214 protein-coding genes, 1 tRNA gene and 4 pseudogenes (2 of these 219 only partly in view) are annotated in these 230686 nt (G+C 58.0%); 94 read left to right on the forward strand and 125 right to left on the reverse strand.

Annotated features, from left to right (window positions below; genetic code table 11):
• Positions 1-203, reverse strand: the 5' portion of a protein-coding gene (locus tag G6L01_RS03180) for an MAPEG family protein (protein WP_070167778.1). Its footprint begins 175 nt before the window's first position; 203 of the gene's 378 nt are visible here — the first part of the coding sequence; its start codon is at positions 201-203; its stop codon lies off the left edge, out of view.
• A 371-nt stretch (positions 204-574) separates the two neighbouring features.
• On the opposite strand from G6L01_RS03180, the gene trhA reads away from it, so the two are divergent.
• On the forward strand, positions 575-1225 hold the full coding sequence (trhA, locus tag G6L01_RS03185; RefSeq protein WP_156550497.1) for a PAQR family membrane homeostasis protein TrhA: 651 nt from the start codon (positions 575-577) through the stop codon (positions 1223-1225).
• 99 nt (positions 1226-1324) lie between these two features.
• On the opposite strand, the gene G6L01_RS03190 is transcribed toward trhA, so the two are convergent.
• Positions 1325-2056, reverse strand: coding sequence for a Crp/Fnr family transcriptional regulator (locus G6L01_RS03190; RefSeq protein ID WP_070167780.1), 732 nt, complete (start codon positions 2054-2056; stop codon positions 1325-1327).
• A gap of 575 nt (positions 2057-2631) precedes the next feature.
• Here G6L01_RS03190 and G6L01_RS03195 point away from each other — a divergent pair.
• A complete protein-coding gene (locus G6L01_RS03195; RefSeq protein ID WP_070167781.1) occupies positions 2632-3138 on the forward strand; it encodes a GNAT family N-acetyltransferase in 507 nt (168 codons plus the stop codon).
• Here the strand turns inward: G6L01_RS03195 and G6L01_RS03200 are convergent, their stop codons facing one another.
• Complete coding sequence (locus tag G6L01_RS03200) at positions 3139-3876, reverse strand: hypothetical protein (RefSeq protein WP_070167782.1); 738 nt, start codon at positions 3874-3876, stop codon at positions 3139-3141.
• A 169-nt stretch (positions 3877-4045) separates the two neighbouring features.
• Between G6L01_RS03200 and G6L01_RS03205 the strand changes: the two genes are divergently transcribed.
• Complete coding sequence (locus tag G6L01_RS03205; RefSeq protein ID WP_070167907.1) at positions 4046-5116, forward strand: helix-turn-helix domain-containing protein; 1071 nt, start codon at positions 4046-4048, stop codon at positions 5114-5116.
• A 261-nt stretch (positions 5117-5377) separates the two neighbouring features.
• Here G6L01_RS03205 and G6L01_RS03210 read toward each other — a convergent pair whose 3' ends face one another.
• The 8 genes from G6L01_RS03210 to G6L01_RS03245 form a co-directional block, all read right to left on the reverse strand.
• Complete coding sequence (locus G6L01_RS03210) at positions 5378-5809, reverse strand: Ros/MucR family transcriptional regulator (protein WP_015915334.1); 432 nt, start codon at positions 5807-5809, stop codon at positions 5378-5380.
• Positions 5810-6222: 413 nt separating this feature from the next.
• Positions 6223-6588 carry a monovalent cation/H(+) antiporter subunit G gene (gene mnhG / locus G6L01_RS03215; RefSeq protein ID WP_070167783.1) on the reverse strand — a complete coding sequence of 122 codons (366 nt, stop codon included), beginning with the start codon at positions 6586-6588 and terminating at the stop codon, positions 6223-6225.
• Positions 6588-7001, reverse strand: a complete 414-nt coding sequence (locus tag G6L01_RS03220) for a cation:proton antiporter (RefSeq protein WP_070167908.1) — start codon at positions 6999-7001, stop codon at positions 6588-6590. The genes mnhG and G6L01_RS03220 overlap by 1 nt, the downstream gene beginning before the upstream one ends.
• Before the next feature lie 11 nt (positions 7002-7012).
• Positions 7013-7486 carry a Na+/H+ antiporter subunit E gene (locus tag G6L01_RS03225; protein ID WP_070167784.1) on the reverse strand — a complete coding sequence of 158 codons (474 nt, stop codon included), beginning with the start codon at positions 7484-7486 and terminating at the stop codon, positions 7013-7015.
• On the reverse strand, positions 7483-9087 hold the full coding sequence (locus G6L01_RS03230; RefSeq protein ID WP_070167785.1) for a Na+/H+ antiporter subunit D: 1605 nt from the start codon (positions 9085-9087) through the stop codon (positions 7483-7485). The genes G6L01_RS03225 and G6L01_RS03230 overlap by 4 nt, the downstream gene beginning before the upstream one ends.
• 50 nt (positions 9088-9137) lie before the next feature.
• Entirely contained in the window at positions 9138-9515 is a 378-nt protein-coding gene (locus tag G6L01_RS03235; RefSeq protein WP_070167786.1) for a Na+/H+ antiporter subunit C, read from the reverse strand.
• Positions 9515-9934, reverse strand: a complete 420-nt coding sequence (locus G6L01_RS03240) for a Na+/H+ antiporter subunit B (protein WP_070167787.1) — start codon at positions 9932-9934, stop codon at positions 9515-9517. Before G6L01_RS03240 ends, G6L01_RS03235 begins: the two co-directional genes overlap by 1 nt.
• Positions 9931-12309 (reverse strand): putative monovalent cation/H+ antiporter subunit A, encoded by a 2379-nt coding sequence (locus G6L01_RS03245; RefSeq protein WP_070167788.1) that lies wholly within the window; start codon positions 12307-12309, stop codon positions 9931-9933. The genes G6L01_RS03240 and G6L01_RS03245 overlap by 4 nt, the downstream gene beginning before the upstream one ends.
• Before the next feature lie 318 nt (positions 12310-12627).
• On the opposite strand from G6L01_RS03245, the gene msrB reads away from it, so the two are divergent.
• The 3 genes from msrB (at position 12628) to G6L01_RS03260 (ending at position 14786) form a co-directional block, all read left to right on the forward strand.
• Positions 12628-13056: a peptide-methionine (R)-S-oxide reductase MsrB gene (gene msrB / locus G6L01_RS03250; protein ID WP_070167789.1), complete on the forward strand. Its 429-nt coding sequence runs from the start codon at positions 12628-12630 to the stop codon at positions 13054-13056.
• Positions 13057-13576: 520 nt separating this feature from the next.
• Positions 13577-13942: a helix-turn-helix domain-containing protein gene (locus G6L01_RS03255; protein ID WP_070167790.1), complete on the forward strand. Its 366-nt coding sequence runs from the start codon at positions 13577-13579 to the stop codon at positions 13940-13942.
• A complete protein-coding gene (locus tag G6L01_RS03260) occupies positions 13935-14786 on the forward strand; it encodes a DUF6456 domain-containing protein (protein WP_070167909.1) in 852 nt (283 codons plus the stop codon). The genes G6L01_RS03255 and G6L01_RS03260 overlap by 8 nt, the downstream gene beginning before the upstream one ends.
• Before the next feature lie 186 nt (positions 14787-14972).
• On the opposite strand, the gene G6L01_RS03265 is transcribed toward G6L01_RS03260, so the two are convergent.
• The gene (locus tag G6L01_RS03265) at positions 14973-15635 is read right to left on the reverse strand and encodes a hypothetical protein (RefSeq protein WP_070167791.1); all 663 of its coding nucleotides are present in this window, start codon (positions 15633-15635) and stop codon (positions 14973-14975) included.
• A 309-nt stretch (positions 15636-15944) separates the two neighbouring features.
• On the reverse strand, positions 15945-16670 hold the full coding sequence (locus tag G6L01_RS03270; RefSeq protein WP_070167792.1) for a TetR/AcrR family transcriptional regulator: 726 nt from the start codon (positions 16668-16670) through the stop codon (positions 15945-15947).
• A 198-nt stretch (positions 16671-16868) separates the two neighbouring features.
• On the opposite strand from G6L01_RS03270, the gene G6L01_RS03275 reads away from it, so the two are divergent.
• Both G6L01_RS03275 and G6L01_RS03280 read left to right on the forward strand, forming a co-directional pair.
• A complete protein-coding gene (locus tag G6L01_RS03275; RefSeq protein ID WP_139190239.1) occupies positions 16869-18086 on the forward strand; it encodes an efflux RND transporter periplasmic adaptor subunit in 1218 nt (405 codons plus the stop codon).
• 3 nt (positions 18087-18089) lie between these two features.
• Complete coding sequence (locus G6L01_RS03280) at positions 18090-20033, forward strand: MacB family efflux pump subunit (protein ID WP_070167794.1); 1944 nt, start codon at positions 18090-18092, stop codon at positions 20031-20033.
• A gap of 105 nt (positions 20034-20138) precedes the next feature.
• On the opposite strand, the gene G6L01_RS03285 is transcribed toward G6L01_RS03280, so the two are convergent.
• On the reverse strand, positions 20139-21851 hold the full coding sequence (locus G6L01_RS03285) for a CocE/NonD family hydrolase (RefSeq protein ID WP_174089188.1): 1713 nt from the start codon (positions 21849-21851) through the stop codon (positions 20139-20141).
• A 263-nt stretch (positions 21852-22114) separates the two neighbouring features.
• On the opposite strand from G6L01_RS03285, the gene G6L01_RS03290 reads away from it, so the two are divergent.
• Complete coding sequence (locus tag G6L01_RS03290) at positions 22115-22816, forward strand: TetR/AcrR family transcriptional regulator (protein ID WP_174096373.1); 702 nt, start codon at positions 22115-22117, stop codon at positions 22814-22816.
• Positions 22817-22893: 77 nt separating this feature from the next.
• On the opposite strand, the gene G6L01_RS03295 is transcribed toward G6L01_RS03290, so the two are convergent.
• Positions 22894-23307 carry a SufE family protein gene (locus tag G6L01_RS03295; RefSeq protein ID WP_070167797.1) on the reverse strand — a complete coding sequence of 138 codons (414 nt, stop codon included), beginning with the start codon at positions 23305-23307 and terminating at the stop codon, positions 22894-22896.
• 124 nt (positions 23308-23431) lie between these two features.
• Entirely contained in the window at positions 23432-23896 is a 465-nt protein-coding gene (locus tag G6L01_RS03300; RefSeq protein ID WP_070167798.1) for a DUF5330 domain-containing protein, read from the reverse strand.
• Positions 23897-24366: 470 nt separating this feature from the next.
• On the opposite strand from G6L01_RS03300, the gene G6L01_RS03305 reads away from it, so the two are divergent.
• On the forward strand, positions 24367-26145 hold the full coding sequence (locus tag G6L01_RS03305; protein WP_337692728.1) for a sensor histidine kinase: 1779 nt from the start codon (positions 24367-24369) through the stop codon (positions 26143-26145).
• A gap of 37 nt (positions 26146-26182) precedes the next feature.
• On the forward strand, positions 26183-27250 hold the full coding sequence (locus tag G6L01_RS03310) for a peptidoglycan-binding domain-containing protein (protein ID WP_234891927.1): 1068 nt from the start codon (positions 26183-26185) through the stop codon (positions 27248-27250).
• A 67-nt stretch (positions 27251-27317) separates the two neighbouring features.
• Here G6L01_RS03310 and G6L01_RS03315 read toward each other — a convergent pair whose 3' ends face one another.
• From G6L01_RS03315 to G6L01_RS03330, 4 genes are read right to left on the reverse strand one after another with little or no spacing between them, the layout of a single operon-like run.
• Positions 27318-28670, reverse strand: coding sequence for an alpha/beta hydrolase (locus tag G6L01_RS03315; RefSeq protein ID WP_081344281.1), 1353 nt, complete (start codon positions 28668-28670; stop codon positions 27318-27320).
• Between the two features lies 1 nt (position 28671).
• Complete coding sequence (locus G6L01_RS03320) at positions 28672-31797, reverse strand: efflux RND transporter permease subunit (protein WP_070167801.1); 3126 nt, start codon at positions 31795-31797, stop codon at positions 28672-28674.
• On the reverse strand, positions 31794-32888 hold the full coding sequence (locus G6L01_RS03325; protein WP_070167802.1) for an efflux RND transporter periplasmic adaptor subunit: 1095 nt from the start codon (positions 32886-32888) through the stop codon (positions 31794-31796). Before G6L01_RS03325 ends, G6L01_RS03320 begins: the two co-directional genes overlap by 4 nt.
• 1 nt (position 32889) lies before the next feature.
• Positions 32890-33915, reverse strand: a complete 1026-nt coding sequence (locus G6L01_RS03330; RefSeq protein WP_070167803.1) for an efflux RND transporter periplasmic adaptor subunit — start codon at positions 33913-33915, stop codon at positions 32890-32892.
• Positions 33916-34142: 227 nt separating this feature from the next.
• On the opposite strand from G6L01_RS03330, the gene G6L01_RS03335 reads away from it, so the two are divergent.
• Positions 34143-34778: a TetR family transcriptional regulator gene (locus G6L01_RS03335; RefSeq protein ID WP_070167804.1), complete on the forward strand. Its 636-nt coding sequence runs from the start codon at positions 34143-34145 to the stop codon at positions 34776-34778.
• A gap of 58 nt (positions 34779-34836) precedes the next feature.
• Entirely contained in the window at positions 34837-35193 is a 357-nt protein-coding gene (locus tag G6L01_RS03340; protein WP_070167805.1) for a DUF1491 family protein, read from the forward strand.
• Positions 35194-35265: 72 nt separating this feature from the next.
• Here the strand turns inward: G6L01_RS03340 and G6L01_RS03345 are convergent, their stop codons facing one another.
• Entirely contained in the window at positions 35266-36312 is a 1047-nt protein-coding gene (locus tag G6L01_RS03345; protein ID WP_139190256.1) for a DUF2336 domain-containing protein, read from the reverse strand.
• 426 nt (positions 36313-36738) lie between these two features.
• On the opposite strand from G6L01_RS03345, the gene G6L01_RS03350 reads away from it, so the two are divergent.
• A complete protein-coding gene (locus tag G6L01_RS03350; protein WP_070167807.1) occupies positions 36739-36927 on the forward strand; it encodes a hypothetical protein in 189 nt (62 codons plus the stop codon).
• A 649-nt stretch (positions 36928-37576) separates the two neighbouring features.
• A complete protein-coding gene (locus G6L01_RS03355) occupies positions 37577-38002 on the forward strand; it encodes an exopolysaccharide production repressor protein (protein ID WP_139190237.1) in 426 nt (141 codons plus the stop codon).
• A gap of 135 nt (positions 38003-38137) precedes the next feature.
• Here the strand turns inward: G6L01_RS03355 and G6L01_RS03360 are convergent, their stop codons facing one another.
• From G6L01_RS03360 to G6L01_RS03380, 5 genes are all read right to left on the reverse strand, one after another.
• A complete protein-coding gene (locus tag G6L01_RS03360; protein WP_070167810.1) occupies positions 38138-39235 on the reverse strand; it encodes a helix-turn-helix transcriptional regulator in 1098 nt (365 codons plus the stop codon).
• A gap of 224 nt (positions 39236-39459) precedes the next feature.
• The gene (locus G6L01_RS03365) at positions 39460-40011 is read right to left on the reverse strand and encodes a DUF1254 domain-containing protein (RefSeq protein ID WP_070167811.1); all 552 of its coding nucleotides are present in this window, start codon (positions 40009-40011) and stop codon (positions 39460-39462) included.
• Positions 40004-40594 (reverse strand): DUF1214 domain-containing protein, encoded by a 591-nt coding sequence (locus tag G6L01_RS03370; protein ID WP_070167812.1) that lies wholly within the window; start codon positions 40592-40594, stop codon positions 40004-40006. Before G6L01_RS03370 ends, G6L01_RS03365 begins: the two co-directional genes overlap by 8 nt.
• 171 nt (positions 40595-40765) lie before the next feature.
• Positions 40766-41197, reverse strand: a complete 432-nt coding sequence (locus G6L01_RS03375; RefSeq protein WP_070167813.1) for a hypothetical protein — start codon at positions 41195-41197, stop codon at positions 40766-40768.
• Between the two features lie 17 nt (positions 41198-41214).
• Positions 41215-41442 carry an Imm32 family immunity protein gene (locus tag G6L01_RS03380; protein WP_070167814.1) on the reverse strand — a complete coding sequence of 76 codons (228 nt, stop codon included), beginning with the start codon at positions 41440-41442 and terminating at the stop codon, positions 41215-41217.
• A 257-nt stretch (positions 41443-41699) separates the two neighbouring features.
• Between G6L01_RS03380 and G6L01_RS03385 the strand changes: the two genes are divergently transcribed.
• Entirely contained in the window at positions 41700-42074 is a 375-nt protein-coding gene (locus G6L01_RS03385) for a hypothetical protein (RefSeq protein WP_139190236.1), read from the forward strand.
• Positions 42075-42907: 833 nt separating this feature from the next.
• On the opposite strand, the gene G6L01_RS03390 is transcribed toward G6L01_RS03385, so the two are convergent.
• Complete coding sequence (locus tag G6L01_RS03390) at positions 42908-45031, reverse strand: transglycosylase domain-containing protein (RefSeq protein WP_139190235.1); 2124 nt, start codon at positions 45029-45031, stop codon at positions 42908-42910.
• Positions 45032-45272: 241 nt separating this feature from the next.
• Here G6L01_RS03390 and G6L01_RS03395 point away from each other — a divergent pair, with 241 nt between their 5' ends.
• Complete coding sequence (locus G6L01_RS03395; protein ID WP_070167911.1) at positions 45273-45752, forward strand: YcgN family cysteine cluster protein; 480 nt, start codon at positions 45273-45275, stop codon at positions 45750-45752.
• A 155-nt stretch (positions 45753-45907) separates the two neighbouring features.
• Here the strand turns inward: G6L01_RS03395 and G6L01_RS03400 are convergent, their stop codons facing one another.
• Positions 45908-47005, reverse strand: a complete 1098-nt coding sequence (locus G6L01_RS03400) for a hypothetical protein (protein WP_070167819.1) — start codon at positions 47003-47005, stop codon at positions 45908-45910.
• A gap of 220 nt (positions 47006-47225) precedes the next feature.
• On the opposite strand from G6L01_RS03400, the pseudogene G6L01_RS03405 reads away from it, so the two are divergent.
• The 5 genes and pseudogenes from G6L01_RS03405 to G6L01_RS03425 form a co-directional block, all read left to right on the forward strand.
• A pseudogene (locus G6L01_RS03405) lies at positions 47226-47407 on the forward strand (CxxCxxCC domain-containing protein); the annotation flags it as partial.
• Between the two features lie 95 nt (positions 47408-47502).
• Complete coding sequence (locus G6L01_RS03410; RefSeq protein ID WP_070167820.1) at positions 47503-48555, forward strand: hypothetical protein; 1053 nt, start codon at positions 47503-47505, stop codon at positions 48553-48555.
• A gap of 417 nt (positions 48556-48972) precedes the next feature.
• Complete coding sequence (gene cueR, locus G6L01_RS03415; RefSeq protein ID WP_070167821.1) at positions 48973-49404, forward strand: Cu(I)-responsive transcriptional regulator; 432 nt, start codon at positions 48973-48975, stop codon at positions 49402-49404.
• A gap of 790 nt (positions 49405-50194) precedes the next feature.
• Complete coding sequence (locus tag G6L01_RS03420) at positions 50195-50737, forward strand: hypothetical protein (protein WP_070167822.1); 543 nt, start codon at positions 50195-50197, stop codon at positions 50735-50737.
• A 243-nt stretch (positions 50738-50980) separates the two neighbouring features.
• Entirely contained in the window at positions 50981-52228 is a 1248-nt protein-coding gene (locus tag G6L01_RS03425) for a DNA-packaging protein (RefSeq protein WP_070167912.1), read from the forward strand.
• A 6-nt stretch (positions 52229-52234) separates the two neighbouring features.
• On the opposite strand, the gene G6L01_RS03430 is transcribed toward G6L01_RS03425, so the two are convergent.
• A complete protein-coding gene (locus G6L01_RS03430) occupies positions 52235-52378 on the reverse strand; it encodes a hypothetical protein (RefSeq protein WP_174089191.1) in 144 nt (47 codons plus the stop codon).
• A 238-nt stretch (positions 52379-52616) separates the two neighbouring features.
• On the opposite strand from G6L01_RS03430, the gene G6L01_RS03435 reads away from it, so the two are divergent.
• The 9 genes from G6L01_RS03435 (at position 52617) to G6L01_RS03475 (ending at position 58648) form a co-directional block, all read left to right on the forward strand.
• Positions 52617-53234, forward strand: a complete 618-nt coding sequence (locus tag G6L01_RS03435; protein ID WP_071206226.1) for a glycoside hydrolase family 19 protein — start codon at positions 52617-52619, stop codon at positions 53232-53234.
• Between the two features lie 119 nt (positions 53235-53353).
• Positions 53354-54571, forward strand: coding sequence for a phage portal protein (locus G6L01_RS03440; protein WP_070167824.1), 1218 nt, complete (start codon positions 53354-53356; stop codon positions 54569-54571).
• A 189-nt stretch (positions 54572-54760) separates the two neighbouring features.
• Positions 54761-55078, forward strand: a complete 318-nt coding sequence (locus G6L01_RS03445) for a DUF6107 family protein (RefSeq protein ID WP_070149398.1) — start codon at positions 54761-54763, stop codon at positions 55076-55078.
• Between the two features lie 37 nt (positions 55079-55115).
• Positions 55116-55685, forward strand: a complete 570-nt coding sequence (locus G6L01_RS03450) for an HK97 family phage prohead protease (RefSeq protein WP_070167825.1) — start codon at positions 55116-55118, stop codon at positions 55683-55685.
• A gap of 11 nt (positions 55686-55696) precedes the next feature.
• Positions 55697-56959: a phage major capsid protein gene (locus G6L01_RS03455; protein WP_070167826.1), complete on the forward strand. Its 1263-nt coding sequence runs from the start codon at positions 55697-55699 to the stop codon at positions 56957-56959.
• A gap of 223 nt (positions 56960-57182) precedes the next feature.
• The gene (locus G6L01_RS03460) at positions 57183-57752 is read left to right on the forward strand and encodes a head-tail connector protein (RefSeq protein ID WP_070167827.1); all 570 of its coding nucleotides are present in this window, start codon (positions 57183-57185) and stop codon (positions 57750-57752) included.
• Positions 57752-58090, forward strand: coding sequence for a phage head closure protein (locus tag G6L01_RS03465; protein WP_234892043.1), 339 nt, complete (start codon positions 57752-57754; stop codon positions 58088-58090). The genes G6L01_RS03460 and G6L01_RS03465 overlap by 1 nt, the downstream gene beginning before the upstream one ends.
• Positions 58087-58269, forward strand: a complete 183-nt coding sequence (locus G6L01_RS03470; RefSeq protein WP_060715971.1) for a hypothetical protein — start codon at positions 58087-58089, stop codon at positions 58267-58269. The genes G6L01_RS03465 and G6L01_RS03470 overlap by 4 nt, the downstream gene beginning before the upstream one ends.
• Positions 58244-58648 carry a DUF3168 domain-containing protein gene (locus G6L01_RS03475; RefSeq protein ID WP_070167828.1) on the forward strand — a complete coding sequence of 135 codons (405 nt, stop codon included), beginning with the start codon at positions 58244-58246 and terminating at the stop codon, positions 58646-58648. The genes G6L01_RS03470 and G6L01_RS03475 overlap by 26 nt, the downstream gene beginning before the upstream one ends.
• Here G6L01_RS03475 and G6L01_RS03480 read toward each other — a convergent pair.
• The gene (locus G6L01_RS03480) at positions 58638-59882 is read right to left on the reverse strand and encodes an MFS transporter (RefSeq protein ID WP_070167829.1); all 1245 of its coding nucleotides are present in this window, start codon (positions 59880-59882) and stop codon (positions 58638-58640) included. The two genes, G6L01_RS03475 and G6L01_RS03480, sit on opposite strands and share 11 nt — an antisense overlap.
• A gap of 353 nt (positions 59883-60235) precedes the next feature.
• Between G6L01_RS03480 and G6L01_RS03485 the strand changes: the two genes are divergently transcribed.
• The 18 genes and pseudogenes from G6L01_RS03485 to G6L01_RS03570 all read left to right on the forward strand — a co-directional run bounded on the left by G6L01_RS03485 (position 60236) and on the right by G6L01_RS03570 (position 76949).
• On the forward strand, positions 60236-60646 hold the full coding sequence (locus tag G6L01_RS03485) for a phage major tail protein, TP901-1 family (protein WP_070149403.1): 411 nt from the start codon (positions 60236-60238) through the stop codon (positions 60644-60646).
• Positions 60643-61047, forward strand: coding sequence for a gene transfer agent family protein (locus tag G6L01_RS03490; protein WP_070167830.1), 405 nt, complete (start codon positions 60643-60645; stop codon positions 61045-61047). Before G6L01_RS03485 ends, G6L01_RS03490 begins: the two co-directional genes overlap by 4 nt.
• A 23-nt stretch (positions 61048-61070) precedes the next feature.
• Entirely contained in the window at positions 61071-61301 is a 231-nt protein-coding gene (locus tag G6L01_RS03495; RefSeq protein ID WP_081344283.1) for a rcc01693 family protein, read from the forward strand.
• 3 nt (positions 61302-61304) lie between these two features.
• Positions 61305-61904 carry a phage tail tape measure protein gene (locus G6L01_RS03500; protein ID WP_070167832.1) on the forward strand — a complete coding sequence of 200 codons (600 nt, stop codon included), beginning with the start codon at positions 61305-61307 and terminating at the stop codon, positions 61902-61904.
• A gap of 109 nt (positions 61905-62013) precedes the next feature.
• Positions 62014-63186: a hypothetical protein gene (locus G6L01_RS03505; protein ID WP_139190234.1), complete on the forward strand. Its 1173-nt coding sequence runs from the start codon at positions 62014-62016 to the stop codon at positions 63184-63186.
• 99 nt (positions 63187-63285) lie between these two features.
• Positions 63286-63921 carry a DUF2460 domain-containing protein gene (locus G6L01_RS03510; protein ID WP_070167834.1) on the forward strand — a complete coding sequence of 212 codons (636 nt, stop codon included), beginning with the start codon at positions 63286-63288 and terminating at the stop codon, positions 63919-63921.
• Positions 63918-64808, forward strand: coding sequence for a DUF2163 domain-containing protein (locus G6L01_RS03515; protein ID WP_070167835.1), 891 nt, complete (start codon positions 63918-63920; stop codon positions 64806-64808). The genes G6L01_RS03510 and G6L01_RS03515 overlap by 4 nt, the downstream gene beginning before the upstream one ends.
• A 10-nt stretch (positions 64809-64818) precedes the next feature.
• Positions 64819-65199: pseudogene (locus G6L01_RS03520) on the forward strand (NlpC/P60 family protein); the annotation flags it as partial.
• Between the two features lie 22 nt (positions 65200-65221).
• Positions 65222-69080, forward strand: a pseudogene (locus G6L01_RS03525) (baseplate multidomain protein megatron).
• A 42-nt stretch (positions 69081-69122) separates the two neighbouring features.
• Complete coding sequence (locus G6L01_RS03530) at positions 69123-69362, forward strand: hypothetical protein (RefSeq protein WP_070167836.1); 240 nt, start codon at positions 69123-69125, stop codon at positions 69360-69362.
• A gap of 191 nt (positions 69363-69553) precedes the next feature.
• Positions 69554-69922 (forward strand): hypothetical protein, encoded by a 369-nt coding sequence (locus G6L01_RS03535; protein ID WP_139190233.1) that lies wholly within the window; start codon positions 69554-69556, stop codon positions 69920-69922.
• A gap of 134 nt (positions 69923-70056) precedes the next feature.
• Positions 70057-70731, forward strand: coding sequence for a response regulator transcription factor (locus G6L01_RS03540; protein WP_060715959.1), 675 nt, complete (start codon positions 70057-70059; stop codon positions 70729-70731).
• Positions 70732-72147: an ATP-binding protein gene (locus G6L01_RS03545; protein ID WP_070167837.1), complete on the forward strand. Its 1416-nt coding sequence runs from the start codon at positions 70732-70734 to the stop codon at positions 72145-72147.
• Between the two features lie 185 nt (positions 72148-72332).
• Positions 72333-72752 (forward strand): hypothetical protein, encoded by a 420-nt coding sequence (locus tag G6L01_RS03550; protein ID WP_060715957.1) that lies wholly within the window; start codon positions 72333-72335, stop codon positions 72750-72752.
• Positions 72753-72896: 144 nt separating this feature from the next.
• Positions 72897-74048: a c-type cytochrome biogenesis protein CcmI gene (gene ccmI / locus G6L01_RS03555; protein ID WP_070167838.1), complete on the forward strand. Its 1152-nt coding sequence runs from the start codon at positions 72897-72899 to the stop codon at positions 74046-74048.
• On the forward strand, positions 74045-74494 hold the full coding sequence (gene ccmE / locus G6L01_RS03560; RefSeq protein WP_070167839.1) for a cytochrome c maturation protein CcmE: 450 nt from the start codon (positions 74045-74047) through the stop codon (positions 74492-74494). The genes ccmI and ccmE overlap by 4 nt, the downstream gene beginning before the upstream one ends.
• Positions 74491-76494, forward strand: a complete 2004-nt coding sequence (locus G6L01_RS03565; protein WP_070167840.1) for a heme lyase CcmF/NrfE family subunit — start codon at positions 74491-74493, stop codon at positions 76492-76494. The genes ccmE and G6L01_RS03565 overlap by 4 nt, the downstream gene beginning before the upstream one ends.
• Entirely contained in the window at positions 76491-76949 is a 459-nt protein-coding gene (locus G6L01_RS03570) for a cytochrome c-type biogenesis protein (RefSeq protein ID WP_070167841.1), read from the forward strand. Before G6L01_RS03565 ends, G6L01_RS03570 begins: the two co-directional genes overlap by 4 nt.
• Positions 76950-77007: 58 nt before the next feature.
• Here G6L01_RS03570 and G6L01_RS03575 read toward each other — a convergent pair whose 3' ends face one another.
• The gene (locus G6L01_RS03575; protein WP_071207991.1) at positions 77008-77298 is read right to left on the reverse strand and encodes a hypothetical protein; all 291 of its coding nucleotides are present in this window, start codon (positions 77296-77298) and stop codon (positions 77008-77010) included.
• Between the two features lie 238 nt (positions 77299-77536).
• Between G6L01_RS03575 and G6L01_RS03580 the strand changes: the two genes are divergently transcribed.
• The 4 genes from G6L01_RS03580 to G6L01_RS03595 all read left to right on the forward strand — a co-directional run bounded on the left by G6L01_RS03580 (position 77537) and on the right by G6L01_RS03595 (position 84421).
• Complete coding sequence (locus G6L01_RS03580; protein WP_070167842.1) at positions 77537-79087, forward strand: Do family serine endopeptidase; 1551 nt, start codon at positions 77537-77539, stop codon at positions 79085-79087.
• A gap of 114 nt (positions 79088-79201) precedes the next feature.
• Complete coding sequence (locus tag G6L01_RS03585; protein ID WP_420359851.1) at positions 79202-79936, forward strand: response regulator transcription factor; 735 nt, start codon at positions 79202-79204, stop codon at positions 79934-79936.
• A gap of 8 nt (positions 79937-79944) precedes the next feature.
• Positions 79945-81351, forward strand: coding sequence for a sensor histidine kinase (locus G6L01_RS03590; protein WP_070167843.1), 1407 nt, complete (start codon positions 79945-79947; stop codon positions 81349-81351).
• A 70-nt stretch (positions 81352-81421) separates the two neighbouring features.
• Entirely contained in the window at positions 81422-84421 is a 3000-nt protein-coding gene (locus G6L01_RS03595; RefSeq protein WP_141747331.1) for a bifunctional [glutamine synthetase] adenylyltransferase/[glutamine synthetase]-adenylyl-L-tyrosine phosphorylase, read from the forward strand.
• Here G6L01_RS03595 and G6L01_RS03600 read toward each other — a convergent pair.
• The 3 genes from G6L01_RS03600 to G6L01_RS03610 form a co-directional block, all read right to left on the reverse strand.
• Positions 84394-86766, reverse strand: a complete 2373-nt coding sequence (locus tag G6L01_RS03600; protein ID WP_070167845.1) for a PAS domain-containing sensor histidine kinase — start codon at positions 86764-86766, stop codon at positions 84394-84396. The two genes, G6L01_RS03595 and G6L01_RS03600, sit on opposite strands and share 28 nt — an antisense overlap.
• A gap of 285 nt (positions 86767-87051) precedes the next feature.
• Positions 87052-89718 carry an aminopeptidase N gene (pepN, locus tag G6L01_RS03605; protein WP_070167846.1) on the reverse strand — a complete coding sequence of 889 codons (2667 nt, stop codon included), beginning with the start codon at positions 89716-89718 and terminating at the stop codon, positions 87052-87054.
• A 323-nt stretch (positions 89719-90041) separates the two neighbouring features.
• Positions 90042-91154: a methyl-accepting chemotaxis protein gene (locus tag G6L01_RS03610; RefSeq protein WP_070167847.1), complete on the reverse strand. Its 1113-nt coding sequence runs from the start codon at positions 91152-91154 to the stop codon at positions 90042-90044.
• Positions 91155-91577: 423 nt separating this feature from the next.
• Here G6L01_RS03610 and G6L01_RS03615 point away from each other — a divergent pair, with 423 nt between their 5' ends.
• On the forward strand, positions 91578-92531 hold the full coding sequence (locus G6L01_RS03615) for a DMT family transporter (protein WP_070167848.1): 954 nt from the start codon (positions 91578-91580) through the stop codon (positions 92529-92531).
• Between the two features lie 44 nt (positions 92532-92575).
• On the opposite strand, the gene G6L01_RS03620 is transcribed toward G6L01_RS03615, so the two are convergent.
• Positions 92576-93808 (reverse strand): MFS transporter, encoded by a 1233-nt coding sequence (locus G6L01_RS03620; protein ID WP_015915408.1) that lies wholly within the window; start codon positions 93806-93808, stop codon positions 92576-92578.
• A gap of 645 nt (positions 93809-94453) precedes the next feature.
• Here G6L01_RS03620 and G6L01_RS03625 point away from each other — a divergent pair.
• Complete coding sequence (locus G6L01_RS03625; RefSeq protein WP_070167849.1) at positions 94454-95383, forward strand: hypothetical protein; 930 nt, start codon at positions 94454-94456, stop codon at positions 95381-95383.
• A gap of 157 nt (positions 95384-95540) precedes the next feature.
• Here the strand turns inward: G6L01_RS03625 and G6L01_RS03630 are convergent, their stop codons facing one another.
• The 8 genes from G6L01_RS03630 to G6L01_RS03665 all read right to left on the reverse strand — a co-directional run bounded on the left by G6L01_RS03630 (position 95541) and on the right by G6L01_RS03665 (position 104294).
• Positions 95541-95702 carry a hypothetical protein gene (locus tag G6L01_RS03630; protein ID WP_156584029.1) on the reverse strand — a complete coding sequence of 54 codons (162 nt, stop codon included), beginning with the start codon at positions 95700-95702 and terminating at the stop codon, positions 95541-95543.
• Positions 95699-95863, reverse strand: coding sequence for a hypothetical protein (locus G6L01_RS03635; protein ID WP_156535192.1), 165 nt, complete (start codon positions 95861-95863; stop codon positions 95699-95701). Before G6L01_RS03635 ends, G6L01_RS03630 begins: the two co-directional genes overlap by 4 nt.
• Positions 95864-96060: 197 nt before the next feature.
• Positions 96061-96954, reverse strand: a complete 894-nt coding sequence (locus tag G6L01_RS03640; RefSeq protein ID WP_071206216.1) for a uracil-DNA glycosylase — start codon at positions 96952-96954, stop codon at positions 96061-96063.
• Between the two features lie 91 nt (positions 96955-97045).
• Positions 97046-98338 (reverse strand): Hsp70 family protein, encoded by a 1293-nt coding sequence (locus G6L01_RS03645; RefSeq protein WP_070167851.1) that lies wholly within the window; start codon positions 98336-98338, stop codon positions 97046-97048.
• A 335-nt stretch (positions 98339-98673) separates the two neighbouring features.
• Entirely contained in the window at positions 98674-98877 is a 204-nt protein-coding gene (locus tag G6L01_RS03650) for a hypothetical protein (RefSeq protein WP_070167852.1), read from the reverse strand.
• A gap of 14 nt (positions 98878-98891) precedes the next feature.
• On the reverse strand, positions 98892-102026 hold the full coding sequence (locus G6L01_RS03655; protein ID WP_070167853.1) for an efflux RND transporter permease subunit: 3135 nt from the start codon (positions 102024-102026) through the stop codon (positions 98892-98894).
• A complete protein-coding gene (locus G6L01_RS03660) occupies positions 102023-103318 on the reverse strand; it encodes an efflux RND transporter periplasmic adaptor subunit (protein ID WP_070167854.1) in 1296 nt (431 codons plus the stop codon). Before G6L01_RS03660 ends, G6L01_RS03655 begins: the two co-directional genes overlap by 4 nt.
• Before the next feature lie 190 nt (positions 103319-103508).
• Positions 103509-104294 (reverse strand): SDR family oxidoreductase, encoded by a 786-nt coding sequence (locus G6L01_RS03665; protein WP_070167855.1) that lies wholly within the window; start codon positions 104292-104294, stop codon positions 103509-103511.
• 281 nt (positions 104295-104575) lie between these two features.
• Between G6L01_RS03665 and G6L01_RS03670 the strand changes: the two genes are divergently transcribed.
• Positions 104576-106237: an electron transfer flavoprotein-ubiquinone oxidoreductase gene (locus tag G6L01_RS03670; RefSeq protein WP_070167856.1), complete on the forward strand. Its 1662-nt coding sequence runs from the start codon at positions 104576-104578 to the stop codon at positions 106235-106237.
• Positions 106238-106562: 325 nt separating this feature from the next.
• On the forward strand, positions 106563-107666 hold the full coding sequence (locus G6L01_RS03675; protein WP_070167857.1) for a branched-chain amino acid aminotransferase: 1104 nt from the start codon (positions 106563-106565) through the stop codon (positions 107664-107666).
• A gap of 67 nt (positions 107667-107733) precedes the next feature.
• Here G6L01_RS03675 and G6L01_RS03680 read toward each other — a convergent pair whose 3' ends face one another.
• Positions 107734-109245, reverse strand: a complete 1512-nt coding sequence (locus tag G6L01_RS03680; protein WP_081344284.1) for a tyrosinase family protein — start codon at positions 109243-109245, stop codon at positions 107734-107736.
• Between the two features lie 468 nt (positions 109246-109713).
• On the opposite strand from G6L01_RS03680, the gene G6L01_RS03685 reads away from it, so the two are divergent.
• Entirely contained in the window at positions 109714-110985 is a 1272-nt protein-coding gene (locus tag G6L01_RS03685) for an SAM-dependent methyltransferase (RefSeq protein ID WP_070167859.1), read from the forward strand.
• A gap of 118 nt (positions 110986-111103) precedes the next feature.
• Here the strand turns inward: G6L01_RS03685 and G6L01_RS03690 are convergent, their stop codons facing one another.
• The 4 genes from G6L01_RS03690 to G6L01_RS03705 all read right to left on the reverse strand — a co-directional run bounded on the left by G6L01_RS03690 (position 111104) and on the right by G6L01_RS03705 (position 116398).
• Positions 111104-112024, reverse strand: a complete 921-nt coding sequence (locus tag G6L01_RS03690; protein WP_139190230.1) for a hypothetical protein — start codon at positions 112022-112024, stop codon at positions 111104-111106.
• A 262-nt stretch (positions 112025-112286) separates the two neighbouring features.
• Positions 112287-113050, reverse strand: a protein-coding gene (locus G6L01_RS03695; protein WP_139190091.1) for an IS5-like element IS869 family transposase whose coding sequence is annotated in 2 segments (ribosomal slippage) — positions 112287-112735 and positions 112735-113050 — 765 coding nt in all. Because the reading frame shifts where the segments join, the coding sequence is not laid out codon by codon here.
• 233 nt (positions 113051-113283) lie between these two features.
• Positions 113284-114660, reverse strand: coding sequence for a magnesium transporter (mgtE, locus tag G6L01_RS03700; protein WP_156584190.1), 1377 nt, complete (start codon positions 114658-114660; stop codon positions 113284-113286).
• A gap of 508 nt (positions 114661-115168) precedes the next feature.
• Positions 115169-116398, reverse strand: a complete 1230-nt coding sequence (locus G6L01_RS03705) for an MFS transporter (RefSeq protein ID WP_139190331.1) — start codon at positions 116396-116398, stop codon at positions 115169-115171.
• 390 nt (positions 116399-116788) lie between these two features.
• On the opposite strand from G6L01_RS03705, the gene G6L01_RS03710 reads away from it, so the two are divergent.
• A complete protein-coding gene (locus tag G6L01_RS03710; RefSeq protein WP_070167456.1) occupies positions 116789-117697 on the forward strand; it encodes a diacylglycerol/lipid kinase family protein in 909 nt (302 codons plus the stop codon).
• A 164-nt stretch (positions 117698-117861) separates the two neighbouring features.
• Here G6L01_RS03710 and G6L01_RS03715 read toward each other — a convergent pair whose 3' ends face one another.
• The 5 genes from G6L01_RS03715 to G6L01_RS03735 all read right to left on the reverse strand — a co-directional run bounded on the left by G6L01_RS03715 (position 117862) and on the right by G6L01_RS03735 (position 124831).
• Complete coding sequence (locus G6L01_RS03715) at positions 117862-119466, reverse strand: ABC transporter ATP-binding protein (RefSeq protein WP_070167455.1); 1605 nt, start codon at positions 119464-119466, stop codon at positions 117862-117864.
• Positions 119467-119468: 2 nt separating this feature from the next.
• Positions 119469-120590, reverse strand: coding sequence for an ABC transporter permease (locus tag G6L01_RS03720; protein WP_070167454.1), 1122 nt, complete (start codon positions 120588-120590; stop codon positions 119469-119471).
• Entirely contained in the window at positions 120583-121506 is a 924-nt protein-coding gene (gene oppB / locus G6L01_RS03725; protein ID WP_070167480.1) for an oligopeptide ABC transporter permease OppB, read from the reverse strand. The genes G6L01_RS03720 and oppB overlap by 8 nt, the downstream gene beginning before the upstream one ends.
• Positions 121507-121569: 63 nt before the next feature.
• Positions 121570-123168, reverse strand: a complete 1599-nt coding sequence (locus G6L01_RS03730; protein ID WP_070167453.1) for a peptide ABC transporter substrate-binding protein — start codon at positions 123166-123168, stop codon at positions 121570-121572.
• Positions 123169-123475: 307 nt separating this feature from the next.
• Positions 123476-124831: a glutamine synthetase family protein gene (locus G6L01_RS03735; protein ID WP_070167479.1), complete on the reverse strand. Its 1356-nt coding sequence runs from the start codon at positions 124829-124831 to the stop codon at positions 123476-123478.
• Positions 124832-124956: 125 nt separating this feature from the next.
• Between G6L01_RS03735 and G6L01_RS03740 the strand changes: the two genes are divergently transcribed.
• On the forward strand, positions 124957-126327 hold the full coding sequence (locus G6L01_RS03740) for an aspartate aminotransferase family protein (RefSeq protein ID WP_070167452.1): 1371 nt from the start codon (positions 124957-124959) through the stop codon (positions 126325-126327).
• A gap of 130 nt (positions 126328-126457) precedes the next feature.
• Here G6L01_RS03740 and G6L01_RS03745 read toward each other — a convergent pair whose 3' ends face one another.
• The 4 genes from G6L01_RS03745 to G6L01_RS03760 form a co-directional block, all read right to left on the reverse strand.
• Positions 126458-126745: a DUF2218 domain-containing protein gene (locus G6L01_RS03745; protein WP_070167451.1), complete on the reverse strand. Its 288-nt coding sequence runs from the start codon at positions 126743-126745 to the stop codon at positions 126458-126460.
• Positions 126746-126747: 2 nt separating this feature from the next.
• A complete protein-coding gene (locus G6L01_RS03750) occupies positions 126748-127380 on the reverse strand; it encodes a PadR family transcriptional regulator (protein ID WP_070167450.1) in 633 nt (210 codons plus the stop codon).
• Between the two features lie 106 nt (positions 127381-127486).
• Complete coding sequence (locus G6L01_RS03755; RefSeq protein ID WP_070167449.1) at positions 127487-129013, reverse strand: glycosyltransferase family 39 protein; 1527 nt, start codon at positions 129011-129013, stop codon at positions 127487-127489.
• Between the two features lies 1 nt (position 129014).
• Positions 129015-129950 (reverse strand): glycosyltransferase family 2 protein, encoded by a 936-nt coding sequence (locus G6L01_RS03760; RefSeq protein WP_234892011.1) that lies wholly within the window; start codon positions 129948-129950, stop codon positions 129015-129017.
• A 236-nt stretch (positions 129951-130186) separates the two neighbouring features.
• On the opposite strand from G6L01_RS03760, the gene G6L01_RS03765 reads away from it, so the two are divergent.
• Positions 130187-131098, forward strand: coding sequence for a lysylphosphatidylglycerol synthase domain-containing protein (locus G6L01_RS03765; protein WP_337796961.1), 912 nt, complete (start codon positions 130187-130189; stop codon positions 131096-131098).
• A 36-nt stretch (positions 131099-131134) separates the two neighbouring features.
• On the opposite strand, the gene G6L01_RS03770 is transcribed toward G6L01_RS03765, so the two are convergent.
• Together G6L01_RS03770 and G6L01_RS03775 are read right to left on the reverse strand one after the other, a co-directional pair.
• Positions 131135-132649, reverse strand: coding sequence for an AMP nucleosidase (locus G6L01_RS03770; protein ID WP_070167447.1), 1515 nt, complete (start codon positions 132647-132649; stop codon positions 131135-131137).
• Positions 132650-132708: 59 nt separating this feature from the next.
• Positions 132709-132903 (reverse strand): hypothetical protein, encoded by a 195-nt coding sequence (locus tag G6L01_RS03775; RefSeq protein WP_070167446.1) that lies wholly within the window; start codon positions 132901-132903, stop codon positions 132709-132711.
• A 207-nt stretch (positions 132904-133110) separates the two neighbouring features.
• Here G6L01_RS03775 and G6L01_RS03780 point away from each other — a divergent pair, with 207 nt between their 5' ends.
• Positions 133111-133803 carry a glutathione S-transferase family protein gene (locus G6L01_RS03780; RefSeq protein WP_070167445.1) on the forward strand — a complete coding sequence of 231 codons (693 nt, stop codon included), beginning with the start codon at positions 133111-133113 and terminating at the stop codon, positions 133801-133803.
• 57 nt (positions 133804-133860) lie between these two features.
• Here G6L01_RS03780 and G6L01_RS03785 read toward each other — a convergent pair whose 3' ends face one another.
• Positions 133861-134199, reverse strand: a complete 339-nt coding sequence (locus G6L01_RS03785) for a DUF2147 domain-containing protein (RefSeq protein ID WP_070167444.1) — start codon at positions 134197-134199, stop codon at positions 133861-133863.
• 530 nt (positions 134200-134729) lie between these two features.
• Here G6L01_RS03785 and G6L01_RS03790 point away from each other — a divergent pair.
• On the forward strand, positions 134730-134996 hold the full coding sequence (locus G6L01_RS03790) for an SEL1-like repeat protein (protein WP_015915438.1): 267 nt from the start codon (positions 134730-134732) through the stop codon (positions 134994-134996).
• 109 nt (positions 134997-135105) lie between these two features.
• Here the strand turns inward: G6L01_RS03790 and G6L01_RS03795 are convergent, their stop codons facing one another.
• The 3 genes from G6L01_RS03795 to G6L01_RS03805 form a co-directional block, all read right to left on the reverse strand.
• Positions 135106-136224: a pyridoxal phosphate-dependent aminotransferase gene (locus G6L01_RS03795; RefSeq protein ID WP_070167443.1), complete on the reverse strand. Its 1119-nt coding sequence runs from the start codon at positions 136222-136224 to the stop codon at positions 135106-135108.
• A gap of 159 nt (positions 136225-136383) precedes the next feature.
• Positions 136384-136797, reverse strand: a complete 414-nt coding sequence (locus tag G6L01_RS03800) for a PilZ domain-containing protein (RefSeq protein ID WP_070167442.1) — start codon at positions 136795-136797, stop codon at positions 136384-136386.
• Between the two features lie 170 nt (positions 136798-136967).
• Positions 136968-137321: a hypothetical protein gene (locus G6L01_RS03805; RefSeq protein ID WP_070167441.1), complete on the reverse strand. Its 354-nt coding sequence runs from the start codon at positions 137319-137321 to the stop codon at positions 136968-136970.
• A 288-nt stretch (positions 137322-137609) separates the two neighbouring features.
• Between G6L01_RS03805 and G6L01_RS03810 the strand changes: the two genes are divergently transcribed.
• Complete coding sequence (locus G6L01_RS03810; protein WP_070167440.1) at positions 137610-138827, forward strand: NAD(P)/FAD-dependent oxidoreductase; 1218 nt, start codon at positions 137610-137612, stop codon at positions 138825-138827.
• Positions 138828-139249: 422 nt separating this feature from the next.
• On the opposite strand, the gene G6L01_RS03815 is transcribed toward G6L01_RS03810, so the two are convergent.
• Positions 139250-140278 (reverse strand): porin, encoded by a 1029-nt coding sequence (locus G6L01_RS03815; RefSeq protein ID WP_070167439.1) that lies wholly within the window; start codon positions 140276-140278, stop codon positions 139250-139252.
• A 136-nt stretch (positions 140279-140414) separates the two neighbouring features.
• Positions 140415-141464 (reverse strand): porin, encoded by a 1050-nt coding sequence (locus tag G6L01_RS03820; RefSeq protein WP_070167438.1) that lies wholly within the window; start codon positions 141462-141464, stop codon positions 140415-140417.
• A 794-nt stretch (positions 141465-142258) separates the two neighbouring features.
• Here G6L01_RS03820 and G6L01_RS03825 point away from each other — a divergent pair.
• Positions 142259-142348, forward strand: a tRNA-Ser gene (locus tag G6L01_RS03825).
• 73 nt (positions 142349-142421) lie between these two features.
• Here G6L01_RS03825 and G6L01_RS03830 read toward each other — a convergent pair.
• Positions 142422-143309 (reverse strand): alpha/beta fold hydrolase, encoded by an 888-nt coding sequence (locus G6L01_RS03830; RefSeq protein ID WP_070167437.1) that lies wholly within the window; start codon positions 143307-143309, stop codon positions 142422-142424.
• Between the two features lie 42 nt (positions 143310-143351).
• Positions 143352-145436, reverse strand: a complete 2085-nt coding sequence (locus G6L01_RS03835; protein ID WP_070167477.1) for a lytic transglycosylase domain-containing protein — start codon at positions 145434-145436, stop codon at positions 143352-143354.
• Positions 145437-145659: 223 nt separating this feature from the next.
• Here G6L01_RS03835 and dapA point away from each other — a divergent pair, with 223 nt between their 5' ends.
• Together dapA and smpB are read left to right on the forward strand one after the other, a co-directional pair.
• A complete protein-coding gene (gene dapA / locus G6L01_RS03840) occupies positions 145660-146544 on the forward strand; it encodes a 4-hydroxy-tetrahydrodipicolinate synthase (RefSeq protein ID WP_070167436.1) in 885 nt (294 codons plus the stop codon).
• A 153-nt stretch (positions 146545-146697) separates the two neighbouring features.
• Positions 146698-147174: an SsrA-binding protein SmpB gene (gene smpB / locus G6L01_RS03845; protein ID WP_015915448.1), complete on the forward strand. Its 477-nt coding sequence runs from the start codon at positions 146698-146700 to the stop codon at positions 147172-147174.
• A 162-nt stretch (positions 147175-147336) separates the two neighbouring features.
• Here smpB and G6L01_RS03850 read toward each other — a convergent pair whose 3' ends face one another.
• The 4 genes from G6L01_RS03850 to G6L01_RS03865 form a co-directional block, all read right to left on the reverse strand.
• Entirely contained in the window at positions 147337-147615 is a 279-nt protein-coding gene (locus G6L01_RS03850; protein WP_070167435.1) for a hypothetical protein, read from the reverse strand.
• A gap of 232 nt (positions 147616-147847) precedes the next feature.
• On the reverse strand, positions 147848-148921 hold the full coding sequence (locus G6L01_RS03855) for a bifunctional transcriptional activator/DNA repair enzyme AdaA (protein WP_070167434.1): 1074 nt from the start codon (positions 148919-148921) through the stop codon (positions 147848-147850).
• Positions 148922-149027: 106 nt separating this feature from the next.
• The gene (locus tag G6L01_RS03860) at positions 149028-150542 is read right to left on the reverse strand and encodes a methyl-accepting chemotaxis protein (protein WP_070167433.1); all 1515 of its coding nucleotides are present in this window, start codon (positions 150540-150542) and stop codon (positions 149028-149030) included.
• A 652-nt stretch (positions 150543-151194) separates the two neighbouring features.
• Positions 151195-151773, reverse strand: a complete 579-nt coding sequence (locus tag G6L01_RS03865) for a LabA-like NYN domain-containing protein (protein WP_060715910.1) — start codon at positions 151771-151773, stop codon at positions 151195-151197.
• 312 nt (positions 151774-152085) lie between these two features.
• Between G6L01_RS03865 and rpoZ the strand changes: the two genes are divergently transcribed.
• The 6 genes from rpoZ (at position 152086) to era (ending at position 158353) form a co-directional block, all read left to right on the forward strand.
• On the forward strand, positions 152086-152484 hold the full coding sequence (gene rpoZ / locus G6L01_RS03870; protein WP_060715909.1) for a DNA-directed RNA polymerase subunit omega: 399 nt from the start codon (positions 152086-152088) through the stop codon (positions 152482-152484).
• Positions 152485-152642: 158 nt separating this feature from the next.
• Positions 152643-154883: a RelA/SpoT family protein gene (locus G6L01_RS03875; RefSeq protein ID WP_070167432.1), complete on the forward strand. Its 2241-nt coding sequence runs from the start codon at positions 152643-152645 to the stop codon at positions 154881-154883.
• Positions 154884-155189: 306 nt separating this feature from the next.
• On the forward strand, positions 155190-155342 hold the full coding sequence (locus G6L01_RS03880; protein ID WP_015915454.1) for a DUF3563 family protein: 153 nt from the start codon (positions 155190-155192) through the stop codon (positions 155340-155342).
• A 557-nt stretch (positions 155343-155899) separates the two neighbouring features.
• Positions 155900-156643 carry a signal peptidase I gene (lepB, locus tag G6L01_RS03885; RefSeq protein ID WP_070167476.1) on the forward strand — a complete coding sequence of 248 codons (744 nt, stop codon included), beginning with the start codon at positions 155900-155902 and terminating at the stop codon, positions 156641-156643.
• Positions 156640-157359, forward strand: coding sequence for a ribonuclease III (gene rnc / locus G6L01_RS03890; RefSeq protein WP_070167431.1), 720 nt, complete (start codon positions 156640-156642; stop codon positions 157357-157359). The genes lepB and rnc overlap by 4 nt, the downstream gene beginning before the upstream one ends.
• A 10-nt stretch (positions 157360-157369) precedes the next feature.
• Positions 157370-158353 carry a GTPase Era gene (era, locus tag G6L01_RS03895; protein WP_070167475.1) on the forward strand — a complete coding sequence of 328 codons (984 nt, stop codon included), beginning with the start codon at positions 157370-157372 and terminating at the stop codon, positions 158351-158353.
• A 12-nt stretch (positions 158354-158365) separates the two neighbouring features.
• Here era and G6L01_RS03900 read toward each other — a convergent pair whose 3' ends face one another.
• Positions 158366-159466 carry an AbrB family transcriptional regulator gene (locus G6L01_RS03900; RefSeq protein ID WP_234892008.1) on the reverse strand — a complete coding sequence of 367 codons (1101 nt, stop codon included), beginning with the start codon at positions 159464-159466 and terminating at the stop codon, positions 158366-158368.
• A gap of 233 nt (positions 159467-159699) precedes the next feature.
• Between G6L01_RS03900 and recO the strand changes: the two genes are divergently transcribed.
• Positions 159700-160494 (forward strand): DNA repair protein RecO, encoded by a 795-nt coding sequence (gene recO / locus G6L01_RS03905; RefSeq protein WP_070167429.1) that lies wholly within the window; start codon positions 159700-159702, stop codon positions 160492-160494.
• Here the strand turns inward: recO and G6L01_RS03910 are convergent.
• The 3 genes from G6L01_RS03910 to G6L01_RS03920 form a co-directional block, all read right to left on the reverse strand.
• Entirely contained in the window at positions 160413-160676 is a 264-nt protein-coding gene (locus G6L01_RS03910) for a hypothetical protein (protein ID WP_070167428.1), read from the reverse strand. The two genes, recO and G6L01_RS03910, sit on opposite strands and share 82 nt — an antisense overlap.
• A gap of 529 nt (positions 160677-161205) precedes the next feature.
• Complete coding sequence (locus tag G6L01_RS03915; protein WP_070167427.1) at positions 161206-162057, reverse strand: MOSC domain-containing protein; 852 nt, start codon at positions 162055-162057, stop codon at positions 161206-161208.
• Positions 162058-162061: 4 nt separating this feature from the next.
• Positions 162062-162706, reverse strand: a complete 645-nt coding sequence (locus tag G6L01_RS03920; RefSeq protein WP_070167474.1) for an HD domain-containing protein — start codon at positions 162704-162706, stop codon at positions 162062-162064.
• A 362-nt stretch (positions 162707-163068) separates the two neighbouring features.
• Between G6L01_RS03920 and G6L01_RS03925 the strand changes: the two genes are divergently transcribed.
• Entirely contained in the window at positions 163069-163689 is a 621-nt protein-coding gene (locus tag G6L01_RS03925; RefSeq protein ID WP_139190328.1) for an EF-hand domain-containing protein, read from the forward strand.
• A 249-nt stretch (positions 163690-163938) separates the two neighbouring features.
• Here G6L01_RS03925 and G6L01_RS03930 read toward each other — a convergent pair whose 3' ends face one another.
• The 7 genes from G6L01_RS03930 to G6L01_RS03960 all read right to left on the reverse strand — a co-directional run bounded on the left by G6L01_RS03930 (position 163939) and on the right by G6L01_RS03960 (position 168241).
• Positions 163939-164481 carry a tyrosine phosphatase family protein gene (locus tag G6L01_RS03930; protein ID WP_070167425.1) on the reverse strand — a complete coding sequence of 181 codons (543 nt, stop codon included), beginning with the start codon at positions 164479-164481 and terminating at the stop codon, positions 163939-163941.
• Entirely contained in the window at positions 164478-165125 is a 648-nt protein-coding gene (locus G6L01_RS03935; RefSeq protein ID WP_070167424.1) for a YfbR-like 5'-deoxynucleotidase, read from the reverse strand. Before G6L01_RS03935 ends, G6L01_RS03930 begins: the two co-directional genes overlap by 4 nt.
• A gap of 1 nt (position 165126) precedes the next feature.
• Positions 165127-165969 carry a CAF17-like 4Fe-4S cluster assembly/insertion protein YgfZ gene (gene ygfZ / locus G6L01_RS03940; protein ID WP_070167423.1) on the reverse strand — a complete coding sequence of 281 codons (843 nt, stop codon included), beginning with the start codon at positions 165967-165969 and terminating at the stop codon, positions 165127-165129.
• Positions 165970-166145: 176 nt separating this feature from the next.
• A complete protein-coding gene (locus G6L01_RS03945; RefSeq protein ID WP_139190326.1) occupies positions 166146-166922 on the reverse strand; it encodes a hypothetical protein in 777 nt (258 codons plus the stop codon).
• Positions 166923-166939: 17 nt separating this feature from the next.
• Complete coding sequence (locus G6L01_RS03950; RefSeq protein WP_015915468.1) at positions 166940-167197, reverse strand: hypothetical protein; 258 nt, start codon at positions 167195-167197, stop codon at positions 166940-166942.
• 99 nt (positions 167198-167296) lie between these two features.
• A complete protein-coding gene (locus tag G6L01_RS03955) occupies positions 167297-167731 on the reverse strand; it encodes a TIGR02301 family protein (protein WP_070167422.1) in 435 nt (144 codons plus the stop codon).
• A gap of 69 nt (positions 167732-167800) precedes the next feature.
• Positions 167801-168241 carry an NUDIX hydrolase gene (locus G6L01_RS03960; protein WP_070167421.1) on the reverse strand — a complete coding sequence of 147 codons (441 nt, stop codon included), beginning with the start codon at positions 168239-168241 and terminating at the stop codon, positions 167801-167803.
• Between the two features lie 90 nt (positions 168242-168331).
• Between G6L01_RS03960 and G6L01_RS03965 the strand changes: the two genes are divergently transcribed.
• Positions 168332-169087, forward strand: a complete 756-nt coding sequence (locus G6L01_RS03965) for an SOS response-associated peptidase (RefSeq protein ID WP_156584194.1) — start codon at positions 168332-168334, stop codon at positions 169085-169087.
• 23 nt (positions 169088-169110) lie between these two features.
• On the opposite strand, the gene G6L01_RS03970 is transcribed toward G6L01_RS03965, so the two are convergent.
• From G6L01_RS03970 to G6L01_RS03990, 5 genes are all read right to left on the reverse strand, one after another.
• Complete coding sequence (locus G6L01_RS03970) at positions 169111-169251, reverse strand: hypothetical protein (RefSeq protein WP_174089192.1); 141 nt, start codon at positions 169249-169251, stop codon at positions 169111-169113.
• A 257-nt stretch (positions 169252-169508) separates the two neighbouring features.
• Entirely contained in the window at positions 169509-170417 is a 909-nt protein-coding gene (locus G6L01_RS03975; RefSeq protein ID WP_070167420.1) for a CDP-alcohol phosphatidyltransferase family protein, read from the reverse strand.
• Between the two features lie 37 nt (positions 170418-170454).
• A complete protein-coding gene (locus G6L01_RS03980) occupies positions 170455-171153 on the reverse strand; it encodes a phosphatidylserine decarboxylase (protein WP_070167419.1) in 699 nt (232 codons plus the stop codon).
• A 121-nt stretch (positions 171154-171274) separates the two neighbouring features.
• Positions 171275-173161 carry an ABCB family ABC transporter ATP-binding protein/permease gene (locus G6L01_RS03985; RefSeq protein ID WP_070167418.1) on the reverse strand — a complete coding sequence of 629 codons (1887 nt, stop codon included), beginning with the start codon at positions 173159-173161 and terminating at the stop codon, positions 171275-171277.
• A 179-nt stretch (positions 173162-173340) separates the two neighbouring features.
• Complete coding sequence (locus G6L01_RS03990) at positions 173341-175332, reverse strand: Ig-like domain-containing protein (RefSeq protein WP_070167417.1); 1992 nt, start codon at positions 175330-175332, stop codon at positions 173341-173343.
• A gap of 348 nt (positions 175333-175680) precedes the next feature.
• Between G6L01_RS03990 and G6L01_RS03995 the strand changes: the two genes are divergently transcribed.
• Positions 175681-176301, forward strand: a complete 621-nt coding sequence (locus G6L01_RS03995; RefSeq protein ID WP_070167416.1) for an LOG family protein — start codon at positions 175681-175683, stop codon at positions 176299-176301.
• On the opposite strand, the gene rarD is transcribed toward G6L01_RS03995, so the two are convergent.
• The 11 genes and pseudogenes from rarD to cysS form a co-directional block, all read right to left on the reverse strand.
• Positions 176290-177213, reverse strand: coding sequence for an EamA family transporter RarD (rarD, locus tag G6L01_RS04000; protein WP_070167415.1), 924 nt, complete (start codon positions 177211-177213; stop codon positions 176290-176292). The genes G6L01_RS03995 and rarD overlap by 12 nt on opposite strands.
• Positions 177214-177459: 246 nt before the next feature.
• Positions 177460-179076: a citramalate synthase gene (gene cimA, locus G6L01_RS04005; RefSeq protein WP_070167414.1), complete on the reverse strand. Its 1617-nt coding sequence runs from the start codon at positions 179074-179076 to the stop codon at positions 177460-177462.
• Positions 179077-179099: 23 nt separating this feature from the next.
• On the reverse strand, positions 179100-180065 hold the full coding sequence (gene pip, locus G6L01_RS04010) for a prolyl aminopeptidase (protein ID WP_070167413.1): 966 nt from the start codon (positions 180063-180065) through the stop codon (positions 179100-179102).
• Positions 180058-180570, reverse strand: a complete 513-nt coding sequence (locus G6L01_RS04015) for a GFA family protein (RefSeq protein WP_070167412.1) — start codon at positions 180568-180570, stop codon at positions 180058-180060. Before G6L01_RS04015 ends, pip begins: the two co-directional genes overlap by 8 nt.
• On the reverse strand, positions 180567-181034 hold the full coding sequence (locus G6L01_RS04020; protein WP_070167411.1) for a GFA family protein: 468 nt from the start codon (positions 181032-181034) through the stop codon (positions 180567-180569). The genes G6L01_RS04015 and G6L01_RS04020 overlap by 4 nt, the downstream gene beginning before the upstream one ends.
• A complete protein-coding gene (locus G6L01_RS04025) occupies positions 181031-181519 on the reverse strand; it encodes a GFA family protein (RefSeq protein ID WP_070167410.1) in 489 nt (162 codons plus the stop codon). The genes G6L01_RS04020 and G6L01_RS04025 overlap by 4 nt, the downstream gene beginning before the upstream one ends.
• A gap of 3 nt (positions 181520-181522) precedes the next feature.
• The gene (locus G6L01_RS04030) at positions 181523-181939 is read right to left on the reverse strand and encodes a type II toxin-antitoxin system VapC family toxin (protein ID WP_081344239.1); all 417 of its coding nucleotides are present in this window, start codon (positions 181937-181939) and stop codon (positions 181523-181525) included.
• The gene (locus G6L01_RS04035) at positions 181939-182196 is read right to left on the reverse strand and encodes an antitoxin (protein ID WP_070167408.1); all 258 of its coding nucleotides are present in this window, start codon (positions 182194-182196) and stop codon (positions 181939-181941) included. Before G6L01_RS04035 ends, G6L01_RS04030 begins: the two co-directional genes overlap by 1 nt.
• Positions 182197-182277: 81 nt before the next feature.
• On the reverse strand, positions 182278-182670 hold the full coding sequence (locus tag G6L01_RS04040) for a VOC family protein (RefSeq protein ID WP_070167471.1): 393 nt from the start codon (positions 182668-182670) through the stop codon (positions 182278-182280).
• 128 nt (positions 182671-182798) lie between these two features.
• Positions 182799-182948, reverse strand: a pseudogene (locus tag G6L01_RS04045) (cysteine--tRNA ligase); the annotation flags it as partial.
• 32 nt (positions 182949-182980) lie between these two features.
• A complete protein-coding gene (gene cysS, locus G6L01_RS04050; protein ID WP_070167406.1) occupies positions 182981-184474 on the reverse strand; it encodes a cysteine--tRNA ligase in 1494 nt (497 codons plus the stop codon).
• A 345-nt stretch (positions 184475-184819) separates the two neighbouring features.
• Between cysS and G6L01_RS04055 the strand changes: the two genes are divergently transcribed.
• From G6L01_RS04055 to G6L01_RS04085, 7 genes are all read left to right on the forward strand, one after another.
• Complete coding sequence (locus G6L01_RS04055) at positions 184820-186454, forward strand: glycoside hydrolase family 28 protein (protein WP_070167470.1); 1635 nt, start codon at positions 184820-184822, stop codon at positions 186452-186454.
• 183 nt (positions 186455-186637) lie between these two features.
• Positions 186638-187201: a dTDP-4-dehydrorhamnose 3,5-epimerase gene (gene rfbC / locus G6L01_RS04060; protein ID WP_070167405.1), complete on the forward strand. Its 564-nt coding sequence runs from the start codon at positions 186638-186640 to the stop codon at positions 187199-187201.
• 69 nt (positions 187202-187270) lie between these two features.
• On the forward strand, positions 187271-188329 hold the full coding sequence (gene rfbB, locus G6L01_RS04065; protein WP_070167404.1) for a dTDP-glucose 4,6-dehydratase: 1059 nt from the start codon (positions 187271-187273) through the stop codon (positions 188327-188329).
• Entirely contained in the window at positions 188326-189231 is a 906-nt protein-coding gene (rfbD, locus tag G6L01_RS04070) for a dTDP-4-dehydrorhamnose reductase (RefSeq protein WP_070167403.1), read from the forward strand. The genes rfbB and rfbD overlap by 4 nt, the downstream gene beginning before the upstream one ends.
• Before the next feature lie 77 nt (positions 189232-189308).
• Positions 189309-190172 carry a glucose-1-phosphate thymidylyltransferase RfbA gene (gene rfbA, locus G6L01_RS04075; protein ID WP_070167402.1) on the forward strand — a complete coding sequence of 288 codons (864 nt, stop codon included), beginning with the start codon at positions 189309-189311 and terminating at the stop codon, positions 190170-190172.
• A gap of 254 nt (positions 190173-190426) precedes the next feature.
• Positions 190427-192364 (forward strand): glycosyltransferase family 2 protein, encoded by a 1938-nt coding sequence (locus G6L01_RS04080; RefSeq protein WP_070167401.1) that lies wholly within the window; start codon positions 190427-190429, stop codon positions 192362-192364.
• Positions 192361-193443, forward strand: a complete 1083-nt coding sequence (locus G6L01_RS04085) for a glycosyltransferase family protein (RefSeq protein ID WP_070167400.1) — start codon at positions 192361-192363, stop codon at positions 193441-193443. The genes G6L01_RS04080 and G6L01_RS04085 overlap by 4 nt, the downstream gene beginning before the upstream one ends.
• Before the next feature lie 60 nt (positions 193444-193503).
• Here the strand turns inward: G6L01_RS04085 and G6L01_RS04090 are convergent, their stop codons facing one another.
• From G6L01_RS04090 to alr, 9 genes are all read right to left on the reverse strand, one after another.
• A complete protein-coding gene (locus tag G6L01_RS04090; RefSeq protein WP_070167399.1) occupies positions 193504-194244 on the reverse strand; it encodes an SDR family NAD(P)-dependent oxidoreductase in 741 nt (246 codons plus the stop codon).
• Between the two features lie 46 nt (positions 194245-194290).
• A complete protein-coding gene (gene purF / locus G6L01_RS04095) occupies positions 194291-195781 on the reverse strand; it encodes an amidophosphoribosyltransferase (RefSeq protein WP_070167398.1) in 1491 nt (496 codons plus the stop codon).
• Positions 195782-195996: 215 nt separating this feature from the next.
• A complete protein-coding gene (locus tag G6L01_RS04100; protein WP_070167397.1) occupies positions 195997-196608 on the reverse strand; it encodes a CvpA family protein in 612 nt (203 codons plus the stop codon).
• Positions 196609-196797: 189 nt separating this feature from the next.
• On the reverse strand, positions 196798-198114 hold the full coding sequence (locus G6L01_RS04105; RefSeq protein ID WP_071206494.1) for a UDP-glucose dehydrogenase family protein: 1317 nt from the start codon (positions 198112-198114) through the stop codon (positions 196798-196800).
• Positions 198115-198227: 113 nt separating this feature from the next.
• Positions 198228-199202: a UDP-glucose 4-epimerase GalE gene (gene galE, locus G6L01_RS04110; RefSeq protein WP_070167395.1), complete on the reverse strand. Its 975-nt coding sequence runs from the start codon at positions 199200-199202 to the stop codon at positions 198228-198230.
• Positions 199199-200194 (reverse strand): UDP-glucuronic acid decarboxylase family protein, encoded by a 996-nt coding sequence (locus G6L01_RS04115; RefSeq protein WP_139190325.1) that lies wholly within the window; start codon positions 200192-200194, stop codon positions 199199-199201. The genes galE and G6L01_RS04115 overlap by 4 nt, the downstream gene beginning before the upstream one ends.
• Before the next feature lie 137 nt (positions 200195-200331).
• The gene (radA, locus tag G6L01_RS04120; RefSeq protein ID WP_015915501.1) at positions 200332-201732 is read right to left on the reverse strand and encodes a DNA repair protein RadA; all 1401 of its coding nucleotides are present in this window, start codon (positions 201730-201732) and stop codon (positions 200332-200334) included.
• 180 nt (positions 201733-201912) lie between these two features.
• A complete protein-coding gene (locus tag G6L01_RS04125; RefSeq protein ID WP_070167394.1) occupies positions 201913-202956 on the reverse strand; it encodes a LysM peptidoglycan-binding domain-containing protein in 1044 nt (347 codons plus the stop codon).
• Positions 202957-203027: 71 nt separating this feature from the next.
• Positions 203028-204212 carry an alanine racemase gene (alr, locus tag G6L01_RS04130; protein WP_070167393.1) on the reverse strand — a complete coding sequence of 395 codons (1185 nt, stop codon included), beginning with the start codon at positions 204210-204212 and terminating at the stop codon, positions 203028-203030.
• Between the two features lie 95 nt (positions 204213-204307).
• Between alr and G6L01_RS04135 the strand changes: the two genes are divergently transcribed.
• On the forward strand, positions 204308-205156 hold the full coding sequence (locus G6L01_RS04135) for an AraC family transcriptional regulator (protein ID WP_420359871.1): 849 nt from the start codon (positions 204308-204310) through the stop codon (positions 205154-205156).
• A gap of 9 nt (positions 205157-205165) precedes the next feature.
• On the opposite strand, the gene G6L01_RS04140 is transcribed toward G6L01_RS04135, so the two are convergent.
• The 12 genes from G6L01_RS04140 to G6L01_RS04195 all read right to left on the reverse strand — a co-directional run bounded on the left by G6L01_RS04140 (position 205166) and on the right by G6L01_RS04195 (position 215780).
• On the reverse strand, positions 205166-205825 hold the full coding sequence (locus tag G6L01_RS04140) for an amino acid ABC transporter permease (RefSeq protein ID WP_070167391.1): 660 nt from the start codon (positions 205823-205825) through the stop codon (positions 205166-205168).
• On the reverse strand, positions 205822-206493 hold the full coding sequence (locus G6L01_RS04145) for an amino acid ABC transporter permease (protein WP_070167390.1): 672 nt from the start codon (positions 206491-206493) through the stop codon (positions 205822-205824). The genes G6L01_RS04140 and G6L01_RS04145 overlap by 4 nt, the downstream gene beginning before the upstream one ends.
• A 111-nt stretch (positions 206494-206604) precedes the next feature.
• Entirely contained in the window at positions 206605-207387 is a 783-nt protein-coding gene (locus G6L01_RS04150; protein WP_071206489.1) for a transporter substrate-binding domain-containing protein, read from the reverse strand.
• A gap of 148 nt (positions 207388-207535) precedes the next feature.
• Positions 207536-209032 carry a replicative DNA helicase gene (locus G6L01_RS04155; RefSeq protein WP_060715865.1) on the reverse strand — a complete coding sequence of 499 codons (1497 nt, stop codon included), beginning with the start codon at positions 209030-209032 and terminating at the stop codon, positions 207536-207538.
• 253 nt (positions 209033-209285) lie between these two features.
• Positions 209286-209861 (reverse strand): 50S ribosomal protein L9, encoded by a 576-nt coding sequence (gene rplI / locus G6L01_RS04160; protein WP_060715864.1) that lies wholly within the window; start codon positions 209859-209861, stop codon positions 209286-209288.
• 59 nt (positions 209862-209920) lie between these two features.
• A complete protein-coding gene (locus G6L01_RS04165) occupies positions 209921-210958 on the reverse strand; it encodes a DUF2232 domain-containing protein (protein WP_070167388.1) in 1038 nt (345 codons plus the stop codon).
• A 145-nt stretch (positions 210959-211103) separates the two neighbouring features.
• The gene (gene rpsR, locus G6L01_RS04170; RefSeq protein ID WP_015915510.1) at positions 211104-211352 is read right to left on the reverse strand and encodes a 30S ribosomal protein S18; all 249 of its coding nucleotides are present in this window, start codon (positions 211350-211352) and stop codon (positions 211104-211106) included.
• Positions 211353-211364: 12 nt separating this feature from the next.
• Positions 211365-211826 (reverse strand): 30S ribosomal protein S6, encoded by a 462-nt coding sequence (rpsF, locus tag G6L01_RS04175; RefSeq protein WP_015915511.1) that lies wholly within the window; start codon positions 211824-211826, stop codon positions 211365-211367.
• A 306-nt stretch (positions 211827-212132) separates the two neighbouring features.
• On the reverse strand, positions 212133-212417 hold the full coding sequence (locus tag G6L01_RS04180) for a protealysin inhibitor emfourin (RefSeq protein ID WP_070167387.1): 285 nt from the start codon (positions 212415-212417) through the stop codon (positions 212133-212135).
• 54 nt (positions 212418-212471) lie between these two features.
• On the reverse strand, positions 212472-213530 hold the full coding sequence (locus G6L01_RS04185) for a M4 family metallopeptidase (RefSeq protein ID WP_234892009.1): 1059 nt from the start codon (positions 213528-213530) through the stop codon (positions 212472-212474).
• Positions 213531-213670: 140 nt separating this feature from the next.
• Positions 213671-214576 carry an RTX toxin gene (locus G6L01_RS04190; protein WP_071206487.1) on the reverse strand — a complete coding sequence of 302 codons (906 nt, stop codon included), beginning with the start codon at positions 214574-214576 and terminating at the stop codon, positions 213671-213673.
• Positions 214577-214736: 160 nt separating this feature from the next.
• Positions 214737-215780: an aldo/keto reductase gene (locus G6L01_RS04195; RefSeq protein WP_070167386.1), complete on the reverse strand. Its 1044-nt coding sequence runs from the start codon at positions 215778-215780 to the stop codon at positions 214737-214739.
• A gap of 207 nt (positions 215781-215987) precedes the next feature.
• Here G6L01_RS04195 and fabD point away from each other — a divergent pair, with 207 nt between their 5' ends.
• The 8 genes from fabD to G6L01_RS04235 all read left to right on the forward strand — a co-directional run bounded on the left by fabD (position 215988) and on the right by G6L01_RS04235 (position 223766).
• Positions 215988-216932, forward strand: a complete 945-nt coding sequence (gene fabD, locus G6L01_RS04200; protein ID WP_070167385.1) for an ACP S-malonyltransferase — start codon at positions 215988-215990, stop codon at positions 216930-216932.
• 119 nt (positions 216933-217051) lie between these two features.
• Positions 217052-217789 (forward strand): 3-oxoacyl-[acyl-carrier-protein] reductase, encoded by a 738-nt coding sequence (gene fabG / locus G6L01_RS04205; protein ID WP_070167467.1) that lies wholly within the window; start codon positions 217052-217054, stop codon positions 217787-217789.
• A 295-nt stretch (positions 217790-218084) separates the two neighbouring features.
• Positions 218085-218321: an acyl carrier protein gene (locus tag G6L01_RS04210; RefSeq protein WP_015915517.1), complete on the forward strand. Its 237-nt coding sequence runs from the start codon at positions 218085-218087 to the stop codon at positions 218319-218321.
• 245 nt (positions 218322-218566) lie between these two features.
• Positions 218567-219829 (forward strand): beta-ketoacyl-ACP synthase II, encoded by a 1263-nt coding sequence (gene fabF, locus G6L01_RS04215; protein ID WP_070167384.1) that lies wholly within the window; start codon positions 218567-218569, stop codon positions 219827-219829.
• Between the two features lie 334 nt (positions 219830-220163).
• Positions 220164-221405, forward strand: a complete 1242-nt coding sequence (gene mltG / locus G6L01_RS04220; RefSeq protein ID WP_070167383.1) for an endolytic transglycosylase MltG — start codon at positions 220164-220166, stop codon at positions 221403-221405.
• 55 nt (positions 221406-221460) lie between these two features.
• Positions 221461-222351, forward strand: coding sequence for a YicC/YloC family endoribonuclease (locus tag G6L01_RS04225; protein WP_070167382.1), 891 nt, complete (start codon positions 221461-221463; stop codon positions 222349-222351).
• A 3-nt stretch (positions 222352-222354) separates the two neighbouring features.
• Positions 222355-223017: a guanylate kinase gene (gene gmk, locus G6L01_RS04230; RefSeq protein ID WP_015915521.1), complete on the forward strand. Its 663-nt coding sequence runs from the start codon at positions 222355-222357 to the stop codon at positions 223015-223017.
• Positions 223018-223085: 68 nt separating this feature from the next.
• Positions 223086-223766, forward strand: a complete 681-nt coding sequence (locus tag G6L01_RS04235) for a class I SAM-dependent methyltransferase (protein ID WP_070167466.1) — start codon at positions 223086-223088, stop codon at positions 223764-223766.
• Positions 223767-223794: 28 nt separating this feature from the next.
• On the opposite strand, the gene rsmA is transcribed toward G6L01_RS04235, so the two are convergent.
• The 3 genes from rsmA to G6L01_RS04250 are packed head-to-tail and all read right to left on the reverse strand — an operon-like array spanning position 223795 to position 226618.
• Positions 223795-224622, reverse strand: a complete 828-nt coding sequence (rsmA, locus tag G6L01_RS04240) for a 16S rRNA (adenine(1518)-N(6)/adenine(1519)-N(6))-dimethyltransferase RsmA (RefSeq protein ID WP_070167381.1) — start codon at positions 224620-224622, stop codon at positions 223795-223797.
• The gene (pdxA, locus tag G6L01_RS04245) at positions 224622-225662 is read right to left on the reverse strand and encodes a 4-hydroxythreonine-4-phosphate dehydrogenase PdxA (RefSeq protein ID WP_070167380.1); all 1041 of its coding nucleotides are present in this window, start codon (positions 225660-225662) and stop codon (positions 224622-224624) included. Before pdxA ends, rsmA begins: the two co-directional genes overlap by 1 nt.
• 8 nt (positions 225663-225670) lie before the next feature.
• A complete protein-coding gene (locus G6L01_RS04250; RefSeq protein WP_070167379.1) occupies positions 225671-226618 on the reverse strand; it encodes a SurA N-terminal domain-containing protein in 948 nt (315 codons plus the stop codon).
• Between the two features lie 202 nt (positions 226619-226820).
• On the opposite strand from G6L01_RS04250, the gene G6L01_RS04255 reads away from it, so the two are divergent.
• Entirely contained in the window at positions 226821-227090 is a 270-nt protein-coding gene (locus G6L01_RS04255; protein WP_070167378.1) for a hypothetical protein, read from the forward strand.
• Positions 227091-227172: 82 nt separating this feature from the next.
• On the opposite strand, the gene G6L01_RS04260 is transcribed toward G6L01_RS04255, so the two are convergent.
• The 3 genes in view from G6L01_RS04260 to lptF are tightly spaced (each overlapping or abutting the next) and all read right to left on the reverse strand, a layout consistent with a single transcriptional unit that may run on beyond the window.
• Positions 227173-229506 carry an LPS-assembly protein LptD gene (locus tag G6L01_RS04260; protein ID WP_070167377.1) on the reverse strand — a complete coding sequence of 778 codons (2334 nt, stop codon included), beginning with the start codon at positions 229504-229506 and terminating at the stop codon, positions 227173-227175.
• Positions 229506-230594, reverse strand: coding sequence for an LPS export ABC transporter permease LptG (gene lptG, locus G6L01_RS04265; protein WP_070167376.1), 1089 nt, complete (start codon positions 230592-230594; stop codon positions 229506-229508). The genes G6L01_RS04260 and lptG overlap by 1 nt, the downstream gene beginning before the upstream one ends.
• Positions 230591-230686, reverse strand: the 3' portion of a protein-coding gene (lptF, locus tag G6L01_RS04270) for an LPS export ABC transporter permease LptF (RefSeq protein ID WP_070167375.1). The gene runs 1089 nt beyond the window's last position; only the last 96 of its 1185 coding nucleotides appear in the window; the start codon falls outside the window, past its right edge; it ends in the stop codon at positions 230591-230593. Before lptF ends, lptG begins: the two co-directional genes overlap by 4 nt.

A 230686-nucleotide genomic window follows, 5' to 3' on the forward strand; every position in this document is an offset into this window, starting at 1 on the left:
AAGCCGAAGAGCCAGAGCGATGGCAGGAAGAAAACCAGTTGCTCGGCGGTATTTTGTTGAACCCGGTAAATCCGCTCGAAATTCTCATCACCTGTCATCTTCGGTGCCTTGACCCCAAATTGCTGGCGCGCCCGGGCGACCTTGATGAAGAACCAGTTATAGGCGATCAGCGCCATGAACGTGGCAAGGACTGTAAAGCGCATGGGTGCTTCCTGACTGGGTGCGAGGACGGCAGTTTCGCGGACAGAGCCGTTAACTGTCCAACAGCTTAATCCGCAAACGGTTTAAGCCCGGTTGATGACGGCGCAAGCCTTGGCATTCGGCGCATATAGTTCAGGCCTTGAAACTGCAATGGTCGATCGAAGAACGGCAGTTGGCCGTCTTGCCAACGCGATGGAGTTGACGCATCATGGTCACCTAAGGTTGCGGTGTGTGGCCGTCATAGACATAAATTTGACCGGATCGTCGGGCTGATCAGGCTTATATGAAGACGACGAGACAGGCGACATTATCTGGCAATCATTCTCGGTTATGCTGTCGGCAGATATTTTAATTTCTTGGGTTGATCATAACGATGGAAGAATTCCGCTTCGGGCGACACTATGATTTTCACGAATTGCTGGCCGATGGCATCGTGCATGGTGTCGGCGTGGTGTTTGCGCTGGTTGGCGTAACCGCGCTGATCTTCTATGCCACGGTGTTTACCAGCTTTGGCGAGATTGCCGCCAGCTGGATCTATGGTCTTGGCTTGGTGCTCGCGCTTGGCTGTTCCTTCACTTACAATATGTGGCCGCGCTCGACCTTCAAAAGCTATTTACGACGGCTGGATCATTCGGCGATTTTCGTGCTGATCGCCGCCACCTATACGCCCTTTCTGGAACGCGGTGCCGATGAACCGGCTATTCTGTGTCTGTTGATCGGCATCTGGCTGACGGCGATAACAGGTATCTTTCTGAAATGCCGCTATCCGGGTCGCTATGACCGGTTGGCCATCCTGCTTTATCTGGCCATGGGCTGGAGCGGCGTGCTGGCGCTGGAGCCGATTTCCGAGCGGCTGCCGCCCGTCACCATGGTGCTGATCTTCATCGGCGGCATTCTTTATTCCGCCGGCGTGATCTTTCACGTCTGGCAGCGGTTGCGGTTTCAAAACGCCATCTGGCACGGTTTCGTGGTGGCTGCGGCTGCCGTGCATTATTCCGCCGTGGTTACCGCCATCGGGTCTTGAGGCGGCGCGGCTGTATAGCCGAAAAAGTCAGAGTTGGCGTATCATGTTGGCCTCTCGGAGATCAGCGCTTCAATTGCGCTCAGTAAATGGGCCAGTCCCTCAGCCTATACCTGAAAAGTCGATCAGTTTCTTCATGCTTATCTCGAGCTTCCTCGGCCCCTTTCGCTGGACAAGGCCGTTTTTTTCAAGCAGTGCAAAAGTGCGTGACACTGATTCTACCGAGGTCCCAAGATAGTCCGCAATATCGTAGCGCGACATCGGAAGCGATAAGGTCGAGCTTTCACTGTCGAAATAGCGATCATGGTCCAAGCAGTCTACCAGAAACGCAGCGAGACGTTGTGGCAGCTCCAATTGTCCGATTGTGATGGTGTGTCGTTGCGCGGTCCGAATTTCGTGGACCGCCTTGACGAAGAAACCTTGCTGAATCCTCGGATTTTCCAGAAGGAATTTCTCCAACTTACGGAACGGAAAGCGGTATACGGAGCAGGGTGTTACCGCCTCTGCCGAGTTAACGTACAGTCCGCTCTCCGCCAGACCAAAGATATCGCCTGGCCAGTAAAACGCCACGATCTGTCGCTGACCATCCTTCAGCGCGTGACTGGCCTGAACGACTCCCTCGATAAGCAAATAGAGGAAATCTGCGGGTTCGCCTTGCGACAATATCTCTAATTTCGTCGTGCGATACTCTATGATTTCTCCCATTCGCCCAAGTTCGTACTGTTCATTTGGGCTTAGGACGATATGCTCCGCTTTCTCATCTTGCTGCGGCGACAATACAGGCGTTGCTCTGATTTGGATTGGCAGTCGGCTAGCGGGCGAAGACAGGTTCATGTGTTACATTCTTGCAAGGAGGAAACTTGGAACTGATTTTTATGACGGCTTAGGAACGCCCTAACAAATAACTTTCGTTGGTACGACGCTGCGTGATGGAACGATTTATTGTGGAAGGCAACACTAACCATTTCCAAAAAAACCATTCCAAAGAGAGTAACGCGAGTAGTTTCTTGACATTTCTTTGCATTTTCGGAAGAAGAACGAAAATTTGCAAAATTCGATACCACATTGCGGAAAATCTCGACGCAAGATTGGCCTTGCGCTGTGATATCAACCTTTATCCGAGCTCAGATTCTTTACAACAGCGTTCGCCCATGTCGCAAGGATGATGTTTACTCCGCAAAAGCTACATAAAGGGTTGGGCTATTGTTTTTGGCTTAGTCAAATGACCGAAATATCCCGCAGGTTGAATTAGATCTATTCTTCCATTTCGAGTTGGCGCATTGCCAGTTGCGGTAAGACCCTTGTTGGGAGCGTCATACGTGAGGGGCATTGCAGACGACAAATCCTATTTCCGTGCACGGGTTTCTGCGATAGGACTGTCGTATCCTATGTCTGTTCCAGGGCTTCTCATGACCACACAGCACGTCATCCGCGACGGCACCGAAGCGGATCTTGCCGCTATTGTCGAGATTTACAACCATGCCGTCGAGCATACGACCGCCATCTGGAACGAGGCGTTAATCGATGTCGACAATCGCCGTGTCTGGCTGGAACTGCGCCGGGCCAAAGGCTTTCCGGTCCTTGTGGCTGAAGTGGATGGCCGTGTTGCGGGCTATGCCTCCTATGGCGATTGGCGGGCTTTCGATGGTTATCGCCATACGGTCGAGCACTCGGTCTATATCGACAAGGACCATCGCGGCGCAGGGCTTGGCAAGGCGCTGATGCAGGCGTTGATCGAGCGCGCCAAGGCCGGAAATGTGCATGTGATGATCGCCGCCATCGAGGCCGGAAACACGGCCTCAATCGCCCTGCATGAAAAACTCGGCTTCCGCCTGGTCGGCATCCACCGCGAGGTCGGCACCAAATTCGGCCGCTGGCTGGATCTGGCGGCGATGGAACTGATGATTGCGCGTTGATTACTCGATCCTGGCCCGCACCATCTCGCCGCGAATGGTGATGGCGGGGTGGGCGCCCGGCGTATTGGGCAGGGCGCTGTCGACATAGGAGGCGGTGGCCTCGACCAGATAGCTGATCGATGTGGGGGTGAGGAAGCGCAGGGTGGCGTCCATCATCCGGCCGGACAGAAGGATGGTTTCATCCTTGCTGATGGTCTTGAAAAACGCCTGCACCCGCAGCGCTGCGCCTGAAACATCCAGCGTGCTGGCATGGCCGTCCAGGGTGAAATCCCCGGCATCGGCCCGAACATTGATGGTGGAAAAATCACCGTCAAGCCCGATACGGGCGGCCTTCTGGCGGATCAGCACGGCAGATTGCGGACGCAGATTGGCCTTGAGCTTTATGGTGCAATCCGACCAGTCGAAATAGCGCGACATGTCGGCGACATCGATAACCAGAGTGTCGTTATCGATATGCATCCGGCCACTGTCAGCGCAGTCGCGGGCATACCAGCCGGACTGCCAGAGCGAGCCCCAGCCGTCGCGCTCACCTGTCAGGGTGGCGGTCAACGGCGTGTTTGGATCGGTGGTTACGGAAATCAGGCTGGCGGCGCCATCGACGCGCAGTTTTGAGATAGCCGACAGATCAAGCGGCACGCCTATCGGCACATCGTGCCGCCATAGCGCCATGGCCCGATCCATGGCGGCGATGCAAACAAGTCCTGCGGCAATGCCAAGTACGATCACACGTTTTTTCATGGGTCTTCACTCCGATGGATTGCGATGCGCCAATCTTTGCCAAGGGAGGGAATGCTGCGACCTGAAACACGTTTCGGGTCGTCGCCGATCATGATCGGGGGTATAACAGTCGCAAGAAATGCCCCATGCAATCGCTCAGAAATTCACCTCGCTCAACGATTCCCGTCCCATGATATTCTTGCCGATTTCCTTTTTCGTTGCCCTGCTGCTTTTGACCCTGTTGATCCGTATGCTGCGGCAGGACGACGCCCCGGCCTCCGCGAAGCTTTTCCTGTTGCTGTTGGCGGTGATGGCGGTGCAATCGGTTCTGGTCGGTTTGCGCTGGGGCTATGGCATGATGTTGGTCATGCCCGCCATGTCGGCTCTGGCGACGGTTATCCCTCCTTTGAGTTTTCTGGCCTTTCGCAGCCTGACATCCAGCCGTGCGGATCGGCAGGATCGTGGTTTTTCGCAGCTCGATTGGCTGTATGCCGTACCGACTGCTATCGTGCTGGTGCTGAGCATTGCGGGCGGTGGGCCGATCGATGCGATCATCATCCTCACTTTCCTGGCTTATGGACTAGCGCTGCTCTGGCTGGCGCGGCTGGGACCGGATGGGCTGACGGCCTCGCGGCTGGACGGGGCGCTTCGCTCCTACCGCGCCCTGCAATGCATGGCGGCTTCGCTGCTGGCCTCAGCGGTTACCGATGTCGTCATCAGCCTCGACTTTGCCTTTGGCGGCGGCCGTCATGCGGCAACCGTCGTCTCGGCTTTCATGACCCTGATCCTTCTGGCGCTCGGATTTGCTGCGTCGTTGGCCGAAAGCGGAGCTTCTTCCGATGAGAACGGGCGCGAAGAGCAGAAAGGCGAAAACGCTGGCGACAAGCCGGTGCCGAGATCCGCAAGCCAGGAGGACGCGCAGATTGCCAGCGCGCTGGCAGCGATGATGGTGGAAAAACAGCTCTACAAGGATGTGGACCTTAACCTTGGCCGGCTGGCACGTCGCCTCGGCCTGCCTGCGCGGTCGGTATCGAATGCCGTCAACCGTGTGCATAGCATGAGTGTTTCGCAGTATGTTAACAATCAGCGGGTGTCGGAGGCCTGCCGGCTGCTGCGAGAAAGCGATGAGCCGATTACCAGCATCGTCTTTGAGGCTGGTTTTATGACCAAGTCCAATTTCAATCGGGAATTTCTGCGGGTCACGGGACAAAGCCCCAGCGCCTGGCGGCGGCAGGAGACGATAGCACAAGCGTGTGCATAGTCGCGCTGGGCAAGCCAACCAAAGGCTATTTGCCGGGATTGGGCTGATATTGGGATCGGGCTGATATCAACAATATAACGCAAAATTCCGCGCGCCTTATGAGGCCCACGGAATTGAGGTCTGACGATCGAAAAGCATTCATACCAAGTCGAAGATGCATAAGCATCTTCGACTTGAAAAAAATCCGAATATCTCAAATGCATCGGGAGCTTGAGATATTCGAAAATAGAATACGAACGCGTGTCTTGATGACCGTTCGTCTTACTTGGCGCGTCGGCGGCGCTGTCCCAGGCCCATTTCCTTGGCGAGGCGCGAGCGGGCTTCCGCATAGGCGGGCGCAACCATCGGGTAATCGACGGGAAGGTCCCATTTCTCGCGATATTCTTCCGGGCTCAAGGTGTGATGGGTCATCAAGTGACGCTTCAGCGACTTGAACGAGCCACCACATTCCAGGCAGATGATCTGGTCGCCCTGAATCGACTTGCGAACGGCAACGGCAGGCTTCTGCTTTTCGACCACGGATACCACTGGCACCGGTGAAGATGTATTGGACAATGCGGTATGCACATCCGAAATCAGGTGGCTGATGTCCCCGATTGGTACAACATGGTTGCTGACATACGCTGCAACGATATCTGCCGTCAGTTCGACCAGAAGATCGTTTCCTGACGATCCAAATGCCGTTTCACTCATTTTTTTCTCCTGTCATATGTCTGCCTGACGGTTCGTTTGCCACCCACCGCCGACACTGAATTCAAACCAGTTTGACTGGTTTGCGTGATACCCCCACATAAAATCCACTGCCAGCCAGCCAGGATGGCAGTGTTATATTAGATATTTACGCCATTAACCCAAAACTAGTCTCCAAATTGATTGTCCGCCTCACGTCTACAACCCGGGCGGTCGCATCGGCTGAATACATGCTGCTTTTGAACTAGATCGAAATTGAAAACGGTTCAGTGATCCAAATAGTCCTTTTAATGAATTATCAACATCGGGAAAAATGTCCAGTTCCTATTTATCCTAATTTTTGTGCGTGAAAAAATGTAGATCAGGCTAAATATGAATGGCTCTCTGCTCTTATGATACTTTTAGAACGGTATTATTCATAATTTGTTAACTAAGTCCTTCTTGCCGTTGCCAATACCGTTGCTCATTTCATCGAGTACGGTTGCGTGGGCCAGGGGGTATCCGACATGCCGCGCAGCTTTTGCCAGCAGGTGGGCGGAGACCGGCGCTGTCAGTACAAAGAAGAAAAACCCGCAAAAAGCGCGTGCAAAAACCGATAAATCTCCGGAATTGACGCCAATTGCCAGTAACAGCAGGCCCGATCCCACTGTTCCGGCCTTGGAGGCCGCATGCATGCGGGTGAGAAGGTCCGGCAAGCGGTTGAGACCGATTGCAGCGATCACCGCAAAAAACGAACCGCCCAGAATCAATACAGATGTTAGAATCGCCGCCGCCATTTGCATTAATCTGTTTCCTTTTGGGACATGTGCCTATTTTTATCGTTCCGCTTGCGCCTGTGCTCCATCCGGGACTTTTCCACAGCTAATTGTTCGGCTGCCGCCCGAATTGCCGGTTCGGTTTCCGGTGTTTCGCCAATCACGCCGCGCACAAGGATGAATCGCGCAAAAGCAATGGTTGTCAGAAATCCAACCAGGCCGAGCGAAATGGCGATGTCCATGTAGAGCACATAGCCCGACTTGATCGCGAAGACGGCAATAAAGCCGATGACGATGCCGACCAGCATGTCCAGCGCAATTACCCGGTCGGGCAGGGTCGGGCCACGCATCACCCGGTAGACGGTCAGGAAGAAGGCGATGGCCAGCAACAGCAGCCCGCCATTGCAGGCATGATGGACGAGGACTTGCGCGGCTGTCATGTCGGGATGGGTCATTGGAACGCCTCGCGGATCTTGCGCTCGAATCCCTCGGCAATGTCGCGCCGGGCCGCATCCGGATCGCTGCAATCCAGTGCATGGACATAGAGGATCTTTCGGTCCTCAGACACATCCACCGATAGGGTGCCGGGCGTCAGCGTGATGAGATTGGCCAGCAGGGTGATTTCGAAATCGCGCTCGACGCTGAGCGGAAAGGCGAAAATGCCGGGCTTGATATCGAGCCCCGGCGACAGGACCATGATCGTTACTTTCCAGGCGGATTTGGCCAGCTCGCTGAGAAACAGCAGCAGCAGGGACAGGATGCGCCACGTTCTGTTGAGATAGGAAACGCCGCCGATCTGCTCGCGCAACACCCCGACCACCGCCAGCGACAGCACGAAACCAAACAGAAGATTATGCAGGCTGGCGCTGCCGGTGACCGCTACCCAGATAATGGCCATCAGCAAGTTGAGGATCAACAGCCTCATGGGCGCGCCTCCGTGGGAAAGACCGAGGTGATATAGGCCGATGGATCGACAAGCCCGACGGCGGCGTCCTGCGAGAGTGCGATGAGCTTTTCAGGAAACAGTCCGAACCAGACGATCAAGCCTGCCAGCAGCAGGATCGGCGCAAGGGATGAGCGTGTTGGTGCGGCAAGGATTTCTGGATTGGCCTGGTTGGTGTTCACGTCTGATTCGTCCCTGGCCGGTTGTTTCCGCCAGAAGGCCAGCAGGAAGACTCGGGCCAGCGCAATCGTGGTCAGGAAGCCGGACAGCAGGATTGCGCCCGCCATCCACCAGGCACCGATATCGAGTGCTGCCTTCAACAGCATGACCTTTGGCCAGAAGCCGGAAAACGGCGGCAGGCCGCTTGCGGCAAAAAACAGCGCCAGCGCCAGAAAGGAAAAACCCGGTGCTGCGCGGTAAAGACCAGACATGTCCTGTAATGCAAAACTGCCAGTCATCCGCCCGGCTTGGCCGACCACCAGATAGAGCGCTGCCATCAACAGGATCGAGTGCATGGCATAGAAGATCGTCGCGCTGATGCCCTGTACGGCGCCAATGGCGATGCCGGCCAGCATGATGCCGATGCCGGAAATGACGACAAAGCCCATCAGCCGGCGGATATCGGACTGGCCGAGAGCGCCAATCGCACCCAGAACCATGGTGGCGGCAGCAATCACCCCCAGCACCAGGCTCAGTTGCTCACGCTCAATCGGAAACAGCATCACCACGACCCGCAGCAGGCTGTAAATGCCGACCTTGGTCAGGAGGGCGGCAAACAGTGCCGACACCACGATGCGCGGCGTGTGATAGGAGGCTGGCAACCAGAAATTCAGCGGGAAGGCGGCGGCTTTCATGGCAAAGGCCAGGGCAAACAGCGTGGTCAGCGTCATCAGCGGGGCGGTATCGCGCAAACCATTGGCCTTACGGGCAATATCGGCCATGTTGAGCGTGCCGAAGCTGGCATAGAGAAAACCGATGGTGATCAGAAACAGTGTGGTGGCGATCAGGTTGAGCACCGCATATTTCAGCGCCCCATCGATCTGTTCGCGCTCGGAACCGAGGATCAACATGCCGAAAGACGAGATCAGCAGCACTTCGAACCAGACATAGAGGTTGAAGATATCGCCGGTCAGGAAGGCGCCGGACACCCCGGCCATCAGCACCAGAAGAAACGGATAGAACCCGTAGCGGCGACCGGACGTATTGATATCCGTCAACCCATAGACGCCGCAGGCCAGGGCGACGATGGCAGACGTCAGGGCAAACAACGCCCCGGTGATATCGACGGTGAAGGCGATGCCGAAGGGCGGCATCCAGCGGCCCATCATCACCGTCAGCGGGCCGTCCTGGATGACCTCGAGCAGCAGCGCGAGATCGATCAGCACCAGCAGGACCAGGGTGGGAAGGGCAATCATCGGCTGGAGGCGGGTGCGGTCACGCAGCATCAAGGCCACGGCCCCACCGGCAAGACACAGGGCCACCGGCAGGATGGGCAGCCACTGGGCAAACGTGGTTGGTGTCTGCACCGTGGCAGCGGCCAGGGCGGCATTCAGAGCCTCGGCATTGGTGGTTGAAACGGCCATGCGGTTATTTTGGTCTTTCGGTTTAAAGCGTTCGTGTTGCCGGGAAATCCTCAGTAATCAAGCGGCGGCAAGGGCGGATTTTTCGGTTCAGCCAACCGCATGTCATCGGTATCATCGGTGTCGAGGTCCTGGTAGGCGCGGTAGGACAGCACCAGCAGGAAGGCGAAGAACGAGAAGGAAATCACGATGGCCGTCAGGATCAGCGCCTGCGGCAGCGGATTGGCGGCGGCCATGCTCAGCACGTCCTCACCCTTCATCATGATTGGCGGCACTTCGCGGGTCAGCCGTCCGGCGGTGAACAGGCCGAGATTGACGGCATTGCCGAGCAATACGATGCCCAGCAGCACCCGCACGATATGGCGTGACATGATCAGGTAGAAGGCGGTCGTGGCAAACAGCCCGACCAGCAGGGAGAAAATCGCTTCCATCAGTCATTCTCCCGTTCGCCCAGCGCCAGCGCAATCGAGGTGATCGCCCCGACCACCACCAGATAGACGCCGATATCGAAGCTGGTGACGGTGGCGACCGGCACATCGACGCCGAAGATATGCGGGGTGATCCACAGCCCGGTCATGAATGGCACGCCGGCAAAAGCCGAGAGGAAGCCGGACAGGCAGGCCATCAGCAGGCCAAAGCCCGCCACCGACAGCGGATGGACGTAAAGGGCGCGGCGCACCGCCTGCACGCCGAAGGCCATGCCATAGATGGCAAAGCCGGAGGCGGCGATCAGCCCGCCGATAAAGCCGCCACCCGGCTCGTTATGACCGCGCAGCAGCACGAAAACCGAAAACAGCAGCATCAGCGCAGTAACGACCGGCGCAACGGTGCGAAAGATCAAGCTGTTCATAAGCGCTCTCCCACCTCATGGCTTTCATGCCCCACCCCGGACGGCGAAGCCGTTGGCTTGGGCGCGCGCAGCCGGATCAGCGCCAGGATGGCAAGCCCGGTGATCACCACCACGGCAATTTCGCCCATGGTATCGACGCCGCGGAAATCGACGATGATGACGTTCACCACATTGGCCCCGTGGGCGATGACTTTGGAATAGCTGTTGAAGAATTCCGTCAAGGTCGGATCGAAGGGGATTTGCGTCACCTTCAGCAGCATCAGCGTCAGGCCGGCCCCGGCGGCAAGCGCCACCGTGCCGTCCAGCAGGATCTGAGGCAGTGGCCGATGATCGGCGGGATGCAGTTTCAGCCGCGTCATCACCAGCGCCAGAATGACCACTGAAAGCGTCTCGATCATGAACTGGGTAAAGGACAGGTCCGGCGCGCCAAACAACAGGAAGATCACCGAGATCGCAAAGCCCTGGATGCCAAGCGCGACGATGGCATCCAGCCGGTTGGCGGCCCGCAGCACGCCGTAGAGACCGGCCACGGCAATCAGCAGGAAGGCGGCTTCATGCAGCTCGATCCGCTCCGGCAGCACCGGCCAGGACGGTGCCTCGCCAAACAGCATCATCGGAACCAGGAAAGCGGCGGCAATGGCAATCAAGGTCACGGTAACATAGACATCCAGCCGCCCGCCGTGCAGAACATTGGTGATGCGAAAGCAGAGCCGCACCAATCCGGCCATCAGATGATCGAAGCCCTGATCGGGGCCGGGACCGAGCGCTTCCAAGAGGTTTGCCACCAGACGGCGCAGCCTGTCGAGCAACATGAACAGCACCAGGCCGATGGCGATGGTTAACAGCGATAGAGCCAATGGCACGCCGATATGCGGGACAAGGCCGATGGCAACGGTCAACGTTCTGCCGGTGACAGCGCTAACCATCGGCGAGGAAATCGCCTGGTGAAACAGCCCGGAAAACACCGCAGCCCCCAGTCCTACCAAGGCCAGCACCAGCGGTCCCAGCCACAGCAGAGCGGGGCCGTCATGGGCGGGTTTCGGGCTGGTGACAGCGCGCCCCAGAAACGGTTTGAAGGCCAGCGCCAACCCGACGACCATCATCAGCGCATTGCCGATCACGGCGATGGCGGTAAACAGCCAGGCGCGAAGATTGCCGCCCGCCAGCGCCTCATAGATTTCTTCCTTGGCGAGAAAGCCGAATAGCGGCGGCAGTCCGGCCATGGAAAGCCCGGCCAGCAGCGCCGCCGTGAAGGTAACCGGCATGGCCCGGGCCAGCCCGCCAAGCCTGGTCAGGTCGCGGCTGCCCGCTTCATGGTCGAGAATACCGGCCACCATGAACAGTGCGCCTTTAAACAGCGAATGGGCGACCAGATAAAGCACGGCGGCTGACAGCGCATGCGGCGAGCCGAAGCCGGTCAGCATCACCATCAACCCCAGCGAGGCGACTGTGGTATAGGCCAGCATCAGCTTGAGGTCGGTCTGGCGCACGGCGATGACCGAACCGACGATCAGCGTGACGCCGCCGAAAAACGGTAGCAATATTTCCCAGGCGGGTGTGGAGCCCAGCACCGGCTGCAAGCGCATCAGCAGGTAGACCCCGGCTTTGACCATGGTGGCCGAGTGCAGATAGGCCGAAACGGGGGTAGGGGCTTCCATGGCGTTGGGCAGCCAGACATGGAAGGGAAATTGCGCTGATTTGGTAAACGCCCCGCCCAGAACCAGCAGCAGGATCGCCAGGTAGAAGGGGCTGGCAGTGACCATATTGTTGCTATGCATCAGCATCGACAATTGCGTGACGCCCGACACGTTCCACAGCAGGATCAAGCCGGCCAGCAGCAAAAGCCCGCCGCCGCCGGTGATCACCAGCGCTTGCAGAGCGGCACGGCGCGCAGCCGGGCGTTCATGGTCGAAGCCGATCAGCAGGAAGGAGGTGATCGAGGTCAGTTCCCAATAGATGAACAGCATCAGGAAACTGTCTGAAATCACCACGCCCAGCATGGCGCCCATGAACAGCAGCAGAAAGGACAGAAACCGGCCCTGCTGCGGATGGCCCTTCATATAGCCGCCCGCATAGAGCACGATCAGCGTGCCGATGCCGGTAATCAGCAGCGCGAAGGTGAGGGACAATCCATCGATAAACCAGGAAAAGCTGACATTGTAGCTCGGCACCCAGGCATAGCCTCCCGTCACTTCCTCACCATTGGAGATTTCCGGCAGGAAGCCGAGGAAATGCACGAAGGAAAGCAACGGCAGAAGCGCCAGAACCCACGCCGCCCGGCTGCCAAGGTGCCGTACCAGCCAGGGCGCCAGACAGGCGCCCAGAAATGGCAGGACCAAAGCCAGCAGCGTCATAGCGGCGGCATGAGCGATCATCTTGTCTCCTGTCGTCTGCAACACGATGGGTCGCGGTCGCACGGGCTATAAAACCTGCAAAAGGCAAGTGCGATTGCGGCTTTTCAATAATTGTATGGTGACACTGACGCCCAAACAGCAATGTTTCGACAGGTCCGCAGCAAATATAAGCATTTCGGCCGGAACGGCCACCCCCAATTCTCCATTATAACGTGCTTTAACAGATCCGTTGGTCCGTCCAGCATCGCATCCGGCTTGCAGCTAGGGGGCGAAACACTATCTATAGGCTTGAAACCCGATAAGCCAGCACCGATAAGCCAGCCAAGTGAGGACGCGACAATGAGCGAGGACAGCATCGACAGCCGTGAAAAGCCCGCAACAGCAGAGCGCAGTGAGGCCGAGTGGCGCGAACAATTGACGCCAGATCAGTATCGAATCCTGCGCGAACATGGCACGGAACGGGCCTTTACCGGACCGTACTGGGATAATTTCGAGTCGGGCCTTTACCGCTGCGCCGGTTGCGACACGCCGCTGTTTTACTCCGATACCAAATTCGATGCCGGTTGCGGCTGGCCGAGCTATTTCGAGCCGGTCACGCCTGACGCCGTCACCGAACATCGCGATACGGCTTATGGCATGGTGCGCACCGAAATCCGCTGCGCCACCTGCGGCGGCCATCTTGGCCATGTGTTTCCCGATGGTCCCAAGCCGACCGGCCTGCGCTATTGCATCAATGGTCATTCCATGGTGTTCGAGCAAAAGCCCTGACAGTCCATCCAAGAATAGCGGCTGGCCGTCTGCAAATGGCAATTTCTGCGCTTGAATGGTGCAATCGCATTTCCAAACGGAAAACCGCTTCGCACTTTTCCTGGAATGCTTGTACTCATGTACGTTAAGTACGCTCCGTTCCGGTTCTCGAAATCACCATTTTCGCCAGGCCAGCAGCAATTCTTGAACAGACTGTGACACAATTCGTTGTGAGATGAATGTCATGTCGCATAAGCGCATTGCGTTCGAGCAAAAGCGCCTATGCAAAATACCGATGTTCTAACGTGCCGCGTATCAACAGGATGCGCGGCACGTTTGTATATTGCACTTGTTTCTATAAAATCCCCCTGAATTAGCTGGGTCAAACTCGCGGCGCCGTGGAAAATAATCCTGAAACCGTCTGTGGATTTCAATAAAAATATCAATAAAAACAAAGGATATAATTTTGGCGGCGTGAAAATACGTTCACAGGGATTGTGGATGTTGATATGAATAAAATCCTATATAGGGAGACGTTATCATGTCTGCAATGCCGCTTGAACATCCTGTCCCGGTCAAGGCCTCCAGCAGGCTCCTGTGCCATTCCGTTGCCAGGGTGACGGAGGAAATATTTGTAGTTTTTCAGAGCCCGGCTCTTATGCATGCGGGGCGCCGCCGCCAGCGCTGCCAGATCCGGCAGATCGCCATGTATCTCTGCCATGTGGTGCTCAGCCTGCCGCAACACGAAATCGCCCGTGCCTTCGGCTATGACCGAAGCACAGTATCCTATGCATGCCATGTCATCGAGGACCGGCGCGAAAATGCGGCTCTCGACCAGTTTCTCAGCGTTCTGGAACGGGTCGTCGCAGTGCTGTCGACGGTGGCCAAGGATGGACGCGATGCGTAAGCCCGCAAGTCATTCGCCGCAAAACCCGGCATCAGGCAGCACCAAGCCGCTGCTGCGGTTGTTGCGGCTGGCGAGCCGGGGGGTGTTGCTGGAGCCAGCCGGTTCTGGCGAAACCGCACTGCTGCGGGCTCAGGATGGCGTGCTGCTGGGCCGCGTGCCCGACGCGCTGTTGCACAAGGCGCTGGCGGACGGTCTGGTTCGGCGGAAAGACAATAGGCTGGCCGCGACCTGCGAAGCGGAAAGCTTCCTGAAACGGGCGATGGCCGAGCGGGAGGACGAAATCTTTACGGGCCAGCATGGGGAGAGGGTGACCGAGACCCTGGTGGAGCCGGATGGCAATCGTTCTACAGTACGGCGCAATCTGGATGACCAGCCGTTTTCGACGGTGGCCCGGCTGCGGGACCGGACTGGCAAGCCCTATCTGCCACCGGAAGCGGTCGCCGCCGGGGAGCGGTTGGCGGCAGATTTCGAGCGCGGTCATTTGCAGCCACGCATCACCGCATCCTTTGAGCCGCGCCTGGCGCAAAAGCACAAAGGCGCCCGGCCATCCGGGCCGGATCTGACCGACAGCGCGCTCGCCGCGCGGCTGCGGGTTGGCGAGGCACTGACCGCTTTGGGGCCGGATCTGTCAGGCGTCGCTCTGGATATCTGCTGTTTTGCCAAGGGGTTGGAAACCGTGGAGCGGGAGCGGCAATGGCCCGCCCGCTCGGCCAAGCTGATGCTACGAACAGCCTTACTGGCGCTGGCTCGTCACTATGCGCCGCCATCGGCAAGGACAGCGTCCGGCCTTCGACATTGGGGCGATAGCGATTATCGTCCGCCGCTCTCAGGCGTTCCGGGGTGAGGCATCCGTTGACGGAGGTTGTCGGACAACCAAAACCGGATGACGTTTCCGGCTGTCTCAAGGCTTTATACGAAGAGTCATTGAAAGTGACTCTTCGTATTCCCTTTGAAAACATCTCAAGCCTCTGATGTATTTGAGATATTTTCAATTTTCAAGTCGAGAATGCCTCAACATCTTCGAGGCTTATTAAGCGGCCCCTCCGCCGGGCAGTTCGAGTTGATTGATGAACTGTTCGGCGAAGTTGCTGAGATTGCCATTATAGTTCGTCAACTGGGCCAGCAGGTCTTCATCCGACATGTCGCTGTCATCGGTGCTGTCCGTGGACGACGATGCGGTGGCGCTATCGGTATCCTCTGTCGAGGAGGTCGATGACGTGGAGGTCTCCGTTGAGCTAGCGCCCGTCGAAGCACCGGCGGACGGTACTGCGAACACTTGCGACAGAAGATCGTCTTCAACGGCGGCGGCGTCCGTACTCGATGCGCTGGCTGTGGTCGATTCAGCCTCAGTGGCTTCAGTGCTTGTCGACGAACCGGCGGTGACCTCTTCGTCTTTTTCCTCGTCTGAACTGGTGCTGCTGGCAGCTGATGCCGAGGTCAGCTGTGACAGCCAGGCCTCGAACGACGTGGACGGATCGGTCGATACGCTTTCGCTTGTATCACTCTCATCCGTCTCCTCGGTGCTATCGCTACCGAAGAGGGCGTTGAGCAGTGTATCATCGCTGCTGCTGCTGCTACCGCTGCTGCCGCCCGACAGAGAATCGAACAGACCACCGCTGCCGCTGCTGGATTTTTGCTTCGATGAACTCGATGTATAAGTAGATTGCGATGCATTGCTGCTGGAAACCTGCATGGACCTCTCTCCGTGTGTGACCGTGCCATTCTGCGTCTGTCCTGAAACCGGGTTCGATCGAAGGCCGGTTACGCAACCCCTTAAAATACGAGCGCTTCACGCCAACTGGCGATGATTGCCAGCAATGATCTCCTGGGCCGGGCGCATGATCGTTAAAGGCTGGGTACGCCTGCTGCAAAAGCCGCATCCTGGACCGGTGGCATTCCGGAATGCAGCGCAGCGGGCGTGGGCCCTGTCGCGTTCACCACGGCATCATGCCGTACAAGTGAATAGGTATGATTTATAACCTTTTGTCTTGCGCGAGGCTGATCATTCGCGCCCCCGTTGTGGAAAAAAGCTGTCCTGATCAAGGGAAGGTTTATCTGGATCTGTCAGGCTCTCCAGCATGACGCCACGGGCAAAAATGGCCAGGCAATAGCGCAGGTGGTCGGTGCGTTGACAGTCCTGCGGCATCAGCGGCGAAGGAGAAAAGGCCATGTCCATCAGCATTTGGGCCGCAGACAAAGGATTTTCGATGCGGATGCGTCCCAGCCGGTGCTGAGCGCTCAACCATTCCGCCAGATCCAGTCTTGAACGCTCGATATCCCGGTTAGCAAATGCCTCGGCAAGACCCGACGCTTGTCTGGCATCGCGGAGCAAGGCACGCATGAAAACAGTTCTTCGCTGGTCGGTCGTCTTATCCGTGCCGACATGGAAAATCTGCTCCAGCGTCTCAACGAAAGACAGGTCCTCGTCTGGCGGACGTGGCAAATCCAGCATCAACCGCCGGTGGCGATGCAGAACCTCAACAAAAAGAGCATCCTTGCTGGGAAAAAGCCGGTAGAGCGTCTGTTTGGAGATATGGCAGCGGGCCGCGACGAGACCGGTCGTGGTGGCCAGATAGCCTTGCTCGACCAGGCAGGCATAGGCCTGTTCCAGGATGGATTCGCGCCTGATCTCGTCATCCTGGCGCGGCCGTCCCTTGAGGCGAGCCGTGTCCGACTGGTTCGGGGTCGCCGTTTGTTGCCGAAGTTTAATCCTTCCGCTGATTGACACCCTTTGTCCCCTCAGATTATCGGTACTTAAGAGTACTTATAAATTTACCGTCGTCCAGAACCGTCTTTACATTTTCTAACGTTTTGGAAGTCTGGAGAAAATCAGGTCGGCGTCATCTGACCTGAGATAGAAGTTCCAGCAGTTCACACTGCTGAAGGTAGGATTCCAGCGGCTCGCACCGCTGTAGGAAGGATTACAGTGTCGCGTAAACTGTTCGCAGTCGTTGTCATCGTCGTTCTGGTACTTGCCGCCGTTGGCTTCACTCTGTTCAAGCGCTCCGAGGCCAATCCGACCGATGGGCTGCTGCTGGCGGCGGTCAAGCGGGGTGATGTGGAGGAGACGGTGCTTGCTACCGGCATCTTCAAGCCGTCCCGGCTGGTTGCTGTCGGCGCCCAGGTGTCGGGCCGTATCACGGCCCTGCACGTCAAGGTTGGCGACACCATCAAGAAGGACAGCCTGGTGGCCGAGATCGACTCGGTCACCCAGGTCAACGACCTGCGCACTTCAAAGGCCTCGCTGGCCGATATCAAGGCCCAGAAGGAAGAGGCCGAGGCGACCCTGGTCAGCGCTGAACTGGCGCTGGTGCGCCAGCAGAATCTGAGGGCCAGCAATTCCGGCACCCAGGCGGATCTCGAAAGCGCGGTCGCCACCCGCGACAAGACCAAGGCGCAGATCGACAGCCTTCAGGCCCAGATCGTCAAGGCTGAAGTCGCCGTGGAAACCTCAGAGGCTGACCTCGGCTATACCCGCATCACCGCGCCCATGGATGGCACGGTTCTGGCCGTGGTCAACCAGCAGGGCCAGACCGTCAATGCCACGCAATCGGCGCCCACCATCGTTATCCTGGGTGACCTCAACCAGATGATCGTGCGCGCTGAAATTTCCGAGGCCGATGTGGTCAATGTCAGGCCGGGGCAGGCGGTCTATTTCAACATTCTCGGACAACCTTCCGTCCGTCACGAGTCGGTGTTGAAATCCATCGAGCCCGCGCCGGAATCGATCACCAGTGACAGCAGCGTCTCGACCTCGTCCAGTTCCAGCTCGTCCAGCAGTTCCTCCAGCACATCGTCCTCGGCGATTTATTATAACGGCATCCTGGATGTCGATAATTCCGATGGCCGTTTCCGCACCTATATGACGGCGGAAGTGCATGTCGTGCTTGGCGCGGCGAAGAATGTTCTGACGGTGCCGGCCTCGGCACTTGGCGCCGGCGTCAAGACCGGCAAGGCCAGCCTGCGGGTTGTGGGGGGCGACAACGCGGTTGCCACCCGAACGGTAGAAATCGGCCTGAATGACGGGGTCAATGCCGAAGTGAAATCGGGCTTGAACGAAGGGGAGAAGATCGTCATCGGCCAGGCCGATCCATCGGCCAAAGCGGCTCCGGGGGGCTTTGGGCCACCACCCGGAGGGATGTGATCCATGGCCCTGCTCGAGCTGAAGAACCTCACCCGCATCTATCGCTCCGGGGAAGAGGATGTTGCGGTCCTTAAAGGCGTCAATCTCAGCATCAATCGCGGCGAGATGGTCTCGATCATCGGTCCATCAGGGTCGGGAAAATCGACGCTGATGAATATTCTCGGCCTGCTCGATCGGCCAAGCGGCGGTGCGTATGAGATCGATGGCAAGCGTACCGACCAGTTGGACAGCGACGCGCTGTCGGCGCTTCGGCGTGAGCATTTCGGCTTCATCTTCCAGCGCTATAACCTGCTGTCAGATCTGACAGCGCTTGGCAATGTGGAAGTGCCGGCGATCTATGCCGGGATTTCGCCGGGGGAACGCCGCAACCGGGCGACCAAAATCCTGGAACGGCTGGGCATGGGCGAACGGCTGCGCCACCGGCCTGGGCAATTGTCCGGCGGCCAGCAGCAGCGGGTGTCCATCGCCCGCGCGCTGATCAATGGCGGCGAGGTGATCCTGGCCGATGAACCAACCGGCGCGCTCGACAAGCATAGCGGCGAGGAAGTGCTTCGCATTCTCGACGAATTGCATGCCGAAGGACGCACCATCATCATCGTCACCCACGATCCGGGCGTTGCCGCGCGCGCGGAACGCGTGATTGAGATTGCCGATGGCGAGATCATTGCCGACCGCCGCCAGGACAAGCCAGTGCTGGTGCGTGAAAACACCCTGCCATCCTCGGCCCGGCCGCATCGTTTCCCCGGTCTCGACCGGTTGGGTGAAGCCTTCATGATGGCCGTGCGGGCGCTTGCCTCGCACCGGCTGCGCACCTTCCTGACCATGCTGGGCATTATCATCGGCATCGCCTCGGTGGTGTCCGTCGTGGCGCTCGGGGCTGGCACCCAGCAGAAAGTGCTTTCCAATATCAACGGGCTTGGCACCAATACGCTGGAAATTTTCCCCGGCAAGGGGTTCGGCGATACCCGTTCAGGAAAGATCACCACGCTGAAGGTCGGCGATGCCGATGCACTCGCCAGGCTCTCTTATGTCTCCGCCGTAACCCCGACCGTTTCCACCTCAGGCACGGTGCGCTACGGTGCCACCGTGGCCAATGCGCTGGTCAACGGCGTTGGCGATCAGTATTTCATCGCCAAGGGCTCCAAGCTGATGGCCGGGCGGCTGTTTGACCATGCAAGCGTTGTCGCCATGAGCCAGGAGGCGGTGATCGACCAGAATGCCGCAAAGGCGTTGTTTGGCGACGATCCGGCCATGGCGCTTGGCCATACGGTGTTCCTGACCGATGTGCCGGTGCGGATTGTCGGCGTCATCGAGGCCCAGCAGGGCGGCTTCGGTTCGAACTCTAATCTACAGGCCTATTTGCCCTATAGCAGTGTCCAGGCCCGCTTCCTTGGCGATCTGTCGCTGCGCAGCATCACCGTCAGGTTGGATGATAGCGTCGATAGTTCCGTGGCCGAAAGTGCCGTCACCACGTTTCTCACGGGCCGCCATGGTGAAAAAGACTTCTTCATCCTCAACACCGATGACATCCGCAAGACCATCGTCAGCACCGCTCAGACGCTGACACTGCTGGTGGCGGCGATCGCAGTGATTTCGCTGATCGTTGGCGGTATCGGGGTGATGAATATCATGCTGGTTTCGGTTTCCGAGAGGGTCAGCGAGATCGGCGTGCGCATGGCGGTCGGCGCGCGTCGCCAGGATATTCTCCAGCAATTCCTGATCGAGGCCGTGCTGGTCTGCCTGATCGGCGGCGGCCTCGGCCTTGGCTTTGCCCTGTCGATCGGCTTTGTCTTTAGTCTGTTGACCAAGGATTTCCAGCTGGTCTATTCCACCACGTCAATGGTTGCAGCCTTCAGCTGCTCGTGCCTGATCGGCCTCGTCTTCGGCTTCATGCCCGCCCGTAATGCCTCAAGGCTCGACCCGGTGGCGGCACTCTCAAAAGATTAAGAATGCGGGCCAAGAACTGAGAAGGCGGGGCAAAAGAAAAGCCCCGCCTTCTTGCCGGACCGGCTGGCGGGCCGTCCTGCTACTCTTCGTGCTGCTATTTTTGGTTTACACCCCGGGAATAAAGGGTACGAGCAGTTTCGAGCCGTATTCCCCACCGAAGTGGATGATATGGCGGCCCTTGTTGAGGGTGGGAATAGGCGGCAATTGCGGGAATTCCGGCCTGATCAGCAGATCGGTACCGGTAATCACCAGTTCCAGTGTTTCGCCCGGCTGCCAGCGGATGCCATAAGGCCAGAAGCCGATTTCGATGGGCACGATCTCCCCCGCCTTCAACTTGGCCGGAGTGTCATAGGGCAGGAAGGGCTCAAGTTCGGTCGAACGTTCGGGGTCCGTGGCCCTTAGCGAGACGCGCAGGCGGCCATTGGGGCCGACATGGGTGCGGTCCGTCACCACGTGGCATTCCTGCACCGTTCCGTTGCTGTCGCGCTTCCTGACAAAGGCAAACAGGTCCATGTCGTCATTGCCATCCGCTTCCACCCAGAGCTTCAGGTTGAAGGAACCGGTGAGTTCCGTCAGCTCGTTGAAGGTGATGAAGAAGGAAACACCTTCCTTGTCCGCGACATCGTAGGAAAGGCTGGCGGCCTCCGTCTGGCTTTCGTGGGACAAAACAGGTTTGCCGTCCTTCAGCCCAAGGTGAAGCGCTTTGGTGACCTGACGCTTGAGCGGGAAGGCGACCTCGCTGCGGTTGACGGTATCGCGGTTGCCCGGGTCCATCACAGACAGGCGGACGCGCGGCGTGGCCTCCCAGCCATTATCGATATCTTTCAGGAAGCGATCAAAGAAACGGCGCAGGTCATCGACATTCTCGGGGTTGAAATAATCAGTCCATTCATGGGTATTGTTGACCCGCAGCCATTTTTCCGTCGATGAAATGGATGACCAGCCGCGAAATGTGCCGCCCGTATGCAGAAGATTGGTCCAGGAGGCCACGACATAGGCGGGAACATCAATGTTTTCGAGGACAGGGACCTTGGCCTTCCAATAGTCGTCGAGGAGCGGATGGGTGGCTGACATGGCGGGAATGTCTTCCACCAGACCGTGGCCGGCGAGCCGACCGAAAATGCCCTCGGAGAAAATAATGTCCGGGATGCCGCCGCGGCAGTTGGAATCACGATAGATGTCGGCAGCCCCTTCCCAAGGGGCAATGGCTGCCAGATGCGGTGGGCGCAGCGCGGCGACAAACCATTGCGACATTGCCAGCATGGAATTGCCTGTCAGGCCGATCTTGCCGCTCGACCAGGGTTGCTGGCCAGCCCACTCGATCAGGTCGTACTCGTCTTCCGGCTCCTGGCGTCCCCAGGCGTGAATGTCGCCTTCAGAATTACCGGCACCGCGGCTGTCCGGCGCGATGATCACATAGCCATGGGCAACCCAATAGGCCGGTGTTGGGGCTTCGAACTTGTTGAGCCCATCCTCCCAGGCGACAGGCACATCCATGCGTGTCGGGTGTCCGAACAGATCGTTGTTGAGAAAGCTCCCGCGTTTGCCATAAGGGCTCCAGCCGATAATGGCTGGATACTGGCCCTCTGCGACGGGCCTATATATGTCTGCCCTGATCTTCACGCCGTCGCGCAGTGTTACGGCCACATCCCGCTCCACCAGCACATCCGATTGTAGTGGCATACCGCCTTCACGGTGGGTGCTGCCCTTTTTGAGAATGAAACTGCGCTCATCCACCCGATAATTGGTGGAGTTCTCATTGACCACAGCTTTCCTGAAAATAACGTCGATTCCGTCTAAGTTTTTGGTAATATTCATGTTTTCCTCCATATGGTGCCGGTCCTCCTGTGCCTTGGCCCAAAAAGCGCCAAGGCTTCAGGTTCCGGCCTCCTCCCAGTGACCGCCAGTTCATGTCCTGCATCGTGTGCATCTGCACACGACAGGAAACACCCGGAGGTTACGCCATTTATATAAAAATACAACGTGTGTTTAATATTTTTATAGGCTGTCGTTATTGACGCCCTGTTCGGTCACGGGGCAAAAGATCAGTCAATGGCCTCATCGATGAAGCAGACATGACCATGAGCGACGAGCAACCAGCCAAGATGAAGCCGACCCGGGTCGGCAGGCCCCGGTTGGGCGCGGAGGTTGGCCGCGAGGCAATTCTCTCGAAAGCCATTCATGCTTTTGGCCGCCAGGGCTTTGACGGGGTCAATCTGCGGGACCTGGCAAGGCAGGCCGGGGTCAATATTGCGCTGGCAAACTATCACTTCGGCTCAAAAGCCGCCCTATGGGAGGCATGTCTTGAACGCATGAACCTGCGCGCAGCACCCTGCATCAGCGCCTTGCAGGCCATTTCGGCGGCCCCTTTGGCCTATTCGCAGAGAATGGCGGATTTCTATGCCACCTTCATCCGCTTCAACGCCGACCTGCCGGATTATGGCCTGTTCATTCTCCAGGAGATGGTTCAGGAAGGCCCGCGCCAGGAACAGGTGAAAGCCTCGCTGATCGATCCTTTTCACGATGCGACGGTGCCGCTTCTCTTGGAAGGAATGGACCTGGGATTGGTCCACCGGCAGGATGCATCCCTGCTGTTTTTCACCCATTCCATCACCATTTCGCACGTTCTGGCAGGCCAGGGTACAATGGCATTCTATCTCCAGCCTGAGGGCCGCAAGGAGCAGACGATGAAGGATATTCTGGCAATGATCATCCGTTCCGCAGCAGGCCTACTGCCGGCCGAATTCGAACAGGCAATCGCATCGGCCAATCCACCGGCATAAATTTTATGATGCGGCAATAAAGATAGTGGCAAGCGGGTAGGGCGGCTTTTATGGCCTTGGCAGCACCGGCAGCGCACTCAGGCCCGCGCCACAGCCTCGCCCCTGATCCGTTCCACCATGGAGCGCAGGCCGTTGGCGCGTTGGGCGGAGAGGTGTTCGATCAGGCCGAGCTTGCCAAACAGGTCAAGGGCGTTGAAGCCTGCGACTTCTGAGGCGGTCTTGCCGGAATAGGCTGACAGCACGATGGCGACCAGGCCCTTGACGATATGGGCATCGGAATCGCCTTCGAAGGTCAGGATCGGGTCCGGACCTTCGCCCGCCTTCGTCACCAGCCAGACCTGACTGGCGCAGCCCTTGACCTTGTTGTCAGCGATACGCTGCTCTTCCGGCAGGTCAGGCAGTGCCTTGCCCAGTTCAATAACGTAGCGGTAGCGGTCTTCCCAATCGTCGAGATAGGCGAAGTCGTCGATAATCTGGTCGATGGGCGTCATGGGAGGGTCATCCAGGCGGTTTTTCGGGTGTTTTGGGTGGCTTCCGATGATGGTTTTGGAAGCCGCTCGAGGCCATATAGGCCTTTCCCATACGGAAATGAACCGGCTGCGCGGTAAAAATCACTCAACCTGCGGGTTTCGGCCTTGGTCTCGGAACGGTGATGGTCAGGGGCACGCCATTGCCAGCAGCAGAGACCGTACCGGTGACCATATGGTCTTCGCTGGCGGCGGCAGGGGTGGCGATTGTCGCTTCCTTGACGCTGCCATGGGCTGGCGCCGCATCGGCGCTGATGGCCTGATGATCCTCTCCGGTGCCAAACTGACGGTTAAGCAATTGATAAGCGACCAGCGCACCTTCACGCGCCCGGATTCCGATGGCCTGAAGCGTCTGGCCGCCCTTTACGCAGACATCGGGCTTTTCCCCGCAGAGGCCGGAAACGTAATCATAAGCGCCTGATGCGGCCGAAACGGCGTTTGCCAGCTCGAATTGCGGTGCAGATGCAGAACCATCGCGCGGCGCGCCGCCCAGATAGGACAGGGCGACCAATACCAGCGTAAACCAGAATGCTCCCTTGATCAGAAACCACATGACCGCTTATCCGTCTCGTTCTGCGACATTTTTTCGTCTGTCGCGTCGGTTGCGCCGATCGTATGGCCGGGCTGCTGCGAAACAGACTATGATTCGCGCGGAAATATCGCTTTGCAAAACATAATCGGATTTTCTGCGTATTTTCATAAAATGCGTTCTTTCCGCATTTGAACCACATTCTAGTCAAAGTTTAACGACTGAGGTTAAGCATAATTGCGGCAGAACCCTTCTGTTCCCGGGCTTTTTCATTCCACCAACCGCCACAGATATTAACGTGATGCGGAAAAACATGCAAAATCCGTTGCTTACGCCACGTTAACCATGTTTTCGAAAGCTTCTGACCCCTGTCCCTTTCCGAGACGGAAACACCGGTTTAGGCGGGTTTTGCAGCTTTCCCTTTATCTTTTCCTTAAGGCGGCGACCTCTATTGTTTGGTCAGTAAAGAGGACCGCAAGTCGCGGAAATTTGGCGTGTTGGTATTGAGTAAAATCGCTGATCGGGCAAAGACCCTTCTCGACGAAGCCGTGACCCTGGTGGTGACGCGCATCGGCGCGGAAGCCTCGCCGTCTCGCGCCGAAGTTGCGGCGGCACGTTGCGTGGTGCTGGCCTGCTTGCCTGCTCTCGTCCTCGTGCCACTCACCCTGTCCTTCTTTCAAGGTGTCGCCGTGGCCCTGCCGCTCGGCGTTGCCATTGTTGCCGGCCTGTTTCTGATAGCCGTGGTCGCCGCCTTGTGGCTGGCGCGCCTCTCGGCTCGCCAGCCGGTCATCCGCCATTCCCTGGACGCGAGCGCTTCCATCGATCTGTCGCTGTTTCCCGGCATGGTTTTCACTCTCGATGCCCAGGCGCGGGTAGAGACCGTCGGCGGGCGCGATGCCCGTGATTTCCTGCCTTTCCTGCGCAATCCGCTCGGCCGTCCTTTCATCGATCAGGTGCATGTCACCGACCGTATCGCTTTCGTGCGTGCCTTTGACGCCCTGCGCCAGGGCGAGGATATTGGCCGTGTGCAACTGCGGCTTGCCCGCCCGACCGGTCATCCTGAAGGTGTCAAGGGCGAGACCGGCGAAGGTCAGCATAGCGAAACCGCGAGCGACGAGGCTGCCGATGGCACGTTGATGGCGGTTGGCCTCGACATGGCCGTGCGCCGCGACGAGCGCGGTGGCATTGCCGGAATTTTCGTACAGATGCTGGATTGCCGTGAGCAACAGCAGATGGCGCAGCGGTTGGTCAAGCTCGATGCCGATCTACAGACGGCCAACGAAGCGAAGTCGCGCTTTCTCGCCGCCGTCAGCCATGAATTGCGCACGCCGCTGAATGCCATACTCGGCTTTTCCGATATTCTGATGGGCGATTATTTTGGCCGGATGGAAGATGAGCGTCACCGCGAATATGTGCGGTTGATCCGCCAATCCGGCGGCCATCTTCTGTCGGTGGTCAATACCATGCTCGACATGTGCCGCATCGAGGCCGGGCGCTACGAATTGCTGGTGGAGCCGTTCTGCCTTGCGCAGACCATTCACGATTGTGAAAACATGCTGGCCTTGCAGGCCCAGGAAAAAGGCGTGAAGCTCACCAGCCGTATCGGTCGCGATGTGAGCGAGCTGACCGCTGATCCGCGTGCGGTGCGCCAGATCCTGATCAATCTTGTTGGTAACGCCATTAAATTCACTGAGCCGGGTGGCGTTGTTACCGTGGATGCGGCACGTTTCGGCAAGGATCTGGTGATCTCTGTCAGCGATACGGGTATTGGTATCGCCCAGGATCGCATCCTTCTGCTCGGCCAGCCTTTTGTTCAGGTCGATAGTGATTATAACAGGAAATTCGACGGCGTTGGTTTGGGCCTGTCGCTGGTCAAGGGCCTCGTTGCCCTGCATGGCGGGACATTCCTGTTGACGAGCCGTGTGGGCGAGGGGACGGTGGTTTCCATCACCCTGCCAATCGACGGATCGGGCATTGCCCGGGTTCAATCCACAGGTGAAAGCCGTCAGATCGAATTTCCGCCACGCTTGCCCGTCAGTGAAAGGCAGCCTGCTCGCGAGAGGCTCGATGGGGCAATGAGCATGAATATGGCGGGCGACAGCGGTGTGCTTGGTGAGGGGCTTGCCCCATCGCTGCGGCATCACCAGATGGACGGCGTCTCTTTTGAAGGGAGCACAGGGCAAACGCATGAACGGCAGGGTAGCGGGCAGCCGGGCCAAAGGATGGGCCAGCAAAAGGATGTGAATGACGACGCGAAAGCGAAAATTGCCTGATAAAAGAAAACCGGCCCGCAAGGAACCGGGATTTCTGATGCTGGCCGCTCGAGCGTCCATGCGCCTCTGCGCGCGCAATCCAGCCCGGTTCACCAGCACGGTCGGCTTTGTCGTGGTCATGGGTTTCGTTGCGGCCAATGCTTTCTGGTATCAGCCGGGACGGCATCCGTCTCCCTTCCTGCGCACCCGCGATCCGCATGATTTTACCGCCATGCTGGGGCTGAACAGCAACCATTCCCTGAAACCCGACCCTGATGACGTCACCACGTTCCGTATTCAGCGCCAGACAGCGGAAAACACCCCCGCCAGCACAGCGCCCGGCAGTGGTGGTCCAGCAACAGGTGTGTTGCCGGCCACGGATATTGGTGCCGATCGGCTGACCGCCGGTATTCAGGCGCAGCTCATTCGCCTGGGGCTTTATGATGGTGTCGCCGATGGCAAACGTGGACCCCGAACCGATGCAGCGATCAGCGCCTATCAGCGACGGATCGGCATGCCGGTTACCGGTGCGCCAAGCGATGACCTGCTGGCGGCCTTGAGCGTCGATCAGAAATCACCTGCGGTTGCGGCCCCCAAGGGGAGTGCGCCGCCAGTGCGCCCTATGGAACGGCCAGTTCAGGTCACGGCGACAGCGGATGATGCCATCGATCCCGTAGCCGCAGCCATTCGCAATGCGGAAAAGACCGTCACCACAGCGCGGTCCGCGCCTGTGCAGCCCGCGCCCTCACGGTTGCCCACGGCAACACCCGTGTCGACCGCCTCGGCCTCCTCGGGCAAAACCCAGTCCGGTGCGAAAACCCAATCCGGTGAACTGGCCAAGGCCGCGACGACAGCCAATGCGCCAGTGCCGCAGGCATCGGTTGCCTCTGCCAGCCTTGTCACGACGGGTGTCAATGGGACTGGTGCAAGCGGGGAAGCAAGCCTGATCATGGATATCCAGCGCGGCCTGATCAATATCGCTTATACCGATATCAGCGTGGACGGCGTGGCTGGCGACAAGACCAAGGCTGCCATCCGCCACTTCGAGCGCCATTATCGCCTGCCGGAAACCGGTGAACCGAATATGGCGGTGCTGAAAAAACTGAAATCCATTGGCGCTTTGTAAGCGGCTTTCACCAGCATTTGCGTATGTCCTAACGCAAAACCGGTTCCCACTTTTCCCAAAGTAAACGCTAATAAGCGATTTTTCCGTCGATCAGCGGTTTCTGCCCCGACGAAAATTCCTGCTTGAGCGATTGACGTGCATCGCTGCTGATCACCGCCATGGGAGCCGTGACGACGGTGCGGGCCGCGGAACCCGCCAGATTGGCTGTGCCGATTGCCACCAGGCCGACCCGATCGCCCAAGGTGGTTTGGCCGCCTTCCATGGATTGGCCAGCGATGTTCTTGCCCAGATTGCGGATGATCTCCGGACTGTCGGCAAAGGCCGTGTGGCCGAGCGGATCGTGGCTATCGACGCTGCTGGTGTCGATGGCGGTGATGCCGAGCGCTTTCAGGTCACCAGCCAGCGGCTGCAGGTCGGCCTGGCTCATGCCGCCGACCCGGTTGACGCCGCCCGACAGCCATCGCGACACGGACAAGGCCTTGTCTTTGTTGGAGGTGAAGATGGTGAAATGCGGTCGTTTGGTCCCCATTTCGATCAACTGGCGACGAAATACATCGACATCGATATCCGGCGAGGCCAGGATGACATTGTTGACCTTGCTTGGAACTGTTCCGGTGCGCATCGCCACGCCGCGCAACGCTTCCATGGTCAACCAGGTGCCCATGGAATGGGAAATAATCGTCACATCGCCGACATTAGGATTCTTCGCGGCTTGCAGGATCAGGTCTTCCAGCGCCCGCCGGGAATAGGTGGTGCTTTCCTTGTCGTAGAGATAGTCGAACACACTGCCGCGCGACGGCCATGTGAACAGGATCGGGGATGCGTCCGTGCCGGAATCATGGATGATCTGGGCAAAGCGGAAAACCGCATCCGAATACGTATTGTTAAAGCCATGCACGAAGATCACGGCCTGGCGTTTCTTGTTACGGGTCGCGTTGAACCACCGCAGGGCCTCGGCTTCCGTCGGCACTTTATCGGCCTTCAGCACCGCGAAATCATGTTCCGGGTTGGGGGGAACACGGGACGGCCACTGCACTTCGCCTACCTTGCGGTTGCGCTCCGGAGGGATGGAAACGACTACATTGTTCACTGAGATGGCTGTGCCGCGATCACCGGAGTAGAGCAGGCCGGGATCGTCTGCCGGTTTGCGGGTGGTGAACACCAGCATGTTCACCTGGCTGGCGTCGCTGGCAACCGGCACAGGCTTCAGCACGCTTTCTGGCCTGCCCGCGCAGCCACCCAGCACGAGGACGATCACTAAGGGAATGACGGCATGTCCCGCAAAAGCAGGACTGGATCCTGCCAGCCCGCTTGCGGCCGACCCAGATGCGGAAGCGGAAGGCGTGAGGGCATATCCACGCTTCAAGAGAGAGCGGGCGTGTTCCCGCTTCCTGTTCTTGAGCCAGCCGAGAGTCGGCATCCTATTTCTCGGCTCCGATAGCATTGTTGTCTGGGCTACTGTTGTTGTGGCCATGGGTATCGGGGACGTGGCTGTCGTGCGCCTGGTTTTTCTCCGGCTTGATCCGGAACCAGGTGATGTAGAGCGCGGGCAGGAACAGCAGGGTCAGCACCGTTCCGACGACGATGCCACCCATCATGGCAAAAGCCATCGGTCCCCAGAAGATCTGCCGCGAGATCGGGATCAGCGCCAGGGTTGCTGCGGCGGCGGTTAGCATGATCGGGCGCATCCGGTGTTCGGTTGCCTCGACCACCGCCGCAAAGGCGGCGACGCCCGATTTTCGCAGGTCCTCGATCTGCACCACCAGGATGACAGAGTTTCGGATCAAGATGCCGATCAGCGCGAGCACGCCGAGCAGCGCCACGAAGCCAAGGGGCGCATTGCTGGTGAGAAGCGCGATCACCACGCCGACCAGCGCCAGCGGGGCTACGGAAAACACCAGGAACAGCCGGTGGAAGCTCTGCAACTGGATCATCAGCAGCGTTGCCATGATGAACAGCATCAGGGGTGCCACCTGGGCGATAGGCCCCTGCGACTTGCTGCTCTCCTCGACGGCGCCGCCGATATTGACGGCATAGCCTGCCGGAAGCGCCTTGGAGAATTCGGTGACTTTGCCGCTCAGCGCGTTGACGATGGTCGCGGGCTGGGTGGGGCCGTTGACCGCAGCCTCGATGGTAATCGTCGGCATACGGTCGCGCCGCCAGATGGTCGGCTGCTCCAGTTCGTAATGGAAGGTGGCGACCGACGACAGCGGGATCGACTGGCCGTTGCTGCTCGGCAATTGCAGATCGACCAGCGTTTCGACGGAACCGCGATCCTTCTTTTCGGCACGGCTGACGACATCAATCAGATAGATATCGTCCCTGACCTTGGTAACCGTCGATCCCTCGACCACTCTGTTGAGGGTCTGGGCGATGTCTTCGGAGGTGACACCCAGTTGGCGGGCCTTGTCCTGTAGCACATCCACCTTCAATACCCGGGCCGGCTCATACCAGTTGAAGGCGATATTGGTGAGTAGTGGGTGGGTGCCGACAATGGCGGCCAGCTTGCCGGCATAATCGCGCACTTTTTGGATGTCCGGGCCGGACACGCGGTATTGCACCGGCTTTCCTACGGGAGGTCCGATATCCAGAAGCTTCACATAGGCATCGGTGCCGGGGAATGTCTGGCTCAGATAGGCCTGGAACTGCTGGCGCAGCTTGTCGCGTACGTCCAGCCCCTTGGTGACGACGACCATCTGACCGAAGGTAATATCATCCGGCTGCACATCGAAAGACAGGATGAAGCGCGGCGCACCGCGGCCGACATAGGTCGACCAATGGTCGATATCCGGGTTGTTGGCCAATTGCTCCTGTTCGAACTTGGCCATCTGCCGGTTGGTTTCGTCGATGGAGCTGTTTTGCGGCAGATTCCAGTCGACGATCAGTTCCGGGCGGTCGGAGCTGGGGAAAAACTGCTGCTGCACATGGGTCATGCCATAGAGCGACAGGGCGAAGGCACCGATCGTCGCAACGATGGTCAGCCAGCGCCAACGCAGGCAAAAGTGGAGCATGCTGGCAAACAGCCTGGCAAACCAGCCTTTGTGGTCGGCATGCTTCTTCATGGTCTTCGGCAGCATGGTGACGCCCAGAAGCGGCGTGAACAGCACAGCCACCACCCAGGACACGACGAGCGACACGGCGATGACGACGAACAGCGAGAAGGTGAATTCGCCCGCATTGCTGTTGTTCAATCCGACCGGGATGAAGCTGGCGACGGTGACGAGGGTGCCCGTCAGCATCGGGAAGGCGGTCGAGGTATAGACATGGGTGGCGGCCTTGCGCAGGCTATCGCCCACTTCCAGCCGCGCCACCATCATTTCCACGGCAATCATCGCATCGTCGACCAGAAGCCCGAGCGCGATGATCAAGGCGCCGAGCGAGATGCGTTGCAACGATATGCCGGCATATTGCATGAACAGGAAGGTGATCGCCAGAACCAGCGGGATCGAGATCGCCACCACCAGTCCGGCGCGCAGGCCAAGGCTGATGAAGCTGATGGCCAGCACGATGACGATTGCCTCGAACAGCGCATGGGTGAAGCTGGAAACCGCTTCCTCTACCACCGCCGGCTGATCGGCGACCCGATCGACGGAAACGCCGACCGGCAGGTCCTGGATGACGTCGGCCATGGTCTTGTCCAGCGCCTTGCCGAAATTCACCAGATTGGCACCGGCCTTCATGCCGATGGCAAGACCGATCGCCGGCTTGCCATTGACCCGGAACATGCTGGTCGGTGGATCGGCATAGCCCCGGCTGATGGTGGCGACATCGGTCAGCGGAAAGAACCGGTCGTTGACCTTGAGATTGATCGACCGCAGGCTGTCTTCCGAAATGAAGCGCCCGCCAACCCGAAGCGCGATCCGCTCCGGCCCGGCATCGATGAAGCCCGACTGGGTAACGGCATTCTGGGCCTGAAGCGTGGTGATGATCGCCGACTGGTCGATGCCGAGGGCAGCAATCTTGCGGGTGGAAAATTCGAGATAGATCGCTTCGTCCTGCGTGCCGACAATGTCGACCTTGCCGATATTTGGAACGGTCAGAAGTTTGGTACGCGCGCTCTCGACCAGGTCGCGCAATTGCCGATGGGTCAGGCCATCGCTGGTGAAGGCGTAGATATTGCCGTAAACGTCGCCGAAACGGTCGTTATAGAACGGTCCGACGACGCCGGAGGGAAAGTCTCCCTGGACGTCCTGGACCATGTTGCGCACGCGAAGCCAGGTGGCGGGCACGTCGCGGGCCTTGGTCGTATCCAGCAGGTTGACGAAGACGATGGTCTGGCCAGCCGTGGTGATCGACTTGGTATAGTCGAGCGATTCCAGTTCCTGGAGCTTCTTCTCGATCCGGTCGGTGATCTGCTGGGTGACTTCCTGGGCGGAGGCGCCGGGCCACTGGGCCTGAACCACCATGGTCTTGATGGTGAAGGATGGGTCTTCCTCACGCCCAAGGCCGATATAAGCGAGCACGCCGGCCAGCGAAAACACCATCATGAAGTACCAGACGAGGGAGCGATGTTCGAGCGCCCAGTCCGACAGGTTAAATTTCTTCACGGGCGCGGCTCCTCATCGATCTTGATCTTTTGTCCTTCGGCAAGCTGGTTGGCGCCAGCGACGGCAACCTGCTCGCCCTCCTTCAATCCGGACAGGACCTTTACGCGGGTGCCGTCGATGGTGGCGTCGTCCAGAACGACCTTGCGCAGGGCGACCGAGGCGCTGGCCCGGTCGATCACCCAGACGCCAGTCGCGCCGTCTTTCCTGAGGATGGCGGTCAACGGCAGCAGGATGACGCCGTCTTCTTCATCACGGCTTGCAGTCGCGGTCACAACGGCGCCGAGACGAAAGACCTCGGGGGCATCGTTGATGGCAATCTTCAGCCTGTGGGTGCGGGTTTCCGCATCGGCTTCCGGGCCGATCTCGCGCAGCGTGCCGATGGCCTGTTTGGTGGGGTCGAGCTGTAGCGCTACGCTGAACTTCGTGCCTTCCTTCAGCGCGCCGATCCGTCCTTCCGGGACATCGACGATCACGTCGCGCTGGTCGAGCCGTGCGATTTTCATCACTGTCTGCCCGGCAGTCACCGTCTGGCCGACTTCGACGGAGACTGACGTGACGACGCCGTCGAATTCTGCCTGTAGCCGCGCATAACCCAATTGCTCGCGAGCCTTGTCCAGCTTGGCCTTGGCCTGATTGAGACTTCCCTCGGCCGATTTCAGGCCCTGTTCGGCCAGTTCGAAATCGGCGATGCTGCCCGCATTGGTGGTGGCGAGCGTGCGCCGGCGCTTTTCGGTGATCTGAGCATTCTCAAAGGCCGCCTGGGCATTGCGCAAGTCGGCCTCGGCGCTGTTGACGGCAAATTGCAGCGCCAGCGGATCGATTTCTGCAACCACATCGCCCTTGTGGACGAGATCGCCGACTTCTGCCTTGCGCAGGATCACCCGGCCAAGCGTGCGGAAGGCGAGATCGGTTTCGACGCGTGCCTGGACGACACCGGCAAAGCTGACACCCGACAGGCGCTCGGCCTTGATCGTCATTGAGCGGACAGGGCGTGGGCCGGTGGGCTGCTCGTCGTCCGCCTGGCTGCAACCGGCAGCAAGCGCCAGAGCAAGCAGAAAGGGAAGGGTGATGATTGGACGGTAGAGGCGCATGTCACTTTTCCTTAAAGGCGACGACCTGGCCGTCCGTCAGAAATTTACCGCCGTCGGTGACGATCATGTCTCCGGGCGCGACGCCGGATGCCACCACGAAATCGCCGACGCGGTAGCGGGCAACGTCAATCTTGTGCAGCGTCACGGAGCTGTCTGCGGTGTTGACCGCCCAGACGGCGGGCTGGCCATTGGCCGAGGCCATGGCGCTCCAGGGGAGTACGATGCCCTGTTGCGGCTGGGCGCGGAACCGTCCGACCACCGTTGTTCCGAGCGACCATTGCGTATCCGCAGGCAGCGCGACCTTGATGCGGATGGTGCCGGCGCTGGTGTCGATGGCTGGAGAGACTTCGCGGATCTTGCCGTCCTTGGACTGGGCGCGTGCACTGATCGGCGACACCTCGACGGTATCAGCCGGCGTACCTTCCAGGAAAAAGGCTTCGAACATGTCGAACACAGCATCGCGCGGACCGTCATGGGCAAGCGTCAGGGCCGCCTGCGCAGCCGAAACCACCTGTCCCACCTCGATGCTGCGCGAGGTGATGATGCCGTCGGCGTCGGCCTTCAACTGCGTATAGGTCATCGCGTCCTGGGCCGTGGCCAGATTGGCCTGCGCGGTCTGAAACGAGCCCTGGGCCGTGGTGAGATCCTCGCGGGCCTGGTCGAAGGTGGATTGTGCAATGGTGTTGGTCTGGATCAGCAACTTGTAGCGGTCGAAGGCCAATGACTTCTGGCGCATCGTCGCCTGGGCCGATTCCAGCCCGGCCTGGGCAACGGCGATATCGGCCTTCTGCTCGGTATTGTCGAGCAAGGCCAGGACGTCGCCCGCCTTGACCCGGTCGCCGACATCGACATGCCGCTCAATCACCCGGCCAGCCGTGCGGAAGGAGAGGTCAGACTGCACCCGCGCCTTTACCGATCCGGAGATTTCCACGGAGGGTTGGTATTGTGTGGTTTGGGCCTTGGTCACCTTGACGCTGCGTGGTGAAGCGTGGCTCTCGGTCTTTTCATTGCAGCCTGCCAGGCACATGGCGAGCAGGATGCAAGCCAGTCCGGATAAAATCGTTTGTAACCGCACTGTGAGGTCCCCACCATTGCATTCACGGGTCGTTTCGAGTAGTTATCAATGACTGTACAGTTAGTCAATATAGTTGCCGGTGTGACAGTTACCGGTACAGTAATGGAAAGCGTCATGCCTGTGCTCTGGCTCCGTCCCCACACGCAAGTCCGCTCGCTCAAAACTCAGGGAAAATGCTCATGGCAAAGCGATTGAAAACGATCAGCCGGGCCGAGCAGAAAGCGCGGCGTCCACAGGAAATATTGGAAGCTGCATTTGAAGAGTTTCTGGACAAGGGTTTTGCTGCGACGCGTGTGGAAGATGTAGCATTGCGACTGGGCATTACAAAAGGCACAGTTTATCTTTATTTTCCGTCAAAAGAGGTGTTGTTCGAGGAAAGTATCCGGCAGATGTCGCTGCCATTGTCTCAACTGCGTGCTTCTGCCGAAACGCTGCAGGGTACCCATGCCGAACGATTGAAGCAAATGATCGGCATGACCTATGAGATGATCAGCGGCGATTGTAAGTGTAGCGAACTCCTGCGTTTGACGGTGAGCGAGGGAACCCGCTTTCCCCATATTGTAGACAGGCATTACGACGAATTCGTTGCACCCCTCTTGAAAACCGTCTGCACGCTGGTGGAGGGGGGCGTTGCCGCAGGCGAATTTTTGCCCGGTCCGGCCGTTTCCGTTCCCGATGTGCTGATTGGCCCGGCCATCCACTTCAATCTCTGGTCAATCCTGTTTGCGCAACGCAGACCGCTTGACCAAAAGGCTTACATGCAGGCCCATATCGATATGGTGATGCGGACCCTGATGCGCGACAAGGGCGAATAATTTCGACTGCCTCGATGAATGCCTTTCTTTCCGTCAATCCTGTCTATAGACAGGCGGGATGCGCCTTCGCTCCGATATTTTTGTCGCCGCTATCATACGCCGCGTGTTTTCCGCCGGCGGCTTTGCCGCTGTTGAGCATAAGGGCATGGACCAGGCTGGCGCCATCTTCCTGCGCCAGCGGTTTCGCGATGGCCTGGAAAGTCTTTACGCTCCCGCCCCCCAAAGCCTGATTGAAGCCGACGATGCCGAAATGTCAGGCGACCGCCAGTTCGAGCGCCGCCTGGACAGGGTCGATGCCTGCGAGGTCGCAGCCCTGATGGAGCGCGAACGCCGTTTCGATCCGGATCTGTGGCTGTTGGAAATCGAGATCGACCAGTTGGATGGTCTTTTCTCGCTGGTTGGCGAGGGAGGCTGAAGGCCAGCCACGCGTATCGCTGCCCTCTGTCTTTTCAGGAAAATCGGTTTCCACTTATCCACGGATAAAGTTTCAACGGGAAGCCGACACTGCCGCTGGCTGGATGTCGCTCTGACTGCTTTGATAGGTATAGCGGTCGGCCCTGAGCCAGGCATCGATGCGCTTTTCGCAGTCCCTGCCGTCGAGGGCGGCGATCAGCCTGGCGACGCGCGGTTCGCCCTGCTGCAATTGGCTGAGATGCGGATAGAGGCGGGTCAGTATGAAAATCATGTCGGGAATGGCCATCGCAAGGCCGGTCAGCGTCGTGGCCAGCTGCTGGCCGGAGGTATCGAGCAGGATACGCTCTGCCAGCCATCGACTTGAAGACAGGGCATCGGCCAAGGCCGTGGCAAAACTGCCTGCTGCGTTTTCACGGGCAAAACGCACCAGCAGGGCTGCCTGCACGGAGCTGAGATTGCGCCGACCCAGGCGATCATGGTCCTGGCGATTAAGGTGACGATCCAGCGCCTTCAAGGTCTGGCGCAAGGTTTCCTCGCGTTGTGCCCTTGTCGGATCTTGTGCAGGATCTTGCTCCTGTTTCTCTACATGGAGTTGATCTGGTTCCTGCGTTACCCCCTGATCTTCCACGGCATCCTCAGGGTCGATAGCGGGCACGCTTTCGGGCTTGGCAACCGCGTCTGACCTCAGGCGAATGGCGCGCGGCGGCGCTTCCATCATGTCCTGGGCAATATCCTCGTTGTCCACGTGCTGGGCGTGCTCGGGCAGCGGGTCGATGAAGCGCAGTCCTGCCAGCGCATCGATGACGGCGGGCGACAAAGCCTCGCGCCGCACGATGGTACGGGCGTGGTGGACACCCTGAGTGCGGGCGATGGTGATCAGCAATTCATCTGAGAGGCAGGGCGAGGCGATCAGGAATGGTGCGGCAATGGAGAGCGGCTGGCTGGCGATGAAAAATGCGACCGCTTCCGGCACATTGGGCGATTGCGACAGCGCCGCCACGGCATCGCGCCGGGCCTCTTCGGAGGAGTATTGAAACAGGGGCTGGAACAGCAGGGCAAACTGCCGGAGATCGGCCTTGCGGGGATGTTCGAGGCTTTCGAAACTGGAAACGGTGGCCATTAAAACCACGTCCTTCTTGCGGCCGATCCTCGGATTTTCCAACGCCCGAAATTGATGATCCACGACATTACCCGTCCCAACGCAATACCAATTCGGTCAAAATAGACGGTAATCGTTAGCAAGCTGTTAACCATCGACAGTGTTTAATAAGGAAACTTTGATAAAGCAGCATATCCTTGCGTGAGCGTTGCAGCGTCATCGCTTTTACTCGGAAATGTCAGCAAGGGTTTCCGGAAAAACGGGAAACTACTCAATATAAGAGCAACTTTTCATGAGGATGGCTGTTTACCCCTCATGTCTGGAGAAAAGCGCAGAATGCCTGTCTTTGCTGCCCAAAAAAGCGAGACCGGATGTGCTGGCCCCTTTGCCGGGGCAGGATGAAATCGATCTCTTCATCCGTCTCATCTACCCCAAATGGAGACGAGCATGGCTGATATCGTGAAACTGAAAGACCGGCTTGATCAGAAGCCCGTCAACCGTACCCCCGCACCGACACAGGCCCGTATCCTGCTGTTTACCGGCGTGCGCTATACCCGCACCGAACCCCTGCTGATCGGCGCCGCCTCGCTCACCGGCAAGCGGCCAGTGCAGGATATGCATCCTTACGAGGGGTAATACGAGGGTTCGCTGAAAATGATTCCTCGTAATTCCTGTGAAAATATCTCAAGCCATTGGCACATTTGAGGTATTTTCAATTTCTCAAGTCTGGGATGCATGAGCATCTTCAAGACGTGGTATAAGGCTTGTGTTCCCGTGATCCGGCTCTTCCTCCCCGTGGAGTGAGATCGATTGGCCGTTGGCTATTGCGACCCGTGAGGCAATCACATGGGTTCGATGTTGCAGGCTGAGTCCGGTTGCTTTTCTATAAAGCGTTCAAGGGCGATCAGGAAATCCGGGCCGTTTTCCACGCATTCGCCGGAATGCTCTCTATCGTCCTTGACGTTATCCACGACGTAAAAGACGCGGTAATACCGCCTATTCTGTTGGGTAATTTTCTCTTTGCAATGGACGCGTTTGGAGAGAGTGCGCAGTAGTTGTGCAACTAATGTTTTTCTAAGGTTCCTATATATGTTTTGTTTAAGTATGATCTGAAAATTTAAAATATGTATTTTATTTTGCAACTCTACCAAGGATTGATTTATATGCGATTGCGATATTTGATGAATAATTCCGCCTACCCCATTTGGGGGATGTTTAATGCACCCAAAAATGGTTGATAAACGTTGTTGGGAATAAGCAACATTATTTCAAGTGGGGGCGTTTGATGCACAAAGATACAGAGTCTGCGCTTGGATATAGTCACGCAGAGAAGCTGGACCAGAAGAAAGCAGAATTGTCTCGAAACGATCGGCGAGAGTTCTACGACGAGGATTTGGCGGGCACGCCCGATCGTGACAGCATGATGTATGCACCACGGGTGTTTGCAGGAATGGGTGTCGTTTTGCTGGGTTTTGCCATCTATAATTACCAATCGACAGGGTTGCTCGCGGCCACAATTATCAGGACGGTTGTTGCGGCAATTATCCTTCAAACCGTCTATTTCATCGCAATTGTCTATCTTGTCATGCGCCGGGTGAAGGTGCGCCTGGCCGCGCTTCAAAACAGTCAAGCGTCTCGTGAGGGTAGTACACGAAAGGACCAGTGTGCAGGTCGCGACCTGACGCTTGCCGAGAGGGCGGACAATGCCTGATGCCTGCGAGGTTTGACAGGTGCGTGATGGTGCCTTTCCGGGCATTGGTGATGCGGAATCAGAATGACAAGGTGCCGACGTCCTTTTAGAGAGGCTTGCGGTATCGAAACCATAGAAAGTATAGCGTAACGCCCCTCAATCCGCTTGCAGTGAATGAAGCGAAGTCAGAGCGGCAATAAGGTCGGTTTGCCGGGCCATATCGGTTTTGGCCAGCACGGTTTTTATCTGGCTTCTGGCGGTTTCCAGCTGAATCCCAAGGGTGTGAGCCGCATCGCGTAGAGGCTCTCCATCAAGAAGCAGTTTCGTCAAGCGCGCCTCGGCTCGCGTTAAATTCATCAGAGATTGGATCATTTCCGAGGTCAGGCCATTGCTACGGCTGAGGGGGACCATAATGATGAAAAAGCTGACCGGGCTGAACAATCCGACATTCAACCGGGCGGCGGGAATGAGATAGACGATCGCTGGCGGCAGGCCCGGTTGTCCGGGGCAGGCGAATTGAGCTCCCTGCATCTCATCCCGGCTACCACCGGCAGCTACTCCTGCGGCAAGACTTGCTTCAAAACTTGCCTGCGCTGCGGGATGGAGAAAGCGCAACTGGTCGAAGGCCGAAATGGCGTATCTTGGATTGCCTGCCTCAAACTCCGTATTACAGCCCAGGATCTTGCCTTTGGCGGTAAGAGCGGCGGTTGGGAGCCGCGCCAGCTGCAATGCCCGCAGACTGTTGCCAACCGCCTTGAATTCAAGCTGGGAGGCAAGGATCAGGCTGCGCCGCAGGTCCCGGCCGACACTGTTGAGAAGATCCAGATGCTTTTCTTCGATGGGGCCGCTATCACGCTTTCGTTCAATCGAGATGGCAATGGTTTTCTCCTGGGGAAGATCGAAGCTGACGCCAGCGGCAAAGCCGAAGCCGCGCGGCCAGAGAAAATCCCGGTAAAGTGGGTCATCGCGCATCTGCTCTTGTGAAAACTGATCGACGTCACTGATGAATTTTGACTTGCTGGCGCTCAGGAGCGCTTTGGTACGGATATTGTTGGCGGTCCAGCCCTGCTCGAAAAAATCTGAATAAAGGTCACGCACCCCTGGCGTTGTGATCAAGGGCATGAGCTCGTCGGAGATATTGACAAGCAAGGCGCCTTCGGCGCCGACAAGATGCGCCAAGCGATCTAACGCATTCTCCCAGGCAGCCGGTTCAATTGCGGCCTCGTAAATGCAATCGATGATACTTTCGGGCATAGCAATCTCACATATTAATATCGCTATGTTTAGCAGGCGTGCTTTTCCAAAGCAATATGGTCAATTTGGCTTAATAACATTGTCTGTTTTTAAGTCGAAAAAGCCATATAATCGAACAGATTAATTTTATATCATTTAAAAAGATAAAGTTTTACATTAATTGAATAGTTTAAGAAGGGTTTCGAGAAGTAATACTTGTGTTTTCCATTGAAACACGAAAATCCTTAAGGATCTATGGCTGTCTGGTCGCAACCAGCATTCGTCAGAAAAGCCTGTGCATCAGGCGCGAAGCTGGCTTGAGGCACAAGGGTGCGCAACACGGCATAGCCTTGGGTTTCCGGCATTTCCACCAATATGGTCTGCGCCAGCGCATCGGGTGCCGCGGCACGCAGCCGGGCGAGTTGGGCCGGGGTGGCGACAATAATGTCAAGCTTGCCCTCGACGGATGTACTGTCGTTCATACTGTAGACTTCATTGGCATCACGGTCGAAAATACCCACCGACCAAAAGGGAACGCTGCCCTCTGCCGTCAGATGCACTGGCGCCTCGCTGACATCGAAAGCACAGGCGGCGAGTTTGAGGAAGGGATCGCCATTGGCAAGCCCCGCCCGGTCTGCCCGGCTGTCGAGACTATAGAATTTGAACAGCGGGCCTTCCATCGTCACGCGGGTATAGGCATCCTTGCCAGTGAAATGCGGCAATGCCAGGATGATGACGATATGCAAAACCACAGCCCCGACCAGGCCGACAAGAATGGCGTAGATCAGCTTACGCATTGCCGCATCCGATCTGTTCGACATGCGGCATGGCCAGTTTCACCAGACCGGAATTGCCCGCGACCGGCGTATCCAGCAGGGTGAGGTTGAGCATCAGGTCTTCGCTTCCCGCGGGAGTGGCTAGCCAATTGCCGGGTGCCGCCTGCGAACCGATGGTGATCTCCATGCTGGCATCACGATTTTTTAGCGTCGTAACCGAGTTCAGCGCCCCCGGCAGGTCGAGCGAGACGGGCAGGGGCGTTCCATCCGGGCGGCTGGCTGAGAGCGTCCAGTAGCGGGCCATCGGCACCGTACCCGCCAGCCGGTAGCGGCAGCGTGTATTCAGCTTGCGGCCGCTCATATCGGTGGTAGCGATGAAACTCAGCCCTTCAGCGCTGCCCAACAGCAACCGCCCCGCCTTGGCCCGGTGCGATCGCGCATAAGGATCGGCGTCGGCAGTCTGCGCCTGCGGAAACGCCCGCCAACCATCAATCTCAATTTCGCCAAAGCCCACCGTGGCATTCAACGCCATCAGCGTGGATTGAATGCCAAGCCCGAAAGCAATGGCAAGCGCAATGGCGACAAGAAGCGGAACCCGGAACACGCTGATTCGAACCCTGTTGATTGTTGGAGAAGCGGTAGCACTCAATTCAGGGCAGGGAAATGGCGGTGTGGACGGCTTAGGCGGAATGCCGCCGACGCCGCAACAGGTTCGCCAGCGTGACCGAGCTGGCGACTTGCCAAAACGTGTCTCCGCGTGAGATTGTGGGGCCGCTTAGTCGATCACCAATCGTTCCCGGTTCAAATCCTGGGTGTCGGACCTGAGCGGCGGTGAGGTCAGCCTTTGTTCAAAGCCTGTAGATGTGAAGGATAACGACCCGACGTCGCAATCGATGCGATAATCCCATAGAGTATAGAGCCCGTTCGGAGATGTCCGCTCGTTGCTCCGGTGGATATCGCTTATGAAACAGAGTAAATTTTCTGCGTAGTCGAGGCCGATTGTGAGACGCGATACATTGAAGAATGTTAAAGCAGAGGGGGCGACATCAAACCCGGTAAAGGCATCGCCTTCTTTAATCCATCTCAATATATAATCGATATCAAACGTTATTTCAAAATTTTCATTGAGCAATTTTATTCCGTAGAGACGGCAATCATGCCAGCCCATGTCGGTGAAGTCGTTGCAGGTCCATATATCTTTTGTCATAGGCGATCGAGGCCACGTTATCTTAATTTTACAAGTCGCAGACTATCGACGAGCGCATAGTCATCGCTTCCTTGGCGGATCTCGGTAAGTTCATTGCCACCCCAAGAGCAGGTCATTAGGTGTAAATGGCCATCATTATTTTTCAGGAAACTGAGCTTTTTTAACAGAAATTCTAGTCCGTCGTCATCAAAGCATATAGCAATTTCTCCGGGATCGGATTTCTGTTGTTCAACAGTCAAAATCATGAGGATTCACCTATATAAAATTGTCTTTCACAACAAAATTGATGTGTCTTATGATCGGTTCACATCAACCGATATATTTCAGCATACCTATTTTCCCTCAGCTAATAAAATTATCATCAAGGGAGTGGGGCAGGGCGTTCAATTAATTACTCTATTTTGAGCGGCTTTCCCCTGTGAAGCGGTACCGAAATGAAGATTTATTTGTGCGGGAGGTACCCCAAAAGTGGAGTATGCGGAGACCGGTCTGGATCGTCAAAATGTTGTGCCTCTCCGCAGCGCTGATGCTCTCCGGATGCGGCGATGACCTCAATTTAGGAGATGCCGTTGGCATTTTTCAGTCAAACCATGGCCATGGCGTGGAGGTCCTCGATATCAGGCCGGATGGCACCTACGTCTTGACCTATCAGAAAGTCGATTCCACGGTCTTCACCAACAGCAGTCGCTGGACCTTTGAAAAGGATAAGGATGGCGTTGCTTCAATGTCTTTCTACTATTTCAGGTTCGGCTACACCGACAGTCCGCCGCCGTTTGGCGATCGTATCGGTATCTTACATGTCGACATTGAAAGATCGTTTTGGGGTACTCCAGAGATGATCGTCGATCCCGATCTAGGATACGCCTATGTGAAATAATGACCTAGGATTTTTTTTAACATCCTCGTCCTTTGCTTGCCTATCGCTCAACCGGACGCCATCGTGTGAGCGAAAATTGGAGTGGCCTTCGTGCAAGAGATGCTAGCGATTGTTGATAGGCTTTTTCAGGAGAAAGCGTCGTGGTCGGAACTCATCAAGCAGATCAGACAAGCGACTAGCGTCGATATCTTATCTGCGGAAAGAATTGCGCTATCGCATCCTGGATGGCGACGATTATGTACTTATAGGATCAATCACGATCCTGAATGCAGGAAGCAGGCGGCATGGCATATCAAGTTCCATGGCCTGGACTCATTGATTGTATCTGTCGGCGGAGCCTTGATCGTCGCAAGCTCGGATCCGGAATAGACGTATGAGAGGCGGCGGCGATCTGCTTATCGGACGTGCTGGGACGTGGGGACAGTATTGTCGCGGTCCGCCGCACCTCACGCTTTCAAAAACGGTCGTTCCTTCTCGCGATCAAATCATGAAAGAACAAATAAATGATACACGTTTACAATGATATACTTCGTGTCATCGGCATTATATTTATCGAAATACGGGCGGCTAGCAGCCTCCAACAGGCCCAAGCACTTGCGGATGTCTTTCATAATGCCGCGGCTTGTATCGCAAGCGGCTCTCCTCCTGACAAGGTGGAGGAAGATATCTACAGAAGAGCGGCGCGATTAAACTGCGAGAGCTATGTGAAGGCCCTGTTTGACTCTGTCCGCGCCCGGAATGAAACCAACTGAACATCGTTCTGAGTGCGCTCGCTGTCGCTGACGTGTCTGCGATGTTCGATCTGGGGCACCTTTCGATTCGCAAATGCCCCCTCAATCCAACGCCGCCCGCAATCCCGGTGCCAGCGGCTCAGCTTCAGTCAGCATCGTGCCGATCTGGCGGAGCAGGGCAGTGGTTTCCACCGAGAGTGTCCGGGGGCGGACGAATTCGGGCGGGGTGGGGGCGGGTGCGGTGCCTTTTGGTTCGCCCTTGGCCGGTGCTGGTGCCTTCACTGCCACGGTTGCCGGTTCCAGTACGCCGGGGATTGGCCGGACGGCGACGCCCTGGTGGGCGTAGTCCATGATGGTCTTGAAGGTCATGGCGGGCAGGGAGCCACCGGTCATGTTGTTGGTCGAGGTATAATCGTCATTACCGAACCAGACGGCGGTTGTGAAATTGCCGGTAAAGCCGACGAACCAGGCATCGCGGTAGGCCTGCGTTGTGCCGCTCTTGCCGGCAGTCAGAATGCCGTCCAGGGCGGCTTTGCGGCCCGTGCCGATATAGGGGACCTTGGTCAGCATCTGGTTCATGTAGTTATCGGCCTGCTCGGTCAGCACCCGGCGTGGGGCCGGTTCGTCGCGGTCGAAATCGTAGAGCACATGGCCGCGATAATCTCTGATATCGACAATGCCGTGGCGGCGCGATTGCAGGCCCCCCGAGGGCAGCACGGCATAGGCTGTCGCCTGGTCCATGACGGTCACTTCCGAGGTGCCGAGCGGGATGGTGACATCCTTGCGGATCGGCGTTTCCACGCCCATGGCCTTCGCCATGCGGATGACGGAATCAACGCCCAGCCGGTCCTTGACCAGCCGCACCGGCACGGTGTTGATCGATTTGGCCAGCGCCGTCGTCAGCGTGATGCGCCCGGCATAGCTGTTGCCATAATTATGCGGGCTCCAATTGCCCCAATTGACCGGACCATCGACAATGGTGGTCTCCGGCGTCAGGCCCGCCTCCATCGCCACCGCATAGGTATAGATCTTGAAGGAGGAACCGGGTTGGCGCAGGCCGCGCGTGGCGCGGTTGAACTGGCTTTCGCCGTAGTCGCGCCCGCCGACCATGGCGCGCACCGCCCCGCCGTTTTCCAGCGTGACGAGGGCCGCCTGCTTAACATTATATTGCTCGCCATATTCGCGCAGCGTATTGCTGACAGCGGTTTCGGCGACTTTTTGCAGGCCGGGATCGATTGTGGTGCGCACGATCAGTGAATGTTCAGGGAAGCGGGAGGCGATGCGTTGCACCTCATCAAACGCCCAGTCGAGGAAGAAGTCCGGTGCCTCGCGCTCGGCCCGGTCGACGACGGTGGCCGGATTACGCCGGGCGGCGATCACCTGTCCCTCGCTCATGAAGCCGCTTTGTACCAGATTGCTCAACACTTCATTGGCGCGGCCACGGGCGGCGGGCAGGTTGACATGCGGGGCATATTTGGCCGGGGCCTTGAACAGACCCGCCAGCATGGCGGCCTCGGCCAGATTGACGTCGCGCACGCTTTTGCCGAAGTAGAATTGCGAGGCCGCCGCCGCCCCGAATGTACCGCCGCCCATATAGGCGCGGTCGAGATAGAGCGACAGGATCTCCTGTTTCGACAGATTGGCCTCCAGCCATAGCGACAGGAAGGCTTCCTTGATCTTGCGCTCGATGGAGCGCTCATTGGTGAGAAACAGGTTTTTGGCCAGCTGCTGGGTCAGTGTCGAGCCGCCCTGCACCACGCCGCCAGCTCGGGCATTTTCGCTGAGTGCGCGGCCAAGGCCGATGAAATCGATGCCGAAATGATCGAAAAACCGCCGGTCTTCGGTGGCCAGCACCGCCTTGATCAGATTGTCGGGCAGGTCTTCGAAGGGCACGGAATTTTCGTGGATAATGCCGCGATGGCCGATGACATTGCCGTAGCGATCCAGAAAGGTCACGGCGAAATCGCCACGATTGCGCCAATCCTTGACCGTTTCCTGAAAGGCGGGCATGGCCAGCGCCAACATGACGACGGCACCGGCGGTGCCCAGGGTCATCGCTTCGCCCAGCGCCTCGAACAGCCATTTCTTCCAGCCGCGCATGCGAAACCGGCGAAAGAAGATCGTGGTTTCCTCCCAGAATTCGGCGGCCTGGAAACCGGTATTCCACAGGGTGGAATCCAGCCAGGCGTCGAGTTTGAGAAAGATATGCCGCTTTTTCTTCTGCATGGCGGTTCCGGGGCCGAGCCTTAAGATGATCTGCTACAATATCATAGGCGCAGAGTGCCGATGATGCTGTAGGCATATGCAACGCTTCACATGCAACGCTTGACAGGCGCCAAGCTTGCGCCCATGTCTGCGTTGATCGCGATATATCCCAGCCAATGGATCATATGCGACTTAACTTTTAACGAATCTATAAGATTGCCGCGGATTGGATGCTCGCATCCGACCGGTGGCCAAGGGCATGATGACCAGCGAACCCTATTGGAAAACCAAGAGCCTCGACGAGATGAACACTGTGGAGTGGGAAGCCCTCTGCGATGGCTGCGGTCTGTGCTGTCTCAACAAGCTGGAGGATTGGGAAAGCGGTGAGGTGGTCTTCACCTCCGTTGCCTGTCGTCTGCTGGACGGGGAAAGCTGTCGGTGCAAGGACTATCCCAACCGGCAGGCGACAGTGCCCGATTGTATCCAGCTGACGCCGGATCAGGTCGAGGATATCGCCTGGCTGCCACCCAGCTGCGGCTACCGACTGGTGCATGAGGGGCGCGACCTTTACTGGTGGCACCCGCTGGTTTCTGGCGATCCCGAAACCGTCCATCAGGCCGGGATTTCCGCCCGTGGTCGCACGGTCAGCGAAGAGCATGTTTCTATCGAGGAGTACGAGGATTATCTCTGCGACTGGCCTTTGACGGTGCTCTTGCAGGCCGAAGAATCTGGCGGCCAATAGGGACATGAAATGACGGCAGAAGCAGACGGACTTTTTTCCAAACTCGGCTGAAGCTTTCGTTTGGATCGATGCTCTCGTGGTATTATTTTGACATTCTCTACCGTTCGCAGCACCCTCAAGAGCAAATGTCAAAAACCTTGAAGACCACTAGCAACCTAGGCTGCCGTCTTGGCTGCCACCGGTCCGGTCAGAAGTGTCAGGTCGCCATTGACGGCATAGCGGTCGAAAATGGCCATGGCCTGCCGACGAATATTTTCCGGCACCTCGGCTCCGCGGCCCGCGATGCCCTGATTGATCCGCTTGCGTTCACCGTCACGCTTGTCGGCCAGCGCCTCGGTGATTTTCTGAGCCGCCTGGCTGTCCGCTCCGGTAAAGGTGGCGATCCGATCGGCTAGAACCGCCTTGTCACCGAGGAAATCCGTTTCATAGGAAACCCATAGCGGCTTGACCAGATTGAGCATTTCGCACCGCTGCCAACTCAGCAGAAACTGCGCATACCAGACCGCTTGAGCCGCAACCAGCATCTCAAGCCGCTCCTCGAAGGGCAGGTGGTGGTAATTGCTTGGCAGGCCGTCATCAAAAAAAATGGTATCGACCGGACGATTGGAAACGCGCCAGGATTGGAACATATCATCGAGGCTGATCAGCGTGTCGAAGAAATTACGGACAGTGACGATAGGGCGGATGTTGTAAAGCGTCATCTGGCGGGCCAGATAGGGCGTGCATCGAATGTGATGCTGGGCGACATAGCCACGGCCGTTCAACCCATGCCGCATAAGTGCAAGCTCATCGGTTTCCTGCGAGCGCAGATTGCCTCCCAGTGCAGAGCCGCTGCCGGGTGTGAAGCTGGGAAGTGCCAGGTTGGCCAGGGGGATATCCAGTGCCTGCACCAACGCCATCGAAATAAAAGTCGAGGCCGATTTGGGCGCACAGGCCACCAGAATATTCGGCTGTCTGGCCCGGCTTGCCGTCAATCTCGCTCGAAATGTCAATTCGGCAAGTTGGGAAGTCGACAGCTTCAGACCCTGGGCATCGCCATCGCTTACCGCGGGCAGAAAGAACGGATTGGCATGGCAAAGGGCCGCGGCGACTTCCAGAGCCCGGTTTGGCGGCACGCAGGACAGATAATCCATTCCCAGGCTTAGCGCTTCGCGCGGCGCCAGAGTGGATATGTCTGCTAGCGTCTGGCTCAGCGTGTCTTCCAGGTTCGAGCCTGCCTTGTCATTCGTCCGGATGCCGACCGCATGTTCCATGCTGCAACCTGTCCTTATCCTGCTGCGTCTATCCAAACGGAGGCTTTGGCCGAATTGGAGATGTCGACGCATAAACAAAAGCTTGGTGCATGAGCGCATGACTGAAGTGAATGCGCCGGTGCACCGGGGTGTGTCTGTGCCAAAGGGTTATTCGCAAGGGGCGAAAACGTTGTGGTGTAAAGCTGACTGAGGAAGCTTGCGCCAGGCAGGACCCTGCAACCTCCTCGATGAGGGTCGCGACCTTTACTGGTGGCAACCGCTGGTTTCTGGCGACCCTGAAACGGTCCATCAAGCCGGAATTTCCGCCCGGGCCGCATGGTCAGCGAAGAGCATGTTTCTGTCGAGGATTTCGAGGATTATCTCTGCGACTGGCCTTTGATGGCGGCTGGGGACGCTCCCTGACAATTGCCTGCAAGCTTATCCTTAGGTAAGTCTCGTACAAGTTCTACACTATAATTTCTTCTCGATTGAAACCGTTTCGGTGCAATGGAGAGCCTATGTCGAGACTTGACTGGTCGTTTGTCAAAAGCTTTGTCCGCGAGGCGGCCCCGGTGCCCGATGCGGAATGGGTATCGCGGAAATTCGATGAATTTCTCCGGCGGACCGATCCCGCCGATGCTTTTGCGATTTCGGGCGTGTTTTCGCTGGCGCATCCTTTCTATGTGCCAAAGATGACCGATACCGTAGCCGACAGTCTGGCGATTTCCGTGCCGGAACTTGGCGAGGCTCTTATGCGGGCACGGTTGACGGCCTCGCGAGCGCATCAGCCGAATGTTCTGGTGGCGTGCCTGCCGAAATCGGCTTCCACCTTCATCGGGCAGAGCTTGATGAAGGTATTGAATGTGCCGATGGCGGTGCTGATGTCCTCGGCCTTGTCGCCGCAAACGCCTTTTTCCATGGGCATTACCCTGCGTGAGCAGGAAACGGACGAATTGGCGTTAATCCAATACGGCAATAATGGCCTTGGCTATGTGGCGCAGCATCATTTGCGCTGCACGCCCTATCTTTGCCGGCAGCTTGAGCTTTACAATATTCGCCCGATCGTCACTTATCGCAATGTCTATGACAGTCTGGTCAGTCTGGATGACATGATGCGCAAGCAGCAGCAAGAATGGGCTGCAACCCGTGACAAGGACGCGATCTATTTCAGCGATGGTCTGCCATCCAATTATTGTGAGTTGGACGACGAGACGCGCTATCTGATCCTGGTGGATCGCCAATGTGCCTGGTATCTACAATTCTTCATGAGCTGGAAACGCTGTGAAGCGCTAGGTCTGGTCAAGCCGCTATGGGTTTCCTACGAGGAGGATTTTCTCGGAAACAAGCAGCGTCTGGCCGAGAGGATTGCCACCTTTGTCGGGCCGGAATTCGTTGACTCCGAAAAGTTGTCCAAGGTGTTTTCCGAGACGATAGAGGCGGGTCATGCCCGGTTCAACAAGGGCGTCAGCGGTCGGGGCAGCCAATTGCCTCAGCGTGTCAAGGATCGGATCAGGGCGAGTTTCGATCTCTATCGCGATGATTTCGATTTTTCTGAAATATTGCCCTCCTAGCACCTCGGTTCCGTCGGCCCTTGAAATCCGGTGTGCCGTGCGGATTTTTACACCCTTGTACCTTATAACTATTGCACCATAGGTTGTGGTTGCGCTATATAGCGACTTCGCGCATCGCTAGCTGTATTATCGTGATATCGAATTTGCCGATCATACTTTCTGTATCGTTCCGACACGCAAGTGTATCGGAGTACGATACGCTTTCAATAAAATTGTGTGGGTAAGGAGTGAATGACAATTCGAATTGGATAAGTCGCGCTCTTGCTGTCGCTCACGTAAAAATGTGTGAATCCAATGTAACTTTTTTTGGTTATTTACTTCTGTCGATATTGATAGTTAAAAGCTGGAATGCAATTTTGAAAACGGCGTGAGCTGGATAGTTTACTATTTTTGCTTGCAGCCAGGAAGGACAAGCTCATGAATATCGGAGAAGCCGCCGCAGCCTCCGGCGTTTCTGCGAAGATGATCCGCTACTATGAGGAAATCGGGCTGGTTTTGCCAGCACGGCGCACCTCAAGCAATTATCGGGTCTATGGCGAAAATGAAGTCCATCGTCTGCGCTTTGTGCGGCGGGCGCGGACCCTCGGGTTTTCCCTGGAGGAAACGGAGCGGCTGCTGGCGCTGTGGAGCGACTCTGGCCGCAAGAATGACGATGTACGCCAGGTGGCCATGAACCACCTGCGCGAACTCGAAGACAAGATGGAAGCCATGCAGGCCATGGTCGACACGTTGAAAAACCTTGTCGATCACTGCGAGCAGGGCGACCGCCCGGATTGCCCGATCCTGGAAAAGCTGGGCGGTGGTTCTTCCACGGACAACAGCCGCAAGGTGGAAATGGAAGAGGCCTGAGCCTCGGCATAACGGGTCGGACAAACGCGCCATCCGCTATGACTGCCTGCTTTATATCTGCCGCAGTGTTTTTTACTGGCGGCAGGACGCATACGGGCGAAATGGCCCGTTGTCGGACGCACCGGAACCCTGGGGGCGGGGGAATGGGGCGGGCGGCCGGTCGAAAGACCGGCCGTCAATCATGACCTCAGCCAGCTGTATGCTGAACCAGGCAGACCCGTGCGTCTCTGTAGTGCGGTTCGTGATGCCTTCACGAGGGGCGGATTCAACCGCGTTAGTCTATAAACACAGAAGCTTTAAAGAGTGACAGTGTCCTTTGGCATTTTACAAAATGCGCGGTGTTATACCAAGGCTCTGACATGCTCACGCATCCTCGCCTTGAAGGCATTGCAAATATCTCAAATGCATCAGATGCTTGAGATATTTGCAAAGGGAATCTCAAGGCCATTTTCAATGACGCTTGGTATTAGAACCGGCAATTGTGAAATTGCACCGGATATGGTCTCGTCGCCCTTTTATCATCTGCTGATGGGCGTTGAGTGATGCTCCGCCTGATGGGCGACGGTTATCTTCGTCGCGATTAAAATAAGAAAAAAAACCTAAATAGGAAAATAAGCATTGACGCCGTGACGGTGTTCTGTTAGGTTTTGGCTACGGTCGGAAATCTGCGGCTTCGGTCCTTCCGGTTCGGTTTCATGCTCTCTTTCATAGATTTACAGCGCTTCAACTCTGGTTTTGGCGGTTCCCCTTCATGCGGATGGGAGCCTCGCCTGCCGGGAGGATATTGGTCATGGATGATTTCGATATATCGCTCTACGGCTGCTGGCCTTTACCGGCGCTGTCCTCCTCCTTCGGCCGTCATGGCCTGGCGTACAACGACAGGCTGGAAATCAAGGCTGCCGATCTCGCTGCCTTGAGCGATCATTATGCCGGGTTGCTCAATGAGTTGACACGGGAAATGTCGGCGCAATTCGAGCAGTTCCGGGTGTTGCGCGAAGGGGCAGCAGCGCTGATGGAGTGTGGCGACGAGGCGGCGGCAAAGCTCGCCCGTGCTGATCTGAAAGCGGCGACCGAAGCCATGTCGGTGATCGTCCGCACGCTGGAAAAAATCGATGCGCTGCAACGCCAACTGGTCCGCGACCGCGAAGCCGAGGAGGAGCGGGCGGGTGAGACCGAGACGCTGGATGCCGCCCAGGCGCGGCTGTTGGCCCTGGTGGAAACCCAGGCCGAAGCCAAGGCGAGCCTGCTGTTCGAGCGGTGGAAAGTTGAAAGTCTTGCTGCAACTGGCCCCCCGGGTGCGACAAACGACCAGCCAATTCAGACAACAGCGTGAGGGCCGCAGGTGACAGGACGTTCGGATCGGCTGTCGGCGGGCATATCGGTTGCTGCCCTTCTGGCGGCATCTCGGACCGAAAACAATGGGTTATCCGCCCTGCGCCGGGAGATGCAAAATCTGCACGACACGGTTTCGGCACTGGGCGATGAAGGATCGCTGCTGGCGCGGGCGATCAGCGCACGGCAGGGTGATCATTCTGTTATCTCGACCCTTCAGACAGATGGAAACAACGGCGCTGATATGATGCAGGGGTTGGAGCTTGCGGCCTTGCAACGGCTGGCGCGCAGCTGGGCTTTGCTGCGGCACCCGTTGCAAGCGCCGCCAGAGGGGACTTGGCGCAATTGGCTGTTGATGGGCGGTCGCGGTTCCGGCAAGACCCGGGCCGGGGCAGAATGGGTGCATGAGATCGCCTCGGCTGGTGAAAAATCCGCTGTGCGGATTGCGCTGGTGGGCGAAACCCTGGGCGATGCCCGTGAGGTGATGGTGGATGGTCTGTCCGGCATTGCCCGTATTGCCAGTCACAAACGCCCGGAGGTGGAAATTTCCCGGCGCAGGCTGGTTTGGCCGAATGGGGCGGTGGCGCAGATGTTTTCCGCCGAAGACCCGGAAAGCCTGCGCGGCCCGCAGTTCCACTATGCCTGGTGCGATGAGATCGCCAAATGGAAACATGCCGAGGAAACCTTCGATATGCTGCAATTTTCCCTGCGGCTCGGGGATGATCCACGCCAGGTGATTACCACCACGCCGCGCCCGGTGCCGATCCTGAAACGGTTGCTGGCGGACCCCGGCACAAGACTGACCCGGCTTTCCACCTTCGGGAACGCCGGTAATCTTGCTCCCGGCTTTATCGAGGCCTTGCAGGCTCGCTACGGTGGTACGCGGCTGGGCCGTCAGGAATTGAATGGCGAGCTGATCGAGGACCGGGAGGATGCACTCTGGCGGCGCGACCGGCTGGAGCAATTGACGGTCAGGCTCAGCGAACCGCTGCACCGGATCGTCGTCGGCGTCGATCCGCCCTCCGGGGCAGGCGCGCAATCGGTCTGCGGCATCGTCGTTGCCGGTCTCGACCGTCTGGGCCGGGCGGTGGTGCTGGCTGATTGTTCGGTCACCGGGGAAAGCCCCGCCAGCTGGGCGACTGCCGTGGTGCGGGCGTTTCGCCGGTTTGAAGCGGACCGGGTGGTGGCAGAGGTCAATCAGGGCGGGGAAATGGTCGGCGCGCTGTTGAAAAGCGTCGATGCCAACCTGCCGGTGCGCATGGTGCGGGCAACCCGCGGCAAGTTTCTGCGAGCCGAGCCGGTGGCCGCTTTATATGAACAAGGCCGCGTTTTTCACGCGGCCCGTTTTGCCGATCTGGAAGATCAAATGTGTGATTTCGGCCCGGAGGGCTTGTCGAGTGGCCGATCACCGGACCGGCTGGATGCTCTGGTCTGGGCCTTGACCGCGCTTTTGCTCGAAGGCGCGGGCGAGCCGCGCATTCGCACGCTGTAAATAAGATTACTTGCTTGCGGGGGTAGGCTGGGGCGCAGGCTGGCGCATCTGGCGCCATTCGGATTCGAGGCGTTCAACGATATGGGCAGGAATGGTCCGGCTGGCCTCTGCGATCGTCTTGCTGATCTGGCTGCTGCTCTTGGCGTCCATCACATGTCTCCTGTGTTAACCGCCCGGCGCCCGTCATGGCGCGGCAGGGCTTGTTGCTCGTGCCGCTCATAACCAGCGGTGGAGCGGAAAGTTCCACAAGCTTAAATCTTTGTAAATATCTCGTGATAGGGCATGAAACGATTGAATTTTGTTTAACCGATTTAAATCACAGCATTTTTTGGGTTCAATCTCGCCGCGTTCGGCTGGACCCTGCCATTTTAAGGGGAATTGACAGTTTATGAACAGCACGGCTTTGCAATGGCTCTTCAACGTGATCCGAGGTGACTTATGTGGCGGGCGGCTTGGCACGGCTCAGGTACAGGGCATCAACGCCATTCTGGCGGGCTGCGCGCGCCATGGTCTGACCGACCAACGCCATATCGCCTATGTGCTGGCCACCGCCTTTCATGAAACGGCGGGTCGCTTCCAGCCCCTGCGCGAAACACTGGCGAAAACCGATGCCGAGGCCATTGACCGGCTGGAGCGCGCCTATGCGGCGGGCCGCTTGCCCCAGGTAAGCGCGCCGTATTGGCGGCTGGACGAGGCGGGGCATAGCTGGTTTGGCCGGGGCTTCGTGCAGCTCACCCATAAGCGCAATTACCAAGCGCTGTCGGTGGCGTTGGGCGTCGATCTCGTTGCTGATCCGGGCCGCGCGCTGAATATGGCGACGGCGGCGGATATTCTGGTGGTTGGTATGCGCGATGGTTTGTTTTCAGGCGTTAGGCTCGGCGATGTGTTTAACGCCACAGCAAGCGACTGGACCGGCGCCCGGCGCATAGTCAACGGGCAGGATCGGGCGGATCTGGTGGCCGGGTATGGGCGCGCTATTTTGGCGGGCTTGGGTGAGGTCTGCTGACACGATTTCCGTGTTTCACGAAAATGCAGACCCGCATTGTCAGGCCCCTCTCGACAGGCCCTCGATGGGCAGGCCTTTCCATATAACCGGCGCAAATATCGCAACTTCAGGAGAACATCATGCTGTCTTCCTTTCGCCTGCCGTTCCGGCGGGCCAATCGTGCTGCTGGGTCGTCGGCGACGCCACTCAACACAACGTCCGGCCAGACAAAAGCGGCGATACGACCCCGGGCGGGGTTGGAAATGCTGCTCTCCACCGGTGCCGGGCGCGGCACGGGGCGGTCTTATGCGGCCTTGTCACGCGCGGGCTTTCTCGGCAATCCGGTGGCGCATCGGGCGGTGCGGCTGGTGTCGGAGGCGGCGGCGGCTGTGCCTCTTCTGCTTTATCAGGGCCTGCCGCAAGATGGGGCGGGGGAGTTGAGCGAGCATCCGGCGCTGGCGCTTCTGGCGCGGCCTAACGGGCGGGCGACGGGGGCGGATTTTTTCGAAATGCTCTATGGCCATCTGCTGCTGTCGGGCAATGCCTATCTGGAGCCGCTCTGGCTTGGTGGGCGGCTGATGGAACTACATCTGCTGCGCCCCGACCGGGTCAGCGTCGTCGAGGGCGCCGATGGCTGGCCGGTCGCCTATGATTATCGCGCCGCCGGGGTGACGCGCCGTCTGGCTGCCGAGGGCGAACCGCAGCCGATCCTGCATTTCAAGCTGTTTCATCCGCTCGACGACATCAGCGGCTATGCGCCGCTTGCCTCGGCCCATAACGCGCTGGACCTGCACAATGCCGCCGCCACCTGGAACAAGGCGCTGCTCGACAATTCCGCCCGACCCTCCGGGGCGCTGGTTTATCAGCCCAAGGAGGGTGGCAACCTGCCGCCGGAACAATATCAGCGCCTGAAAGAGGAGCTGGAGCAGGGCTATTCCGGGCCAATGCAGGCGGGCCGCCCGATGCTGCTGGAAGGCGGGCTGGACTGGAAGGCGATGAGCCTGACCCCACGCGACATGGATTTTACCGATGCCCGCAATGGCGCGGCCCGCGATATCGCGCTCTCGCTCGGCGTGCCGCCGATGCTGCTCGGCATTCCCGGCGACAATACCTATGCCAATTACCAGGAGGCCAACCGCGCCTTCTACCGGCTAACGGTGCTGCCGCTGATCCGCCGCACCGCCGCCAGCCTGTCGGGGTTTCTGTCCGATGGGTTTGGCGAGGTCTTGTGCCTGAAGCCCGATCTCGATCAGGTCGAGGGCCTGTCCAGCGAGCGCGACGCGCTGTGGTCACGGGTCGGGTCCGCCAGCTTCCTCACCGACGAGGAAAAGCGACAGGCGGTTGGATATGACGCGTAAAGCCTAGAAGTTTCAAGAGGTTGATGCCTGATCCGGACTCTGTTCCGCAGAAGGGTGATTCAGAGTGTGAACATCTGCACCCTGTTTGTGAGCAGACGCGCGTAAGCGATTCTAAAGATTAGAATTCTCGGATAAACCAGGGCGGATTTGTGTCTGTCTCCGCAATCATAAGACGAAAAGATTAATAAAATGACCGATTTTACACCCGACACCCCTCTATGGGGTGCGCGGCTGGCGGGCGCATTGGCGGGGTCCGCCATCTCGCTGGTTTATCTTCTACCCAGAGGCCGACGCGAGGCGGCGACCCGATTTTTCACCGGACTGGCTATAGGGCTGATCTTCGGCGGCGCCACCGGCCAATGGCTGGCCCGCAAGCTGGACATTCTGCAAAGCCTGTCCGGTGCCGAAATCATGCTGGCCGGGGCGACGCTTGCCAGCCTTTCGGCCTGGTGGGCGCTGGGTGCTTTGGCGCGATTGGCCGGCAGATACGGCTCCAAGGGCGGCTGATCCAGCCCCACAATTTCAAACATTGAAGGAGAAATTCATGCACGCTTATCGCGGGCCAGGAAAGCTGGTGCGCAAATTTGCCGATCTGACCCTGTCGGATCTCAGTGGCGACGGCACGTTCAGCGGCTATGCCAGCGTGTTCGGCGAGGTGGATCTGGGGCGCGACATGATCGAGCCGGGGGCCTTTCGCACCAGCTTGCAGGGGCGTGGCGCAGGCGGCATCCGCATGCTGTACCAGCACGACCCCAACCAGCCGATTGGCAGCTGGACGCTGCTGAAGGAGGATGCGCGCGGCCTTTATGTCGAGGGACGGCTTTCCCCCGGCGTCAAGCGCGCCGAGGAGGTGCGCGCCCTGATGAAATCAGGCGCGCTGGACGGGCTGTCGATCGGTTTCCAGACGGTGAAATCCCGTCAGGACGCCAAGACCGGCATTCGCCGCATTCTGGAGGCCGATCTCTGGGAAATTTCCGTCGTCACCTTTCCCATGGCCCCTTCGGCCAGAGTTTCCAATGTCAAGCATCAGCGGTTTTTCCGCGACAAGGATACCGAGCTGATCCGCGCAATGCGCCGGGCAGCCCGGACGATGGCCAAAAGCAATTTCAAATAAAGGATGGATTTATGAGCGATCATCAGATGACTGCCCCCGAAATCAAGGCGATCCCGGAAACCATGGCCGCCGCCTTCGATGATTTCATGGAAGCGTTCGAAGGCTTCAAGCAGGCCAATGACCAGCGGCTTGGCGAAATCGAGCAGAAGCTGACCGCCGATGTCGTCACCCGCGACAAGGTGGAGCGGATCAACAAGGCGATGGACGAGCAATCCCGGCTGCTGGACCAGCTGGCGCTGAAAAAACTGCGCCCGGCGCTGGGATCGAACGGCAATCGCGGCGGTTCGGCCAGCCTGGAGGCGACGGAGCGCAAGGCGGCCTTCGAGGCCTATATCCGGCGCGGCGATGAGACGGCGCTGCGCGATCTTGACGCCAAATCCATGGCGATTGGGTCGGATGCGGATGGCGGTTATCTGGTCACCGACGAGACCGATAGCGAGATTGGCCGCAGGCTGGCCTCCATCTCGCCGATCCGGCAATTGGCCAGCGTCCGGCAGGTCTCGGGCTCGGTGCTGAAAAAGCCGTTTGCCCCAACGGGCATGGCCTCCGGCTGGGTGGCCGAAACCACGGCCCGCACCCAGACCGATACGCCGCAGTTGACGGAACTTTCCTTTCCCACCATGGAGATTTACGCCATGCCCGCCGCCACCCAGTCGTTGCTGGATGATGCGGCTGTTGATGTCGAGGCCTGGATTGCCGGCGAGGTGGATATTGCCTTTGCCGAACAGGAAGGGGCGGCCTTTGTGGCCGGTGACGGCGTCAACAAGCCGAAGGGCTTCCTCGCCTATGACACGGTGGCCGACAGCGCCTGGGCCTGGGGCAAGATCGGCTTCAAGGCGACCGGTGCCGCCGGTGGCTTTGCCGCAAGCGGGCCATCCGACGTGCTGCTCGACACCATCTATGCGTTGAAGGCTGGCCATCGCCAGAACCGCACGTTTGTGATGAACCGCAAGACGCAAGGCGAAATCCGCAAGTTCAAGGATGCCGACGGCAATTACCTCTGGCTGCCGCCCGCAGGCCCCGGCCTTGAGGCCTCACTGATGGGCTTTCCGATTGCCGAGGCCGAGGACATGCCCGACATCGCCGCCAACGCCTTTTCCATCGCCTTTGGTGATTTCAAGGCCGGTTATCTGGTGGTCGACCGCATGGGCGTGCGGGTGTTGCGCGATCCCTATTCGGCCAAGCCCTATGTGCTGTTCTACACCACCAAGCGGGTTGGCGGTGGAATGCAGAACTTTGAAGCGCTGAAGCTGATCAAGTTTGCTGCCGCTTGACAGCCCGCGCATGAATACCCGCTGACGGGCTGCAAATGGCGAATTCTGCGCTTCCAGTGCTCACGTACTTGAGTACGCTGCGCGCCGGTTCTCGAATTCACCATTTTCGCCACGTCAGCAGGAATTCCTGCACGAGCTGTCGGCTGCGGCAGGAAGGGCGCTCCCGTAAACGGAGAGCGCCCTTTGTATTTTGGGCATTTCACCTTCCGGAGACCCCCAACACATGACCATCACCACCCTCACTCCGCCGCAAGCGGAGCCGCTGACCCTTGTCGATGTGAAGGCGCAGTTGAAGATTGATACCGATGATGAAGACGATCTTTTGACCGGCCTGATCACCGCTGCCCGCCTGCATCTGGAGGCCGAGACCGGGCTTTGCCTGATGAGCCAATCGCTGCGGTTCTATCTGGATGACTGGCCGCATGGCGAGGTGATTCAGCTTCCCAAAGGTCCGGTGCAAACTATTGATGCCGTGACGGTTTTTGATGAAAACGGCGATGAACTTCATGTTTCACTGAAAGATCATCTGCTGGATGGACAGGCGCGGCCATCAAGGCTGTGGCTGCGCGACCGGCCCTTGCCGGGACGGCCAATCAACGGCATCGAGATCGATTTTACCGCGGGCTTCGGGGCTGCCGCCACTGATGTGCCCGATACGCTGCGCCGGGCGATGAGCCTGCATGTTGTGGCCATGCATGCGTTTCGTGGCGCGGTGGCGCTGGCCGATCAGCCTGCCGCCGTGCCGGTTGGTTATGAGCGGCTGATCGCCCCCTTTTGCCGCAGGAGCCTGTGATGGGCACCTTCACCATGCCCGATCCGGGCCGGATGACGGCGCGCCTCACGCTTGAACAGCCGGTCAACGCGCCTGACGGCCAGGGCGGGGTGAGCCAGAACTGGCAGGCGATTGCCACGCTCTGGGCGCTGATCGAGCCGCAATCCTTCACCCGTGAAGAGCGCGGCGAAGCGGAAATCGCCACCATAGACCAGACGGTGACCATTCGTTTTCGCACCGATGTGGCGCGCGGCCATCGGCTGGTGAAGGGAACGCGCATTCTCGCGGTCCGAGCGCTGCGCGACCCGGATGAGACCAAGCGGTTTCTGCTGCTGGATTGTGAGGAGGAGGTGAGATGAGCCTGCAATTTTCAGCAAACGGGCAGCAGGGTGCGGTGACGGATTTTACCGCTGCGCTGCGGCGCAGGGTGGAAGAGGCCGCCAGCCGGGCGGCTGCCAAAAGGCAAAGCGCGAGCGAAGAGCCGAAGGGCGAGAAAATTGGAGAGACATCCGATGACCACGCACAGTCCGGTCAATGACCTGCTCACCGCAATGACGGCGGCGGCGCTTGCCGATACCGGCATTGCGGCGATCATCGGTGCCGATGGGATGAAGGATCGGCGGTTGCTGCGCTCCGCCCAGCCTTACCTGATGGTGGGTGAGGTGACGGTGACGGATATCTCCACCGATGATGATGGGTTGGTTGAAGCGCTGGTCAGTTTGCAGGCATGGTCTTCGCTTAGCCGCCGCGAGGCGGAAAGCCTGGCGGCAATGGTGCGTGCCGTGTTGCAGGATGCGGCGCTGTCGCTTGCCCATGCCCGCCTGATTGCGTTGCGCCATATCAAGACCGTCAGTCGCCGTGAGGCAAAGACCGGCCTTTATCTGGCCGAGCTGCAATTTCGCGCTGTTATCGCTTGATGGTTGCCTGGCGCGAAAGCATGGCCAGAAAGATCAGTGCTGCCAGCACCAGAGCGCTGACGACGAGGGTGAAGGTTAGAAGCAGCTGCAGGCCGCCGCGATCCAGCAGACCGGCGATCACCACCGGCGATAGCGCCTGGGAGATATTGCCGGGCAGTGCCAGTTTTGCTGAGATCCCGGCGTAGCGGCTGGCGGAAAAGAAGCCGAGCGGCAGCACGGTGCGCGAAATGGCCGACAGGCCGGAGCCGATGCCATAGGCGCCGATAAACAGGCCGAGCATCCATACGGAGCCATGGCCGAATATCAGCGCGAGAAAGCCGATGACGATCAGGCCGGTGGCCACTAGGCCTGATGTGACGGGTGAGGCGCGTTTGCCGGCAATTGTATCGGCGGCACGGGCGGAAATGCCCAGCACCGAGCGCAGCGACCCCAGTTGCAGCGCCAGCGCCGGTGTGGCGCCAGCCTGTGTGAGCATTTCAATCAGCGATGAGGAGACGCCGAAGGTGACGCTGCTGAAGCCGATGCTGATGACGGCAAGCGCGATCATCGCCCGCTTTTGTTGGAGTGCTGTCAACGGCATTGGTTCGCGGTCAGCTGCTGCCTGCGCTGTTTGCGACCGGGCTTTGATAGGCGGCAGGGCGAAGCGATGCAAGGGAACGAGGATGAGAAGATGGCAGCCAGCGGCAAGCAGCAATGTATCGCGCCAGCCCAGCAGGCCAGTCAGCCAACTGAGCAACGGCCAGAAAATGGCCGTCGACAGCCCGGTGAAAATCATCAGCAGGCCGATGACGCTTTTCGCCGACGAGCCTTCGCGCTCGACGACCGCCGTATAGCAGGCAACGCTCAGCGCCAAGGTGCCGGCAATACCGATGGTGAACCAGGCGGCAAAATAGGAAGCCACGCCTTGGGCTTGCGATAGCAGTGCGAGGCCGAAGGCAAACACAACCGAGCCTGCTGCCATCACCTTGGCGGCCCCATGTCTTTCCAGCAGGCGGCCGCTGGCCGGTCCGGCAAAGCCCATGATCAACAGCATCACCGTTGCGCCGAGAAAGCCTGTCTCGTTGCTGATGCCGATATCGGCGGCGATGGTGCGACCGAGAACGCCAAACAGATCGAAACTCGTGCCCCAGCCGACAATCTGGCTGATGGACAGCACGCTCAGCAGCCGCAAGCGCGCTAGCGATGCGGCATTGTGGGGAACGGGACTGGGAGACGTGGAGGGAAGAGCGGACATGCATGGAACCTAATCGGTAGACCAGCATAGTCCGGCATCTGTGTAATTTTCACGACATGGGTGCGCCTGTTTTGCACATTTGCATCTGTTTTCAGCACCGGTGAGGACAACCGTTCCTATCGTATTACGCGATTTTTCGCAGTCACACCAGTTTTGGTGCTTCCCCTGCGAGCCTCTTGGTCTCCTTAACCTTCGCCCTGGGTTTTCTCTCTGAAAAAGGGACGGGCGGTCGTGCCGGCTTGGCTGGGTCCGCGCGTGGGAGAGACCCCGAAAAACGGGGAGGGGGTGGATGTCGCCCTGGCGTGGTTGGCGGCCGGTTTGCGGATTTCTATTTATTTTCAAGGAGATTTTTTATGGTGGCCCAAAGGGGTAAGGACCTGCTGCTGAAGATTATCAGCGGCAGCGATTATGTAACCGTTGCAGGACTGCGCTCGCGCAAACTGGCCTTCAATACCGAAACCGTCGATGTGACCGATGCCGACAGCGCCGGGCGCTGGCGTGAGCTTTTGGCCGGTGCCGGTGCCAAACGCGCCTCGTTGTCGGGGGCCGGGCTGTTCAAGGACCAGTCCTCCGATGAACTGGTCCGGGCGGCGTTTTTCGCCGGCTCGGTGTTGAGCTGGCAGGTGGTGATCCCGGCTTTCGGCACGGTGACCGGCCTGTTTCAGGTGACGGCGCTGGACTATTCCGGCGAGCATGACGGCGAGTTGAAATTCGACATCGCGCTGGAATCGGCAGGGGCGATTGCCTTTGAGGTGACGGCATGAACGGGGGGACAGAGAAAGTCGGGACGGGGAACGTTGGGACGGGCATGCGCGCCAACCGCAGGCGCGGCGAGGTGGAAGCGGTGATCGATGGCGAGCGGCGGATTCTGTGCCTGACGCTGGGCGCGCTGGCCGAGCTGGAAACGGCCTTTGCCGCCGATAGTCTGGCGGATCTTGCCCTGCGGTTTTCCAGTGGCAAGCTTTCCAGCCGCGACCTGATCCGCATTCTGGCCGTCGGTTTGCGGGGCGGCGGCAATTGCTGCGCTGATGAGGATGTCGCGGACATGTGCGTCGAGGGCGGGCTTGCCGCCTGCGTCGCCATCGTCCGCGAATTGCTGCTCGTCACGTTTGGAACCTCAGGTCAAACCACCTCAGCCGGTGAGGGCGACCCCGCCCGCCCTTGAGTGCCGCAGCGGGTCGATCCGACATGGTAAAGCCGCCTCCCTTTCCATGGGAGGCGGTGATGCATGCCGGATTTCACCTGCTGCGGCTGACCCCGCAGGCCTTCTGGGCGCTGACCCCACGCGAATTCGCCGCCATGAGCGGGGCGTTTCGCCCCGTCGCCACCGCCCGCGCTGAGCTTGCCCGTGCCGACCTGGAGGCGCTGATGGCCCGTTATCCCGACGGTGCCTTCCTGACCGCAACATCTAAGAGGTAGACCATGGCCGATGACGAAACCCTGTCCTTCGGGATCGATCTCGATGCTTCCGGGGCGACCAAGACCCTCGATGATCTGGAAAGCCGCTCGAAAAGCTTTGGCAGCGCGCTGACATCAGCGCTGAAATCCGCCACGAGCGGCGGTGGCGATCTGGAAGACACGCTGAAATCGCTGGCGAGCCAATTGTCCAGCATTACCCTGTCATCCGGCCTGCAACCGCTGCAAAGCAGTCTGTCGTCGCTGGCCTCCAGCGCCACATCCAGCCTTTCATCGGGGATCAGCTCGCTGTTTGCCTTCGAGAAAGGTGGGGTGCCCGGCTCGATCACGCCTTTTGCGTCAGGTGGGGTTGTGTCCAGCCCCACCTATTTCGGCATGGATGGCGGCAATACCGGGTTGATGGGCGAGGCAGGTAGCGAGGCGATCCTGCCGCTGAAACGCGGCTCGGACGGTTCGCTGGGGGTCGCCACCCAGGGCGGTGGTTCCTCCGGCACGCAGGTCAATGTCAACGTCACCACCCAGGATGCGTCGAGCTTCACCAAGAGCCAGTCCCAGATTTCCAGCTTGCTGGCCCGCAGCGTCAAGCGCGGCCAGCGTAATTTGTGAGGTGGGGCAGCGCCCTGTCCTTACATTTGGATCACGAGAAAAAAGGAGGTCTACAAGTCTAAATCTTTCAATTGCTTGAGGCATTTTTTAAACCCAGAAAGGACTTGAAATGGTTACCAGTATTGTAACAACTTCTGCCAACAACACCGTAATGGACTTTAGCACCAGTGGATCGCACGGCTATGTCGGTGGCAGCACACCGTATGGTCTGTGGGCAGATGGGCCGATCCATCCATGGCGCGACGCAAACGGAACGCCAACCTTCATTACCGCCCATTCGGAAGGTTACCGGTTCAACGTTGTATCCGACTGGCAGAACGGCGCGACCTGGACCAATTGGGGTCAAGGCATGAACTGGAACTCGCCCCGGGATACGGTCGAAGGGCACTACGCCAACCGTTATTGGGTGTTCGCAGGTTTTGCGCGCGGCTCGACGGTCGTTGCCTTGGCCCATCATGAATTTTATCAGGCGCCGACTACCATCGGCGGGGTCGCCGGCTTCAATTCCAACAAATATGGCTTCAATACGCGCTGGGTGAATTCCATCACCTATGTGAAGTCCACCAATGACGGGCAGTCGTGGTCCGTTCCCAATCCTGGCGATTTTGGACAAAACCATCACAATGTCCGATGCGTCCTTATTCCGGAGCCCTGGAACACGCAATCCATCAATACGGCCTACGGCTTTTTCCATCCGTCGAACATCGTCAAGGAAGGCAATTATTACTACGCCTTCGTTGAAGTCCGCAATCTGCCGGGCAACACGACCGTTCTCGACAACGGCTTTGCAATGATCCGCACCAGCAATCTCGATGCATCGACGGGATGGCAGTTCTATAACAACTCCAACCAGTGGGAGACTGTCAACCACAGCTACTATCAGGGCAATCTCGCTCCCCAACAGCCCAAGGTCTTTTTCAAGGTCACCGGGTGGGATTCCTATACCACATCCGAGCGGAACGGGCGCATGGCGCAAGCCATTCGCTATCATGTTCCGTCGCAGAAGTGGATCCTGTTCGGCTTCACCGGCCTGGAAGGCGATGGGTTGTGCTACTGCGTTTCCGACACGCTGGCCAATCCTCAATTCGAGGCCAACGGCAGGCGCATGATCAGCCTTGCCGGTGGCGGAGCCGCGAACGAATACAACAACAACCACTATATCGGCGTCTTCGATCCCAATTCCCAGGACCAGAATTATCAGACCATTCTCGGGAATACGGCCCTGTTGATGACGGCTGATGCCGGAGTCCGGTATAAGGCGGGCACGATCAGCATCACCTGACATCCAAAGCCGCGCGGCATCACACGATGCCGCGCGGCAGCCTTTTTATCACGACTTCATTCTTTCCAACATAATTCAGTTATCGAAGGTGTTGATGACATGACCGAAGCCTTTCACGAGGTGCGCTTTCCGCTGCGCGTGTCGCTTTCGACCAGCGGCGGGCCGGTGCGGCGCACGGATATTGTCAACCTGTCGAATGGGCGCGAAGTGCGCAATCAGCGCTGGGCCAATTCGCGCCGCAGCTATGACGCCGGATCGGGGGTGAAATCGCTTGCCGATCTCTATACGATACTGGAGTTTTTCGAGGCGCGGGGTGGCCAGATGGCCGGGTTCCGGTTTCGAGATCCGCTGGATGCTAATTCTGCCGGGCCGGGCCGGGCGATAAGCGCTGAAGACCAGCAGATCGGCATCGGTGATGGCGTCACAGCCAGCTTTCAACTGGTCAAGACCTATGGCGATGCCGGTGGCGGCTGGAACCGCAGTATTGCCAAGCCGGTCGATGGCACTGTGCTGATCTCGGTGGATGGTGCGCCGGTCAACGGCTTCGTCTGCGATAGCACCACCGGGCTGGTGACATTTAATCAGGATTTTATTCCTGTGTCCGGTGCCGTTATCCGGGCGGGCTTTCAATTCGACGTGCCGGTGCGTTTCGATACTGACCGGATCGAGATCAATCTCGAAGCCTTTAATGCGGGTAGCATTCCCTCCATTTCGCTGACGGAGATCATTCCATGAGGACAATCGATGCCGCTTTGGCGCGCCATCTGGCGGGCGACGCCACGACGCTGTGCACCTGCTGGCGGGTGACCCGCAGCGATGGTCTGGTGCTGGGCTTTACCGATCATGACCGGGATCTGACCCTGCGCGGCACACTGTTTCATGCCGCCAGCGGCTTTTCCGCCAGCGATGGTGAGGCGGAAAACACCTTGTCGGCACCGACCTCCGAAGTTGCCGGCGGTTTTTCCAGCGAAGTGATTACCGAAGCCGATCTGATTGCCGGGCGCTATGACGGCGCGCGGATCGAGGTCTACCGTGTCAACTGGCAGGTGCCAGACCAGCATGTTCTGCTTAAGGTGCAGGATGTTGGCGAGGTCAAGCGTCAGACAGGGCAGTTTACCGCCGAATTGCGCAGCTTCGCCGCCAAGCTCTCCCAGGACCAGGGGCGCACGCTGGGCCGCCGCTGCGATGCCAGTCTGGGCGATAGTCGCTGCGGTATCGACCTGAGCATTGAGGGCCGCACCGTCAGTGCTGTTCTGGTGAGTATGAGCGGGTCCGACCGGCTCATCGTTTCGGGGCTGGATTCCTATAGCGACGACCATTTCCGCTATGGCCGGATCACTGTCACATCAGGGGCCGAGACTGGCCTGACAGCCGAGGTTGAGACCAGCCGCCCCGGAGAGGACGGCACGGAGCTGACAATGTGGCTGCCCTTGGAAGTGACATTGTCACCAGGCGACGCACTGACCGTTACCATCGGCTGCGACAAACGCTTCGCCACCTGCCGCGACAGCTTTGCCAACGCCGCCAACTTCCGGGGCTTCCCGCATATGCCCGGCAGCGATTTCGCCTATTCCTATGTCAGCGGCCAGACCACCCATGACGGGTCGGTGCTGTTTGAGTGAGGGGGATTGTATGCCCTCCATTAATACCCAGGTCCTCACCCTCGCCGAGGGGTGGATCGGTACGCCCTATCGCCATCAGGCGTCCACCAAGGGCGTTGGCTGTGATTGTCTTGGCTTGGTCCGGGGCATCTGGCGCGAGCTCTATGGGCAGGAGCCGGAAGTCACGCCTGCCTATGCGCCTGATTGGGCCGAGCGGTCGGGGGAGGATCGGTTGATCGAGGCGGCGGGGCGGCATTTCATCTCAGTGTCCAGCCTTGGCGAGGCCTTGCCCGGCGATCTCCTGGTCTTCCGGTTTCGCGCCCATTACGCCGCCAAGCATCTGGGGCTTTTGGCGGCAGACCAGCATTTCATTCACGCCTATGAGCAGGCGGCGGCGTGTCGCGGGCGTCTATCGTTTTCCGGAGAAGTGATCGATGGCAACTCTTGTTTTCCAGGCAGCCGGTGCGGCCATCGGCGGCATATTCGGGTCGGTCGGCACCATGCTGGGTCGCGCCGTGGGGTCGCTGGCTGGCAATATGGTCGATCAGGCATTGATCAACGGCAGCTCCACCACGTCTGGCTCGCATCTGTCGTCGGCGCGGATCGGTGGGGCCAGCGAAGGCACGGCGCTGAACCGGGCCTATGGCACGGTGCGCATTGGCGGCACGCTGATCTGGGCGACGCGGTTTGAGGAAAAGACCACCACCGAAACCTCCGGCAGCAAATCCACCGGTAGCAAGACCAAGAGTTATGATTATTACGGCAATCTGGCGCTGGCTTTGTGCGAAGGCCCTGTGGCGGCCATCCGCCGGGTCTGGGCCGATGGCGAGGAAGTGGATCTGACCGAGGTCGAGATGCGCTTTTATCCTGGCAGTGAGGATCAGGGCGTCGATCCGCTGATTGCCGCCAAGCAGGGCGAGGGCAATACGCCGGCCTATCGCGGCGTGGCCTATGTGGTGTTCGAGCGCCTGCCGCTTGATGATTACGGCAACCGTCTTCCCGTGCTGCAATTTGAGGTGATCCGCTCGTTGGGCGTGCTGGAAAGCCAGGTCAGGGCTGTGACCATCATTCCCGGTGCCACCGAGCATGGCTATGCGACGAAAGCCATTACCGAGGAAACAGGAGATGGCGAAGAGCGGATCATCAATCGCAACACGCTGGTGGCCGCCACCGATTGGCAGGCCTCGCTGGATGAGTTGCAGGCGGTGTGTCCCAATCTCGTCCGCGCCGCGCTTGTTGTCAGCTGGTTCGGTACCGATCTGCGGGCCGATCAATGCGCCATCGTGCCGGGTGTCGAAGTGGCGCGGCGTGACGAGGAGAGCCGCGCCTGGAGTGTTGCGGGCATCGGGCGCGCGTCGGCCCGGCTGGTCAGCCAGAACGGTGGCGGCCCGGCCTATGGTGGCACGCCCGGTGACAAAAGCGTGATCGAGGCGATCAAGGATCTGAACAGCCGGGGCATTGCCACCTGCCTCTATCCTTTTGTGATGATGGATATTCCCTCAGATAACGGACTGACTGATCCTTATGGCGGGACAGAACAGGCGGCCTATCCCTGGCGGGGCCGGATCACCTGTTCACCTGCGCCGGGTCTCACTGGTTCGCCTGATGGGACGGACGCGGTGGACGCCATCATCGAGGCCTTCATGGGCAAGACCACAGTCGATGATTTCTTCGTGCTCGGCACCACGATCCTTTATACCGGCAACAAGAACGGTCGCGATAGCGGCTATCGGCGACTGGTGCTGCATTCTGCGTTGCTGGCCAAGGCGGCAGGTGGGGTGGATAGTTTCGTGATCGGCTCGGAGCTGAAGGGCCTGACAACGCTGCGCGGTGCGGGCAACAGCTTTCCCTTCGTCACCGCCTTGATGCGGTTGGCAGAGGATGTGCGCGCCATTCTGGGGAGCCAGACCAAGCTGACCTACGGTGCCGATTGGAGCGAATATTTCGGCTATCATCCTGGCGATGGGTCTGGTGATGTGTTCTTCTATCTCGATCCGCTCTGGGCCAGCGCGACCATCGATGCTGTAGGCATCGACAATTACATGCCGCTGTCGGACTGGAATGACGCGGATTTCACTGCTGATAATCCTGACGGGTTTATCATTGCCGATGACCGTGCCGCCATGCAGGCGCAGATTGCCGCCGGGGAGGGTTATGACTGGTATTATCCAGACCTTGTCGCCCGTAAGAAACGCGAGCGTGCCGCCATTACGGATGGGCTGGCGGGCAAGCCCTGGGTCTATCGCTACAAGGATATCCAGTCCTGGTGGGAAAACCATCATTATGACCGGGTCGGTGGCGTTGAGCTTTCCACGCCCAGCGCCTGGGAACCAAAGATAAAACCGATCTGGTTTACGGAATTGGGCTGCCCGGCGGTAGACCGTGGTGCCAACCAGCCGAACGTGTTTCCCGATCCAAAATCCTCGGAAAATGCGCTGCCGTATTTTTCCTCCGGCATGCGCTCCGGATGCCATGCAGCGGCGGTTTCTTGAAGCGCATCTGAGCTATTGGCAGGGAGAGTCGGCACCATCAGGCATGGTCGATGCCGATCATATCTTTCTCTGGACCTGGGACAGCCGGCCCTTTCCGGCCTTTCCCTATGATACCGATCTGTTTGCCGATGGCGACAATTGGCGCAGCGGCCATTGGCTGAACGGTAGGCTGGGCGGCGGCACGCTGGCCGAGGTGATTGCCGCGATATTGGAAGATTGTGGCTTTAGCGATTACGATGTGTCCGCCGTCACCGGCGATCTCTCGGGCTATGTGCAGGGTGATATATCCTCGGCCCGTAGCCTGATCGAGCCGCTGACCGAGGCTTTCCTGATCGACGTGATCGAGGACGGTGCCGTGCTGCGGTTCCGCTCCCGCCAGGCCGCCAGCCTGAAGGCCATCGAGACCCGGGTTTTCGTTGATACCGAAGATGAACCGTTCTGGACCGAGACCCGGGGCGACAGCACCGATTATGCCGGTCAGGCCGTATTGGATTTTTACGATCCCGCCAATGATTACGAGGATGCCAGTGTCCGCTCGCGCCGCGTGGTGGGAACATCCGCGAAGCTTTTATCCAGCGATCTGCCCGGGGTGCTGGATGAGGCAAGCGCTTTGGCCGTGGTTGAAACGCAATTGCGCGATCACCGGATTGGGCGGCGCAGCCTGACCCTTTCGCTGTCTCCCTCGCAGCTGGCGCTTCAGCCCGGCGACGTGCTGACCTTGCCGGACGGGCCATCCGGCCGGTTCCTGATCACCCGCATTGAGGACAGCAGCACGCTGTCGTTGGAATTGACCGAAGTGGCAGCGCCGGTGTCTAGCGCGATTACCGTTGCTAGCAGCGGGCGGGTGCAGAGCGGCAGGGCTTCGGATGGGTTTGCGCCGCTGTGGCGGCTGATGGACCTGCCACGCCTTGACGATGGTGAAGACGGCAGTTTTGCGCGGGCGGCGGCCTATGCCAGCCCCTGGCGCAAGATCGTGCTGTCCTCATCCGCAGAGACCGAAAATTATGCGACCCGTGTCGTGGTGGATGGCCCGGCAACGCTTGGCAGCCTGTCATCGGCATTGGCTGCGGGTGTGTCGGGCCGCTTCGACAGGGCCAATCGTCTGACCGTTACTCTGTCGCATGGCAGTTTTTCCTCCGGCTCACGGCTGTCGGTGCTGAATGGCGACAACCGGCTTGCGGTCAAGGCCGCCAACGATGTCTGGGAGGTGATCGGTTTCCAGACGGCGGAGGAATTGCAAAGTGGCGTCTGGCAATTGTCCGGCCTGCTGCGCGGTCTCTATGGCACGGAGGATGCCATGGCGGCCGGTGCCGTTGCGGGCGCGCAGGTGGTTCTGCTCAACAGTGCGGTCACGGCGCTTGACCTTGCCGATAGTGAAATCGGCCTGACGCTGAACTGGATTGCCGAGGCCGCCGGCACCAGCCTTGCGGCCAAGGGGCCGGTCAGTTTTTCCGGTGGCGTGCGGGCGCTGACCCCGCTTTCCCCGGTGCATCTGCGCGCCAGCAGGGTGCCAAGCGGCGATATTGCGCTGAGCTGGGTTCGGCGTGGTCGCACCGATGCCGACAATTGGACGCCATCCGATATTCCGCTGGATGAGGAAAGCGAGCGCTACCAGCTCGATATTCTCGACGCAGGCAAAGCAACGCTGCGCAGCGTCACCCTGACCTCTGCGGCCTATGCCTATAGCGCCGATTTGCAAGCTGCTGACTTTGGCGTGGCACCCTCGGCGCTCGCCATCCGGGTCCGGCAGATTGGCCGCCATGCCAGCGGCATCGCGGCTGAAACAGCATTCACTTTCTGATCTTCAACCCGAAAATACCAACCGAAAACAAGGGAAATCAACATGAATGACGGCAAACCATGGTATCTCTCCAAGACTGTCTGGGGTGCGCTGGTCGCTATCCTGGCGTCAGTCCTGCACCTTGGCGGGGTCGAGCTTGGTGTTCTGGAGCAGGGGCAGTTGACCGACGGACTTGTGGCACTGGCCGGATCGGTGGGCGGGCTGGTGGCGCTCTATGGCCGGCTGGTGGCAAGCCATACCATCGTGCCCAAATCGGACCTGTCACCCCCGGAGAAAACCTGATCTTTGCTGAAATCTAGGCGCTCATTGCCGCCTATGACATGGATAGTTTAATAAATTGAAATGCTTGCAGTGTAGTATCTTTGTCATAGGGATGGTCCTGCGGGCCAAGATTACCAGGCATTCATTTGCCATTCAGCCGTTCTTCGGTAACACTTACGCCACGATAACCGAATGCGGCAGAGTGGCAGTTGATGGCATCCAAATCGATCATAGGCAGTATCGCAGCCGGGCTTATTGCCTGGACGGTACCGGCGACGACAGCGCCGGTCCCCGATGCCGTGCCTATGTCGCAGATGGTGTCTGGGACCAGCGGGTCTTCTTCGCCTGTCATCGTCCAGGCGCAGAACCAGAATCAGAACAGTGACAATTCCGACGGTAACGACAGCAAGTCCAATGGCAGGGTCGATTGCCGCTCGGCGGCGCTCAGGGCCGTGGAGCAGGCGGGCGGGCAATTGCTTTCCGTGCGGCTGTCGGGCGGCCAATGCGTGATCACCATTCTCGTGCCGGGGACTGGCGACAATGCAAGGCCCCGCAAGATGACGGTCCAGGTTTCCCGCTGAGGCTGGTTTTGGGCCAAGGACTAGTGTAAGACTTTCTATCTGTTGGATATTTTTTCTCATGCGGGCTGGTTTTACTGGACCTGCGCGCAAGATCGCCCGGCTGGCGCCAGCATGGCAAAACGGAGAAGTGAAGAATGCGCATTCTCGTCGTCGAGGACGATGTCAACCTGAACCGCCAGCTGGTCGAGGCGCTTCAGGAGGCAGGCTATGTGGTCGACCAGGCCATGGATGGCGAAGAGGGGCATTATCTCGGTGATACCGAGCCCTATGATGCCGTGATCCTCGATATCGGTCTGCCGACCATGGATGGCATTACCGTGCTGGAGAAATGGCGCTCTGCCGGGCGCGTCATGCCCGTGCTGATTCTGACGGCCCGCGACCGTTGGAGCGACAAGGTATCCGGCATCGATGCCGGTGCCGACGACTATGTCACCAAGCCTTTCCATGTCGAAGAGGTGCTGGCGCGCATCCGGGCGCTGATTCGCCGTGCCGCCGGCCATGCCTCCTCGGAAATCGCCTGCGGGCCGGTGCGGCTCGATACCAAGAGTTCCAAGGTTACGGTTTCGGGCAAGGCGCTGAAACTCACGTCCCATGAATTCCGGCTGCTGTCCTATCTCATGCATCACATGGGGGAGGTCGTGTCGCGCACCGAACTGGTCGAGCATATGTATGATCAGGATTTCGACCGCGATTCCAACACGATCGAAGTGTTTGTCGGGCGGCTGCGCAAGAAGATCGGTTTGGACATGATCGAGACCGTGCGCGGTCTCGGCTACCGGATCAAAGCGCCTGACAGTGTCGAGGGCTAGGTGTTCCGGGTCAAGTCTCTCACCCTTCGCGTCCTGCTCTCCGCCACTCTCTGGTATATAATCGCGCTGGTGACGATGGCCGTGGTGATTTCGGCGCTCTATCGGCAGGGGGCCGAGCGCTCCTTCAACGATCTGTTGCGCGCCCAGCTCTATAATGTCGTCAATTCCGTCACGGTTGGCGATGGGGAAAGCCTGTCCGGCAGTCCGGCGCTGGGCGATCTCAGGTTTTCGCAGCCCGGAACCGGCTGGTACTGGCTGGTTGAGCCGCTTGGCTCCTTTAATGCCGCGCCGCTGGCGTCCACCTCACTGGGGCTGACCAATCTGCCGGTGCCAAGCTTCGAGGAAAGCCCGTTCGACCAGAATTACGAGCGGTTTTACGGCATGACCGATAGTTTCGGCAACCGGCTGCGGATTGCCGAAACTGAAGTTATCCTCGACGAATCCGGCCGGGCGGCGCGGTTCCGGGTGTCGGGCAATCTGAAAGTGGTGGAAGACGAAATCACCGGATTTTCCCACCGGCTTTACGCCGTTCTGGCGATGTTCGGGGTTGGCGGCCTGCTGGTCAATGCCGTCACCATTATCTTCGGGCTAAAACCTCTGGATCGGGCGCGCCGGGCGCTGGAGCGGATCAGGGGCGGCGAGGCCGAGCGAATCGAGGGTGAATTCCCGCGTGAGATCGAGCCGCTGGCCAATGAAATCAACGCCCTGATCGACAGCAACCACCGTATTGTCGAGCGCGCCCGCATGCAGGTCGGCAATCTCGCCCATTCGCTGAAAACCCCGATTGCCGTGCTTCTCAACGAGGCGCGCGTCCTTGATCCACCGCATGGCGAGGTGATCAAGGCCCAGGCATCCGCCATGCAGAGCCAGGTCGGCACCTATCTCAACCGCGCCCGCATTGCTGCCCAGCGCGAATCGGTGCTGTCGCGCGCCGAGGTGGAGCCGGTTCTGGAGCGTCTGGTGCGGGTGATGCGCAAGCTTAATCCCGATAAGCAATTCGAGGTTCAACTGGAGAGCCAAGCCTCGGGGCAAGGTCTGGTTCTGGCGATGGAAAGTCAGGATCTCGAGGAAATCCTCGGCAATCTGTTGGAAAATGCTGCCCGTCACGCACAAACCACTGTGACGGTGACGGCCCGGATCGCGCCGGTCGGCGAGGTCGGGCTCGATCCCGCCCGGCGTAGCTGGCTGGAAATCATCGTTGAAGATGACGGTCCGGGTCTTGACCCCGACCAGATCGGCGAGGCGTTAAAGCGCGGTCGCCGCCTGGATGAAAGCAAGCCCGGAACTGGGCTCGGACTGTCGATTGTCAAGGAAATAACCTCGGAATATCAAGGCAAGCTTGGCCTGTCGCGCGGCGTCAATGGTGGACTGCTGGCGCGGCTGGTTCTGCCTGCCCTGTCACGGGATGGAGCATGATCTGGCATGGGTGCTGGTGCTTTATGCAGGGCAGGATTGTACTGTTTTCCTGACAAACTCCAGACAGCGGATCAAAATGGCGGCTTGCAAAGTGAGGCAGTGTCGGGCTTATCATGAGATACTACAGCAACGCACGGTTTGACCGTGCAAATTGTCATGAGAAACAGAATTTGGAATTGCAGGCCATGAGGAAGATCAGCACCGGTTTTGCATTTGCCCTGCTGGGCTGCGCCCTGGCACTGACCTCCTGCAAGACGACCGGTGGCAGCACCGGCCTGCTTGCCAAATCCACCACCTCAAGCTCGCTCTATCTCAACGCACTTCAGGGCGGCATTGTGTCGCGGACCGGTGCGGAACTGGACAACAGCCAGAAGCAGCGGGCGCTGGCGGCCGAATATCAGGCCCTGGAAGTGGCCCCTGGCGGCCAGACCGTGACCTGGCGCGATGACGATGTTTCCGGCGAAGTGGTGGCCGCAGCCCCTTATCAGGTCGGCAATCAGAACTGCCGCCAATATCGCCACAAGGTGACGGTCGATGGCAAGACGGTGGAGGCACGCGGCGTTGCCTGCCGCAATGAAGACGGGACATGGACGCCTCTGACCTGAATCACATCTGCGCGGGTCAGTCCGGCTTGCCCTTGACTTAAGTCAAGGCTGATGGAAGGTCGGTTGTTTAAGACGCCATCAGTTGCAAGATAGTATGGACGGCGTTCCAAAACGTCATAGAACCCTTCGGGTTCAGGGAGCCTTATGCTGTTCTGGGTTGAAATTGCTGTTCTAACCTTTGCCGTTGCGGCAGCCTTTCTGTTGCCGTTGACGCGGGCGCAGCAGCGTGGTGAGCGCGAGACCCGTGATGGTGCGATGGCCGTCTATCGCGATCAATTGCAGGAACTCGAGCGTGACCGGGCGGGCGGGCTGATTTCCGCCGAGCAGGTGGATTATGCCCGCGCCGAGATTGCCCGCCGCCTTCTGGCCGCCGATAGGGGCGATGAAACAGGTCAGGCAGCCAAAAACGCGCCTCGCAAAACCTCGCGTAACGGTCTGGCGCAGGCCTTCGTCGTTCTGCTGGTACCTGCGGTCGGCCTTGGGCTTTATCTGGCCCTCGGCAGCCCCGGCCTCCCGTCGCAGCCTCTACAGGCCCGGCTGGAAAATCCCGGCAACGACATGAGCCTGCTGATTGCCCAGGCCGAACGCCATCTGATGCAAAAGCCTGACGATGGCGCGGGTTGGGATGTGCTGGCCCCGATCTATCTGCAACAAAACCGCATGGGCGAGGCGGAACTGGCCTTTCGCAATGCCATCCGGCTGAAGGGCGCCAGCCCCGAGCGGCTCAACGGGCTTGGCGAAGCGCTGATTGCCCAGAGCGACGGCGTGGTGACGGATGCTGCCCGCGATCTGTTTTCACAATCCGTGGCGCTGAACCGCGACAATCCGCGCGCTGCCTATTATCTGGCGCTGGCGCTGGAACAGTCCGGCAAGCGCAACGAGGCGCTGGCCGCCTTCAAGGTGATTGCGGCCCAATCCCCGCCCAATGCCCCGTGGCAACCGCTGGTCGCCCGTCATATTGCCCGCAATGATCCTCAGGCTGCTGCAACGGCGGCGCCCCTCGGAAGTCCCGATGCCGCCGCTGTGGCCGCGGCCCAGGGCTTGCCGGACGGCGACCGTCAGGCGATGATCAAGGGCATGGTTGAAAGCCTGGATGCCAAGCTGAAAACCGATCCGAACAATTTCGAAGGCTGGGTGCGGCTGGTGCGCTCCTATACGGTGTTGAAGGACAATCAGCGAGCGCTCGAAGCCTTGAAAACCGGGTTGAAGACCTTCCCAGCCGAGGGGGAGCAAGGCAAGCAGCTGATTGCCATGGCGCAGCAATTGGGATTGCCGGTTGAGGAGGCGCTGAAATGACCCGCAAACAGAAACGTCTCGCCGTCATCGCCGGAGGTGTTGGTTTCATCATGGCGGCTGTGCTGCTGGTTCTGTTCGCGTTCGGTCAGTCCATCGCCTATTTCTACATGCCCTCCGATCTCGCCAAGACGCCTGTTGGTCCTGGCACCCGCATCCGGCTGGGCGGGCTGGTGGCGGAGGGTTCGGTGAAGCGCGATACCGGCTCCACCGTCAGTTTTGCCGTGACCGATGGTACGGCCACGGTGCCGGTGACCTATACCGGCATTCTCCCGGATCTGTTTCGTGAAGGGCAGGGCGTGGTGACGGAAGGCGTGTTTGGCGCTGGCGGCACGCTGTTTGATGCCGATACGGTTCTGGCCAAGCATGACGAGAATTACATGCCGAAGGAAGTTGCCGACCGGATGAAGAAGGACGGCGTCTGGAAGGGTGAGGGAGAGGCGAAATGATCATTGAGATCGGCCATTACGCGCTGGTGCTGGCGCTGGCCGCCGCACTCTTGCTTTCGGTCCTGCCGATGCTGGGCGCCCGCAGGGGCGATACCGCCATGATGCAGACCGCAGTCACCGGCACCTATGCGCTGTTTGCGCTGGTGCTGTTTGCGTTCGGGGTGCTGGCTTATGCCTATCTGGTCTCGGATTTCTCGCTGCTGAATGCCTATCAGAATTCCCATTCGCTGATGCCCGCCATCTATCGCTTCTCGGCGGTCTGGGGCAATCACGAGGGATCGATGATGCTGTGGCTGTTGATCCTGACGCTGTTTTCGGCCCTGGTGGCGCTGTTCGGCACCAATCTGCCCGACAGGTTGAAAGCCAATGTACTCGGCGTTCAGGCCTGGATTTCCACGGCCTTTATTCTGTTCATTTTGATCACCTCCAATCCGTTCATTCGCCTCAATCCGGCGCCTGCCGAGGGGCAGGACTTGAACCCGGTCCTGCAGGACCCCGGCCTCGCCATCCATCCGCCGCTGCTTTATCTCGGCTATGTCGGGTTTTCCGTCTGTTTTTCCTTTGCCATCGCCGCTCTGATCGACGGGCGGATCGATGCCGCCTGGGCGCGCTGGGTCCGGCCCTGGACGCTGGCGGCTTGGACCTTCCTGACGGCGGGCATCGCCATGGGCTCCTACTGGGCCTATTACGAGCTTGGCTGGGGCGGCTGGTGGTTCTGGGACCCGGTCGAAAACGCCTCCTTCATGCCCTGGCTGGCAGGCACTGCGCTGTTGCATTCGGCGCTGGTGATGGAAAAGCGCGATGCGCTGAAAATCTGGACGGTGCTGCTCGCCATCCTGACCTTCTCGCTGTCGCTGCTCGGCACATTCCTGGTGCGCTCCGGCGTGCTGACCTCGGTGCATGCCTTTGCCACCGATCCCAGCCGCGGGATTTTCATTCTCGCCATCCTCATCCTGTTCATTGGCGGCGCGCTGTTCCTGTTCATGCTGCGGGCTCCGCATTTGAAGGCGGGCGGGCTGTTCCAGCCGATCTCGCGCGAAGGCGCGCTGGTGCTGAACAATCTGATCCTGACGGTGTCGACTGCGACAGTGCTGATCGGCACGCTCTATCCGCTGCTGCTGGAAACCCTGACCGGCGAGAAGATTTCGGTTGGCGCACCCTTCTTCAACCTGACCTTCGGCCTGCTGATGATCCCGCTTCTCGTCGCCGTTCCGTTCGGGCCGATGCTGGCCTGGAAGCGCGGCGATCTGCTGGGCGCGCTGCAACGGCTTTATCTGGCAGCAGTGCTGGCTTTTCTGGCCGGTCTTGTCTTCTATTACCTCCAGAATGGAGGCCCGATTCTGTCCGTGTTGGGGCTGGCCGCGGGCTTTTTCCTGATGTTCGGGGCGCTGGCCGATCTTGCTTTTCGTTCGGCTTTCGGCAAGCAGAATGCAAGCGTCGCCTTCCGCCGGTTGATCGGCCTGCCGCGCTCGGCCTTCGGCACGGCGTTTGCGCATTTTGGCCTTGGCGTCACCGTACTTGGCATTGTCGCGGTCACCACGTTTGAGAGCGAAATGGTGGTAGAGATGAAGCCCGGACAGACCGTGGAGGCCGGGGGCTTTTCCCTGACCTATGACGGGCTGCGCTCCGCCAAGGGACCGAATTATACCGAGGATCGTGGCCATTTCACCATCCGGCGCGGCGGGGTTTCTGAGGGCGACGTCTGGTCATCGAAACGGCTTTATACGGCAAGACGCATGCCGACCACCGAGGCGGGTATCCGCAGCTTTGGCTTTAGCCAGCTTTACGTTTCGCTCGGCGATGCCATGGCCGACGGCGGCATGGTGGTGCGGATCTGGTGGAAACCGTGGATTCTCTGCATCTGGGGCGGGGCGCTGGTGATGATGATCGGCGGCTTCGTTTCGCTTTCCGACCGGCGTCTGCGCGTCGGTGCTCCAAACCGCAAGGCAAAGGCAGCGGCGGTCAATGGTACCCTCAAGGGTCTGGAGGCGGCGGAATGAGGGCGCTTTTTGCGGTCTTCTTCGGTTTCTGGCTGTTGCTGGTTCAATCCGCCTTTGCCGTCAATCCCGATGAAATGCTGAAAGATCCGGCCTTGGAAGCCCGCGCCCGGCACCTGTCGTCGCAATTGCGCTGCATGGTCTGCCAGAACCAATCCATCGACGACAGCAACGCTGAACTCGCCCGCGATCTGCGGCTTCTGGTGCGCGAACGGATCGTCAAGGGCGATAGCGATGACGATGTCATTCGCTATCTGGTGTCGCGCTACGGTGAATTCGTGCTGCTGAAGCCGCGATTGACCTCGGAGACCTTGCTTCTGTGGGGCGCGCCGGGCTTACTTCTGGTGATTGGCGTGGGCGCAGCCTTCGCCTACAGCCGCCGACGTAGGAGCGTGGCTGCGGCGCAGCCGTTGAGTGCGGATGAAGAGGCTCGGCTGAAGCGGCTCCTGGAGGAGTAGGGGCGGCTCCCACGAAAGCCAGCAGGGTTCAGCCGCAGGACGCGGGGATATGTCCCCATCAGAAAAGCGGGATCTCGATCGTTGTGGGGTGATCGCTCGCCACGCCACTCACGCCTTGACGATAGACACGGTTGGGAAGCGGGTGGGGCACGCGCTTGGCGAAAGTTGTGCGCATGAAAAGCATGACACGACGATCGGTTATCGCGTTACCGGTCGATTTTTCCATATAGATTTTTGCGGGGCGTCCTTGGGCGTCGGTTATCAAACGAATGGCGCCGATCTCCTTGTGCGGGGCGGCTGCGCAGCCGGTCAGTATTGCCGCGAATAAACAGAGTGGAATACGATGCATAGAAATCCCCGGATCGGCTCAGGATGCGTAAAGGTCGTCCAAACTTTATCAAGCGACCGGCGTCGAACCTATTGAAAAACCTTTCCGGCGCGTAAATTTCCGCATTACCAACTTTTCATGTTCCGGACAGTTCGTTGTAACGTGATCCATCCTATATCTGTGTCATCCACCGCCTGAAGCCGGGTTGTTCCGGTCTTCGCAAGATACGATGCCAACAGAACAGATAAGGTAGAGATCCATGTCGAAATCCTTCCATAATCGCTCCGTTACCTCCAGGCTGCGGGCCGGTACCGCGGCAGGGCTGGCGGCCCTGATGCTGGCGGGTGCCGTGACGGTAACGCCTGCGCTGGCTGCGCCCGTCGAGGTGCAGGCGCCGCAGGTGCCAAGCTTTGCTGATCTGGTCAGTGCCGTTTCTCCCGCCGTCGTCTCCATCCGCGTCAAATCGGATGTGCAGCAGGCTTCCGAGGATGGCAGCAATTTCTCCTTCAATGGTCGTGACTTCGACCAGCTTCCCGATCCGCTGAAGCGCTTCTTCAAGGAATGGGGCATGCCAGGCCCCGGCGGTCCGGGTGGTCCAGGAGGCCCCAAGGGCGGACCGCATGCCGAGCGTCATGGCAAACTGCGTCCGATTGCCCAGGGCTCGGGCTTCTTCATCTCCGAGGACGGCTATGTCGTGACCAACAATCACGTGGTTTCCGATGGCCAGGCCTATACGGTGGTGATGAATGACGGCACCGAATATGATGCCAAGCTGGTCGGTAAGGACCCGCGCACCGATCTCGCCGTTTTGAAGGTCGATCAGCCGACCAAGAAATTCACCTATGTCGAATGGGCGCAGGACGAGAAGATCCGCGTTGGTGACTGGGTCGTGGCCGTCGGCAATCCTTTCGGTCTCGGTGGAACCGTGACCTCGGGTATCGTTTCGGCCTTTGGCCGCGATATCGGCTCCGGCCCTTATGATGATTACATCCAGATCGACGCACCGGTAAACCGGGGTAATTCGGGTGGGCCGGACTTCAACCTCAGCGGCAAGGTGGTCGGGATCAACACGGCAATCTTCTCGCCATCGGGCGGCAGCGTCGGCATCGCCTTCGCCATTCCGGCGGCCACCGCCAAGGATGTGGTTGCTGAATTGATCAAGCATGGCTCGGTGCAGCGCGGCTGGCTTGGCGTGCAGATCCAGCCCGTCACCAAGGATATAGCCGAATCGCTCGGTCTGGCCGATGCCAAGGGCGCGCTGGTGGCTGAGCCGCAGGCCGATTCGCCCGGAGAAAAGGCCGGTATCAAGCAGGGCGACGTGATTACCGCGGTGAATGGCGATCCGGTCAAGGACCCGCGTGACCTGGCCAAGCGCATTGCTGCCTTCCCGCCCAATACAAAGGTCGATATTTCGATCTGGCGCAATGGCAAGCCGACCGCCGTCAAGGTCGATCTCGGCACCTTGCCTGCTGAAAAGGAAACGGCCAGCGGCGATGAGGACCAAGGCGCGCCCGAGCAGAATGCACCGGCCACCGAGCAGGCGCTTGCCAATCTCGGGGTCACTGTCCAGCGTGCCGATGACGGCAAGGGCTTGACGATCACCAATGTCGATCCGGATTCCGACGCTGCCGACAAGGGGCTGAAGAATGGTCAGAAGATCACCTCGGTGAATAATCAGCAGGTCTCCAGCGCCGCCGATGTCAAGAAGATCCTTGAACAGGCCAAGAAGGATGGACGCACCAAGGCGCTCTTCCAGGTGGAAACCGACAATGGCAGCCGCTTCATCGCCCTGCCGATCAACCAGGGCTGATGATCAGGCCTTTGACGGCGGCTGGACCTTTCCAGTCGCCGTCAATCTTCCGGCAGAAGATGTGTTTTCGTGAACGAAGAGGCGCAGATCATGGCATTCGGGACGGGACAAAGCATGGAAACCGGTAAAACAGGCTGTGCTTCGGGCAATGCGGGCACTAATGTCGCACGCATGAAAATACTTGTGATCGAAGACGATCTTGAAGCCGCCGCTTACATGACCAAGGCCTTCCGTGAGGCGGGGATCATGGCCGACCACGCCAGCGATGGCGAGGCAGGCCTATTCATGGGCTGCGAAAATACCTATGACGTGATGATCATCGACCGGATGCTGCCGCGTCGCGATGGCTTGTCGGTGATATCAGAATTGCGCAAGCGCAGCATCAATACGCCGGTGCTGATCCTGTCGGCGCTTGGCCAGGTGGATGACCGGGTGACCGGTCTTCGCGCCGGTGGCGACGATTACCTGCCCAAGCCCTATGCCTTTTCCGAGCTTCTGGCCCGGGTCGAAGTGCTGGGGCGACGCAAGGGGACGCCGGAACAGGATATGGTCTACCGGGTCGGTGATCTGGAACTTGACCGGCTGTCCCATGAAGTGCGCCGGGCGGGCAAGGAAATCCTGCTCCAGCCCCGCGAATTCCGCCTGCTGGAATATCTGATGAAGAATGCCGGGCAGGTGGTGACCCGCACCATGCTGCTGGAACATGTCTGGGACTATCATTTCGATCCGCAGACCAATGTCATCGACGTGCATGTATCGCGGCTGCGCTCCAAGATCGAAAAGGATTTCGACCGGCCGCTGCTGAAGACGGTGCGCGGTGCGGGCTATATGATCAAAGACGAAAGCTGACGAGCCCGATGTCGCGTGCCGGATTTCTTCTCAAGTCTACCGCCGTCAGGCTTTCGGCGCTTTACATCATTCTGTTTGCGCTTTGTGCCGCTCTTCTGGTGATCTATGTTACGGCGCTTTCGGAACGGCTGCTCAATCAGCAGACGCGAGAGAGCCTGCAACAGGAAGTGGCCGAAATCGAGCGCGCTTATGAAAAGGGTGGCGTCGAAAATCTGCTGCGGCTGATGGAACGGCGCATGCGCCAGCCCGGTGCCAATCTCTATGTTATCGCCGGGCCAAATGGCGAGTTTCTGGCGGGCAATGTCAGCTCTGTCGAGCCGGGCGTACTGGACCGCGAGGGCTGGACGAATTTTCCCTTCGCTTATAACCGCTATGCGGAGGCAGGTCCGGCCCGCCCGCATCTGGCGATTGCCAATGTGCTGGCGCTGGACAATGGGTTGCGTATTCTGGTCGGGCGGGATCTGGGCGAGCCGACCAAATTCCGCATTCTGGTGCGCAAAGCACTGATGGTGGCGCTCGCGATCATGGGGGCCGGGGCTTTGGTGATCTGGTTTGCCATTGGCCGCAACGCCTTGAAGCGCATCGATCGGGTGTCTGCCGCCAGCAAGAAGATCATGGCGGGCGATCTTGCCCAGCGTCTGCCGGTCTCCGGTTCCGGCGATGAATTCGACCGGCTGTCGCGCTCGCTGAACGATATGCTGGAGCGGATCGAAAAGCTCAATGAGGGGCTACGTCAGGTTTCCGACAATATCGCCCATGACCTGAAGACGCCGCTGACCCGGCTGCGCAACAAGGCCGCCGATGCGTTGGCCGAGGATGATGACCAACTGCGGCGTCAGGCGCTGGAAGGGATTATCGGCGAATCGGATCAGTTGATCCGCACGTTCAACGCGCTGTTGATGATTTCCCGCGTCGAAGCGGGATCGATTGCCGCCGAGCTTTCCGATCTCGACGCCTCCACCATTGCCGCTGATACCGCTGAGCTTTACGAGCCGGTGGCCGAGGAGGCGGGCTATATGCTGGCAAGCGATATTGCCCCCGGCATTAGCGTGCGGGGCAATCGCGAACTGATCGGCCAGGCGATTTTTAATCTGCTCGACAATGCCATCAAATACGCGGGTGAAGGCGGCAGCGAAATCCGCGTGGTGCTGGTAAAGACGCCGGGCGGCGAGGCGCGTCTCAGTGTCTGCGACCACGGCCCTGGCATCGCGGCAGAGCGCCGGGAAGATGTCGTCAAGCGTTTCGTGCGGCTGGATGAAAGCCGCAGCAAACCCGGCACTGGTCTTGGCCTGTCGCTGGTCGAGGCGGTGATGGCATTGCATGGCGGCAGGCTGGAACTGAGCGATACCGATGCGGCCAATTCCGAGTGTCCCGGACTGACGGCCACCATGGTCTTTCCGCGTGTAACCGCATAAACTTCTCCCAACCCGCTATGGCCAAAAAGGCCGCCTTGTAACAGGCAGACCGAAACAGGCGGGATGGAGGATGTGCATGCCCAAGGACCAGCCCGTTTCGCCGGAAACCGTCTTTCTGCGCGATGTCGCCGAAGGTGTCGTCAAACCGCTGAACAAGGTGGAGACCAAAGCTGTCCTTGCCGTGCTGAAGGAGCTTGGCCGGGATGCGCCTGAGATCGCGGCCTTGCTTTTGGAGGAGACGCCACTCAGAGCCTTCATCATCGCCGCCCTGACGCTGTCGCCCTATCTGCGTGAGACGGCGGCCCTGCGTCCCGATCTGCTGGTATGCGCGATACAGGCCCCTTTGCAAGACAGCCTGAACGAGTTGGTGGAGCACGCGCGTCATGCCTGGCGACCGGAAAAGGGCGAAACGCCGCCAACTGAGGTCATGGTGATGAGCCGGTTGCGCCGGGCCAAGCGGGGCCTGTCCTTCCTACTGGCGCTGGCCGATCTGGGCCGGCTGTTTCATCCCCGCCAGACGACGCTATGGCTGTCGCGGATGGCGGATGCGGCAATCGCCTGCGCCATCGACCACCTTCTGCTGGCGGGTCATGAGGCTGGCAAGTTGCGGCTTGCCGATCGCGATGCGCCATCGAAACACAGCGGCCTGATCGTGCTGGGCATGGGCAAGCTTGGCGCGTTTGAGCTGAACTATTCGTCGGACATCGATCTCGTGGTGTTTTTCGAGCCGGATGCGGCAATCCTGGTCGCGCCCGAGGAAGCAACCGAAACCTATGGCCGGATGATGCGCCGGTTGATCCGCATCCTTCAGGAGCGCACGGGGGATGGCTATGTCTTCCGTACCGATTTGAGGCTCAGGCCCGATCCGGGGGCCACGCCGCTCGCCATGCCGGTTGAGGCAGCGCTGATCTATTATGAGGGACGTGGGCAGAACTGGGAGCGCGCCGCCTTTATCAAAGCCCGGGCGTTGGCGGGGGATCTTGCCGCAGGTCAGGCCTTTCTCAAGGAATTGGCGCCTTTCGTGTTTCGAAAATACCTCGATTATGCGGCGATTGCCGATATTCATTCGATCAAGCGGCAGATCCATAGCCATCGGGGCCATGGAGCGATTGCGGTCAAGGGCCATAACGTCAAGCTCGGGCGCGGCGGCATTCGCGAGATCGAGTTCTTCGCCCAGACCCAGCAATTGATCGCTGGTGGACGGATGCCGGACCTGCGGGTGCGCGGCACCGAGGCGGCACTGGCCGCGTTGGAACAGGCCCGCTGGATCGATGCGACCACCCGCGATGAACTGACGGAGGCCTATTGGTTCCTGCGGGATATCGAGCACCGCATCCAGATGGTGCATGACGAGCAGAGCCATACGCTGCCGACCACAGAGACTGAGTTGAAGCGGATCGCGCTGATGTGCGGCTTCGATACTCCGGCAGGCTTTTCGCAGGCCCTGGAAAAGCGGCTGCGGCTGGTGGAGCGACGTTACGGTCAATTGTTTGAACAGGAAGACGATCTGTCTGTTGGCGGCAATCTGGTATTTACCGGTCAAAAGGACGATCCCGATACGTTGAAGACGCTGGAAAAGCTTGGGTTTCAACGGCCTGAAGACATTTCCAGGGTGATCCGCACCTGGCATTACGGGCGCTACCGCGCCACGCAATCGGTGGAGGCCCGCGAACGGTTGACGGAACTGACCCCGCGTCTCCTCAAGGCATTTGGCGAAAGCCGTCGCGCCGATGAGGCGCTGTTGCGGTTTGATGCGTTTATGTCGGGCCTTCCCGCCGGTATCCAGTTGTTTTCGCTGCTTGGCAACAACCCGGCACTGCTGGAATTGATCGTTACCATCATGGCTGCAGCGCCCCGGCTTGCTGCCACCATTGCCAGTCGGCCGCATGTTTTCGACGGCATGCTCGACCCCGGTCTGATGGCCGATCTGCCGACGCGCGATTACCTTGCCATGCGCCTCGATGCTTTTATTGGCGGTGTGTCGAATTACGAGGAATTGCTGGACCGCCTGCGGATCTTTGCCGCCGAGCAGCGTTTCCTGATCGGCATTCGCCTGATGACCGGGGCAATTTCCGGAACGGTGGCAGGTCATGCCTTTACCGATCTCGCCGATCTGGTGATCGAGCAGGCCTTTCACGCCGTGCGCCGTGAAGTGGAACGGGTGCATGGCCGGATCTCTGGCGGGCAACTGGCGCTGGTCGGCATGGGCAAGCTTGGCTCGCGGGAGCTGACGGCAGGTTCCGACGTCGATCTGATCGTGCTTTATGAGTATGATGATGAAAACGGGGAGAGCGATGGAGCAAAACCGCTCGATGCCGTGCGTTATTACACCCGCCTGACACAGCGGTTGATCGCCGCCTTGTCCGCACCGACCGCCGAGGGCGTGCTCTATGAGGTGGACATGCGGCTTCGTCCTTCCGGCAACAAGGGGCCGGTGGCAACCCGGTTGAGAGCCTTCGAGCGCTATCAGCGCGAGGAGGCCTGGACCTGGGAGCACATGGCGCTGACCCGCGCCCGGCTGATCACCGGCGATGGCCCGCTGGTTGCGAAGGCGCAAACCATCATTGCCGATATCCTGGCGCAGACCCGCGACCGCGCGGCAATTGCTGCCGATGTCAGTGAGATGCGCAGCCTGATCGACACCGAAAAGCCGCCGAAGGACGGATGGGACCTGAAACTGATACCCGGCGGATTGGTCGATCTGGAATTTCTCGCTCAATACCTGGCCCTGGTAGAACCGGATCATGGATTGAAGGCACGGGACGGGTCGGGATTTTCGCAGACGGATATCACCACCGCCCAGCGTTTGAAGCAGGGTGGTGCGCGGGCGATGGATGCGGGTGATCTCGATCTCTGCCTTGCGGCCCTCACGCTCTACACGGAACTGTCGCAGGTAATCAGGGCCTGTGTCGAGGGAGGATTCAGGCCGCAGGATGCACCGGCGGGCCTGATCGATGTCGTCCTGCGGGTTGCCGACTGCCCGGACCTGAAAGTGCTGGAGGCCGAGTTGAAACGCCTGTCCAAGGCGGTTCGGCGGATTTTTCAGGCGGTTGTCAGCACCCGGCCCTGAGCGGCGGATTTGCGGCAGGGGGGAAGTTGTGACGGTCTATCCGGCACGGTGATCGAAACGACAGTCCCTTTGCCCTCGCGTGAACGGATCCGCAGGCTGCCGCCATGCAGCATGATCAGCGAGCGGGAAATCGCCAGGCCCAGGCCCGATCCGCCCTTGCTCTTGGCATATTGGCTCTGCACCTGCTCGAAGGGCTGGCCGATCTTGCTGATGGCCTGTTTGGGAATGCCGATGCCGGTATCAGAGACCAGCAGCCGCACCGCGCCGTCGATCTTGTGGGCGCGCACCGCGATACGTCCGCCCTCATTGGTGAATTTAACCGCATTTGACAGGATGTTGAGCAGGATCTGCTTCAGGGCGCGCCGGTCGGCGGTCATGGCGAGGCCCGAAACGATGCGTTGCTCAATGGCGATATTCTTGTCCTTGGCGGAAATCGTCGTCAGTCGCAGGGTTTCGTCGATCAGCGAGGCGAAATCAACGTTTTCGCATTTCAGCAGCATATGGCCCGCCTCGATCTTCGACATGTCGAGAATGTCGTTGATAACGTTGAGGAGATGCTTGCCGCTATCGTGGATATCGCGAGCATATTCGCCGTATTTCGGGGAGCCGATCGGCCCGAACATGCCGGTGGAGAGGATTTCGGAAAAGCCGAGGATGGCGTTGAGCGGCGTGCGCAACTCATGCGACATATTGGCGAGGAACTCTGATTTGGCCTTGTTGGCCGCTTCGGCGCGCTGCTTTTCGGCCAGGTATTTTTCGTTGGCTTCCGACAGTTCCGCCTTTTGCCGTTCCAGCTTTTTCTGCGACGAAGACAGGTCGCCAATGGTTGCCATCAGCCGGCGCTCCTGCTCTCGCAGCCGCTCCTGATGGCGCTTCAGCAGGGTAATGTCGGTACCAACAGAGACCAGGCCGCCATCACGGGTGCGCCGCTCGTTGATTTGCAGCCAGCGCTCGTCGGCCAGTTGCAACTCTGTCGTGCGCGAGCTTCCCTTCGCGGACGGATCGGCAATGCGCCGTTGAATGATGGGTCTGGCAGCAGCCGCATCGACCACAGCGCGCTCGACGCCGGGCACCAGCACGCTGTCGGGCAAGCCGTAGACATGCTGAAAATGGGCATTGCACATCACCAACCGGTCATTCTTGTCCCAGAGCACGAAGGCTTCCGAGGTACATTCGATGGCATCGGCCAGTCGCTGGTCGGCTTCGGCGTAGCGCTGTGCCAGCCGGTGCTGCTCCGTCACGTCCATGGCGATGCCGATCACATGCGGGCTGCCGGAACTGGTGCGGATCACCTGGGCGCGGGCGCGCAGCCAGACATAATGGCCATTGGCGTGACGCATGCGAAACACCTGGTCGATATGGCGGTCGCCATCCCGGCCAATGGTGCGGGCCAGCGCATAAAGATTGCCGTCATCGGGGTGCATCAGCCGGGCAGCGTCGGCAAAGCCGAGCGGTTCGCTGGACGGCGGCAGGCCGAGAATGTCGAACATCGAGCGCGACCAGACCAGTTTTCGGCTGGCGAGATCGAAATCCCACAATCCGCAGCGACCGCGTGACAGGGCGGTTTCGACCCGGCGGTTGGAATCGACGAACACGTCAGAGGTTTCCCGTGCCCGTTTTGCCTGGGCGAAATAGGCATAGAGAATGCCCATCAGGATCAGCGAGATGGCCGAAAACAGCGTGACGTTGAGGGCGAGTTCCGCCCGCCAGTAATCGGCGGCGGATTTCAGCGAATGTGCCGCCAGCACCAGGGCGCCGTCCGTGCCGGTAGGGGTCAGCACGGCGATATGGCGAAAGCCGTTGATGTCGGTTTCGACTGCTCCGGTCTGGTCGCCGAAATTACGGAGCACCGCGACCTGCGGAAACAGCGCCATGATCTGCATACCGACAAAACTGCGGCCATTGCCGGAACTGGCGACCACCCGGCCTTCGGGATCGAGCAAGAGAACGAAGCTTTCGTCATCGAGAAGATTGGGCGGCAGAAAACGCTTGATCAGCGCCTCGGCCTTATCCCTGCCAAGTTCCGCCGGAAGCTCAGGGCCGGAAGATAAGGCCGCCGCCGCCGCAGAAGCCATCATTGCGGTGGAATGGCGGATGGCGCTTTCCATTCGCGCATATTCCGAGACAAGCCCCATGCCGCGCGCCATAGCGATGACGATCAGAAAAGCGACCACCAGAATAGGAATGACTTGGCGAAGGGCCGCGTCAGTATTGGAAATCGAAAGGTTTCGGACGACGTAAGCAACGCCTCCGTGGTTCTTGACCGCGTCCAGAAATGACAGATATCCGGGAAATTCCGGTCGCAACCGATCATCGGCTGCGGTCGCCCGCTGCACGTTTTCCATTGTCCCTGCCTTGATCCCTCGTCCTGATTCGGCGCGCCGCTCGCTCCAAATCTAACCTAATGAATCATCAGGGATTCTTCCTGTCCAGTCGAAAAAACTAACCACTTGTTAACCTCTTGCGAAGAATCAGCTTTTCATGATCGTACGCCTGTTGCAGCCGCACATATCAGGCATCGAATCATGCTTGCTTCGCCAGTACATGCGCATGCCCTCCAGGCTTGCGCAGAAAAAAGGGGCGGACGCATTTGCGACCGCCCCTTTGGGAAGACTATAAACTGGAGGTGTTCAGCCTTTCAGCATTCGCTCGACGATGTCGCGGACATCGTTGGAAAGCCCGTTTGAGCTTTCGATAAGGGCAAGGGCCGCCTTGGCCTTGGCCGCGCGGATCGGCTCAAGTTTTTGCCAGGTGCGCATCGAGGTCAGCAGGCGGGCGGCAAGCTGCGGATTGCGCTTGTCGATGGCCAGAATTTGCTCGGCAAGGAAATCATAGGCCTTGCCATCGGCGCGGTGGAAACCGGTCGGGTTGGAAAAGGCAAAACTGCCGATCAGCGCACGAACGCGGTTGGGATTGCTGGCGTTGAACAGCGAATTTTGCATGAGCGCTTCAATCCGTTCCAGCGCACCGTGTCCCGGGATGGTGGCCTGGATGGAAAACCACTTGTCCAGTACCAATGCGTTCTGGGCGAAACGGGTCTGGAAATTGGCCAGTGCTGCCTGCGCCTCTTCCGTATCGCCAAAGTGATAGGCGAGAACGCCGAGCGCATGCGACAGATCGGTCATGTTGTCGGCGTTGCCATAGGCCTCGGCGGCCTTGGCTGGCTCGCTTTTGGCCTGAACGAGATAGCCAAGTGCTGCATTTTTCAGGGCTCTCTTGCCTGCCGCAGCAGCATCCGGGCTATAGGGGGTCTCAGACGCCATGTCGTCATAGAGGCGGGCAAACAGCTCCGCGCCCTCAATGGCGATATCAGCCAGAACTGCCTGGCGTGCCTGATGGATGGCGTCCGGGTCGATGTCGCTGCCCAGTTCGCGGGCGATATCGGCTTCGCTCGGCAGCGCCAGCACCTGGGCGCGGAAGGCCGGCTCAAGTGCATCGTCGGCGATGATGGCAAGCAGGCTTCCCTTCAGGGCAGCGCTTGCCTTGTCGGAAGCGCTTTTGGCCGTGCCGCTCTTGGTGGAGAACTGGCGCGCGCTGTCGCACAGAACCGGCAAAGCGAGGTCGGTCAAGGCCTGCCAGCGGGAGAACAGGTCGCTATCGTGGCGGGCGATCAGCGCCAGATCCGCACTTGCCTGGCTGAAATGCAGGATGACGGGTGCCGAAAAGCTCCGGTTGAGCGACAGGACTGGACGTTCCTTCACGCCTGAAAATTGGAATACCTGCCGACGTTCGGTCAGATGCAGCACGTCGCCGCTGATTTCGCCACCGTCCACAGTTGCTGTGTCGAGCGGCGTGCCATCTGCCGCAAGAAGCCCAAAGCGCAGCGGAATATGCATTGGCTGCTTGTTTGGCTGGCCGGGTGTCGGTGGAATCACCTGTTCCAGCTCGACGGTAAACAGGTTCGCGCCGGTATCGTAGGCGCAGGATACCGTCACATTCGGCGTACCAGCCTGATTATACCAGAGAGAGAATTGGGTAAGATCGCGCCCGGAGACCTCCGCAAAACAGGCAACGAAATCCTCGACCGTTGCCGCATCGCCGTCATGGCGCTCGAAATAGAGATCCATACCGGCCTTGAACAGGTTCGGCCCGAGGATGGTGGCGATCATCCCGGTGACTTCAGAGCCTTTTTCATAGACGGTGGTCGTGTAGAAGTTATTGATTTCCTTGTAGGTATTCGGGCGTACCGGATGCGCGAGCGGCCCGGAATCCTCAACGAACTGTTCGGCACGCAAATGCCGGACTTCGGCGATGCGCTTGACGGCGCGTGAGCGCTGATCGGCGGAAAACTGGTGATCGCGATAGACCGTCAGCCCTTCCTTGAGGCAGAGCTGGAACCAGTCGCGGCAGGTGATGCGGTTGCCGGTCCAGTTATGGAAATACTCGTGGGCAATGATCGCCTCGATATTGGCATAGTCGGCATCGGTGGCGGTTTGCGGGTCGGCCAGCACATATTTGTCGTTGAAGACATTCAGGCCCTTGTTTTCCATTGCCCCCATGTTGAAATCCGACACGGCGACGATCATGAAAATATCCAGATCGTATTCGCGCCCGAACACATCCTCATCCCATTTCATCGAGCGCTTCAGCGCATCCATCGCATAGGCGGCGCGAGGTTCCTTGCCGTGCTCCACATAGATTTTCAGCGCGACCTCGCGGCCAGACACCGTCGTGAACGTGTCCTCGATGAGGCCGAGATCGCCTGCCACCAGTGCAAACAGGTAGCTGGGCTTGGGATGGGGATCGAACCAGGCGGCGAAATGCTTGCCCTCGCCATAGCCCGCACCACCCAGGAAATTGCCGTTCGACAACAGCAGCGGATTGGCTTGCTTGTCAGCGATGATATTGACGGTGTAGACCGACAGCACGTCTGGACGGTCCGGGAAATAGGTGATGCGGCGGAAGCCCTCGGCCTCGCATTGGGTGCAATAGATGCCGTTCGAGCGGTAAAGCCCCATCAACTGGGTATTGGCCTCAGGATTGATCAGCGTGGTAATGGTGATCTCAAAGGGTTCGGCAGCAGGAAGATCGCGGATCGTCAATGAGCGCGCGGTTGCGCTGTAACGCTCCGGCTCCAGCTCGATCTGGTCGAACAGCACGCTGGAGAGAACCAGATCATCGCCGTCCAGCACCAGCGGTGCGGTGACATCGGCACCTTCACGACGATGGAAGATCAGGCGGGCCTCGACCTTTGTGTCTGTTGGATCAAGCTCGAAAGTCAGGTCCACTCGCTCCAGGACAAACTCGGTCGGGCGATAATCCGCCAGGCTGACAACCTGGCCCGTTTCTGTACGCATCAATATATCCTGATCGTCCTATTGCAAATCGACTACACGCGAGCGTTTCGATGGAACGGGCCAGCGCAATTCATGGGCATGATGACATCAATTTCTGAACGATTGCTAAAATCCGATCTATTATTGTCTATTCTTGATGAAGTCAGATCATTTTCTTGTCCCATGAAAACGCGGAAATGAGCTATCCTATTGTTTTCAAAGGTTTCCGATTGCCAAATCCGCTTTGCACTTTTGTTGGAAATGCTCCAGAAATATTTTGACCCGAGGTCTGGTTTTGGTGTGCCGACAGGCCTCGGCGGGAACCACTGGGATATCGACCTGGGTCACAGACCGATATCAAGCTTTGCGCGGATGTCTTGATCCGCCTCGGTCTGTTGAATAATCACGCCATACCAACCAAGACCATCGTAGTCTTCGTAACCAAGAGTTTTGGCAAAGGCGATGATGTTTCCGCTGTCATCATAGTAACTGCCTTTCTGGTTTGCTTGGCTATTGTGCAGCGGGAAATGAGTGTAGATCCGGCTTGGATGAGAGCTTGCAATCACCCGCATTGAGCCATCGAGCAGCATGACCTGGGTCTTGTCAACGAGATGCGGCGGCAGATTGGCTTCTTTTTCGACAATGGCCTGGCCCTGGGCCTGCCAGTCGAAATAGACGCCAAGCATTCCCAGCAGTTCGCCGTCCGAACGGCCTCCCGCCCGAATTCCGGTAGCATAGACCAGTGTGTCGCGGTTGTCATGCAGAGGGCTTTTTTTGACTTCGTCAACGATATAGTCGTCGCCGCTTTTGGTTTGACCGGCGGCCATGACCCATGTTTCCTGGGCAAAATTCTTGTTCTGAAGATTGTTGCGGTAGCGTGGATTTGCAGAAGCGACGACACGGCCACTGGCATCCGTCATCACCAGATCGAGATAGACCGTATAGAACCGATTGATGACCCCCAGTCGCTCCGAGGCATGGTTGAAGCTTTCGGTGGTTGGATTTTGCAGCGCCGACCACAGGGCAGTGTCCGTTGCCCACCAGCGAACATCGGCGGTGCGCTCGAACAGATTGCGGACGATGAACTGTACCAGGGTCAGGCAGAGATCGGTCAGCCGCACACCTTCCATTTCCTGAACCAGACCATCGGCCATGGCCCGGCCAAGCTTTATGCGGCTCAAAACATTGTCCTCGAACTGTTTGGCGATGTCGGCCGCGCTTTGCGCCAGGCGCTGGACTTCATTGGCCACGACCGCGAAGCCCTTGCCCGTATCACCGGCGCGCGCGGCTTCAATCAGGGCATTGATGGCCAGCAGGCGGATCTGCTTGACCACCAATGTGTTGTTCATGCTGAATGTTTCGAGATCGCCGCCAATGCTTTCCGTAATCAACCGCATGGAGCGAGGCGTTGCAGTCACGACCCTGTTCTGGCGGAGCGGTGCTGGGGAATTCGACATGGCGATAAATCCTGAAGCCAGGGCCGCGATGACCCAAAGTGGAAAGAAAAATAATATATTGCTTTGCAGTAAATTAACGCATGACTTGGTTAAGTAAGTATAAATTCAAATCTATTGTTTTTGGGTGCGATTTGTTTATCGAAGATAGCTCAACGATTTTCGAGATTTGGGCATAAGTGTATGATTTAAAGATAGTAATTTTGTAATTATTTATTTAGGGTTGCGACAGTATTTGTGGTTGTCCAACCACATTGCGCATTGCCTGTTTGCAACGTGGTATGTTCGTGAATGCTGACGTTGTTCTTGCGCGGTCGGTCCGAATCGGCAATGGTCGGGTTATCCGACGTGCTGGCTGAACCCCATGGCCGCTCGTCCCCTTGATGTCATGGCCCGCATATCAGCCGGCCTTGTGAGTCCAGCGTCATGAACAGTGAAGTATCGGCGGGTCCGATCAGAGGCCCGATCAGGGGCATTGTGTTCAAGGTCGCCTCTGTTACGGTCTTCGTTGCCATGCAGACAGCGATCAAACTGGCAGGCGATGACGTGCCGGCGGGGCAGATCACCTTCTATCGCTCGGCCTTCGCGCTTATTCCCATTCTGGCCTATCTTGCCTATCTGGGGCAGATCAGGACCGGGTTGAAGACGGCCAATGTGTTTGGGCATGTCAAACGCGGGCTGATCGGTATCGCCGCCATGGTCTGTGGCTTTTACGGCCTCGTGCATCTGCCGATGCCGGATGCAATTGCCATCGGTTATGCCATGCCGCTGATCGCCGTGGTGTTTGCTGCGGTTTTCCTGGGTGAGACCGTCAGGCTCTATCGCTGGTCGGCGGTTGCCATCGGCCTTGTTGGTGTGGTGATTATTTCCTGGCCGAAGCTGACCCTGTTGCAGGACGGATTTTATGGTTCCGAGGCTGGCATGGGCACACTTGCGGTGCTGGCTTCCGCCACGCTTGGGGCCGCGGCGATGTTGCAGGTCCGCCAACTCGTTCGTGAAGAAAAAACCGCGACGATCGTATTGTATTTCTCGATCATCGCGGCACTGATATCGCTTGTCAGTCTACCATTTGGCTGGAACGATCTCTCTGCCCGTCAGCTTGGTCTGCTCGCCTTTGCGGGGATCTGCGGCGGTCTCGCCCAGATTTTACTGACCGAAAGCTATCGGCATGCCGATATTTCGACGATTGCGCCGTTCGAATACAGTTCCATCCTGTTTGGCTCACTGATCGGCTATCTGCTGTTCAATGATCTTCCGAGCATTCACACTCTTGTCGGCACGCTGATTGTGGCCGGAGCCGGAATTTTCATCATCCTGCGCGAACATCAACTGGGGCTGGAGCGCCGCGCGGCGCGCAAGGCGTCCACCCCTGGCGCCTGATACCAAAGGTCATTTTCAATGGCCCTTGGTATGAGTGTCGTGGATCAGAGATCGGTGATCTTGCTGGAGACGGCTTCCGTGCCCTGGAGCGGGATGGAGGAGGCTTGAAACTCCGTTTTTCCAGGTTGGTCAGGGACAGCGCTACGCTGCCGCATCCGCCAGGCGGCATAGCCAGCGTAGAGAAGAAAGCTGATAGCGAGGCTGAACAGCAGTCCGTTGGGGCCGACGCCCTGCATGATTGCGCCTGTTACCAGCGGGCCGGTGACGGTGCCGAAGCCGTAGAGAATCATGATGGCACTGGAGATCGTCACATATTCATCGGGATCGGCCATATCATTGGCATGGGCAACATTGAGTGAGTAGACCGGATAAAGCACGGTGCCGACAAAGAAGCCGCAGATATAGAGCGCCAATGGCGAAATTCCGCCGAGCACGATCATCACCGCGCAGCAAAACACCCCGAACAAACCAGCGCCGACCATAACGCGGCGGCGGTCCATGCGATCGGACAGCCGCCCGAGCGGCATCTGCGCGATGGCGCCTCCAGCCAGGACGGCTGCCAGAAAGGTAGCGCCTTCCGCCGTCGAAAGACCGACCCTCTGGCTGTAAACCGCGCCGAGACTGCTCCAGGTTCCCGATAAAGCGCCTGATAGCAGTGAGCCGACAAAAGCAATGGGCGAGCGGATATAGAGTTTCTTCAGGTCGAACCGTGCCTGGGCCAGTGGTGCGGGCGATTGAGCGGTGGAGAGGGCGGTGGGAAACAGAGCCGCGGAGAAAATCAATCCGCAGACGACGAACAGTGTCACCTGGCTTGGATCGCCAAGCGGCACGATATACTGGCCACCAATCGAGCCAACCAGGCAGGAGATCATATAGATGGAAAACAATCCGCCACGGTTTTCATTGTTGCTACGCTCATTCAGCCAGCTTTCGATGATCAGGTAGCTGCCGGCAATGGCAAAACCGGCAATGCCTCGGAACAAGGTCCAGGCCCGCCAGTCGACAACGATGGCGCAGAGTAGGACAGACATGGTCAGGAGAGTGATCAGGGCGGAAAAAACCCGGACATGTCCCACCTTCTGCACCAGGCGAGGCGTGACGACGCAGGATGTGGTGAAGCCAAATGTGTAGCCGGTGGCGATGATCGAAATGGTGAATGTCGACCATCCCTCGGCAATCGCCCGGATTGGCAGCATGTAATTCATCAGCCCGAATCCGGCCATCATCAGCAGGGTTGAGAGCATGAGGGCGCCGATGGAGGCGAGACTGGCGATCATGGCATGGTCCGAACAGGAATGGGGCTGCGACTGGGAAGCGACTCTAACTGGGACCCACTTACGGCGAAGATTATGCCGCAGATATGACAGGCAACAGCATGCTTTATAGAACAAGGCATCGTAGATGCTCACGCATCCTCGCCTTGTGCGAATTTTGACCCTCTCAAACGCACCGGAGGCTTAATATACGCAAAATTGGAATACTAAGAGCCATTTGCAGTGGTTTTCCGTGTTATGCGCCCTGGAAATGTCATTGCTCGGAACGCTGGGATACGTGCGATAGGGAGCCATAAAGGACCGTGTAGTGAAAAGATGCTCCAAAGTCGACTATGATATGGTATAATATCGACTTGCCACTTTCTACGGCGGATACGCGCTGCCTTACTCAGGATGGCGCAGTTTGGATAATGTTGATTTTACGCAAATGATATTAATTCATGCGCTGTGACCGTATGAATAATTTTTAGGTTAAGAATTTCCTTGTATTCCTGTCCGTTGTGATGGGGTTCACAAGAATTTATTGGCAATACGACGGGTTTTGTTGCTATGATCAATAAAAAATTAACGATGTAGATGGCGATGGCTCGCTGGGTATAGGTTCTTGCTGTTTTCCTTATTCATGTATTGCTGAACTTGGGATTGTTCATGGCGCTTTCTGTTGCAACGCTTGCATCCTCCTGGCGCTTCGCCGAGGCGATAGCTGTCATGGCGGCACGGTTCGGCGATCAGTTCGATGAGACGCCAAGATTGGCGCGTGCGCTTGTTTCGCATCAGCGCTGGATGATGACCCAGGCCGCATTTGCGCTCTATGCTGATCACCTGGCGGGACGCAGTAGCGGTCCTGGAATGACGGCCAGTGGCTTGGCGGACTGGATCTGCCAGACCGGGATTGCCAGCCGCAACACGGTTCTGACCTATGTCGATCAACTTCTATCCTATCGCTTCATTCACCTTCACCCCGCCAGCGCCAAGCGTCCGCGCAGTTTTGAGGCGAGTGAGGCCAGTATCGATGCAATGCAGCGATGGCTTAGCGTCAATCTCGCTGTACTCGATCATGTCGATGGTGGCGAGAGATTACAGCATCTTCAGCAACGTCCCGAATTGCTCTTCCTGGTTCAGCCGGAATTTACGCGGCTTTGCCTTGATGATCGGCAATGGCGCGAGCCAGGTGAGCGTATCGGCCTGTTTCTGTGGACGGAAAGTGGTGCCCTGGTGATGGATAGGTTCATATCCCTCACGCCCAATGCAGTCCTTGAGGATGACTTCTACGATCTGGGGACAATTGACATTCCGGCCATGGCGGAACGCTTCGTCATGTCACGAACCCATCTGCAAAGGGCCTTGAGAAAGGCCGAGCAGCACGGTTGTATTCGCCGTAACGGATCGGGCCGGGCCAGCCACATCTGGCTGTCGGCAGACTTCTATCAGGAATATCGCGATTGGCTGGCGCGCAAATCGGCTATTCTCGACGCGGTCTTTGAAAAAGAAACGATGTTTGTCGGAAGAGAAGAGCAAGCACATCCGCACAATGAACCTGCTGTGGAGGTGCGTTCTGCATCAAGCGGAGGATGCTGACCGGCATCTGCAGGTTTGAAATGGTGTGCCTAAACACCTAACCGCTTGCAGCCGGTCTTCGAACCATTTGTTGCTGAACGCGATGCGGCAAGTGGAAATGTTGCAGTTAAAGTCCATTCCGAAAGAAAACTGCTGTCAGTTTTTGAAACGGAACCATTTAAAAGGGAATGGCCGCCTGCAACACGGCGTCATCGCCGTCGGCACGTGCGGAGCGGCTGAAATCACGCGATGCACTAACCGCTTCGCGGATCTGTTGAAAAGCCCTCACCGGGCGGATGGCGAGGCGTCTGGCCTTTGTCCCGTCAAAACTGTGGGTCATCGAATGTCTCTTTCCAATCGTATCCAGGCCGTAGAGGCCAATTGTTCGCAGGCGACATAGCCCATGCGGTAATAGCTATGCAGGCCCTTGAGCGAACGGATTTGCCCGCGCACCGTTTCGAACTTGCTATGGATTGGCCGTGTAATGCGTTTCCGGTTCATCGTCCTGGTTCCTGTAAAGGGTCCTCCCAAGACTGTAGCGCGATTGCCAGCCATTCATGCCCGACAAACACCTGCAACAGTGATTATATTGCACTGCAATATAGAAAATTCAATGGCTCTAAAATGATGACTGCCATGCGGTTTGCGCATGGGTTCGGTGAGAAAGCTAACGATCGGCTATCATTGCAAGGCGCGTGTCAAACTAACCGCTGCCGGAAGGCGAGAAGGTCGCGCCAGGCCAGAGCCTTGGTGGCGGGAGCTTGCAGCAATTCCTGCGGATGAAAGGTTGCCATGGCGGCAACCCCATGACCGCCTGCGGCCACGTCACGCCACTCTCCGCGCATCGAATGGATTGTCGCCGTTCCACCGAAGAAGAACCGGGCGGTGAAATTGCCGAGCAGGAGAACAGCCTTCGGTTCGGCCAGGGCGATCTGTCTCTCTATGAAGGGCCGGCAGATGGCGGCTTCAGCCGGGGTCGGCATGCGGTCACCAGGGCCGCGCCAGGGAATGGCGGTGGTCAGCAGCAGCGCGTCGCGACCAAGGCCAATGGCGGCAAGCATCCGGTCGAGCAGTGCGCCGGTCCGGCCGGAAAAGGCCAACCCCTCGCGGTCGTCATCGCTTGACGGAATGGGGCCGATCACCATGATGCCTGCCTCAGCGGGGCCTTCGGCAAAAATGGTGGAACGGGCGCTGGTCTTCAGATTGCAGCTGGAAAATCCTTCCAGAGCCGCTTTCAACTCAGCCAGCGACCGAGCGCTCTCGGCGGCAAATCGGGCGTCGTTGATTGCCGTTTCGTCGGGAATGGCAAGCGGTGTCGATGCAGCAGGTCGAGGGGCCGGGCGGTCGCGGGTGAGGGCAGGGCCATTCTGCGAACCGACAGGGGCGGTCGCGGTCCGTTGATCCTGGGCCTGAACTGCGGCTTGAACTGGGGCTTGTTGGGGCGCGGCCCTGGTCCGCGCCTGCCGTTCTGCTGCAAATTGTGCGATCCGGTCAACAGGCGCATCTTCCACAAGCCACTCCACCCCGGCTTCGGCGTGAAAAGCCAGAAGGGCGGCAAGTTCGGCGGCAGTCATGTCCTGAGCGGCAATCATTGCAACGTTTTAGACAAGCTGTTCGCAGAAAGGAACAGAAAACCGTATTTGCTTCCGGTTATGCTGTCCCCCCGGTCGTGCTGTCTCCAGGTCATGCTGTCCAGAGAGCGATATCGTCGCGGTCGCCAATCAGCGCCAGTCCATGGGCAATCGATACCATTTCGCCGCCGCTCTCGATGCGGTCCTGGCTGAAGCGCTCGGTGAAGATTCTCCGCACCGCCGGAACGAAGGATGTGCCGCCGGTCAGAAACACCTTGTCCACGGCGCCTGCCTCGGTGTTTGTTCGGGTGAGAACATCATCGAGTGCCGATTCGATGCGTGTGAGATCGTCGGCGATCCAGCTCTCGAAATCCTGGCGTTTGACGGTCTTGCGGCCAGCCGCGCCAAGTGGCGAGAAGTTGAATTCTGCTTCATCCGCCGCAGACAGTGCCATTTTGGTGGAGGACACCGCCTGGTAGAGCGGATAGCCTTCATCATGCTCGACGAGGTCGATAAACAACTCCAGCTTGTCGGGCGCGAGACTTTGGCGCACCAATTGCTTCAGGTCGGCGAATTCCTTTGAGGACTTGAACACCGACAACTGGTTCCAGCGCGAAAAGCTGGTGTAATAATTGCTTGGAATATCCAGGATCTTGTCGAAACTCTTGAACTGGCTGCCCTTGCCGATTTCAGGCGCCACCAGATGCTCGATGATCCGCGCATCAAACTGGTCACCGGCCAATCCGACGCCGGAATAGCCGACCGGCACTGCCGACAGCACGCCTGCCTTGCGCTCGAAGCGGATCAGCGAATAGTCGGTGGTGCCGCCGCCGAAGTCGGCGACCAGCACCGTGGCATCCGTTGTCAGGTGCTGGGCGAAATAGAAGGCCGCGGCCACCGGCTCATAGACATAGTGGATTTCCGGAAAGCCGAGACGGGTGAGCGCTTCGTTATAGCGGCGCATGGCAAGCTCGGGATCGGGGGAGGCGCCAGCGAAATGCACGGGCCGGCCCGCGACGATGCGGCCAGCATTCGCAGGCCAGCCATCGCCAGCATAGGTTTCCAGCCGTTTCAGGAACACTTCCATCAGGTCTTCGAACTGAAACCGTCGCGCATGGACCAGCGTGCCCTGAAACAGTGCCGAGGCCGCAAAGGTCTTGATCGATTGCAGGAAACGGCAGTCGCCGGGATTGTCGATGAACTGACGAATGGCGGCTTGCCCGGCCTCCACCTTCAGGGCGCGCGCGCCAAGCTGGGCATCCTTCATGAAGGACAATGCGGTGCGCATGCTGTCGGTGGTTCCAGCCATGGAGGTGAACTGCACCGAATGGGTGGTTGTCTCGTCGATACTCTGTGCCAGCACCGTGTTGGTCGTGCCGAAATCAAGCCCAAGCGCGTTTGCCATGGCTGCTGCTCCCTGATGCCTGTCTATTGGCGTGATTGATTGGACCGTTGCGGGCGCGCCTCTGCCTGAGAGGGGCTTTTCTTAAGGAGCGGGCCTGATGACACAGGCTGGGGCAGGATGCAAGGATCGATTTCCAGAAAGAGCCGCTGGCAGCGGGCGAGAGCTTGTCAGGTTCAGGTTGAACCCGACAAGCTCTCGCTTCTCTTGTTTTCGTATGTCTTATCGAGGAAACCGGGTTCCACTTTTCCCTGACAAACACCTATGACTTGACAGATAAAAGCGCCGCGTTCGGTCAAACGCGGCGCTTTGAAGCGGCAATCATCAACTGCGCGAAGTTATCGCAAAATCCGGCCCGCTCCCCAGGTCAGGACCAGGCCGAACAGGGCCAGCAAGCCGCCCCAGATGATCCAGGGGGTCTGGTTGATCATGAAACTGGATTGTGGGTAGGGGAAAATCCCGGCACCCTGCGCCATCCACAGAATGCCCATGGCAATGGCCAGCAAGCCGATAATTGTTAAAGCCCAACGCACGACAATCATTTGACTTGCTCCCGCTATTCAGCCGCCATGGCTGGTTTGGATGGCCCATCTTCGCTGTTTGCGGCGTGGTGACCTTTGTCGCGGCGAACGAGCCGGGTCAGGAATTTGCCGAACCGGTCCATTTCCACGAAGATGACAGGTGTGATGAACAGTGTGAGCAATTGTGAGACGATCAGGCCGCCGACAACGGCGATACCGAGCGGCTGGCGCAGTTCGGAGCTGGCGCCATGGCCTAGCGCAATAGGGAGTGCTCCGAGAAGCGCGCAGAACGTGGTCATCATGATCGGCCGGAAACGGCGAACACAAGCCTCGTGAATGGCCTTTGCCGGTGTCTCGCCATGCTCGCGGATCAATTCCACCGCCACGTCGATCATCATGATCGCGTTTTTCTTGACGATGCCGATCAGCATCAGCAGGCCGATCAGAGCGATGACCGACATGTCGAAATTCAGCAGTTTCAGGGCCAGAAGCGCCCCGAAAGCCGCCGCCGGCAGGCCGGAGAGAATGGTGAGCGGATGGATGAAGCTCTCATACAGCACGCCCAGCACCACATAGATCGTCAGCACGGCGGCCAGGATCAGCAGACCGGTATTGCTTTGCGACTGCTGGAAAATCGCCGCCGTACCGCCATAGGAGGTGAAGACGTCGTTGGGCATACCAATCTCGGTCTTGATCTGATCGATCCGGGCGGTGGCGTCGCTCAGCGATATGCCGTCAGGCAGGTTGAACGACACCGTGGTCGAAACCAGCTGGCCGGTCTGATTGACAGTGACAGGGGCAGTATGACGCTTGACCGTGGCGAAGTTCGACAGCGGCACCAGCGTTCCCGTGGAAGAAGACCGCACCAGGATATCGCGCAGGAACTCGTCGTCCCATGGCTTGTTCCTGTCGAACTCGACGATGACATCGTAGCTGTCGCCGGTCGACTGGATCTGGGCAGCATTATAGCCGCTGAACGCCATTTCCAGGGTCTTGCGCAACTGATCGTTGGTAATGCCGAAAGCGGCGGCCTTGCCATTGTCGATGTTGATATCGGCGGCGATGGCATTGTTCTGCGCATCGCTGGTCACATCGGTAAACAACGGGTCCTGGCGCATGGCGGCCTGGATTTTCGATGACCATTCATCTGTTGCTTTCGTGCTCAGCGCCTGGACAACCAGCTGATACTGGCTGGCAGTGCTGCGGCCGCCGAAGCGCAGATTCTGCTGTGGAGTGATATAGCTGCGGATGCCGGCGATCTTCGACAGCTTCTGTCGCATCTCGTTGAGGGTTTGAGCGAGAGGCGGACGGTTGTCCTTCGGTTTCAACTGAACGAAGATCGTGCCGTTGTTAAGCGGGCTGCGGCTTGAGCCACCGACGATGGATGTGACGTGATCGACAGCCGGATTGGTCTTCAGTTCTTCAGCGACCTTTGACTGAAGATCGCGCATGGCCGCGTAGGAAATATCCTCACGCGCCTGGGTGCTGACCGTCAACCGGCCAATATCTTCCTGCGGGAAGAAGCTGGATGGCAGCGTGTGGAACAGCCAGCCGGAGCCTGCGATGGAGGCGACAAAGACCATCATCACCACAAAACGGTGGTTGAGACACCAGCGGACAGACTTGTCATAGCCGCGTTGCGTCTTGGCAAAACCAGCATCGAACCAGCGCACGATCAGCGGTGGGCGGCTGTTGTGGGAGGAAATGCGGGCCGCCAGCATTGGCGTGACCGTCAGGGACACTAGGGCTGAAGACAGAATGGCCATGGTGACGACCATGCCGAACTCATTGAATAGGCGTCCGACAACACCGCCCATCAACAGGATGGGAATGAACACCGCAACGAGTGAGATCGACATGGAAATAATCGTGTAGCTGACCTCGCCTGCGCCTTTAAGGGCAGCCTGAAGCGGCGGCATGCCTTCTTCGACATGGCGCAGGATATTTTCCAGCATGACGATGGCATCATCCACCACCAGTCCCACCGCCAGCGTCAGGCCGAGCAGCGAGATATTGTCGATACTGTAGCCAAGCACATACATGCCGCCAAAGGTGGCAATCAGCGACAGCGGCACGGCAAGACCGGGTATGAGGGTCGCGGTCAGATGGCCGGTGAACAGATAGATGACCAGGATGACAAGGGCGATGGTGAGGAACAGCGTGAACTGAACATCGTGGATCGCCTCGCGGATCGCGGTCGATGAATCGTTCATCACATTGATCTTCAAGGAGGGAGGCAGCTGCTTTTGCAGGGCAGGCAGCTTGGCCAACACCTCATCGACCACCTCGACCGTATTGGCGTCCGGCTGGCGCTGGATGGCGAGGATGATCGCCTGCTTCCCATCGAACCAACTGCCCGCGTCGAGATTATCGACACTGTCGCGCACATTGGCGACATCGGAAAGGTGGATTGGCGCGCCATTGCTGGTGGTGGAGATTACCAGCGACTTGAATTCCTCGGCATTGGTGCGCTGGGTATTGGCATTGATGGTGAGCGACTGATTTGCCATCTGCAAGGTGCCGATTGGCACCTGGCTATTGGCCCCGGAAATCGCCGAGGTCAGCGTGTCGACGCCAAGCCCGCGCGCTTGCAGTTTGGCGGGATCGACGCCGATCCGCACCGCGTAGGTCTGGGAACCATAGATGCTGACCTGCGCCACGCCGTTCAGCGTCGACAGCAGCGGGGAAATGATATTTTCGGCAATCGAATCCACCTGACTGCGCGGCATCTCATCGCTGTTGATGGCCAGGAGTAGCACCGGTGAGTCGGCCGGATTGGTCTTGCGGTAGCTCGGGTCAGACGTCATGTTGCTGGGCAATTGACGGCTGGCGCGGGAAATTGCCGCCTGAACGTCAGCGGCGGCGGCGTCGATATCACGGTTCAGGTCGAACTGGAGAACGACGGAAGAATTGCCCAGCGAGTTGGTTGCGCTGATTTCGCTGATTCCGGGTATGGTTTCGAACTGTTTGATCAACGGGGTGGAAACGGAGGTCGCCATCGTTTCCGGCGAGGCGCCTGACAGGGTCGCCGTCACGTTGATGGTTGGAAAATCCACCTTGGGCAGAGCGGCCACTGGCAGAAGCCGATAACCGGCCAATCCGGCCAGAACCAGGCCGATGGCAAGCAGAATGGTGGCAACAGGCCGATTGATGCAAAAAGCAGGGATCATCGGGTGATATCCTTCGGCTCGTTTTCAGCCACTTTCTGGCCGGCAAACTGTTCCAGAACAGTCTGGCCATCGGCAAGCTGCACCTGGCCTTCCACCACGACGTGATCACCTTCCTTGAGACCCGAGGCAATCGCCGTCATATCGCCATTGGCGCGCAAGACGGAAACCTTGGTTGCCTTGACCTTGCTGTCGCTGTTGACCGTATAGACGAAGAAGCCTTCAGCGCCGGGGCGAACCGCAACGGTCGGTACGAGGATGTTGCGGTCTTCGGTCTGGAAACGAACGGTGACATTGGCGCTCTGACCGGGCCAAAGAACGCCCTTGTCGTTTTGAAACTCTGCCTTGACGAGAATAGTCCCCGAGGTGGTGTCCACGCTATTGTCGAAGAAGGACAGCTTGCCTTGAACCGGTACGCCGCCGGTCGAGGCGGGATCGACATCGACCACCACATCCTTGCCAGCAAACGCCTGATGCAATTGCGGCAGGTAGCGTTCCGGCATCTGGAACTTCACATAGATCGGATTGTAGCGGGTGATGCTGACGATGGCGGTTCCGGCGCTGACATAGGCGCCGATGCTGAGCTGGATACTTCCGAGCCGGCCATCGAAGGGCGCCCGGATCTTCATGTGCTCCAGGTCGACCATATCGGAGGCCAGAGTGGCCTTATCGGCGTCAACCTTGGCGGCGGCCGAATCTCTTGATGCCTTGGCCTGTTCGTAGGCCTGCTGTGATTGCGCATTCTGCTTGAGCAAGCTTTCTGCACGCGTCAAGGCAGCCTCGTATTCGGCCAGGCTGGCCTGGTCGGAAACGATATTGGCCTGGTCCTTGTCCACAGTCGCCTTTGCGATCCGGTCATCCAGCCGGGCAATCAGATCTCCAGCCTTTACTTCCTGTCCGTCCTTGGCGATCACGTCCTGAAGCAAACCGCTCTTGAGGGCCGCCAGTGTCGTGGTATCCTCCGCTTCGGCCCAGCCAGTTGCCGTAGCATCCATTGGCAGATTGCCCATGCTGACCGCAACGGTCTTGACCGATGCTGGCCCGCCATTGCGTCGGCCGCCACTCTTTCCGCTCCCTTGGCCGCCACCTTGGCCTGCCGGTTTACCGGCTTCCTGCCCTGACGATTGCCCATTGGTCTGGGCCGTTGCCTGTTCGGCACCTGGTTTGTGGCCCGCCGTCTGGCTGGCTTGGCTCAGAAACGGAACCTTGTCGAGATAAGGAATTTGGTCGCGATATATCCACCCGCCGACGGCAAGGATTGCGATGATGCTGGAGGCGGTCCAGAATTTTTTCATGTGTCAGGGCCTGATGAAGCTTGAGCTGGTCGTTCATCCCATCATTATTGAATTAATGCACCGCGAAAATAACAGCCAAGCACACTATCGATCAACTCGCGGTGAGTTATCCTTAAATTCTTGTAATAAAGTCGTATTTAGTGACAATAGTGTTGGTTCGTCACTAAATACGACGGTTTGAGCTGCTTATTCAAAGAGATTTGGCGGCGCCGCCATCGACCCGCAGCATCGTGCCGGTGATGTATGCGGCAGGGACGGAGCAGAGAAAAGCACCCGCGGCGGCAAATTCTTCCACCTTGCCAAGCCGTCCTATGGGGATGGTTTTGATCGAGCTCTCGCGAACCTCTTCCAGCGATTTGCCCTGGCGTTTGGCATTGGCGCCGTCCAATTCATCAATCCGGTCGGTATGGATTCTTCCGGGCAGGAGAAGATTGGCGGTGATGCCGAAGGAAGCTATTTCGGAAGATAGTGTCTTGTTCCAGCCGACCAGCGCGCCGCGCAATGTGTTTGAGAGCGCCAGATTGGCAATCGGCTCAATAACGCCAGACGAAGCAACAGTGAGAATGCGTCCGAAGCCCTGCGCCTTCATCTGGGGAACCAGCGCGTTGGTCAGCGTAATGATCCGCACCACCATGGACTGAAAGAAGGTGTGGAGCTTTTCATCGTCCATGTCTTCCACGGTGCCGGGTGTCGGCCCGCCGGTATTGTTGACGAGGATATCGATGCCGCCAAGTTTTGTGGCGATGGCTTCAACGAGCGTGGCGACAAAGTCAGTATCGGAGAGATCCGCCACCACATAGTCCGCCTTGCCGCCAGCCTTGACGATGGCAGCGCAATTGGCCTCGAGCTTATCTTTTGTGCGCCCGCAGATCAACACATGGGCGCCTTCGGCGGCCAGTGCATTGGCGATGCCTTGCCCAAGTCCGCGGGATGCGGCGAGAACAACCGCCCGCTTGCCGGAAATGCCGAGATCCATTGTGAATTCCTTTTTGTGAATGACGATGCGATGTCGACAAGAACCTAACAAGCGAGGATGCAAAATCAAAGGCACAGATAGCGATAAGCTGCGGTGGCCAGCATGTCATACATTTCCCGGCGGCTCAGTAATTGACGTGCACGTAAACGGAAGATATTCTTGTCCCTCATAGCACCTCGCAGGGATTTCACGCCTTGCCCTGTCGCAACCTGGCTCGACAAGCCCGGTTTGATTTGACAAGGAAGATATCCATATGGGGAAAAGCCGAGCGGAGAAAAACGATGAGCGAACAAGAGCTGCCCGAGCGCGAGAGCATGGAATTCGACGTGGTGATTGTCGGCGCGGGACCGGCAGGTCTTTCGGCGGCCATTCGCCTCAAACAGGTCAATCCTGATCTGACGGTTGTGGTGCTGGAAAAGGGTGCCGAAGTTGGCGCTCATATTCTCTCCGGGGCCGTGGTTGATCCGGTTGGTGTCGATAAGCTCCTTCCGGATTGGCGCAAGGAAGCCGATCATCCGTTCAAGACCGAAGTCACCGCCGACCATTTTCTGTTTCTTGGTCCCGCAGGCTCCATTCGCCTGCCCAACGCGCTGATGCCGCCGCTGATGAACAATCACGGCAATTACATCGTCTCGCTCGGCAATGTCTGTCGCTGGCTGGCGGGCCATGCTGAAGCGCTCGGTGTCGAGATTTATCCGGGCTTTGCCGCCACCGAATTGCTTTATAATGAGGCTGGCGCAGTGATTGGTGTTGCCACCGGTGATATGGGCGTCGAAAAGAACGGCGAACCCGGCTCCAGTTACACGCGCGGCATGGAATTGCTGGGCAAATATGTGCTGATCGGAGAAGGCGTGCGGGGCTCGCTTGCCAAGCAGTTGATCGCCAAATTCGATCTGTCACGCGATAGCGATGTGCAGAAATTCGGCCTTGGCATCAAGGAACTGTGGCAGGTCAAGCCCGAGCACCACAGACAAGGCCTGGTCCAGCATTCGTTCGGCTGGCCGCTGGACATGAAAACCGGTGGCGGCTCGTTCCTCTATCATCTGGAGGACAATCTGGTCGCGGTCGGCTTCGTCGTGCATCTGAACTATAAGAACCCCTATCTCTATCCGTTTGAAGAATTCCAGCGCTTCAAGACCCATCCGGCCATTCGCGGTACGTTCGAGGGTGCCAAGCGGATTTCCTATGGTGCAAGGGCGATTACCGAAGGCGGCTATCAGTCGGTGCCGAAATTGTCCTTCCCCGGTGGGGCGTTGCTGGGCTGTTCGGCGGGCATGGTCAATGTGCCGCGCATCAAGGGTAGCCATAATGCTGTGCTGTCGGGGATGATGGCGGCGGAAAAGATTGCCGAGGCAATTGCCGCAGGCCGCGCCAATGATGAGCCGGTCGAGATCGAAAACAGCTGGCGCGGCAGCGAAATCGGCACGGATTTGCGGCGGGTGCGAAATGTTAAGCCGCTGTGGTCGAAACTCGGCACGGTGCTTGGCGTGGCGCTGGGTGGGCTGGATATGTGGACCAACCAGCTCCTCGGGCTTTCCGTCTTCGGCACGCTGAAACATGGCAAGACCGATGCCCAGAGCCTTGAACCGGCGGCACAGCATAAGAAGATCGATTATCCCAGGCCTGATGGTGTACTGACCTTCGACCGCCTGTCTTCGGTGTTCCTGTCGAACACCAATCACGAGGAAGACCAGCCGGTGCATCTGAAGGTCAAGGACATGGCCCTGCAGAAGAGCTCCGAGCTTGGCGTCTATGCCGGTCCGTCAAGCCGCTACTGTCCCGCCGGGGTTTATGAATGGGTGGAGAAGGAGGGCGAGCCGAGCTTCGTCATCAACGCCCAGAACTGCGTCCACTGCAAGACCTGCGACATCAAGGACCCGAACCAGAACATCACCTGGGTGCCGCCACAAGGAGGCGAAGGACCGGTTTATCCGAACATGTAATGTTTGGGTAAGACGGTCCGCACGGACCTCCGTTAAGGAGAGCGGGGAAGGACCGGTTTATCCGAACATGTAATGTTTGGGTGAGGCGGTCCGCACGGACTTCCGTTAAGGGGAGCAGGCGAAGGACCGGTTTATCCGAATATGTAATGTTCGGGTAAGACGGTCCGCACGTCTTTATTACCCGGATCAGGCCGTTGGTTGGATATTTTTATCAACCGTACCGGTTTGCACTTGAAATGACTTGCGAAAGCTGGTGATCGTCTATACGAAACGTCAATAGGTCAGCAATATTGACCTATTGACTGATTTGAGGAGATCACCTGTCATGTCTGCCGCAACCGCACAGCCGGAATTCATCGTCAAGCCGAATGCGAACCCCATGCCGGAAGCAGAGCGCCTGGAGGCGTTCCAGAGCCTGGGCTTTGGCACGCTGTTCAGCGACCATATGGCGGTGATCCAGTGGAATGTGGTGAAGGGCTGGCATTCGGCGGAGATTACCGCACGCGGACCATTTGCCATCGATCCGGCAGCTGCGGTGCTGCATTACGCCCAGGAAATTTTCGAGGGGATGAAGGCGTACCGTACGGCGGAAGGTCGCGTCGTGCTGTTTCGCCCGGACGAAAATGCCCGCCGTTTCAACGAGTCTGCGCGACGCATGGCGATGCCGGAAATTCCCGAGGAACTGTTTCTCGAAGCCATTGATAAACTGGTCAAGGCCGATGCGAAGTGGATTCCGGAGGGTGAGGGTAGCCTTTACCTGCGGCCTTTCATGTTTGCCAGCGAAGCATTTCTGGGTGTGCGTCCGGCGCGCGACTATATTTTCTGCGTCATCGCCTCACCGGTCGGCCCCTATTTCAAGGGCGGCGCCAAGGCGGTGAAGATCTGGGTCTCGGAAAACTACACCCGCGCCGCGCCCGGCGGCACCGGTGCCGCCAAATGTGGCGGCAATTATGCGGCCAGCCTGATTGCTCAGCAGGAAGCGGTCGAACACGGCTGCGATCAGGTGGCCTTCCTGGATGCCGCCGAGCACAAATGGCTGGAAGAACTGGGTGGCATGAACGTGTTCTTCGTCATGGACGATGGTTCGCTGGTGACGCCGCCTCTGGGGGGCACCATCCTCCCGGGCATTACCCGTAATTCGCTGATCTCGCTTCTCAAAGACCAGGGCATGACGGTGCATGAACGCCCATATTCTTTCGAGGAATGGCAGGCTGATGCCAAAAGCGGCAAGCTGAAGGAAGCCTTCGCTTGCGGCACGGCGGCTGTGGTGGCCGGCATCGGCGAGGTCAAATTCACCGACGGTGGCTTTGTGATCGGCAATGGCGAAACCGGTCCGACCACGTTGAAAATCCGCGAGCAATTGGTCAATATTCAGCGTGGCCAGAGCAATGACCCGCATGGCTGGGTGCGGCGGATCGACGGGATCTGATTGCCGGTCATTCCAGGATGACAGATGAAGCGAGCAAGGCCGGAAGCTATTCCGGCCTTGCTCTGTCTCAGCGGATCTGCAACTCGATGCCGCCCATGATCGTTGGATCGGAGCCAGCTTCCGGCTCGCCGATCGGCTCGAGTGTGACTGTGGCATCCTGTAGCGTCAGGCCATCCAGATCCGCCTTGGGCACGAGGTCGGTGATGTCGAACAACACACTGCTGTCGCCATGGCTTGCATTAGTGTCCGCATGTGTTGCGGCAAAGAAGTTGAGGTAGCCGACAAACCGTTTATCCTTCTGACCCGCCAGCGTGAGGTTGATCATGTAGAGCGTGTTGGGATTGCGGGCGACCATGACGGCCTTGAGCACGACGTAAATCCGCGCCTTTTCCCGACCTGTTTTCAGCGCCGTCAGCCGATTTTGGTTTTTCGCCGTGGTCGCCGCTGCTGGCTTGAGCGTCACGGTTGTTGCCGTCTGCCCGAGCTTGATCAGAGCGTGGCTGTCCATTTTCATTGTCTGCGTATGCTCACCGTGGCTGGGCGCCGAGGACATCAGGGTGAGGGGGCTTGTAGCAGCGGCCGAATCGGCGACCAGTTGCAGATTGGCGCTGACCGGCTGCGGCAGGGAATCGTAGGTATAGGGCAGGGTAGCCGGGTTGGACACCGAGCTTAGATCAGCCACCAGCGCGGTGCCGTCGGGCGCAACGAAGGTAAATTTGACGGTAGACCAGTCGATGCCGTCCGTCTGACTGGGGTTTTTGCCGCCCAGGGCATTCCAGTTGGACCAGATACGGTCGATATTGCAATGATGCATCCAGAAGACCGGATCTCCAGCGGCGGTCGGCACATAGCCCATATTGGTGGAATTGCCGGTAAGATCATGGACATTGCCGTGCAGGCCATAGTCGAGCGTGTTGCAGAAATCCGAATATTCATTTCCCTGCATGACCGGCAGTGCGAGTGGATTGGGCAAATTCTTCTCGAGATAATATTGGTTGATCGGCTGCCCGCCATTAACGTTCGCATAGCCCTTTCCATTATTGATATTGCGGTTTTGCTTGTAGAGAGGGCTGCTGGGGTCCCTGAATTCCTCAGGAATGGCATAGTATTTTGCGTTGGTATAGTCCCAGTATGGCAGGGTGAACGCGTCGTTCTGGGTAACCTGGCGGACGATATTCTCAAGTTGGAGAACATAAAGCCGGTGCCATGGCAGGAAATAGTCTGGCTGCGTCTTCGTGCCGTTTGCCTGAGGGGCATGGGGCTGGCAGGTATACCAGCTGGCCTCGGCCAAGGCCTTTTCCTTGGAGGATGATGTGCCGAACACCTTTTTGATTTCGGTGTCCTTGCTCGCCGGGCTGGCATGGATATACCATTGGAATGTCCAGGAGCGAGGATCGGTGTCCTTCCAGCTCTTCATTTCCTGGACGGCGCTCGTATAGACTTTGAGCATTTCCTTGCCCTTGTCCGAGGCGACATTATACCGGACGTAACTAGGTGCAGCACGGCTGCCCTTGGGTGCAATCAGAGAGGCGATTGCAGCCGACATGGAGGTGAGGAGAAGAGTTCTGCGGTCGATCATATTGAGCCTTTCTAAAATAGATGGACTCAATTATTAGTTTCATAAAATAAATTTGCAACCTTTGAGGGTCGTCCTTTTTTGGGTGTTATAGGTCCTCATGCGCCCCGCTCTTCCTATTTTTTGCATGATCCTTTTTTACACCATGATTAGCCGGTTGATTGGGATCTGCTGGGCTGGTGCCGAGACGATGTCAAACTCCGAGACTTTCGTTTCAGCCTCGTTCGCTTCGTAAACCGCAGAAGCTGCGGTAGAACTTCGAATTGGCTGGGTAATATCCTTCTTAAATCAAGGCGGTCTATAGCTTGTCAGAGAAAAATGGAAACCGATTTTTCCGAAAAGACAAACGAAACAAACTGATCTTAGGTCATTGTGGTTCAGTCTGAACCTGACTGACTTTTGAGGAAGGTAAAACGCAGCCGTATCGCCGGACTCCTTTTCTCAGATCCACTCCAGAGGCTGTTGAAGATCATGGCATTGCATCCCGGAAATGCAGACCGCTTGAAACAACCACCACGATCCATTTTTAACACTATTTCGGATTGGGCCCTGGCCTCGGCGCTGTCGCGCATCGTCACCATTGGTTGTCTGGATATTGTGACAGCCAGCGGCAAGACGCTGTCATTTGGTGACCGTACGGGTGACCCTGTCACGGTTCGCTTCGCCGATACGCGCGCGCAATGGGCGTTTTTGATCGATGCCGATATGCGGCTGGGCGAACTCTATATGGATGAGCGGTTCTTCGTTGATCAGGGAACCATGTTCGATTTCGTGTCCATGGTGTTGCGGGAAGCGCAAAATGCCACCCATCCACTGATCGCCCGGATTATCGACGATGTGAGGACCCGGTTCAGGATCTTTCGCCATCGCAATCTTCCAACCAGATCCAAACAGAATGTCGCGCACCATTACGATCTGGATGCACGGCTTTACGAACTGTTTCTGGATGAAGACCGGCAGTATTCCTGTGCCTATTTCGAGCATGACGATCAGAGTCTGGACGACGCCCAGCGCGCCAAGAAAGACCATCTTGCCGCCAAGCTGCGCCTCAAGCCGGGAAATCGTGTGCTGGATATCGGCTGCGGCTGGGGCGGTCTTGCCCTGCATCTGGCCGATAGGGCGGTGGGTGGAGAGGTCGTGGGCGTCACCCTGTCCGAAGAGCAGCTAGCCTATGCGCTCAAGCGGCCCCGCAAACCTGCCACAGAAGCGGCCAATGTCGATTTCCGGCTGATGGATTATCGCAGTCTGGACGGCACGTTCGACCGGATCGTCTCTGTCGGCATGTTCGAGCATGTCGGTCTTGCGGCTTACAGGGCGTTTTTCAGCAAATGCAGCGCGCTGCTGGCCGATGATGGCGTGATGGTGCTGCACACGATCGGCTGTTCCGCAATGCCGGGCTTCACCACGCCCTGGCTCGACAAATATATCTTTCCGGGCGGCTATATTCCGGCGCTTTCCGAGATCGTTCCTGAAATCGAGAAGGCTGGCCTGACGATCACGGATGTCGAGGTGCTGCGCATCCACTATGCCAAAACCTTGCGCCACTGGCGTGATCGCTTCACCGCCCGATGGGCAGACGCAGCCACCCTCTATGACGACCGCTTCTGCCGGATGTGGGACTATTATCTATCAACCGCCGAAGCCGCCTTCTATCACGAGGATCTCGTCGTCTTTCAGATCCAGATAGCCAAGAAAAACAATATCCTGCCGCTGACGCGGGATTATATTTTGCGGGAGAGGTGAGGGGGCGGCGGTTGAGCTAAGACCGCCGCCGGTTTCATCCTTTGGGTAGAAGACGGCGATTGCCGTTTTACTCTATCCTATTTCTGGGTGACGCTCGAAATATCGCTAAGGGACAGTATTAATCTTTTTTCGTAATTTTTTGTATTACTGTTTCGATATTGTCATCGATTAGTCGGATGCTGACTCCAACCTGCGTCTGGCTTGATAGAGTCTGAAGGCTGGATATCCGGATACTCGTGGTGCGGTCAACGGTATAGTTCAGTGTATCCCAAGTTATTGTATCGTTGGTGACCGTACCACGCTTGTAAAAAGCATCGTCGTCATTGCTGCTTTTATGCGACTCCCATATGACGCCACCATCAGTGATTGTGAGATCATTGGAATCGCCTTTGTCGTAATTGTTATTATGAACGAGTTTCAATTGCGTAAGATCAGCGGTGACACTTCCGTACTGGTAGTAAAGGTTTGTGCTGCTCCCTGACGCGTGTCCAAGTATGACGTCATTCTCTTTATTGATGCTAACGGTCGGATGTAATCCTGCATCATATTTAACTCCAGAACTCCATTTTATTGTGAGTTTATCTGTATCTATTGTTCCAATGCTGTAATATAAATTTGTACTTTCCGTAGAGGACCATACAGCAACCGCGACTTTTTCGTTTATCGATAAAAAGGGATCTGTTCCAGCGTTGAATTTAATGCTTTCACCCCAATTGATAATATATTTCTCTTTGTCAATCTTTCCAACTCTATAGAATAAGTTGTTGCTATCTGTGGTAGATCTATGAACAGAAACTGCATATCCGCTATCATTGATAGAAATGGTGGCTTGGTCTCCATCGTCGTATGTTAGCTGCTCCCCCCAGCCTATGGTAGGAATATCTGTATCATAGCAATTTCCTACGCAGTAGTATAGATTGCTACTGGCTGTGGAACTCCACCCAGCAACAATAACTAAATCACCGTTCATTGTTATTGTCGGATGCGATCCGTTTGCAAAAACTCTGGAGCTGGTTGATTTCATATCATAAATGGCCATGTTTATTACCTCAATATTTTTCTATTGTCTGATTTTGTAATTTGCACGTAGAGGTACGTGCAGTACAACTTTTTATAGAAAAAAATAGTTAATACAACCTAATAGGCGGGCCTATGGAAGAAATGATTTATGTATGGATTGTGTTTTCTTAGAGCATCGGACCGAAAAGTGGGAACCGGTTTCGGAAAAATCTGATGCTAAAACAAAATTCTAGAGCATCGTGTCGATTCCGATTTTCGGCACGATGCTCTAGGCCGTAGACTCATAACGATCTGATCCAAATTCTTGCTGCTGCCAATTTGACAGCGGCGAGAAAGTTCAATGGGTCTTTGTCGTAACGGGTTGCGATGCCTCTGAACTGTTTGAGTTTGCTGAAGAAACGCTCAACGAGATTGCGCTGTCGGTAAACCCATTGGCTGAAAGGGAAGCTTCCCTTCCGATTGCTCTTGGCAGGAATATTGGCCCATGCCTGCCTTTGCTTTGCAAATGCTCTGATCGCGTTGGTATCGTAGGCCTTGTCCGCCAGCAGGATCGCACCCTTGGAGATTGTCTGTAACAATGGTTCTGCCATGCGACCATCATGGGTTTGACCGGCTGTGAGTGCGAGACGGATCGGTCGGCCATCGGCATCGACAACGGCGTGGATTTTGGTGGTCAAGCCGCCACGGGAACGTCCCATGCAGCCATCGTGTTGATCCCCCTTTTTCCCGTGGCCGCATGTTGATGAACACGGACACAGGAGCTGTCGATCATAACGATATCGCCGTCGAAAGCCTTGGAAATCTCGCCCAGAACATGATCCCAGACACCCGCCTTTCGCCATCGCACGAACCGGTTGTAGCAGGTTGTATATGGACCATATCGATCAGGAACGTCTGCCCAGGGTGAACCTGTCCGAAACCGCCACAAGATGCCGTTGATCACCCGCCGGTCGTCAACCCGTGGCACCCCACGCGGCTTGTTGGGCAACAAGGGCTGGATGACAGTCCATTCGAAATCGGTGAGATCAAACCGGCGACGGGTCATGAGAGGCCTCCAAATCAAGGCCTCAGTGAATCAAAATCAGGCCGATTTGCAAACCCGGTTTATGAGTGTGCGGCCTAGTGAAATGAATTTAACATTTGATACCCATTTGCCGGGCCGTCGAGGATCAAATGTCAAAATCAGAGCACTCGGGTTGCCTCAAACCCCAGCGAGCATGCAATGACGCGCGAAGCCGCCCTAGCCAATCCCCGGGCGGCCTCATCCCAAATCCCTCCCTACAACAGCGTTCCGCTCAAGATCACCAGCGCAACGGTAAAGTAGATCACCAGCCCACTGACATCCACCAGCGTCGCCACAGCTGGGGCCGAGGCGCTGGCGGGGTCGAGGCGCAAGCGTTGCAGCAGGAAGGGCAGCATTGAGCCCGCCATCGAGCCGAACGTGACGATGCCGATCAGGGCAGCAAATACGGTGAAGCCAACCAGCAGCCAATGGTCGCCGTAATTGTAGAGACCCATGTGCTGCCACAGCGCAATGCGAACGAAACCAACCAGGCCGAGAATAGTCCCCAGCGTCATGCCCGTGGGCAATTCGCGGATGGCAACCCGCCACCAGTCGGAAAGCTTCAATTCGCCGACAGCCAGCGCACGAATGATCAGCGACGTTGCTTGTGAACCGGAATTGCCGCCGGAGCTCATGATCAGCGGGATGAACAGGGTCAGCACCACAGCCTTTTCCAGCTCGCCTTCGAAATATTGCATGGCGCTGGCCGTAAGCATTTCGCCAAGGAACAGGGCGGCAAGCCAGCCGGCCCGCTTCTTGATCATTCCGGCAAAGCCGATCTGCATATAGGGCTTGCCGAGTGCTTCCATGCCGCCGAATTTCTGGGCGTCTTCGGTTGTGTCGGCAATCATCGTGTCGATCACGTCATCGACGGTGACAATGCCCAGCATCTGGCCTGAATCATTGGTGACGGGCAGGGCCAGCAAGTTGTGGCGGCGGATCAGGCGAGCCACTTCTTCCTGCGTCATCAGCGGGTCTGCATGCACGACACCGTGACATTGGGCGACCGACAGAATGGAGGCCTCGGGCTCCACGGTGATCAGCCGCCGCAACGTGACCACGGCAATGAGCGTCCGGGTGATACGGTCAAGCACATAAATCGCATAGACGGTCTCGCTGGCATTTTCCACCATCCGCACATGGGCCAGCGTTTCGGCCACCGTAAAATCATCGGGCACGCTGACGAATTCCGTCGTCATGATCGATCCGGCGGTGCGCTGCGGATAGGCCATCAGATGTTCGACAGCATGGGCTGTGGCCGCATCGAGCCGCGAGAAGATCATCATGCGGCAGCGGTCGTCCATCGCCTGGAAAATGTCGGCGACCCGGTCGTGGGCAGTGGCTTTCAGCAGGCGCACGGCTGTATCGACCGGCAGGGCCGCGATGATGTCGGCAGCATGCACCAGTTCGGGGCGGGCAATGACGCGCAGCGCCTTTGGCTGCGGCAGGCTTGCCAGCATGGCGGCGGCCTCGGAATTGTCGAGCGCGTTGAGCTGTTCAATCCGGTCCGTAATGGTCACGACATTAAGGCTGTCGTTGAGAAGGTGGCGGGCAGCATGACCGGCCCGCAGAGGAAGGCGTTCGATATTCATTGTGCTTGCCTTTCCGTCGATCCGCCGTAGCGCAACCGACCGGCAAGCTGACGGAACCGTCAGAGCAGGGCGACCGCGTACGGCATGGACAATCGACTGCTACTGTCGCTTGGCATCTTATCGATGACTCCGTTGATATCCGTGCGGGAAATTCCCGCCCGTTCATATTAGCTGCGCCTCTGCCTGCGCAAAGTCAAGAGGGGTATAGCGGCTTGAACCGGGGTGAAAGCGTGCGGTGCATTACACAATTCGGTGATTACCGGTTCTGTCTGGATATAGGCGTCATCTCGATTTTTATTCCGCTATCCTGCTGGTCGGCGGGTACGGAAATTTCCGAGATATTGCAAGGACTTAATCAATAAATTCCACCGTGGCTTTCTAAGCTTGCGGAGCGGGAAAGCGGCAGATGCGGAACTTATGATCCATTAACTATGCACGTAAAACACACTCAAAGGCGCGCTGCTGGCGTGGGTTGGTAGCGTGCTTCTCGTGCTTGTTCGATAACCGGTCAGGATGCTGATCGGCGCTGTAATGTCACCGAGATGAGGAAGACGATCAGGCCGAAGAAAGACAGAACCGCACCGACATAGCCGGTTGCGCCATAGCCGTAACCCGCGGAAATCACCATGCCGCCCAGCCAGGCGCCGAGTGCATTGGCGATATTGAAGGCCGAGTGGTTCGATGCTGCCGCGAGCGTCTGGGCGTCGGCTGCGACATCCATCAGTCTCGTCTGCACGGCGGGACAGGCGGCGAAACCGCAGCCGGTCAGGAAGACGCAGATGCACAGCATGACCGGATTGGCGGCGGTCAGCGAAAAGATCGTCATCAGCACGACGTTGAAGGCCAGCATGCCGCCGATTGTGCCGTTCAGCGAATAATCGGCCATGCGTGAGCCAACCACATTGCCGACATTCATGCCGATGCCGAACAGCGCCAGCACAACGGCAATCATCGAGGCGGGTAGTCCGGCGGTGTCGGTGGTGGTCTTGGCGATATAGCTGAAGATTGAGAACATGCCGCCAAAGCCCACCGCAGCCACCGCAAGCGCCAACCAGACTTGTAACCGGCCGAAAGCACCGAGTTCACGGCGAATGCTGGCGCCTTCCGCTACCGTGTCCTTGCGCAGGTTGAACGCGATCAGCACCGCCGTCAGCGCGGCAATTGCTCCGACCAGCATGAAGGCGGCCCGCCAGCTCATCATCTGGCCAAGGAAGGTGGCAAATGGCGTGCCGATCAGTGTGGCAATGGTCAGGCCCAGCATGACGCGGCCAACGGCGCGCGCCCGCTTGTGCGGCTCGACCATCGATGCGGCCACCAGGGCGGCGACGCCAAAATAGGCGCCATGCGGCAGGCCAGTGATGAAACGCAGGACGGTGAAACTCAGAAAGCTAGGGGCCGTTGCACTGGTGATATTGCCAAGAGCAAACAGGCCCATCAGCATCAGCAGCAATGTCTTGCGTGGCAGCTTTGCCGCCAGCGCGGCAATGATCGGCGCTCCGACAACCACGCCCAATGCATAGGCACTGATCACGCGCCCCGCCTCGGGTACGCTGACGGAATAGGTCTGCGCCACCTCCGGCAGCAGGCCCATGATGGCAAACTCGCCGGTGCCGATACCAAACCCACCGACGGCCAGCGCAAATTCAATCAACAGAACCGTGCGCGGTGATAGGGCTGCTTCGGAACGGTCTGGACCTGGTCTGACAGCTGAGGGTGCAAAGCGGATCGTATCGTTCATAAAATCATCCCGGCACCGGAGCAAGGCTGGTGCTGTTCAATAGAAAGGGCAGCAGGGAGGACTGCTCGACGCAGCTGAATAGCGAAATAACCCATTTGGCGCATCCATCATCCAGCCGCTAACCATGCGGCGGTCATGCACAAGGCAAGACAGTCGAGGTCGCAAACCTGCCGGAGGGATGGTCAAACGTGATACCGCTATCCTTAGCATGCCTGTGTGCGTTGCGGTAGAACGATAATGGTGATCTTGATCTTTTCGGCTGCAAACCCGATTTGCAGCAGACGCATGCAACATAATCGACGGCGGATCGTTAAATTGCGTTGTCGTGCGGTTTCAACGTAAGGCACGCCAGTCTGGAACTGGACGTCGGTCAAAAGGAGCAGCGCGGGAATGAAAATCAAGGCCGTTTTCAACCGGGAGGGCGGGACCTTTCGCACCACCGACATGGATGCCTATTGCGCACGCGCCGAGCAAATCTTCCGCGATGCCGGTCATGAGATCGAAACCATGGCTGTTGATGGTCGTGATATCGTCAAGACCCTCGAGGCGGCTGCAAAGCAGGGGTATGACGCGCTGATCGCCGGTGGCGGCGACGGGACCATATCGACGGCCGCCGGCATTGCCTGGAAAGCCGGTCTGCCGCTCGGCGTCGTACCCGCCGGGACTATGAACCTGTTTGCACGCTCGCTGAAACTGCCGCTCGATATCTGGCAGGTTCTGGAGGTGCTGGCCTCTGCGGAGGTCCAATCCGTTGATATTGCCACTGCCAATGGTCAGCCCTATGTCCACCAGTTTTCTGCGGGCCTGCATGCCCGAATGGTCCGCCTGCGCAACCGGATGGATTATGCCTCGCGCTTTGGCAAAATGCGGGCCAGCACCAGCGCAGCGATCAGCGTGATGTTCAATCCGCCTCGCTTCGACGTCGTTTTCGATATCGACGCTGATGGACGCCAGGATAGCAAGGAAGTGTCCGCCGTTTCGGTTTGCAACAACCCGGTTGGGACCAATCCGTTATTTTATGCCGATGATATAACCACCGGGCAACTCGGGATTTATCTTGCAGCCCCACTCGATTCGGTCGGATTGGCGGGATTGGCGATTGATATTCTGCGCGGCAAACTCACGGAAAACCAGGCTGTCACATCGGCCACCTCACAAATCGTCAAGCTGCATTTCCCAAAACACCGTCACGGCGTCGCCTGCGTGATCGATGGAGAACTGCTGCACATGCCTCGCGATGTAGAGATCAGAATTCATCCCGGGGAACTGAAGGTCTTGGCACCAGCCCTTCAGGTATAGCGCACATCATAGAAACGCCCGGCTGAGCCGGGCGTTTAAACTGTCACACTTTCCCTAGAGCATCGTACAGAAAATCGGAACCAGCACGATGCTCTGAGTTTTTGTTTGCGCATCGGATTTATCCGAAAACCGGTTCTTAACTTTCGGTCCGATGCGCTAAAGCTTTAATGCGTAAACGCAGCCGCAATCAAGGCCTTGGTATAGTCCTCGGCGGGGCTTTCGAAAATGTCTTCCGTCGGCCCTTCCTCTACAATTTTGCCGTTCTTCATCACGATCACATGGTCGGAAATCGCCTTGATCACCGAAAGGTCATGGCTGATGAACACGTAGGACAGATCATGTTTCTGCTGCAGGTCGCGTAGCAACTCGATCACCTGCCGCTGCACGGAACGGTCCAGGGCCGAGGTCGGCTCATCGAGGATCACCACTTTCGGCTTGAGGATCATCGAGCGGGCGATGGCGATGCGCTGACGCTGGCCGCCGGAAAACTCGTGCGGATAGCGGTTGCGCGAGGCCGGATCGAGGCCAACTTCCTTCAAGGCGGCAATGGCGCGCTTGTCGCGCTCCGCCTTGCTGAGATTAGGCTCATGCACGTAAAGCCCTTCGGTGATGATCTCGCCAACCGTCTGGCGTGGCGAGAGCGAGCCGTAGGGGTCCTGGAACACCAGCTGCAATTGACGGCGGAAGGGTCGCATCCCGGCGCGGTCGAGACCGGAAATATCTGTTGTTTCGAAGCTGAACCGGCCATCGGCGGAAAGCAGCTTCAGCAGCGCCCGCCCCAACGTTGATTTCCCAGAACCAGATTCGCCAACAATGCCAATGGTCTGGCCCTTTCGGAGTGTCAGATTGACATGATCGACGGCCCGAAACTTTCGATTGCCCTTGAACAGGATGCCGGAACTGATGTTGAAGTCCACCACGACATTGCGGCCTTCGAGAATGACAGGCGCATCGGAGGGGGGCGCCACCTTGGAGCCTGATGGTTCGGCGGCCAGCAGCATTTTGGTGTAATCGGCCTGGGGACGCTCGAAAATATCGTCGCGGCTGCCCTGTTCGACAATCTCGCCGCGCCGCATCACCGCTACGCGGTCAGCGACGTGGCGGACCACGCCGAGATCGTGGGTGATCAACACGATGGCCATGCCGAAGCGTTTTTGCAGATCGGCGAGAAGATCGAGGATCTGCGCCTGGATCGTCACGTCCAGTGCCGTGGTTGGCTCGTCGGCAATCAGCAGGTCCGGCTCGTTGGCGAGCGCCATGGCGATCATCACGCGCTGGCGCTGGCCACCGGACAATTCATGCGGATAGCTGTCGATCCGCCGTTCCGGTTCCGGGATGCCGACCAGCTTCAGCAGTTCCAGCACGCGGGCGCGCGCCTTCGACCGGCTCATGCGGCGGTGAAAAATCAACGGCTCTGAAATCTGCTTGCCAACCGTGTAAAGCGGATCGAGCGAGGTCATCGGCTCCTGAAAGATCATGGTGATCTTGGAGCCGCGCACGTCGTTCAGCGTCGAGATACTGGCGCCGGCGAGTTCGGTTTCACCGTAGCGGGCCGAGCCGGCGACTTGGCCGTTGGAGGCCAGAAGCCCCATGATGCCCATCATCGTCTGGCTTTTGCCGGAGCCGGATTCACCGACGATGGCCAGCGTCTCACCTTTCTTGACGTCGAAGGAAATGCCCTTGACGGCATTCACCTCGCCATCGGGCGTGGTGAATGTGACCTTCAGGTCCTTGACGGTCAGCACCGTCTGGTTTTCGGTCTTGTCCATGCTTATCGGTCCTTGGGATCAAGCGCATCGCGCAGCCCGTCGCCCACGAAATTGAGCGAAAACAGGGTCAGCACAAAGAAAAAGGCGGGGAAGATCAGCAGCCACGGCGCGTTCTGCATGTTTTTCGCCCCTTCGGAAATCAACGTTCCCCAACTGGCCAGCGGCGCCTGCACGCCAAGCCCGAGGAAAGAGAGGAAGCTTTCGGTCAGAATCACCTGCGGCACCACGACAGTGACGAAGACGATGACAGGGCCGATCGTATTGGGAATGATATGACGGCAGATGATCTGCCAGTCGTTCAGACCCAGTGCTTCCGCCGCGCCGACGAATTCGCGCCGCTTCAAGGACAGGGTCTGGCCGCGGACGATCCGGGCCATTTCCAGCCATTGCACCGCGCCAATGACGATGAAGATCAGCCAGATGGAGCGACCGAAAAACACCACCATGACCACGACCAGGAATACGAAGGGCAGCGAATAGAGGATTTCGACGATGCGCATCATCACATTGTCGATCCGCCCGCCGAGATAGCCGGAGGTGGCCCCGTAGATCACGCCAATGCCGAGCGACACGAGACTGGCTGCAAGGCCGACCGCAATTGAAATCTGACCGCCCAGCATGACACGCACCAGAAGATCGCGGCCATTGCTATCGGTTCCGAACGGAAAATATTCCTGAGATACGCGACCGGTCAATACCATGCTGAGCTGGTCTGGGGTGGTCTGGGCGACCCGCGTTTCCTTGAACTCGTTGACCCGGTCGAAATAGCGCACAGTGCGTGGATCGATCGGCTTGTCGGACGTGATCGTGGCAGTGAAGCTGCCGTTTTCCACGGCAAATGCACTGATCTTCAGTCGCGCTCGATTGGCTGCACCTTCGGCAACCTGTTGAAGTGTGGCCGGGTCCGGGAAGGGCTTGAGGCTCGGCGGTACCGAGACATAGGAGGGAAATACCTGATCGTAGGTATGCGGCACGAAAAGCGGGCCTGCGAAAGCAAAGAGCGTGATCAGCAGCAAAACGAAGCAGCCGCCCATGGCCGCTCTGTTGCGGCGAAAGCGCAAGAGAGCCAACTGGCCAAGGCTACGGCCTTCGACCGCCGGAGAGGTAATGGAAATATCAGTCATGGCGAACCCTCGGGTCGAGCAGGCCGTAGGCGATGTCGACGATCAGGTTGAAAACGATCACGAATACCGCAACGAGAACCACGGTGGCCATGACCAAGGGATAGTCCCGGTTCAGCGCACCGATGACGAAGAAGCGGCCGACGCCCGGAATGGTGAAAATGCTCTCGACCACAGCCGAACCGGTCAAGAGGGCCGCTGCCGCTGGCGCCAGATAGGACACAACCGGCAGCATGGCACCACGCAAGGCATGGGTGATGACGATGGTGCGCGACGGCAGGCCATAGGCGCGGGCCGTACGGATATGGTCGGTATGCAAAGCCTCGATCATAGAGCCGCGCGTCAGCCGTGCGATGATGGCGATCTGCGGCAGGGCGAGAACGGTGATTGGCAGGGCCAGATAATAGGGTGAGCCATCACCCCATCCGCCAGCTGGCAGAAGGGACAGCATCAGGGCAAAAACCAGTGTCAGCACCGGTCCCATGACGAAATTTGGTATGGTGACGCCCACTGTCGCGAAGGTCATCACCACGAAATCGATCAGGCCATTCTGTCTTAGCGCGGCGATAGTGCCAAGAATGACGCCGCCGATCAGCGCGATCAGCAGGGCGGTGGCGCCAAGCTGAACCGAATAGGGCAGGGCCTGGGCAATCAACTGGGCAACCGTATTGTCCTTGTAGATGAAGCTTGGACCGAAATCACCGCGCAAGGCATTGCCGATATAGGCGAGATATTGCTGCCAGATCGGTTGATCCAACTGATAGGTCTTCATCAGGTTGGCCATGATGTCAGGCGGCAACGGGCGCTCGAGGTCGAACGGTCCGCCCGGCGCAAAGCGCATCAGGAAGAAGGAAATGGTGATGACGACGAATACCGTTGGCACGGCGCTCATCAGTCGGCGCAGGACGAAATTGATCATGGTCAAATAGCCGACGCGCGACGGACCGGATTGGCCCATCGCGCGTCATTCTCCTGTTCGACGTTACTTGGATACGCTGAGATACTTGGAATAGTGCTCGTTGACGGCATTGTCGCCCCAACCGGAAACTTTGCTGGATACCAGCCACAGATTGGCTGTGTTCATCAGCGGAGCCACTGGCTGCTGATCCACCAGGATCTGTTCAGCCTTATGCATCAGGTCCATCCGCACTTTCTGGTCCTTTTCGTCATAGGACTTTTTCATCAGAGCGTCGAATTCCGGATTGTTCCAGTGGCTGTAGTTGAAGGTCGTGTTGGTGCTGATCGTCAGCGCCAGGAAGTTTTCCGGGTCGGCATAATCGGCTCCCCAGCCAGCACGGGCGACGCTGTATTTGCCGCCTTCCTTCAGGTAGGAATAGTGCGAGGCCACATCGAGATTGACGAGCGATACCTTGGCACCGAACGTGGTTTTCCACATATCGGCAATGGCGGTCGCCACGCGCTCGTGGTTGGTATTGGTGTTATAGCGGATTTCGAGGTTGAGCGGCTTGCCACCCTGGCCGTAACCGGCCTCCTTCATCAGTTCCACGGCCTTGTCTTCGCGGTCGATCTGCGACAGCGAGGCAAAATCGGGCGTGGCCGGCTTTTCATAGCCTTCCATGCCCGGAGGGACCATGGAATAGAGCGGCAATTGCGCGCCGGAATAGATTTCGCTCGACAGGAAGTCGCGGTCGACGGCCATGGACAGGGCCTTGCGGACGCGAACGTCGCTCATCGGCTCTTGGCGCATGTCGAAGGTGTAATAATAGGTGGACAGGCCCGGATCGACATGGACCTGGCTGTTATAGGCAGTGCGTAACCGCTTCAGCTGGTCAGCGGAGAAATTGTAGACGACATCAAGTTCGCCTGCTTCATAGCGGCGAACAGCAGCGGCGTCGTCCTCGATCGGGTAGAATACCACCTTGTCGAGTTTGACATTCTTGGCATCCCAATACTGATCGTTCTTGGCGACAACCAGCTTGTCGTTCGGGACATGCGATTCCAGCTTGAATGCGCCGTTATTGACCATATTGCCTGGCTTGACGAATTGATCACCGAATTTTTCGTAATTGGCCTTGCTGATCGGCAGGGCGGTATAATGAGCCATCAGTTGCAGGAAATAGGGCGTTGAGCGCTCCAGAGTGATTTCCAGTGTCTTGGCATCAATGACCTTAATGCCAAGCTGATCGACCGGCGCCTTGCCTGTGTTGACGGCTTCCGCATTCTTGATCGGATAGAGCAGGTTGGCATATTCGGCGGCGGTCTTTGGGTCTTCCAGGCGGCGCATGGCAAACTGGAAGTCTTCCGCGGTTACTGGCGAACCATCCGACCATTTGGCATTATCGCGGATCTTAAAGGTGTAAACAGTGCCGTCGTCGGAGACTTTCCAGCTTTCGGCGGCGCCAGGCACGATCTTGCCATTTGCGTCATGCGTCGTCAGGCCTTCGAACATGTCGTGAATGACGAAGCCTTCGATGTCGATCGAGATATGCGCCGGATCGAGCGATTTCGGTTCGCCTGCATTGCCGCGGTTCAGCACCGCTTCCGCCAATGCACTGCTTGCACCAAACAGCAGGGAACCTGCCAGCACTGCCGTTGCCAATCTGATTTTCATCTGGGTCATTCTTGTTGTCTCCGCGCCCGTGGGGAATTCGTTCGGTTGTTGACCAAATGGTAAAATTGCCCAAAAAACAAGCCCTGCCTTCAAAAAAACATTGTCGGTTTCTGACCAGAGGCACTTTGTGCTCAAAAGGCAAAATGTTTTCCACAGTCTGGCCCGGCCTCCCCACGATTTTAGGGGGAAGTTGGTGCTCCATTCTGTGTGTTAGCAGTATTTTAGTATTTTATTATAGGGATTGCGATCTCAGTGGGATCACATTTCGCTGAGCGATTCTGCTGACGCGAGGTCCAAAGAGGACGGGGCGCGCCTTTTACAGGCGCGGTAGATAGGTCCGGTAATCGAAATCCGACACGGTGCGCAGATAGGTGATCGCTTCCTTGCGCTTGGTGTCGCCATAGAGCTGGCGATATTGGCGACCAAAAATATCGGCGATGAAATCAGACGTGCGGAAGGCATCGACGGCGGTCAGAAAGTCGTGGGTCAACAGGTCCGGGCTGGTGGCTGGCGCATCCGGCGTGGTGACTCGGCCGGGATCGAGATCGGCCTCCAATCCCTTCAACATGCCGCCGAGAATGGCGGCGAGCAGCAGATGCGGATTGGCGTCAGCGCCTGCCACCCGATGCTCGATCCGTGCTGCCGGGCCATCTTTATCCGGAATACGAATCGCGGTGCCGCGATGGCCAAAACCCCAGTCGATCCGGTCGGGCGCAAAGGAGCCGGGCTGGAAACGGCGATAGGAATTGGCAAAGGGCGCAAAAATCAGCTGTGCTTCCCGCATGGTCTGCAACAGGCCCGCCGTTACCGATTTCAGCTTGACCGGTTCGCCGCCCTTGGCATCGAGAATATTGCGGCCCTCAGCATCGATGATGCTGACATGCACATGCAGGCCGGAGCCTGCCTGATCGCCATAGGGCTTGGCCATGCAGGTGGATTTCAGCCCATGGCGGCGGGCGGCAAATTCGGCGATGCGCTTCAGGTAGATGCAGTCATCCGCTGCCGCCATGGCATCGGGCCGGTGCAGAAGATTGACCTCGAACTGGCCGGGGCCGAATTCTGCCGTCGTTGCATCGGCGGGCAGGCCCATGGCATCGGCATAGGCGCGCACGGTGGCGAGATAATCCTCCATTGCTCCGGTTGCCCGCATGTCATACAGCTGAAAGCCGTTCGGCTCGCCGCGATAGGTCAGCGCTTTCGGCGGCATCGGCCGTCCGGTTTCGCGCCAATCATCCTCCATCACGTAAAATTCCAGCTCGGTTGCTACGACAGGCGTCAGGCCCAAGGCCGAAAACCGCTCCAGCACCCGGGCCAAAATGGCGCGCGGGCAGACGAAATGCGGCTTTCCTTCTAGCGTGTGCATGGTGGCCAGCACCTGTTTGGAGCCTGATGGCGCCCAAGGCATGGAGCTAAGCGAACGCTTGTCGGGAATGCACAGGCCATCGGGATCGCCCAAGGTCAGCGAAATACCGGTCAGGTCGTCATTGTCATCGCCCCAGATATCCAGTGACTGAGTGGAAGCGGGCAGGCGGACGCTGTTTTTCCAGACTTTATCCTCAGCACTGAGCGGGATCATCTTGCCGCGCAGGTCGCCATTCATGCCCACCAGCAGGATTTCGATCCGGGCCTGCGGGTCGGGAGCGGTGCTGGTGGCGGCGTCGATCTGGGTCATGGCGGGCTTTCGAAAGAGGTCTGCCAGCCCTTGGCGGTTCTTGCCAAAGCTGGGGCATATCGTCATGGTCGTAGCGGATAAATTGCCGCCTTTCAATGCGACACCGCCGCCTGAGGATGCCTGCCATGAACGAGAAACCCGCCGCCCTTTCCAATCTTGCCGCTATCGATGCCGCCCATCATCTGCACCCGTTCAATGACACCAAAAAGCTGAATGAAGCGGGTGTCCGCATTATTGAGCGCGCCGAAGGCGTCCATATCTGGGATGCGACGGGCAAGAAATATCTCGATGCGTTTGGCGGGCTATGGTGCGTCAATGTCGGCTATGGCCGCAAGTCGATTGCCGATGCGGCCTATGCGCAAATGCAGGAACTACCCTATTACAACACGTTTTTCGGCTCCACCACGCCACCAGCGACGCTGCTGGCCCAGAAGGTTACTAGCCTGGCCGGACCGCATATGAACCATGTGTTCTTCACCAATTCAGGCTCCGAGGCCACCGATACATGGTTTCGCCTGGCGCGGGTCTATTGGAAGGCACTCGGTCATCCCACCAAGACCCAGGTGATTGCCCGCAAGAATGGCTATCACGGCTCGACCGTGGCGGGCGCTTCGCTGGGCGGCATGAAATACATGCATGAACAGGGCAACCTACCGATTGAGGGCATTCACCATATCAATCAGCCCTATTGGTATGGCGAGGGCGGCACGCTTTCGCCTGACGCGTTCGGCCTGCAAGCGGCGCAGGAGCTGGAAGCAAAAATCCTTGAACTGGGTGCCGAAAACGTTGCGGCCTTCGTGGCCGAACCCGTGCAAGGAGCGGGCGGCGTGATCATTCCACCGCAAACCTATTGGCCGGAGATCGTCCGGATCTGCAAGCACTATGACGTTCTGCTGGTATCGGACGAAGTGATCTGCGGCTTTGGCCGGTTGGGCAGTTGGTTCGGCTATCAGCATTTCGGTTTCGAACCGGATCTGGCTCCGATTGCCAAGGGCCTATCGTCAGGCTACCTGCCGGTCGGTGGCGTGCTGGTCTCGGACCGGGTGGCTGAGGTGCTGATCAATGAGGTCGGCGATTTCAATCACGGTTATACCTATTCAGGCCATCCGGTCTGCGCGGCGGCGGCATTGGAAAACATCCGTATCCTCGAAGATGAAAAACTGGTGGAGAGGGTGCGCGACGATATCGGCCCGTATTTCGCCACGGCGCTGGCTTCGCTTGCCGATCATCAGATGGTGGGCGAGGTGGTCAGCTTGGGCTTGATCGGCGCAGTGCAACTGACGGCGGACAAAGCGTCGCGCCGTCGTTTCGCCAAGCCTGACGATGTTGGCGCGCAAATGCGCAATCAGTGCGTTGCCAATGGCGTGATTGTTCGCGCCACCGGCGACCGCATGCTGTTTTCGCCGCCGTTTATTATTTCCCGCGCCGAGGTCGATCAGGCGGTGGAGGTTTTGGGCAAGGCGCTGGACTGGCTGCGCGACAATTATCGCGAATAGGTCACTTTCTTGCCAAGTCTCGAAGATGCTCACGCATCCTCGTCTTGAAGGCATTGCAAATATCTCAAATGCTTGCACGGCTTGAGATATTTGCAAAGGGAATACCAAGTCATTTTCAATGACCTTGGTATCAGGCAGGTTTCCAATCAAAGGGCAGAGGCGCTTCGCGGAAGGCGAAGCGATCGAGATGGCTGGAGACCACACCTTTGAAGCGCTCCAGCAGGTCGTCGTTTTCTGCCTCGATGGTGACAGTCAGTCCTGCCTCGTCGCAGGTCATCACGGCGATGGCGTTGTCGAATTTGACGGTACCTTCTTGGTCGCCGAGATCGACCTCCAGTTTATGGCTCCAGTGCTTGCAGAGCTGCTGGACATATTTCCAGCCGTGTTCTGTGGGGACGGTGGCAATGGTTTTGGTCATGATCAAAGCCTTTCAATCTTGCTGGCTGCTTCATCGAGAATGCGGGCGACGTCCAATTGTGTCTCACGCGATACGTCGTCCTGGGCGAGTCGGTCATGGATCACGGCTCGCAGATTATGGATTGCCCGGCGCACCGGCCCGGCATCGGTGCGCTCGGTCAATTTGGCAAGGGCGGTCAGCCGGGCGATGGCAATCTCTACCGCTTCGGCATTGTCGTCGAGGTGGATTTTTCCAGCTTCGGTAATGCCCAGCAATTTGCGGGTGCCCTCGGTCTGCTGTTCCTCGGCCAGACCCATATCCAGCAACAGGGTCATGGTCGGATAGATCACGCCGGGGCTGGGCGCATAGGCGCCGCCCGATAGCCGCTCAATCTCGCGGATCAGGTCATAGCCATGGCGCGGCAGTTCTGAAATCAGCTTCAATAGCACCAGCCGCAATTCGCCGGTCTCAAACATCCGGCGACGTTCGCCATCGCGCCCGCGCCCATGCCTGCCGTCCGGCCCTTTATGTCCAAAGGGGCCGCCGCGCATCGCGTGCATCAAGTCGGCAAGCGGATGACCGATCCTGTCTCCTCCTCTGCGGCCATGCCTGCCACCATTTCCCCCTTGGTCTTGGTGTGAATGAGAAAATCGCATTGTGTATCTCCGATAAGTTTTTATAGGTCTAAGATATATCGTAGATAAAATCTATCAAGTGGCAATGTGAATTTTTTCAAATCGAAATTTCAGGGCCTGCGAAATTTCAGGGTGTGGTGGAATAATAGAGGGCGTAGCCGAAGGAATAAAGCGAGTGCGGCCGTCCATGCAGGAAGGGCAGGGCGATTTCGCCGACCGATTGGGCCTGTAGACCGGGATAGGTGGCGATCCAATCCTTCATGGCCTTCGGCATTTCCGGATTGGGCCTGCCGAAATTACGCCAGATCACCAGCAGCGGATGCTGCGCATCGAAACGCGCCGGTGCAGACACGCCGCTTGTCGGCGGAACGGTAACGGCAATATCCGGCGCATGCAGGCGGATGTTGCCGGCCATCTGCTGATCGCTGGTCAGCACCAGCGCCGGAAGGCTTGGCGCAGAGGCCAGCGCCGTGGCAACGGCCTGGCCATAGGGTACATTCTGCTTCTGGTAATGGCCGATAATGCCAGCACCGACCACGCGGCCATAGAGGATCACCGGCACCATCACCATGATAGCAAGCGCGACGACCATAAAGCGGCGCAACTGTCCCTCTTCGCCTAAGCCTGCTGCCTCGACTTTCAGGCAAAGATAGAGCGGCAGCATCAGGAAACAGGGCGCAAGCCAGCGGTCCTTGATGGCGCTGACGCCGCCGAAAATTACCATCAGCGCCAGAACGGCGACCACCAGCAGCATCATCCGGCCCAGCAGCCGGGTCCATTCATTGCTGGCGGACAAAACGGAGGCGGCTGGACGCGGCAGGTGAGGGAAGGGCAGGGTGCGGGCAAAAGGGATCAGCAGCAGCGCCATAGTGGGGGCGGCGCTGGCCAGAACCGCAGTGCTGAGTGATGTCAGCCCCTTGAGGATCTGCTGTGGCAGGCTGGTAATATTGTCATCGGTCATTTTACCCAGCGTATTGCGGGTCGCTTCCTGCATATGCTGGAAAAACCACAGGGCATGCGGCAGCACGATGGCCAGTGCCACCCCAGCCGTCAGCAGGATGCGCCAGTCCAGTACACGCCGGCGAAACTTCGGCTCCGCCAGGATGGCGAGGAAAGCGGCGCTGACCAGCAGAACGAAGTTATATTTGGAAATAAACCCACAGCCGATCGCAGCCCCGGTCAGGGCGTAGCTCCAGATGCTGGGCGATTTCAGGGTCCGCAACACCCCGAACAACAACAGCGCGGTGCAGAAAATCAGCGCGACGGTATGGGTCAGGTCTCGCTGTGCCTCAAAGCTGATCTGCGGCATGGTCAACAGGCTGAGGCAGGCGATGATGACGAGATCACGGCTTTTCAGCACCTGTGCTGCGGCCAGCGCGATTAGCGCATAGCTGGCAAACAACATCAGGTTTTTCAACAGTGCCAGCGCCAGTCGGTTGGGGCCAAGCAGCTCCACCACACCATACTGGATCCAGTTGTAGAACGGCGGCTGGCTGTCATAACCAATTGAAAGCCATTGCGCATAATAGAGCTGCTGGCCTTCGTCCAGTTCCAGCGACGCGGGCAGGGCCAGCCGCACCAGCACCTGTACGAGAAAATAGAGGCCCAGGAGAAGGAAGAGCGAAGCGGGCTTCTGCCGGAGCGTCGAAATCATCTCAGATGTCCTTGGTATCCGGTGCTTGGTCGTAGGTCTTGCGGATCACATAGGCACGCGGTGTATCGTAGGAACGGGTCAGCATTTCCGCGACAATGCCAGTGGTGATCATCTGGATCGAGGCCAGGAACAGCATAACGCCGACCAGCAGCAGCGGCCGCGTGCCGATATCCTCGCCCATCAGCTTGATGACGAACAGATAGAACAGGATCAGCGCGCTGAGCGTGCCGATGAAAAAGCCGATCATCCCGAAGAAATGGCCGGGCCTTTGGCGAAAGCGCATGAAAAACAGCACGGCCAGCAGATCGAGCACGACGCGGGCGGTGCGGGAAATGCCGTATTTCGAGGTGCCGAACTGGCGGGCATGGTGATTGACCACGGTTTCGCCGATCCGTGACGATGGAATGACGCTGGCGACCCAGGCCGGGATGAAGCGGTGCATGCCGCCCATGATGCTGATCTGCTTGATGATTTGGGCGCGGTAGAGTTTCAGGCCGCAGCCATAATCGTGGATGCGTACGCCGGTGACCTTGCCGATCAGCCGGTTGGCACACCAGGAGGGGATCTTGCGCAGCACCAGTGCATCCTGCCTGGCCTTGCGCCAGCCGCAGAGCAGGTCGAGATCACGGCTTTCCAGCTCGGCGATCATGCCAGGAATATCGTGCGGGTCGTTTTGCAGGTCGCCGTCCAGCGAGGCAATCAGCCGTCCGCGTGCGGCGTCGAAACCAGCTTGAAGGCCTGCCGCCTGGCCGAAATTGCGTTGGAATTCGATGATTTTCAGGTCGAGGCCTTCACGGCCGATATAGGCCTGTGCGCGGCTCAATGTCCGGTCGGTGGAGCCGTCATCGATGACGATCAGTTCCCAGGGCTTGCCGAAATCCTTCAGCGCTTCCATCACCCGCTCGATCATGCGACCAATATTGTCTTCTTCGTTCATGAAGGGCACGACGACCGACAGTTCAATCGCGGATGCGGCATTATCAGAGGAAGCATGGCCGGTCACGGCGGCGAAACGGTCTGTCGGCAAGGGAGGAACTCCGAAAATTGCTGGCCTTTATAAGTCCGGGTGTTATAGGAACCGGCGCGGCCACGCAATTCGGAACTGTCAGGGCAATGACCTCAATCGATCAAAGTCACCGCAAATCGTGGATAAAGCGCCATGGCGTTTCGCTCATGGCCTTTATCGCCATTGCCGCTTATGTGGTTTTTGTCGAAGCCGTCTGGGGCTGGTCCATGGTGCTGCGAGAGTGGCAGGCGCTGGGCCTTTCAACAGTGCTGCTGGCACTGGGCCTGTTGGTGTCCACCTCTCTGGTCCGTGCCTGGCGGATCTACGATTATTTCCCACGCCAAACCTCGGGCCGGTTTACCGCGCTGTTTCATCTGGCGCAGGTCCATAACCTCCTCAATATTCTTCTGCCATTTCGAAGTGGTGAAACCAGCTTTCCGCTGCTGATGCGCTCGGAATTTTCCGTGCCGCTGTTGTCAGGAACTTCGGCGCTGCTGGTGATGCGGCTCCTGGATCTGCATGCGCTTCTGGCCGCTGCCGGTCTCGGCCTGGTGCTGGGAAAACCGCAGCCCCAAGTATGGGGAATGGTCTGGCTGCTTTTTTTGGTCTTACCGCTGATCGGCTTTGCCTTGAAACGCCCTGCTTTAGCTTTCGCAAGGGCGCGTTTCTCTGGCAGGGTGCTAAAGATGGTCGAAGGGGTGGAGGCAGGCTTGCCTGCGCATAAGGCCGCCTTTTTCCGAGCCTGGGCCATGACTATCGTCACCTGGGGGACCAAGGTTCTGGTGTTTGCCTGGGTGTTGAGCCTGATGCAGGTGACACCGCTATCTGCAGCTTTTGGCGGCGCATTGGGCGGAGAGCTTTCCTCCGTCCTGCCGTTTCATGCGCCCGCTGGCGTCGGCACCTATCCGGCTGGCATCGTCGCCGGTGCAGCCGCTCTTGGAGCGGCAGTGCAGGATATGGATGGATTGGCCAAGGCCGCCGTCAACCTGCATCTGATCGTCATCGTCTCGGCCCTGCTCAGTGCAGCGCTCTCGCTGGCGCTGCACGCGGTTTTCCCTTCGCCTGTGCGAAAGCCCTGAAACGTCAAGGCATCAACGGCAAGGCATCGAAGATGCTTACTGGAAGGCCGTTTCGAAAAAGCTTCTCAGCTTGCGCGAATGCAGTTTTTCCGTTGGCATGGCACCGAGCTTCTGTAAGGCGCGGATACCGATCTGCAAATGCTGGCTGACCTGGGTCTTGTAGAAAGCCGTCGCCATGCCAGGCAGCTTCAACTCCCCATGCAGTGGCTTGTCGGACACGCAGAGCAACGTGCCGTAGGGCACGCGGAAGCGGAAGCCATTGGCGGCAATCGTCGCGGATTCCATATCGAGCGCAATGGCGCGCGATTGTGACAGGCGCTTCACCGGACCGCGCTGGTCGCGCAGTTCCCAATTGCGATTGTCGATGGTGGCTACCGTGCCGGTGCGCATGATACGCTTCAGCTCGAATCCTTCATAACCGGTAATTTCCTCGACGGCATCTTCCAGCGCCAGCTGCACTTCGGCCAGTGCCGGGATCGGTACCCAGACGGGCAGGTCGTCGTCCAGCACGTGGTCTTCGCGCATATAGGCATGAGCCAGCACATAATCGCCGAGCCGCTGGCTGTTGCGCAAACCGGCGCAGTGGCCAAGCATCAGCCAGGCATGCGGGCGCAGCACGGCGACGTGGTCGGTAATGGTCTTGGCATTGGACGGGCCAACCCCGATATTGACCATGGTAATACCGGCATGCCCCTTCATTTTCAGATGATAGGCAGGCATTTGCGGCAGGCGGCCAAGCGGCGCGCCGGAAGAGGGCGCATTTTCACCAGCCAGCGTGGTGATATTGCCCGGCTCGACAAAGGCCGTATAGCCTTCGCCGCCATTGGCCATCAGGGTGCGGGCATAGGCGCAGAACTCATCGACATAGAACTGGTAATTGGTGAACAGCACGAAGTTCTGGAAATGCTTGGCGCTGGTCGCGGTATAATGCGACAGCCGCGCCAGCGAATAATCGATCCGTTGCGCCGTGAAAGGTGCGAGCGGAAACGGTTCACCGGCTGGCGGCTCATATTCACCATTGGCGATTTCATCGTCCGTGGTCGAAAGATCAGGCGTATCGAAAATATCGCGCAACTGGATATCGGAAAAGCCATTGGCCGAAGCCTCGACATGCGCGCCTTCGCCGAAGGCGAAATGCAGCGGGATCGGCGTTGTCGATTCGCTGACCCGCACCGGAACCTGATGATTGCGCATCAGCAGGGATAGCTGTTCTTTCAGGTAATGGCGAAACAGTTTCGGATTGGTGAGCGTCGTGGTGTAGACGCCAGGCGAGGTGACATGGCCATAGGAAAGCCGGGTGTCCAGATGGCCGAAACTATTGGTCTCGATACTGACCTGCGGATAGAAGGCTCGGTAACGGCCCTCTATCGGTGCGCCATTGGCAAGGGCTGTAAATGCATCGATGAGAAACGCCGTATTGCGCTCGTAAATCTCTGTAATCGCATCGACAGCCTCGTTGGCATCGGCAAACAGCCTTGCCTCATAAGCGGGTGGGCTGATGATGGTGACGGGGATAGGCCCAGGGATGGAATTGACGATTCTATTGCTCATGAGACGTTATATATCGGTCTGAATAACAAGCAAACGACAGCCATGCATTTCCGCTGATTTTATCCCCTGCGCGCGGTGATGTTTTGATTGGCAAACGACGACCCGTTTTGCAGTGAATAGAGCCGCTCTCCCGCCAGGCCCGTGCGCAGGTTTTGCGGTATGCGGGCAGAATTGACGACCAGTATGGAGAACAGCGCCGCGAACACCGCCATGATAACCGTTACCGCCGTCAGCCGTAGTGCAATCTCTCTCATGATATCCCCCGATAGCTTGATGGTTTTGATATAAAACGATCAAGCTATCGCGAGGCTGGAATCCCCTTTGACGCTGTTGTTTTATGGCGACTGTCCCTTGAACTTGGTGTCATGATATTTACCTCAGGACAGGCAGCGACTGCATCATTTGAAGTGCTACAGCATCGGCATTTGATAAAACACACGATGCCGTAAAGGAGAGAGCCCATGACAGCGCCTATCGAGCTTTATTACTGGCCCACCCCGAATGGCTGGAAGATTTCCATTCTGTTGGAAGAACTCGGCCTGCCCTATGAGGTGAAATACATCAATATCGGCAAGGGCGAGCAATTCGCGCCGGATTTCCTGAAAATTTCGCCCAATAACCGCATGCCAGCAATTATCGATCCGGATGGTCCGGGCGGAGAGCCGATATCCGTGTTTGAATCCGGCGCCATCCTGCAATATCTGGGACGCAAGACCGGCAAATTCTACCCCACCGACGAGCGCGCCCGTGTCGAGGTGGATCAATGGCTGTTCTGGCAGATGGGCGGCCTTGGCCCAATGGCCGGACAAGCGCATCATTTCCGCCAATATGCGCCGGAAAAGATCGAATACGGCATCAACCGCTATACCAATGAAGTCAACCGTCTCTATGGTGTGATGAACAAGCGGCTGGCGGATCGGGAGTTTCTGGCGGGCAATTATTCCATTGCCGACATGGCTTGCGTCGGTTGGGTCGTACCCCATGCCAATCAGGGACAGGACCTCAACGATTTCCCCCATCTGAAGCGCTGGTTTGAGGCGATGATGGAACGCCCGGCGGTCAAGGCCGGTATTGCTGTTGGCGCCGAGCGGCGTAGCAATGTCGCCACCGATGAGGAAGCCAAGAAAGTGCTGTTTGGTCAAAAGGCGCGATAAGCAGGCGTCTTGAAAATCAGGCAATACCGCGCCGGTATGATCCGGCGCGGCGAAATATTACATCCGGGTCCAGGTCTGGCTCTTGCACAGCACGGCCAACACGCAGCCCTTCAAGTTGAGGGACTTGCCCTGAACATTTGCCGAGCCGGAATAGGTCTTGTCATTATCCGGATCGGTGACTTCGCCGGTATAGCTGGCACTTGAGCCACTCAGCTTGCCGATTTGCTTGCCAGCATGCTTGCCCGTCTTCAGGGTGATGCAAAAGGCTGTGCCACAGCTGGCGATCTCGGCGGTTTCACCGCTCGCCGTCTTCCATTTGCCTTCGATCGGCTCAGCTGCGCTGACACTTGTCAGGCTCAAGGCCAATAGTCCGGCTGCTAGCAAAATAGTTCTCATTCTTTCCTCCACGATCCTCCGCCCCCGATATGGTTTCGGGTAACAAGACCGTCAAATTAAATGACGCGCACGTAAACGTAAATAGGGCTCTGATGCGATGTGAAAGGCGCTATCGCAAGGGACGAATTTCGAAGCCTTTCCGCATCTCTCTCGATCATGATGAACAAAGAGTAAAATCACAACTGTAAAAGATCAGTAAAATTAACCTCTATTTGCCGGTAAACCAGCCCCTGTGATGCTTAACGGAAAGACAAGTTGACAAAGGGTTTCGAGCCCGTTTGCCACCCGTTAAGCAAGCATTTTAAGCGCATTTTGAAACCCGTCCGACATAATGGACCCATCAAACGAGCAGGGAAAACCTGCCGCACCGCAAACACCGAAAAGCGACGCAAGATTGCCAGGATGTTGACGGTTCAGACATGAAAACAGGGACTTAGCTTGGTGGGGTATTCCGGCGCAATGATAAGCCGGAAACCCGCCATGACACTGAAAAAAGACCAACCGAAGCCAAATTGGACAGGAACTAGACCATGGCACGTTTCGATATGCAGGCAGACGATATGGCCACGATTGGCGGCCAGCCCCAGGCTGATATCTTTCGGATCATGGGCCTGATGTATGCCACCGGTCGTGGCTGCGAGCAGGATCTGGTGTCTGCCCATAAATGGCTGAATATCGCCGCGATCAAAGGCTGTGACCGTTCTGTCGGCCTCCGGTCCGATCTGGCCTCCACCATGACCAAGAGCCAGCTGGCAGAAGCGCTGCGTGACGCCCGTGAATGGATGACCTCCCACTGATCCACCGCCATCCAAACAGGGCATCAACGAAACAGGGTAATACCAAACCATTCAACCGCGACCGGCAGGAACAAGGCCGGCGCGGTTTTTGTTTTTCCAAGTGGTTCAATCACTTCGATTCGAGATCGCGCAAAACCTTCGGCAGCACTTGCTCCAGCAAATCGAGATCCTCCGGCAAGCCAGCGCTGATGCGGATACAGCGATTGAGCGGCGCGACGCCCGGCATGCGGATAAACACGCCATGCTGCATCAATCCGTCGACAATAGCGCGGGCATAGGCCGCGTCACGACCGCAGTCCACCGCCACGAAGTTGGTCGCTGAGGCCAGCGGTTGCAGTCCATTCTGGCGGGCGATTCCGGCAATTCGCTCCCGTGCCGCGATGATCCGCGCGACGGTTGCGGTCAGATAATCCTGGTCGGCGAGGGCGGCCAGAGCCGCGGCGACGGAGGTCCGCACCATGCCGAAATGATTGCGAATCTTGTCGAAGGCAGACACCGTTCCGGGTGTGCCGATCGCATAGCCGATCCGTGCCCCAGCCAGGCCGTAAGCCTTGGAAAATGTCCGCATCCGCAGCACATTCGGCAGGTCGATCAGCGCATCGACCGCAGGGATGCTGCCAGCCGGGGCGGTTTCGCTATAGGCTTCGTCCAGAATGAGCAGGCATGTCTCCGGCAAGGCGCGGGCAAAGGCGACGACGTCGTGGCTCTCGTGCCAGCTTCCCATCGGATTGTCGGGATTGGCGAGATAGGCCAGCGGCGCATTTTCGCGGCGCACTGCCTCCAGCAAACCGTCGAGATCCTCGCGGTCCTGCCGATAGGGCACCGTTACCAGTCGCCCGCCAAAGCCATTGACGTGAAAATTGAAGGTCGGATAACCGCCAAGCGAAGTGACGACTGGCAAACCCTGCTCGATCACCAGCCGCACGGTCAGCCCCAGAAGATCATCGACGCCTTCGCCAACCGCAAAATTATCGGCGCCAAGACCATAATGGCCAGCCAGAGCGGCCTTCAGCTCGAAATTTTCGGGATCGGCATATTTCCAGATGTCGGATGAGGCGGCCTGCAACGCCAGGTGAACTTTGGGCGAGGGGCCGAAGCCGCTCTCATTGGCGCCGATCCGTGCCTTGACCGGCAGACTACGCTGGCGCTCGATAGCTTCGGGGCCGACAAAGGGGACGGTGGCGGGCAGACGAGAGATGAGCGGCGTAAACCGCGAAAAGGATGACATGAACGCTATTCCTGGCGAATCGGTGTCGCTGAGAATAGAAAGGCTGCAAGGAGCCGCCAAGGGGCATGAGATCAAACAACAGAGGCTAGCTCTCTCTTTATTGCAGCCGACGGCAGTTGATTGAAACTAAATGGTGCGCCTCGAGGTTTGAGCGCCTGCTCACCGGGCAAGTCTGCCTGTACCCGGCGCAACGGTCTTTCCAGCATTGTCTTTGGTGCGGTCGGCACTCATGACGAAGTCGGTACGGATAATCCGCTGCAACAAGACATCTGAAATCGGCATCAGGAATTTGACGCCAGCCCTTGTGCCGTTGCGATAAGCCTCAGCACAGCCAATACGCGTGGCAATCCCCAACACCTCCAGATAGTAGTGACTGCCAAGGCCGATCCCGGTATCCAATTCTATACCGGCACCACCGCGGGAAATATCCAGCACCGTGGCGCTGCGCATGGTCACGCCGCTCAAACCTGACCGGACCGCCATAATGCGAGCGGGCCGACGAACCTGGTAACGGTCCCAGCGCCGCTCATACATTTCTGAAGTGACGGACGCGAGATGGGTTCCTTGCAGCATGGTCTCTCCTCGGTTGTGCTTGTTGTCAGGAGAAGTTTGCCGCAATGGCATTTCAGAGCGTTGAATCTATTCCATCAAATTTGAGCGATTGGACTAATTTTAAAACCAAAACGAGAATACATAAAGAAGCGCAACTCAATCTCAAGTTCAATCTATGTTAGTCTGTGCCATTACGGGCCAAATTCGAATGAAAGCTTTACGACGTGATGAAGGAATTCGGGATCGATCAGCATGTTGAAGCTCACCACTGCCGTCTCTTGCTCCCGGCGCATCAAGGTACAGCCGATCTCGTCGCGGATGCCTAGAATTTCCAGAAAGAAGTTTTTAGGCACAGGTAGCATGCGACTGACTTCAAGGTCCGCGCCCTGCAAAGAGATTTTGCGGATCAGGCAACGTACCGTGGTTTTGGTGCTCAGGTGGTGGCCGACAAAGATTATTTTGCCTGGTCGGTCAATGCTGAACTTCTTATAGGCGAGGTCCCGCGGAATGTCCTTTTTTGCATCGAGAATGTTCTGCAGCGGCATGACACCGGTCCTTCTTCTCCTTCTTGGTATCCCAGTTTAACGCAGTTTTCCTAATTGTTTGTCTCATCTGATCGGTAAAATTGTCGAGCCTGATGAACTGCCCCATCTCTTCTGATACGCCCCAAGGTGAGGAGGTGGCCGATCTTCTGAACCTGGCATTATTACATCCAGGCGTGGCCACCGAACTTGACGGGTCGGCATCCGGTATTTACCCGTTGAAGAGAATGGTTATCGCGCTGGCCGCCGCATTTTCCGGCAGAGAATTCGCGATTTTTCTGGAGGCATGGCGTGGAAAATTCTTTGGTGATCGTCGGCGCAGGGCAGGCTGGCTTTTCTGTTGCGTCAAAACTACGGGCGCTGAACGACCAACGACCGATTACCATGATTGGCCTTGCGCCGGAATTACCCTATCAGCGCCCACCGCTTTCAAAAAAATATCTGATCGGTGAAATGAGTTTTGATCGACTGCTGTTGCGCCCGTCACAATGGTACGATGAAAACGCGATCGCCCTGCGTCTTTCTCGCTGGGTGGAGGAAATTGACCGGCCAAAAAAGCTGCTGCGGCTTCAGGACGGCTCATCGCTTTCGTATGATACGCTCGTGCTGGCCACCGGTTCGACACCGCGGGGACTGCCGCAGGAAATTGGCGGCAATCTTGCTGGTGTCTACACCATCCGCAACAAGGCGGATGCCGACCGTCTGGCTGAGGTGATGAAGCCAGGGCGGCGGCTGTTGATCATAGGGGGCGGCTATATTGGTCTGGAGGCTGCTGCCGTGGCGCGCCATCTCGGCCTTGAAGTCACGGTGATCGAAATGGCCGACCGTATCCTAGCCCGTGTTGCAGCAAGAGAGACCGCCGATTTCATTCGTGCCGTTCATCAGGGCCATGGAGTGATGATTCGCGAAGGCATGGGCTTGAAACGCCTCCTGGGCAATAATGGTGTCGTGACCGCAGCCGAGCTATCAGATGGCAGCAGGCTCGATGTCGATCTGGTGATCGTCGGTATCGGCGCTACTGCCAATGACGGATTGGCACGCAACGCCGGACTGCATGTGCAAAATGGCATTATTGTCGACAGCTATGCCCGGACATCCGATCCTGACATCTTCGCTGCAGGCGATTGCGCGCTGCTTCCCTGGGGTGAGGGGACTGTCCGGCTGGAATCAGTTCAGAATGCCGTCGATCAAGGGGAAGCCATCGCCATGGTGCTCGCGGGTGGGACAGTGCCCTACGCACCAAAACCATGGTTCTGGTCGGATCAATACGATCTGAAACTGCAAATCGCCGGGCTTAATCTGGGCTATGACGAGACGATTGTAAGGCCCGGCTTGCGCGAGGGTAGTCTGTCCGTCTGGTATTATCGTCAGGACCGCTTCCTTGCTGTCGATGCCATCAATGATGCCAAGGCCTATGTTACGGCCAAAAAGCTTCTGGAGGCCGGCCGGTCCGCCGATAAGGCGATCATTGGTAATCCGCAGGAAGATTTAAAGCAGTTGCTGGCCTGATCCAGCGCTGACGAAATAGCTCCCGAAGACATTTTAAAGCACCTCAAGCCCATGAGGCATGGAAGACATCTTGCATCTCGTTCAAAGCGACAATGCGTGAGTATTCGTGTCTTGATATAAGGCCAGCCAAATTCTTTCAGAGTGAGAGGTTGCCTTGGGAAAAGTGAAACTCGGTTTTCCCGAAAAGACAAACGACAAGGCAAGACGGCGGAGTTTGTATGGTTCAATCGAAGCCAAAAGACCAAAGGTAATCCGAGAACCCAATCCTTCAAACCCAGTCCTATAAGAGGGGATTATGGGCGATAAGCGCAATCGCGCTTTATATCCAACCCTGCTTGCGAGATTGCACATCGCATCAAGACAATAAAAAACCTCCGGGCGTAAACCCGGAGGCTATTGTCAACTGAAGATCAACAATCAGATCAGAACTTGCGTTCCAGACGAACAAAGCCCGTCCAAACGTCGTCGTTGCCATCCCAATCGTGGTCCTGGTACTGGGCCGAAACCTTGGTGGTCAGGCCTTCTGCCAGCTTGTAGTCAACTGTCAGACCAGCTTTCCAGATGTCGCGACCGAAGTAATCGCCAGAAGCGTCGGTTTCGGTTTCACCCCAGTACTGAGCGCCAGGCGTCAGGGTCAGCTTGTCGGTGATCTTTGCTGCATACTGAGCCGCAACAGTCCACTTGCCGAGGTCGTAATAGGCGCTTGCGCCTGTCGAGTAGATCGCAGCGATACCGAATTCGCCAGGACCGACTTCAGCCGTTGCCAAGCCACGAATGGCGCCGTCATTGGCTGCGAAATCCCAAGAACCGAGCAGGTTAGCTGTGATAGGTCCATAGGTGGTGCCGACCTGAGCTTCGAGACCAACACGAGAATTCTTGTTGTAAGGATTGTCAGCCAGGTCACGAGAATACAAACCGGTCAACTCGTCAACCGAACCGTATACGAAGAAATTATCGGCCTTGTACTTGTAAGCAATCGAATTCAGACGGTTCGAACCGATGTCGTCGGTTTCGCCGGACAGATCGCTATCCCAAGGATTGTAGAAGGAACCGATCTGGAAGCCAGCAACAGTGATGAAGGCTTCGTCGAGTTCCAGGCTGCCGCCGTTTTCATCAGCCCAAGTACGGACCGTGATGGTGGAGCCGATCGTGCCGAGTTCGGAGTCGTTCTTGGCGTCGAAAGTGACGAGGCCACGCGTACGAGCATTCCAGTTACGATCGTCGCCCAGGCTGTTGTTGCTTGCGCCCTGAACTTCGAAACGAACGTAGCCGCTCATTTTCAAGCAGGTTTCAGTGCCGGGGATGTAGAAGTAGCCAGTGCCGAACGCATCGCAAACGCGGACGTATTCAGCAGGTTCAGGGGCAGCGGCAACAATAGCGTCAGCAGCCTGTGCGCCAGATACTGCTGCGAGAGCCGCAGCGGAGCCGAGAAGAAGGCCCTTAATATTCATTTTTGATCTCCAGTTTATCGTTTAGGAAATAGAGATGTACTCTCTATGAACCGCTCTTGTTGTTTGCCCCCCGGCATACTGACTAGGCCCCGTATTCCAACGAGGCCTAGTCTTAGTCTTATCTCCTAAGAGATAATTAGAACGAACGCTGCAAGCGAACGAAGCCAGACCAGACTTCGTCGCTGTTGTTCCAGGAATGATCCTGGTACTGAGCGGAAACCTTGGTGGTCAAGCCTTGAGCCAGCTTATAGTCCAGCGTCAAGCCGCCCTTCCAGATGTCACGGCCAACGTATTCGCCAGCGCCGTCAGTCTGAGTGTTAGCGAAGTACTGAACGCCAGGGGTCAGGGTCAGCTTGTCAGTGATCTTTGCTGCGTATTCAGCGGCAACAGTCCACTCAGCCTTGTCGTAGTAAGCGGAAGCGCCGGTCGAGTACAGACCAGCAACGCCGAGAACGCCAGGACCGAGGTTTGCAGTTGCGATGACGCGAACAGCGCCGTCGTTAGCAGCTGCATCCCAACCACCCAGCAGGGTTGCCGTTACAGGACCGAAAGAACCGCCAACCTGGCCTTCAACACCAACGCGCTTGTTTTCGTTGTAAACAGCCGACGTGCCGCGAGAATAATAGCCGGTCAGTTCGTCGACAGCGATGCCAGCGAAGAAGGTGTCGGACTTGTAGTTGTAAGCGATCGAGTTCAGACGGTTCGAGCCGAGATCGTCGGTTTCGCCGGAGAGGCCCGTATCGAAGTAGTTGTAGAAGGAACCAACCTGGAAGCCAGCAACAGTGATGAAGGCTTCGTCGAGTTCCAGGCTGCCGCCGTCTTCATCGGCCCAGGTGCGGACAGTGATGGTGGAGCCGATCGTGCCGAGTTCGGAGTCGTTCTTGGCGTCGAAAGTGACGAGGCCACGAGTACGAGCATTCCAATCGCGCTCATCGCCACGCCAAGAACTACCACGACCAGAGTCATTGGTGTTGCTGTTGCCCTGAACTTCGAAACGGACATAGCCCTTAACGCGAAGGCAGGTTTCGGTGCCGGGGATGTAGAAATAGCCAGTGCCGAAGGCGTCGCAAACGCGGACGTATTCAGCTGGTTCCGGAGCAGCAGCAACGATAGCGTCTGCTGCCTGGGCGCCGGATACTGCTGCGAGAGCCGCAGCGGAGCCGAGAAGAAGGCTCTTGATGTTCATAATGACCTCCAGTCAAGTTTCATTAGGGTCTGGGCTTGTTTGGCTGAAGGACAGCATTTCCTGCCCCCATTCCCGTTAACGTATGAAACGGACGATCCACCGCCTCGCTTCTGGATTTGAAAATACAAAACGCTGCTGCGCTTGCAATCGACAAACGGCAAACGGGGCAGTTTCGCCATAGCCTTCCCCGTTTGATGTTGCTGAAAGGACACAAAGCTATGGCCGAACCGGGGCATTTGTTTACTGTTTGTTAAGAAACGCTTTGAAAAACAAAGGCTAACGCCAAGCACCTGAAAACCGGCTTGAATTTCGACCTCATCCGAAATGCGGCAAATTCGGGCGATTCGATGCCTAAGAGTGCTGTTTGGAGGCGATCTCAGGTGAAGTCGCTTCAAGGTGAGACGATGTTTTCAACAGCCTCTCCGGCACGCAGTGTAGCAAAATCGGACTGAGGACAGCCAGAATCGGTGGCGATTCTATTTTAGACCCTTGCGATTCTCTCAACCAATCGCGGTGTCGCTCGTTACCTGACGAGGTTCGGGAATGTAGCCCGCTTGTTGCAGGGAAAGTGCGCCCGCCTTTCTTATAAGGGCAGTCTTCGTATAAGGGCAATTAACGGCATTCAAAACGAGACAGAGCAGCGTGGTCGTACGGGACGAGCATGCTGGAATTGCCCAGGCCGGCACGGTGGTGCGCGGTTTGCTTTGTTTGTCATGAGGAAATGGCGCCTTTATCGTGGAAGTTGGCGAAAAGCGCTTGCAATCGAATCTACGACGACATAATCAGACCGCACCGGAGAGGTGGCCGAGTGGTCGAAGGCGCTCCCCTGCTAAGGGAGTATACCAGAGATGGTATCGTGGGTTCGAATCCCATCCTCTCCGCCATCAAACATTCTTCCATTCAGTCATGTCATAACAATCAAAACAGTTCGCTTCTGTCATTGAACAAGTGATTGTTTTACCTGCGGCTCAGGAACCGCTCGATATCGTCTGCAAGCGGCATGAGATGCAGCAGGGGGGCATGGCCCTGGCCATCGGCGATGACCAGGCTGGCCGAGGGATGGCGAGCGATCATTGATTCGCTTGCCTGCTTGGATAGCAGCTGCGAATGCTCACCGCGAATGATCAGCAGAGGGAAGGGGGCCAGCGCCTCATATTGCGCCCATAAATCCGGGATGGGCTTGCTGAAATCGATGCTGGAAATTTGTGCTGCAATCGCCGGATCGTAGTCGGCGACGGGGATACTGTTTTCGTCGCGATAGAGTGCCTGTGCCATGTCTTCCCAATCCTGCTGTTCCAGCACCGGAAACGTCGCACCATGCACGGATTTGAGATAATCAGGGCAATCCGCCCAGGTCTTTGGTCCGCCACTGCCGCTCAGGTAATCCCTGATGGCGATCAGGCCCTCTTTTTCCAGAACCGGTCCCACATCGTTGAGAATCACTCTGCGAATACGGCTGGAATGCATGACGGCCAGGAAATGCAGCAGAAGTCCGCCTCTGGATGTGCCGATAAAATCTGCCTGAGCAACGGCAAGCTCATCCAGTACGGCGACCACGTCGGCCATTTCCGTCAAAAGATTGTAGTTCTTAGGGTCCGGATCACGCCCGGAGCCGCCACGACCGCGCGAATCGATGCAGATCACCCGTCTTCCGCCCGCAGAAAGCCGCCGCGCCAGTTGCGTGAAATCGCGGTGATTGCGGGTCAGGCCGGGCAGGCAGACGACCGGGGGCTGCGCGGCTAGTTGGGTGTCGTCGCTAGCTTGGTAATCGCGCGCAAACAGTTGCATACCATCGGCAGCTATAACCGTCCGATCTTGAAAGGTCCCACTCTCCAGGTGTTGCATGCCGTGAACTCCTGTTGTCGTTACCTGATCCGCGATCAGCCGTTAGCGGCCATAGCGAAGATCGTGCTCGATATCTGCGGTCTGCCCCAGCCGGGTCTTGTAGATCTGGTAGTTTTCCATGACGCGCTGTACATAGCCGCGCGTTTCGGGGAAGGGGATGCGCTCGATCCAGTCGACCACGTCATCAATCGGCATGCCGCGCGGATCGCCATAGCGATTGATCCATTCCGGCACCCGCTTTGGTCCGGCATTATAGGCAATGAACGTCAATATATAGGAGCCGCCGAAAGCGTCGATCTGTTCGCCCAGATAATGGGCGCCGAGCGTGGCATTATAAGCGGCGTCCTGGGTCAACCGATCCGGTGAAAATGTCATGTCATGACGCTTGGCGACGGCCTTTGCCGTGGCTGGCATCAGTTGCAGCAGGCCCTTGGCATTGGCGGCGGACACGGCTGCCGGGTTGAATGCGCTTTCCTGACGGGCAATGGCATAGGCCAGAGCCTTGCCGGAGCCGGCAATATTGGCGGAAGCCGGAATGACGCCGATGGGAAAGGCCAGGGCCGGCACGTTTATGCCACGGCCATAGGCGGTCTTGCCCACTTGCAACGACAATTGGTGATTGCCGGCGCGTTCGGCCTTGGAGGCGAGAAGCGCCAGTTCTCCAGGGCTTTGCAATTGTTCGGCCAAGGCCCGGTAAAGGCTTGCGCCGCGCCATTCGTGACCGGCGGCCTTGTAACGATCGATAGCAATAATGGCTTCCCGGCTGGCGAATCGACGGCGGTCTTCGTCCGTCGGTGTGGGGTAGCGAATGTCGAGCCGTGTCTGCTTCAGGCGGGCGCCAGCCAATTGCCCATAGAATGTTCCGGGATAATCGGCTGCCTTGACGAAATCCTGTCTCGCTGCGGTCGGATTGCCCTGTGCTTCATCGGCACGCCCCAGCCAATAATAGGCGCGCGAGGCCGACAATGGACGATTCGACGCCTCGACAATCCGGCGAAAATGCTGGGCTGCGGTTTTCGGATCATTGAGGCCGCGCAGGGCATACCAGCCCGCATGAAACTCGGCATCGACGATATCGACCGGGTCGGTCGCGGTGTAGCCAGCGGCAACCTGATAGGCCAGCCGGTATTTGCCGTCATCGGCAAGGCCGCGCGCCACAATACGCCGCTCGTTCCACCATTCGCCTGGATTGACCAATCGTGACGCGTCTCTGGGCACAAGCGCCAGCAGCTTTGCCGCGTCCTGGTAATTGTCCTGACGGCGCTGATACTCGATCTTGACGAACAGCAATGCGGGGTCATTGCCAAACCGTGCGCTGGCGGCCTGAACCAGCGCCACGGCCTTGGGCGAACGGCTGTTGACGGCCATCCAGGCGGCATAAAGAGCCTGCGCATCGCCAAGCGACGCGAATCGCTTGGCCTGGGCGGTGCGGCCGCGATACATCAGATAATCCATCCGCAGCTTGTGATCGGCGCGGGTCAGCAAGCCGCCGAATTCGCTCAGGATGCGGTCTTCGGTGGCAATCTCCAGCGGTTGGTTGCGCCACAGGTCTTTCAGGATAAAAACGGCGCGGCTGCGATTGCCGCTTGCCACCAGGGCGCGGGTCAGGATGATCGTGCCTTCTGCCGTTTCCGGCTTGGTCTCTCCGAAGGCTGCCAGTACATCCGGGGCTGGCGGGTTTTCGCGCAACAGCGCTTTTTCCGAATTGGCGCGGAAGGCGGAAAGCCCCGGCCAGCCTTTCAGCTCGCGCTGGGCATTGGCAATTTCCGAGGAAGGAATACCGGCAAGGCCCGACATGGCAATCGACCATGTCAGCATATGCCGGTCCAGCCCCTGGGGCATGGCATCGCGAATCGCCAGCGCCAGCGCTCCATTGCGGTCCGAAAGCGCGTCGAGCCCGGATTTCAGCGGCGACCGTTCGACCGGCATGGGTGCGACCACCGGGATAGAGCCGGTAATGTCTCCAGAAACAGAGGAGGCGGTAGAGGCCGAAAGCGCCGCTGGACGGTTGGCGGGTGCTGGCACATCCCCGCCACCCAGAAGCGGCTGGGACCAGGACACACCGGCAGGGGCCAGCGCTGCCACACCTATGGACAGGGCAAGCTTGAGCAAAATGGTCCGTTTCATCGGCAAACTCGTCCGGAAAATGCGCATAGCTCCCATTAACTCTGACCCCGATTAATGAATGCTTAATGAAATGGCGTCAATGCGACGAAAATTCCGCATTGAAAAACTGTCATAAAACCGGTCGAACCGTGCTTGTACCGGTGCGGGCCTAGCAGTAATGTGCCCGCGTTTGATTGCACATTTACGGCTGACCAGGGATTGGCGGCTGTTGGGAGTTCTATGCATGTTCCAGGGTTCCATGCCCGCGCTCGTCACGCCGTTCACCGAAACCGGGGCGATTGACGAGAAAGCCTTTGCCGCTCATGTCGAATGGCAGATCGCCGAAGGCAGTTCCGGCCTGGTGCCGGTCGGCACAACAGGCGAATCGCCAACCCTGACCCATGCCGAGCACAAACGGGTGGTGGAACTATGTGTCGAAGTGGCTGCCAAGCGGGTTCCGGTGATAGCCGGTGCTGGCTCCAACAATACGATGGAAGCCATCGATCTCGCCCAGCACGCCGAAAAGGCCGGGGCCGATGCCGTGCTGGTGGTGACGCCCTATTATAACAAGCCGACCCAAAAGGGGTTGATTGCGCATTTCTCGGCGATTGCCCAGGCCGTATCTCTGCCGATCATCATCTACAATATTCCGCCGCGCTCGGTAATCGATATGAGCCCGGAAACCATGGGCAAGCTGGCCCATACCCATAAGACCATCGTTGGCGTCAAGGACGCCACCGGCAAACTGGAGCGGGTTTCCGAACAGCGCATCACCTGTGGGCACGATTTCATCCAACTGTCCGGCGAGGATGCGACCGCGCTTGGCTTCAACGCCCATGGTGGGGTTGGCTGCATCTCGGTGACGGCCAATGTCGCGCCGCGCCTGTGCGCCGAGTTCCAGGCAGCGACGCTGGCCGGGGATTTCGCCAAGGCGCTTGACTATCAGGATCGGTTGATGCCGCTGCACAAGGCGATTTTCCTGGAGCCAGGTCTTTGCGGGGCGAAATATGCCCTGTCGCGGCTTGGCCGGATGGGCCGGACCGCACGCCTGCCGCTGTTATCGACGCTGGAAGCCTCGACCGAAGCTGCCATCGATGCCGCACTTCAACATGCTGGTCTGATGAACTGAGATCATCAATGGACGGCTGGGCCGGAGTTCACATTGGCTCCGGCTTCTTCCATTCCTGATATTGCTGTATTACATAAGGCCTACAGACCGGAGTAGTGACCCACCGGCGTTCAACAAAAACAAAAAAGCATTAGGTCGGATTGGACAGAGTTCATGGCACCCAGAGGCAGCCAGCGCACCGTAAACAAGATCGTCGCGGAAAACCGCAAGGCGCGGTTCAACTATGAGATCATCGACACCTACGAGGCCGGCATCATGCTGACCGGCACGGAGGTCAAGTCTCTGCGCGAAGGCAAGGCCAATATTGCCGAATCCTATGCTTCAGACGAGGGTGAGGAAATCTGGCTGATCAATTCGCATCTGCCGGAATATCTCCAGGCCAACCGTTTCAATCATGAACCCCGCCGTCGCCGCAAATTGCTGCTCAACAAGCGCGAGATCAACCGGCTGCGCGTTGCCATCAATCGCGAAGGCATGACGCTGGTGCCGTTGAAAATCTATTTCAACGAAAAAGGCCGCGCCAAGCTGGAATTGGCCTTGGCCAAGGGCAAAAAGCTGCATGACAAGCGCGAGACCGAGAAGGAACGCGACTGGAACCGGCAGAAAAGCCGGTTGCTGAAGACGGGCTGAGATACGTGTGAGTTGTCAAAGCGCCGCGTAGAGTTTGTCAGGGAAAAGTGGAATCCGGTTTTCCCGAAAAGACAAACGAAAACAAAAGAATCTAGAGTCTGTCTGGTTCAATTTGAACCTGACAGACTCTAGTACGGCGCTTTGACAGGCATGGCATGAGTTTTACCGCCCGTGCATCCCAATCAGGAAGGCATAGGCCGCCAGTCGGGCGTGCCGCTCCTGTTCCTGCCGGGATGAGATATCCCTTTCGTCGAGGCCGATATCGCGCAATTGATGCGCATTCAACTCGCTTATGTTGTTGCTCGGCTTTTCCCCGCCCTGACGCGAGAAACGGCGCGCCAGAACCGAAGCGATCCAGCGATAGGCCGTCGCAAAGCGGCGGGTGAAACCGCCTCTGGGGGCCAGGACAACACTGTTTTTCGTCGGATCTGTCGTGCGCATGATCTTTTCCTTTCAAGCGGGCACGAGGACAGGAGCCTACGTCGCGACGACGCAGACAAGCGATGGGTGAGGGGTGAAAAGGTGGCAAGCCGAGAGCCTTGTTATCCGTCATGGAAACAGGGAATTTTTCCCTTTTCCTGGAAATAGTCTGGCTGCCAGTGGACGCGCGAAAAATGACCGAGATGCGTCAAATCGTCCAGCGAATGTTTTGAATGACAACGATCAGCGACGCTTATGGGTTGTGTTTTATGCGTCGTTCGTGATTGAGCAACCACTGTTTGCGCCACAGTCCGCCGCCATAGCCGGTGAGGCTGCCATCCGCGCCGATGACCCGGTGGCATGGTATGACGATAGCGATCTGGTTTGCTCCATTTGCCCGTGCCACCACCCGCACGGCGCTTGGACGGTCAAGGGCTGTCGCCAGCTCTGAATAGCTACAGGTCTCCCCCACTGGAATGTGCCGCAGCGCCTGCCACACATCGCGCTCGAATGGCGTTCCATGTCCGGCCAGTCGGGTTTCGAATCCCCGGGTTTCGAAATCATTCGGATCGCCGCTGAAATAGCGAGCCAGTTCGGCCGCGATTTGTTCGGTCACGGCGGTTCGCCCAATTGCCACCCCGCAGCCCTGTCTTGTCTTCAGACGGTTCAGTTCCGTTGGCAGGGCAGGCCGGTCGGCAAATTCGAGCAGATGCAGCGCATGATCGTCAGCAATCGCCAGCATCGGTCCGATCGGTGTGTCGATCCAGTCAGCCTTGAGCAGGCCGAGGTCCTTCATCCGTGCCGGAGCATTGCCAAGCAATTGGGTGATGGCGGCACGAAAGCCGCTGCCGGATTCATATCCGGCCTCGATTTGCGCTTCGATCACCGCCTCGCCAGCCGCAAGGGCTTCGGTGCCAAGGCTGATCCGGCGCAACCGTGCCATTTCGATAAAGCTCACTCCGAACCGGCGTTTAAACGCGCGCCGGACCGTGGATGGGTCATGACCGAGTGCAATGACGTCCGCTTCTTGCCAGCGACGACCGGGATCGGCGTCCAACCGCTCGAGTAAGGCTTTTACCAGCGGATCGGCATGGCCATAGGCGAGAAGCGGCCGGCAGCGTTTGCAGGGGCGAAAACCGCCTTCAAGGCAGGCGGCAATAGTTTCGGTGAACCGGCAATTTTCCGGTTTGGGTTTGCGCGCCGTACAGGTGAAACGGCAGAAAATCCGTGTCGAGGTGACGCAGACATAGGCGAAGCCGTCATAGGACGCATCTTTGGCGACCAGTGCGGCGTAGAGGGTATCGTCGGAAGGTTGTTTGAACAGCATGGGCAGGTTTTACGTCATTCCACCGGACGCCGCCGCCGAAAAACGGGCGTGGATATGCCCGTTTTCAAAATTCTTTGGCTCGATGAACGATTTTATTTTTCGGTCATCAGGCCGCGTAGCTCTGGTGGTAGGCCCCGGACCGTGGCGTATGCGCCTTCGTCCCTTGCGTCTGGAAACGGGCCAGCAGCGATGCCAGATGGTCGGATACACCTTGCAGCGTATGGGTTGAGGCGTTGGTTTCCTCCACCATCGAGGCATTCTGCTGGGTCAACTGGTCCATACTGGAAATCGCGGCATTGATTTCACTCATCCCGGAGGCCTGTTCCTGGGCGGCCTGGGCTATCGCTGCGATATGGCCGTCCACTTCGCGAACTTGATCGCTGATGGTGCGCAAGACGTCGCCCGTCTGGTTGACCAGGGCTACGCCATTGGCGACGTCTTTCGACGAGCGGTCGATCAGCGTCTTGATTTCCTTGGCGGCATTGGCGGAGCGCTGCGCCAGTTCGCGCACTTCCTGGGCGACCACAGCGAAACCCTTGCCTGCCTCGCCCGCGCGTGCGGCTTCTACCCCGGCATTCAGTGCCAGCAGGTTGGTCTGGAAGGAAATTTCGTCGATGACGCTGATGATCGAGGAAATCTTCGTCGAACTGTCCTCGATAGCGCTCATGGCCGCGACCGCATTGCCGACGATCTCGCCCGATTTGCCGGCAGCCTCTGCTGCATGGCTGGCCACCGTCTGGGCTTCGCGGCTGCGCTGCGCCGATTGCTTGGCAATCACGCTGATTTCCTCCAGCGCCGCAGCCGTCTCTTCAAGGGCGGCGGCCTGTTGTTCGGTGCGCTTGGCCATGTCGTCGGTCGCCCGGGTCAGTTCACGGGTATTGGCATTGACCTGGCCTGCTTCGTGGCTGATTTCGTCGAAAGCGCCCGCCAGGGTGGCGACGGCCTTGTTGAAATTGCCGCGCAAGGCCTCGTATTGTGGCGCAAGCGGCGTGGTGATCTGTGCCGTCAAATTGCCGTTGCTGAGCGCCGCCAACGCATTGTCCAGGGCGCTCAAAGCCTGTTGCTGTTCTTCTTCGATCCTGGCGCGCTCCGCGGCAATTTTGCTGCGCTCCTCGCCCAAAGCTTCTCCATAGGTGGAAATGGCGAAATCCATATCCAGCATCGTGGCCCGGATCAGCGCGGAGATTTTTGGAATGGCGCCTTTCAAGCGGCTGCCGAACAGCGTTCCACGCATCTCTGCTTCCAGCACGCCAGTGACCAGGCCTGAGAGAATCAGGCCATAGCCGTCGATATACCAGCGCGGGTCGAGGCCCAGCCTTGCATGGGTGCGGCCAATCGTGGTTGCCGAGGCAACATAAGCGCTATCCAGATGACCGGAAAGCAGATGGCTCCAATGCTGGATCTGTTTCTGTTTGGCATGTTCGATATGGCTGTCGCTGGAAAAGAACTTCGCCGCTTCCGGATGCTGTTTGGCGGTTTGGTAGAAGATGTCCAGCGTCGGACCGATGGAATGGGCAATGATCGGCTGCAAGCCAGCGACGACCTGCAGATCGCCTGCCGTCAGCTTGAGGAAAGCCATTCGCTTGTGAAGTTCGCCATTGTCATCGGTTGCATTAGTCATGAAACACCCTGGTCCACTTATCCTGTTTTAAAAATGCACGATCATCAGCCATTCAATACGGAGATCGGCACGGCGCTTTGCCATAACGCGAGGCCTGCGCTGCATCCCATTTTATCCAAGGTGTTGAAGACAGTATGCAAGAGGCGGCGCCTCTAGCCTTCTGTCGCTATCCGAGGAAAAATACTCAGCCTAGAGACTCGCTATGGTTGCGTTATTGATAAAAATTCTACCGGCTGTGGATCTGTTAGGATCTCACCTCCCATGGAAATGTTAACGCCCAGAAATTTAACAATAGGATAATAAGGCGGTCACCAGCGTCTAACCGCAGGAGCGGGTAAACCAAGATATTATTGCAAAAACCCTTAAAATAAGCAGATCTTACGTTGCTGAATATCTAATAGATACAGTCGTGTCGCGATCCGCTATGCGTGTGTCGCGTCCTGTTTGAGCCGGAAAATTTTTTATCAAGAAAGCAAATGGCAGAGCGGTTGCGTGGCAACCATCAGTTTATTTCCCTTGGCAATGCAGGAAAAGACATGTGCCCGACCGTGGTAGAGGGGACCCTGGCTGACCCAGGGTCGTCTCATTGTGCAACAAATAAAGCGCTACAGCGAAGCTGATTGCGCCATATTTGGCACGGTGCTATCGGCGATCAGATCTGCGGCTCGGCCAGCATGGGTTCGACCTGGCGTATCGGCCGTTCGCTTGGATCGCGACCGATTTCAGCCTTCAGTGATACGAGATCGATGAAATGATCGGCCTGGCGGCGAAGGTCGTCAGCAATCATCGGCGGCTGGGTTGACATGGTCGAAACCACGGAAACCTTGCGGCCTTTACGCTGAAGGGCTTCGACCAGCGTGGTAAAATCGCCGTCGCCGGAGAAGATCACCAGATGATCAACAGTTTCGGACTGTTCCATCGCATCAATGGCCAGTTCGATATCCATATTGCCCTTGACCTTGCGGCGGCCCATGGAATCGGTGAATTCCTTGGCTGGCTTGGTAATGACCTTGTAGCCGTTATAGTCGAGCCAATCGATCAGAGGACGGATCGACGAATATTCCTGGTCTTCGATCAACGCGGTGTAATAGTAAGCGCGCAGCAGATATCCACGCTTTTGAAATGCTTTGAGCAGCTTGCGGTAGTCGATATCGAAACCAAGGCTTTTGGAAGCCGCATATAAATTTGCGCCATCTATGAAAAGCGCTATTTTTTCTCTCGGATCAAACATCCTTCAACATCCTTTGTTATATACATTAGCGCGGCATCATGTATGGCCAGCCTCGGGTTCCAACCCGACTCAATGTATTATGATTTAATCATATATGAATTATGTATCCAGCGATAGAGCATATTCCAACCGCCTGTTGATTGAATCTTTATTAGTTTCCATTTTTTTTTACAATTTCTAGGTTGAGTCTGGCCAAAACGACGCTCAGGAAAAACTTGAACTCCGGCGATAATACATGTATCCGGTCTGTCAATCCCTCAGGAATAAATATTAAAAGCCCCCAGGACTAAATAGTAAAAAGAAGGACAGACCATGGCACGCGTCACCGTGGAAGATTGCATCGACAAGGTCGATAACCGTTTCGAACTGGTTCTGCTGGCAAGCCATCGCGCCCGTCAGATCTCCCAGGGAGCCCAGATCACCATCGACCGCGACAATGACAAGAATCCCGTCGTTGCCCTGCGCGAAATCGCCGATGAGACCCTGTCGCCGGACGATTTGAAGGAAGACCTGATCCATTCCCTGCAAAAGCATGTCGAAGTGGACGAGCCGGAACAGGATGCTGCCTCCGTTGCCGAAGGCCAGCTGACCAGCGGCTCGCAAGACGAGGACGAAATGCCGGAAACCGTAGCCTTCGACCAGATGTCGGAAGAAGAGCTGCTGGCCGGCATCGAGGGCCTTGTCCCGCCTGAAAAGAGCGACGATTACTGATTGCCGAAGTCTCAAGATCGGCGTACCGGTCTTGAGATGGTACGATCTTTCAAACTCTCTGTGCGTCAATCGGAAGGTTGGCGCGCTTTTTCTTTTGAGAGTGCGTCTTCGACCAGCTTTGTTGTGGCCTGATTTTCGATTGATGGAGTAGCCTTGGCATGATGCGGCAATATGAGCTCGTGGAGCGGGTACAGAAGTACAAGCCCGACGCCAACGAAGCATTGCTCAACAAGGCCTATGTCTACGCCATGCAGAAACATGGCCAGCAGAAGCGAGCCAGCGGCGATCCCTATATTTCCCATCCGCTGGAAGTGGCAGCCATCCTCACCGAAATGCATCTGGACGAGTCGACCATCGCGGTTGCCCTCCTGCATGACACGATCGAGGATACCACGGCGACCAGGGCCGAAATTGACGAATTGTTCGGCGAGGATATCGGCCGGCTCGTCGAGGGTCTGACCAAGCTCAAGAAACTTGACCTCGTTACCAAGAAAGCCAAGCAGGCCGAAAACCTGCGCAAGCTGCTGCTGGCGATTTCCGACGATGTGCGGGTTCTTCTGGTCAAACTGGCCGACCGCCTACACAACATGCGCACGCTGGAGCATATGCGTCCCGACAAGCGCGCCCGGATTTCCGAGGAAACCATGGAAATCTATGCGCCGCTGGCCGGTCGCATGGGCATGCAGGACATGCGCGACGAGCTGGAGGATCTGTCCTTCCGCTATATCAATCCCGAAGCCTATGAGACCGTCACCAAGCGGCTGGAAGAGCTTTCCCGGCGCAATGAAGGGCTGATCAAGAAGATCGAAGACGAGTTGAGCGACCTGCTGGTCGCCAATGGTCTGCTCCAGGCCTCGGTGAAGGGGCGGCAGAAGAAACCCTATTCGGTGTTTCGCAAGATGCAGTCCAAATCGCTGTCCTTCGAGCAGCTTTCGGATGTCTACGGCTTTCGCATCTTGGTCGATGGCGTCGCCGCCTGCTACCGGGCGCTCGGCATCGTCCATACCCGCTGGCGGGTGGTGCCTGGCCGGTTCAAGGACTATATCTCGACACCGAAGCAGAACGACTACCGGTCGCTGCACACCACCATCGTCGGTCCGTCGCGCCAGCGTATCGAGTTGCAGATCCGCACCCACCGCATGCATGAAATTGCCGAATACGGCATCGCCGCCCACGCGCTTTACAAGGACGGCGAGGGCGGTGGCGAAGGCGAGCTGCTGTCGCGAGAAAGCAATGCCTATTCCTGGCTGCGCCACACGATCGAGGCTCTGGCGGAAGCCAACAATCCGGAAGAGTTTCTTGAGCACACCAAGCTTGAACTGTTCCAGGACCAGGTCTTCTGTTTCACCCCGAAGGGCAAGCTGATTGCCCTGCCGCGGGGCGCTACGCCGATTGATTTTGCCTATGCGGTTCATACCAATATCGGCGATACCACCGTCGGTGCCAAGATCAATGGCCGGATCATGCCGCTGGTCACTCGCCTTGCCAATGGTGACGAGGTGGAGATTATCCGCTCCGGCGTACAGGTGCCGCCAGCGGCCTGGGAAGAGATTGTCGTCACCGGCAAGGCCCGCGCCGCCATCCGCCGCGCCACCCGCATGGCGATCCGCAAGCAATATTCCGGCCTTGGCTATCGCATCCTCGAACGGACCTTCGAGCGGGCAGGCAAGACGTTTTCCCGCGAGATTCTGAAACCGGTTCTGCACAGGCTGGGCCATAAGGATGTCGAGGATGCCATCGCGGCTGTCGGTCGCGGCGAAGTGTCGTCACTCGATGTGCTGCGTGCCGTATTCCCCGATTATCAGGACGAGCGCGTTACGGTAAAGCCTGCCATGGACGATGGCTGGTTCAATATGCGCTCAGCCAGCGGCATGATGTTCAAGCTGCCGCAAGGCAAGAAGGCATCTGACGCCGCAAAACCTGCCGATGGCAGTCTGGCGGAGGAGTTGGATCCGCTGCCGATCCGAGGGCTTGCTGGTAACCTCGAAGTGCATTTCTCCGCAGCCGGTGCCGTTCCCGGTGACCGTATCGTCGGCATCATGGAAGACGGCAAGGGGATCATCATCTATCCGATCCAGGCGTCTGCCTTGCAGAAATATGATGACGAGCCGGAACGCTGGATCGATGTCCGCTGGGATCTGGATGAGGCCAACAAATCGCGCTTCCATTCCCGCATCCTGATCAATGCCATCAATGAGCCAGGTACGCTGGCCAAGGTGGCCCAGCTGATTGCCGGGCTGGACATCAATATCCGGCTGCTGTCCATGATGCGCGTCGCTGCCGATTTCACCGAAATGGCCTTCGATCTGGATGTCTGGGATCTGCGCCAGCTCAACCAGCTTTTGTCCCAGCTGAAGGAGCTGGATTGCGTGGCAACCGCCAAGCGGGTCTATGACTGAGGCTTGGATTGCCAACTTCGATTGAAATTATGCTGTCGATACAAGGCGGTACAGCGTCATAGGGGCGTTTTATAATACGCACGGTGCCGTAAATGCTTACCGTCCACTTTGGCGGTGCTGCCAATGTTTTGACATTGGAGCCTTCTTTCTGATCAAATTTCGTGCAGTTTCTGGCTAAATTCTGCGGTTTTTAATGACGCCATGCGCTATGTGCATGGCTGGCAACGCGCCTTGTCTCTGGTTCTTTGTGCAGTGCACTCGTATATTGAGGTCATCGAAACAAACACAGAGAGAAGAGATAAGACAATGTTTGGTCCTATTCGCAAATTTGCCCGCGCCCTGCGCGTCCCAACTGCCCAGGAACGTGAAATGGCTTACCTGAACGCTGCCCATGATCGCCTCGACCTGGAATATCGCCAGCGCGAAATCGATGGTGGCCTGTTCCGCCGCATCCGTTAATCGCTATACGCCGGGCGCATGGCTGGCTTGTGAAATCAGCTGTGCCGGGTGGAGCGAAATTGGATGTCGAGAAAAAAAGGTCGCGGTCTTGCCGGGGCTTGTGAATAAAGACGGGGCATCCAGCCACGTCGTGTATTAATGGTCATCATGAATGGCCTTCCTGATACGGGACCATCATCTTTGGGTGGTCTCGCCGACGAACGCGATGCGTTTGGGTGCTGGCCAATCTTAAAATTACATTTCTGATGTTTTCGGGCCTGATGTTTTTTAGGGCATGCGTTTGCATCCGTGCTCGTTATTTATCTTGGCTGGCTATTTATCTGGTATTGCCTGGTTTCCCGGCTGCACATCGGCAGCACTGTGATGAAGACCGAAGATCTCCACCTATGCCGCCTCTTTCCCGTTAAAGTTCGTTTCTCAACGATAATTGTCTGATCCGTGTGCGTTCCTGTCGTGTTATCGGGACGCAAGCGCGTGATGCAACGGTTTTGCCGTTGCCGGTTCGGCCTGAAACGACTAGAGAAACGTCAGACTGACGAATTATGAAAGAGACCGGCGTGACGGATAAAGTCGAAAAGAAGCAGAATGCCCTTTGGGAGAACATCAAGGTCATCATTCAGGCGCTGGTGCTTGCCATGGTGATCCGCACCGTGCTGTTCCAGCCTTTTACCATTCCGTCCGGCTCGATGATGCCGACGCTGCTGGTGGGTGATTATATCTTCGTCAACAAGTTTTCCTACGGCTATTCGAAATATTCGCTGCCTTTTTCCCTCGATCTGTTCTCCGGCCGCATTCTGGCGAGTGAGCCCAAGCGCGGCGATGTCGTCGTCTTCCGCTTTCCGCCCAATCCTGACATCGATTATATCAAGCGTCTTGTCGGCCTGCCGGGCGACCGTATCCAGGTGACGGATGGCGTGTTGCTGGTGAACGGCAAGCCGATACCCAAAGTGCCGGATGGAACCTTTACCTCCGATTACCGGATGGATGCTGGGCTCGACGTGCCCGTCTTCCGCGAAACGCTTGATAATGGCGTCAATTACGACACGCTGGATGAAACCCAGAATTCGGCTGGTGATAATACCCGTGAATTTACCGTTCCCGCCGGTCATTACTTCATGATGGGCGACAACCGCGACAATTCCGCCGATAGCCGCTTCGATGTGGGCATGGTTCCGGCTGAAAACCTGGTTGGCCGTGCCTCGGTGATCTTCTTCTCGCTTGGCAATAACACGTCCTTCCGCGAAATTTGGAAATGGCCGTCCAATATGCGCTGGGACCGTTTGTTCAAGGTTGTTCAATGAAGGCTCCCAAGGCCCTGAGCGCTGACGAACGGGAAAAAGTGGAGGCCGTGATTGGCTACCACTTTATCGGCAAGGACCGGCTGGACAAGGCGCTGACCCATTCCAGCGCCCGGCCCGCCAAGGGTAGCGATTATGAGCGCCTGGAATTCCTGGGCGACCGGGTGCTTGGCCTCTGCGTGGCCGAGCATTTGTTCACCGTATTTCGCACCGCCACCGAAGGTGAGTTGTCGGTGCGGCTGAACCAGTTGGTCAGCGCGGAGACCTGTGCGGCGGTGGCCGATGAGATTCAGCTGCATCGCTATATCCGCACCGGTGCAGACGTCAAAAAGCTGACCGACAAGAACATGCTGAATGTGCGGGCCGATGTGGTGGAAAGCCTGATTGCCGCCATTTATCTCGATGCCGGGCTGGAAGCGGCGCGTGCCTTCGTGTTGAAGTTCTGGGCTGAGCGTGCCTCCCGGCAGGATGCCGGTCGTCGTGATGCCAAGACCGAGCTACAGGAATGGGCACACGCAAAATTTGCAGCGACACCGGTTTATCGGGTTGCGGACCGCTCTGGACCGGATCATGATCCGAGCTTCACGGTCACGGTGGAAATCGGCAAGCTGGAGCCGGAAACCGGAATTGACCGGTCGAAGCGCGCCGCAGAACAAGCGGCGGCGACCCGGTTGCTGGAAAGAGAAGGCGTGTGGACGAGATCCGCCGCCTCAGATTGATTGGATGACAATGACCGAGCATGAAAACCAACCGACTGGCGATGGCCAGATCGAAGACACCGTCGCTGGCACCGTGGCTGAAGATGCGGCTGTGGTTCGGCCGACCCATTCTGGCTTCGTTGCCTTGATTGGTCCCACCAATGCCGGTAAATCGACCCTGGTTAACCGGTTTGTGGGTGCCAAGGTGTCGATCGTCAGCCACAAGGTGCAGACGACACGCGCCGTCATGCGCGGCATTGCTATCCATAACAACGCACAGATCGTCTTCATGGATACGCCCGGCATTTTCAAGCCGCGCCGCAAGCTGGACCGGGCCATGGTGACATCCGCCTGGGGCGGGGCCAAGGATGCTGACGTGATCCTGTTGCTGATCGACAGTGAACGCGGATTGCGCGGCGATGGCGAAGCCATTTTGGAAGCATTGAAGGATGTGCATCAGCCAAAAATCCTGGTGCTGAACAAGATCGACCAGGTGCGTCACGAGGATCTGCTGAAATTGGCTTCAACGGCCAACGAGGTGGTCAAATTCGAGCGCACCTTCATGATCTCAGCCACCAACGGTTCCGGTTGCCAGGACGTGATGGATTATCTGGCCGATTACCTGCCGGAAGGCCCCTGGTACTATCCGGAGGATCAGATTTCCGATCTGCCGATGCGCCAGCTGGCGGCGGAAATCACCCGTGAAAAACTCTTCCTGCGCCTGCATCAGGAATTGCCCTATTCTTCCCATGTCGAAACCGAGAAATGGGAAGAGCGCAAGGACGGCTCGGTCAGGATCGAGCAGGTAATCTATGTCGAGCGCGACAGCCAGAAGAAGATCGTGCTCGGCAAGAATGGCGATGCCATCAAGTCGATCTCCACCAGTTCGCGCAAGGAAATGTCGGAAATTCTCGAACAGACGGTCCACCTGTTCCTGTTCGTGAAAGTCCGCGAAAACTGGGGCAATGATCCCGAACGGTTCCGTGAAATGGGCCTGGAGTTTCCAAGGGACTAACCGATTTTTAGGTCATCCCTTGATCCGGTTGGCGATGAACTTTGAAATCGACGGACCGAGCGCCAGGATCATCAGGAAGCGTGCCGTTTGCAGGGCCAGCACGAAGGGCAGGTCCACATGGGTGGTGGCGGCAATGATCGCCACCGAGTCCAGCCCGCCCGGGCTGGTGGCGAGATAGGCGGTTAGCGGATCGACGCCCAGCAGATACCACAGCAGAAAAGCCAGACAGCCGCCAAAGGAAATCAGAATAAGGATCGACAGGGCAACCTGTGGTGCCGCCTTGGCGGCATGCAGCAAAAGACGGCGGCTGAAGGCCAGCCCGATGCGCCACCCGACCATGGCATAGGCCACGGCCAGCAGCCAGAGCGGCAGCTCGATCTTCACCAGCCCGAAGGAATTTAGCACGGCCATGACGAGCATTGGCACCAGCATCGTGCCTGCCGGGATTTTCAGATAGTGACCGGCGGCAGTGGACGCAGCGGTCACCGCCAGCGTCAGGGCCAGAGCTTGCCAATCAATTTCAGGGAAAAACACCAGGGGTGGCGGCTCCGCTCCGGCGATGTTGAAGACGAAGGCCGCCATGGCCGCAGCCGCCGAGGCCACGCAGACCACCCGCAGATACTGCATGAAGGCAACCAGCCGCGTATCGGCGCCGTAAGCTTCTGCCATCAGCACCATAGCCGAGGCGGCTCCTGCCGAACTGCCCCAAACCGCTGTGGTCCCCGGCAGAACCTGGCGCTTCGCCATGATGTAGCCGAGCAGTGAACTGAGTGCGATCACCGACAGGGTCGCGCCGATAAACAGCGGCCAATCCTGCAAGAACCGCCGCAAGATATCACCATTCAACGATTCGGCGATCATGCAGCCTACCAGCGCCTGGGCGGCGATATAGGGTGGGCGCGGCAGGGAAAGTCTTGCGCCATTGGTGGCAAACACGATAGCGGCAATCATCGGCCCAAGCAGAAGCGCTGCCGGGAAGCGGACATATTCCAACGCCCCGGCGACCAGCAGCGACAGGAGCAGCAGCAATCCCCATTTGAGCGCCGATGGAAGCGCTGTCAGCCGGCCGTCGCCCAAGGCGGATTCGGGGTTTTTCGTGTCCATTGGGGTCATGTCATGCCGTCTTGCGGGATTTGAACCAGGGATACGGCGCTGAAGTGAAGTCTGCCGCAGGTCGAAAGGCCGGGTTGTTGTATAGGGGGATCTTCTTGTCAATGCCATGTGAAATTCTGACATGGCAGCTATGCTGCCTGGTTGCCAAAAGACAAATTTGCAAGAATTCATATGGAGGGGAGGTCCCCGATTTTTTTCGGGCGAAAATCATCGCTCTGGTATAAAAACAATCTATGGAATGGACCGATCAGGCAATTGTGTTGGGTGTGCGCAGGCATGGCGAAACCAGCGTCATTGCAGAAATGATGACATTGGCGCGGGGCCGCCACCTCGGTCTGGTCCGGGGCGGGCGATCACGCACCATGCAGCCGGTGTTGCAGCCGGGCAATGTCGTGGAAGTCACCTGGCGGGCGCGGCTGGAAGAGCATCTGGGCGATTTTCGCGTCGAACCATTGCAATTGCGAGCCGGTCTTCTGATGAGCTCGGCCACGGCGGTCTATGGCGTGCAAGCGCTCGCGGCCCTGCTGCGCCTGCTGCCGGAGCGCGAACCACATGCGCATCTGTATGAGGCGATGAATATCATTCTCGACAATCTTCACGAGCCAGCGTCGGCAGGCGAATTGTTCATCCGCTTTGAGCTGGCAATCTTAGATGACCTCGGCTTTGGCCTGGACCTGACAGCCTGCGCAGCCACCGGTGGGCGTCAGGATCTGGTTTTCGTTTCGCCGAAGACGGGGAGGGCGGTTTCCCACGACGCCGGTCTGCCCTATGCGGACCGACTTCTATCTCTTCCGGTTTTTCTACAGCCAGAGCCGCTAGCGGGAACAGGCAAGCAAGCCGATGCCCAGGCCCTGCAACAGGCCTTCCGGCTGACCGGTTATTTCCTACAAAGACATGTGTATGAACCGCGCGGGCTCACGGCTGGAGCCGCGCGCGATGGTTTCTGTCAGGCGGCGCTGAAAGCCTTGGAGACGCCGGATGAGATCGCGCTGGGTGGAGCTGCCCCGAAACCGGTGAGGGTGCCATAGGCATTCTCGTCAGACTTTTTCATATGCGTGCGGATGGCGCGTTGCAGTTCGGTGACATTGCTATAAACGCCGCCATCCAGATCGATGACTGGAAATTTCACGGCGATGAATTTGACCCGGTTGCCTTCCGGGACGCTGATTCCAACCGGCACACCGGCATATTCAATAACTTGTTTTTCCATAGTCATATCCCCGCCCGCTTTGATACGCAGGCCAATAGTCGATCAATTGTGGTGTCTTGTTTTAAGAACGCGTCACATTCGACAGCAAATGAAAGACATCATCATAACGCCTCTCACGCCAAGCGGGCATAGATGCGAGGAGCGCGCCGCATGGTGCGATAGTCTGCGCATATGCTTTACCTCCTTGCCTGGGAGCCGGTTATGGAACCGGCTTTACATTGAACACGTGTCGATGGATTTCCTGTCTGATTGACAGATCCTGGTAGCGTGTATCGCCACCTTGCCGACAGCGTTGAAGGTAAGATCAATGGGTCGATCCGTCAATGGCGCTCCAATCAAAAACAAAATATATTTTTGTGATCGGTTGAATATGAAGGTTTCATGGCAAAATGAATCCCACATGCCCCATTTCGGAAAATAGCGTTCGCATTGCGGCAAAATCTGCGCAGTCGCAAAAATCAGAAAAAAATCCCGTTAAAATTGAAATATTGGATTTTCATGCAAAATATCTGTCGGTTAAGAGAACCGTTTACCGGCGTTTCCTAAGTTCGATGCCTTCCGGGCGCCTTTCCAGCACCTCGACAGTATCGCCAAGGCGCAGTGTGCCGATGGTGCGGGGAACAGCGTTCCAGCCGAATAGAGGACCGGGAACGCGCTTGTCGCCTGACATTCGCAGTCGTCCCATGGCGGCAAGCGGCGAGGGGCCGGAGCGCGATCCAGTCTTCTGATCTTGTGTTGTCATGATACAGCGGGCGCAGGGCTTGACGAGATCGAAGCGCAATCCACCAATGGCGATGCTGGCCCATTGGTCCTCCTCCCAGGGCAGTGCGCCGTCGATGACGATATTGGGTCGGAAGCGGTCCATGGCAACCATGCCCTCCCCATGGGATTCCATATCGGCATTCAGCGCGTCGAGCGAGGCTGTCGTTGTGATCAATACCTGATAGCCATCGGCAAAGGTGACGGGCGTGTCCGGTCCGGCCCAGTCTGGATTGGCCAGGCGCGAGGCTCGTTCATCGAAGAACACCAGTTCGAGCGGCCTGCCGAACCATTGCGACAAGGTTTCGTTGACTGCGGGATCAGCCAAGGCCGAATCCACCAATGACCGCCAGACCGTGACCGGCTTGCGGACGCTAAAACTCTCAAGAGGCATGCTGATGTTCCTGCTATCATCGAGTCGTAGGTATAAAAACGCATCATCCAGCCGAACGTCCAGCTGCGCCAGTTCCGGCAGCTCTCGTTGGGTGACGAAATGCCCTGAGGGCTCCACCAGCATCAGCTGGCGGTCGCGGCTAAGACCCTCGGGACGAATGTCGGCTTGTGTCAGGGCAATGCCCCGCGCGCTTTTTAAAGGATAGATGCAAAGGTCGGAGAGAAACATCGGATCAGATCTCCTCAAGAAAATCATTGAAAATTGACTGGAGGCGTGAATGGCGCTCAAGCGCCATCTGCTGTCCGGCCTGGGTCTGGAAGCCATCCGCCAGTTTGAAAAGCTTGGTCTGAAAATGGTCGATGGCAAAGCGCTTGTCGTCCAGTGGGCGATGTAAAGCCTTCGGATCGCCTGGATCGTAAAGGCCGGAGCCTAGCCGCCCGGCAATGTAGAAACAGCGCGCCGCCCCGACCACACCGATGGCATCCAGCCGGTCGGCGTCTTGCAGGATCTTTGCTTCCAGCGTTTCGGGTGCAAGATTGGCCGAAAAACTATGGGTGAGGATGGCGTGGGAGACCGCTTGGATGCTGCTTGCTGGCCATTGCCTGTCGTCAGCCAGGATCGTTTCAGCTTTCATTGCGGCAAGGCGGGACGCATCCGCTCGGTTGGGTGCGTTCTTTTCCATGGAGACGCAATCATGCAGCAGCACGGCAGCGGCGAGAATCTGACTGTCGCCGCCTTCGACCGCATGAATGCGCATGGCGTTTTTGAACACGCGCAAAATATGGGCGGCGTCATGCGAGCCATCATTGCCCTCAGTGGCATGCGGCAGGAGCCATCTGGCAAGATCGTCATGAGGGGCAAAGGCTGTGGTTATCATCGGGGCATCTTCTCGAGGGGGAATCAGTCGGTCCTGCTGCATCATTGCGCAAATCCAATGCGATTGAAGGAAAAATCCACCCTCGCTATCGCATGATTTTGCGATGGTCTTCGCAGTGAGCAAAGCCGCAAGCAAGGACGCAATTTTCCGTGATCCTGCGGGGCTATCCCTGAGCGTTTTTCAATGCAAATTCCAGAAAACCCAGGATTTATAGGGGTATTTCTAGCCTCATACAAATTATCACCTATAACAATTGCCTTTTGACGAAAGACCCCAAATCACGATAGTCATCGCCCTGCGCCTTCCTGTCTCGCGTGTAAATGGCGCTATAACAATAGAAACAACCTAGACAGGGGTTTTCAATGACGAGCGTTTCTTCAGCGTCTCTTTCTTCCGTGTCGTCTTACAATGTAGGCTCGACATCCAGCCTGGACACCAATGGCGATGGTGTCGTTTCCGCGGAAGAGCAATCTTCAGGCTCTACCAGAACTCAGGACCCGACGGTTCTGAGCGACAGTGCCGCCAACAGCACATCCTCGCAGCTTTCCAGTGACCTGATGGCGATGGAACTGTCCCGTGGCGACAGCTCTTCCACCGACCAGAATGCAACCAAGTCCATCGACACTGATAGCGATGGAAAAGTAACCCAGGAAGAATTTGTCAATGCACGTCCTGAGGATGTGTCTGAGGAAGATTCGACCAAGATGTTCGAGGCCATTGACTCGGAAGATGCTGGCTATGTGACCGAAGACCAGATGCAGTCCGAGGGTAAGATGCCACCTCCGATGATGATGGGCGGTATGAGTGGTATGGGCGACATGCAGAGCCTTAGCAGCATGATGTCCGGTGACAGCAGTGGTAGCGAGGACAGCATGTCCATGGATGACGTGTTCAGCCAGATGAGCTCGGTTATCAATGCCTATCGTTCCGCTGGCGGCACTGCCGACGAAACCGATACGACCGGACAAACCGCCGCTGCCTGACGGGTCGCTATCGCACCCGACTATCCCGGTGCAGGACTTTGGAGCTCATCGTTCTAGAACTGATACTGGGAGATCGTTTTATCAGCCATGAGGCTGAATGCTGCCCTGAAGGGCCGCTACTTGCAAACAAACGGCATGGAGACATGATGCCTATGCCGATTGAACCTGCATCAAGCTTTACCAATCTCTCCCTTTTTTATCCCATTCAATGCTGATTTATTGATCCCTCGGATCGAGCGCCTATCCGTATCAAGGGGAGCTGGAGACGGGATCGGCTGCTAGAATTGGCAGCACAAATGGCGCATTGCCATCGGCGTCCTGGCCTCGGCCTAGTTTTTTCATCGCCGCAACGAAGCGCCCCCCGCGTGAAAGCAGACTATCGGCAATCTCCACCATCCGGATATTGGGCGTTGCAAAAGGCGACGCGGCCCGCAAGCCTTGCGCCAACGCCTCATCGTCCTGTTCGGGATGCAAGGCGAGGCTGGCAATCAAGGCTGCGGCTGGAGAACGTGATACCCCCATCCAGCAATGTATCAGCAGCGGCGCAGTCTGGTCCCAATCCCTCACGAAATGAATGATCTGTTCCACATGCACGTCTTGCGGGGCGATGAGATCACCTCTGCCGGCAAAGGTAATGTCGTTCAGCGCAAGCGTCAGATGGCGATCCGGTGAAATCACTGCGGGACGATGAAAATCCTGGCCCTTGGCCAGCAGGCTGATCATTTCTTTCGCCTTGTGGCGCACCGCCATTTCGGCAAGGCGGGCCAGCGGGCTGACGACGAAATAGCTCATGGCGCACCCGTACCGGATTTTTTGTGCTTTTCCGCCTCACGCAGCCGTTCAATGGCGTCGAAACGCTCCGCGAATTGCCGTTGCGCTTCAATGGCTGGCATAGGGCCAAGCGGTAGCATGTCGACGGTGATATTGCGCGGCTGGCCGAAGATTCGCACGGCTTCCGTGTTGGTAAATCCCGCAAGCTCGGTGGCCTCGAAATAGGCGGCGATGCTATCGGCTTTCTTGATCAGGCTTTTCAGGCTGGCCGTGGGATGCGAGGGCAAGCCAAATCGCAGATGGATGGCCGTCTCCAGCCGCTTTTCGACCAGCTTATAGCCGCCGCCCACCACCGCCTTGAAGGGCGAAATCATATCGCCGATCACATATTCCGGGGCATCGTGCAGCAAGGCCATTTGCAGGTCGTTGGCGCTGTATTTGCTATTGCAGCGGCGAAAGATTTCTTCGACCACAAGGCTATGCTGGGCCACGGAAAAGGCATGGTCGCCGACCGTCTGGCCATTCCAGCGGGCGACGCGGGCCAGGCCATGGGCAATATCGGAAAGCTCGACATCAAGCGGCGAAGGGTCGAGAAGATCGAGACGACGGCCCGACAGCATCCGCTGCCAGGCCCGCGCCGATGTCGGAGGAGGGGCGGCGGGCATGTCAGTCCTCGTCTGACGTGGCAGGGAAATCCAGGCCGGTCCATGCGGGCAGGCGCAGGTGCACGGCCTGATCACCGGCCAGAATAGGCGTGCCATTTGTTATTGCATCGCCAGTGCGGTCGATGCGGACGATCGCCAATCCCATGTTGTCCAAGACGGTGCCGAGTGTGCCAAGCGGCTTACCATCGGCACGAAGCTCAGTGCCGGTCGCGGGCAGGGCAGTGTCAGCGGAAACGATGGCGATCCGGCGGCGGGCCATTTTGCGGTGATGCATGCGCGACACCACTTCCTGCCCGACATAACAGCCCTTCTTGAAGGAGACGCCGCCATTGAGATCAAGCAGCACATCGTGCGGATAGGCATCCTGGAGCGGATAGTCGAGCCCCGCTTCGGCCACCCCAGCCTTGATTCGCAACGCTGTATAAAGCCGGACATCATCCCCAGCCGAGTTGACGCGACCCGGCACGCGCCAGACAGTTTCCCCGGCAGCAGCGAAACGACGATCCTGAAAAGCGGATTCAATCGGCGCCTCGTCCCAAATCACTGTGACACCGGTAAATTCAGCGGCGGTAAGGGTCACGGCGGCGCGCAGCTTGTAGAGTGTCAAACGGCGCAGCAGGGCCTCTTGTTCGTCAGATGCTACCTCCAGCAGATAGCCATCGGCCAGCGGATAGACCAGCATGTCAATCAGGATCTTGCCCTGGGGTGTCAGCAACGCCGAGGGCGCGGCTTGCCCAGGCTGGATAAGGCCGAGATCTGCTGTCAGCAAATTGTTGAGAAAATGCGCGGCCTCTGCTCCAGCGACCTTTAGAAAAGCCCGGTTTTCAAGAAAAATGGCTGGCATGAGACGATCCAATTACATCTTGCGAAGCCACGGCAACATTGAGCGAAGCCGTGGACTGCATATTTTTCTCTTCAGCAACTTCATTGCCGCGAGGTGACATATCTTGAAGTCGTTTGCCTTGTTGGGAAAGGCGGGTTGGGCTTTTCCCTGACAACAGTAAGGCAAACACGCAGCGATCAATCGCCTGCCGTGAAGAATTTCCATTTGCCGTCGGGGGCAATGCCGATGCGGAAGAAATTGTAATTACCAACTTCCAGCATGTTTTCGAAATCGCCCGCTGTCACCAGCCGCAGCAATTCCACCTTTTCCGGTGGGGTCAGCGTTGTCAGCGGCTTTTCGGCGAAATAGGGCCAGACATAGGCTTCCTCCGGGGTTCCGGCATTGACATGCACGAAGCCGGTCGACAGCACGTCGAGCATGATGGCCAGGACTTCGAGGCCGTCGGGATCGCCAGAAACGCTCTTGATCGTTTGGATCGGGTCGCCATTGTCATTGCCAAGCGCCAGCGCGGTCGGGTCGTTGCCGCCCGCCAGAAGCGCACGCAACCGTTCCGGATCGCCGGAGGCCGCGGCCTCCACCAGCTTTTCGCGCAGTTTGCGCACCGGTTCAGGCGCCTTGCTAATATCGTAGATCACTTCAACAGGTGTGTGCGGGGCCGCTTCGGCAGCAGCACCTTTCGCCTTGTCAGCGGGTGTCGCCTGCTGTGGTTCGGCGTTGGGGGCGCTCTTCGGGTCGGAAGTGCTATCGGTTGGAAGGCCCGGCTGCTGGCCGGTTTGCGGTTGCTGCCCCTGCTGCGCCGCGTCCTTGGCGGCGCCCTGCAATTCCGACAGAGCGAAACTGCTGCCCGGCAGAGCGACAACGGCAATGCTTGCCATCCAGCCGCAGACCAGAATTGTTTTTACATTGTTCTTGAGACCGGTTGTCTTTGCTCCGGTCTGGCATGCCTTGCGCATCTTATTGCCTCTGAAACTTACTGAACACTTCGCTTGGGAGAAAACTCACCGGCCAGCATACGGGCGCGCAAAGACTCCAACATGGCTTCCGCACCATCTTCGCCATGAATGCGGATGGTTTCGCGCATGGCCAAAGCAATGGCCGCATCGGCGATGATTTCCGGTTCGATGCCATCAGCCATGCCGTCGGCCCAGGCCTCGTTCTGATATTCGAGGGCAGCCTGCATCTTTTCATGAACGATCATGTCGTCAATCTCGTTGCGGCGTGGTTCCATTCTGCATGTCCTCGAAGCGATACTTACTCAGCTGTTAACGACTCTATCAGTGTTTTATCAAAACGACACGGGCGAATGCTAAATCGGATGAATTATTGGTTAATTTCCAAAGCGCGCCGTCATTTCCCGAACAAGTGTTGCGCCTTCAGCACGATACTGGCTTTCTGCCACCCGAGCAGCAGAAGTGCAAGAGGGATGCACTGCGGCAAAGGCGCGATAACCACGGTTATAGGCGGCTGTCAGCATCTGCTTGCGGGCTGGTTCAGTGCCTGCATCGAGCGCAATCAGCTTTTCGGCCGCAGCCCGCCATTGCTGCTCCGGCTGGCCCGCGCAGAGATTGCGCAGATAGGTCACAGTCCCCAGGATTTCGGAGAGCCGATTCAACTGCCCGTCATAGGGTGTCGCCTGTTGCACAGGCGTTGCTGCCTCGCCGGGCAGCTTTGCTGGAGGCGCAACACTTGCTGCCGCCGCAAGTCCCGCCAGAAGGAAAGACACGGTACAAAGAACAGGAAAAAACAGCATTCGTCGGGTCATGCATATCCATGGCATATCCGGCAGATTAGCCGGGATTGACTTCAACCTTATCACGATTCCCGCCTTGGTTTACGCTGCTTTACCGCAAGCCACCAGCTTTTCCACGCAGTCGCGCACGCTCGGTGGCACGGGCAGATCCCGGATTTCCACCGGGCTAAACCAGCCCAGCGCTGCGGCATCGCTTTGGGCGACTGCCGCCGCCGCCGGGTCGTCCAGGGTGACGAGAAAAACGGAAAGCCGGAAGTGATGGTGACTGGGGCCGCCCGGGTCCGGGTAGAGGTCGTAGCTGGCAAACAGACTGGGCGCATGGGCCGATAGGCCGGTCTCCTCTTTCAGTTCGCGCAAGGCGGTCTCTTCCGGTGTTTCGCCGGGTTCGCCACGCCCGCCAGGAAAAGCGTAGAGATCGGCGGCTGGCGGCTTTGACCGCTTGACCAGCAGCAGCTTGCCCTGCCAGATCACGATGGCGGAGGAGGCGGGGGCGAAAAAAACCGGGACGGGTTGCTCGGTCATGCGGTGCTCATTCTGTTTGCTGATCTGACGCGTCAGGCAGTCGTTGTAAGGACGCTTGACGATAGGCTCTGTGACTGCGAAGACAAGTGCATGTGTGGACGTTTTGCCCTGACCGTGACACCGGACGAAATCGTGGAGGCCTTTGGTCTGCACGAACTTGAAGCCTTTCCGCCCCGGTTCAACATTGCTCCGACCCAGCCGATCCTAACGATTGGTAATGGGGAGGTGCCGATGGCGGGTAGCAACCTGCCGAGCCGGCGGGCACTGCTGGTGCGCTGGGGTTTTCTGCCCGGCTGGGTGAAGGACCCGAATGATTTTCCGCTGCTGATTAATGCGCGTTCCGAGACGGCGGAAACCAAGGCGTCGTTTCGCGGCGCCATGCGCCATCGCCGTGTTTTGATCCCGGTCTCCGGCTTTTATGAATGGTATCGGCCAGCAAAGGAAAGCGGTGAAAAACCGCAGGCTTATTGGATCCGCCCCGCCCAGGGCGGTATTGTCGCGTTCGGGGGACTGGTCGAAACCTTTGCCGCTGCCGACGGGTCTGAAATCGATACCGGTGCCATCCTGACCACAAGTGCCAATCGCTCCATTCGAGCGATCCATGACCGCATGCCTGTCGTGATCGGCCCGGAGGATTTCGAGCGCTGGCTGGATTGCAAGCGCCAGGAGCCACGTCATGTGGCTGACCTGTTGAAACCGGCAGGCGAGGACATGTTCGAAGCCATTCCGGTTTCCGATAAGGTCAACAAGGTCGCCAATACCGGCCCGGATGTACAGGTCCGTGTTGAAAACCCAACGCCGAAAGCCGAGCCCAAGCCACCTTCGCAACAGCTATCGCTGTTTTGAACGGTATTGGAAAAAGGGCGTCCTCACGCGACTTTCTTGATCGGCGCTCGCTTCAACATCAGAGCGGCGGCAATTACCGCTTTCAGACCGATCGGACGGTAATTGTCGCTCAATTCCGGCTTGGCCGGTTGCGGGGCTTCTTTAGCTTGCAGGGGGGCGGGCATGATGTTCTCCAAAGTGTTTCCATTGCGGCCTCTCAGATTTTCTTGCAACCTGAGGGACACGCATTTCCCTTGTTTCAGTCTGTCCTTATCGAGAAAACCGGATTGCGTTTTTCCCGTAACAAACTCCAGAACAGTGCTTTTTTGACTGCTCAGGTTTAGAGATCATGACACTTTCGTGAACAATGCAAATTAATTTAAATCAAAGGCTGCTACTTTTCGTGAGTCTGTTTTACAATTTCCGGTTTTAAAGGCCTGTTTCAAAGGCCTCGATCCATTCCGGCGCCGTGATGGTCGTCGTGGTCTTCCATGACGGTCAAGGTGCCGTATTTCCGTTTCCAGGCGCGGGCGCCGAAGGGCAGGGAGAGAAGATAGACAATGACCGTCACCGACAGCACTTCCCAGGTGAAGCTCATCAGCAGGGCGACATAAAGCACCACGGCGATTGTCAGTGGCAGAACCAGATCGCGGCGGACCTTCTTTTCAGACTTGCCGGACCAGACCGGCAAACGGCTGATCAGCAGGAAGGCGATCAGCATCGTATAGGCCGAGGACGCAAAGGCAAAACCGGGTGTGGCTTCCACGCCCAGAAAGCCGAGGTAAATCGGCAGCATGACCAGAAGTGCACCAGCCGGTGCCGGAACGCCAACGAAATAGGCATTTTGCCAAGGGGCCTTGATGGCGCGCTCGTCCATCACGTTGAAGCGGGCAAGCCGCAGGCCTGCTGATATCGCAAAGATCAGCGCCGCGATCCAGCCGAAGGACCGGGCCTGGTCCAGAATATAGACATAGAGAACCAGGCCGGGCGCCACGCCGAAATTGACGATATCGGCAAGCGAATCCATCTGTGCACCGAATTTCGATGTGGCTTTCATCAGTCGGGCGATGCGTCCGTCGATTCCATCCAGAAAAGCCGCGACCAGAACCATGCCGACCGCAAGCTCGAAACGCCCCTCGAAGGCCAGGCGCACGCCGGTCAGGCCAGCGCAGATTGCCAAAACGGTAATCAGGTTTGGAATCATCAGCCGCAGGGGAATTTCCCGCAGCCGAGGCCCGCGTGAGGCCTCGTTGACCTCCTGCTGGCCCGCGTGATTCTCATCGGCCTGAGTTTTCGACGCCTCATGCGTTTCCGAAGGGTGCGCCTGATGCTGCGGCGTGTCGCTGTTCATGGCTGACCTGTCTCCGTTATGGCTTGCAAAAATCGTCTCAGCTGCGGCGGCTGATGACCGGGCCCTTTGCCGAACCATATTCCGCGATCACGGTTTCACCGCCAATCGAACGCTGGCCAACCGCAACGCGGGGCTCGGCACCGGCTGGGAGGTAGACATCCAGTCGCGAACCAAAGCGGATCAGGCCGAAACGTTCGCCAACCCCGAGCGCCTGGCCGGGCACCGACCAGCACAGGATGCGGCGGGCTACGAGGCCTGCGATCTGCACCACACCGATGGCGCCGCGCGGGCCGTCGATGACCAGCGAGTTGCGCTCATTGTCGCTGCTGGCCTTGTCCAGTTCGGCATTCAAGAAACTGCCTTCGCGGTAGACGACCTGACGGATAGCGCCGCGCACCGGGGCACGATTGATATGAACATCGAAGACATTCATGAAGATCGAGATGCGCAGCATCGGTTCGGACGACAGCTGCAATTCTTCCGGGGGGATGACCATCTGGATCATCGACACGCGGCCATCCGCCGGGCTGACCACCAGATCGTCATCCTGCGGGGTGAGGCGCTCCGGGTCGCGGAAGAAATAAGCGCACCACAGGGTCAGCACCATGCCAATCCAGAAGAGCGGACCCCAGATCCATCCGAGCACCAGCGATCCCACGAAGAAAGCGCCGACGAAGATATAGCCTTCCTTATGCACGGGGACGAGGGTATTGCGGATCGTATCGAACAAGGACATCGGTAGGACTTCTCCTGAAAACTCTATTGATGACGTGACTACCGCGAAACGTGTTCAGGGGCAATGCCGTGCCTGATTGAGGTCATCCACAGGCAGGCAGTCGCACTTTTATACATGGGCATTACACAGCAGGCGGAAGACGTTTGACCACGCCCAGATCGTCGCTTTCGCGCACTTGGCGCAGATGCTCTTCTGCTTGCGTTGCCTCCCGCTGCCGGTTCCACATGGAGGCATAAAGGCCGTTTTGCGCCAGAAGTTCCGCATGGGTGCCGCGCTCGGCGATTTCGCCAGCCCGGAGCACGATGATCTCATCGGCCCCGATCACGGTCGACAGCCGATGGGCGATGACCAAAGTGGTGCGGTTTTGCGAAACAATGTCGAGGGCTGCCTGGATATCCTGCTCGGTTGTCGTGTCGAGCGCTGAGGTTGCCTCATCGAGAATGAGGATTGGCGGTGATTTCAGCACGGTGCGGGCGATGGCGACGCGCTGCTTTTCGCCGCCCGACAGTTTCAATCCGCGCTCGCCGACCATGGTCTTGTAGCCCTGCGGCAGTTCACGGATCGAGCGGCTGATCTGGGCAATGTCGGCGGCGGCTTCCATTTCGGCATCGCTGGCCTCTGGCCTGCCATAACGGATATTATAGGCAATGGTGTCGTTGAACAGCACCGTATCCTGCGGCACCATGCCGATGGCGGCGCGCAGCGAGGTCTGGGTGATGTCGCGGACATCCTGCCCGTCGATGCGGATTGCGCCCTGCTGCACATCGTAAAACCGGTAGAGCAGCCGTGAAATCGTTGACTTGCCAGCGCCCGATGGGCCAACGACGGCAACCGTCTTGCCCTCCGGCACGGTAAAGGAAATCCCCTTCAGGATCGGCCTTGCCGGGTCATAGGCGAAATGCACGTTTTCGAAGGTGATCGCGCCCTTGGCGATGGCAAGCGGCTTTGCATCGGGCGCGTCGCGCACTTCCGGCTCTACCGCCAGAAGGTCGAACATCTGCTCGATATCGGTCAACCCCTGACGGATTTCGCGGTAGAGCATGCCAATGAAATTCAGCGGCACGGAAAGCTGCAACAGCAGGGCGTTGACGAAGACGAAATCGCCGATGGTCTGCTCGCCGCGCTGTACGGCCAGCGCCGAAAACACCAGCATCACTGTCATGCCCACACCGAAAATCAGCCCCTGGCCAAAGTTCAGCCAGCCGAGCGAGGTCCAGACCTGGGTGGCGGCCTTCTCGTAGCGGGCCATGGAGGCATCAAAGCGGCGGGCCTCCATGTCTTCATTGCCGAAATATTTGACCGTCTCAAAATTCAACAGCGAATCGATGGCTTTGACATTGGCGTCGGTATCGCTGTCATTCATCGCGCGGCGGATGGCGATGCGCCAGTCCGAAGCCTTGACTGTGAACCAGACATAGACGGCGACGGTGACGGCGGTGATCGCCAGATAAGAAAACCCGTAGCCCCACCAGAAAATCGCCGCCGTCAGGGCAAATTCGATCAGCGTCGGGATGGAGTTGAGAATGGTGAAGCGGACGATGGTTTCGATGCCTTTGGTGCCGCGCTCGATGATCCGCGACAGCCCGCCGGTCTTGCGCTCCAGATGGAAGCGCAGCGACAATTGATGCATGTGTAGAAAGGTTATATGGGCCAGCCGTCGCACGGCATATTGGCCGACGCTGGCAAACAGCGCGTCGCGGAACTGGTTGATGCCCATCTGCACGATGCGGGCCAGATTATAGGCGATGACCAGCATGACTGCCGACAGCATGAAGGCAGGCAGCAGGCCAGTCGCATCCATCTTGCCGTTCAGCGCATCGGTGGCCCATTTGAAATAATAGGGCACCAGCATCAGCACCAGCTTGGCGATCACCAGGAACAGGCTGGCCCAGACCACCCGCATTTTCAGATCGAGGCGCTCGGCTGGCCACATATAGGGCCAGAGATTGACGATGGTGCGCCACGGATTGCTGCTTTCGGCCGAAACCGTTTTGACTTTCTGATGCATGCTTTATGTCCTGCGCGCGGGCTGGTGGAAGCGCGGTCGGGTCCCAAATGGGGTGCCCGGAAGAGGAGGCAAGAAAAAGGCGACCCTGGGGCCGCCTTTGGTCGTCGCTGATATAGGCAATATGAGCGGGAGAGGCAAGGACTGGGCGGGTTCAGCCCATCCCTTGACGATGTTTCAGACTATCGCTTGTGCTCCCGCATCCATTTGCGATGGATTTTTTCGGCCTCGTCATCCGGCATGGACTGATCCGGCACAGTGAAGGTCTGGCCGGGCTCGATCAGGTCGGGATTGCTGATCTGTTCGGCATTGGCGACATAGATCGTCGTGTAGCGCACGCCCTGGCCATAGACCCGCCGAGAAATCTGCCAGAGCGTATCGCCCCGGCGGATGATCACCGCATTCTTGCTTTCGGTCAGTGGCGCCTGGCTCAGCACTGGCGGCGATGTTCCATCGGTTGGTGCAAGGGTCGGTGCCGGGTTTTGCGTCGCTGCTGCTTGCGCGGCAGCAATTTTGGCCGGCATCGGTTCCAACGCCGCATCGACAAGCGACTTGAGGGTCGGCAAGGCATTGGCCATCGCCGTGACCGAAGCCGTCGGCACTTGCTTGAGGACGACCAGAGCCTTGTCAGCCTGATCGGCCATCCGCGTCATGAAGGCGCTGGCGGTCTGGTCCGTGCTGGGGGTCGGGCGGAAATCTGCAACCGCCTTCAGGGCAAATTCCAGGGCCGAGCGTGATGCAGCCAGGCTTTCCAGCGTCGGTGTCTTGCCATCGGCAAACAGGTTGCTGAGCAGCGTGAAGGACTTGGCCAGCGTATCGCGCTGCCGGTCGAACAGGTTGCTATCGACGGTGGCCGGGCTGACGGTGCTGTTGGCGGTGCCGGGCTGGGCTTCCGGTGCGACAACCGCAACCTGATCGCCTTCTGGCCGGTTGAACGGCACGGACGCACGCAGCGTCACCTTGCCATTGGCGTCTTTCAGATCGACGCTGATGATATGCTGGCCGACGGAAAGCGCCATCTGGCCTTCGACCACGAAATGCCCCTTCTGATCGACATCCGCCGAGCCGATCTGCTTGCCATCGGCATAGGCTGTCACGGTGCGGGCCTTCTGGGCGTTGCCTGCCACGAAGATCTTGTCGCCTTCAAGCTCGACGGCGGTGATCTGCAAATCGGCAGCCGATAGCGATGGGCTGGACGCAGACCCTGGGGATGTCATGGGCGTAGAAGGCGTGGCTGCGGCGACACGGCCCTGTTTGTCGACGCCATTGATCTGTTCAGGAGCTTGTGGCTGGCCCTTATCCTGTTGCGTGGCTTGATCCTGCTGTGGGCCACTGATCAACCGGCTGGCTTCGCCGGGCTTGGTCACCATGGCCAGCACGTCACCGGATGGATCGGCCGGAACGGAAACCGTAGCCTGTTCCTCGGAGCCGATGGTCTTGCCTTCCTTGGTCGTGGCTTTCAAATCCAGAGAATGATCGCCGGGCGACAGGGGCTTGTCGAGCACGATGGCGAAGTCGCCGTTGGGAGAGGCGGTGGCACTGGCAATATTGTTGGAGCCGTCATGGACCTCGACCTTGGCGCCCGGTGCCGCGCTGCCGGCGATGACCGTCGAGCCGTCTTTTTCAACGCGTAGCACGTCAAAACGCGGCATGTCTGGATCGATAGCCACTTCCGGTTCGCCGCGCATGGCCCGGCCGATATTGGCGATCATGGCGGCGGCATCCTGCGGGGAGGCGGGCAGTTTGGCGATCAACTGCAAGGCATGGGCAGCCGAGGCCTTGGCCTTGGTGAGGCTGTCTACAAGCCCAGATTCGATCCCGGCGGGAAGGTCGGCATCCGATAGGGCTTTCAGCGCGGTCAATGCGGCAATGCGGGCTGTGGCGTAAAGTTCGGGTGCCGGGGTTTTCTGATCGGCAAACAGATTTTCCAAGGCGGCCACCGATTGCTCTGCGGCCTTGGTCAGACGCTGCATCTTGGCGGCGGCCTGGCCATCGGGGGCAGGCGTGGCTGAGGAGGGCCCTGACGCTTCGGGCGTCGTCGCCTGTTCTGCCGGGGCAGCAGGTGTTTCTGCCGTCTTCTTTGTGCCGCCAATTTGCGGAAGCACGAAAAACACCATCAATACTGTCGCAATGGCAAGCACGCCGAGAGCCAGCCAACCGGCACGGTTTTTCATAGTCCAACGTCTCCGGGCGGATTATTCCGCCATATCCCTTGAAACTGATAGAGCGCCATCGGGTATGAATACCCCATGAAGGACGCTCAAAAGTTTTGTCCCCACTGCATGACCCAGCTCAAAACCGCAGACCGGTGCGGTGCTACGGGCTTGGCGGTTCCATCGGATTTTCCAAAAATTGCGTCCCGCATTCTGGTCCGATCTCTTACATCCATTGGGATTTAAGAGTTTATGCAGTAACGTTTCCTTAATCGCTGCACAAGCGATGAACCCGGTTTGTTCATAGCCTTCCTGGAGTTTTCGTTAATTTTATTGACGTCAGCGGGCGGCGATGGCCATTCTAAACGTATGACAGAAAACCATTCTTCGATTCGATCCATCTGCGTTTACTGCGGCTCACGGCCCGGGCGCGATCCCGATTACATGGCTGCGGGCCGCACACTTGGCCACTCGATTGCCGCCCATGGCCTGCGCCTCGTCTATGGCGGCGGCACCAAGGGCATCATGGGTGCCGTTGCCAGCGGCGTGCTGGATGCGGGTGGCCAAGTGACGGGCATCATACCGGAATTCCTGGTCGATATGGAGGCCACACGCCATTCTCTCGGTCAGTTGAACGAATTGATCATCACCGAGGACATGCATCAGCGCAAGCACAAGATGTTCGAGCGCGCCGATGCTTTCGTGACCCTGCCGGGCGGTATCGGCACGCTGGAGGAAATCGTCGAGATCATGACCTGGGGCCAGCTTGGCCGCCATGAAAAGCCGATGGTCTTTGCCAATGTCAACGGTTTCTGGGATCCGATGCTGGAGTTGATCACCCATATGCGCCAGGAGGGCTTCGTCCATACCGGCCATAAGGTACAGCCGCTGGTGATTGACGAGATTGAGGCCATCGTGCCGACGATTGTCGATCGCTGGGATGAGCTCGGCCGCATCTCCGGCGATGCCGAGGTGTTGTCAAAGCTGTGATGGGCGCCGTTTCAGCATCGGTAAGGTATAGATGACCAGTGCTACCCAGATCAGCGGGAAGGCAATGGCCTTGGCGGTGCTGAATTCTTCGCGAAACAGGAAGACGGCGATCAGGAAAATCATCGTCGGGGCGATATATTGCATAATGCCGATGGTGGAGAGACGCAGCAGCTTGGCACCATTGGCGTAGAGGATCAGCGGCACGGCTGTGACCAACCCGCTTGAGGCCAGCAGCGTGGTATTGTTGAACATGCTGGCATCCGCCGCCCCCAGGAAATGCGACTGTCCGGTCACGCCGAGATAGATCAGGTAGGCCAGGGCAAACGGTGCAAGTAACAGCACTTCCAGCAGAAATCCCTGGTTGGGGCCAATCGGCAGCGTCTTGCGGAAAAACGCATAGAAGCCCCAGGAAAAAGTAAGGCTGAGGGCGATCAGCGGCAGGCGTCCGGCATCCACTGTCAGGATGACGACGGCGACCACCACCAAAGCCAGCGCCGCCATCTGCGCCGGCTTCAGTTTTTCCTTCAAAAGCACGGCACCAAGCAGAATGGAAAACAGCGGGTTGATGAAATAGCCAAGCGCCGTATCCAGCGCGTGGCCGGCGCCGATGGCCCAGACATAAATGCCCCAGTTGACGCTGATCAGGCAGGCGGTGATTGCTGCCATGCCGATCATTTTCGGATTGCGCAGCGCCCGCTTCAGATCATCGGTGCGCCGCAGCACCAGAAGAACAAGACCGGCGACCGGAATGGACCACAGCACCCGATGGGCGATCACTTCCATGGGCGGAATATGCGCCACGGCCTTCATGTAAAGAGGCAGAAACCCCCAGAGCAGATAGGCTGAAAGCGCAAAAAGAAAGCCGCGCAGGCTGTCGCGGTTCTCAGTCCCTGGCGCTGCAACCTCGGTCATGATGTTTCCGATCCCATTGCTGTTTTTCCTGCCGATACGCCTTCAGGGCGCTAACGGCAAATTCATTCCATTGAAGGATCGGTGAGTTTGGTGAATGCGACCCTGTTACAGCGCCGTGCGTTTTATAAAACGCACGGCGCTGTAACACTTTAAATCTGCTGCATAATTTTCTCCTGAAATCGAGTCCGATTTAAGGAATTATGCAGTAATGTTCGAAAACTGGAAAGCACATCAAGTGGTTTGGGCTTATTCCGCCGCGATCCGTCCCGCCAGTTCCCGGTTTTTCATTAGCTTGTAGACGATAGCGTCCATCAGCGCCTGGAAAGATGCATCGATGATGTTTTCCGAAACCCCTACCGTCCACCAGCGGGCGCCGCTGGCATCGGTGGATTCGATCAGAACGCGGGTGATGGCCTCGGTGCCGCCATTGAGGATACGGACCTTGTAGTCGGCCAGTTCCAGATCCTTTATTTCGCTTTGGAATTTGCCGAGATCCTTGCGCAGCGCAATATCGAGTGCATTGACCGGGCCGTCACCTTCGGCGACCGACATCACCGTCTGCCCATCGATCACCATCTTCACCACCGCTTCCGACACGGTTTTCAGGTTGCCATTGCTGTCGAAGCGGCGCTCGATCATCACCCGAAAGCTTTCGACGGCGAAAAACTCCGGCACGGTGCCGAGGGTGCGATGTGCCAAAAGTTCGAAACTGCCATCGGCGCCTTCATAGGCATAGCCGGAGGCTTCACGCTGCTTGACGATCTCGATCAGCCGGTCCAGCTTCGGATCGTCCTTGGCAACCATGATGCCACGCCGTTTCAACTCGTTGATAAAGTTGGCCTTTCCGCCCTGATCGGACACCATGACCTTGCGGAAATTGCCGACAAGGCCCGGCTCCACATGCTCATAGGTTTTCGGGTCCTTCAGCAGCGCCGAGGCATGGATACCAGCCTTGGTGGCAAAGGCCGAAGCACCGACATAGGGAGCCTGATGGTTGGGGGAGCGGTTCAAAAGCTCATCGAAGGCATGCGACAGCCGGGTCAATTCCACCAGCTTTTCGAGATCGATAGCCGTCTCGAACCGGTCGGCATAGGTTTTCTTCAGACAGAGCGTTGGAATGATGGTGGTCAGATCGGCATTGCCGCAGCGCTCGCCAATGCCGTTCAATGTGCCTTGAATCTGGCGCACACCGGCTTCTACGGCGGCCAGCGAATTGGCAACGGCCTGGCCGGTATCGTTATGGGCATGGATGCCCAGGGCTGCGCCGGGAACGCCTGACTCAATCAGGCTGGCGATGATGGTGCGGATTTCCGGCGGCTGGGTGCCGCCATTGGTATCGCACAGCACCACCCATCGCGCACCGGCGTCATAGGCGGTTTTGGCGCAGGCCACGGCATAATCGGCATTGGCCTTGTAGCCGTCAAAGAAGTGCTCGCAATCCACCAGCGCTTCCTTGCCTGCATCCACGACGGCCTTGACGCTGTCACGGATGGAGTCGAGGTTTTCCTCATTGGTGCAGCCAAGCGCCACTTTCACATGGTAATCCCAGCTTTTCGCCACCAGACAGATGGCGTCGCTTTTCGATTGCAAAAGCTGGCTCAGGCCCGGATCGTTGGAGGCGGAAATCCCGGCGCGTTTGGTCATGCCAAACGCCGTGAACCGGGCGCGACTGGTGCGTTTCTTTGAGAAAAATGCCGTGTCGGTCGGATTGGCACCGGGATAGCCACCCTCGACATAGTCCAGCCCGAAATCATCCAGCATGGCAGCAATGGCAATCTTGTCTTCCACGGAAAAATCGATGCCGGGTGTCTGCTGCCCATCGCGCAGCGTGGTATCGAACAGGGTGATTTTTTCGCGGCTCATGAGTGCCTCCCAAAGGCAAATTCTTATGTATTTTGGATTTTTCCGGCAAAACGGTCGGTAGCGCGGATCAATTGGTCGAGAATGCCGGGTTCGCTCATGGAATGACCCGCGGCCTCGACAATGTGCAGATCGGCATCCGGCCAGAGTTTGGACAATTCCCAAGCATAGCGCAGCGGGCAGGGCATGTCATAGCGCCCATGCACGATCACGCCCGGAATGCCTTTCAGCTTGTGGGCATCGCGCAGCAATTGCCCGTCTTCCATCCAGATCCGGTTCATGAAAAAATGGTTTTCCAGCCGGGCGAAGGCGATGGCGTAATGATCCTCGCCGAAATTTTCGATCTGCTGGAAATTAGGGATCAGTGAAATCGTCGCGCCTTCCCACTGGCTCCAGGCGCGGGCGCATTCGAGCTGTACGGCCTTGTCATCCCCGGTCAAACGGCGGTGATAGGCGGAAATCATGTCATGGCGCTCTTCGACTGGGATGGGCGCGATGAAATGCTCCCAACGGTCCGGGTACATCTCGGAGACGCCGAACTGATAATACCAGTCCAGCTCCGCCTTGGTCAGCGTATAGATGCCGCGCAGCACCAATTCACTGACCCGTTCGGGATGGGTCTGCGCATAGGTCAGCGCCAGCGTCGAGCCCCAGGAGCCGCCAAATACCAGCCATTGTTCAACGCCGATCATGTCACGCAAGCGCTCGATATCGGCCACCAGATGCCAGGTGGTATTGGCTTCCAGATGGGCATGCGGCGTGGACTTGCCGCAGCCGCGTTGATCGAACAGGATCACATCATACAGGGCGGGATCGAACACCCGTCTCTGGTTGGGATTGATACCGCCGCCCGGCCCGCCATGCAGAAACACCGCAGGCTTGGCACCCTTGGTGCCGACCCGCTCCCAATGGATGACGTGGCCATCGCCAACATCGAGATCGCCGGTCTCGAAAGGTTCGATCTCAGGATAAAAACTGCGCAGGTTAGTCATGGGGCGATCCCATATGCGTTGGCCACTCGCTCGTGTCATGGTCCGGATGCTGGTGGGTGGCGCCTGCCACTTTCGCCAGCCAGTTGGCATTGGCTTCGCTGGCCTCGACGGGCAAGGTGTCGAGGGCAGTAAACCATGGCATCTTGCTATCCAGATTGGCCTGTTCGACGGGCCTGACGCTGGCCGGATCATCCAGCGAGCCGAGCGTGATATTGATGAAATCCGCCTCGGGAATATCGAAAAACAGCGGCGTGCCGCAGGCGGCGCAAAAGCCGCGCCGCACCAGATCGGATGACTGAAACCACTGCGGGGTGCCGCGTGTCAGCTGAAACAGCTCACGATTGACCGAGCCGAGCGGCAGGAAATAATTGCCCGAAGCCTTCTGGCACATGCGGCAATGACAGATATGAGGATTGCCGATTGGCGGCTTGCTGCTCATCGACGGTTTCACGGTATAACGTACCGAGCCACATTGGCAGCCACCATGCAGGGTTTGAGCTTTCATGCCTCATCCTCCACTGGCCAGACTTGCGTGTCGAAATCCGGGTGCTGCCAGGATTCGATGGAGTCGAAAAATGCTTCATATTCCGGGCTGGTATAGACCGGCTTCTCAAACAATGTGTCGATCCAAGGCAGGCGCTTGTGGTGATTGACCTGAATGGCAGGCTCAAAGGCAGCGGGATTGTCAAAGGCACCGATGGCAATCTCTACCCCGGTGGGGTGCTGATAGGTTAGCGGCGTGCCGCATTTCTCGCAAAAGCCACGCTTGACCTTGGTAGATGAGCGGAAAAGCTTTGGCTGGCCGCGTGTCCAGGTCAGATGGGCCTGATCGGCGGTAACGAAAGCGCCAAAAAAGCCACCAAATTGTTTCTGGCACATACGGCAATGACAGATGGAAGGCCGTCCCAGCTTGGCCGCCTGAAACCGCACCGCGCCACATTGGCAGCCGCCGGAAAAAATCTCGCTCATGACTTTGCTCCGCTTTCGGTTGGCCAAGTGTCGGTATCGTGGTCGGGGTGCTGGTAGGAGACGAGGCCATCAAGGAATGGAAACTCATCAAGGTCTTCTTCTGTCGGATTGCCTGGCAATTCATGCAGGTGATCGACGAAGCCTATTTTCCCTTCTGTCCCGAACTGCTGCAACGGGGGTAGGGCGGCTGGATCGTCGAAAGCGCCTGCCGCAACCGCCATGCCATCCGGGGCCTCATAGGTCAGCGGCGTGCCGCAATCTGCGCAGAAGCCGCGCGACACCACATTGCTGGAACGGAACATCTTGCGCTCGCCCCGTGTCCACTGAAAATCGACCCCGCGCACCGAGACCAGCGGCGCATAATAGGCCCCGAACGCCTTCTGGCACATGCGGCAATGGCAGATCGATGAGTCTTTCAGCACGCCGTTGACACGAAAACGGATGGCGCCGCATTGGCAACCGCCGGTATGAACTGTTTCTGCCATGGCCTATTGTCCCTCATGTGTGGTTTCGAGCCAGTTTTCCAGTTTCAGCCCCGATACACGGGAAAATTCACGGCTATTGTTGGTGACGAGAACCATATCCAGCGACAGCGCATGGGCGGCGATGAACAGGTCGTTGGGGCCAATCATCTCGCCAGCCTTTGCCAGAGCATTGCGAATGCAGGTATAATGATGCGCGGCGTGTCCTTCGAAAGCTGCGATCTCAACATTGTTCAGAAATGTCTCAACACCCCGTCGCAATCGTTCCGACTCATGCTTTTGAATGCCAAAGTAAAGTTCGGAGACGACGATGGCGCTGAGATGCAGGTCCGCATAGCCTGTTTGTTTCCAGCGTTCCATGGCAGGCCCATCAGGATTTCGAACCATGTCGGAGACGATATTGGTATCCAACATAAATCCCATCACAGGATGACATCCTTCAAAGGAGGCAGTCCTTCATCCACATCGGGAAAATCCTCCTCTATTTTCCCCTGTTTCCTCAGAAAAGCGACCAGATTTTCCTTTTTCCGGGCATTGCCAACAGGCTCAATAATGATCCGGTCGCCTTCCTTGCGCATGATCACTTCATCGCCCGGAAACTCGAATTCCACGGGGATGCGAACGGCGCGATTGCGACCGTTCTTGAACACCCGCACATGTCTTTCTTGCTCACCGCTCATATGTGCCTCCATCACTGGCATAGGCCTTAGCATATGCCAAGCGTGTGTCCCATGCAAATCAACGCTTGACCTCCCTCGTGGTCACGCATCTTCCCTCGCGTGACAAACGGCCTCGATATTGTTGCCATCCAGATCAAACACAAAGGCCCCATAATAGTCTGGATGATAATGCGGGCGCAGGCCGGGTGGGCCGTTGTCTGTGCCACCAGCGGCGATTGCGGCTTGATAGAACGCATCCACCTCGGCGCGGCTGTTGGCCGTAAAGGCGATATGCTGATGGTTGCCAACGGGTGGCGTGCCCTCGTGTAACCAATAGACGGGCCTTTCGCGCCCGTATCCACCCATTTTCACGCCGTTGGAATATTCCGCTGGCACCATGTAGAGCAGTGACGCGCCAAGTGGCGCAAAGGCCGCATCATAGAAAGCCTTTGCACGCTCAAAATCGGCAACCTTGACATTCATGTGATCGATCATGGATGTCGCTCCCATACGGTCTCAAAGACATGCCAAAACCGTTTTTTGGCGTTTTGGCTTCGCCCCCCTCATCCGGCTGCCGCCACCTTCTCTCCGCTGGGGAGAAGAGAGCGAGAGCCGCAAGCCTTCTACCGTTTGATCTCCCAGGTGGTCACGCGCTCGCCGGTGTCCTTATCCTTGCCGTCCTTGAGCTGAATGCCCTTTGCCAAAAGATCGTCGCGGATTTTGTCGGCTTCTTCTTGATCACCACTTTTGAGCATCTCTAGGCGCACATCCACAATAGTTTGAACGGCTGCTGCAAGATCATTGCTCATCGCTTGACCTCCCACGTGGTTATGCGCTCACCTGTTTCCTTATCCTTGCCATCATTAAGTTGAATGCCGACGTCACCCAGAGATTTTCGGATTTCATCAGCTTCTTTAAAGAGTTTTTCCTTCAATAATTTTAGTCGTTTTTCTATAAGGTCGTCTAATATTGCAATTGGGATGATTTTTTCGACTGTGTCCGCATCTTCAACAGTAAAGGTAGGTGACGCATATTTTTTGAATCGGTCGCGCTTTATAGCGTTATCCAAATTATTAATATAAACGCTCGAATCTTTTATGAGCCCAAGGAATGCTAAGTTCCTCCCCATGGCTAGTCGGATTTTTTCATCTTTTTCCGCGTATCCGCTCAGCTCGTCTAAATGCATGAATAATTTATGAGTATCCAGGTCATCACTGATGTATCCGACCAATTCATCATCAGGCTCGGGAGTAATTTCTTTTGGAAGAAGAAGTGAGGTTCCTCTTTTCCATTTTTTTAGCCTACTTTCTGCCTCCTCAAGGCGAGAGACCGAGAAATCAATCGGCTGTCGATAATGCGTCATCAGCATCGCCAGACGCAGCACTTCGCCCGGCCATTTGCGGCCGCCGAAATTCTCTGTGTCTAGCAATTCGTTGATGGTGAAGAAGTTGCCATCCGATTTCGACATCTTGCGGCCTTCCACCTGCACGAAGCCATTGTGCATCCACACATTGGCCATCACGCTGGTGTCGTTGGCGCAGCAGGATTGGGCGATTTCGTTTTCGTGGTGGGGGAAGATCAGGTCCAGCCCGCCGCCGTGAATGTCGAAAACCTCGCCCAGATAACGCTTCGACATCGCCGAGCATTCGATATGCCAGCCGGGGCGGCCTCGGCCCCAGGGGCTGTCCCAGCCGGGTTCGTTACGGCTCGACAGTTTCCACAACACGAAATCGCCGGGATGCTTTTTATGGGCCTCGACAGCGATGCGTGCGCCTGCCTGTTGCTCATCCAGATTGCGCTTGGAAAGCTGGCCGTAAGCCGCCATGGACCGGGTATCGAACAGCACTTCGCCTTCCGCCACATAGGCATGGCCCTTGGCGATTAGCGTCTTGATGATGTCGATCATCTGCTGGATATTGTCGGTGGCGCGTGGCTCGATGGTCGGCGGCAAGTTACCCAGTGCCGCCACATCGGCGCGGAACTGGTCCGCCGTCTTTTGTGTCACCTTGGCAATGGCATCGTTGAGCGGCAGATCGGGAAAATCCCGGAGCGCCCGCGCGTTGATCTTGTCATCGACGTCGGTGATATTGCGGGCATAGGTGACGTGGTTTTCGCCGTAAATATGCCGCAGCAGCCGGTAGAGCACGTCAAACACGATAACGGGCCGGGCATTGCCGATATGGGCAAAATCATAAACTGTTGGACCGCAGACATACATGCGCACGTTTTCGGGGTCGATCGGGGTAAAATCGACCTTGCTGCGCGTCAGTGTGTTGTAAAGCTTGAGGCCCTCGGCCATGGCAGTCTCCAGACGTAATGATAACCGGCTGGACCGGAGCGTTTGTCATCTGGGACTTTTGCAAGAGACGAAAACGGCCGGGCCAGCGAATGCGCTAGCGAATAATGATCCAGCAGAGGATGCAGGTGCTCGTTTTCATGGCTGGCTTTATGACGCGGCCCCGGTTTTTGGTCAACGGATTTTTGCGCCGTCTGGACGGTCTCTGCCGCTTTTTACGCCGTGATGAAAAATTTTTGCGTTATCCCATCGACAAGCGCAGGATGCGGCCTTGATTTCGGGCCATTCACCGGTTTGAAGAGGGTGCGCTAACTGTTGTTTCGCATGCCGCCGCTGAAGGATAAGCCCATGCCCGGACCTGTTTTTGCCCGCCTGTTTCAACGGTCTGCCTTAGGTCGAATGCTCGGCGCGGTCGCCCTTTGCGCCCTGACGCCGGTTGCAGCCTGGGCGGCGGAGCCGGCTGTTGCCACCCAATGGGGGGCAGTCACCGTGCCGGAGGCTCCCTCCAGCCTCTGCGCGACATTGACGGCTGGCCTGACGGCTAAGGACGGTTCCCTCGATCCTGCCGATGCCGATGGCAAATCCCCCCATCCAGACCAGATGCGCTTGCAGGCTGCCATCGATGGCTGTGCGGGCGGTGCCGTCAAGCTCGTCCCCGGGGCTGAGGGGCAGGATGCGTTTTTGAGCGGACCCCTGAGCTTGAAGAGCGGCGTCGTGTTGTGGATCGACAAGGGCGTCACGCTGTTTGCCTCCCGCGATCCCAAGGATTACGACAGCGGTGCTGGCGATTGCGGTACGGCCAATAGCTCTTCCACCAAGACCTGCAAGCCGCTGATTATGGCCAAGGACACCAAAGGCAGCGGCATCGTTGGCGAGGGAAAGATCGATGGACGCGGCGGCTCGCTGCTGCTATCGGGCGACAATGCCGGTAAGCGGTCCTGGTGGGATGTGGCCTGGCAATCCAAGCAGGGATTGATCCAGCATGTGTTCCGGCTGGTGGAAATCGATGGCGGCGAGGATTTCACCCTGCACCGGATCACGCTATTGAACAGCCCGAATTTTCATGTGGTGAGCAATGGTGTGACGGGCCTGACCGCTTGGGGGATCAAGATCCTTAGCCCCAGTGCCGTCTATACCCGCCCGGATTATGCCTGCCCGCCGGAGACCACGCCAGACAAGCTGACGCCCGCCACTTGTTTCACGCCCGATACGGTCAAGAATACCGATGGTTTCGACCCGGGCCAGTCCTCGAAAGTCGTGCTTGCCTACAGCGCCATCAGCACCGGCGACGATCATGTGGCGATCAAGGCGGGCGGCGACAAACCGTCGACGCGCATGACCTTTGCCCATAACCGGTTCTATTACGGCCACGGGATGTCTGTCGGCTCCGAGACCGATGCGGGCGTGGACGGTATCCATGTCTATGATCTGGTGATGGACGGCCATGATAGTCCCAACGGCAATGGCCTGCGGATAAAGTCGGATACATCGCGCGGCGGCAAGGTCACGAATGTGCTGTATGAAGATGTCTGCATGCGCAATGTCGCCTTTCCGCTGGTATTCGATACCCGCTACTCGGACAAAACCGGCGACCGCATCCCGGATTTTTCCGGCATCACGGTGCGAAACCTGCGCTACACAGGCAGTACGACCGGCAGCGGTGGCCATGTGGTCCTGCGTGGCATCAGGGATGATGCGCATTATCAACCGCTTGGCCTTTTCCTGGATACTATTCAGTTCGACGGAGCCCAGCCGCTCCTGGTCGGCTCAGCCGATCCGGCGGCAAAAGATCCGCCGCTTAATGCGCATGTCACGCTAGGGCCTGGTCCTGTCAGTTTTTCCGACCTTCTGAAGGCAGACCCAGCGCGTCGGGTGAAAACTGTCAATCTCGTGGATACCAGTGAGGAAGATCCGGTTCCGCCGCTCGATTGCTCGTCGGCCTTCGTGCCGTTCTCGAGCTTTTTGGAGGGCGCGCCGTTTTGAACGGATCGTGTCGTAAAAAGACATAAATGGCAAACGCTTGCCTGCAATGGTGGCAGTTAGTAGCACGGACTGTCCGAATAACGTCATAATCTTCCGGTTAAGACGGTGGGCAGCTAGCATTTTACTTGCTCTGATGGATCGAGATTGTTAACTGCGCGAGGGGCTTAATTCAAAGGGACAAGAATGCAGTTTGAAGAAACGAAGCTGTCGGGCGTTTTTCTAATCACTCCAAAGCGGTTTGGGGATGCGCGCGGCTATTTCATGGAAACCTTCCGCGCCAGCCTGTTTGAAAGCGAAGTTGGATCTTTTACCTTCGTTCAGGACAACAAGTCGTTTTCGGCAGAGGTCGGCACAGTTCGCGGCCTGCATTTCCAGTTGAACCCGAGGGCGCAGGGCAAGCTCGTTTCTTGTGCGGCTGGCGCTTTGCTGGATGTCGCTGTCGACATTCGCCAGGGCTCGCCGACCTACGGTCAGATGGTGAAAGCCGAACTGACCGCCGAAAACGGCTGCCAGCTTTGGGTGCCGCCAGGTTTTGCCCATGGCTTCTGCACATTGCAGCCTAATACCGTGATCAGCTACAAGGTGACGGATTATTATAGCCCGGATCATGACCGGGGCCTGTTGTGGAACGATCCGGCGCTGGCAATCGACTGGCCGGTGACGGAAGACAACGCCATCCTGTCTGACAAGGACAAGAAGCAGCCGAAACTGAGCGAGCTTGAGACGAATTTCGTCTATCGGCCTTAAGCGCCTCTGCTTTTTGCCAATCTGCTTCATGCAAGTCAGCTCTATGAACGCTAGGGGATATCGAAAATCATGCGCGTACTTGTAACCGGCGGCGCCGGCTTTATCGGATCAGCCGTCGTGCGGCATCTGGTGCTTGAAAAAGGCTATGAGGTCCTGAATATCGACAAGCTGACCTATGCCGGTACCTTGACGTCACTGAAATCGGTCGATGCAAATCCGCTGTACCGGTTCCTTCAGGCCGATATCTGTGACGGCCAGGCGATTGCTTCGGCTTTTGCAAGCTTCAGGCCTGATCGTGTCATGCATCTGGCCGCTGAAAGCCATGTTGACCGCTCGATTACCGGCGCCAAGGATTTCGTCGAGACCAATGTGCTTGGCACGTTCACCATGCTGGAATGCGCTCGCGCCTATTGGCAGGGGCTGGAGGGTGCGAGCAAGGACGGTTTCCGCTTTCTGCATGTCTCGACCGACGAAGTCTATGGATCGCTGGGCGATGAGGGTCTGTTTACCGAAACCACCCCCTATGATCCAAGCTCTCCCTATTCAGCCTCGAAAGCGGCCTCCGACCATCTCGCCAAGGCATGGGCGCGCACCTATGGCCTGCCGGTGGTGGTGTCGAATTGCTCCAACAATTACGGCCCCTTCCATTTCCCGGAAAAGCTCATTCCGCTGATGATCATCAACGCCATGGAAGGCAAGCCTCTGCCGGTTTACGGCAATGGCGCCAATATCCGCGATTGGCTTTACGTCGAAGACCATGCAAGGGCGCTTGATATCATCGCCGAGCGTGGACAGATCGGCGAAACCTATAATGTCGGCGGACGCAATGAGCGACGCAATATTGACGTCGTTACCCGCGTCTGCGCGCTGATGGATGAACTGCATCCGTCAGGTGCGCCGCATGAGAAGCTGATCCAATATGTGACCGACCGTCCCGGACACGACGCGCGCTATGCCATCGACGCGACCCGGCTGGAAACTGAACTCGGCTGGAAGGCTCAGGAAAATTTCGAGACCGGCATCGAGAAAACTGTGAAATGGTATCTTGAAAACCGCTGGTGGTGGGAGCCGTTGCGCCAGGGCTATGATGGTAGCCGTCTTGGCCTGCTGAAAGCCGCAAGCAAATGAGCGGCGTGAAGCGCTATCTGGTAACGGGCTTGGCCGGACAGGTCGTGCAGTCGCTGCTTGAGAAAGCCAGTGATCGCAAGGATATCGACCTGGTCGCCCTGGGTCGGCCACAGCTTGATCTGGCCGATCCCTCGACGATTGACGCGGCTGTTCGTGCCGCTCAGCCCGACCTGATTATTTCGGCTGCCGCTTATACCGCAGTCGATCAGGCTGAAACCGACGAGGCCGCGGCCTTCACGGTCAATGGCGAAGGGCCGGGGGAATTGGCGCGGGTTGCCAAGGCGCTGGATATCCCGATCATCCATATCTCGACCGATTATGTCTTCGATGGCAGCAAGGCTTCGCCCTATAACGAGGCCGATCCGGTTGCGCCGCTTGGCGTATACGGCCGCAGCAAGCTGGAAGGCGAGCGCCGTGTGGCGGCGGAAACCGACAACCACGCGATCCTGCGCACGGCCTGGGTCTACAGCCCGTTCGGCAAGAATTTTCTGCTGACCATGTTGCGGCTGGCCGAAACCCGCGATGAACTGGGCGTGGTTGCCGACCAGATCGGCAATCCGACCTCGGCGCTTGATATTGCCGATGCGGTGTTGAAAGTTGCCGAAAACCTGCTGTCGTCCAAGGATGCCGATCTGCGCGGCACGTTCCATATGACGGGATCAGGAGAGGCGAGCTGGGCGGAGTTTGCAGCTGAAATTTTCAGGCTGTCTGCTGACCAAAACGGCCCTTCGGCCAAAGTCAATCCGATCCCGGCCAGCGCCTACCCGACGCCTGCCAAACGGCCTGCGAACTCCCGGCTGGATTGCGCCAAACTGGCCAGGGTTCATGCTATCGATATCCCCGATTGGCGCGTATCGACGCAACTGGTCATCGACCGGTTACGGCGGCCAGCGGCAGTTTAGAGTTTGTCCGGGCAACGATGATCGCCAGCTTTCCTCAAAAGACAACGAACACAAATGACGTGTCAGGAGTTTTATAAATGAAGGGTATCATTCTAGCCGGAGGCAGCGGCACCCGCCTGCATCCCATGACGCTAGTCACCTCCAAGCAGCTCATGCCTGTCTATGACAAGCCGATGATCTATTACCCACTCTCGACACTGATGCTGGCCGGGATTCGCGATATCCTGATCATTTCGACACCGAAGGATCTGCCGAACTTTCAAAGCCTGCTGGGTGATGGGTCGAAATGGGGGATTTCGCTGACCTATGCCGAGCAGCCGTCACCGGATGGCCTGGCGCAGGCCTATATTATCGGCGCGGATTTCGTCGGTTCCAACCCGTCCTGCCTCATTCTGGGGGACAATATCTTCTACGGTCACGGCATCAACGACCTGTTCAGAAGTGCTGTGGCCCGCAATGACGGGGCAACCGTATTTGCCTATCACGTCAACGATCCGGAACGCTATGGCGTGGTGGAATTCGACAAGGACATGAAGGCGGTTTCGATCGAGGAAAAGCCTCAGGTGCCGCGCTCGAGCTGGGCCGTGACCGGGCTTTACTTCTACGACAAGGATGTCGTGGATATCGCCGCGAACCTCAAGCCATCGGCACGCGGCGAGCTTGAAATCACCGACGTCAACCGGGTCTATCTCGAGCGGGGCCGTCTTAGCGTTGAAAAGATGAGCCGTGGTTATGCATGGCTGGATACCGGCACGCCCGACAGTCTGCTCGACGCCTCGGAATTCGTCGCCACGCTGGAACGCCGTCAGGGGTTCAAGATTTCCTGCCCGGAAGAGATCGCCTATCGGCTCGGTTTCATCGACGCCCAACAGCTGGAGATACTCGGCCTGCAATATGGCAAGAGCGCTTATGGGCAATATCTGCTGAAAAAAGTGCGCTGACGCTTTTAAACCGGACGCGTATCTGCAATACAGCGCCACGCACCTGAGAGGGTGTGGCGCTGTAATAGTTTATATATGCTGCATAAATTTTTTCCTCAAGTCGACTTAGATTTAAGGTTTATGCGGTGAAATGCGGGTAGAGGTCTCGTTGCGGTCGGTGTTTGCGTTTCAAAAGTGAGGCCCGGTGAAATATTGTGTCGGCTGTGGAGCGCATCCAATGGTCTTATCGGTGGTGTGATGCGTTGAAGACCAGTGTGCTCGATAGACAGGATTCGGCCGGGCTGGCGCAGGTATGCGCCGCGCAGGGTCCTGCTGCACGCCATCTGGCCGATAAGCCGGTGATGATCTCAGTTGATGATCCCGACGGTTACCTTGGACCGTCGCCGCGCCTCTTGCTTCATCGTCCGGGTCGGGTTCCTGCCATTCTCAAACGGTCGTTGATCGTCAAAAATGCCGGACGCTTCCTGGGGTGGATGCCTGATGATCTGGACGCGATCACACTGGTTGGCACGGTCATGGCCATACCGGCAAAGGATGGGGCCGTTGCGGGACGGAAACCCACCGTCACGATCCGCACGCTGTCCATCGCCGAAGCTGTTTTACGGGTGCTGATACGATGGCCCCGTGCCGGTCATACATTGCTCCGCTTGTTGGCGGCGCGAAACGTCAAAGGGGCGACGTCCCGGTTTCTCCGGCATTTCGAGGCCTTGTCGTCACCCTGCTATCAGGATTGGCTTCGGTTACGCGAAGATGTGGACAGGCCACCACCTATCGCCGGCAGTTTGGCACCCCTTGTTTTGGTCAGTGTCATCGGAGCGGGTGAGGGGCGGACCGTCACCCGCAAAAGCCTTGAGCGGCAGACTTATCGCCAAGTTGAATTTGTGGATCTGGAAGACCTGCCCGGCGGCCTGGCGAACCGTGCGGAGCAGAAGGATCTGTTCTGGCTGCTGGTGCCAGCGGGCGTTACCTTGTCGCCATTGGCTTTGCAATGGATGGCCGACTGCCTGATCCATCATCCGCAGGCCGCAGGGGTCTATTGCGACGAGGACCAGATTACCCGCAAGGGCGGACCAGCTGTGCCGTTGTTCAAACCCGCCTGGAACCTGCCCCTGGTGCAAACCGGCTGGCTGCCGATGGACTGTGTTCTCTTGCGTCCTAGCTGTCTGCCGAACACCGTGGACCTGACCAATTTCGATGCGAACCAACTCGTTATCCAGGCAGCAGCAGCGGGGGACATTCTTCATCTTCCCCGCGTTCTGGTTCACCGGTCCTCTCCACGACCGGTTCTCACGCCAACGCGGCCTCTGCTTCAACCGCGCAGCTTTCGTCCCCCTGTCACCGTGATCATTCCGACCCGGGACCGGGCGGATCTTCTCTCCGCCTGTCTCGACGGACTGCTGGGCCACACCGATCACGGGGAATTGGACATTATCGTCATCGACAATGACAGCAAGGAGGATGCGACGCGCATTCTTCTCGACAGAATCGAGGCGGAGGGTCATGTGCGGCGCTTGCCGATGCCCGGCACTTTCAATTTCTCCAGAGCCTGCAATCTCGGCGTCGATCAGGCCCGGCATGAACGGATACTGCTGCTCAACAACGATGTCGAGCCGCTGGAGCGCGACTGGCTGGGTGAGATGAACGCCGAGCTGAACGATCCTCAGGTCGGCGCGGTCGGCGCCCTGTTGCTCTATCCTGACGGTTTTGTGCAACATGCCGGTGTCACGCTGGGGGCGGGGTCCATCGCCCGCCATAGCTTCCATTTTCATGACCCTGACGGTGGCGAGGATCACGGACTGCTTACGCAGCGCCGCCATGTTTCCGCCGTCACGGCGGCCTGCCTCTTGACCCGAAAGAGCCATTGGTTGCAGGTGGGCGGTATGGATGAAGCGAATTTACCCGTTGCCTTTAATGACGTCGATTACTGTTTGAAGCTCCGCCGTACCGGTCTCAATATCATCTGGACGCCTCATGCACGCCTTGTTCATCGTGAATCCGTATCCCGTGGCCGTGACGATACCGTCGAAAAGCGGTTGCGCCTTGCCGGAGAGGAGAAGGTGATGTTCGAACGCTGGGCCGACGTGATCGACAATGATCCCTGCTACAATCCGAACTGCTCGCTGAGCGCTGGTGATTTCGTACTGGAAGCTGCGCCGCGCGACCTGTCGGCAAGGAGTGGCCGCATCCGATGAAAAAACGGTGGTACTGGCCGGTTCTGGAACAGGTTTTGCCGCGACCCCGGCTGCGGGAACAAGCGGATGGAAAGCCTCGCCGTCCAGTCAAGTCGGTTCTGGTCTTCGGTCGCGTTCCAAACCCCACTTTCGACTATTATCTGCCCGTCCGGTTGAGTGCAGAGGGCATGCCTCCTTATCAGGTTCACGATATCAGAAAGCTTGACGGGGGCGCACTCGACCCCGACGGCGCATTTGTGGTGATCTGTCGCTATGCCTCACGGCCCTTGCTGCGCTGGATCGAAACCCATGCCGACAAGCTCGCCGGCGTCGGTCTGCTGTTGGATGACGACATCAATGCTGTGATCTCCAGCCGCGACGCCGATATCGCCTATAGCCTGTTTCTATGGTTTCGGGCGCTCTATCCGCTGCGGCGTCTGAACCGCCATCTCGACATTCTCTGGCTGTCTACGCCGCAATTGTTCCAGGCGATTGGTGAACCGAAGGCCCGTATCCTGCCGCCAGCTCCTCCCATCAGCCTTTGGGAGCGCCGGTTGCACGCCAATGGTAGAGCGGATGACGCAGCCAGCCAGGACAAGGTGGTGGTTGCCTATCACGCCACGGGGGTGCATGTGGCGGAACATCATTTTCTGAAACCGGTCATCCGGACCGTGCTGGAACAGCGCCCCCAGGCGGTGTTTGAAGTGTTTGCGGGCAAGAAGGCGCGCGCGATCTGGAAAGACATGAACCGCGTAACGGTGAAGGCGCCAGTGTCCTGGCCACAATATCTGGTTTACGCGGGAAGGGCGCAGGTCGATATTATGCTGGTGCCCTTGGCGCCGTCCGAGGCCAATGACAGCCGCGCCTGCACCAAATTCATCGATGTCGCCCGGCTGGGAGCAGCAGGGCTATTTTCGGAAGGCCTGGCCTATGGCGCCGAGGCTGATGATGCGCAACCTCGATTGCCCTACGATCAGTCGGCCTGGATCGCCGAAATTATCCGCCTGATCGATAATCCCGAGGAAAGAGCCGAGGGAGCCGAGCGGATTCGCAGCAAAGTTGCCCTGATGGGTACGACTTTCGAGCCGCTATTACCGTAAAAATCTACTTTAATATTTTTGAAGATCGCAGGATGCCGTCCAAGCCGTCCGCATTCACGATTAGCCGTAGGGCGGATAATCGACGATCTTCTGTTCCCTGACGATAAACAGCTTGCCTGTTTCCGTCTGTTGCGGCCCGACCAGCGGCAACAGCGCCTTGGCGACTTCAGAGGGATGCGGCAGCGTGTCAGGGTCTTCGCCCGGCATGGCCTGGGCTCGCATCGCCGTGCGGGTGGCACCGGGGTCAATCGAGAGGACGCGGAGCGGCAGGCGCTGGTTTTCGGCAGCCCAGGTGCGGGCCAGTGCTTCCACCGCAGCCTTGGAGGCGGAATAGGGGCCCCAGAACGGCTTGCATTTATGCGGTGCAGCGGAGGAAAGAATCAGGGCGCGGCCCTGGTCGGATTTGGTGATCAGCGGATCGATCGAGCGGATCAGCCGCCAGGTAGCGGTGACATTGATGGTCATCACCTTTTCGAACACCTTGGCCTCGACATGGGCAACGGGCGAAATCGTCCCGAGCACACCGGCATTGGCAACCAGAATATCCAGCTTGCCCCAACGCTCGAAAATCGATCCACCCAAGGCATCGATGGCACCCATGTCGGCCAGATCAAACGGCACCAGGGTTGCGCTGCCACCCGCTGAGGTAATGGCGTCGTCAAGGTCTTCCAGGCCTCCGACGGTGCGGGCGCAGGCGATCACATGCGCGCCTGCCTTTGCCAGTTCCAACGCGGTGAAATAGCCGATGCCCCGTGACGCGCCGGTGACCAGCGCGATCCGTCCCTTGAGATCAACCGTCATGTCCGCTTTTCCCCCTCATCATCTCATGAAACGCTAATAATTGGCCTCAGCCGTTACTAGACATAACCGATACCTTGCGGCCCATTTTCTCGCCTTCCCTGTCCATCAGACGGGTCGGGTAGTCACCGGTGAAGTAATGATCGGTAAATTGCGGATTGGCAGCATTGCGCGCCTCGCCGCCCACGGCCATGTACAGCCCGTCGATGGACAGGAAGGCAAGCGAATCGGCACCGATAAATTTCGCCATGGCTTCGGCACCCGCATATTGATTGGCGAGCAGCTTTTCGGCGTCCGGCGTGTCGATGCCGTAGAAGTCAGGATGGTAGATCATCGGGCTAGCAACACGGATATGCACTTCCTTGGCACCGGCATCGCGGATCATTTGGACGATCTTCAGCGATGTCGTGCCGCGCACGATGGAATCGTCCACCAGGATAACCCGTTTGCCCTCGATCATCGCCCGATTGGCCGAATGTTTCAGCTTGACGCCGAAGGCGCGGATCTGCTGCGTTGGCTCGATAAAGGTGCGTCCGACATAGTGATTGCGGATAATGCCATATTCAAAGGGAATGCCACTGGCCTGGGCATAGCCAAGCGCCGCTGGCGTGCCGCCATCGGGAACCGGCACCACGACATCGCCATCGCAAGGGGCTTCCTTCGCCAGGTTCATGCCCATGGCTTTGCGGGTCTGATAGACGTTGCGACCGCTGACGACCGAATCGGGGCGGGCGAAATAAACATACTCGAACAGGCAGGGGCGCTCCGGTTGCGGACGTGCCGGGCGGCGGCTGTCCACCGTAATCGAACCGTCAGGCTGGATCTCGCAAATGATCACTTCGCCGTTTTCGACATCGCGCACGAATTTTGCGCCGATAATGTCCAGCGCACAGGTTTCCGAGCAGAAAATCGGTTTGCCATCGAGATCGCCCATCACCAGCGGTCGGATGCCGATCGGGTCGCGGGCGGCGATCAGTTTGGTGCGGGTCATGGCGATCATCGCATAGCCGCCCTCCATCTGCCGCATGGCGTCGATGAAACGGTCGGCTGTCGAGCTGTGGCGTGACCGGGCGATCAGATGCAACACCACTTCCGAATCCGAGGTGGATTGACAGATGGCGCCTGTGGCAATGATCTGGCGGCGCAGCGTCAGGCCGTTGGTAAAATTGCCGTTATGGGCAATGGCAATTCCGCCTTCTTCCAGCTCGGCAAACAGTGGCTGCACATTGCGCAACGCCACTTCGCCAGTGGTGGAATAGCGGGTGTGGCCGATGGCGGCAGAACCCGGCAGCTTCGCCAGCGTTACCGGATTGGTATAGTGGTCGCCGACCAAGCCCATATGCTTTTCGGTGTGAAACTGCTTGCCGTCAAAGGAAACCAGTCCGGCTGCCTCCTGGCCGCGATGCTGAAGCGCATGCAGTCCGAGAGCGGTCAGCGTTGCGGCATCCTGATGGCCCAAAATGCCGAACACGCCGCATTCTTCATGCAGCGTGTCGCCTTCGAGGTCTTCAAGGAAAGTCGATGAAATAGACTGTTTCATTGCAGCAAGCCTTTGCTCGATACATGCGCGCCGATACGGGGCACGGGTGACGAAATGCAGTGAGGAGCGCCGATTTCCATTACGGGTAGCGCTCATTCTTTGTCTCGGCTCAATCCCAGGGCTCAGTTCCTGGCAGGATCTGATGGTCTTGAGCAATTCGGACAGGATGCTCTATATAAGCAAGCCTGCCATCAACGTCCAGAAGGCGGACGATATCAGTTGGCCGGCGCGGGTGCCTGACCTGGTGTCTGGGTTGGCGTTTGTGCAGGCGCATCGTCGGCAGGGGCCTGGCCTTCAGCGGGTGCTGTCTGTTGCTTGCCGAGGATGCGGGCGCGCAATTGCGGTTCGATATCGTCGGGCAGCACCGCTTCCAGCTTGACGACCAGCGCATCAAGGAACGGCTTCGACTTGGCATTGTTGACCCAGTCAGGCCGCTGCTTGGCATCGATCAGCCAGTTCCAGAAGGCCACGGCCACCACCAGCAGCAGGATGCCGCGCGCTGCTCCAAACAGGAAGCCAAGGGTGCGGTCCAATGCGCCGATCCGGCTGTCGATGATGAAGTCGGCAATGCGCGAGGTAATGAACGAGATCAGGATCAAGGCAAGCAGGAACACGCCACCGGCAGAGGCTGCCACGGCGATCCGCTGGTCATTGGTATAATTCTTCACATAGGGAAGAATGAAGGGATAGAGATAATAGGCCGCCGCAATGGCACCCACCCAACTGGCAATCGACAGGATCTCGCGTGAAAAGCCGCGGATCATCGCCAGCACGGCTGAAAACAGCACGACACCGATGACAATACCGTCGAAAATCGTAATGGGCATTCCGTTCAACTCCAGGACTAGGCCGCGAAGGGGTCGCCAGGTTTCTTGATCTTTCCGGTCCGGCTGTTCCGGCGGCCTCTCCTTACACCACGATGTCACGCAGTGGAAGGATCAATCCTTGCCGAGTTTGTTACACAAATGTGACTTTACGCCAAAAAACCTCCGAACGACCCGTTCCCAGGAAGTACCTCACCGTCCCAACGAGACATAATGAGAAAAGCCGTTCTTCTGCGCTTCGTTGGCATTGAACATATTGCGAAGATCGACCAGCACAGGAGAGGCCATAACACTGGCGATTTCTTTGAAATTATAGGTCTTGAAGACCATCCAGTCGGTGAGGATGACAAGGACATCGGCGCCGGTCGCGGCCTCCTTGGCCGTCTTGGTCATTTCAACGCCCGGCAACTGGCTTGCGGCGTCATGCGGGCTCGACGGATCGAAAGCCGCAACCTTTGCGCCTTTCGCCTGCAGGGCGGGCAGCATCACCAGGCTTGTGCTTTCGCGCATATCATCGGTCTGGCCTTTGAAGGTCACGCCCAGCACGGCGATTTTCTTGCCCGCGACATCACCGCCCGCAGCCTCGATCACCCTGGTGACCATATCGGCCTTGCGCTGGTTGTTGGCATCGACTGCCGAGGAGACGACCCGTGAGTCGATCCCGGCATCGGCGGCAGTTGCCAGAAGCGCGCGGGTATCCTTGGGAAAGCAGGAGCCGCCCCAGCCCGGGCCGGTATTGAGAAAGGCCCGGCCGATCCGCTTGTCGAGCCCGATGCCATGGGCCACGTCCTCGACCGTGGCGCCGACGGCCTCGCACAGATTGGCCATTTCATTGATGAAGCTGATCTTGACGGCGAGAAAGGCGTTGGCGGCATATTTTATCAGTTCAGCCGTCTCAATCCCGGTGCTGAAGAAGGGAACATTGCCGTTTAGCAGCAGCGGCGCATAAATCCGCTGCATGACCTCGCCAGACTGGGGGGTATCGACGCCGACGACGATCCGGTCCGGCTCCAGGAAATCCTTGATGGCGGCGCCTTCGCGCAGAAATTCGGGATTGGACGCAACGGCGATCTGTGCATCCGGGGCGGCATTGGCCTTGGCAATCTCGAAGACCTGGCGGTTGGTGCCAACCGGCACTGTCGATTTGGTGACGATGACGGTAAAGCCGGTGACGGCCTTGGCAATCTCGGCGGCGGCGGCAAACACATATTTCAGGTCGGCCCGGTCCGAGCCCGCCTCGGTTGGCGTGCCGACGGCGATGAACACGGCATCGCGGTCCTTGACGCTTGCGGCAAGGTCGGTGGTGAAGGTGATGCGCCCGGCGGCGACATTGCGCTGCACCAGTTCATCCAGACCCGGCTCATAGATCGGCATCTTGCCCTGATGCAGCATTTCAATCTTGCGCTGGTCCTTGTCGACGCAGATCACGTCATGGCCCAGCTCGGCAAAGCATGCGCCGCTGACCAGGCCCACATAGCCGGTGCCTACCATGGTAATGCGAACGTTCATGAATTCTGCCGCTTTCCTGTCAAAGGGTGTGGGATGGGCGGGGGGTATACGGTGGACGGGACTGCCTTGTGGTTCGCGTCGAACCATGTCAACAATCCCTGGTTTTATTGGCCTTAATTGCGGTGTGCCTTGAACCAGTCCGCCGCCGTTTTAACGATCAGGTTGATATCGGTATATTGGGGCGTCCAGCCCAGCAGGCTGCGGGCCTTGTCTCCGGAAGCGTAGAGAATCGGCGCATCGCCAGCCCGCCTTGGCGCATATTTGATCGGAACGGCCGCGCCGACCGCCTGAGACACCGCGTCCAGCAACTCCTTGACCGATGTACCCTTGCCGGTCGCCAGATTGAACGCGCTGCTTTCGCCACCCTTTTGCAGGTAGTCGATGGCCAGGACATGGGCGTCAGCGAGATCGCAGACATGGATATAGTCGCGGACGGCGGTACCATCAGGCGTATTATAATCGGTGCCGAACACATTGAATTCGGTCTGCCGCATGGCTGCCAGAACCGCCAGCGGAATGGCATGGGTTTCCGGATCGTGACGTTCGCCAAGATCGCCTTCCGGATCAAGACCGGCGGCGTTGAAATAGCGCATGGCCACCCATTTCAATCCATAGGCATGGCCGTAATCCTTCAGCGCCTGCTCAATGACAAGCTTGGAAAATCCATAGGGATTGACCGGGCTCTGCGGAGCTTCCTCGACGATTGGCAGGCTTTTGACCTCACCATACGTGGCGCAGGTCGAGGAAAACACGATGGTGTCAACGCCGTTGCGGCGCATGGCATCCAACAGGCAGACCGAACCATGGATGTTGTTATTGTAATATTTCGCCGGGTCCGTCACCGATTCGCCAACAGCGGCGAAGGCTGCGAAATGCATCACGCATTCCGGCTTGTATTGGCTGAGAACCGCATCAAGCCGTGCGCCATCGGCAATGTCACCGTGTTCGAACGGACCCCATTTCACCGAATCCGCGTGGCCGTGAACCAGGTTGTCATAGACCACAGGTGTGTAACCCGCCTTGGACAAAGCCTTGCAGGCATGGCTTCCGATATAGCCGGCTCCGCCGACAACAAGGATATTCTTCATGACAATGTATCCAGATTGATGTTGGCAGCACTGGTGTTAATGGTGCGTCCCGTTTCCGCCGCGAAATACGGGATCGACCGCTTCAGTCCTTCACGCAGCCGCACTTTCGGCTCCCAGCCCAGCAATTGCCCGGCAAGGGTGATGTCGGGACGCCGCAGCAGAGGATCGTCCTTCGGCAGCGGCCTGTCGATGATAACCGACCGGCTGCCGGTCATTTCCAGAATGATGTCTGCCAGTTCCCTTACGGTAAATTCGCCGGGATCGCCGATATTCACAGGCCCGGTGATCGAGGCGTCAGAGCGCATCAGTCGGAAAAATCCCTCGATCAGATCATCGACATAGCAGAAGGACCGGGTCTGCGTGCCGCCGCCATAAAGCTCCAGCGGCGCCTCTTCCAGGGCGCGGACGATGAAGTTGGAGACCACCCGTCCGTCCTGCGGGTCCATGTTGGGACCATAGGTATTGAAAATCCGCACCACCTTGATTTCAACGCCATGCTGGCGGTGATAATCGAAACAAAGGGTTTCGGCGGCGCGCTTGCCTTCGTCATAGCAGGCCCGCGGCCCTATCGTGTTGACCGCGCCACGGTAGCTTTCCGTCTGCGGATGAACCTGCGGATCGCCGTAGATCTCGCTGGTTGATGCTTGAAACACCCGCGCGCCGCAGGCGACAGCCAGGTCCAGCACGTTTTTCATGCCAAGCACATTGATCAGCATCGTGCCGACAGGATCGATCTGATATTGCGGCGGCGAGGCGGGGCAGGCGAGATTCCAGATCTCGTCATAGTCGCCTTGCGGCAAGGGATCGCGGACATCCGCCTGGATAAAGGACAGTTTGGGATTGGCCAGCAGAGGTTCGATATTCTTGCGCCGTCCGGTCTGGAGATTGTCCAGGCAGACCACATCGCAGCCTTCGTCAAGCAATCGTGCGCAGACGTGGGAACCGAGAAATCCAGCGCCGCCGGTCACCAATGCCGTCCGTGTCTTTCCCATAGCGTCCTCTTGCAGTCCGTTGCCGTTCATGTAGGGGAAGGGGTCAGGCCCTGTCAATTCCAGGCCACCAGCAATCAACCATTATGAGCGACGACACTCGCAACCCGCACGTTGCCGATGCCTTTGCACCCGTTCCGTCAATCCTCATTGCCCTGCTGGCGCGATTTCAGTTTCGATCCGGCAATGCGCGCCACCAGATCCGGCAGGCTTTCGATTTCGCCCCATTTGCCGGTGCGTTTCGGCAGATCGACGGAGGAGGCGGGCAAAACGGCGGAGGAAAAGCCAAGCTTTTCGGCCTCTTTCAACCGCTGCGCCGTATGCGATACCGGTCGTACAGCACCCGACAGGCTGATTTCGCCAAAATAAACGCAATCGGCGGGCAGGGCGACGCCAGCCAGCGATGAGACCAGGGCCGAGGCAATCGCCATATCGGCAGCGGGTTCTGTGATTCGGTAACCGCCTGCCACATTCAGATAGACATCGTGCTGGCCAAGTCTGACGCCGCAATGAGCCTCCAGCACGGCGAGAATCATCGCCAGGCGGCTGGAATCCCAGCCGACCACGGCCCGGCGCGGCGTGCCAAGCGCTGTCGCGGCCACGAGAGCCTGTACTTCGACCAGCACGGGACGTGTGCCTTCCATGCCGGCAAACACCGCAGCGCCTGGCGCTTTTTCATTGCGCTCGCCCAGAAACAGTTCCGATGGATTGGCGACTTCGCGCAGGCCCCGATCCGACATTTCGAACACGCCGATCTCGTCGGTTGGGCCAAATCGGTTTTTGACGGTGCGCAGGATGCGGTAATGGTGACCCCGATCGCCTTCGAAATACAGCACGGCATCGACCATGTGCTCGACGACGCGGGGACCGGCAATCTGGCCTTCCTTGGTGACGTGGCCGACCAGAACCATGGTGGCGCCAGTCTGCTTGGCAAAACGAATCATCGCCTGCACGCCGGTGCGCACCTGCGTCACCGTGCCGGGGGCCGAATCGGCAGTATCGCTCCACAGAGTCTGGATCGAATCGATGATGACAAGATCGGGCCGTTTGCCCTCGGAAATCGTCGCCAGAATGTCCTCGACATTGGTTTCCGCTGCCAGCAGTACATCGGTATCGGCGGCATTCAGCCGCTGGGCGCGCAGCCGCACCTGCGCCACGGCCTCTTCGCCCGAGACATAGACGACGCGGTGCCCCTGCCGCGACAAGGCGGCGGCGGCCTGCATCAGCAGGGTGGATTTACCGATGCCCGGATCGCCGCCGATCAGCACGGCAGAGCCGCGCACAAAACCTCCGCCGGTTGCCCGGTCCAGCTCCGACAGGCCGGTCGGAATGCGCGGCGCCTCCTCGATTTCGCCAGACAGCGAGGTCAGCGTCACCGCCCGGCCTTTCTTTGGCACCTTGCCGGGACCAGAGCCGATGCCACCCATCGGATCTTCCTCGACAATGGTGTTCCATTGTGCGCAACCATCGCATTTGCCAGCCCAGCGGCTGTGAACCGTGCCGCAGTTCTGGCAGATGAATTGGGTCTTGGCCTTGGCCATGCATTGCCTTTCGCGCAGGCGCCCCGAAATTCGGAACAAACTGTGAATCTACCCTTTCAGGTAGGGGAAATGGCTCCCTTATGCAAGGCCAGAATTTGGGTGGGGAACGTGGCTCCCGATTTTCCCGAAAAGACAAACGAAAACAAAAGACGCGGCGGTTTATCTGGTCCAATCCGAACCTTAAAGACCCCAGAATTTCAAGGTTTTGGTTTTGGTTTTGGAGCCGGCCCAAAGAATGTAACCATTGGGTGTCACGTCATGGATTTTAAACGTGGATTGGACATTTGGATAGAGATTGGCGTGGACGATGCTTGGCACGACCTGCGCTTTCGCGGTGGCGTAGTCACTCCAGGTCACGCCATGTGAGGTTGTCCAGTCATTGCTGGGTTCTTCCCCGGTTGTGTAGAGCTGCGGCGACAAAATATCGATATTGGCATCGTCGAAGAAAGCGAACATCAGGGATTTGGCATCGGCTATTCCGAAGGGAGCGGAATGGCTGACTGTCACCAGCACTTTGAAGCCAGCGGCCCGCGCATTGGCAAAGGATTGGTGGAATGCGCCACTCAAACCGCGATTGCCTTCCTCTATATCATAGGCGATGCCTTTATAAGCGGAAAATGCCCCAGACTTGATGCAGGCGTCGATGCTCTGCAAAGTGGATGCGCTGAAACGTCCACTGGCGTTCCCGCCACCAAGGGTGATGTATTTTTCTCCGACAAGCGATGGGAGGATGGGAGCGCTCTGGGCGAGTGCTTTGGTCGGATTGGAATAGCCACTGAAGGCAAGGTCCATCGTGGTATTACTGGGGCCTGCTGCACGATGCCACGTTTTGTGCCAGTAGCCAATGTTTTCTGGCGGAGCAGGATGCGGGGTGGGGACTGAATGAGCGCCCGTTGCAGGGATGGCGATCAGGCCCCCAATTTGCAGATCGGTTCCAGAAATATGCGAATTGGCCGCCGCGATCTGTTTGGCCGTGACACTTGCGCAGTCGTTGACGGTTGCTGCTATGCTGACGAAGGTATCGCCGGGCTGCACGGTGTAGCGCAGCGCTGGAATACCTTTGGTCCCGGAGGGAACCGAAAGGACCTGCAAAGCCAATGGTTCCGGCATGGACGTGGCGGCTTCAATCTCTGCTGCCGTCACTCCGGCGCAGGCGGCGATTTGCTTGGCAATGCTTGTGAAGGTGTCGCCTTTTTGAATTGTGTAGAAAAATGTCCCCAACATATAATTTCCCTTGGTTGCATCTGCGACAACCGTGTTGTTGCAGGAATGGCAATCAAGGGATGTGATTTTTGCTACACTCCGTGATCGGAACGGTCATCGGCCTCCAGATAATGCCGTTCATAGCGCAGGCCGAGGCCGGTCAGCATTTCATAGCCGATTGTTCCTGCCGCCCGGGCGACGTCATCAATGGGCATGTTTGGTCCGAACAGTTCGATATAGTCGCCGGCGGCAATCGCTTTTTCCGGCACGTCACTGACGTCGAAGATCGTCATGTCCATGGTGATGCGGCCAACAACCGGCACCTTGTATCCGGCGATAGAGCCATAGGCCCCCGGCGATCCGGTATCGCGTAATGTCGTGCCGTGGCCTGAGAGATTGCGCAGGTAACCATCGGCATAGCCGACGGAGGCAATGGCCAGACGGCTTTCTCTCGCCAACTTGCAGGTGGCGCCGTAGCTGACGGTTTCCCCGCTCTTGGCCTGGCGGACCTGGAGAATGCGCGCCTCGGCCTTGACCACTGGACGCATCGGGTTGGGCAGGCCCGTGACCGCTTCGCCGCCGTAAAGCGCGATGCCGGGGCGGGTGAGGTCGAAATGATAATCGGGGCCGAGTAAAGTTCCAGCAGAGGCTGAAAGGCTTGATTCAATTCCCTCGAAAGCCGCGCTAACCTGATGAAAAGCCTGCAATTGCTGCTGGTTCATCGGCGAGGATGGATCGTCTGCGCAGGCGAGATGGCTCAAAATCAGCACCGGTGAAAAGCTGGCCGGGCGCGAAACGTCAGTCGCCAGAAACAAGGCGTCGTCCATGCTGAGGCCCAAACGGTTGAAGCCAGTATCGACATGCAGGGCGCATGGATGTTCGCCATGCTCGGCCACGGTCCGCATCCAGAATGCCAGCTGCTCCTCACTGGCAATCACCGGCACCAGATCGTGCTCGAAAAACAGCGGTTCCATTCCCTCCCAGATCCCTGACAGCACGAAAATCCGGGCGTCCGGCGCATAGGTCCGCAAGGTCGCGCCTTCCGATGGCAGCGCCACGAAAAAATCCCGCGCACCGGCATTGTAAAGTGTCTGCCCTGCATCCTCGATACCAATGCCGTAGCCATCGGCCTTCACCACGGCGCCCGCCCGCGCCTGGCCGGATCGCTTCGCCATCTCGCGCCAATTGTCGGCCAGCGCCTGGAGGTCGATTGTCACACGCAGCGGTGCGGTCAGGAATTCATCGGAAGGGGGGATGGAAAAGGCAGGAAGGGTCATGGAAACAGCTTTTTGCAAACAATAATGGTAGCCGGACCCTATCACTTTTCTTCAAGACTGGAATGCCGGGCTGGTGTTATTGTCTGGCGATGAACATGCTTTCACCGGTTTCCACCAGCCTTGCGTCAGTGCCCATTCGGGAGCAGACCCGCTTCTGGCGGGATGCCCGGTTTGGCGGCATGAAATGCATGAGCGCGACCTTCGTCACCCATCGGTTTTCCCCGCATGCCCATGAGCATTTCGGCATCGGCGCCATGGAGACGGGACAGAAAATTGCCACTATTCGCGGCTGCCGGCAGATTTGTGGACCGGGCGATCTCTATCTGATCAATCCGGAGGAGATCCACGATGGCAGTCCTGCGGGTGGGGTCTATCGATATCGGATGATCTATCCGTCGGTCGCCATGGTGTGCGACGTTCTGCAAGAGACGAGCAAGAGACCGTCGTGGGGAACGCCGTCCTTTCGCCAACAGATCGTCACAGATCCGGCTTTGGCGCAGGCCTTTAACAGGATGCACAGGCAAATAGAGCAGGCAGATGGAATGCTCGGTGCCGAAGAGGGGATGCTGGACATACTCACCGCTCTTTTCACCCGCCATGGCGTTGTTGCGCCTGCGTCCTCTGCTGCTCGCCCCGACACGGCGATGGCGAGGGTGAGAGACTATCTCCATGCGAATTTTGCTGAGGATATCGGCCTTGAGCATCTGGCGGGGTTGGTTGGCTGTAGCCGCGCGCATTTGATCCGCAGCTTTCGCGCCACCTATCACATTACGCCCCATGCCTACCTGACACTTCGGCGCATTCGAGAAGCGGAGTCCATGCTGGCCAAGGACGCTGCGCCTGCCGATGTTGCCTTTGCCTGCGGCTTTGCCGATCAGGCGCATTTTACCCGCAATTTCAAGGCGCGGATGGGCATGACCCCGGCGCAATTTCGCCGGGGATAGGTTGAGGGATCAATGCCCGACCGGTGCCGCGCCAAACCGGCGTTCCAGATATTTGGAATAGCGCGACAGCGGGTAGCAGATGGCGAAATAGAACAGCGCGACCAAGCCATAGACGGTGAAGGGCTGAAAAGTGGCATTGGTGACGATGGTTCCGGCCTTTGACAATTCAACGAAACCGATGATCGAGGTCAGGGCCGTGCCTTTGACCACCTGAACCGAAAAACCCGCCGTTGGGGGAATGGCGATCCGCATGGCCTGCGGCAGGATGATCAGCCGCATCTGCTGGCGATAGGTGAGGGCCAGGCTGGTGCCCGCTTCCCACTGGCCCTTTGGCACGGCTTCGACGCAGCCGCGCCAGATCTCAGTCAGGAAAGCCGAGGTCCAGCAGGTCAGCGCCACACCGGCGGCGAGCCAGGCGGGAACGTCGATACCGAACAGGCCGAGACCGAAAAAGGCGATGAACAGCTGCATCAGCAGCGGCGTGCCTTGGAAAAATTCAATGAAGCCACGCGCGAAGATCCGGGGCATGCGCTGTTTGGCAATGCGCAGCATCAAGATCACCAGTCCCAACGCGCCGCCGCACAGGAAGGACATCAGTGACAGAACCAGGGTCCAGCGGGCAGCCAGCAACAGATTACGAGCGATATCCCAGAGGGTGAACTCAATCATCGGGTCACCCCTTTCGGAAAGATCTGTCGTCCGAGCAGCGCCAGCAATTGCCGAAGGCCGATGGCCAGCACCAGATAGAGAGCGGTGGAGATCATGTAGGCTTCAAAGGCCCGGAAGGTGCGCGACTGGATGAAATTGGCGGCAAAAGTCAGGTCTTCGGCGGCAATCTGCGAGACAACGGCGGAACCGAGCATAACGATGACCAGCTGCGACGATAGCGCCGGCCAGATGCGTTGCAGGGCAGGGACCAGAATGATCAGCCGGAAGGTTTGCAGCGGGCGAAGCGCCAGCGCGGTCCCGGCCTCGAACTGGCCTTTCGGGGTTGCCTCGATGCCAGCCCGGATGATTTCGCAGCTATAAGCGCCGAGATTGATGATCATCGCCAGATTGGCGGCTTCCATCTCGGAGAGCTTCAGCCCGGTGGAGGGTAGGCCGAAAAAGATGAAGAACAGCTGGATCAGGAAGGGCGTATTGCGGATCAGTTCCACATAGGCGGCAACCGGTGGCTTGATCCATTTCGGTCCCAAGGCCCGCGCCCAGGCGCAGACGATGCCGAAGGCAATGCCGACCACGCCACCCACCAGTGTCAGTTCGACCGTCACGCCAATACCCTTGAGGATGATTGGGTAGTATTCGCCAAACCAGCTGAAATCGAAAATATAATGCATGATGAAACCTGCTGGCAAAGCGAACTTATGCGGCTTTGCTGCCGTATCTGGCCTGCACAATCACCTCCGCCATTGCGGCTGCGGTGATTGTGCAGAAAATGTACCGTCTGATCAGAGATCGGCGGGAAGCGGGGCGCCCAGCCATTTTTCGGAAATCTTGCTCAGCGAGCCATCGGCCTTGGCCTCGGCAATAATCGCATTGATCTTTTCCGTCAGCGCCGGTTCGTTCTTGTTGAAGCCGATGAAGCAGGGTGAATTCTTGATCAGGAACTTTGGCTCCGGACGCTTCGGCGGGTTCTTAGCGAGGATAGCGGCGGCGACGACATTGCCGGTGGCAACCGCGTCAACCTGGCCGGAGAGGAAGGCGGAAATCGTGCCGTTATTGTCCTCGTAACGCTTGATGGTGGCGTCAGATGGCGCAACCTTGGTCAATTCCAGATCCTCGACCGCGCCACGGGTAACGCCGACCGACTTGCCCGACAGATCGGCAGCGGACTTGATGGCGGTATCGGCTGGTGCAAACACGCCATTGTAGAAAGGTGCATAGGCGGAGGAGAAATCCACGACCTTTTCACGGTCCGGGTTCTTGCCGAGGCTGGAAATCACCAGATCGACCTTGTTGGTCTGCAAATAGGGAATGCGGTTGGCGCTGGTGACAGGCACCAGTTCCAGCTTGACGCCCAATTTCTTGGCAATCAGGGCGGCGGTGTCGATGTCATATCCGACGGGCTGCATGTCGGGACCAACGCTGCCAAACGGCGGAAAGTCTTGTGGCACCGCCACTTTCAGCGTGCCCCGCTTGGTAATGTCGCCCAGCGCATCGGCATGGGCCGGCAGGACGGCGGCAAAGGTGGCAAGGGAAAGGCCAAGGGCAAGCAGGGTACGACGATGCATAGGATGCTCCGGTTTGATATGATGCACAACTTGAAGCAATTGCTATGCCACTATGCAAAAAGCCGCCCGGTTGGGGCGGCTCTAAATCCTGCCTGGATTGACTATGTGCATTTGCGCAAAATTTAAGCAAGCGCCGCGCAAAGCATGGTCAGGTTTCCTCGTAAGGCGTGAAGCTCGGATCGGCCAGATCGGCAAAGCGGGTAAACTGCGCCTGGAAGGCCAGTTTGACGGTGCCGGTTGGTCCGTGACGCTGCTTGGCGATGATCACGTCCGCCGTGCCGCGTACTTTTTCCATCTGGGCTTCCCATTCGGGATATTTGGGGTCGCCCTGGTCGCGGGGTTCGAGGTTCTGCACATAATATTCCTCACGGAACACGAACATCACCACGTCGGCGTCCTGCTCGATCGAGCCTGATTCACGAAGGTCGGAGAGCTGAGGACGCTTGTCGTCGCGGCTTTCCACCTGACGCGAAAGCTGCGATAGCGCGACGATTGGCACGTTCAGTTCCTTGCCAAGTGCTTTCAAGCCGGTGGTGATCTGGGTGATTTCCTGGACGCGGTTTTCCCCTGATTTGCCCGAGCCGGTCATCAGCTGAATATAGTCTACCACCAAACAATCGAGGCCACGCTGGCGCTTCAGGCGGCGGGCACGGGCGGAAAGCTGGGCGATGGAAATACCACCGGTCTGGTCGATGAACAGCGGCACTTTCTGCATGGTCTGGGAAAAGCCGACCAGCTTTTCGAAATCCTGCTCGGTAATATCGCCACGGCGGATTTTCGAAGAGGATACTTCGGTCTGCTCGGACATGATACGGGTGGCGAGCTGCTCGGACGACATTTCGAGCGAATAGAAGCCGACCACGCCGCCGTTTTTGGCTTTGAACGACCCGTCCGGCTGCACTTCCGGCTCGTAGGATGCGGCGATGTTCCAGGCGATATTGGTGGCAAGCGAGGTCTTACCCATGCCGGGACGTCCGGCCAGCACGATCAAGTCGGAGCGCTGCAAACCGCCCATCTTGCTGTCAAGCGAATGAATGCCGGTGGAAATGCCGGACAAATGACCGTCACGCTCAAAAGCGGCGCCTGCCATATCGACGGCCTGGGCCACCGCATCGTTGAAGGATTGGAAACCACCGTCATAGCGGCCGTTCTCGGCGAGATCGAACAAACGCCGCTCGGTATCTTCGATCTGCGCCTGCGGCGGCATGTCGAGCGGTGCGTCGAAGGCGATATTCACCATGTCTTCGCCGATGGTGATCAGCGCACGGCGCAGGGCCAGATCGTAGATCGCCCGGCCATAGTCCTCGGCATTGATGATCGACACGGCTTCCGACGCCAGCCGCGCCAGATATTGGGCAATGGTGAAATCACCGATCTTCTGGTCCGAGGGCAGGAAGGTCTTGATCGTCACCGGATTGGCGGTCTTGCCCATGCGGATAATGTCGGAGGCAACCTCATAGATCTTCCGGTGCAGGCCCTCGTGGAAATGCGGCGGTTTGAGAAAATCCGAGACACGATAATAGGCATCGTTATTAACCAGGATCGCGCCGAGCAAAGCCTGTTCGGCCTCGATATTGTTCGGGGCTTCGCGGTAATGGGGCTCTGCCGGCTGGGCAGGATTTAACCTGCGCGCAACATCGTTCATGGGCTTTATCCGTTCTCTCTCGCTGGAAGCTGCATTCCTATCGATCCCGCGCGGCGGTTAAAGGGCGCATTGCGATAAACACAGTAGTTCACAGGCCTGATGCGCCAGGGCAGAAAAAAACAAGCTGAACCCGCTTTTTCCATTGACTGTGGTATGGCGCGACTCAGTTCTTCAGGTGCCTATTTTAACTCGATCTGCACAAAAAAACGCCCGGAAAATCCGGGCGTCTCTTCAATCGATAATGACGAATATCTTATTCGTCGTCGCCATCGCGGTCGGCATCCGGATCGAAAAAGTCTTCCGGACGCAGAGCGTCTTCGTCCACGCCGTAGATGGCGTCGGCGGAGGTGAGGCTTTCGCCCTTGGCCTGACGCTCAGCTTCTTCAGCGGAACGGGCAACGTTGATTTCGATGCTGATTTCAACTTCAGCATGCAGGTGCATGGTGACGTTGTGCAGGCCGATGGTCTTGATCGGGTTGTTCAGCTCGACCTGGTTGCGCGAAACGGTAAAGCCTTCGGCAGCCAGAGCTTCGATGATGTCGCGGGCCGCAACCGAACCGTAGAGCTGGCCGGTTTCGCCAGCCGAACGGACGACGATGAACGACTTGCCGTTCAGAACGTCAGCAACGGTCTGGGCTTCGGACTTGCGCTCCAGGTTGCGGGCTTCGAGGGTGGCGCGCTCGGCGTCGAAACGGGCCTTGTTGGCGGCGTTGGCGCGCAGCGCCTTGCCGGTTGGCAGCAGGTAGTTACGGGCAAAGCCGTCACGAACCTTAACCACTTCGCCCATCTGGCCAAGCTTGGCGATGCGCTCGAGAAGAATGACTTGCATGCTATGTTCCTTTCAATTCAAGTTGGGCAATTCAAGTTGGGCAATCCAAGTTTGGAAGGTCATGTTTCGGGTGTGTTACCGTCATCGGACTTGCTGTCTGAATCAGGTTTGTTACCCGCATCGGGTTTGCCGTCCGCATCGGGCTTTCCTGTTGTCCTCGGTGGGGTGAGGGCAACGGTCCGCCGTGTGTCGATAAGGCCGAGAATGACGATGAAGAAGGCCGGAAAGACCAAAAACGCCGCCATATAGGTGAGGATCAGCGCCGGTACGCGCCATTCCTTGCCACGGGTGCGTTGATGCAGCGATGCGAAGCCGCCGAGCAGAAAACCTGCCCCAAACGTGCCGCAGACAGTCGCGCCGATCAGGGCCGGAACGCCGCCGATAAAACATGCGACAATGCCAGCCAGGAAGATGAATGGCGCATTGCGGTTCATACGCAGCGCCGAGGGAATATCCTCGCGCGGACGCAAGGCATTGCCCGATGCCGCCACGATCCGGCTTGCCATGTAATAGGCGGCAAACAGCATGATGACCCACATGCCACCCTGCACAATCGGCAGGGTCAGCAGCATGGTGGACTTGATTCCGACGGTGCTGCCCATGGTGGCGGCAACGGTCGGATCGCGATCGTTTAGCGACTGCATCAGCGCATCGATCATGTTGCCGACCAGTTCAGCATCATAGCCGATCATCACGCCGAGGAAGATGACGCCGATGCAGACCAACCCGCAGAGATGCATGAGGATATCTGACAGCGGATACCAGGCGAGCAGCTTGTCCGGGCCGCCGATTTCAGACGCCGGGCGGGCAAGATTGGCAAGATGGCTGATCCAGCCGGCTGGCAGAAGAGTAAATACGGCCATGGCGCAAGCAAACAGCGGCGAGACCGCCAGTGCGCCAGCAAAGGCTGCGGTGACGATGGCGACGATGGCGGGGACATTGCCCCAGCGAAGGCCGACAATCATCACGGGCAGGGCGGATGCCGCATAGAAAACCGAGGAAAAAGACGGCTGTGCATTGGCCGCCAGCACCAGAAAGATGGCGGTCACGCCGGCGAGAAAGCCGGTCAGCAGCAATTTTCCGTCCAATTGTTTCACGTCGCTGTCCTGCGCCTGGCAGTTAGAGGGCGATACCGTCAAGCGGCCTGCACCTCAACATGGGATTTATCCGTTCCGATCCACGCCCATCGCGGAAGGGAGACGGCCCCCGAAAACGGGAGCCGCAAAGTCACGTCAGCTTAGGTTAAGCAACAACGTAAGGCAGCAGGCCAAGGAAGCGGGCGCGCTTGATGGCCTTGGCCAGCTCGCGCTGCTTCTTCTGCGAAACAGCCGTGATCCGCGAGGGAACGATCTTGCCGCGCTCGGAAATGTAGCGCTGCAGCAGACGCACGTCCTTGTAGTCGATCTTCGGAGCGTTGGCGCCGGAGAAGGGGCAGGTCTTGCGACGGCGATGGAACGGACGACGAACCGTGGAAGAGGAAACTTCAGCCATAGTCAAATCTCCTTATGCGCGATCTTCGCGCGGACGGCGCGGACGATCACCAAAGCTTTCACGACCACCTTCACGGGGACCACGATCACCACGATCACCGCGGTCGCCACGATCCGGACGGTCGCCATCACGGCGCGGACGGTCGTCACGGTCGCGCTTCTGCATCATGGCAGACGGGCCTTCTTCGTGGGCTTCAACGGCGATGGTCATGTAACGAAGAACGTCTTCGTTGATGCGCATCTGACGCTCGACTTCGTGCACGGCCGCAGCCGGAGCATCGATGTCCATGAGAGCGTAGTGAGCCTTGCGGTTCTTGTTGATGCGGTAGGTCAGGGACTTCAGGCCCCAGTTTTCTACGCGCCCGACTTTGCCGCCATTTGCTTCGATAACACCCTTGTACTGTTCTACGAGGGCATCAACCTGCTGTGCGGACATATCCTGCCGGGCAAGGAATACATGTTCATAAAGAGCCATGATAGCTTTGCCTTTCTTGCTGTGATCATCACCCGGATCGGCGCTAAGCCTCAACGACTGCTCCTGATCGGGCAAGGCCCGGGGCAAGAAAAGCGTTGTACGAGACGGTCGAGAGCGGAGACACGGGAGGCCGAAACGCTTTTCGTTTCTGACGGCAAAACAAGTCTGCCGGCCCTCCGTTCAGCCACCAGCCAAAAGACCGGGTGTTGCGAACAGCGGGCTTATAGCTGGTTTCAGCCGGAAAGCAAGCAAAAAGCTGGGGAAACCTATCGGTTGCGCGCCAAGGCATTCTTAATACGGGAGACCTTACCGCAGCCGATCCTTGACGGCGGCCTTGACTTCATCCGGCACCAGGCTTTCAGGCACTTCCACGGACCGGTCGCCGAAACGCGACGGCCAGACGATGCGATAGCGAAATCCATCCGCAACGGCGGTTGTTTGAGGCACAGACTCCCGGAAAAACTCTTCGATCAGCTGTTTTTCCGCAGCGCTCAGTTTTTCGACGGCGCAGACCCCATCGCTGCGCAACGCCGATCTCGCGCCGCCAAAGCCGCCAAAGCCGCCCATTTTTTCGAGAATAAGTTCATCCATACGGTGTTGACCTTTACGGCCCTGATCGATGCCGCCGTGATCGTGGCAAACGCATCAGACCGAAGCACTTTGCAAACCCACATCGCTCCAGGCGGTGTCGAGCGTTTCAGCGAGCGATCCATCTCCTGGATAAAGTCTGGCAGCTCCGGCCCGGGTCGCCTCGGCAAATTCCGCCATGGTCATATCCGGGTTGCTGCCATTCTTTGTGAGTGCATCATACCATATCTGTCCGGTCTTGTCCCAGCTTTTGCCGCCAATGCGGGTGGCTGCCAGATAAAAGGCGCGATTGGCGATGCCGCTGCTTTCGTGTGGGTCCATCCCATCGCGGTAATCGCTGAAATGGCTGATCTGCTCGGCCATGCAATGGGATGCTTCAGGATTGGCCATGTCGCGCAGGCAGGTATATTTCTGCCGGGCCGTCGGGCCGAGAATGTCATTGCCGATCAGCCAATCGGCCTCATCGGCACTCTGGCCTTTCGTCCATTGCTTGAACATGCTGCCGAACACATCCGAGAGACTTTCATTCAGCCCGCCCGGCTGATTTTCATAGTCGAGGCCGAGGGTATATTGGGTGATGCCATGGGTTAGCTCATGGCCGACCACATCGGCGCTCTCGCAGAAGGGGGTGAAAATTTCCCCGTCGCCATCGCCATAGGCCATTTGCGAGCCGTTCCAGAAGGCGTTGTTATAGTCCTTGCCGTAATGGACCGACGACAGGATGGTCATGCCATTGCCGTCGATGGAATTGCGCTCGAAGACGCTGCTGAAGAATTCCTCGACCCCGCTCGTGGTGTCGAATGTGGTCTTCACCTGTTCATCCGTTGAAGAACCGGGATTGACGATCTGCACGCCGGGAAGGGTCATGCCGTTATTGCAGGTATAGACCGGGATGTCCGGTGCCTGGGCCACGGTCACGGAAAACGCCCGAAAAGGCCGCTTGGCGATGGTCAACTGTCGGGCGCTGTCTCGAAACTGGCGCACTTGATGGTCGTGATGCATGGTTTCCTGTAACCGCTCGCGGACGGCGGCTGGAAAATCCTGGTCATGCGACAGGGCAATCAGCACTTTTTCGGGAATGATTTGGCAATAGCGGCACATGGCAACCTCCATCATTGATCAGATTTCCACCGAGGGGAGTATAAAGTGTCGTTGAAATTTATTCGGGAAAACGATCAAGGCGCCAGCAGGTTCCATGCCGTGCCAGATAAAGTCGCGGGCACGCCAAGGACATCACGCGGTTTTTGAAAGAGTGATCAGGCCGATTTGATCTGGAGGGTCAGGTGGCCATCATGATTGGCAAATGCAAAGCTTGGGGTGGAGCCTTTGGCCGCCGCGCCGTCAAAGGTCACGGTCATCTTGTCGGACGAGCCTGCAAAGGTCAGGATCAGGCTATTGCTGCCAGCGGTGACAGTGATATCGCTCTGCTGAAATCCGCCCAGCTGAAGAGAGAGTGGCCCATCCGTGGTCACGCTGTCCTGACCATCGCCAGCGGCAAAGGCATATTCTGCCACGCTATTGCTGCCGGGTGTTTGGTGGATGGTCACCGTATCATTGCCGGTTCCGCCAGAGGCGAAGATGCGGCTGCCTTCGAGATACATCGTATCATCGCCAGCTCCGCCGTCGATATTGGCCAGTGTGTCGCCGGAGGCTTTGATACTGTCGTCACCATCGCCGCCCGTTACAGCCATGATCAGCGATCCCGTCAACTGGATATCGTCATCACCGACTCCGCCGTCGATCTCCGAGAGCAGGGCGGCACTGGCTTTCAGGCTGTCCTTGCCGTCGCCAAGTGCAACTCCTGCCATGGCAGCGCTTTTGGCCACCAGACTGTCGTCGCCATTGCCGGTCTCGACCTGATAGACGCCGCGGCCGGTAAAGGTCAGGCTGTCATTGCCCTCCGTGCCGGTAACGCTGGTAATATAGCCAAGGCTTTCACTGACATCCGCCTGGTCCGTGCTGCCGCCATCGCCAAGGCTGAGAATTTCGATGATGCGGGCCAATGCCCGTTGCCCGGCGCTGTCGGAGACTGTGCCACGTTCAGATTGGCTATGGCCAGTGTTTGTCGTTGTTGTGGGTTTGGCCGCGCTGGTGCCGGAAAACAGCTGGCTTGCATAGGCCACGGCATTCGGGTCGCGATAGAAACTGTTGATGCTGCTCATGTGCGCTCTCCGTGCCCGGTACGAGCCACAAGATAAGAGCACACTTATATATAAAGATAGGTAAAGCTACTCTTGCCTGCAAATGCGGTGAGCAAAGGGTTAACAAAAAAGGGCGGGATATCTCCCGCCCCTATTGTTATTCTTGGCTCGCCAAAAACTGTCAGATCGGCATGGGATATTGCCGGTAAATCGCGGCAATGCCCTTCATCACCTCGTCGGACAGGGTGACGTCGGCAGCGCCAATATTGGTTTTCAGCTGCTCCATGCTGGTCGCGCCAATAATAACCGAAGCCATGAACGGACGGGTCAGGCAGAAGGCCAGCGCCATTTGCGATGGGTCGAGGCCGTGCTGTTTGGCCAATTCCAGATAGGCGCGGGTGGCGGGTTCCTGATGGGGTGTCAGACGGCCACCGATATCGCCGTTGATCGAGGCGCGTGATCCGGCAGGCTTTGTGCCATCAAGATATTTGCCGCTCAGGATGCCGCCAGCCAGCGGCGAATAGGACAGCAGCCCGACCTGTTCGTGGTGGGACAGTTCCGCCATGTCGAGATCGTGCGGACGGTAAAGCAGGTTGTATTCGTTCTGCACGCTGGCGACCCGCGGCAGGCCTTTTTGCTCGGCGATATCCAGAAATTTCTGGGTTCCCCAGGTGGTTTCGTTTGACAGGCCGATGGCGCGGATCTTTCCGGCGGTGACGCAATCCTGCAAAGCCTCGAGCTTTTCGGTGATTTCGGCCAGCACCTGGGTGCGGTTCTGGTTGGACGGATCGTAGCCCCAGACCCCACGGAAATGATAATGACCACGATTGGGCCAATGAATTTGATAGAGGTCGATATAATCGGTTTTCAGCCGCAACAGGCTGGCATCGACCGCCTCGCGGATCGTGTCGGCATTGATCGGCGCACCACCGCGGATATAGGGTCGGCCGGCGCCTGCAACCTTGGTTGCCAGCACCACGTCCTTGCGTTTTCCGGTCTTTTCAAACCATAGACCGACCAGTTTTTCGGTATCCGTATAGGTTTCGGCAGAGAGTGGCGTGGTGGGATAAAGCTCGGCGGTATCGAAGAAATTCACGCCCTTATCAAGGGCATAGTCCATTTGTGCGAAGGCGTCTTCCTTGGTATTCTGGCTTCCCCAGGTCATGGTGCCGAGGCAGATTGAGGAGACGGAAATATCCGTGCGGCCAAGCCTGTTATATTTCATGGTCTATGGTCTCGGTTTTGAAAAAGCTCTTTGCGAGCAGGGAGGGATCGAGGCGGAATGTAGAGGGAATTTTCCGATCCGCAAGACCCGCCAATGCACCTCCAAAGCCTGTGACTTCACCGGGGTTGAGGCGTCGATACGGCCTCGAAGGGTTGACTCTCCAGGATAGTTTGTGAATTGGAGAAGGAAATTAGCAGGGAGTACCGCATGGGTGTCGCATTTACATTTCCGGGCCAGGGCAGCCAGGTCGTCGGAATGGGCAAGGATCTGGCTGAGGCTTTTCCGGAAGCCCGCACGGTTTTTGACGAAGTGGACGATGCACTCGGCCAGAAACTGTCGGACGTGATGTGGAACGGGTCCGCCGAGGATTTGACCTTGACGGCCAATGCCCAGCCGGCGCTGATGGCGGTGTCTATCGCGGTGCTGCGGGTCATGGAAGCGCGTGGTTTTTCGCTGGCGGGCAAAGTGTCCTATGTCGCGGGCCACTCGCTTGGTGAATATTCGGCGCTCTGTGCCGCCGGTACGTTCAGCCTTGCCGATACCGCTCGCCTGCTGCGCATTCGTGGCAATGCCATGCAGGCCGCAGTTCCGGTTGGGGCTGGCGCCATGGCGGCAATCCTCGGCCTTGAGCACGGCGACGTCGAAAAGGTCTGCAAGGAGGCCAGCAGCGATGGTCCGGTGCAGATCGCCAATGACAATGGTGGCGGTCAGCTGGTGATTTCCGGTGCGAAGGTTGCCGTGGAAAAGGCATCAGTGCTTGCAACGGAAAAAGGCGCCAAGCGTGCCATTATGCTGCCGGTGTCGGCACCATTCCATTCGGCACTGATGGGCCCGGCAGCCGATGCCATGGCCCAGGCTTTGGCGTCGGTCGAGATGAAGGCGCCTGTCGTGCCGTTGATCGCCAATGTCGTCGCCGTTCCGGTAAACGACACGAACGAGATCCGCCGCCTGTTGGTGGAGCAGGTGACCGGTCAGGTGCGCTGGCGTGAAACGGTGGAGTGGTTCAGCCACAATGCCGTCTCGGTTCTCTATGAGATTGGTGCTGGCAAGGTGCTGAGCGGCCTGGTGCGGCGCATCGACAAGAATATCACCGGCACGGCGGTCGGTTCACCGGCCGATATCGAAGCGGCCCTGACCGCGTTGATGTCTTAAGCCATCTGGTTTGCGGCCTGGCGGGGCCGGTAGCATTTTGAATGCACAATGCAGAAGTTTCTAACATGAGACTGGCGTTTCGCAGGGCGGAACCGGGTTTCAAGCAACGAGGATTGAACATGTTCGATTTGACCGGCCGCAAGGCCCTGGTAACCGGCGCAACCGGCGGCATCGGCGAGGAAATCGCCCGCATGCTGCATGCGCAAGGCGCAATCGTCGGTCTGCATGGCACCCGCGTCGAAAAGCTGGAGGCGCTGGCCACCGATCTCGGCGAGCGTGTGAAGATTTTCCCTGCCAATCTCGCCGACCGCGATGAAGTGAAGGCGCTGGGCGAAAAGGCCGAAGCCGAACTGGAAGGCGTCGACATTCTCGTCAACAATGCCGGCATCACCAAGGACGGCCTGTTCGTGCGCATGTCGGATGCCGATTGGGACAGCGTGCTGGAGGTCAACCTGACCTCGACATTCCGCCTGACGCGGGAACTGACCCATCCGATGATGCGCCGCCGCTATGGCCGGATCATCAACATCACCTCGATTGTCGGCGTGACCGGCAATCCAGGGCAGGCCAATTACTGTGCTTCCAAGGCTGGCATGATCGGCTTTTCCAAGTCGCTGGCCCAGGAAATTGCCGCGCGCAACGTTACGGTCAATTGTATTGCGCCTGGCTTTATCGAAAGTGCCATGACCGGCAAGCTGAACGATAAGCAGAAAGACACCATCATGGGGGCAATCCCCATGAAACGCATGGGAACGGGAGCCGAAATCGCGTCTGCCGTTCTCTACCTGGCCTCTTCGGAAGCAAGCTATGTCACCGGCCAGACACTGCATGTGAATGGCGGCATGGCAATGATCTGAAGACAAGCCAAAACCCGCTTAATTGGTCTGGGAACAACCAGAGGGCATCGATTTTCGGGCTTTCCGGCAGACTTAAACCATGTTAATCGGGCGGGGACTGTGAGCAGTCGTCCCGGAAATGGCCAGAAAATGGCCACGAAATGGAAGGTCTTGCGCCTGACCGTGAGCACGGAACGAACGTGTGCAGAGCGGGTTCAACGCAAATGCCGGCGACGTCTTCGGACCCGCGGGCGCAAAACAGGGTGGGAACGTCATCACGGCATTCCCTTTTATATTAGAGGTCGAGGAAACCGACATGAGCGATATCGCAGAACGCGTAAAGAAAATTGTTATTGACCATCTGGGCGTTGAAGCCGACAAGGTCGTTGAAGGCGCAAGCTTCATCGACGATCTCGGTGCAGACTCGCTCGACACGGTCGAACTGGTCATGGCGTTCGAAGAAGAATTCGGCGTCGAGATCCCCGACGATGCAGCTGACTCCATCCTCACGGTTGGCGATGCTGTCAAGTTCATCGAAAAGGCTCAGGCTTGATCCTTGATCTTCCTGAGAGGGGCGGGCTCCTGTCCGCCCCCTTCAAAGGACCTGCAAGCAAAACACATGCACCTGCGGTCCTGTTTGTTTTGACGTTGTTTTCAGGTTTCACAGTCGTACCTCATCCTGGATGACGGGCAATCGGGCTGGAAATCTCTAATCCGTTGCATGTTTTCACCTTCAATCGAGGCGGATTGAGGGGGCATGCGTTAGCATTTGATTGTTTGAGTGGGGTGAACGGGCGAATGAGACGTGTCGTTATCACCGGTACCGGCATGGTATCTCCTCTTGGCTGCGGTACGGACGTCACCTGGACGCGGCTTCTTGCCGGCCAGAACGCTGCCCGCAAGGTAACCGAATTCGAGGTCGAGGATCTTCCGGCCAAGATCGCGTGCCGCCTTCCTTTTGGCGACGGTACAGACGGCACCTTCAATGCCGATGACTGGATGGAGCCGAAGGAACAGCGCAAGGTCGATCCCTTTATCGTCTATGCGATGGCCGCTGCTGAAATGGCATTGGCCGATGCCGACTGGAAACCCCAGACCGATGAGGACCAGATCGCCACCGGCGTGCTGATCGGCTCGGGCATCGGCGGCATCGAAGGCATTGTCGAAGCCGGCTATACGCTGCGCGACAAGGGTCCGCGCCGCATTTCTCCCTTCTTCATTCCTGGCCGTCTGATCAATCTGGCCGCCGGTCATGTTTCGATCCGCCACAAGCTGCGTGGTCCAAACCATTCGGTGGTCACCGCCTGTTCGACGGGTGCCCATGCCATCGGCGATGCCAGCCGCTTCATCGCTTTCGGCGATGCCGACGTCATGGTGGCCGGTGGTGCCGAATCGCCGATCAGCCGGATTTCGCTGGCTGGCTTTGCGGCCTGCAAGGCCTTGTCCACCCAACATAACGACGATCCGCAAAAGGCCTCGCGCCCCTATGACAGAGACCGCGATGGTTTCGTGATGGGCGAGGGCGCCGGGATCGTGGTGCTTGAGGAATTGGAACATGCCAAGGCGCGCGGCGCCAAGATCTATGCCGAAGTGGTAGGCTACGGCCTGTCCGGCGACGCCTTCCACATCACCGCGCCTGCGGAAGATGGCGACGGTGCATTCCGCTGCATGACCATGGCACTGAAGCGCGCTGGCATGACGGCTGCCGATATCGACTATATCAACGCCCATGGCACATCGACCATGGCCGATACCATTGAGCTTGGCGCTGTCGAGCGGCTGGTCGGCGCGTCCGCTTCGAAGATTTCGATGTCCTCGACCAAATCGGCGATCGGGCATCTTCTGGGGGCCGCCGGTGCAGTCGAAGCTATCTTCTCGGCGCTTGCCATTCGGGATGGTATCGTTCCACCGACGCTGAACCTCGATACGCCGGATGTGGACAGTGCCATCGACCTGGTGCCGCATAAGGCCCGTAAGCGCGATGTGCGTGTGGCCCTGTCGAATTCCTTTGGGTTCGGCGGCACCAATGCATCGCTGGTGCTGCGCCGCTTCGAAGGCTAGACTTGCCTTAGGAAAAGCGGAGACCGGTTTTCCCGAGAAGACTAACGGCAGCCTCGGGAGCAATAACCCGGAACTGCTTGCGCTCCTGTGATCAAGGCTTTGGTCATGCTCTCAATCCCGACCAGTCGGAAAAATAGATCCCCTGCCTTTTCTGAAGGGCAGGGGTAGAGTATGACACTCTGCCGGGTCGATCCTGTCCCTTGGTAAGGGCAGGGGATGGGCTTGAAGGTCTGTTTTCAAACCCTGCCGTCGCAACAACGCCGGAAGACACGTGTCCGGAACCCGCTTTTGCCGTAATGCTTGCCCAAAAGCACCATGACCGAACAGAAGAGGAGTGCCGGTGAGCGATCGCGTCGACCAGGAAGCCAACCGTTCCAGCAATGGTGGCGAACAGCAGCCCCAAAATCAAAACCAGGCGAAAGGGCCTTTCATCCCCAAATCGCCCTCGGAAGCCCTGAGGCCAGAGCGCGTGCCGCAACCCCCGCGTCGTTCCCGGCGGGCGCGAAGCCAGGTGGTGGTGTTCCTGAATTTCGTGATGACCTTGCTGGTCTTTGCCTGCATTGCCGCCGTTGCTGCCTTCTATTACGTGGTCTCGGCGTTTCAGGACCCGGGTCCGCTCTCCACCAATGCCAATTTTCTGGTTCGCAACGGCGCGGGCGTGTCCGAAATCGCCACCAGCCTTGAGCGCAATGGCATGATTTCCGATGCGCGGATTTTCCGTTACATGACATCGACCTATCTGCATGACGGCGATACGTTGAAGGCTGGCGAATACGAGATCAAGGCTGGCGCCTCGATGAAGGATATTCTCGAACTGCTGCGGTCGGGTAAATCCATTCTCTATTCGGTGACGCTGCCGGAGGGGCTGACGGTCAAGCAGATGTTCGACAGGCTGGCCAAGGACGAGACGCTGGAAGGCGATCTACCCAAGGCGCTGCCGCCGGAGGGAAGCCTGCGCCCGGATACCTATAAATTCACCCGGGGAACCAAGCGGCAGGAAGTCGTCGATCAGATGCTCGACGGACAGAAACGTCTTGTCGATCAGATCTGGGCCAATCGCTCTCCCGACCTGTCCTTGAAGACCAAAGAGCAATTCGTGGTTCTGGCTTCCATTGTCGAGAAGGAAACCGGCAAGGATGATGAGCGCGCCCATGTGGCTTCGGTGTTCCTCAACCGGCTGCAGAAGGGCATGCGGCTGCAATCGGACCCGACCATCGTCTACGGGTTGTTCGGCGGTGACGGTAAGCCTGCCGACCGGCCGATCTACCAGTCGGATCTGCAGAAGCAGACGCCGTATAATACCTATGTGATCAAGGGCCTGCCGCCGGGACCGATTGCCAATCCTGGCCGCGCGGCGCTGGAGGCGGTTGCCAATCCCTGGCGCACCTCCGATCTGTATTTCGTCGCGGATGGCACCGGCGGTCACGTCTTTGCATCGACCCTCGATGAGCATAATGCCAATGTCAGGCGCTGGCGCAAGCTGGAGGCGGACCGGGGTGTAGATCCTGGCCAGGCCGTCGATGGCCAGCCCGAGGCGGACCCTGACCAGGCTCCGAAACCGGCGAAGAAAAAATAACATGACGCAGCTGGCCGGATGAGCGGTCAAACAGGGCGGCGATGGAAGACACACGATGACATTGCAATCGATGACCGGGTTCGCCCGCAATGAAGGTCAGATCGGCCGCTATCGTTTTGCCTGGGAGCTGCGTTCGGTCAATGGCAAGGGGCTGGATGTGCGGCTTCGCCTGCCGCCATGCCTGGAAGACATGGAAGCCGAGGTCAAGGCCGCCGTTGGCTTGCACCTGTCTCGCGGCAATGTGCAGGTTGGTCTGAGCCTGACGGCCAGTGACAACCGCATGGAAGCGGTAGTCAACCGCGATGCCCTCGATGCTGTTCTGGCGCTGCGTACTCAATTGGGTCCGGGCATCGTCTCTGCCGAACCGTTGTCGCTCGATACGCTTCTGTCCATCCGTGGCCTTGTCGATCTGCGCGAGGCGCAGGAGGACGGCACCCAGCTGGCCGCACGGCGGCAAATGCTGCTGGGCGAACTGGAAACTGCCGTCGCCGCACTTGCTGAGATGCGCTCACACGAGGGCCTTGCCTTGCAGGCCGTCCTGCTCGCACATATCGATGAAATTGAACGGCTGGCCTTGGTCATCGAGGCGGATTCATCCCGCAGCCCGGACGAAATCGCTCGACGTCTTGCCACGCAGATCAGCGCATTGCTGGCGTCCGCACCTGTTCTGGACAAGGACAGGCTCTATGCCGAGGCAGCCTTGATGGCCACCAAGGCCGATCTGCGTGAGGAGATCGACCGGCTGAAGGCGCATGTGGCTGCCGCCCGCACGCTGCTGCGCGCTGGCGGACCGGTCGGGCGCAAGCTTGATTTTCTGGCGCAGGAATTTAATCGCGAATCGAATACCATCTGCTCCAAGTCCAATTCCGCCGCGGTTACCGCGGCTGGGATTGAATTGAAGGTCGTCATCGACCAGTTCCGCGAGCAGGTCCAAAATCTGGAGTGAAACATGTCCATCGCAGCGTCCAAAAACGCCACTATTCCCAGGCGCGGCCTGATGCTGGTGATTTCCTCACCCTCGGGGGCGGGTAAATCGACCATTTCGCGCACGCTGATGGATATCGACAAGCAGATCGGCATGTCGGTCAGCGTCACCACGCGCCAGCGCCGTCCGAGTGAAATCGAGGGCGTGCATTACCATTTCATTTCGCAGCGCGAATTCGAGCGGCTTAAAGCTTCGGACGCGCTGCTGGAATGGGCGGAAGTGCATGGCAATTTCTACGGTACACCGCGCGAGCCGGTCGAGGTGGCGATGTCGGAGGGACGCGACATGCTGTTCGACATCGACTGGCAGGGGGCCCAGCAATTGCAGGAGAAAATGGCCGCCGATGTCGTCTCAGTCTTCATCCTGCCGCCGACCATGACCGAGCTGCAATCTCGCCTGCACCGCCGCGCCGAGGATTCTGAAGAGGTGATCCAGACCCGGCTCGCCAATTCCCGCTCCGAGATCGAGCATTGGCGGGAATATGACTATGTCATCGTCAACGACGACCTGAATTCGGCCTTCGATGCTGTGCAGTCAATCGTCAAGGCCGAGCGCCTGCGCCGCGACCGCCGCCCGGGTCTGTTCGATTTCGTCAATAACCTGATTACGGAAGAGCCAAAGCTTTAACATAGGTTCAGGACTGGAGGGTCCGAACCAAATAGCCTGTTCCTGGTGGCATGAGGAGAGAGATGCCAATGGCAGAGAATGGTCTCGATAGCAGCTCGGGTGCGGCGATCTATTCGCCGCTGACCCTGAAGCTTTATGATCTCGTCGTGCTCGGTTTTTCCAACCGCTTCGCTTGGACATGCCCGACCCGCAAGGTGCTGCTCCCGTTCTTCAAGGCGCATCTCAGCGACAATCACCTCGATGTCGGTGTTGGCACGGGCTATTACCTTGCGGAGGCGGGGATCGGCCCCCATCAGAAGGTCAGCCTGCTCGACCTCAATCCGAACAGCCTGAAGGCGGCGGAAGCGCGCTTGGCCCGGTCTTTGGGCCGCTCCTGCAAGACCTATGTCGGCGACGTGATGCGACCGCAGCCGCTGCCGTCGGACTGCCGGTTTTCGTCAATTTCGCTGTTTTACCTCTATCACTGCCTACCGGGCAGCATGGCGGAAAAGTCAGCTTCCATCGCCCATCTGTCTCCCTATCTGGAACCCGGCGGGGTGATTTACGGGGCGACGATCCTCGGCGATAGCGCCGGTCATAACCACTATGGCCGACGATTGATGGCGGTCTACAACGCCAAGGGTGTTTTCGGCAATCGCCACGACACGCAGGAGGGCCTTGTGGAGACCCTCAGTGCGCATTTTCAGGATGTGGACGTCCGCCGCCAAGGCCGGGTCGCTCTGTTTACCCTGCGTGTCCCGAAGGCGTGATCGGTGCGCTTGCTTGATTGAGTAGTGGCTACAGCAGATTGGCAATCCGGCAGAATTCCTCGACCGACAGGGTTTCGGCCCGGCGCGATGGATCGATCTCGGCGCGGTTCAGAAGCGCTTCTCCGCCCAGAGGTTTCAGGCTGGCACGCAGCATCTTGCGCCGCTGACCAAAGGCGGCCTGGGTCAGTCTTTCCAGCTTGGCGATCTCACAGGGGATCGGGGCAAGACGCGGCGTTAGATGCACCACTGTGGACGTTACTTTCGGCGGTGGTGTAAAGGCCTGTGGCGACAGGTCGAACGCCATATGGGCCTCAGTCCGCCAGCCGCAGAGTACACCGAGACGGCCATAATGGTCGTCGTCAGCCTCAGCCACGATCCGCTGGCCGACTTCCTTCTGGAACATAAGCGTCAACGAATCCCAGAAGGGCGGCCATTGGCGTGGCATCAGCCAGTTGATCAGCAATTGCGTGCCGACATTATAGGGCAGGTTGGCTACGATTTTCACCGGACCATCCGGGGCCATGGCCTCGAAGTCAGTCTTCAGCGCATCACCCTCGATCACCTCGAAGCGGCCCGGATAATGGTCGGAAATCTCGGCAAGCGCCGGGAGGCAGCGGTTGTCACGCTCTACGGCGATGACCTTCTTGGCACCCAGCGCCAGTAAGGCCCGCGTCAGGCCGCCTGGGCCTGGACCGACCTCGAACACCGTCGCATTCGTCAAGTCACCAGCGGTGCGGGCAACCTTCTGGGTGATGTTCAGATCCAGAAGAAAATTCTGGCCGAGCGCTTTTTTCGCATCCAGCCCGTGGCGCTGGATAACGTCGCGCAGCGGCGGCAATCCGTCCAGAGCGGCCATCAGACAGCCAATGCGTGGGCGAGGGCAGCCTTGCGGCTGATATCGACCGCCAGGCGCAGCGCCGCGACCAGGCTGTTTTCGCGGGCAATGCCTTGGCCAGCGAGGCCGAAAGCAGTGCCATGGTCGGGCGAGGTCCGCACGAAGGGCAGGCCGAGCGTGACATTGACCGAACCGTCGAAGTCCAGGGTCTTCACCGGTATCAACGCCTGATCGTGATACATGCAGACGGCGACGTCGTAGCGGCTGCGCGCTTCCTCATGAAACATGGTGTCGGCAGGCAGCGGCCCGAAGGCGTCGATCCCTTCCGCGCGCAGGATCTTCAGGGCCGGTGCGATGATCTCGTCGTCTTCGCGGCCCATCGCGCCGCCTTCGCCAGCATGCGGATTGAGCCCCGCAACGGCGAGCCTAGGCTCGGCAATACCAAATTTGTCGCGCAGGTCGGCATGGGTGATCCGGCAGGTGCGAATGATCAGCTCTTCGCTCAGCGCTGGCGCCACCGCGTTTAGCGGTATGTGGATGGTGACTGGGATTGCCCGCAATTGCGCTCCGGCCAGCATCATGACAGGCATGACCGGACGGCCCGTGGCCTTTTCGGCAAGAGCAGCCAGAAACTCGGTATGACCGGGAAACCCAAATCCGCCCTCATAGAGCACGGATTTGGCGACGGGATTGGTCACGACCGCGCCAGCCTGGCCTTTCAGGCACAGATCGACAGCCATCTCGATGGCGGCGATGGTTGAGCGTGCGGTTGCAACATGCGGCTCGCCAGCCACGACATCGATACCAACAGGGATCGGCAGAACCGGAAACGCGGTTTCGAAAACCTCTGCCGCATCCTCTGCCCCGGTTTCCTTAAAGGCAATATCCAGCCCCAGCAGTCTGGCACGGCTTTTCAGCACGGCTGGATCGCCCAGAAACAGGAATGGTGGCAGGTCGAGCGCCTTGCGCTTCGTCCATGCCACCAAGGCGATATCCGGGCCGATCCCCGCTGGATCGCCTTGGGTCAAGGCGAGGGGAAGGCGCTGGCTGGTATCCGACATGATGATGCTCAACGATTGATGATCTGGGCCTTGGAGCGCAGTTCGGTCAGGTATTTTTCGGAGTTCGGATCGCCCTTGGATTTGTCTTCCTTGCCGATATCCTCGGCCTTGAAAACCGCTTCGGCGGCCAGATCGTCGGAGACCTGTTTTTGATTGCAGATCGCCAGATATTCAATTCCGCGTTCGGTGACGCGCGTGCCCGTGGTGGTGCCGTTGGCGCCCTCGATCAAAGGCTTCCAGTCGTCAGGCAATTCAGGCTTCATCACCCGACCGAGGTCGCGAATCGATACGTCGAGATAGTTTTTAGCAAAATCCATGGCCTGGTCGCAGCCGGGAAATTTGGCGCGGGAGGCTTCGGCCTCTGCCTTGCGCTTGGCGGTCAAGGTGGCGCGTTTGGCAACGGGAACCACGAAAATAACCTGTTTCAGGGTGTATTCCGTCGTCACTGGCTTTTGCTTGTTTTCAAGCAGACGGGTAACCATGTCCTGATTGCTCATCTTCGAGCGGGACGCATAGCGTGCGTTCACCAGTCGCGGCCAGCTCATCTGCACGGCAATATAGGCTTTGAAGTGCTCAACGCCGACGCCTGCCTTGTCGAGGATCTGGCCCATCTGCTGTGTAGACAGTTTGTTGGAAGCGGCGAACCGTCCAAAAGCCTGGTCGACATCCATGGTGCTGACGGACATTCCAACCCGGGCGATTTCCTGGCGTTTCAGCTGCTCGTCGATCAATTCCTGACGGGCCTTTTTAGCGACGTCACCGGTCTCGTGGCGAAGTTTGAGGAAGGCAATCCGCCGCGCCAAATCGGTATTGGTAATCGCGGTTTTATTGACGACGACAGCCACGCCGGTATCGGCCAGAGCTGGAGTGATCGTTGCTGGCGCAAAGCCTGTCACGCAAACCAAAGCCACCGTTGCAACAACAGCGGCGCGCAAAGTTTTATTGCTCAAGGTCATCACCTGTCCTTTTCCCATGCCGCAGCGATCCAATGGCGCGCGGCACCCTCTGAATTATCGTGTTCAGGGTCTACCGTTAAAAACACGCATGTTTTTTTCCTGGTAAACTCTGCAGCATAATTTCTTAAATCAGCATTGATTCAAAGAATTATGCAGCGGGCACAGCATATTGGAGAATTCCCGCTTCCAAGTGAAGCGCAGAATGCCCCCTTTTTACTTCCAGGCATTTCCACCACAAAGCCGCACCGCACCTTTGCAGAAAATGCTTTATTGCAGGATCGATTGCACAAACCCTGCGGCGAAACAATGGCTTTTCCAGAAGAAACGGCGCTTCAACCAAGGGTGCGGCAGCGTTTCTTATAAAAATTCATCTGTTCTATGGCATCTGGCCGAAAAGCGGGAACCGGATTTTGAAAAATCCGATGGGGAAATAAAAACCAACAGCGTCGTGCATGTTCAAGTCTCCGCATGATGCTATTGATATTTTGGATGAATAGGAATGCGGCCCGCTGCTTTCCAGGGAAAACAGCGGGCCTTTTAAAAGGCGAGACAGATCAATTGAATCCGGTGACGTCGGTATCGCCTACTTTGACATCGCCCAACGTGCGGAATGTCAGGCGGGCGCCGATGGACCAGTCATTGGCGGATTCGTCGTCGTCCTTGTTCTTGTAGACGATGGAGAAGATCGTGCAATCGTCGGCATAGGACACGCCGATGCCATAGCGGTTGATATTGTCCTTCTTCACATCCCAGGTAATCGAACCGAACACCGACCAGAAATCACCGACCTTGACCGAGCTGGCATTTTGTATCTCTTCGCGGTCGTAATCATAGCCGTAATTAGGCTGTGCCGCGATCTGAGTGTAAATGAAATTCGTTTGCAGTCGGTCGTTGTGATAACCGATAGCCGAATCCGTCCGTTCGACCTCAAAGGTCTTTTCATCGAACCGTGCATTGACCGAGGTGGAAATGCCGTAGGGCGTGTCCAGTCCGACCATGCCGACATAATCGGATACTGCGGTTTCCAGGCCCGATTCGTTGCCAGCATAGACCAGATCCGAGGAGGCGAAGGAGTTCTTGCCGGCCAGTTGGTAGGACTGCCCGAAGATACTGCGCATCGTATAGCCGCTGTCGAACGAGCCGGTATAGCGCAGGCCGACATTGGCACGCGTGCCGCCTTCAACCCGGTCATAGCCGGAGAACTTGTCGCGCTCAAACAGGTTGCTGGCGTCGAAGACGAAGCTTTGCGCATCTTCATTCGTCAGCCTGCCGGCCTGTTGCTCGTCAGGCCGCACGAAGACCTGGGCAATTGGCTCGATCACATGCGTGCTGCCCGGAGCGCTGAGCAGCCACGGATAGCGAACTTCAAGCCCGGCCGTTACCATCGAACGGGTTACGCCTGTTGTGTCGTTGTAATTGCCGGAATAGCTGGAGCCCGGCGCATCCATGTTATTGCCAAAGGCATCGCCACGTGCGGCAAGGATAGGTGTCAGCAATACGCCCTGCGGTGTATCGAAGGTGCGCTTCCATTCCATTTCACCGGTCAGGCGGGTCGTATTGCCCTTCAGTCCGCTGAAACGCTGGTTGCCATTGTTCAGGTTGAGAATATCGCTGTTATAGCGCGTCAGGGCCGTGAAATTGACGGTTGCCGACAATTCGCCGCCCATGAACGGTTCCGGCGCATAATAGCTGTAGTCGATGGTCGGGGTGACAATCGGCTGCTTGCGCTCGGCGACATCCTTACTGTCGGCATCCTGGATGTCGAAGTAATAGGCGCGCATGTCAAAAGAATTACGATCCCCCAACCCGGTCAGATAGACCTGATTGGTATGGGTTTTCTGGTTGAAACCTTCCAGGTCGTAGGTGCGTGAGAAATTGTTGTCGCTCTCCAGCATCACGTCCCAGCCGAAGCTCCAGCGGGGATTGATATCGAATTTGCCGGTCGAGCCGACCATGCCGCGGAAGTCCTTCTCGGCATCCGTGGTGCCGCTGTCGAACTTGCCCGGATTCAACTGGTTGATGCCAGCAAAGCGCAGCGTCGCCAATCCATCCTCGAACTGATGGCGCACTTCGGTATCGATCAGCACGCCCTGGCTGGTAAAGCCGCCCAGCTTGATCGTGGCATCGGTCTGCGGGGAAATCGCCCAGTAATAGGGAACAATGACCCCAAACCCGAGTTTCTGAGTCGTGCTGAATTCAGGAAACAGGAAGCCCGACTTACGCTTGACGGTATTGTCGGGAACCTCGATTGACGGGATCAGAGCAATCGACTTGCCGAACAGCTGGAAGCGTGCATTTTCGAGACGGATTGTATGGGTCTTGCCATTCTGGATGACCCGTTCCGCCTTGATCTGCCAGAAAGGCGCACGTCCCTGTTCTGCACACGGCAGGCAGGCAGTGTAGACGCCCTTGTAGAGGATCATCTGGTCGCCATTGACCCGCTCGCCCTTTTGGGCAGCAATGCGGGTATTATCAGTCGTTTCCACCCGCAGGCTGTTGACGAAGCCGTTGGCGAAATCGTCGGTGACGTCCATCTTGTCGGCATAGATGCGGTTACCATCAGGCTCTATCAGTTCGATATTGCCATAGGCCATCATCCGACCGGTCTTCTGGTCGTATTCGACGCGCTTGGATACCATCTGGTAGCCGGCGTAATTTATCTGGACGCCGCCGACCGCAGTCACCTTCTGGGCGTCCTTATCATATGTCATTTCATTCGCTGCGAGCATGAGCTTCGCATCGGCGGGAATTTTCGGTGACACCAAACCATTGCTGGAGGCAGACTGTGCATAAGCAAAAGGCACAGGAACGAGGGTCGCACCAAAGGCGACGCCTGCCAGCAGGGCTGTGAAAAGCCGTTTTATATTTCCGCGGTCAATTGCCGCCACTAACCATCCTCCTGATGAAGCAGGATCGTCGCCCCGAGCGCTGTCGCAACGATGACAGGAACCCAGGTCGCAACGAACGGAGGCACAACGCCACTGCTTCCGAACGCCTTCACGAGCACTGTCGCCACATAAAGCACGAAGCCCGAAATGATTCCACCCAGAATCACGGAACGTGACTGGTTGAACCGGCTGAATTTGAGAGAAACAGTTGCAGCAATCAGAGTCATCGCAACGAAAAGGAAGGGAGTGGACAGCAGCGTATGAAACTGCGTTTCCAGATTCTTCGTTGAGACGCCGTAGGATTTGGCAACTGCGATTTTCTGAGAAAGTTCATAAAAAGCAACAGTATCCGGCTGTGCGAGACGCTCCTGTACAAATTCCTGTTTCAAATTGGTGCTAACTTGTGCCGAAGCCTCCCGCTTGGGTGGTTCGTTCGGCTTGGTCTCTACGACATCCTTAAGCAACCAGTAACCATCTTGCAACTTCGCTGTGCGTGCATCCTGACGGGAGGTGATTCGACCCTGGCCGTCGAAGTGGATGAACACCGCCTGCATCAGCAACGTACCGTCTTCCAGAACCGAGGTCGCGCCGATGATCGTGTCTTCCTTGCCGGTGATCTGGCGCATCCACGGCACGGAGTTCTTGTTGTTGCTGGCTTTGCCGGGGTCGCTGTATTCGGCTTCCAGTGTCGCGGCCTGTTTCTGGCCGAGCGCGGCAAGCGGATTGATCAGCAGGGATGTGGCGCAGCCGAGCAGGAAAGCGCCCAGCAGGAAGGGGAACATGAACTGCCAGACCGAAATGCCTGCGGCACGCGCAATCACCAATTCCGAGCGCCTGTTCAGGGTGATCAGGGTCACCATCCCGGAAAACAGTGCGATGAAGGGTACGGTTTGCTGGAGCAGCAGCGGCAGGCGCATCAGCGTCAGCAGGAAGACGCCGAACAGCGAGGATTGTTCGTTGTCGGAGAACCGGCCGCTGACCTCACTGAAGTCGATCAGGAAAATGATCGCGGCGACGCCGACCACGAACCAGAACACGGTGATCGCATAGCGCTTGAGAAAATAGCGGCTGAGCGTGTTGAGCATCATACGCTGCCTCCATTGTCCCGGCCGTTCGCGCTATTGGAAGAAAAGCGCCGCTGAAAGGCCAACCGTGTCGTGTCGATCATACGACGCAAGGG

Source organism: Agrobacterium vitis (assembly GCF_013337045.2).
GTDB classification, from domain to species: domain Bacteria; phylum Pseudomonadota; class Alphaproteobacteria; order Rhizobiales; family Rhizobiaceae; genus Allorhizobium; species Allorhizobium vitis_B.

Bases quoted from the DNA above. Each gene is read 5' to 3' on its own strand.
- trhA (WP_156550497.1), top strand. From the start codon at position 575: ATGGAAGAATTCCGCTTCGGGCGACACTATGATTTTCACGAATTGCTG.
- G6L01_RS03190 (WP_070167780.1), bottom strand. From the start codon at position 2,056: ATGAACCTGTCTTCGCCCGCTAGCCGACTGCCAATCCAAATCAGAGCA.
- G6L01_RS03195 (WP_070167781.1), top strand. From the start codon at position 2,632: ATGACCACACAGCACGTCATCCGCGACGGCACCGAAGCGGATCTTGCC.
- G6L01_RS03200 (WP_070167782.1), bottom strand. From the start codon at position 3,876: ATGAAAAAACGTGTGATCGTACTTGGCATTGCCGCAGGACTTGTTTGC.
- G6L01_RS03205 (WP_070167907.1), top strand. From the start codon at position 4,046: ATGATATTCTTGCCGATTTCCTTTTTCGTTGCCCTGCTGCTTTTGACC.
- G6L01_RS03210 (WP_015915334.1), bottom strand. From the start codon at position 5,809: ATGAGTGAAACGGCATTTGGATCGTCAGGAAACGATCTTCTGGTCGAA.
- mnhG (WP_070167783.1), bottom strand. From the start codon at position 6,588: ATGCAAATGGCGGCGGCGATTCTAACATCTGTATTGATTCTGGGCGGT.
- G6L01_RS03220 (WP_070167908.1), bottom strand. From the start codon at position 7,001: ATGACAGCCGCGCAAGTCCTCGTCCATCATGCCTGCAATGGCGGGCTG.
- G6L01_RS03225 (WP_070167784.1), bottom strand. From the start codon at position 7,486: ATGAGGCTGTTGATCCTCAACTTGCTGATGGCCATTATCTGGGTAGCG.
- G6L01_RS03230 (WP_070167785.1), bottom strand. From the start codon at position 9,087: ATGGCCGTTTCAACCACCAATGCCGAGGCTCTGAATGCCGCCCTGGCC.
- G6L01_RS03235 (WP_070167786.1), bottom strand. From the start codon at position 9,515: ATGGAAGCGATTTTCTCCCTGCTGGTCGGGCTGTTTGCCACGACCGCC.
- G6L01_RS03240 (WP_070167787.1), bottom strand. From the start codon at position 9,934: ATGAACAGCTTGATCTTTCGCACCGTTGCGCCGGTCGTTACTGCGCTG.
- G6L01_RS03245 (WP_070167788.1), bottom strand. From the start codon at position 12,309: ATGATCGCTCATGCCGCCGCTATGACGCTGCTGGCTTTGGTCCTGCCA.
- msrB (WP_070167789.1), top strand. From the start codon at position 12,628: ATGAGCGAGGACAGCATCGACAGCCGTGAAAAGCCCGCAACAGCAGAG.
- G6L01_RS03255 (WP_070167790.1), top strand. From the start codon at position 13,577: ATGTCTGCAATGCCGCTTGAACATCCTGTCCCGGTCAAGGCCTCCAGC.
- G6L01_RS03260 (WP_070167909.1), top strand. From the start codon at position 13,935: ATGCGTAAGCCCGCAAGTCATTCGCCGCAAAACCCGGCATCAGGCAGC.
- G6L01_RS03265 (WP_070167791.1), bottom strand. From the start codon at position 15,635: ATGCAGGTTTCCAGCAGCAATGCATCGCAATCTACTTATACATCGAGT.
- G6L01_RS03280 (WP_070167794.1), top strand. From the start codon at position 18,090: ATGGCCCTGCTCGAGCTGAAGAACCTCACCCGCATCTATCGCTCCGGG.
- G6L01_RS03285 (WP_174089188.1), bottom strand. From the start codon at position 21,851: ATGAATATTACCAAAAACTTAGACGGAATCGACGTTATTTTCAGGAAA.
- G6L01_RS03290 (WP_174096373.1), top strand. From the start codon at position 22,115: ATGAGCGACGAGCAACCAGCCAAGATGAAGCCGACCCGGGTCGGCAGG.
- G6L01_RS03295 (WP_070167797.1), bottom strand. From the start codon at position 23,307: ATGACGCCCATCGACCAGATTATCGACGACTTCGCCTATCTCGACGAT.
- G6L01_RS03300 (WP_070167798.1), bottom strand. From the start codon at position 23,896: ATGTGGTTTCTGATCAAGGGAGCATTCTGGTTTACGCTGGTATTGGTC.
- G6L01_RS03310 (WP_234891927.1), top strand. From the start codon at position 26,183: ATGCTGGCCGCTCGAGCGTCCATGCGCCTCTGCGCGCGCAATCCAGCC.
- G6L01_RS03315 (WP_081344281.1), bottom strand. From the start codon at position 28,670: ATGCCGACTCTCGGCTGGCTCAAGAACAGGAAGCGGGAACACGCCCGC.
- G6L01_RS03325 (WP_070167802.1), bottom strand. From the start codon at position 32,888: ATGCGCCTCTACCGTCCAATCATCACCCTTCCCTTTCTGCTTGCTCTG.
- G6L01_RS03330 (WP_070167803.1), bottom strand. From the start codon at position 33,915: ATGTGCCTGGCAGGCTGCAATGAAAAGACCGAGAGCCACGCTTCACCA.
- G6L01_RS03335 (WP_070167804.1), top strand. From the start codon at position 34,143: ATGGCAAAGCGATTGAAAACGATCAGCCGGGCCGAGCAGAAAGCGCGG.
- G6L01_RS03340 (WP_070167805.1), top strand. From the start codon at position 34,837: ATGCGCCTTCGCTCCGATATTTTTGTCGCCGCTATCATACGCCGCGTG.
- G6L01_RS03345 (WP_139190256.1), bottom strand. From the start codon at position 36,312: ATGGCCACCGTTTCCAGTTTCGAAAGCCTCGAACATCCCCGCAAGGCC.
- G6L01_RS03350 (WP_070167807.1), top strand. From the start codon at position 36,739: ATGGCTGATATCGTGAAACTGAAAGACCGGCTTGATCAGAAGCCCGTC.
- G6L01_RS03355 (WP_139190237.1), top strand. From the start codon at position 37,577: ATGCACAAAGATACAGAGTCTGCGCTTGGATATAGTCACGCAGAGAAG.
- G6L01_RS03360 (WP_070167810.1), bottom strand. From the start codon at position 39,235: ATGCCCGAAAGTATCATCGATTGCATTTACGAGGCCGCAATTGAACCG.
- G6L01_RS03365 (WP_070167811.1), bottom strand. From the start codon at position 40,011: ATGCGTAAGCTGATCTACGCCATTCTTGTCGGCCTGGTCGGGGCTGTG.
- G6L01_RS03375 (WP_070167813.1), bottom strand. From the start codon at position 41,197: ATGACAAAAGATATATGGACCTGCAACGACTTCACCGACATGGGCTGG.
- G6L01_RS03380 (WP_070167814.1), bottom strand. From the start codon at position 41,442: ATGATTTTGACTGTTGAACAACAGAAATCCGATCCCGGAGAAATTGCT.
- G6L01_RS03385 (WP_139190236.1), top strand. From the start codon at position 41,700: ATGTTGTGCCTCTCCGCAGCGCTGATGCTCTCCGGATGCGGCGATGAC.
- G6L01_RS03390 (WP_139190235.1), bottom strand. From the start codon at position 45,031: ATGCAGAAGAAAAAGCGGCATATCTTTCTCAAACTCGACGCCTGGCTG.
- G6L01_RS03395 (WP_070167911.1), top strand. From the start codon at position 45,273: ATGACCAGCGAACCCTATTGGAAAACCAAGAGCCTCGACGAGATGAAC.
- G6L01_RS03400 (WP_070167819.1), bottom strand. From the start codon at position 47,005: ATGGAACATGCGGTCGGCATCCGGACGAATGACAAGGCAGGCTCGAAC.
- G6L01_RS03410 (WP_070167820.1), top strand. From the start codon at position 47,503: ATGTCGAGACTTGACTGGTCGTTTGTCAAAAGCTTTGTCCGCGAGGCG.
- cueR (WP_070167821.1), top strand. From the start codon at position 48,973: ATGAATATCGGAGAAGCCGCCGCAGCCTCCGGCGTTTCTGCGAAGATG.
- G6L01_RS03420 (WP_070167822.1), top strand. From the start codon at position 50,195: ATGGATGATTTCGATATATCGCTCTACGGCTGCTGGCCTTTACCGGCG.
- G6L01_RS03425 (WP_070167912.1), top strand. From the start codon at position 50,981: ATGATGCAGGGGTTGGAGCTTGCGGCCTTGCAACGGCTGGCGCGCAGC.
- G6L01_RS03430 (WP_174089191.1), bottom strand. From the start codon at position 52,378: ATGGACGCCAAGAGCAGCAGCCAGATCAGCAAGACGATCGCAGAGGCC.
- G6L01_RS03435 (WP_071206226.1), top strand. From the start codon at position 52,617: ATGAACAGCACGGCTTTGCAATGGCTCTTCAACGTGATCCGAGGTGAC.
- G6L01_RS03440 (WP_070167824.1), top strand. From the start codon at position 53,354: ATGCTGTCTTCCTTTCGCCTGCCGTTCCGGCGGGCCAATCGTGCTGCT.
- G6L01_RS03445 (WP_070149398.1), top strand. From the start codon at position 54,761: ATGACCGATTTTACACCCGACACCCCTCTATGGGGTGCGCGGCTGGCG.
- G6L01_RS03450 (WP_070167825.1), top strand. From the start codon at position 55,116: ATGCACGCTTATCGCGGGCCAGGAAAGCTGGTGCGCAAATTTGCCGAT.
- G6L01_RS03455 (WP_070167826.1), top strand. From the start codon at position 55,697: ATGAGCGATCATCAGATGACTGCCCCCGAAATCAAGGCGATCCCGGAA.
- G6L01_RS03460 (WP_070167827.1), top strand. From the start codon at position 57,183: ATGACCATCACCACCCTCACTCCGCCGCAAGCGGAGCCGCTGACCCTT.
- G6L01_RS03465 (WP_234892043.1), top strand. From the start codon at position 57,752: ATGGGCACCTTCACCATGCCCGATCCGGGCCGGATGACGGCGCGCCTC.
- G6L01_RS03470 (WP_060715971.1), top strand. From the start codon at position 58,087: ATGAGCCTGCAATTTTCAGCAAACGGGCAGCAGGGTGCGGTGACGGAT.
- G6L01_RS03475 (WP_070167828.1), top strand. From the start codon at position 58,244: ATGACCACGCACAGTCCGGTCAATGACCTGCTCACCGCAATGACGGCG.
- G6L01_RS03480 (WP_070167829.1), bottom strand. From the start codon at position 59,882: ATGTCCGCTCTTCCCTCCACGTCTCCCAGTCCCGTTCCCCACAATGCC.
- G6L01_RS03485 (WP_070149403.1), top strand. From the start codon at position 60,236: ATGGTGGCCCAAAGGGGTAAGGACCTGCTGCTGAAGATTATCAGCGGC.
- G6L01_RS03490 (WP_070167830.1), top strand. From the start codon at position 60,643: ATGAACGGGGGGACAGAGAAAGTCGGGACGGGGAACGTTGGGACGGGC.
- G6L01_RS03495 (WP_081344283.1), top strand. From the start codon at position 61,071: ATGGTAAAGCCGCCTCCCTTTCCATGGGAGGCGGTGATGCATGCCGGA.
- G6L01_RS03500 (WP_070167832.1), top strand. From the start codon at position 61,305: ATGGCCGATGACGAAACCCTGTCCTTCGGGATCGATCTCGATGCTTCC.
- G6L01_RS03505 (WP_139190234.1), top strand. From the start codon at position 62,014: ATGGTTACCAGTATTGTAACAACTTCTGCCAACAACACCGTAATGGAC.
- G6L01_RS03510 (WP_070167834.1), top strand. From the start codon at position 63,286: ATGACCGAAGCCTTTCACGAGGTGCGCTTTCCGCTGCGCGTGTCGCTT.
- G6L01_RS03515 (WP_070167835.1), top strand. From the start codon at position 63,918: ATGAGGACAATCGATGCCGCTTTGGCGCGCCATCTGGCGGGCGACGCC.
- G6L01_RS03530 (WP_070167836.1), top strand. From the start codon at position 69,123: ATGAATGACGGCAAACCATGGTATCTCTCCAAGACTGTCTGGGGTGCG.
- G6L01_RS03535 (WP_139190233.1), top strand. From the start codon at position 69,554: ATGGCATCCAAATCGATCATAGGCAGTATCGCAGCCGGGCTTATTGCC.
- G6L01_RS03540 (WP_060715959.1), top strand. From the start codon at position 70,057: ATGCGCATTCTCGTCGTCGAGGACGATGTCAACCTGAACCGCCAGCTG.
- G6L01_RS03550 (WP_060715957.1), top strand. From the start codon at position 72,333: ATGAGGAAGATCAGCACCGGTTTTGCATTTGCCCTGCTGGGCTGCGCC.
- ccmI (WP_070167838.1), top strand. From the start codon at position 72,897: ATGCTGTTCTGGGTTGAAATTGCTGTTCTAACCTTTGCCGTTGCGGCA.
- ccmE (WP_070167839.1), top strand. From the start codon at position 74,045: ATGACCCGCAAACAGAAACGTCTCGCCGTCATCGCCGGAGGTGTTGGT.
- G6L01_RS03565 (WP_070167840.1), top strand. From the start codon at position 74,491: ATGATCATTGAGATCGGCCATTACGCGCTGGTGCTGGCGCTGGCCGCC.
- G6L01_RS03570 (WP_070167841.1), top strand. From the start codon at position 76,491: ATGAGGGCGCTTTTTGCGGTCTTCTTCGGTTTCTGGCTGTTGCTGGTT.
- G6L01_RS03575 (WP_071207991.1), bottom strand. From the start codon at position 77,298: ATGCATCGTATTCCACTCTGTTTATTCGCGGCAATACTGACCGGCTGC.
- G6L01_RS03580 (WP_070167842.1), top strand. From the start codon at position 77,537: ATGTCGAAATCCTTCCATAATCGCTCCGTTACCTCCAGGCTGCGGGCC.
- G6L01_RS03585 (WP_420359851.1), top strand. From the start codon at position 79,202: ATGGAAACCGGTAAAACAGGCTGTGCTTCGGGCAATGCGGGCACTAAT.
- G6L01_RS03590 (WP_070167843.1), top strand. From the start codon at position 79,945: ATGTCGCGTGCCGGATTTCTTCTCAAGTCTACCGCCGTCAGGCTTTCG.
- G6L01_RS03595 (WP_141747331.1), top strand. From the start codon at position 81,422: ATGTGCATGCCCAAGGACCAGCCCGTTTCGCCGGAAACCGTCTTTCTG.
- G6L01_RS03600 (WP_070167845.1), bottom strand. From the start codon at position 86,766: ATGGAAAACGTGCAGCGGGCGACCGCAGCCGATGATCGGTTGCGACCG.
- pepN (WP_070167846.1), bottom strand. From the start codon at position 89,718: ATGCGTACAGAAACGGGCCAGGTTGTCAGCCTGGCGGATTATCGCCCG.
- G6L01_RS03610 (WP_070167847.1), bottom strand. From the start codon at position 91,154: ATGTCGAATTCCCCAGCACCGCTCCGCCAGAACAGGGTCGTGACTGCA.
- G6L01_RS03615 (WP_070167848.1), top strand. From the start codon at position 91,578: ATGAACAGTGAAGTATCGGCGGGTCCGATCAGAGGCCCGATCAGGGGC.
- G6L01_RS03620 (WP_015915408.1), bottom strand. From the start codon at position 93,808: ATGATCGCCAGTCTCGCCTCCATCGGCGCCCTCATGCTCTCAACCCTG.
- G6L01_RS03625 (WP_070167849.1), top strand. From the start codon at position 94,454: ATGGCGCTTTCTGTTGCAACGCTTGCATCCTCCTGGCGCTTCGCCGAG.
- G6L01_RS03630 (WP_156584029.1), bottom strand. From the start codon at position 95,702: ATGACCCACAGTTTTGACGGGACAAAGGCCAGACGCCTCGCCATCCGC.
- G6L01_RS03635 (WP_156535192.1), bottom strand. From the start codon at position 95,863: ATGAACCGGAAACGCATTACACGGCCAATCCATAGCAAGTTCGAAACG.
- G6L01_RS03640 (WP_071206216.1), bottom strand. From the start codon at position 96,954: ATGATTGCCGCTCAGGACATGACTGCCGCCGAACTTGCCGCCCTTCTG.
- G6L01_RS03645 (WP_070167851.1), bottom strand. From the start codon at position 98,338: ATGGCAAACGCGCTTGGGCTTGATTTCGGCACGACCAACACGGTGCTG.
- G6L01_RS03650 (WP_070167852.1), bottom strand. From the start codon at position 98,877: ATGATTGTCGTGCGTTGGGCTTTAACAATTATCGGCTTGCTGGCCATT.
- G6L01_RS03655 (WP_070167853.1), bottom strand. From the start codon at position 102,026: ATGATCCCTGCTTTTTGCATCAATCGGCCTGTTGCCACCATTCTGCTT.
- G6L01_RS03660 (WP_070167854.1), bottom strand. From the start codon at position 103,318: ATGAAAAAATTCTGGACCGCCTCCAGCATCATCGCAATCCTTGCCGTC.
- G6L01_RS03665 (WP_070167855.1), bottom strand. From the start codon at position 104,294: ATGGATCTCGGCATTTCCGGCAAGCGGGCGGTTGTTCTCGCCGCATCC.
- G6L01_RS03670 (WP_070167856.1), top strand. From the start codon at position 104,576: ATGAGCGAACAAGAGCTGCCCGAGCGCGAGAGCATGGAATTCGACGTG.
- G6L01_RS03675 (WP_070167857.1), top strand. From the start codon at position 106,563: ATGTCTGCCGCAACCGCACAGCCGGAATTCATCGTCAAGCCGAATGCG.
- G6L01_RS03680 (WP_081344284.1), bottom strand. From the start codon at position 109,245: ATGATCGACCGCAGAACTCTTCTCCTCACCTCCATGTCGGCTGCAATC.
- G6L01_RS03685 (WP_070167859.1), top strand. From the start codon at position 109,714: ATGGCATTGCATCCCGGAAATGCAGACCGCTTGAAACAACCACCACGA.
- G6L01_RS03690 (WP_139190230.1), bottom strand. From the start codon at position 112,024: ATGGCCATTTATGATATGAAATCAACCAGCTCCAGAGTTTTTGCAAAC.
- mgtE (WP_156584190.1), bottom strand. From the start codon at position 114,660: ATGAATATCGAACGCCTTCCTCTGCGGGCCGGTCATGCTGCCCGCCAC.
- G6L01_RS03705 (WP_139190331.1), bottom strand. From the start codon at position 116,398: ATGAACGATACGATCCGCTTTGCACCCTCAGCTGTCAGACCAGGTCCA.
- G6L01_RS03710 (WP_070167456.1), top strand. From the start codon at position 116,789: ATGAAAATCAAGGCCGTTTTCAACCGGGAGGGCGGGACCTTTCGCACC.
- G6L01_RS03715 (WP_070167455.1), bottom strand. From the start codon at position 119,466: ATGGACAAGACCGAAAACCAGACGGTGCTGACCGTCAAGGACCTGAAG.
- G6L01_RS03720 (WP_070167454.1), bottom strand. From the start codon at position 120,590: ATGACTGATATTTCCATTACCTCTCCGGCGGTCGAAGGCCGTAGCCTT.
- oppB (WP_070167480.1), bottom strand. From the start codon at position 121,506: ATGATCAATTTCGTCCTGCGCCGACTGATGAGCGCCGTGCCAACGGTA.
- G6L01_RS03730 (WP_070167453.1), bottom strand. From the start codon at position 123,168: ATGACCCAGATGAAAATCAGATTGGCAACGGCAGTGCTGGCAGGTTCC.
- G6L01_RS03735 (WP_070167479.1), bottom strand. From the start codon at position 124,831: ATGACCCAGATCGACGCCGCCACCAGCACCGCTCCCGACCCGCAGGCC.
- G6L01_RS03740 (WP_070167452.1), top strand. From the start codon at position 124,957: ATGAACGAGAAACCCGCCGCCCTTTCCAATCTTGCCGCTATCGATGCC.
- G6L01_RS03745 (WP_070167451.1), bottom strand. From the start codon at position 126,745: ATGACCAAAACCATTGCCACCGTCCCCACAGAACACGGCTGGAAATAT.
- G6L01_RS03750 (WP_070167450.1), bottom strand. From the start codon at position 127,380: ATGCGATTTTCTCATTCACACCAAGACCAAGGGGGAAATGGTGGCAGG.
- G6L01_RS03755 (WP_070167449.1), bottom strand. From the start codon at position 129,013: ATGATTTCGACGCTCCGGCAGAAGCCCGCTTCGCTCTTCCTTCTCCTG.
- G6L01_RS03760 (WP_234892011.1), bottom strand. From the start codon at position 129,950: ATGAACGAAGAAGACAATATTGGTCGCATGATCGAGCGGGTGATGGAA.
- G6L01_RS03765 (WP_337796961.1), top strand. From the start codon at position 130,187: ATGGCCTTTATCGCCATTGCCGCTTATGTGGTTTTTGTCGAAGCCGTC.
- G6L01_RS03770 (WP_070167447.1), bottom strand. From the start codon at position 132,649: ATGAGCAATAGAATCGTCAATTCCATCCCTGGGCCTATCCCCGTCACC.
- G6L01_RS03775 (WP_070167446.1), bottom strand. From the start codon at position 132,903: ATGAGAGAGATTGCACTACGGCTGACGGCGGTAACGGTTATCATGGCG.
- G6L01_RS03780 (WP_070167445.1), top strand. From the start codon at position 133,111: ATGACAGCGCCTATCGAGCTTTATTACTGGCCCACCCCGAATGGCTGG.
- G6L01_RS03785 (WP_070167444.1), bottom strand. From the start codon at position 134,199: ATGAGAACTATTTTGCTAGCAGCCGGACTATTGGCCTTGAGCCTGACA.
- G6L01_RS03790 (WP_015915438.1), top strand. From the start codon at position 134,730: ATGGCACGTTTCGATATGCAGGCAGACGATATGGCCACGATTGGCGGC.
- G6L01_RS03795 (WP_070167443.1), bottom strand. From the start codon at position 136,224: ATGTCATCCTTTTCGCGGTTTACGCCGCTCATCTCTCGTCTGCCCGCC.
- G6L01_RS03800 (WP_070167442.1), bottom strand. From the start codon at position 136,797: ATGCTGCAAGGAACCCATCTCGCGTCCGTCACTTCAGAAATGTATGAG.
- G6L01_RS03805 (WP_070167441.1), bottom strand. From the start codon at position 137,321: ATGCCGCTGCAGAACATTCTCGATGCAAAAAAGGACATTCCGCGGGAC.
- G6L01_RS03815 (WP_070167439.1), bottom strand. From the start codon at position 140,278: ATGAATATTAAGGGCCTTCTTCTCGGCTCCGCTGCGGCTCTCGCAGCA.
- G6L01_RS03820 (WP_070167438.1), bottom strand. From the start codon at position 141,464: ATGAACATCAAGAGCCTTCTTCTCGGCTCCGCTGCGGCTCTCGCAGCA.
- G6L01_RS03830 (WP_070167437.1), bottom strand. From the start codon at position 143,309: ATGCAACACCTGGAGAGTGGGACCTTTCAAGATCGGACGGTTATAGCT.
- G6L01_RS03835 (WP_070167477.1), bottom strand. From the start codon at position 145,436: ATGAAACGGACCATTTTGCTCAAGCTTGCCCTGTCCATAGGTGTGGCA.
- dapA (WP_070167436.1), top strand. From the start codon at position 145,660: ATGTTCCAGGGTTCCATGCCCGCGCTCGTCACGCCGTTCACCGAAACC.
- smpB (WP_015915448.1), top strand. From the start codon at position 146,698: ATGGCACCCAGAGGCAGCCAGCGCACCGTAAACAAGATCGTCGCGGAA.
- G6L01_RS03850 (WP_070167435.1), bottom strand. From the start codon at position 147,615: ATGCGCACGACAGATCCGACGAAAAACAGTGTTGTCCTGGCCCCCAGA.
- G6L01_RS03855 (WP_070167434.1), bottom strand. From the start codon at position 148,921: ATGCTGTTCAAACAACCTTCCGACGATACCCTCTACGCCGCACTGGTC.
- G6L01_RS03860 (WP_070167433.1), bottom strand. From the start codon at position 150,542: ATGACTAATGCAACCGATGACAATGGCGAACTTCACAAGCGAATGGCT.
- G6L01_RS03865 (WP_060715910.1), bottom strand. From the start codon at position 151,773: ATGTTTGATCCGAGAGAAAAAATAGCGCTTTTCATAGATGGCGCAAAT.
- rpoZ (WP_060715909.1), top strand. From the start codon at position 152,086: ATGGCACGCGTCACCGTGGAAGATTGCATCGACAAGGTCGATAACCGT.
- G6L01_RS03875 (WP_070167432.1), top strand. From the start codon at position 152,643: ATGATGCGGCAATATGAGCTCGTGGAGCGGGTACAGAAGTACAAGCCC.
- G6L01_RS03880 (WP_015915454.1), top strand. From the start codon at position 155,190: ATGTTTGGTCCTATTCGCAAATTTGCCCGCGCCCTGCGCGTCCCAACT.
- rnc (WP_070167431.1), top strand. From the start codon at position 156,640: ATGAAGGCTCCCAAGGCCCTGAGCGCTGACGAACGGGAAAAAGTGGAG.
- era (WP_070167475.1), top strand. From the start codon at position 157,370: ATGACCGAGCATGAAAACCAACCGACTGGCGATGGCCAGATCGAAGAC.
- G6L01_RS03900 (WP_234892008.1), bottom strand. From the start codon at position 159,466: ATGACCCCAATGGACACGAAAAACCCCGAATCCGCCTTGGGCGACGGC.
- recO (WP_070167429.1), top strand. From the start codon at position 159,700: ATGGAATGGACCGATCAGGCAATTGTGTTGGGTGTGCGCAGGCATGGC.
- G6L01_RS03910 (WP_070167428.1), bottom strand. From the start codon at position 160,676: ATGGAAAAACAAGTTATTGAATATGCCGGTGTGCCGGTTGGAATCAGC.
- G6L01_RS03915 (WP_070167427.1), bottom strand. From the start codon at position 162,057: ATGTTTCTCTCCGACCTTTGCATCTATCCTTTAAAAAGCGCGCGGGGC.
- G6L01_RS03920 (WP_070167474.1), bottom strand. From the start codon at position 162,706: ATGATAACCACAGCCTTTGCCCCTCATGACGATCTTGCCAGATGGCTC.
- G6L01_RS03925 (WP_139190328.1), top strand. From the start codon at position 163,069: ATGACGAGCGTTTCTTCAGCGTCTCTTTCTTCCGTGTCGTCTTACAAT.
- G6L01_RS03930 (WP_070167425.1), bottom strand. From the start codon at position 164,481: ATGAGCTATTTCGTCGTCAGCCCGCTGGCCCGCCTTGCCGAAATGGCG.
- G6L01_RS03935 (WP_070167424.1), bottom strand. From the start codon at position 165,125: ATGCCCGCCGCCCCTCCTCCGACATCGGCGCGGGCCTGGCAGCGGATG.
- ygfZ (WP_070167423.1), bottom strand. From the start codon at position 165,969: ATGCCAGCCATTTTTCTTGAAAACCGGGCTTTTCTAAAGGTCGCTGGA.
- G6L01_RS03945 (WP_139190326.1), bottom strand. From the start codon at position 166,922: ATGCGCAAGGCATGCCAGACCGGAGCAAAGACAACCGGTCTCAAGAAC.
- G6L01_RS03950 (WP_015915468.1), bottom strand. From the start codon at position 167,197: ATGGAACCACGCCGCAACGAGATTGACGACATGATCGTTCATGAAAAG.
- G6L01_RS03955 (WP_070167422.1), bottom strand. From the start codon at position 167,731: ATGACCCGACGAATGCTGTTTTTTCCTGTTCTTTGTACCGTGTCTTTC.
- G6L01_RS03960 (WP_070167421.1), bottom strand. From the start codon at position 168,241: ATGACCGAGCAACCCGTCCCGGTTTTTTTCGCCCCCGCCTCCTCCGCC.
- G6L01_RS03965 (WP_156584194.1), top strand. From the start codon at position 168,332: ATGTGTGGACGTTTTGCCCTGACCGTGACACCGGACGAAATCGTGGAG.
- G6L01_RS03970 (WP_174089192.1), bottom strand. From the start codon at position 169,251: ATGCCCGCCCCCCTGCAAGCTAAAGAAGCCCCGCAACCGGCCAAGCCG.
- G6L01_RS03975 (WP_070167420.1), bottom strand. From the start codon at position 170,417: ATGAACAGCGACACGCCGCAGCATCAGGCGCACCCTTCGGAAACGCAT.
- G6L01_RS03980 (WP_070167419.1), bottom strand. From the start codon at position 171,153: ATGTCCTTGTTCGATACGATCCGCAATACCCTCGTCCCCGTGCATAAG.
- G6L01_RS03985 (WP_070167418.1), bottom strand. From the start codon at position 173,161: ATGCATCAGAAAGTCAAAACGGTTTCGGCCGAAAGCAGCAATCCGTGG.
- G6L01_RS03990 (WP_070167417.1), bottom strand. From the start codon at position 175,332: ATGAAAAACCGTGCCGGTTGGCTGGCTCTCGGCGTGCTTGCCATTGCG.
- G6L01_RS03995 (WP_070167416.1), top strand. From the start codon at position 175,681: ATGACAGAAAACCATTCTTCGATTCGATCCATCTGCGTTTACTGCGGC.
- rarD (WP_070167415.1), bottom strand. From the start codon at position 177,213: ATGACCGAGGTTGCAGCGCCAGGGACTGAGAACCGCGACAGCCTGCGC.
- cimA (WP_070167414.1), bottom strand. From the start codon at position 179,076: ATGAGCCGCGAAAAAATCACCCTGTTCGATACCACGCTGCGCGATGGG.
- pip (WP_070167413.1), bottom strand. From the start codon at position 180,065: ATGACTAACCTGCGCAGTTTTTATCCTGAGATCGAACCTTTCGAGACC.
- G6L01_RS04015 (WP_070167412.1), bottom strand. From the start codon at position 180,570: ATGAAAGCTCAAACCCTGCATGGTGGCTGCCAATGTGGCTCGGTACGT.
- G6L01_RS04020 (WP_070167411.1), bottom strand. From the start codon at position 181,034: ATGAGCGAGATTTTTTCCGGCGGCTGCCAATGTGGCGCGGTGCGGTTT.
- G6L01_RS04025 (WP_070167410.1), bottom strand. From the start codon at position 181,519: ATGGCAGAAACAGTTCATACCGGCGGTTGCCAATGCGGCGCCATCCGT.
- G6L01_RS04030 (WP_081344239.1), bottom strand. From the start codon at position 181,939: ATGGGATTTATGTTGGATACCAATATCGTCTCCGACATGGTTCGAAAT.
- G6L01_RS04035 (WP_070167408.1), bottom strand. From the start codon at position 182,196: ATGAGCGGTGAGCAAGAAAGACATGTGCGGGTGTTCAAGAACGGTCGC.
- G6L01_RS04040 (WP_070167471.1), bottom strand. From the start codon at position 182,670: ATGATCGATCACATGAATGTCAAGGTTGCCGATTTTGAGCGTGCAAAG.
- cysS (WP_070167406.1), bottom strand. From the start codon at position 184,474: ATGGCCGAGGGCCTCAAGCTTTACAACACACTGACGCGCAGCAAGGTC.
- G6L01_RS04055 (WP_070167470.1), top strand. From the start codon at position 184,820: ATGCCCGGACCTGTTTTTGCCCGCCTGTTTCAACGGTCTGCCTTAGGT.
- rfbC (WP_070167405.1), top strand. From the start codon at position 186,638: ATGCAGTTTGAAGAAACGAAGCTGTCGGGCGTTTTTCTAATCACTCCA.
- rfbB (WP_070167404.1), top strand. From the start codon at position 187,271: ATGCGCGTACTTGTAACCGGCGGCGCCGGCTTTATCGGATCAGCCGTC.
- rfbD (WP_070167403.1), top strand. From the start codon at position 188,326: ATGAGCGGCGTGAAGCGCTATCTGGTAACGGGCTTGGCCGGACAGGTC.
- rfbA (WP_070167402.1), top strand. From the start codon at position 189,309: ATGAAGGGTATCATTCTAGCCGGAGGCAGCGGCACCCGCCTGCATCCC.
- G6L01_RS04085 (WP_070167400.1), top strand. From the start codon at position 192,361: ATGAAAAAACGGTGGTACTGGCCGGTTCTGGAACAGGTTTTGCCGCGA.
- G6L01_RS04090 (WP_070167399.1), bottom strand. From the start codon at position 194,244: ATGACGGTTGATCTCAAGGGACGGATCGCGCTGGTCACCGGCGCGTCA.
- purF (WP_070167398.1), bottom strand. From the start codon at position 195,781: ATGAAACAGTCTATTTCATCGACTTTCCTTGAAGACCTCGAAGGCGAC.
- G6L01_RS04100 (WP_070167397.1), bottom strand. From the start codon at position 196,608: ATGCCCATTACGATTTTCGACGGTATTGTCATCGGTGTCGTGCTGTTT.
- G6L01_RS04105 (WP_071206494.1), bottom strand. From the start codon at position 198,114: ATGAACGTTCGCATTACCATGGTAGGCACCGGCTATGTGGGCCTGGTC.
- galE (WP_070167395.1), bottom strand. From the start codon at position 199,202: ATGAAGAATATCCTTGTTGTCGGCGGAGCCGGCTATATCGGAAGCCAT.
- G6L01_RS04115 (WP_139190325.1), bottom strand. From the start codon at position 200,194: ATGGGAAAGACACGGACGGCATTGGTGACCGGCGGCGCTGGATTTCTC.
- radA (WP_015915501.1), bottom strand. From the start codon at position 201,732: ATGGCCAAGGCCAAGACCCAATTCATCTGCCAGAACTGCGGCACGGTT.
- G6L01_RS04125 (WP_070167394.1), bottom strand. From the start codon at position 202,956: ATGTTGGGGACATTTTTCTACACAATTCAAAAAGGCGACACCTTCACA.
- alr (WP_070167393.1), bottom strand. From the start codon at position 204,212: ATGACCCTTCCTGCCTTTTCCATCCCCCCTTCCGATGAATTCCTGACC.
- G6L01_RS04135 (WP_420359871.1), top strand. From the start codon at position 204,308: ATGCTTTCACCGGTTTCCACCAGCCTTGCGTCAGTGCCCATTCGGGAG.
- G6L01_RS04140 (WP_070167391.1), bottom strand. From the start codon at position 205,825: ATGATTGAGTTCACCCTCTGGGATATCGCTCGTAATCTGTTGCTGGCT.
- G6L01_RS04145 (WP_070167390.1), bottom strand. From the start codon at position 206,493: ATGCATTATATTTTCGATTTCAGCTGGTTTGGCGAATACTACCCAATC.
- G6L01_RS04150 (WP_071206489.1), bottom strand. From the start codon at position 207,387: ATGCATCGTCGTACCCTGCTTGCCCTTGGCCTTTCCCTTGCCACCTTT.
- G6L01_RS04155 (WP_060715865.1), bottom strand. From the start codon at position 209,032: ATGAACGATGTTGCGCGCAGGTTAAATCCTGCCCAGCCGGCAGAGCCC.
- rplI (WP_060715864.1), bottom strand. From the start codon at position 209,861: ATGCAAGTCATTCTTCTCGAGCGCATCGCCAAGCTTGGCCAGATGGGC.
- rpsR (WP_015915510.1), bottom strand. From the start codon at position 211,352: ATGGCTGAAGTTTCCTCTTCCACGGTTCGTCGTCCGTTCCATCGCCGT.
- rpsF (WP_015915511.1), bottom strand. From the start codon at position 211,826: ATGGCTCTTTATGAACATGTATTCCTTGCCCGGCAGGATATGTCCGCA.
- G6L01_RS04180 (WP_070167387.1), bottom strand. From the start codon at position 212,417: ATGGATGAACTTATTCTCGAAAAAATGGGCGGCTTTGGCGGCTTTGGC.
- G6L01_RS04185 (WP_234892009.1), bottom strand. From the start codon at position 213,530: ATGATGGAGGTTGCCATGTGCCGCTATTGCCAAATCATTCCCGAAAAA.
- G6L01_RS04190 (WP_071206487.1), bottom strand. From the start codon at position 214,576: ATGAGCAGCATCAACAGTTTCTATCGCGACCCGAATGCCGTGGCCTAT.
- G6L01_RS04195 (WP_070167386.1), bottom strand. From the start codon at position 215,780: ATGAAATATAACAGGCTTGGCCGCACGGATATTTCCGTCTCCTCAATC.
- fabD (WP_070167385.1), top strand. From the start codon at position 215,988: ATGGGTGTCGCATTTACATTTCCGGGCCAGGGCAGCCAGGTCGTCGGA.
- fabG (WP_070167467.1), top strand. From the start codon at position 217,052: ATGTTCGATTTGACCGGCCGCAAGGCCCTGGTAACCGGCGCAACCGGC.
- G6L01_RS04210 (WP_015915517.1), top strand. From the start codon at position 218,085: ATGAGCGATATCGCAGAACGCGTAAAGAAAATTGTTATTGACCATCTG.
- fabF (WP_070167384.1), top strand. From the start codon at position 218,567: ATGAGACGTGTCGTTATCACCGGTACCGGCATGGTATCTCCTCTTGGC.
- G6L01_RS04225 (WP_070167382.1), top strand. From the start codon at position 221,461: ATGACATTGCAATCGATGACCGGGTTCGCCCGCAATGAAGGTCAGATC.
- gmk (WP_015915521.1), top strand. From the start codon at position 222,355: ATGTCCATCGCAGCGTCCAAAAACGCCACTATTCCCAGGCGCGGCCTG.
- G6L01_RS04235 (WP_070167466.1), top strand. From the start codon at position 223,086: ATGGCAGAGAATGGTCTCGATAGCAGCTCGGGTGCGGCGATCTATTCG.
- rsmA (WP_070167381.1), bottom strand. From the start codon at position 224,622: ATGGCCGCTCTGGACGGATTGCCGCCGCTGCGCGACGTTATCCAGCGC.
- pdxA (WP_070167380.1), bottom strand. From the start codon at position 225,662: ATGTCGGATACCAGCCAGCGCCTTCCCCTCGCCTTGACCCAAGGCGAT.
- G6L01_RS04250 (WP_070167379.1), bottom strand. From the start codon at position 226,618: ATGACCTTGAGCAATAAAACTTTGCGCGCCGCTGTTGTTGCAACGGTG.
- G6L01_RS04255 (WP_070167378.1), top strand. From the start codon at position 226,821: ATGCCCCCTTTTTACTTCCAGGCATTTCCACCACAAAGCCGCACCGCA.
- lptG (WP_070167376.1), bottom strand. From the start codon at position 230,594: ATGATGCTCAACACGCTCAGCCGCTATTTTCTCAAGCGCTATGCGATC.